Origin of the sequence: Micromonospora sp. WMMD1102 (assembly GCF_029626265.1) — a bacterium.
Lineage (GTDB): Bacteria > Actinomycetota > Actinomycetes > Mycobacteriales > Micromonosporaceae > Plantactinospora.
In genome coordinates this window covers 5,150,382-5,380,398 of the sequence record NZ_JARUBN010000001.1, presented here as the reverse complement: position 1 = coordinate 5,380,398, position 230,017 = coordinate 5,150,382, and the positions used below count along the sequence as shown (strand labels likewise).

Sequence of the window (230,017 nt, the reverse complement as noted above, 5' to 3'; positions counted from 1 at the left end):
GTGTGCCGCTCGGCAGGCTCCGACCACACCGCATTCCCGGCACCGCCCACGAGGAGCGCGCCCGCGAGCTGCGCTGCGGGTTCCGGCGGGCGGTCGGAAGCGGCGGGCCAGCCTTCGACCCCACGCCTGGCCGGGCGACTCGACGTAGCGGTAGGTCAGCACGCAGAGCGGGATCAGGACGGCGTAGAACGCCACTTCGAGTACCGGGTTGTTCTGCTGCCAGCGGCCGATGGTGCCGTCGGTCACCGCCAGCAGTGCCGGGTGCACCAGGTAGACCGAGTAGCTGATGGTTCCCAGGCCGGTCAACCAGCCCGGTATCCGGCGGTGTCGCAACGCCAGCCCGATCCCGAAGGTGAGCATCGCCAACAGGAAGCCCGCGATCCAGCCGCGTCGGGTGAACTGTGTCCCGTCGCCGAACGCGTACGCGCTGCCCACTCCGCAGCCGAGCACCACGGCGGCGGCGCCGGCGACGACCCGCCAGTCGCTCTGCCCGTGCTCGGCCCGGTAGATCGCGGTGCCGAGGAACATGACGGCGAGGATGACCAGGCCCTCCCACATCGGCACCGTGCCGTTGAAGAGGACCAGGACGAGCGCGAGTACGCCGCCCAGCAGGGCACCGAAGAGGCGGAGCGGGCGCGGCCGGGCACTGGCGCAGCAGATCGCCACCAGCATGGCGACCGAGGCCACCGCGACCAGCGGACCGGTGCCGACCCTGTCGGAGAGGGCCGACGCGGGCAGGGTGAGCCCGGCCGCCACGCTCACGGCGGCGAGTACGGCCAGCAGGGCGGCGACCGTCGTCGACCCCCGGTTCAGGCGGACGGTGAAGAGCGCCACGACCAGCAGGTAGAACGCCATCTCGTAGGAGAGCGTCCAGAGCACGAGGAGCAGGTTCGGCGTCCCGAGCAGTTCCTGCAGCATGCTGACGTGGGCCAGGGCCACCGTGGCCACGCTCTGCTCGCCGAAGTCGCGGATGTGGGCGACGCCGAGCAGGCCGCCGACGAGGACCGCGACGACGACCGCCACCCACAGCGGGTAGATCCGGAACACCCGGCCGATCCAGAACGTCCGGACGCAGCCCCTGCGTTCCAGCGAGGCGGGGATGATGTAACCGCTGACGAGGAAGAACACCAGGATGCCGTACCTGCTGGTGTTGAGGTGCGCCATCACCTGGGGGCGCAGTTCCGCCAGGAAGGCGTACGACGAGTGGTCGAAGACGACGACGAGTGCCGCGATCCCCCGCAACGCGTCCAGCCAGCCCAACCGGGAGGCCCGGGAGGCGGCGCCGGGACCGGGCGACCGTGGCGGGGCGGAAGACACCGATTCGGGTGGTGAGTGGACGGAGTGGGCGGTGTCCATTCTGATCCCCCCGAATGCGTTCATTACCGACGATCGACGCGTCCCATCATCCACCGCCGCGTCTCGCCCGGACGGGTCGACCGGAGGCACGGGTGCGGCGTGCGACTCCGGCTGTCGTCGGCCGGGGCGCTGACCAGGCCGGTCGTCCCGTGGCTCCTCGGCCGAGGAGTGACGTTCCGGGTGTGTCGGCCGGACCGGGAGCACAGCCGGGGCAGCTCGACAGTCGCCGGACGGGACATGTCCGCCCCGGCCGCCCGCACCACCGGCATCCCGGCGCCCCGGGCCGGCACCGGCTCCGACCAGCATGCTGTCGGGCTGGTTCAATGACGGCGGACACCGGCCACCCGCGAGGAGGGCGCAAGATGCTCACCAGCCGTCTCGCCCGGCACGCGGACGTACCCGAGCTGCTGCCGCTGATCGACGCCGCGATCACCGAGTTGCAGCGGGGCTTCCTGGACGAGGCGCAGATCGCCTCCAGCCGCTCGATAATGGGCATCGACACCCAGTTGATCGACGACGGGACGTACTTCGTGGTCGAGTCGGCCGGCCGGCTCGCCGGCTGCGGCGGCTGGAGCCGCCGGGCCACCCTCTACGGCGGGGACCACTCGCGGGGGCGGGACCCCGCGTTGCTCGACCCGGCCCGGCAGCCGGCCAAGGTGCGCGCGATGTACACCCACCCGGACTGGGCACGCCGGGGCGTCGGTCGGCTGATCCTCGCCCGTTGCGAGGCCGCCGCCGCGGCCGAGGGCTTCCGCACCCTCGAACTGATGTCGACGCTCGCCGGCCGGCCGCTCTACGAGAGGACCGGCTTCGTGCCGGTCGAGCAGGTCGAGGAGCCGGCTGACGGCGTACCCGTGCGGCTGGTCCGGATGCGCAAGCCGATCGCGGCGGCGCCCACCCGCTGAGGGTCGACCACCGACCGGCGGGCCGGAGGCCGTCGGCGCGCGACGACGCGCCGACGGCCCCGGGTTGCTCGGCGTCGCTCAGCCGCCGGAGACGGCGCGTTCGAGCAGGGTACGGTGCCGGATCATCCAGCCGGCGGCCCGCGCCCGCCAGGCGAGTGCCCAGAGCGGCGTCGGGTCGGTCGACTCCGGTGTGATCCGGGCCCGGGCCGCCTCGGCGGCACAGTCCCGGACGGCGAACTCGACCATCCGGTCGACGAGGCCGACCCGGTCCGCCGCCGGCAGTTCGTAGCCGTCCAGGAACAGCCGTAGCTGCCGGGCCCGGTCGGCCGGTGCCGGCAACTGGTGGCGTTCGGCGATGTCGTCGTCGTGCAACTGGGCGTTCCACCAGGCGGTGCCGACCACCTCGTCGAGCCGGTCCACCGGCCCGGCCAGGGTCCAGTCGACGAACGCCACCGGTCGGCCGGCCCGGGCCACGATGTGCCACGGCCCGGCGTCGCAGTGCCCGATCACCGAGTCGGGACCCTCCCGGTGCATCCACCACGGCTGCCACACCGCGCCCGGCGGCGGCCGGAAACTCGCGGTGGCGGCGTGCAGGTCGCGCAGCAGCCTGCCGACCTGCCAGATCCCCTCGTCCGTCCAGGCCCGGGGGTGGACGATCTCGCCCTCGACGTACGTCAGCATCTCGTTCCCGTCGCCGTCGGTGCCGGTACCGACCACCCACGGCGAGCCGGTGAACCCGACCTCCTCCAGGTGGTGCAGCAGGGCGTGCACCGTACGCGTCCAGGGCCGCGCGGCACGCCGCACGATCTGGCCGGTACGGACGACAGAACTCGGTCCGCCCTCGGCCGCGCTCAGCGGCACGAAGGATGTCACGGAATCCACTGGTTCTCCTCGGTTCAGCGCAAGAAGCGGTGACCGCGATATGCGGTGCGGCGGAGCGCCGGATCACCGGCGCCGAAGCTGGCGGCGCGAAGGACCGCGCGGCCAGCGGGACCGCTACGACACGAGGAGTGGACGGCTCGTCCGGCGTCGGAGGCCGGCGTGAGCCGCTGGAGCGAGCCTGCGGAGGTCAGTCCGCGGCGCGGCCGCGCGTCGCAGCGGTGATGGCTACTGCGCCAAGAACGGTGCTCGTCATCGTCGACCTCCTCGAAGAGTCGGACGTCGCGAGGCTACGGCACCCCGGTCCGCCCCGCCACCGAGTTTTCCCGCCGCTCCGGCGGCACCCCGTACGCCGCTGCCGCGAAGACCTCCCGCACCTTCAGTCACCGGCCGGCGAGGCCGGTGCGTCGACCGTCCCGCTCGGCGGTGCCGACGGTGTCATCCCGGGCAGCAGGCTGTCCGGGCAGGGCACCTCGACCCGGGAGAAGTCCGCCCGCTCGTGGTCGACGACCTGGCGGAAACAGATCCGCACCTCGGTCTGCCGGCTTCCGGCCATCGCCGGCCGGGACATCGCCACGCGCACCCGGAACACCATCCGTACGCCGGGCGAGCGGCGCCGGTCGGTGCCGTCGACACTTATCACCTCGGCCCGCCCGTCGCGCGCGGCGGCCTGCCCGAGTTCGGCGGCGGTGTCGCCGACGCCGTGCACGAGTGCGTCACCGATCAGAGCGGCCTGGCGTACCGCTTCCTGTCGGGCGCGCTCCTCGATCGAGGGTTCGGTCGCCATACGCAGAATGGTGTGCGCGGCACTGCCGACGAGCAGCAGCAGAATGGCCGACACGACGATTGACAGAACCCGGCCGAGCCGTCCCGTCCCACCTGCTGATCGCATGCCGCCCACACCGCGAATTGTGCTCCATTACTCGCGGCGAAGTGGCAGGTCAGGGCGATGATGCGCCGATCGGGGCGGACTGGCGGAGGAAATTTTTCCGCCGTCCGTCCGGCGGGTCCACGGCCGTCTCGCGGGCCGCTGACGGCGGTGAATCCCTTGCCGCAGAATGCTTTCCACCGAACGGCGGGACTTTGCCGTTTCCCCGGTACCGGTTATCCGACGGGCTCTACAGTGGAAGTCCTTCCGCCTTTTTGCGCGAAACGGTAGCGCCTGGGCGGTTCGCCGTGCACAGTTACCCCATGAGCGACAGCGGGAGTGATGTGCGGTACTTCTGGTGCATCCGCCATCACCGGGTCGAGACCAGTGCCGACGTCTGTCCGGCGAGGTACGTGCTCGGCCCGTACGTCTCGGCGGCCGACGCGGAGCAGGCGTTGCAGCGGGTGCAGCAGCGCAACGAAGCGTGGGACGCCGAGGACGCCCGCTGGGCCGGGGAGGAGCGCTAGACCGGCGCGGCGACAGCCCGCGTCGACACACTCCGTGGTGCTCCGCGAGGAGACCCCCGAGAGCATGTCCCGCAAGGAGGAACACGAGATGGCCGAAGCAACCAGGGCCACCCGCACGGTAGCGAGAAGTGCTGCCGGCAAGAAGACCGCGGCGCGCAGCCGGACCGTGGGTGCCAGCAAGGGCACCGCGGCCCGCAAGGCCGCCAGTTCGTCGGTGGCCAGGAAGGCACCCGCGAAGAAGGCCCCGGCCAAGCGCGCGACGGCGGCGAAGAAGGCACCGGCGAAGAAGTCGCCGGCCAAGCGGGCGCCGGCGAAGAAGGCCACCGCGAAGAAGACGACCACGCGGGCGGCGACCGCCCGCGCCGGCACCGCGAAGCGGACCAGCCCGGCGAAGCGGACCAGCCCGGCGGGTAAGAAGACCACCGCGGCGGCGAAGCGGACCACGCCCGGCAAGAAGGCCACCGCGGCGGTGCGCAAGACGGCCGCGGCGGCGAAGCGGACCACCTCGGCGGCGGCCAAGAAGGTCACCGGCCGCAAGGCACCCGCGAAGAAGGCCCCGGCCAAGCGCACGACAGCGGCGCAGAAGGCGCCGGCCAAGCGGACGACGGCGAAGAAGGCCCCGGCCAAGCGGGCGCCGGCGAAGCGGACGACCGCGGCGACGAAGCGGAGCGGTACGGCGGCGAAGAAGGTCACCGCCCGGAAGGCGCCCGGCAAGCAGGCCGCGGCGCGGAAGGCTCCGGCGAAGGCGCCGGCGCGAAAGGCCACCAGGTCGACCGCGCGGAAGACGATGGGTTGAGCTTCCACCGGAACGCCCCGCGGGGCGTTCCGGTGCGGTGACGATCCGGGTACGCCACCCCGCCCGGCCCGCCACCGCCGGTACGACGAACGATCTGCGAGGATTCCGGCATGGCATACGACGCGAGCGTGCTGCCGGACGTCACCGGCCTGACCGTCGGCATCATCGGCGGCACCGGCGACCAGGGACGGGGACTGGCCTACCGGCTGGCCCGCGCGGGTCAGCCGGTTCTTCTCGGCTCCCGGTCGGCGGACCGGGCGGAGCAGGTGGCCGAGGAACTACGTAACCTGCCCGGGATGCCGGCCGACGCGAGGATCTCCGGCGGCGACAACGCCGACGTGGCGGGCCGGTCGGACGTGGTCGTCATCGCGGTTCCCTGGGACGGGCACCGGGACACCGTCGCCGGACTGCGCGAACCACTGGCCGGCAAGGTGGTCGTCGACTGCGTCAATCCGCTCGGCTTCGACAAGCAGGGGCCGTACCCGTTGCCGGTCGAGGAGGGCAGCGCCGTGCAGCAGGCGGCGGCGCTGTTGCCGGAGTCCCGGGTCTGCGCGGCCTTCAACCACGTCAGCGCGCCGCTGCTGGCCGACCCCGAGGTCGACCGGATCGACCTGGACGTGCTGATCTGCACCGAGGACCGCGAGCTGGTCGGGTTGGTCGCCGCACTCGCCGCGCGGATCCCCGGCATGCGTGGCATCTACGCCGGGCGGTTGCGCAACGCGCACCAGATAGAGGCGTTCACCGCCAACCTGATCGCGGTCAACAAGCGCTACAAGGCGCACGCGGGAGTCCGCGTCACCGACGTCTGAGCCGCCGGCAACGCCGCACCCGCGTGCAAGGAAGGCCCCCCGCATAGCGTTTTCTGTTGTAGCGGGGGCCCTTCCTTACACCGCTCAGAAGGTGTGTTCGGCGGTGGGGAACTCGCCGCCCCGGACCTCGGCGGCGAACTGCCGGGTCGCCTCGGTGAGCGTGCCGGACAGGTCGGCGTACCGCTTCACGAACCGGGGCATCCGGCCGGACCGCAGCCCGGCCATGTCCTGCCAGACCAGCACCTGCGCGTCGGTGTCCGGCCCGGCCCCGATCCCGATGGTGGGGATCGCCAGCTCGTGCGTGATCCGCTTGGCCACCTCGCCCGGCACCATCTCCAGGACGACCGAGAAGGCGCCCGCCTCGGCGACCGCCAGCGCGTCCGCCAGCACCTCGTCGGCGGCGTCGCCCCGGCCCTGCACCCGGTAGCCGCCGATGGTGTGCTCCCGCTGCGGGGTGAACCCGACGTGCGCCATCACCGGGATGCCGGCGCCGCTTATCGCCCGGACCTGCTCCGCCACCTGCCGGCCGCCCTCCAGCTTCACCGCGTGGCAGCCGCCCTCCTTCATGAACCGTACGGCGGTGCGCAGTGCCTGGGTCGGCCCCTCCTCGTACGAGCCGAACGGCAGGTCGCCGACGACCAGGGGATAACTGGTCGCGCGTACCACCGCGCGGACCAGCGGGAGCAGGTCGTCGACGGTGACCGGCACCGTCGTCTCGTGCCCGAAGACGTTGTTCGCCGCCGAGTCGCCGACCAGCAGTACCGGAATTCCGGCCTGCTCGAAGATCGCGGCCGTGTACTGGTCGTACGAGGTGAGCATCGGCCACCGCTCGCCGCGCTCCTTGGCGGCGACCAGGTCACGGGCGCGTACCCGCCGGGTCGCCGGACCGCCGTACAGCGTCGCCACCTCGGCCGGGGCGGACGCCATCTGGTGCTCGGACATCGTCGTCTCCTCTCGCCTCGAGGCCGCGTTCGCGGTCCCCGGGTCCTGCGCCGATCGTCCCACCGCTCGGGGCGGCCACGGCAGGGAAGAGTGCGGGTTTTCACACCGGGGGAGGAGACTCCTGGCCGCTCAGGGACGTTCGCGCCACCGGTTGGTGATCGGCAGCCGGCGGTCCCGACCGAACGCCTTGATCGAGATCTTCGAGCCGGGCGCGGACTGCCGGCGCTTGTACTCCGCGATGTCCACCATCCGGAGCACCTTGTCCACCACCTCCGGGTCGTGCCCGGCTGCCACCAGGTCGTCCCGGCCCTGGTCGCCGTCGACGTAGCCGACCAGGATCGCGTCCAGCACCGAGTAGTCCGGCAGGGTGTCGCTGTCGAGCTGGCCGGGGCTCAGCTCGGCGCTCGGCGGCTTGCGGATCGAGTTCTCCGGGATCGGCGGCGTCTCGCCGCGGCGTACCGCCTCCGCGTTGCGCCAGTTCGCCAGCTTCCAGACCAGGCTCTTCCAGACGTCCTTGAGCGGGTTGAAGCCGCCGACCGAGTCGCCGTAGAGGGTGGAGTAGCCGACCGCGAGTTCACTCTTGTTGCCGGTGGTGAGGACGAGGTGGCCATCCTGGTTCGACAGCGCCATCAGCAGCACGCCGCGTACCCGGGCCTGGAGGTTCTCCACCGACATCCCGGACAGCGACAGGTTGGCCAGGAAGCCGTCGACCATCGGCTGGATCGGCTCGACCCGGTATTCCAGGCCGGTCCGCTTGGCGAGTTCGGCGGCGTCGTCCCGGGAGTGCTCGGACGAGTGCTGGCTCGGCATCGAGACCCCGACCACCCGCTCCGGGCCGAGCGCGTCCACCGCGATCGCGGCGACCAGCGACGAGTCGATCCCGCCGGAGAGGCCGAGCACCACCGAGCGGAAGCCGTTCTTGTCGACGTAGTCGCGCAGTCCGAGGACGAGGGCCTGCCACACCTCGCCCTCGTCGACCACCGGCTCGGTGATCCCGCCGGTGGCCGGGGGGCCGGCCGGGGCGGGGAGGGCGTCGCCGATCCGGATCCGGGTGACCGCCATCCGCTCCGGGGCGTCGGCCGGCTCCGCCCGGGTCGACTCGGAACCGGTGGGCGTTCCGGCCCGGCCCTCGGGCAGGTCGGTGCCGCCGTCGGAGGACTCGGTGCGGGCCTCGGGCAGGTCGAGGTCGTGCAGCAGCAGGTGGTCGACGAACTGCGGGGCGCGGGCCAGCAGGGTGCCGTCGGCGGCCACGATCATCGAGTCGCCGTCGAAGACCAGCTCGTCCTGGCCGCCGACCATGTTGACGTACGCCACCGTCGCGTCGGCCTCGGCGGCCCGGCGGCGGACCAGCGGCAGGCGTACGTCGTCCTTGTTCAGCTCGTACGGCGAGCCGTTGATGTTGACGACCAGCCCGACCCCGGCGCGGCGGGCGACGGTGAACGGACCGCCGGCCTGCCACAGGTCCTCGCAGATGGTCAGCGCGACGTCGACACCGCCGACCCGGACCACCGTGAGCGTGTCACCGGGCACGAAGTAGCGGTCCTCGTCGAAGACCCCGTAGTTCGGCAGGTGGTGCTTGAAGTAGCGGGCCATCACCCGCCCGCCGTGCAGCACGCCGAGCGCGTTACGCGGCCCCCGGGCCGGGGTGGCCTCGGCGTTGGCGCTGGCCGGGCCGTCGGCGTCGAGATAGCCGACAAGCACCGGCAGTTCGCCGAGCCCGTCCGCGGCGAGGTCGGCGGCGAGCCGGTCGAGGGCGGCCCGGGAGGCGGCGACGAAGGAGTCCCGGAAGACCAGGTCCTCGACCGGATAGCCGGTCAGCATCATCTCCGGGAAGGCGACCAGCTGTGCGCCGGCTCCGGCGGCTGTCCGGGACCGCTGCCGGATCAGGGCCGCGTTGCCGGCGATGTCGCCGACGGTGGGGTTGACCTGGGCCAGGGCGATGCGCAAGCTCGGCATGCTTCCATCTTGCCCCAGCCGGCCGGAGCCGGCTCGGCGCGGCGGGCGGCTCCGGCCGTGGCGCCGCTCACCTCCCGCGCGCCTCCTCCGAGTCGGTCGTCGGGCTATCTTTGGGACGAACGCCGAGCGAGTACGCAGGCCGGGCCACCCCGCGCATCGGTCCCGGTCTAGTTCACGTAACGTCTGCGTAACGGAACCGGTGAAGACTGGACCGCTAGGCCGTGCTCAGGCTGGGCCGGTCCGGACAGAGTGTGCGAGGGGTTGAGGTGGACCGTCAGCAGGAGTTCGTGCTCCGCACGCTGGAAGAGCGTGACATCCGTTTCGTCCGGTTGTGGTTCACCGACGTACTTGGCACGCTGAAGAGCGTTTCGGTGGCTCCCGCCGAGCTGGAGGCCGCCTTCGACGAGGGGATCGGCTTCGACGGTTCCGCCATCGAGGGCTTCGCCCGGGTCTTCGAGTCGGACATGGTGGCGATGCCCGACCCCACCACCTTCCAGGTCTTCCCGTTCGAGGGCGGGGTCTCCGGCGAGAGCGCCAGGATGTTCTGCGACATCCTCCTTCCGGACGGCAGTCCGTCCTGGGCCGACCCCCGGCACGTGCTGCGCCGGGCGCTGTCCCGGGCCGCCGAGAAGGGCTTCACCTTCTACACCCACCCCGAGATCGAGTTCTTCCTGCTGGAGAACGGCCCCAACGACGGCTCGCTGCCGGTGCCGGTCGACGACGGCGGCTACTTCGAGCACACCACCCACGCCGTCGCCCGGGACTTCCGCCGGCAGGCGGTGCTGGCGCTGGAGCGGATCGGCATCTCGGTCGAGTTCAGCCACCACGAGGTCGCGCCCGGCCAGCAGGAGATCGACCTGCGCTACGCCGACGCGCTGACCACCGCCGACAACATCATGACCTTCCGGCACATGGTCAAGGAGGTGGCGCTCTCCACCGGGGTACGCGCCAGCTTCATGCCCAAGCCCTTCACCGACCAGCCGGGCAGCGGGATGCACACCCACCTCTCCCTCTTCGAGGGGGAGCGCAACGCCTTCCACGACGCCAGCGACCCGATGAAGCTCTCCAAGGTCGGCCGCGCCTTCATCGCCGGGCTGCTGGTGCACGCCCGGGAGTACACCGCGGTCACCAACCAGTGGGTCAACTCCTACAAGCGGCTCTTCCCGCAGGCGCTGCCGGACCGGATCACCGAGTCCCCGGCGTACGTCTGCTGGGGGCACCTGAACCGCTCCGCGCTGGTCCGCGTCCCCGCGTACGGCAAGCCGAACTCGGCCCGGGTCGAGGTGCGCTCACCCGACTCCGCGACCAACCCCTACCTGGCGTTCGCGGTGCTGCTCGGCGCCGGGCTCAAGGGCATCGAGGAGGGCTACGAGCTGCCGCCGGGCGCCGAGGACGACGTCTGGTCGCTGTCCAACGCCGAACGCAAGGCGATGGGGTACGAGTCGCTGCCGGAGAACCTCGCCGAGGCGATCGACGTGATGGCCGGCTCCGAACTGGTGGCGGAGGTGCTCGGCGAGCACGTCTTCGACTTCTTCCTGCGCAACAAGCGCGCCGAGTGGGAGCAGTACCGCCGCGAGGTCACCCCGTACGAGCGGCAGCGTTACCTGGGACTGCTCTAGGCACCGGCCGCCCGCGTCGGTACGGGTCAACCACGGTTGTCGGGCCGCGTTATCGTCCCTGACGACGCGGCCCCCTCCTACGGCCGCCCACACCCGATGGGAGACAGTCGGTGGTCGAGGACCTGCTCGTGGGAGCCTGGCAGAGCATCGTGTTCGGCGCGGTCGGCATCGCCTTGATGGCAGCCGGTTTCGGGCTGATCGACCTGCTCACCCCAGGCCGGCTGCGCGAGCTGATCTGGGTACGCCGCAACGGCAACGCCGCGCTGCTGCTGCTCGCCAACCAACTCGGTATCGCGGCGATCGTCTTCACCGCGATCCTGACCAGCTACACCGACTTCGCCAAGGGGCTCGCCTCGACCGTCGTGTTCGGAGTGGTCGGGCTCGGCGTGATGGCGCTCGGCTTCTTGGTGCTGGACTGGCTCACCCCGGGCCGGCTCGGCGAGGTGATCTGCACCGACGAACCGCACCCGGCCGCCCGGGTAAGTGCCGCCACCCACTTCGGCGCCGCGCTCATCGTCTGCGCCTGCATCGCCTGACGCCGCACCGCCTGGGCTCCCGCACCGCCTGGGCTCGCACTCCTTTTCCCGGGTGACCCGGGCCGGACGCCGGACGAGGCACCCGACCCGGGCGACCGGTGTAACTACTTCGCGGCCGGGCTGTCCGACCCGGCGCCGTCGGCCGGGGCACCGGCCGGACCGCCGTGCATCGGGCCGCCCCGGTGCCCGCCGCCCCAGGCCGGGAAGACGCCCGCCTCGGCCGCCGCGAGGATGGCGTCGGCCTGCTCCCGGGTCAGCTTGCCGTCCGCGACCGCCTTGTCGAGCCGCTCCTTCAGCATCGCCTCGCGGTCAACCTTCGACCGTGCGTCGGGCCTGTCCCCGCGCTGCTCGGCCCGGCCCTTCCAGTCGGCCCGATGCTGCTCCCTGATCTTCGCCAGGGCCGCCTCGACCTTCTCCTGCGGCACGCCCAACTCCTCGGCGAGCTGCCCGGCCAGCTTGCCGCGCTGCTCTGCCCAGTCCTTCGTGTGCTTGGGTCCGGTCCTGCCGCTGTCGGCCGAGGTCGAGCTCGACGGCGCCGGGGCGGGCGTCGCCCCGTCCTCGGCGAACGCCACCGCCGGCGCCGCGAGACCCACCGTGAGCACCCCGGCGGCGACCAGGCCGCCGACGACCCTCTTCCGGGAAAACATGCTGTTCATAGTGCGGATTACCCCCTGTTGTCCGCGCGTCGACGGGACGCGTACCGGTACCAATCCGCCCAGACTGCGGCATCCACCTGGAGCGGAGCCCGGAGAGACCTGGCAGCCGACTGAAAATCTCCCGGCCACCTGGCAATCCGCTGAGACGACGCGAGAATCCGGGGACAGCGGGCTGGGTGACCTTCGCTCACAGCGGGCTGGATGAACCTCCCGCACAGCGGGCTGGATGAACCTCCCGCACAGCGGGCTGGATGAACCTCCCGCTCTGCGACGATTGTCGCTCCTGTCGGGAAGGCGGCTGCGGACAGTGGTCTTCGCGGGCGGCCAATATGCTCTCCCGCGCCCACCCGATCCGCCCCGCGCACCGACGCTCCCGTCGCCGGCCGTCCGGCGAGGAACGCCGTCGAACCGGGTGCCCGATCGGGGCCACCGCGGAAGCGCCCCGGCGCTGGTCGCCGCGCGGGCAGCACGGTCGGTAGGGAGGGGACAGATGGCGGATCGGTCGGTCCGGTGGTCACGGCGGACGACGCTGACGGTGTTCGGGGCCGGTGCGCTGGGTGCGCTGGGAACCGCCGGTTACGGGATTCTCCGGACCGACAGCGCGGCGGACCTGACCCGGGCGGGTGCCTGGGGAGGGTCGGCGCCGGCCGCCGCCAGCGGATCCGGCGGCACCGCCTCTGCCGTCGCGGTGAGCGACCCCTACTATCCCGGTGACGCGGAACCCGGGCCGGCCGGCCCGGCCCCGCGACGTGCCTCCGGAGGCGGGCCGTCGCCGGTCGGCCGGGAGAACTCCCGGCCCGGAACGGCCGGGTTCGGCACCGAGCAACACCGGTTCGGCGACGACGTGCACGGCCAGATCGCCGGCTACACCTCGTCCAGCGGGGTCGAGATCGGTGCCGAACTGGGCTTCCACGTCTCGGTCGCACCGGCGCAGCAGTACCGGATCCAGCTCTACCGGGTGGGCCACTACGGCGGACTCGGCGGACGGCTCGTCGCGACCAGCCCCTGGCTGGCCGGGCGCCGGCAGCCGCCGCCGACCGTGGCGGCGCAGACCCGGATGGTGCACTGCGACTGGCCGGTCGGCTGGCGGGCGCGGGTGGGCCGGGACTGGGTCAGCGGCTACTACCTGGCGCTGTTGACGAACGCCGCCGGCTGGTCCCGGTGGATCCCGTTCGTGGTCCGCGACCCGAAACGGCTCGCGGCCGGACTGGTGGTCGTGCCGACCGGCACCTACCAGGCGTACAACCTCTGGCCGAACGACGGCCGCACCGGCACCAGTCTCTACCGGGGCTTCGACCCGGCCGGCCAGCTCGACTCGGAGCTGCGGGCGACGGCGGTCTGCCACGACCGGCCGTACCACGACAGCGGGCTGCCGAGACAGGCCCGCAACGACATCGGCTTCGTACGGTGGATGGAGGAGCACGGCTACGACGTGACCTATGCCACCAGCGAGGACCTGCACACCGGCCGGGTCGACCCACGGCGCTACTGGGCGGTGGTCTTCTGCGGGCACGACGAGTACTGGTCCGTCGAGATGCGCCGGGCCGCGGCCGCCGCCCGGGACGCCGGGACGAGCCTCGTCTTCCTCGCCGCGAACAACTGCTACTGGCGCATCCGGTACGGCGGCGCGGACAGCCGTACCCCGGAACGGGTGGTCGAGTGCGCCAAGACCCTGCCGCCGTGGCTCGGCGAGGTCCCGCTGACGACCCGGTGGCGCAACGCGGGCAGCCCCGAGCAGCAACTACTCGGCGGACAGTACGTCAGCATCGTCGACGGGCAGGTGCCGCTGGTGGTGCGCGAGAGCCGGCACTGGTTCTGGGCCGGCACCGGCGTACGCGACGGCGACCAGATCCCCCGGGTCGTGTACGGCGAGGCCGACCGGGTGCAACGGAGCCTGCGAGGTCCCCGGGCCGCAGACCGGATCCTGCTCTCCGACTCGCCTTACCGGCGCGGCGGCCGCACCTACCGGCAACAGACCTCGCTCTACCGGACCGACTCCGGGGCCTGGGTCTTCGACGCCGGCTCGCTCGGCTGGACCCGGGCCCTGTACGCCACCGGATTCGTCGACTCCCGCCTGCAGCGGGCGACAAGCAACCTGCTCGACCGGGTACTCCGGCATCCGGCCGGGGCGGCAGCGGTTCTCTGAGCGGCCGGGGCGGCAGCGGTTCTCTGAGCGGCCGGGTCAGCGGACGGCGGGGGAGACGGTCAGGGTGCCGGCGTCGGCGTCGAGCGTCGCCGGTACCCCCACCGGCACGGTGAGCTGCCCGACGCCGTGCCCGACCGGCAACCCGCCGAGCACCGGTACGCCCAGGTCGCCGAGGCGCTCGGCGAGCACGTCGGCGACGCCGACCGCCCAGCCGTCCGCGCAGTCGGTGAACTGGCCCACCGCCACCCCGGCCACCCCGGCGAGCACTCCGGCCCGGCGCAGGTGGGTGAGCATCCGGTCGACCTTGTACGGCGGCTCCCCGACATCCTCGACCAGCAGCACCGCGCCGGTCAGGTCCGGCATGTCCGGGGTGCCGACGGAGTGCGTCAGCAGGCAGAGGTTGCCGCCGATCAGCCGCCCGGTGGCGGTCCCCGGGACCAGCACCTTCGCCGTCTCCTCGGTCGGCAGCCGGTGCACCACCACCGGCTCCGGGCACATCAGCGCGGCGCGCAGCGACTCGGCCGAGACCGCCGGGGTGCGCTCGTCGAGCCAGGCGGCTCCCGGGCCGTGCACACCGGCCAGCCGGGCGCCGCGCCAGAGCGCGAGTTGCAGTGCGGTGATGTCGGAGAATCCGGCCACCACCTTCGGGTCGCGGCGGACCGCCGCCATGTCGATCGCGTCGACTACCCGCTGCACGCCGTAGCCGCCCCGGGTGCAGAGCACGCCGCGGACCGCCGGGTCGGTGAAGGCGGCGTTGAGGTCGGCGGCCCGCAGCGCGTCGTCACCGGCCAGGTAGCCGCGCCGGGCGTACGCGTTCGGGGCGAGGACGGGACGAAGGCCCCAGCCGGTGAGCAGTTCCACCCCACGGGCGACCCGTTCCGGCCGGGTCGGCCCGGACGGCGACACCAGCAGCACCGTGTCGCCGGGCCGCAGTGCCGGTGGTCGTACCGTCTGCTCGTCGGGCACCCTCGGTCTCCTTTCCCCGCTGCGCACCGAGCCTATCGGTGGGCGGTGGGGCCACCGGATAGCCTCGACACCGTGGCAACCGAGAGCGGGCACGAGACCGGAACCGACAGCGACGACGGCGGCACGGTCCCGGAGGTGTCGGCGACCGCGCTTGTGATCGAGAACGACCCGACGGACGACGTCCGCCGGCTGGGGGAGTGGCTCACCGAGGCCGGCCTCGACCTGACGGTGCTCCGGCCGTACGCCGGGGACGCGCTCCCCGACGACCTGACGGGGTACGCCGCACTGGTGGTGCTCGGCGGCTACCAGCATCCGTACCCGGCACCCGACGGCACTCCCGGGGCGCCGTGGTTCGCGGCGCTGGAAGGGCTGCTCCGCAAGGCGGTCCGGTACCGGGTGCCGACCCTGGCGATCTGCCTCGGCGCCCAGCTGCTGGCCACCGCGCACGCCGGGACGGTCGAGCGGAGCGCGGCCGGGCCGGAGGTCGGGCCGAGCGTGGTCGGCAAGCGGGACGCAGCCGAGCACGATCCGCTGTTCCGGTACGTGCCGATGATCCCGGACGTGCTCCAGTGGCACGTCGACGAGATCACCGAGTTGCCGCACGGCGCGACCCTGCTGGCCGCCTCGACCCGCTATCCGCACCAGGCGTTCCGGCTCGGCGACCGGGCCTGGGGACTCCAGTTCCACATCGAGTGCGACGCCGCGATGATCGCCGACTGGTCGACCGACTCGGTGACGCTTGCCGGACTGGGCTACGACCCCGAGCTGGTGGTGGCGGCCTGCGCCGAGGTGCTGCCCGACATCGAAGAGGTGTGGCAGCCGTTCGCGGCCCGGTTCGCGGCCCTGGCGCAGGGCCGGCTGGACGGCGTACCGCCCCGGCCGACGCTGCCGCTGCTCGGACACTAGACGCCCAGACACCAGCGCCGATGACGCCAGACCGGGAGCCGCCGCCGATGAGCAGACCGACAAGCGCGCCCCGCCGGCTCGCCCGGTACGGCTTCGGAGTGGGAGACGGGGAGCGGGCCGACGGCGACGGCGTGAGCCGGGCCGCCGAGCTGCTCGGGCCGGACGGGCTCGGACTCTGGGACGCCGAGGCCCAGGAGCCGGTCGACTCCTCGGCCGGGGAGTTGCTCACCGCACTCGCCCGGGCTGCCGACCCGGACCTGGCCCTGCGCCAACTGCACCGGATCGTCGAGGCCGAACGCCGCTCGTCCGCCCCCGCAGGCTCGGCCGCTGGCTCGGCGGGAGCGCGGGCCGGCTCGACGGGGGCGCGGGCCGGTTCGGTGGGGGCGCGGGCCGGTTCGGTGGGGGCGCGGGCCGGCTCGGCGGCGGACGACGGCCGGGAGACGTTGCTCGCCGCGCTGCACGCCGATCCCGGGCTGCGGCGGCGGGTGGTGGCCGTGCTGGGTGCCTCGTCGGCGCTCGGTGACCACCTGGTGGCCAACCCGGAGCAGTGGCGGGCCCTGCGCACCGGCGGCGACGGGCTGCCGCCGAACGCCGAGGGGCTGCTGCACCCGGAGGCCACCGGGGCCGACGGCGGAATCGACGGCGGGACCGACGGACTGCCGGTGGTGGCGGCGCTGCGCCAGGCGTACCGGCTGGCCCTGCTGCGGATCGCGGCGGCCGACCTGACCGGCGGGCGCGGCCTGGAGCAGACCATGGCGGCGCTGTCGGCACTGGCCGACGCCACCCTGGCCGACGCGTACGGGATCGCGCTCGGCGAGCTGCCGGCGGGGACCCCGGTGCCCCGGCTGGCGGTGGTGGCGATGGGCAAGTGCGGCGGCAACGAGCTGAACTACGTCTCCGACGTCGACGTCATCTTCGTGGCCGCGACCGACGAGGACCTGCCGGCGGCCACCCAGGTGGCGACCCGGCTGATCCAGATCTGCGGACTGGTGGCCTGGCCGGTGGACGCCGCGTTGCGCCCGGAGGGCAACCGGGGGCCGCTGGTGCGTACCCTCGCCAGCCACCTCGCCTACTACCGACGCTGGGCCCGGACCTGGGAGTTCCAGGCGCTGCTCAAGGCCCGCCCGGCGGCCGGGGACGTCGAGCTGGCCCAGGAGTGGATCGACGCGCTCGCCCCGCTGGTCTGGCGGGCGGCTGAGCGGTCGGAGGCGGTCGAGGACGTCCGGGCGATGCGCCGGAAGATCATCGACAACATCCCGCCGCGCGAACTGGAGCGGGAGATCAAGCGCGGGCCGGGCGGGCTGCGGGACATCGAGTTCGCGGTGCAGCTGCTGCAACTCGTGCACGGCCGGGTCGACGATTCGCTGCGGGCGCCGGGCACCATCCCGGCCCTGCGCGCCCTGGTCGCCGGCGGCTACGTCGGGCGGGCCGACGGGGAGGCGCTGCTGCGCGGGTACCGCTTCCTGCGCGGGGTGGAGCACCGGCTCCAGTTGCAGGCGCTGCGGCGTACCCACACCGTCCCGGCCGAGCCGGCGGCGCTGCGCTGGCTGGCCCACGCGCTCGGCTACACCGCGCTGCCGGGCCGGGAGGCCGTCGAGGCGTTCCGGGCCGACTGGGTCGGCCACGCCACCGAGGTACGCCGGCTGCACGCCAAACTGCTCTACCGTCCGCTGCTGGAGGCGGTCGCCCGGGTACCCGCCGACGGGCTGCGGCTGACCCCGGAGGCGGCCCGGAACCGGCTGGAGATCCTCGGCTTCGCCGACCCGACCCGGGCACTGCGGCACCTGGAGGCGCTCACCGGCGGGGTGACCCGGACCTCGGCGATCCAACGCACCCTGCTGCCGGTGCTGCTCCAGGAGTTCGCCGACGCGCCCGAGCCGGACCGTGGACTGCTCAACTACCGGCAGGTCTCCGACAAGCTCGGCGGCACCCCGTGGTATCTGCGGCTGCTTCGCGACGAGGGGCCGGTGGCCCGCCGGCTGGCCCGTACCCTGGCCGTCTCCCGGTACGTCGCCGACCTGCTGGCCCGGGATCCAGAGGCGCTCCGGCTGCTCGCCGAGGACGCCGAGCTGACCCCCCGGGACACCGAGGTGCTCCGGGACGGGTTCGTGGCCGCCGCCGACCGCTACCTCGTCGGCCGGGGGCCGCGACCGGCCGACCCGACCGAGGCGATCCGCTCGGTCCGGGCGCTGCGCGGCCGGGAACTGGTCCGGATCGCCTGCGCCGACGTGCTCTACCGGGCCGGCTCGCTGGCCCCGGTCGGCCAGACCGGGATGGCCACCACCGTCGCACCGGAACCCGCCCCGGCCGGCGTCGTCGGCGACTCCGACGTGCTCGCCGTCGGCGCGGCGCTCTCCGCCGTCACCGACGCCACCCTGGGTGCGGCGCTGCGGGTGGCCCGGGCCACCCAGCCGGAGCTGCCGGGACTGCGGTTCGCGGTGATCGGGGTGGGCCGGCTCGGCGGGTACGAGATGAACTACCTCTCCGACGCCGACGTGCTCTTCGTCTACGACCCGCCCGCCGGGGTGGCCGAGGACACGGCCAGCGCGGCGGCCAGGGCGATCGCCGAGGAGCTGCGCCGGCTGCTCGGCATGCCGGCCGCCGACCCGCCGCTCGGGGTCGACGCCGACCTGCGCCCGGAGGGCCGGCAGGGACCGCTGGTGCGCAGCCTCGGCGCCTACGCGCAGTACTACGCCCGCTGGTCGAAGGTCTGGGAGGCCCAGGCACTGCTGCGGGCCAGGTACGTCTGCGGCGACGCCGACCTCGGGCGGGAGTTCGAGGCGATCGCCGACCCGGTGCGCTATCCGGAGCAGGGGCTGAGCCGGGAGCAGGTGGTGGAGATCCGGCGGATCAAGGTTCGGGTGGAGACCGAACGGCTGCCGCGGAACGCCGACCCGGCTACGCACACCAAACTGGGCCGGGGCGGACTGGCCGACGTGGAGTGGGCGGTGCAGCTCAGCCAGCTCCGGCACGCCGGTCGGCTGCCCGAGCTGCGCTGCACGCGTACCCTCGACGCGCTGGCCGCCGCCCGGGAGGCCGGGGTGGTCGACGGCGCCGACGCCGCCGCGATGGCCGCCGGCTGGTGCATGGCCGCCCAGGTCCGCAACGCGCTGATGCTGGTCCGCGGCCGGGCCGGCGACCAGCTGCCCCGGCACGGCGTCGAACTCGCCGGGGTGGTACGCCTGCTCGGCGGCGACGACCCGGGCGAGTTCCTGGACCACTACCTGCGGACGACCCGACGGTCCCGGGCGGCGGCGGAGCGCGTGCTGAATGCCTGACCGGCGCGGCGTCCCGCGGGTGCTCTCCGGCACGGTCGGCCCGGCCGTCGTGCCGGCGGTGGCCGTCGTGGCGGCGGTGGCCGTTGTCCTGGCGGTCGCCTTCCTGCTCGCCCCGCCGCTCGGCACCGACCTCTCCGCACAGGTCGCCCGCGCCGACTTTTTCGGCCGACACGGCTGGGCCCCGCTGGACCTCGGCTGGTACGCCGGCATCTCCCCGTACGGCTACAGTCCGCTGACCCCGGCGCTGATGCACTGGCTCGGCGGCGGCACCCTCGGTCCCCGGCTGTCGGGTGCGCTCGCGTTGCCGGTCTCGGCGGCGGCGCTGGCGCTGCTGATGCTGCGCACCGGTGCCCGCCGCCCATTGCTCGGCGGTATTGCCGGCGCCGTCTGCATCGCCGGCAACCTGGTCTCCGGCCGGATCACCTACGCGATCGGGGTCGCCTTCGGCCTGCTCGCCCTGACCGCCCTGACCGGCAATTTCCGACCGGCGGTGCGGTGGTGCCTGGCCGGCGTCGCCGCTGTGCTGGCCGGCGCGGCGAGCCCGGTCGCGGGCCTCTTCGTCGCCCTCGCCGGCACCGCCCTGCTCGGTAAGGAAGGGCCCCCGCTTATCGCTTTTTGTAGCAGAAGGGGCCCTTCCAAACACCTCGGACCGGCGGCGCGGCGCGGGATCCTCGACGGGCTCGTGCTGGTGGTGGGTGCGGGCGTGCCGACGGCCGGACTGGGGTTGGCGTTCGGCGCGGGTGGATGGATGAATATCAGCCTGGCCGACACCCTGACCGCGATGCTGGCGAGTGCGCTGGTCGTGGCGGTGGTGCCCCGGCCGGTGCTGCGGATCGGGGCCGGGCTCGCCACCCTGGGCGTGTTGCTGGCGTTCGCGGTCCGGACCCCGGTGGGGCTGAACGCCACCCGGCTGGCCGCGATGTTCGCCGTGCCGGTGCTGGTCGGCTACGGGACGCTGCCGGCCGGGCTGGCCGCCCGGTGGGCCCGCCGGGGGGCCGGCGCATCGGCTCCCGGCCACCGGCGCCGGGCAATCGCGCTGGCCGCCGTGGTGGCGTTGGCGGCGCTTGTGGAGCCGCCGGTCTCGGTGCCGGACCTGCGGGCGGCCGGCGACCCGACGGCGTCCCGGAGTTACTTCGCGCCGCTGCTGGCCGAGTTGGGTCGGCGCCCGCCCGGCCGGGTCGAGGTGGTGCCGACGGCGAACTACTGGGAGGCGGCGTACGTCCCGGAGGTTGCCCCGCTGGCCCGGGGCTGGCTGCGCCAGGCCGACCAGGCACACCACCGGCTCTTCCTGGACGGCAGCGTCGACGCGGAGTCGTACGGCCGCTGGCTGCGGGACAACGGGGTGGCGTACGTGGCGCTGGCCGGGGCGGAGCCGTCCTGGGTCGGCCGCCGGGAGGCGGAACTGATCCGGGCCGGGCTGCCCTATCTCACGCCCGTCTGGCAGCACCCGGACTGGACCGTGTACGCCGTCACCGGCACACCGTCCATCGTGGAGGCTCTCGGGTCGGGTCCGGCCGCGCCGGGCGGAGGTGACCCGCCGGGCGGAGGTGACCCGCCGGGCGGAGGTGACCCGCCGGGCGGAGGTGACCCGCCGGGCGGGGTGGACGGGCCGGGTCCCGGCACCCCGGGGGTGGAGTTGGTGCGGGCCGACTCGGCGGAGTTGACTGTCGACGTTCCGGAGGCGGGGGAGATCCTGGTCCGGGTCCGCTGGTCGCGGTGGCTCCGGGTGGACGGCGGGCCGGGCGCCTGCCTCGCCCCGTACGGCGACTGGACCGTGCTCCGGGTGGCCCGGCCCGGCCGGTACTCGATCAGCGGCAGCCTGCCCGGGGCGGGACCGCGCTGTTTCGACTGAACGACATGCCAGGTCATTGCCGCTTGATACGTACCCCCGCGGCGTTACGGATTGTCTGGTCGGAATTTGCCATCACGATCAGCCGGCGGTTCCCGGCCAAGGGTGCCAGGTCCAGTTGCGGGGTAGCGTGCAACGACAGGGATGCGAGCTGAGGTACGGATGCAAGTGGTGACAGGTCAGTCGATTGACTCAATCCGCCGATGTTGAGGGTGGTAAGGGTTGGATGGTTGGCCAGTGGTCGGAGGTCCAGAGTGCCTTTGTGGCCGTAGAGGTCGAGGCTGACGAGTGGTAGTTCGGCCATGGTCGTCAAGTCGAGAGTGGGTACGTCCAGGTACATCAGACGCAGAATGGTCAGGCTGCCTTGGTGTGTGGCTATGTGGTGAAGTACCCGAGGATCCGAACAGTCGTCGAGGTACAGGGCTGTCAGCTTCGGTAGTGAGCCTAGGAATTCCGTGTCGTTCAATATCCCTGCGCCGGTGGGAACACTGAGTGCGAGTGTGTTGAGCTCCGGCAGTTGGGCTAGGAGATGAAAGTGGTAGGGAACATGCCCGAGGCCCTGAAGGCTGAGCGTCCTCAGGCGCGGAAAGCGGTCTACCCATTCGAGGTCCGGCATCAGCTCCTCTGAACTCCCGAGCCACAGCTCGAGTTCGCTCAGCGCATTCATGGTGGCCGGCAAGTGTCGGGGAGCGCAGGCCCAACGCAGGGCCAACGTCTCCATGGCCGGGTGCCGATCCAGGAAATCGAGCTCGATCCGTTCGTCGACGAACGTCGTACGCGGAGACAACAGGAGCAGTCCCCGCAGATCCGGTAGTTCACGTACGGCGCTCGCTGGGTCTTCCGTCGTGATGGTGACCTTCTGAAGTTTGCGCAGGGAGTTCAGCATGGGCATCGTCCAGTCGTCTACCTCTACCCAGCCGTCCTGCAGAGGCGAGTCGGCAAGGACGAGCCTTCCGTACTCGTCGGGTTCGAAGTGCTTCGCTGCCTCGATCAGGCTCTTCACCACCCGAGGCCGCTCGTCCCGGCCATAGCGGCCGAGTTTGCGGAGTGCGGCCGGCCCGCCGACGAAGGCGGCGGTGTCGACGGTGGCGGCGGCAACGCTCTCCGAGAGCGGGCCGAGGTCGTCGGGAAGGAGATGGAGGACGCGTTCCCCGGCCAGTGCCAGCGACCGGGACTCGATCGCGCTCCTCGGCGGCACCAGCTCGGCCAGGCTGGCATCGATCCGGTCGAGCGTGCGGACCGGCAGTGCGGGGGCGGTCTCCACGCAGGCCCCGGCGAGTAGCCGCAGCCAGCGGGCGCGCCGGCCGGACCCCGTATCGGCCCGGTCGAGCAGCCGGTTGACCAGCCGCTGCCGGTATTCGCTGTTGGCCAGCCCGGCGGTCATCACCACCGTCTCCCGCCACATGTCCCGGGTGGCGTGCTCGGCCAGTACGTCGATGTAGTTCTCCTCGGCGACCTCCTTCGCAGCCAGGTATTCCTGGAAGGTCCGGTGTACAAAAGAAATCCGGTCCTCGGCCACGTCCTTCAGTACGCCACTGCGATCGAGCAGGTGCTCGAAGACGTCGTCTGGCTCGGCGGTCACGTTCGGCATGGTTGCCAGCTTGCGGCGTATGTGTGCCTGCGCTTGGGTAGTGTCCAGCTCGGAGTGGTTGGCGAGGGTGAGTCGCCAGGCGAGGTCCTGCAACAGCAACATGGCGTCCCGGGCACCGAGCCCGACCCGCTGGTAGGCCGGCACGTTCCGGGCGGTGTCCCGACGCTCGAGCAGCATCTCCAACGCGGCCCGGTAGAGGTTGATCCGGTCGTGCGGCAGGTCGTCGCGTCGGTCCAGGTTCAGCGCGCAGAGCATCGCGCACATCAGGGGATTCGTCGCCAGACCCCGCAGGTGGTGGTTGGCGTCCAGCCGGGCGAGCAGCCGGCGCTGATAGCGGGGGAGCTTCGCCGGCTCACACGGCAGATGCCGGGCGCCGCTGGTCGCCCGATGCCAGCGCCGGACGAACTCGACGATGTCGGCCGGGCTCATCCGCTCCAACATGACCGCGAGGAAGCCCTCGTTGGTGAGCCAGCGGGCCGGTGCGCCACTCGGCCGGGAGGTCACCACCACGATCACGTTCGGGTACCGGTCGAGAAGGCGGCGCAGCCACTGGCGTACCTGGGTGCGCTGGGCGCGGACCAACTCGTCGACTCCGTCGACCAGCAGCAGCGCTCGGCCGGCGGCGAAGATCCGTTCGACCAGGCCATCGGGTGCTTCGGCGGCGAACTGCGCGATGTCATCGCCGAGCAGCGCCCCGACGGGCGGCAACGGACGGGCGGCGTAGCTACGCAGCTTCACCAGGAAGGGGGTCCGCCCATTCCAGTCTCGCAACTCGCCGGTGAAACCCTGGCGGGCAGCGGTGACCGCCAGCCAGCGCAGCAGGGTGCTCTTGCCGGAGCCGGCCGCTCCCCGGATCAGGATGCGCCGGGCCCGGCCGAGCGCGCTCTCCACCCGCAGCCCGGTCCGTCCGTCGTGCTCGTCGTCCTTGCGGCCGCTCCGGAAGAACGAACCCCGTCCTGGCGGGACGCCCGCCGGCTGCCGGGGTCGCGGCGCCGGGCGCGCGCCGTCGAGGTCGGAGACGGCCAAGCTCAGGTACGCGATGCTCAGCGTCGTCTCCGGCGCGTAGTTGCGCACGTCCACGCCGAAGAGTTCGAGTTGGTCGTAGTGCTCCGACACGAACCGCAGGTAGCGTGAGACGAACTCGTCGTCGTCCGGCGTGGGCTCGCCAGCTCTCGGCGCCGGCAGCCGGGCCAGGATCTCGGCCAGGTCGAACGAGATCCGGGAGAGCCGGACCAGGCTTTCCTGGCTGGCCCGGTTGGTGAACTGCGGCAAATGGCGGACCATCTGCACATAGCAGGGTACGCAATCCTCCAACACCCGTGCGGCCAGCCGCTCCGCAGCCTCGCTCAGGCCGGCCACCCGCATCTTGCTCGCCAGTACCGGACGCAGCCGCCGGATCAGTTCGGCGGGGTCGGCGTCGGCGGCGAGCAGCGTCTCGTCGCTGAGGGCTTCGGCGGTGAACGTCCGGGCGACCGCCTCCAGCGCCGCCGTCGACTCGTGATCCGGCAGGTCGACGCCATCCGCCTCGAAAAGGCGCTCGATCCGGCTGGCGATGTCCGTCGCGACGCTCTCGATCTGGGATTCGACCTTCCGACGCACTAACCGGTCCCGGAAACTCAGCGTCAGCAACTCGGACAGGGCACGGGAGCTGTCACCCCGATCCCGGCGGGCGGCGAGCCATTGGATCGCCGCCTGAGTGGCCACGGCCTTCGCCAGGCTGGCCACCGCGCTTTCCAGCACCGGCATCGGTCGTCCTCCCGCCCGTCGGCAGCGAGACAGCGACGCACATCGTACGTCCGGTGTTCCGCCGTCGGCGTGACAAAGCCGAGTCGGTTACGCGACTCAGCGGATCGGCGGCAAGCATCGGCACCGCGCCGCCGTGCCGGTGCTGTGCTGTTTCGCACAACGACGCCGCAGGCTGTTCCGGGCGGCCACCGCGCGCTGATTGGCTGTGCCCAACTGGCTAGGTCGATGGCAGGCTGGCCCGTGGCACTGCCCGCGAGATCGGTTCCGGAGGTTGGCATGGGTGATCCGCTGCACGATCGGGACCGGACGGCGGCGCTGGAGCAGGTCTGGGCCGCCGCCGGCCCGTACCTGGACTCGCTTGCCGACCGCCCGGTGCGCGACCCGGCCACCGAACACCTGTTGCGGGAACTCGCCGAGGTGGGCGCAGGCGACGGCGGCCTGCCGGAGCGCGGCGTCGGCTCGGCCGCCGCCCTGGACCGGCTGCTCCGGGTCGGCACCACCGCCGCGACCCACTCGGCCGGTCCGCGCTTCTTCCACTTCGTCATCGGCGGCGCCACCCCGGCGGCCCTGGCCGGTGACTGGACCGCCGCGCTGCTCGACCAGAACGCCGCCTTCCGGGCCTCCTCCGCGCTCGCCGCCGAGCTGGAGACGATCGCGCTGCGCTGGCTGCGCGAACTGTTCGGCCTACCCGACGGGTACGGCGGGGCGCTGGTCGCCAGCGCCACCTTCGCGAACTTCACCTCGCTGGCCGTCGCCACGCACTGGTGGGCCGAGCAGCACGGCGTGGACGTCGCGGCGGACGGCCTGGTCACGCTGCCCCGGATGCCGGTGCTCTCCGGCGGCTACCTGCACGCCAGCTCGCGCAAGGCGTTGCAGATGCTCGGCCACGGCCGGGACACCGCCCAGGTGTACGCCCGGGACCGGGTGGGCCGGGTCGACCTGTCGGCGATCGAGCGGCGGCTCGCCGCTATCGACGGGCCGGCGGTGCTGATCGCCAACGCCGGTGAGGTGAACGCGGGCGACTTCGACCCGGTCGACGCGCTCGCCGACCTCGCCGAGCGGTACGGCGCCTGGCTGCACGTGGACGCGGCGTTCGGGATGTTCGCCGCACTCTCGCCCCGGACCGCCGGGCTGCTGCGCGGGATCGAGCGGGCCGACTCGATCGCCTGTGACGCGCACAAGTGGCTGAACGTGCCGTACGAGAGCGGTTTCGCCTTCCTCCGCGAGCCGGCCCGGCTGCCGGTCGCGTTCGGGATGCCCGGTACGACGTACCTGCCGGGGCCGGGAAGTCCACTGTGGTCCGGTGGGCAGCCGGGACCGGTCGACTACGCCCTGCACGGGCCGGAGTCGTCCCGCCGGGCCCGGTCGATGCCGATCTGGGCGACCCTGGCCGCGTACGGGCGGGAGGGGCACCGGGCGATGGTGGAGCGGCAACTCGACCTGGCCCAGCGGCTCGCCCGACTTGTCGACGAGGCGCCGGAGCTGGAACGGTTGGCCGAGGTGCCACTCTGCATCGTCTGCTTCCGGGCCGCCCCGCCGCACGTGTCGGCGGACGAACTCGACGACCTCAACCGGCGGCTCGGCGCGGCACTGCTCGACGACGGCCGGGTCTTCGTCGGCACCACCGTCTACGACGGCCGGATCGCGCTCCGCCCGGCGATCGTGAACTGGCGCACCACGGAGGCCGACATCGACCTGCTTGTCGACGTGGTACGCGAACTGACCGCCAAACTCGCTGACGGGCCGACCGCGACGAGTTGACCCGACGGCTTCATTTTCGGGCCCGCCAGCGGCTCAGCGCGAGGGTGGCGGAATAGCCGGACAGCACGATCACGTGGAACAGGTACAGCCACAGCAGCACCGCCACCCCGGCGCCGATCTCGTCGAACCCGCCGAACGGCACGCCCAGGTCGAGTGGCAGCGAGCAGAACAGCACGAAGCCGTGCAGGAATCCGGAGAGGTTCGCGGCGGTGAACGACCCCACCCCGAGGGCGGAGAGCCAGTCCGGGGAGGCCGGCCCGACCACCCGGAACACCCAGAGCAGCACCGGGGTGAGCACCAACCAGACCGCCAGGAAGGAGAGCACGACGCCTACCGTGCCGATCAGACCGCCCTGCCGGACCAGTCGGGTGGTGGTCGGCAGGGCCATCAGGACGAACAGCAGCAGCGCCGGCGCGGGGGCGAGCAGTGGTAGCAGGAGCAGCCGCCCCCGCCAGCCGACCAGGGCGGCCGACTCGTCCTGGTGGGCCACCACCGAGACGAACGCCCGACGCAGCCCTTCGCCGTACAGCGAGGCGGGCAGCAGCGAGGCGAGCGCCAGCAGCGGGGTGAGGCCCAGCCCGGCCTCGACCAGCGCGGCCACCGCCCCGGGCGCGCCGATCGCGGTCGGCAGGGTCTCCACCGCGTACGCGGTGAGCTGGCGGACCCGGTCGGCCCCGGCTGCCCGGCCGGTCAGCCAGATGGCCAGCAGCGCCACGGGTACCACCGCGATCGCCCCGAAGAACGTGATCGCGGCGGCGTGCAGGGAGAGATCACTGTCCCGGATCGGCCGGAACGCCGCCCTGGTGATCCGCTTTGCCGTCTGCCATCTGCCGCCCATCGCTGTCCTCTTCCCATCCGGGCGATCCGGCACACGCAACGACGTTCGAGTGAGCTGGACGACCTCAGCCGCCGGCTCGGTGCGGCACTGACGCGAGCTGGGACATCTCCCGGCGTCAGCCAGTCTCGGTCTTCAGCCCGCCGACGTACGGCTGCGCGGGCCGCTCGAAACACGCACGCGACACCCGCGACTCGACTGTCCGGGACGTGCCGGAAGCCAAGAGCCACACCTGTCGATCGGTCGCAGTAGTGAGTGAGGGGTGAGGGTCGACGTCCGGGCCCTGCGCGCCGCCGTTGCAGCGACGGCGCGCCGAAGTCCCCGACCGGCCTGGTGAACCGGTCGGGGACAGGCGAGTACTCCATTTCCACCCCTGAACGGGGATTGCCCGCAGAGTCGGGCGCGGTGGTCCGGCTCCGCTCCAGGGGCGCCCGGGTTGTCCGAGGCGCCGAGCTGATCAGGGCGCTGCCCAGCCTCTTCCGGCGTCGGCCTGCTGCCCGACCTCGGAGACGTGTCCGCAGGTCGGGCACGGGTTGCCGGCAGAGCGTGCCCGGACCGCCCGGTACCGGGCGCCGTGCCAGGCGACCACGGCAAGTAGCACGCCCGCGCCGACCAGCGCGAGCACGACGGTGGTGGCGGCGAGTTCGGACCAGGTGGGGGCGCCGCCCCAGTACCACTCGGTGATCGGTCGGATCGCGAGCAGACCGGCCGGGGTCACCAGCAGGACGACCGACCACAGGGCCCGGCTGTCACCGGTGACCGCCCGGACGAGCCCGAGGGCCAGCGCCAGCCCGACCAACCCAACACCCGCCATGCCGAGGACCTCGACCGTGGAGTTGTAGCTGGTGAACCAGTTTCCGCCGCCTTCGGCGACCTCGAACAGCGCGGCCACGGCCATCCCGGTCAGCGCCCCGAGCGGTGGCAGGATCCGGCCCGCCCAGCCGGGGTGGGCGGGCAGCGCCAGCGCCGTAAGGCCGAATGCCAACACCGGGACGAGCACGTAGAGCGGTGGCCGGGGCAGCCCGGCCAGCGGTGCGGCCGGAATCAGGATCAGCGTCAGCAGGACGGCGGCGGCGACACCCCGACGCGCCCAGCGGGCCGGCAGCACCGCCGTGGCGAGCGCGGCCAGTAGCCAGCCGGCCCAGAGGAAGACGCCGAGGGTCTGCGCCGGACCGACCAGCGCGGGCAGCACGTCGGCCGGCATGTTCGTGAACTCGACCTGGACGAGCAGGAACGCCGCCAGCGCCGCGAGCATGCTCAGCGCGGTCGTCGCGGCGACCGGCAGGCCGGCGGCGAGTCCGAGGGCGCCCTGCTCGCGCAGCCGCTGCCGCAGCCCGCCACGCAACATGTCGACGGCGTCGCGCGGTGAGGGCCAGCGCCGATCCGGTTCCACCAGATCGAGGTACGTCCCGACCAGTTCGTCGCCCCGGCTCGACCGGTAGCGGTTCGGGTACGCGTACAGCAGTCGCCGGTAGCGCCGCTCCAGCGGACCCGCCTCGGCGGTCGTACCGTCCTGCGCGGTCCCGGCGGGGTGTTCAGGCCCGCCGGGCTGCTCGGTCCTTCCGGGCTGCTCGGTCATGCCGCGCCTCCCGCGAGCCGGATGGCGGGGCGGATCGCCGGCGCTTCACGGACAGGGACGACAGCCGAGTCCTCCGAGGCTCGGGCGTCACGGGCTCGTAGGCGTTGGCTGGCCGCCTCGACGTTGCGGCGCAGCCGTTCGGTCTCGGCGGCCAGCACGGTGCCGCCGGAGTCGGTCAGCCGGTAGTAGCGGCGCAGCCGGCCGCCCACGACCTCCTCCCGGTCCGGCTCGACCAGGCCCTCGTCGGTGAGCCGGTCGAGGGCACCGTAGAGGGTGCCGGGGCGCAGCGTAAGGCGGCCGTCGGAGAGCGCGGCGACCTCGGTGACGATGCCGTAGCCGTGCATCGGCTCCCGGGCCAGGGCGGTGAGGATCAGGAACGTGGGTTCCCGTAGCGGAACGGGTGTGGTCATGACCCGAATATATCGGTAGCCGAGCTATATCGGTGGGAAAGCTATCGGCGCGTCGCCTTGCCGTCCCGTCCACACCGGCGGTCCGGCTGTCCGGCGCTACCGGTCTGCACCCTGACCGGCGCTGGAAACGCGGACGCGCCGCCGACCGGGCCCCGGGCGGGGCTTGGTCGGCGGCGCGTCGGACGTGTCGGTGCCGCACTGCCCGGGTCCGTGCGAGAGGCACGGGACCGGGCCGACGTCCGGGATCAGACGTCGAAGTACATCGCGAACTCGTGCGGGGTCGGCCGGAGCCGGACCGGGTCGACCTCGTTCGCCCGCTTCCACTCGACCCAGGTGGAGATCAGGTCGGGGGTGAAGACGCCACCCTCCAGCAGGAAGTCGTGGTCGGCCTCCAGCGAGTCCAGCACCTCGGGCAGCGAGCCCGGGACCTGCTTGACCGAGCCCCACTCCTCCGGCGGGAGGTCGTAGAGGTCCTTGTCGATCGGCTCCGGCGGCTCGATCTTGCTCTTGATGCCGTCCAGGCCGGCCATCATCATGGCCGAGAAGGCCAGGTAGACGTTGGCGGACGGGTCCGGCACCCGGAACTCGACCCGCTTGGCCTTGGCGTTGCTGCCGGTGACCGGGATCCGGGTGCAGGCGGAGCGGTTCCGCTGCGAGTAGACCAGGTTGACCGGGGCCTCGAAGCCCGGCACCAGCCGGCGGTACGAGTTGACCGTCGGGTTGGTGAAGGCCAGCAGCGACGGGGCGTGGTGCAGCAGGCCACCGATGTACCAGCGGGCGGTGTCCGACAGGCCGGCGTACCCGGTCTCGTCGTAGAACAGCGGCTCGCCGTTCAGCCACAGGCTCTGGTGGGTGTGCATGCCGGAGCCGTTGTCGCCGAAGAGCGGCTTGGGCATGAAGGTCGCCGTCTTGCCGGCCGCCCAGGCGGTGTTCTTCACGATGTACTTGAAGAGCTGGAGCTGGTCGCCCGCGTGCAGCAGGGTGGAGAACCTGTAGTTGATCTCAGCCTGGCCGGCGGTGCCCACCTCGTGGTGCGAGCGCTCGACGGTGAACCCGGCGCCCAGCAGCTGCTGGACGATCTGGTCGCGCAGGTCGGCGTAGTGGTCGACCGGCGGGACCGGGAAGTAGCCGCCCTTGTACGGCGTCTTGTAGCCCCGGTTGCCGCCCTCCTCCTCGCGGCCGGTGTTCCAGGCACCCTCGATCGAGTCGATGTAGTAGAACGCCTGGTGCGCCGAGGTCTCGTGCCGGACGGAGTCGAAGATGTAGAACTCGGCCTCCGGGCCGAAGTACGCGGTGTCGGCGATGCCGCTGGCGGCGAGGTACGCCTCCGCCTTCTTCGCCACGTTGCGCGGGTCCCGCGAGTACGCCTCGCGGGTGAACGGGTCGTGGATGAAGAAGTTCAGCGCCAGCGTCTTCTGCGTCCGGAAGGGATCGATGAAGGCGGTGGCGACGTCGGGCAGCAGCAGCATGTCCGACTCGTGGATCGCCTGGAAGCCACGGATCGACGATCCGTCGAAGGCGAGACCGTCGGTGAAGACCGATTCGTCGAACGACTCGACCGGCAGGTTGAAGTGCTGCATCACGCCGGGCAGGTCACAAAAACGTACATCGACGAACCGCACGTCCTCGTTCTTGAGGTATCGCAGGAGTTCCTCGGGGTTGGCGAACACACGTCCTCCTGGCACGTCCACTGATGGCTAGGCTGGTGGCGACGCTATGGCCATGCGATTGCCCGAGCATGTCTCTGATGTTTCTGCCGTGTTACGTCATCTGCGGAGCGTGATCCCCGCAGGTGGTCGCTCGGGCCTGGTGGGATGATACTCCGGTTTAGCCGGTTGGCCCAGTTTGTCTTCTCCGGTCGTCGCCGTCGGGATAGCACTGTCCGGGCAGGTGACCGGGGTCCCGGTCGGTGGAGCCGCGCCAGGGCGCCGCCGCTGGCCGCTACCCTGGTTGACCGTGGCAGCTCAGCAGCACAGCCCCGTCCCGCCCGGCCCGGCGGTCGACCCGACCGGCCCGCCGCCGACCCTGGCTCGCCGGTTCGCCGCGCTGAGCATCGACTGGATTCTCTGCCTCCTGGCCACCAACCTCTATGCCGACCCGATCTCCGACGGCTGGGCGCCGGTCCTCACCCTCGTCGTGGTGTACGGCTTCTTCATCGGCCTCTTCGCGCAGACGCCGGGCATGTGGGTGTGCCGGCTGCACTGCGTCCGGTACGCCGACGGCGGCCGGATCGGCGTGCTCCGCGCGCTGCTCCGGGGCGCCCTGCTCGGGCTGGTGATACCGGCACTGATCATGGACGAGCGCAACCGTGGCCTGCACGACCGGGCGGCCGGCTCGATCGTGCTGACGATCCCGTCAACCCGCCCCACCCGCTGACCGCCCCACCCGCTGCCCGCCCCGCGCTCGCTGGTCCGCCGCTCGCGGTTGCCTGACCGCTCACCTGGACACCAGAGGCGTTACCGGCCCTGCGTAACGCCTCTGGTGTCCAGGTCGAGCGTGCGGCGGCTCGCGGTGGAGGTGTGTCGGGCGCGGGGCGTCGAATTCTGTCCGGAATGTGCCTGGCGGAGTGTGCTGTGGGGGCGTACTGTATCGATCCAGAAGGGCTACTGGATCGATACAGAAGGCGGATCGGTGAAGCCGACACTGCAGACCGTGGCCGACGCCGTAGGCGTCTCCCGCAGTACGGTCTCCAACGCGTACAGCCGGCCGGACCAGTTGTCACCGGCGCTGCGGGAGAAGATCCACGAGGCGGCCCGCCGACTGGGTTACCCGGGTCCGGACCCGACGGCCCGGTCACTGCGGCGGGGCCGGGTCGGTGCGATCGGCGTGCTCTTCACCTCGGCACTCTCCTACGCCTTCACCGACCCGTACGCGGTGCAGTTCCTCCGGGGCGTCGCCGAGTCCGCCGAGCGGCATGGCAGCGGCCTGCTGCTGGTCCCGCTCTCCGAGGCGGACGAGCAGGCCGGCGTCGAGGCGGTCCGGAACGCGGCCGTCGACGGGTTCTGCGTCTACTGTGTACCCGCCTCGCACGGGGCGCTGGCCGTGACCCGGGCTCGTGGCCTACCACTGGTGGCCGCCGAACGCCCGGTGAAGGCCGGGCCGGACAGCATGTACGTGGGCATCGACGAGGCCGGCGCCGCCCGGAACGTCGGCAGCCACCTGGCCCGGCTGGGCCATCGCCGGGTCGCGTTGGTCTCCGATCTCCTGGTCGCCGAGCACCGGACCGGTCCGGTCACCCTCGCCGGGCCGGCGGACATCCGGTACGACGTCGACGTCACCCGGGAACGGGTGCGCGGTTTCGCCGAGGGGCTGGCCGAGGGCGGTGTCGGCTGGAGCGACCTGCTCCTGATCCACGCCGCGGCGAACAGCCGGGCCGAGGGGGCGCGCGCCGCCGGGTACGCCCTCGATCGCGCGGACCGGCCGACGGCGGTGCTGGCCGTTACCGACCTGCTCGCGCTCGGGGTGCTCGACGCGCTCGCCGCGCGGGGACTGCGACCCGGCGGGGACGTCTCGGTCACCGGCTTCGACGACATCCCGGAGGCGGCCGCCGCCGGGCTCACCACTATCCGGCAACCGGCCGTGCGGAAGGGCGCGATCGCCGGTCGGCTGCTGCTGGACCCGCCCGAGGACCCCGCCGCCCGTCAGGTGCTCCTCCCCACCGAACTGGTCGTCCGCGCCTCGACCGGTCCCGTCGAAAGGAAGTGACCATGGACCCCGTGGGCTACAACCTCGCGCTCGGTGCGACCGAGCGGCACGTCCGCTCCGCCCGTCCGGGCGCGCCGGTCCGGCGGCCGGACCCGGAGCCGACCCCGGGCGGCCGTCCAGGGCTGCTCCGGCGGAGCACCGCGGCGATGCTGCGGCAGGTCGCGGACCGGCTCGCCCCGGCCCAGCCGGCCGCGCCGTCCGGATCGAACCCCCGGCCCTGCACCTCGTGACCCGGGCTACCAGCCCGGCCTCCCGACCGACCTGCGGCTACCGGCCGCGCATCTGCCGGAAGGCGCCCTTGGGCGGGCGCATGTTCTTCGGGATCGCGCCCTTCGGCAGTTGCGGCCGGGCCGCCGAGAGTGCCTTGAGCCGCTTGTCCAGGGCGTTCACGTCCTTGCCCTTGAGGTTCGGCGGCAGCCGCAGCAGAGTCGTACGCAGCTTGCGCAGCGACAGTTCGTCCTCGCCCTGGCCGATCATGTAGTCGTAGAGCGGGGCGGTGCCGATCACCTTGGCGAGCCGCCGCTTCTCCTGGCCGAGCAGGCTCCTGGTCCGCTGCGGGTTGCCCTCGCCGAGCAGGATCACCCCGGGCTTGCCGACGACCAGGTGCACCATGTCCATCTGGGTCGTGGAGCTGACCGCCGGGGTGACCCGCCAGTCACCCCGCATGCTCTCCAGGATCGAGGCCGCCGCCCCGGGCTGCCCCTCGGCGGCGTTCATCATCGCCCGGTTGGAACGCAGGTTGAGCACGATCAACAGGGCGAGCAGGGCGAGCAGGATGCCGATCGGCAGCCACAGCCAGCCCCACTCCAGCACCGCGACCACGGTGAGCGCGATCGGGACCAGCACCGCGACGACGGCGAGCGGCACGAACCACTTGTCGCGTTTGGCGGTGAACGAGAACACCATCCCGATCTGCTTCAGCCGCTGGCCGAACGACACCTTCTCCTGCGCCTTTGCCATTCCACGGAGTCTAGTAGCCCCGCGCCGCGTCCCCGGTGCCCGCCCGGGCTGCTTCCGAGGTAAGGACCTTACGAGGCTGAGATGCCTCCGGAGGGCGGAACTAAGGAGGGTGGCCGGGCGGAGATCAGGCGGCGCACCAATGTGCCCGGGGTGCCTTCCGGCGAAGAGTGGACATCAGCGAAGAGAACCACATCCGATTGGAGCTCAGCGATGTTCAGCCCCGACGCACACTTCCTGCTCACCCTGCACCGTACCCACGCCGACGAACTGCGGGCGGAGGCCGACTCGGCACGGCTCGCCCGCCTGGTGCCCCGGCGGTCCCGGCGGCACCGGGCCCGTGCCGCGCACGGCCGGCAGTCCGCGCCGGCCGGCCCGGCCGCCCGGTGAGCCGGGACGTCACCCTGCTCGCCCCGCCGGCCGGGCGGTCCGCCCGGCCGCCGGCCGACCGGACCGACAGCACCCCGGCCGATGCCTCGGGGGCGGCCGGTGTCCCCGGTCCGGCGGCCGGTGGCGGCGGGACCGGTCGCCAGACCGGCGACGGTTCCGGTCCCCACCCCGGCGGCGGGACCGGGAGCGGAGTTCGGATCTTCGGGGATTCCGCCCGGCGTGGCATCCTCGAAGCCGTGACCACTCGTGCCGCCAGCAGCGTTCTCGTCGGCCGCCAGTCCGAACTCGCCGTCCTGCACGACGCGCTCAAGCGGGTCCGGGCCGACGAGCCGGTCGCGCTGCTCGTCGGCGGCGAGGCCGGTGTCGGCAAGAGCCGGCTGATCGAGGAGTTCGGCCGGCAGGCCGGCGCCGACGGCAGCCAGCTCCTCGTCGGGCAGTGCCTGGAACTCGGCGAGCAGGGTCTGCCCTTCGCGCCGTTCGCCGCCGCGCTCCGCCAGGTGCTGCGCCGCGACGGGGCGGCGGCCTTCGAGGGGTACGAGCGGGAGTTCGCCCGCCTGCTGCCCGAACTGGCCCGGCTCCAGGGCGTGCCGACCGGCGCCGACACCCGGACCGCCTCCGACGGGCCGGGACTCTCCCTGGACCCGCACCGGGGCTACCTCTTCGAGCTGGTGGCGGGGCTCTTCACCCGGCTCGCCGCGCAGCGCCCGCTGGTGCTGGTGATCGAGGACCTGCACTGGGCCGACCGGTCGACCCGGGACCTGATCTCCTTCCTCGCCCGCGCGGTCCGGCCGGCCCGGGTACTGCTGATCTGCACCTACCGCTCCGACGAGCTGCACCGGGGGCATCCGCTCCGCCCCTTCCTGGCCGAACTGGACCGGGCCCGGGGCGTCGAGCGACTCGAACTGGACCGGCTGGACCGGGAGGGCACCGGTCAGGTACTGGCCGACCTGTTCGGCTACGAGCCGAGCGACCGGGCTATCGACACCATCCACGGCCGGACCCAGGGCAACCCGTTCTTCGTCGAGGAACTCGCCGCCGCCAGCGACCCGAGCGGCTGCGCCGACCTGCCGGACACGCTCCGCGACCTGCTGCTGGCCCGGGTCGACCGGCTGCCCGAGTCGGCCCAGCGGGTCCTCCGGATCGCCGGCGCCGGCGGTACCCGGATCGCGCACGAACTGCTCGCCGAGGTGGCCGGGGTGCCGGAGACCGAGCTGGAGGAGGCGCTCCGGGCCGCCGTCGCCGCCCAGCTGGTGGTCGCCGACCCGGACGGCGGCTACGAGTTCCGGCACGCGCTGGTCCGCGAGGCGGTGCACGAGGACCTGCTCCCCGGCGAGCACGCCCGGCTGCACGCCCGGTACGCCGCCGCGATCGAGGCGCAGCCGCAGCTCGTCGCCGACGGGCGGGCCCCGACCGAACTGGCCCACCACTGGTACGCGGCACACGACTACCCCCGGGCCCTCACCGCCGCCTGGGCCGCCGCCGAGGCGGCCGGTTCCCGGTACGCGTACGCCGAGCAGGGGCGGCTGCTGGAGCGGGTACTCGAACTCTGGGAGCAGGTGCCGGACCCGGCGGAGCTGCTCGGCCGGGACCACGTGGCACTGCTGGAGGCGACCCTCTCGGCGACCTCGACCGCCGGCGACTACAGCCGGGCGCTGGCGCTGACCCGGGCGTTGCTCGCCGAGCTGGACGCCGCGGCCGAACCGGTGCGGGCGGCCCGGGTGCGGGTGCTGCGCGGCCGGCTGCTGCGGATCCTCGGCAAGTCCGACGGCGCCGACGACCTGCGCGAGGCGTACGCGCTGGTCGCGGAGGTGGACGGTGACCCGCAGCGGGTGCGGTTGCTGGCCGACATCGCCTTCCAGGTCGCCCGGGTGGACCGGGCCGAGGGCGGGCGGATCGCCGCCGAGGCGGTGGCCGCCGCGACCACACTCGCCGACGAGGACGCGGTGCTGAGCGCGACGCTCGCCGCCGGCTGGGTGTGCAGCCGGGCGGTCTCGCCGGACGCCGCGCTTGCCGACCTGCGCCGCGCGGTCGACCTGGCCCGGGCGGCGGGTGACTCGGCCGCCCTGGTGACCGCGCTGGTGGTCAGCTCCGACGCGCTCTGCGAGGTCGGCCGGTACGCCGAGTCGGCCGAGGCCGCCGCCACCGGGTACGCCGAGGCGAGGCGGTTCGGGATCAGCCGCTCCACCGGCGCGTTCCTGCTCTCCAACCAGGCCGAGGCACTGATCGCGCTCGGCCGCTGGGACGAGGCCGACGAGTTGTGCGGGCAGGCGGCCCGGCTCGACCTGCCCGGCATCAACAGTTACCACTGGTTGCAGTTGCGGGCCGGGCTGCGGCTGGCCCGCGGGCAGGCGGGCGCCGACGAGCTGGTCGCCCGGGCGCTGGGCTTCCTGCGCCGGCCGTACCTGCCGCTGGAGTTGCCGCTGTACGAGCTGCGGGTGGCGGCGGCACTGGCCGCCGGGGACGTACCGCTGGCCGTGGAGGCCGCCCGGACCCTGCTCGGCCGGCCGCTCGAAACCGACCCCCGGTACGCCTGGCCGGCGCTGGCCGCCGCCGCCCGGGCCGCCAGCACGGCCGGCGACCGGGAACTCGCCGAGCGGGTACGGTCGGCGGCCGGCGGGGTGGCCGTCCGGTACCCGGCCGAGCAGGCGTACGCGGCCCAGGTGACGGCGACGCTCGCCACCGGGCCCGAGGCGGTGCCGTGCTGGCGGGAGACCGTGGCCGCCTGGCGGGTCGACGGCCAGCGCTATCCGCTCGGCCGGGCCCTGTACGGGCTGGCCGAGTCGGCTGCCTCGGCCGGGGACCGGACGCTGGCGGCGGAGGCGCTGGAGGAGGCGGCGGCGGTCGCGGGCGAGCTTGCGGCCGTACCCCTCGGGGAGCAGGCGGCGACGCTGGCCCGGCGGCTCGGGTTGCGGCCCGCGCCCGGCGCGGCGCCCGGCACCGAACTGCTCACCGCCCGGGAGCAGGAGGTGCTGCGGCTGGTCGCCGAGGGGCACAGCAACAGCCGGATCGCGCAGCGGCTCTACATCTCGCCGAAGACGGCGAGCGTGCACGTCTCCCGGATCATCGCCAAGCTGGACGTGGCGAACCGGATCGAGGCGGCGGCGGTCGCGCACCGGCTCGGCCTGCTCAACCCTGAGCCCCACGACGACGTGTAAGGAAGGGCCCCCGCTTATCGTTTTCTGTGGTAGCGGGGGCCCTTCCTAACCGACCTGGCCCGGGACGGGGGTGCGGGGGAGGACCGGGGCGGCCCGGCCGGTGCCGTGCTCGCCCGGCCCCTTCTCCTCGTGGTACTCCTCCTCCACGTTCACCGTCCAGGCGTCGTGGTCGGTGCCGTCCAGGATGTTCGACACCGACAGCAGCGCGGTCATCATCGAGTGGTCCGCGTTGTTGTAGCGGTGCATCCCGTTGCGGCCGACCGGGTGCACGTTCGGCACCTCGGCGGCGAGCCAGTCCCGGATCGTCGCCACGTTCGCCTTGTAGCCGAAGTCGTAGAACGGGTACGCCCGCGGCATCCGCACCACGTAGCCGGTCTCGACCGAGCCGGGGCGGACCAGGCCGAGCCGTTCCAGTTCGGCGGTGCCCAGCGCCACCAGGTCGGCGTCCGGGCTGTTCCACAGCTCGTCGCCGATGTTGAGGAAGTACTCCAGCCCGAGACAGGTCCGCCCGTCCTTGACGAGGTACGGCGACCAGGAGCCGAAGTTCTGGATCCGGCCGACCTGCACCTCCGGGGAGTGGATGTAGATCCAGTTGTCCGGGAAACTGAACTCGGCCGGCACCACCAGCGCCACGGTCAGGAAGTCGCGGTAGAACAGCTCCTGCGCGGCGGTGCGTACCTCCGCGGGGGCCGGCGGGTCCATCGCCAGCACCAGCTGGGAGATCGGCATCGACGAGACGACGTGGTCGGCGTCGACCCGGCGCTGCCCGTCCGGCCCGTCGACGGTGACCGCGACCGCCCGCCCGCCGGCCCGGTGCACGGCGGTGACCCCGGTGTTCAGCGCGACCCGGCCGCCGCGCTTCTCGACGTGCTCGGCGCAGCGCTCCCACATCATCCCGGGGCCGTACTTGGGATAGTTGAACTCCTCGATCAGGCTGGTGATGTCCTTCTGGTTGCGCCTGGGCAGCAGCGCGTTGAGTACCGCGTTCGACAGCGACAGGTTCTTGATCCGCTGCGCCGCCCAGTCGGCGGAGAGTTCGGTCGCCGGCACACCCCAGAGCTTCTCGTTGTAGGTCTTGAAGAAGTGCTCGAAGAGCCGCCGGCCGAACCGGGCGGTCACCCAGCCGGCGAGGTGCGACTGGTCCCTCGGCGGCGAGACCTTGGCCCAGAGGTACGAGCCGACGCAGCGCAGCGCCTCGACGACGCCGAGGTTGCGCAGCGCGTTGCCGGCCTTGAGCGGATAGTCGTACAGCTTCCCCTGGTAGTGGATCCGGCTCATCCGGGGACGGAGCAGGAAGTCCTCGGCGGGCAGGATCTCGTGCCAGAGCGCCTCGACCTGGGGGACCTTCGTGAAGAAGCGATGCCCGCCGATGTCGAACCGCCAGCCGTCACGTTCGACGGTACGGCTGATCCCGCCCACCACGTCGTCGGCCTCGAACACGTCGACGGTGGCGTTCCGCTTGGTCAGCTCGTACGCCGCGGTCAGACCGGCGGGGCCGGCGCCGATGATCACGGTGTGGGGTGCTGCTGTCATGCTTCTATTCATCACCTTCGACGTGTCATCGGCAAGGTCCTCCCGGCTGGCGGCCGGAAATCTAACCCGCTGCGACAGGTCGGCCTCCGGTTCGTCACGGGGCGTAGCCAAGCCGGGGCCTGCCCTGCCGGGGCCGAGCGTGCACGAGCCGGGTGAAGGTGGAAGGACGGGCGGAAGACCGTTTCCGGCGTACCCGATGGTTCTGGTCCTGGGCTACCGGGCGGCGGTGGCGGCCGGCAGTTCGCGCGCCTCGACGGCCTGCCGGTAGAGGCGGCCGGCCCGGTAGGACGAGCGCACCAGCGGCCCGCTCAGCACCCCGGCGAAGCCGATCTCCTCGGCCTCCTCGCGCAGCTCCACGAACTCCTCCGGGCGCACCCACCGCTCGACCGGGTGGTGCCGGGGCGTCGGGCGCAGGTACTGCGTGATGGTCACCAGCTCGCAGCCGGCCGCGTGCAGGTCGCGCAGCGCCTGGGAGATCTCGGCACGCTCCTCGCCGAGCCCGAGGATCAGGTTGGACTTCGTCACCAGCCCGGCGGCGCGGGCCTGGGTGAGCACGTCGAGCGAGCGCTCGTAGCGGAACGCGGGCCGGATCCGCTTGAAGATTCGGGGTACCGTCTCGACGTTGTGCGCCAGCACCTCCGGGCGGGCACCGAAGACCTCGGCGAGCTGGTCCGGGTTGCCGGTGAAGTCCGGGATCAGCAGCTCGACCCCGCAGTGCGACAGCCCGTCCAGGGTGCCGTCGGCGGTCGGGTCGACCCCGTCGGCAGTCCCGGCGCCACCGACGCCGTCCCGGCGGGTCAGCGCGTGGATCTGCCGGACCGTCTCGGCGTAGAGCCAGGCACCGCCGTCCGGCAGGTCGTCCCGGGCCACCCCGGTGACGGTGGCGTACCGCAGACCCATCGCGACCACGGACTCGGCGACCCGGCGCGGCTCGTCGGCGTCGAAGTCGGCCGGTTTGCCGGTGTCGATCTGGCAGAAGTCGCACCGGCGGGTGCACTGGTCACCGCCGATCAGGAAGGTCGCCTCCCGGTCTTCCCAGCACTCGTAGATGTTGGGGCAGCCGGCCTCCTGGCAGACGGTGTGCAGCCCCTCCCGGGAGACCAGCCCACGGAGCTGGGTGTACTCGGGGCCCATCTTCGCCTTGACCTTGATCCACGGCGGCTTGCGCTCGATCGGCGTCGCCGCGTTGCGGGCCTCGACCCGCAGCAGCCGGCGCCCCTCCGGCGCGACGGGATGGCCGGGACGGATCTCCGGTGCGGTCACGACGCCCACCCCTCCGGCTTCGGCGGCGGAGGATGGCGCGGAGTGCTCGATGGTCACGAATCCGAGCCTACGCGCCAGGCTTCGACCGATCGACCGGCAGCGACCGGACTCACGTGCCGGACCAGGTGATACCACTCACGCCGTCGCTCGCCGTCCGACCTGCCCCCGGCCACGGCGTACCCGAAAATCTGTTGTCGGCGTGGCGGCGGGGCCGGCTAGGCTCCGGGGCAGAGCGTCGACGGAGCCGAGTACCAGCCCGACCACCGGAGTCCAGAGAGTCACCGAGCTGCTGGAAGGTGATCTCCGACCGGGCTGGGAAGACCCTCCCGAGCTGCGGGAAGAACGGCGTACCCACGCCCAGTAGAACCCGCCGACCGGCCCGCGTCAGGGACCGCGAACGAGGCCGCCGGCCGTGACACCGCCGGTGGTGAAGGTGTGGTGGCACCGCGAGTTCCCGCTCGCCCACATCCCCCGGGGCCTTCACGGCGCGTTCCGCCTCGGACGTGCCGCGACACACGACAGGGGTGCAACCAGGTGCCACGGGTCCTTTCCACGTCGCTGCCCGCGCGGGTCGGCAGCGCGGTGACCGTCGCCGGCTGGGTACACCGCCGCCGGCAGCTCAAGTCGGTGACGTTCCTGATCCTGCGGGACGCCGCCGGGCTGGCCCAGGTGGTGGTGACCGACGCCGGCCTGCGGGCCCGGCTGGCCGAGCTGCCCGAGGAGTCGGTGGTCGAGGTGACCGGCCGGGCGGTCGGCAACCCCGCCGCGCCCGCCGGGGTCGAGCTGGTCGACCCGACGGTACGCCCACTCGGCGACCCCGCCGTGCCACCACCGTTCGACGTGTACCGCCCGGAGCTGACCGCGGCCCTGCCCACCCAGCTCGACCACGCGGCGGTGGCGTTACGGCATCCCGGCCGCTCGGCGGCGCTGCGGATCTCGGCCGCCCTGGTCGCCGGCTTCCGGGCCACCCTGGACGGGCTCGGCTTCGTCGAGGTGCACACCCCGAAGATCGTCGCCGCCGCCACCGAGAGCGGCGCGAACGTCTTCGCCCTGGACTACTTCGGCCGGCCCGGCTATCTCGCCCAGTCCCCGCAGTTCTACAAGCAGATGCTGGTCGGGGTGCTGGAACGGGTCTACGAGGTCGGGCCGGTGTTCCGGGCCGAGCCGCACGACACCACCCGGCACCTGGCGCAGTACACCTCGCTGGACGTCGAGTTCGGCTTCGTCACCGACCACCGGGACGTGATGCGGCTGCTCCGCGACGTACTCGCCGGAATGCTGGACGGACTCGCGGACCGTCCGAACGCACCCGCGCGGATCCCGGTCGTGCCGGTGGAGATTCCGGCGGTGCACTTCGCCGAGGCGCTGGCGATCGCGGGAGCGCCGCCGGACGAGCCCGACCTCGCCCCGGCGCACGAGCGGGCACTCGGCGAGTGGGCGCGGGTCGAGCACGGCTCCGACTTCCTCTTCGTCACCGGCTATCCGCTGGCGAAACGCCCCTTCTACACGCACCCGGCCACCGACGACCCGCCGTCCGGCGGGCCGGCGGGGGAGTACTCGAACGGGTTCGACCTGCTGTTCCGGGGAGTGGAGCTGGTCACCGGCGGGCAGCGGCTGCACCGGTACGCCGACTATCTGTCCGCGCTGGCGCAGCGGGGCGAACCCGTCGAGCCGTACGCCGGTTACCTGGACGCGTTCCGGCACGGCATGCCGCCGCACGGCGGTTTCGCGATCGGGCTGGAGCGATTGGTGGCCCGGCTGCTCGGGGCCGGCAATGTCCGCGAGGTCACCGCCTTCCCCCGCGACCTGCACCGCCTCACTCCCTGACCGCGCTGCCCGGCACGAACGGATCGCAGGCAGATCTTGACGACTTCTGGTCGTTCCGACCGCAACAAGTCGTCAAGATCTGGCTGCGGCGCCAGATCTGGCTGCCGGAGGGTGGATGGCTCAGGGGAGCAGGGCGGGGAGGTGGCGTTCGACCACCGGGAGGACCTCGGCGACGGTGACCGGGCGGCCCAGTTCGGCGCTGAGTGAGGTGACGCCGACGTCGCGCAGCCCGCAGGCGACGATCCGGTCGTACGCCGCCAGGTCGCAGTCGCAGTTGATCGAGAACCCGTGCTGGGTCACGCCCCGGGCCACCCGGATGCCGATGGCGGCCACCTTGCGTTCCGGCCCGCGCTCGTCGGCGGGCACCCAGACGCCGCTGCGCCCCTCCACCAGCATCACGCTGGACAGTCCGAGTTCGGCGCAGACGTCGAGCAGCAGTTGCTCGGTACGCCGGACGAAGGCGACGACGTCCACCGGCAGCCCGGTGTCCGCCCCCGGAAGCTTGAGGATCGGATAGCCGACGAGCTGCCCCGGCCCGTGCCAGGTGATCTTGCCGCCCCGGTCGACGTCGATCACCGGCGTGCCGTCCATCGGCCGGTCCCAGGGCTCGGTGCGCTTGCCGGCGGTGTAGACGTTCGGATGTTCGAGCAGGAGTACGGTGTCCGGCCGCTCTCCGGCGACCACCGCCTCGTGTACCCGACGTTGCTCGTCCCAGGCCGCCAGATAGTCGACGGTCCCGAGTCGGACGCTGGTCAACCCGGCAACAGTGCTGGTCACCGCTCCAGCTTAGTTCGCTACCGGCGAGTCGCTCCGCTTCGTGGCAGGGCTCACCGCCGAGCCGGCAGTGCCGGTGGCCGGCTCGATGCTGGGCTGGCCGGGCGCAACGCCGGGCTGACCGGGCTCATGACGGGGCTCACGGGTGCGCCGGCCAGGCGCGGGGCGGGGATGATGCCCCGATGGAGACGTTGCTGATCATGACGATCCTGCTGCACGTCGGGGTCTCGGCGCTCTGGCTGGGCTCGATGGCCTACAGCCTCTTCGTGGTGGCGCCGAAACTGCCCCGCATGCTCGCCACCGACCCCGACGGACCGACAGCGGCGCAGCGGGTGGAGGAGGCGCAGCGGGTGTTGGCGCACGGCAACCGGTGGCCGGTGGTCGGGCTGATCGGGGTGCTCTGGGGCAGCGGGCTCGGCCTGGTGCTGCTGGCCGGGGAGCGGCCGGCCGGCTGGTGGGCGCTGGTCGCCGCCAAGGCGGTGCTGCTGGCCGCCGCCACCGGCCTGTTCTGGTGGGTCTCCTGGCGGGGCTGGCCGCGCCGGGTCTTCGCCCTGCCGGCCGAACTGCCGGGACTGGCCTGCCGGTTCCGCCGGGTGGCGCTGCTGATGCTCGCCCTCGTAGCCACCGCCTTCACCCTCGGCATCGTCGCGGCACATCCGGCCGTCACGTGATCAGGTAGCAGCCGGCCTGCTCTGGGCCGGCCGGCGGCTACCTCTGATCACGAGGCGCGCTCCGGCGGGAGGCGCCAGAGGTGGACGTCGGCGACCCGTTCCGGAGGGCCGAGGAGTGCGGTGGTGACGTCGAGCAGCGCGTCGGTGTGGATCGGGAACTTGGCGCCGTGTACCCGGTCGGCGAGCACCACCGCCTCGACCCGCCAGTAGCGCAGGTCGGCTCGGGCGGCGGCCCGGTCGGCGTCGGTGATCACCGGCCGTTCGCCGGTCTCGGCCACCCGCAACAGCAGCGCGTCGGTGGCCCGGGGCACCGGCCCGATCCGGCCCCGGCCGTCCGGCCCGCCGGGGCCGAGGAAGAAGCCGGACGGGATGCCGAACTCGCCCTGCCGGTGGCTCAGCGCGTACGCCTGCCAGCGTTGCCCGTCCGGAGCCAGGTCGAGGGTGAGCGGCAGCGGGGTGAGCGTCCCGCCGGGGGAGACGTACTGCCGCCAGGTGCCGGCGGTGACGAACTCCGGGATCGGCTCCCGGGCGCTGGTGAGCAGCGGCACCGGCAGCAGCGGCAGGAGTGCCACGGCGAATCCGGCCAGCCAGCCGGCCCGCGCCCGACCCGACGGCGGGGCGGCCCCTCCGGAGACCGGGCCGGCTCCTCCGGGGGACGCTTCGGCCTGTCGGCTGTCCCGCCCGGCGCGGAGCAGGTCGACGGTGTGTGCCAGCAGCAGCCCGACCAGTGGTCCCACCACCAGGGCGAGCCGGGACGGCAGGGCGGCGTTGAAGACCGGCAGGTGCCCGAGCAGGGCGTACGGCAGCGGCACGTCGGTGTGGGTACCGAAGATCTTCACCCGGGGACCCCAGGAGAGTACGGCGAAGACCAGTGTGGTCACCCCGATCGCCCGCAGCGTGGCCCGGCGGGTCGGGTCGGTGCGTCGCCACAGCACGACGAAGCAGACCACGGCCAGGAGCAGCAGGGGCAGCCCGAGGAAGGAGTTCTCCTCGGTCGGGTTCGGCGCCAGCGAGGTGCCCAGCCCGAGTTCGCCGGCCAGGGAGCGCTGCGGGTACGCCCCGTACGCGGCGATGTCCTCGGCGTGGATCACCGGGTCGAAGCCGGTGCCGTGGAACCGCTGCGGGCCGAGGAAGTGCAGCCAGAGCGGATACGACAGCAGCGCGAACGCCACGAGTGCGGTGACGCCGAGCCCGCGCAGGAAGTCCGGCAGTGCGGCCCGTGCCTCGGCCCGACGGTGCCGGTCGGTGGCCCAGGTGCCGAAGAAGACCGCGCAGGCCAGCGCGGTGAAGAAGAGTCCCTCGGCGGCGATCGAGAAGGCGACCGCGACCAGCAGCCCGAGCAGCAGCCCGTTGCGTAGCCACCGGCCGGGCTGACGCAGCCGGAGTACGCCCCAGAGCAGCATCGGGACGACCCAGCCGGCGCTCCAGTTCAGGTGCGCGTTGGCGTGCGCGACGAGGCCGGGCGCGAAGCCGATGAACAGCCCGCCGAGGACCGCCGCCGCCGTGTTCCGGAGGAGTTTGCGGGAGAGCAGCCAGTACCAGCCGAAGGCGGTGGCGGCGATGTTGCCGGTGAGGATCACCAGGAAGGTGGCCGGGGCGCCGACGGTGTAGGTGAGCGGGGCGAAGACGACGGCGTAGACGGTGACCGAGGTGTTGACGGCCAGGTTGACCCCGTCCGGCACGTTCACCAGGTCGGTGAAGAACGGGTTCTGCCCGTGGGTGAGGGCGTGTGCGCCGTAGGCGAGCAGCCATTCGAAGAGGGCCTGGTCGCTGGAGTTGACGGTGATCGCCCGCCCGTTCGGGTCGAGCCAGAGGCCGCTGGTGACCCAGCCCGCGCCGACGATCGCGACCAGCGCGACGAGCAGGTCGGTCCGGCGGCGGATCCGGCCGGCACCGGAGGGCGGGGGCGACGGGGGTGGGGTCGGCCCGGCGAGTGCGGGCGGGGAGAGCGGCACGGGCCGGAGGTTACCAACCCGGCCCCGACACGCCGAGGAAGTGGTCAACTTGACTGATCTCACGGAAATGATTTCCAATTGGATTAACGTCGCAGAGTGCACCGGAGGACCCGTACCGTGAAAATCTCGTTCGTCGGCAAGGGCGGCAGTGGCAAGACCACCCTGGCCGCCCTCTTCGCCCGGCACCTCGCCGCAGCGGACCCGGCCGACGGCGGCCCGCCGCCGCTGCTCGCCATCGACGCCGACATCAACCAGCACCTCGGGACCGCGCTCGGCGCCACCGAGGCGGAGGCGGCCCGGCTGCCGACGCTCGGCGACCACCTTCCGGAGATCAAGGAGTACCTGCGCGGCGACAACCCGCGGATCTCCTCGGCCGCGGCGATGGTCAAGACCACCCCGCCCGGCCGTGGCTCCCGGCTGCTGCCGGTCGACGGCGACAACCCGGTGTACGCGGCGGTGGTCCGCGAGGTGGCCGGAGTGCGGCTCGCCGTGACCGGGCCGTTCGGCAGCGACGACCTCGGCGTCTCCTGCTACCACAGCAAGGTCGGCGCGGTGGAACTGCTGCTCAACCACCTGACCGACGGCCCCGGGGAGTACGTCGTGGTGGACATGACCGCCGGGGCCGACTCGTTCGCCTCCGGGTTGTTCACCCGGTTCGACGCCACCTTCCTGGTCTGCGAACCGACGCTGCGCAGCGTCGGCGTCTACCGGCAGTACGCCGGCTACGCCCGCGAGTACGGCATCCGGGTGCACGTGGTCGGCAACAAGGTCGACGACTCCTCCGACGTCGAGTTCCTGCGCCAGCACGTCGGCGCCGACCTGCTCACCTGGCTGACCCGCTCCGACTACGTCCGGAGCGCCGAACGGGGCGCGCCGGCCCCGGTGCACACCCTGGAGCCGGCCAACCGGGCCGCCCTCGACCTGCTCCGGGCCACCGTCGACGCCCAGGTGCAGGACTGGGCCACCTTCCGGCGGCACGCGGTCGAGTTCCACCGGCGCAACGCCCTCGCCTGGGCCAACGACCGGGTCGGCGAGGACCTGGCCGGCCAGGTGGACCCCGACTACGTACCCGGCCCGCAGACCCCGGTGCACTGACACCGCCGCCCGGGTGGTGGCGCTCGACAGAACGGCGCCACCGTCCGGCGAGTCGCACCGCCGGTCCGGGTCGTCCGGCCCGGGTCGAATCTACGACAGGAGGAGCACGATGTCCCTGGACGTACCCACCGCACTGCTCGAACGGGCCGAGGCCGGCCAGGTCGACGACGAGGAGTTCGTCGACTGCGTCCGGCGGTCCCTGCCGTACGCCTGGGCGGTGGTCTCCGAGGTCTCGGCCCGGGTGCACGCCGGCACGGCCGACTACGCCGACCACGCCGTGCCGCCGCCGAGCGAGACGGAACGCGGTCAACTGCTCCGGGCGCTGGCCAGCGACGCCATCCGGGGCGGACTGGAACGCCACTTCGGGGTACGCCTCGCGTTCCAGAACTGTCACCGGGTGGCCGCGTTCCGGCTCGGGGCGGTGGGCGGGACGACGTACCAGCGGTTCGTCTCGCCGCTGGCCCAGATCCGCAACCAGTCCCCGGAACTGCGGGACTGCTGACCGGCCGGCGCGGGGTCCGTCCGTCCGACCGGCGGGCGGGCCCCGCGTCACCGCCGCCACCGGGCCGCACGGCGCCGCCGCCGGCCGGAGTGGGGGCTCAGCGGTCGGGCAGGGCCGCTTCCAGCGCGCTGCGCAGGTCGGGATGCCGGAACTCGAAGCCGGCCCGGTTCAGCACCCCGGGCATTACCCGGAGGCTGCGCAGCGGCTCGGCCGACATCTCGCCGAGCAGGACCCGCAGCGCGACCGCGGGCACCGGCATCACCGTCGGCCGGTGCAGCAGCCGGCCCAACTCCCTGGTGAACTCGGCGTTCGTCACCGGTGCCGGTCCGACCACGTTCACCGGGCCGGCGATGTCCTCGCGGTCCAGCAGGAAGGTGGTCGCCGCCAGCCAGTCGGCCATCGAGATCCACGGAATCCACTGCCGGCCACTGCCGAACCTGCCCGCGATCCCGAGACGGTACGGTAGCAGCTGCGGCTTGAGCAGCCCGCCGGTGTGCTCCAGCGGCAGGCCGGTACGCAGCCGCACCACGCGTACCCCGGCCTGCTCGGCCGGGGCGGTCGCCGCCTCCCAGACCCGGCACAGGTCGGCCATGAAGCCGTCGCCGGCCGGCTCACCCTCCTCGACCGGGCGGTCGCCGGTGTCGCCGTACCAGCCGATCGCCGAGCCGTTCAACAGCACCCGGGGACGCTGTTCGACGGGTAGCGCGGCGAGCGCCCGGGCCAGTGTGCCGGTGCTGTCGACCCGGCTGGACCGGAGTACCTCCTTGAAGCCCTGGGTCCAGCGGCGGTCGCCGATGTTGGCGCCGGCCAGGTTCACCGCCGCACCGGCGCCGGCCAGGGCCGCCGGGTCGAGTTGGCCGGCGCCGGGATCCCAGCGCACCTCGTCGGCATCTCGGGTGGGGCGCCGGACCAGCCGGACGACGTCGTGACCCGCCGCCCGGAGCTGGTCGGTCAGGCGGGTGCCGAGCCAGCCGGACGCACCGGCGATCAGGATTCGCATCCTCGTATCTTCGCCCATTCCGCCCGGCCCGGCTCGGATCGCACCCCGATCGGGCGCCGGTGCCCTGCCCGCGTCGCCGTAGACGGGCACCGGCGGAAATGCCGCGCGGGGCGCCTGGCCGACGGCCGGACGCCCCGCGCGGTGCGAACGCTGCTACTCAGGAGAGCCCGAGTTCGGCCTCGAACTGGCCGGCCTCCAGCCGCTCCTTGATGGCGGTCAGGAACCGGGCGGCGTCGGCGCCGTCGACCAGCCGGTGGTCGTAGGAGAGTGCCAGGTAGATCATCGAGCGCGCCGCGATGACCTCGCCGAGCTGCGGGTCGTTGACCACCATCGGGCGCTTCACCACCGCGCCGGTGCCGAGCATCGCCGACTGCGGCGCCGGCACGATCGGGGTGTCGAAGAGCGCGCCCCGGCTGCCGGTGTTGGTCAGCGTGAAGGTGGCCCCGGCGATCTCGTCCGGGCTGATCTTGTTGGTCCGGGTCCGCTCGGCCAGGTCGGCGACCCGGCGGGCGATCCCGGCCAGGTTCAGGTCACCGGCGTTGTGGATCACCGGCACCATCAGGCCGCGCTCGGTGTCCACGGCGATGCCCAGGTGCTCGGCCTCCGGATAGGTGATCGTCCCACCTTCGAGGTCCATCCGGGCGTTGACCACCGGGTAGGTCTGCAACGCCTCGACGGCGGCCAGCGCGAAGAACGGCAGGAACGACAGCTTGACCCCGTGCCGTTGCAGGAAGGTGTCCTTGGCCTGCGCCCGCAGCCGGGCGATCCGGGTGACGTCCACCTCCACGACCGTGGTGAGCTGCGCCATCTCGTGCAGCGACTCCTGCATCCGGCGGGCGATGACCGCGCGGATCCGGGGCAGCTTCTGGGTGCTGCCCCGCAGCGGGCTCGGTTCGGCCTTGGCAGCCGGAGCGGCGGCCGGCGCGGCCGGCTGGGCGGCCGGGGCCTGTGCGGCCGCGCGGGCCCGCTCCGCCGCCTCGAGTACGTCCTGCTTGCGGATCCGGCCACCGACCCCGGTACCGCTGACCGTGGAGAGGTCGACGCCCTGGTCGCTGGCGAGCTTGCGGACCAGCGGGGTGACGTAGCCGGCGCCGTTCTCGCCGGACGGGGCCGGAGCGGGCGTTCCCGCCGCACCGCGCGACGCCGGCTGGGCGGCCTGCTCGGTCCGGGCCGGCTGCGCGGAACGCTCGGTCTCCGGCGCCGGGGTCTGGTACGACGCACCGGCCGGCTCCGCCGCCGCCTTCGCGGGCTCCGGCTCGGCAGCCGGCTTCTCGGCCTTCGGCTCCGGCTCGGCGGCCGGCTTCGCTGCCTTCTGCTCCGGCTCGGGCTGCTGCTCCGGCTCGGCGGCCGGGGCGGCGCCGCCGGGGGCGCCGATCACCGCCAGGTCGGCGCCGACCGGGGCGGTCTCGTCCTGACCGACCCGGATCTCCAGCAGGGTGCCGCCGACCGGGGAGGGGATCTCGGTGTCCACCTTGTCGGTGGAGACCTCGACCAGCGGCTCGTCGGCCTCGACGGTGTCGCCGATCTCCTTGAGCCAGCGGGTCACCGTACCCTCGGTGACGCTCTCGCCCAGCGCCGGCATCTTCAGCACGGTGCCCGAGTCGCCGGCCGGCGCGGTCTGCGCCGAGACCGTCTCCGGCTCCGGCTGCTCGGCCCGCTCCTGCTGGTCGGAGGGCTCCGCTTCCGCCTGCGGGGCAGCCTCGGCCTGCGGGGCAGCTTCCGCCGGCTCGGCCTCGGCCTGCTGCGCGGGCTCCGCCTCGGCCTGCTCCGGCTGGGCCGGTGCGGACTCGCCGCCCGACTCGCCGTCGCCGTCGATCACCGCCAGCTCGCTGCCGACCTCGGCGGTCTCGTCCTCGCTCACCACGATCCGGGCCAGCACGCCGGCCGCCGGGGAGGGGATCTCGGTGTCGACCTTGTCGGTGGAGACCTCGAGCAGGGGCTCGTCGACCTCGACCCGGTCGCCCTCCTGCTTGAGCCACCGGGTGACGGTGCCCTCAGTGACGCTCTCGCCCAGCCGGGGCATGGTGACCGATACCGGCATCTTTCAAGACTCCTTCGTGGCCTGTGCGATCCTGGCCCGGTTGGTCGCCGGGCGGCGCGGAGATTTCGTGGTCAGGCGTGTGCGTGCAGCGGCTTGCCGGCCAGGGCCAGATGGGCCTCGCCGAGCGCCTCGCTCTGGGTGGGGTGGGCGTGGACGAGCTGCGCCACCTCGGCCGGGTACGCCTCCCAGTTGAAGATGAGCTGCGCCTCCCCGACCAGCTCGCCGACCCGGGCACCCACCAGGTGCAGGCCGACCACGGGACCGTCGTCGACTCGGACCAGCTTGACGAAGCCGGCCGTCTTGAGGATCTGGCTCTTGCCGTTGCCACCGAGGTTGTAGTTGTAGGTCTTCACCTTCTCGGCGCCGTACTGCTCCTTGGCCCGGGCCTCGGTGAGCCCGACCGAGGCCAGCTCCGGGTCGGAGTAGGTGACCCGGGGGATGCCGTTCTCGTCGATCACGGCGGGGTTCTGGCCGGCGATCTCCTCGGCCACGAAGATGCCCTGCTGGAAGCCCCGGTGCGCGAGCTGGAGGCCGGGCACGATGTCGCCGACGGCGTACACGTTCGGCACTCCGGTGCGCAGCCGCTCGTCGGTGACCACGAAGCCCCGGTCGAGCTTGACGCCCTGCTCCTCGTAGCCGAGGTTCGCGGTGTTCGGCCCACGGCCGACCGCGACCAGCAGCAGCTCGGCCTCGAAGGTGTCGCCGCCCTCGATGGTGACCTTGACGCCGGACTCGGTGCGCTCCACCTTCTCGAACCGCTTGCCGGTCTTGAAGGCGATGCCGCGCTTGCGGAACGCCCGCTCCAGCGCCTTGGAGGACTCCTCGTCCTCGGCGGCGACCAGCCGGGGCAGCGCCTCGATGATCGTGACGTCGACCCCGAAGGACTTCCAGACGCTGGCGAACTCGACGCCGATCACGCCGCCGCCGAGCACGATCGCCGAGGTCGGCACCCGGTCCAGGGTCAGCGCGTGATCGCTGGTGATCACCCGCTCGCCGTCGACCTCCAGGCCGGGCAGGGTCCGGGCGTACGAGCCGGTGGCCAGGACGATGTTCCGGCCGGTGTAGCGGGTGCCGTCCACCTCGACGGTGTCGGCGGAGACGAGCTTCCCCTCGCCCTCGACCACGGTGATCTTGGCGCTCTTGATCAGCCCTTGCAGACCCTTGTAGAGCCGCGAGATCACGCCGTCCTTGTACGAGTTGACGCCCGTCATGTCGATGCCGACCAGCTCGGCCTTGACGCCGAACTGCTCCGACTCGCGGGTCTGGTCGGCGATCTCGGCCGCGTGCAGCAGCGCCTTGGTGGGGATGCAGCCGTTGTGCAGGCAGGTGCCGCCGACCTTGCCCTTCTCGATCATCACGACCGAGAGGTCCAGTTGGGCGGCGCGCAGCGCCGCCGCGTACCCGCCGCTGCCACCTCCGAGGATGACGACGTCGAACGTTCCGCCGTTCGGCTCGCTCACAGTTAACTCCCAGGTCGCGTCGCTGCTACGAGGGTGATGCCGGTCAACCGGGCATACCGCCGCCTCCGACCGGGATCTTCCGGCCGGCGGGGCGTGGACTTCTCTCCGAGCGCCAGAGTCGGGACCGGGGAGCGCCCACCTCGGTCATCTTGTCACTAGTGGCAGCGGGCCGCGTACCGAGGTGCCCAAGGACACGTAGTCGGGACGTACGCTTGCCCAAGTCGCCAGTTTCGTCGCGGGGCGGCAGTGCCGGGGAGGAGAGGGTCGGGTTGGCCTGGTTTCGCCGACGCAAGAAGGTGGTCGTCGCCGCGGGTGATCGTCCCGCAAGCCGTGCGGACCTCGACCATCTTGAACAGTTCGTCCGGTCGAAGCGCGGGGTCGAGGCGTTCATCGAGCCTCGGACGACCGTGACCGAGACCACCGTCATGCTGATCGCCCACGACGGGGAGTGGACCCGGCGCCGGATCGACGGCCCGGACGGCGCCCGGCGGTTCGCGCACAAGATGGCGATCCCGGTCTACGACGTGCGGCTGGTCGGCTATCCGCAGCGGATGCGGGACTTCAACGAGCGCCGCAAGCGCCGCGCCGCCGGCTGACGGGCCACCCCACCGCCATCGACTGCCGGCCCGAGCGGCCGGCTGACGGCCCGAGCCCGCCGGCCAGGGCGATCCGGCCGGGGCGCTACAGACCCCGCCGACCCCGTCCGTACGGGGCCGGCGGGGTCTCGGCGTCAGTCGTTGGCGGCGATGTCGTCGACCAGCTCCAGCAGGGTACGCACCGGCACCCCGGTGCCGCCCTTGGACCAGTACCCGGTCGCCTCGCCCGAGTGGTAGCTCGGCCCGGCGATGTCGATGTGCGCCCACGGCACCTCGTCGGCGACGAACTCGCGCAGGAAGATCCCACCCTGGAGCATGTGCCCGGCCCGGTCCATCGACGCGTTCACCTGGGAGATGTCCGCGACCTCGGAGTCCATTCCCTTCCGGACGTCGTCCGGCAGCGGCATCGGCCAGGTCGGCTCGCCGGCCGCGTCACCGGCCTGCTGGACCCGCCGGCACAGCTCGGTGCTGCCCATCACCCCGGCCACCCGCTTGCCCAGCGCGACCACCTGGCCGCCGGTCAGCGTGGAGGTCTCCACCAGGTAGTCGCAGCCGTCCTCGCAGGCCCGGGCCATCGCGTCGCCGAGCACCATCCGGCCCTCGGCGTCGGTGTTCAGCACCTCGACCCGCTTGCCGTTGTACATCGTCACCACGTCACCCGGCCGGTAGGCGGTCGCCGACGGCATGTTCTCGGCCATCGGCAGGTACGCCGTCACCGCCACCGCCGGCTTCAGTTCGGCGACCGCCAGCATGGTGGCGGCGACCGCCGCCGCGCCGGCCATGTCGGACTTCATCTCCCACATGCCCTGGGACGGCTTGATCGACACGCCGCCGGTGTCGAAGGTGATCCCCTTGCCCACCAGCGCGACCCGCCGCACCGACCCGTCCGACCCGTCCGATCCGGCTCCGGCCGGGACGTAGGAGAGCTTCACCAGCCGGGGCGGCGCCGCCGAGCCGAGCCCGACGGCCAGGATGCCGCCGTAGCCGCCGTCGGCCAGCGCCTGCTCGTCCAGGACCTCCACGCCGAGCCCGACCTCCCGGGCGGCAGCCGCCACCGCGTCGGCGAAGGACGGCGGGCGCAGCTCGTTGGGTGCCGTGTTCACCCAGTCCCGGGTCCGGGCCACCGCCCGGGCCACCACGCCGGCCCGGGTGATCTCCGCCTGGGCCCGCTCGTCGGCGGCGTCCGGCACGTGCACCGCCACCGAGGCCACCGCCGGGCGGCGGGTCGGCTGCGGCCGGGTCTTGTACCCGGCGAACCGGTACGCCCCGAGCAGCGCACCCTCGGCGGCGGCCCGCAGCGCGGCCGGGGCGTCCTCGTCGTCCGGCAGCGGAAGGGTCAGCGCGACCCGCTCGGCGCCGGCCAGCGCCCGGACGGCCGAGGCGGCGGCCCGGCGCAGCGTCTCCGGGCCCGGGGCGGCACCGGTCGGTTCGGGACCGAGCCCGACGGCGGCGACCAGCGGCGCGCTGACGGTGCCCAGGGTGGCCAGCTTGACCACCTCGCCGGGACTGCCGGTCGCGCCCAGCAGCGCCAGCGTCTCCGTCAGCCGGCCGTCGAACGCCGCGGCGATGCTCTCCGCACCGGTCGCGAGCAGCAGGGTCCCGGCGAACCCGGCGACGGGTTCCGCCGCCTCCACCGTCTGACTGTGCAACCCGATGACGACGGCGTCGACGGCGAGTTCGGCGGGGTCGGTGTCGACCAGGCTGAGGCTGGTGCTGGGCGATGTCACTGCGCGGCTCCGGACAGGCGTGGCCGGCCGCCTGGTTGCGGCCGGGCGTTGTGGTCTCCGGCGCAACTTACAGGCCGGACGGACGGGCTGTCCCGCCGACGGTCTGCCGACGGGTCCCGCCGATGCTATCGACGCGCCGGATCGCAGGTAGGTTGCGACCCATGACCGACCCGACCCAGGTGACCGGCGAGCCCCCGGAACCTCCCGCCGACGCGCTCCGCCACTCGCCGCTGCACGGGCGGCACGCCGCGCTCGGCGCCAAGTTCGCCGCCTTCGGCGGCTGGTCCATGCCGCTGGAGTACGCCGGCGGCGGAGTGCTGCGGGAGCACACCGCGGTGCGTACCGGCGTGGGTGTGTTCGACGTCTCCCACCTGGGCAAGGCCCGGGTCACCGGCCCCGGTGCGGCCGACTTCGTCAACGCCTGCCTGACAAACGACCTGGGGCGGATCGGGCCGGGACGGGCGCAGTACACGCTCTGTTGCGACGAGGCGACCGGCGGGGTGGTCGACGACATCATCGCCTACCTGTACGGCCCCGAGCACGTCTTCCTGATCCCGAACGCCGCCAACACCGCCGAGGTGGTACGCCGGCTCCGCGCCGCCGCCCCGGCCGGGATCACCGTGACGAACGAGCACGAGTCGTACGCCGTACTGGCCGTGCAGGGGCCGCGTTCCGCCGAACTGCTCGGCACCCTCGGACTGCCCACCGGACACGGGTACATGAGCTTCTCCAGCGCCGAACTCGGCTTCTCCGCCGCCGGGGCGGCCACCCCGGCCGGCGACCTCGTGTCGCTGGTGGTCTGCCGGACCGGCTACACCGGCGAGCACGGGTACGAACTGGTGGTGCCGGCCGAGGCGGCGGGCACGCTCTGGGACGCGCTGCTGGCCGCCGGTGAGCCGTACGGGATCCGGGCCTGCGGGCTGGGCGCCCGGGACACCCTGCGGACCGAGATGGGCTACCCGCTGCACGGCCAGGACCTCTCCCCGGAGATCACCCCGGTGCAGGCCCGGGCGGGCTGGGCGGTCGGCTGGGACAAGCCGGCGTTCTGGGGGCGGGACGCGCTGCTCGCCGAGAAGGCGGCCGGACCCCGGCGCACCCTGTGGGGGCTGCTGGCACTGGACCGGGGCATCCCGCGCCCCGGGATGGCGGTGCTCGCCGCCGACGGCACCCCGGTCGGCACGGTCACCAGCGGCACCTTCTCGCCGACCCGGAAGGCCGGGATCGCCCTCGCCCTGCTGGACACCGCCGCCGGGCTGGGCCAGGACGACGAGGTCGCCGTCGACGTACGGAGCCGGCGCGCGGCGGTGCGGGTGGTCCGGCCCCCCTTCGTGCAACCGTCCGTGAAGTAGCCGCCCGACGCCCCGGGTGTCGGATCAGCGTTGGGAGCGGTCGCCGGCGTCGAGCACGGCCTGCGTCCAGCCGCCCTCGATCACCCCGCTGCCGTCCAGCAGGGCCCAGTCGACCACGTCGACGGCGTCCACCACGACGGGCTGGCCGATCCGGACCGACGGATCCGCCGTGGCGTCGCTCGCGCTGGCCCCGACGATCCGGTCCGGATCCGCCCACGAGGTGACGCCGGCCCAGACGAACTCCGGCCCCTCGTCGGTCGGCAGGCCGTACTTGACCAGCAGCTGCACCCCCTCCGGCAGGTTGCCGGCGAGGAACCGCTCCCGGATCCCGGGCAACCCGTCCCGGGCGGTGGTGATCGCCCGGGCCATCGCGTCGTCGGGGCGGGCGTACCGGACGTCGGACTGGGCGGTGGCACCGAACAGGGCGGCGCAGACCGCGGCGAAGTACCGGCCGGGCGGGCCGGGATGGCCGACCGGGGGCAGCAGGGTCAGGAACGAGTCGGCGTCCGGGTCGGTGGCCGGGTCGAGTTCCAGCCGCAGCGCCGCCGGTCCGGTGGTGTCGTGCTGCTGCGGGTTGCCGTACGCCACCGCGATGTCGTGCCCGCTGACCGAGGTGACCACCGGCAGCTGCACGAAGGCCGGCACCTCGCTGTCGGTGAGCCCGTCGGTCCAGGCCCGGAGCAGCCGTCGGGCCACCCCGGTCATCACCGCGCCCCAGGCCCGGGTCAGGTGCGTCGGCACCCCCTGCGCCTGCAACTCCAGCAGCCCGAACCGGCGCAGTCCCTTGGTGGTGAACCAGAGCCCGTCGTCGTCCGAGGAGTACGGCACCAGGACCCAGTCGATCAGGCGTACCCGGCCCTCGGCGTCCGGCAGCGAACGCAGCGCGGCGGCCGGGTCGAGGAACTGCAACGCGAACACGTCCACCACGTCGGCGCCGAGCGACTCCGCGACGGCGCAGGCGACGGTCCGGGCCGCCCACTCGTGCGCGGGCGGCCAGCCGGGCCGGTAGCTGGCCTGCACCACCACCAGGTCGGTGGCGGCGGCCAGCCGGGCCAGCTGGGTGTTGGTGGCCCCGAACGCGGTGAGCAGGTCCGGCGGCAGGTGCGGGAACTCGGCGATCGGCCGGGTGTCGACGGTCATCAGCGGGCTGTCCAGCATCTGCCGGGCCAGGTCGTGCACCGGCCCGGAGAGCCGGCCGCCGAGGGCCGCCACCGCCTCGGCCGGCGCCGGATCGACCTGGCCGGTGGTCGGCACCAGGTAGGTCGCGGTCAACGACTCTGGAACCGGCACGGGCAGGAAATCGTCCGTGATGAGCATCGCGTCCCCCGCTCGACCGCCTTGTAAGGCCTGGTACTCGTGCTGGTGTCCTATTCGCGAACGCTACCCGCGAACGCCCCGTCCGGTCAGCCGGTCAGCACGACCCCGAGGTAGAACAGCGTGCTGCCGAGTTCGACGGCGGCGCCGAGCACGTCGCCGGTGATGCCGCCGAGCCGGCGCACCACGTGCCGGACCAGCAGCAGCGTGCCGGCCAGCGCCGCGACCACCGCGAGCGGCCCCTGCCACGGGCGGTCCGGTACCGCCGGCGCGGCGAGCAGCGCCACCCCGGCGGAGAGCCCGAGCAGCGTGACCGGGCCGACGGTGCCGGCGACCAGCGCGCCGAGCCCTTCCGGGCGGGCCGCCGGGACACCACGCCGGCAGGCCCAGCTCACCGCCAGCCGTCCGGTCGCGGCACCGGCGGCCAGCGCCGCGAGCAGCGCCGGCCACGGCCGCCCGGCCAGCGCCGCGAACGACGCCGCCTGGAGCAGGAGTACGAGGACCAGCGCGGTCACCCCGAACGGGCCGACGTCCGGCTGCCGCATGATCCGCAGCGCCGCCTCCCCCGAGCGGTACGACCCGAGCGCGTCCACGGTGTCGGCCAGCCCGTCCAGGTGCAGTCCCCGGGTCAGCAGGGCCGCCGCAGCCACGGTCACGCCACCGGCGACCAGCGGCGGGGCGAGCGCGCCCAGCCCGCCGAGCACTCCGGCGAGGAGCAGCCCGAGCAGCGCGCCGACCAGCGGGGCGAGGCTCATCGCCGTACCGGCGGTGGCGCGGTCGACCCGACCGGCCCGCAGCGGCGCGACGGTGAACGTGGTCAGGGCCAGCCGGCCGCCGGCCGCGAGCCGGCCCTCAGGCACCCGGTGGCACGGTGGCGCCGTCCCGCCGCCCGCCGTCCCGCCCGCCTGCGGCTCCGGTACCGGTGCCTTCCGGGACGGTGCCGGTGTCCTCCGGGAGGGTGGCGGTGCCTTCCGGGACGGTGGCGGTGTTTCCCGGGAGGGTGGCGGTGTTTTCCGGGACGGTGGTCGGGCCGGGACCGGCCGGCGTCGGCTCGACGAACTCCCGGTCGTCCTCCGGGTTGTCGCCGGCACCGGGCCGGTCGTCGGCGGGTCCGGGGGCCCAGGGCTCGGCCGGGTCCGGCACCGGCGGAAGCGCGTCGTCGTCCCGGCTGCCGGCATGGTTGCCGTCGTCGTCCGGGGCAGCGGGGCCGTCGTCGGTCGCCGGCTCGTCGGATGCCGGCTCGGGCGCCCACGGCTCGGCCGGGTCCGGTACCGGCGGGTGGGCGTCGCCGGGGGTCCGCGCCTCGTCCGGGGTCTGCCCCGGCATCTCGTCGGGCTGCTCGGTGGCCAGGGTCGGGTGCACCGGCAGGGTGCTGGCGAGGGTCAGCGCGGAGCGCAGCAGCGGCAGGGCGGCCAGCGCGGCGGCACCCTCGCCGAGCCCGAGTCGCAGGTCCAGCAGCGGAGTCAGGTCGAGCACGTCGGCACCGAGCTTGACAGCCGGATGGTCGCCGTGGTCCGGCAGCAGGCACCAGTGTCGGGCCTGGCCGGCGAGGTCCCGGCTGACCAGTCCGGCCGCCACTCCGACCGGCCCGTCCAGCAGCACCGGGATACGCCGGGCCGTCGCACCGAGCAGCACGCCGGTGGCGATCGCCACGTCACCGCCGCCGAGTTCGGCCAGGATGTCCTTGGCGTCCCGGGGACTACGCCGGGTGCGGTGCATCGCGTCCCGGACGGCGGCGCAGCGCCGCATCCAGGCCGCGTCGTCCACCTGCCCGCCGAGCGCCACCACCCGGCCGAGTACCGCTGCGGGTTCGGCACCCGACGTGGCGGCCAGTACGGCGGCCGCGGCGGCATCGGCGCCGTCCCCGCAGGCGGCCAGGACCAGCAGGTCCACCCCGGCCTCCGCCGCCTCCTCGGCGAGTCGCCAGCCGTAGCGCAGGGCCGCCTCGACCTCGTCGACGGTGAGCGTGGGGCCCTCCTCGGCGGGCCGGGACAGCGGCGCCTCGACCACCTGGAGGCTGGCGCCCGCCTCGGCCGCCAGCCGGGCGATCGGCCCGATGCCCTGACGGGCCTGCTCGGCCCGGCGGGCGGACTCGCCGGGCACCGTGCCGGCGGCGGCACCGCCGGTGTGGTCGCCGTGCAGCAGCAGTACCCGGGCGGACCGCCAGGGGCGCGGCGTGGCCGTACCCTGCGTGGCGGCGGCGAACGAGACGACCCGGTCCAGGTGGCCGAGGCCGCTGCCGGGCAGGTCCAGCGTGCCGAGCCGGTCGAGGGCGGCGGGGCCGGCGTACTCGTCCGGCATCGGCAGGTCCATCCCGGCCTGGATGACCAGGCCGGTGGCGACCATCGGCAGCGCCATGGTCGGCGCGGTCCAGCCCGTCGCGGTCGACGCCGGGGCCGGCTCGTCCTGGGGTGCCGGTACGAGGGTCGGGCGGAGTACCTGCGGCATCGCGTCGACCACGTCGGTCCAGGCGGAGGTGGCCGGGGCGGCCTGTCCGGCGCCGCCACGGTCGGCGGCGCCACGGTCGGGCTGGGCCGGTACCCCCGGCTGGTCGGCGCCGGTCGGAGCCGGCGCCGGCCGGTCCTCCTCGATCTTGATCCAGGCCGGTTGACCGGCGATCACCAGGACCGCGGCGTCGCAGGCGTCCGCGACCGCCCGGTTCGTGGTGCCGAGCGCGTCGACGAAGGCCCGGCCGAGCGGGGTGACCGGCACCGTCGACAGCCCGACCTCGGGGCTGACCAGCACCAGTCGGGCCGGGCAGTTCCGGATCGCGGTGCCGAGTTCGTCGATGGTGGCGACGTCGTCGGCGGGTTGGTGCGCCGGGTCGAGCAGCACGGTCACCCAGCCGCCGAGGTCGTCGACGAGCAGCGTGTCGCCCGGACCGGCACCGGTGATCAGTTCGGCGAGCCGGGACGGGTCGGCGTTGGCCTCCTCGGTGGTCCAGCCCGCCGGCCGGCGGAGCCGGTGCGCGTCGATCCGGGCCGTCCACTCGGGGTCGTCCGGGTCGGTTGTCGCTGTGGCGACATAACGGACAAAAGCTACGTCCTTAAGCAGTGACTCGGCGAACTCGGACTTGCCGGAGCGGATCCCGCCCAGCACCAGGAGCCTGCTCCACCCGTCTACGGACATGCCCGTACCTTAGAGCGCTCGGCCGGGCAGTTCGCGGTGAGGTACGGGTGCGGACCCGCTGGCCGACCGCTCCGGCTGGCTGACATCGGCCGGCCGACTAGGCTGGCGGAGGTTGTCGGCGCGGAAGATCGGCGAGGGGAGACGCGACATGCCGTGGAGCTGGCGGTACGAGGGCGCGGACGGCGATCCGGTGAACGGACCGGCCGAGGCGTTCAGCAGCCAGGCCGACGCCGAGTCCTGGATCGGCCAGACCTGGCGCGAGCTGGCCTCCACCGGCGTCGCCTCGGTGCTGCTGGTCGAGGACGAGCGGGTGGAATACCGGATGAGCCTGCTGCCTGTGGCCGAGTGACGCCGATGAACTTCGACCAACGCGGCCGGGACCGGCTGGTCCTCGGTGTGCCCCCGGAGGCGTTCCGGCCCAGCCCGATCTTCCTGGCCCTGGTCGCGCTCTTCGTGACCAGCGGCGCGATGGCGTGGAACGGGTTCGGCAACGTACGGCTCGACGTCTTCCTCTTCGTCATCACCGGCTGGCTGGTCTCGCTCTGCCTGCACGAGTACGCGCACGCCGTGGTGGCGTACCGGGCGGGCGACCGTTCGGTGGCACATCGCGGCTACCTGACGCTGAACCCGCTGAAGTACAGCCACCCGTTGCTGTCGATCATCCTGCCCGTGGTGGTGGTGCTGCTCGGCGGCATCGGCCTGCCCGGCGGTGCCGTCTGGGTCGACCGGCACCAGATCCCCGGCCGGCTCCGGCACTCGCTGGTCAGCCTGGCCGGTCCGGCCACCAACGTGATCTTCGCGTTGCTGCTGGTCATACCGTTCGCGATCGGGGTCGACGTATTCGCCCGGCCGGAGTTCTGGTCCGGTGTCGCGCTACTCGCCTTCCTCCAGTTGACCGCGAGCGTGCTCAACCTGATGCCGGTGCCGGGCCTGGACGGCGGCAACGTCATCCAGCCCTGGCTGAGTCCGCAGTGGCGGCGCGGCTACGACCTGATGGCCCCGTTCGGGTTCATCCTGCTCTTCGCCCTGCTCTGGAACCCGCGCGTCGGCGGCTGGTTCTTCGACGGGGTCTTCGCGGTCGGCGACCTGATCGGCCTGCCCGACTACCTCTACGTCGAGGGCCTGCGCCTGATCCGCTTCTGGCAGGACTGAGGTGTAAGGAAGGGCCCCCGCTTATCGCTTTTTGTATAAGCGGGGGCCCTTCCTTACACCGCTCCGGCAGCGTGCCGGGGCGGGTCTGCCGCGTTCAGGGGCGCTGGGCGGGGCTCTGCGTCTTGCCGGGGTCCCGCTCGGTGATCGGGTCGACGATCTCGTCGATCGCCTTGAGCAGCTCGGCGTCGAGCTTCACCCCGGCCGCCTTGGCGTTGTCGTGCACCTGCTCCGGACGGGAGGCGCCGATGATCGCCGAGGAGACGTTCGGGTTCTGCAACACCCAGGCGACCGCGAGCTGGGCCATGCTCAGGCCGGCCTGCTCGGCGAGCGGCTTGAGCCGCTGCACCCGGCTCAGCACGTCGTCGGACATGAACCGGGCGATGAAGCCCGCGCCGCCCGAGCTGTCGGTCGCCCGGGAGCCGGCCGGCGGCTCCTGGCCCGGCAGGTACTTGCCGGTCAGCACGCCCTGCGCGATCGGCGAGAAGACGATCTGCCCGAGACCGAGTTCCTCGCTTGTCGGTACGACCTCGTCCTCGATGACCCGCCACAGCATCGAGTACTGCGGCTGGTTCGAGACGAGCTGGATGTTCAGCTCACGGGCGAGCGCGTGAGCGGCCCGGATCTCCGACGCCTTCCACTCCGAGACGCCGATGTAGTGCGCCTTGCCGGAGTGCACCACGTCGGCGAACGCCGACATCGTCTCCTCCAGCGGGGTGGCGTAGTCGTACCGGTGCGCCTGGTAGACGTCGACGTAGTCGGTCTGCAACCGACGCAGCGAACCGTTGATCGACTCCATGATGTGCTTGCGTGACAGACCCCGGTCGTTCCGACCCGGACCGGTCGGCCAGAAGACCTTGGTGAGGATCTCCAGCCCCTCCCGACGCTCGTCCTTCAGTGCCCGGCCCAGCACCTCCTCCGCCTTGGTGCCGGCGTAGACGTCGGCGGTGTCGAAGGTGGTGATGCCGACCTCCAGCGCCGCGCGTACGCAGGAGAGCGCGGCCTCCTCCTCGATCTGGGACCCGTGGGTGATCCAGTTGCCGTACGAGATCTCGCTGATCAGCAGGCCCGAGCGGCCAAGGTGTCGGAATTCCATACCAGTGACCCTAGTCCTCCCGGCCGCGGTCGATCACGTCGAGCGACGGGCCGAGGGCGCGGATCACAGCACCGGCTTGGTGTCGGCGAGCAGCCGGTCGATCTCCTCCATCACGTCGTTCCGGCTCGGATGCACCGCGTCGATCAACGCCTCGCCCCGGCGGTCGAGCGCGCCCCACTGCCCGGTGCCGTTGCCCACCAGGAAGGCGACCGGATGGATGACCAGTGCCGGATGGGCCGGCGGGACAAGTACCTGTCCCGAGCGGTCCACCACGCCCTTGCGGCCGCCCGCGTCGACGATCGCCAATCCCTCGTCGGTGAAGCCTTCGACGTACCGGCCGTCGGTGAGGGCGGTGGTGAAGCCGGTGTAGCGGGTCGGCAGCACCACCTTGCCGGTCCGGTCGACCGCTCCCCAGCCGCCTCGCCGGACGGCGGCGACACCGCGCCGGAACGGTCGTACGTCCTCGAAACCGGCCGGGATCACCACCTTGTTGGACTTGTCGATCGCGATCCAGCCGCCGGTGCCGTCCCGGGAGACCCAGGCCAGCCCGTCGGAGAAGGAACCGACGCCGAGATAGCCGGCGGACGCCTCGATCAGCAGTTCACCGGTTTCGTCGATCAACTCCCAGGTCCGGGTCTCCGGGCGGCGTACCCAGGCGGCCCCGTCCCGGAACGGCTGCACGTCGGCATAGCTCGGCGCGATCGCGAGCTGGCCGTCCGGGTCGGCGTACCCCCAGCGCTGCACCTTCTCGCTGAACTTCGGCACCGGCGGCTTGTGCACCTGGAGGATCTCGTCCCGGTCCCGGGGATACGGTCCCCAGCCGTTCTGGGCCACCTTGTTGAAGACCGCGTCGAGCGCGAGTTCGGTCCGGGCGATCAGGCCCGGGTCCTCGACCTTGCGTAGTTCGAGGGCCTTCTCGAAGTGGTTGCAGGCTTCCATGTAGCGGCCCTGGTCGTAGCAGGACCGGCCGGCGTGCTCGTGCATGGTGGCCCGCAGCCGGTCCGGCAGCTCGGAGGAGTTCGCCTCCTCGAAGAGCCGGTCCGCCTCGGCGAAGTCCCCCCGCCACTGGAGTACGTGCGCCAGCCTGGCCTGTGCGATCGCGATCCGCCGCAGCTGGCCGGTCGCCTCGGCGTGGGCCAGCGCCAGCTTGCCGTCGGAGAGCGCCTTGCCGAGTTCGCCGAGGATCCGGGAGACCACCGCCCGCAGGCTCAGCAGCCGCGCCCGGGTGGCGTTGTCCGTCGCCGGTTCGAGCTTCTCCGTCAGCCGGTCCCGGATCGCCCGCAGTGACTCGGGGTCCTCCACCAGCTCCCGCAGGGTCTCGTGGTGGAACCGCCACTCGTACGATGCCAGTACCTGCTCCGGGTCGGCGGCTGCCGGTTCCGGCGGGACGTCGGCGGGTTCCGGCTCGGTCGGCTCCCGTTTCCCACCCGGCCGGACGATCGGGGTGAGCATGGTGGGAGCGCTCAGCGCGGTAGCCGCGCCGGCTGCCGGCCCGGCCGGCAGCACCGTGTCGGGGCTCGCCTCGGCGACCGGCGGGTCGGCTGGCGAGGTGGCCGACGGCGGACCGGAAGTCGGTGCGGCCGCTGGCTGAGCTGAGCCGGGTGCCGTGGCCGGCGGGTCGGACGTGGGTGCGGCGGCTGGCGTCCCGGAGGGGGATGCCGTGACTGCCGGGCCGGAGGTGGGTGCGCCGACCGGCGTTTCGGAGGTGGGTGCGCCGACCGGCGTTTCGGAGGCCGGACCGGCGGCGGCTGCCGTGGCCGGTGGCGCGGTCCCGCCCGGCCCTGCGGTCGGGCCGCCGGGGGCTGGCCCGCCGTCGGGCGTCCGGCCGTCCGCCGGGGACGCCGCGGCTCCGGCGTCGACCGTCAGCTCCGGGTCGCGCGACTGGTCCGTCGCTCCGGCGGTCGGGGCCGGGGCGGTGGCCGGCTCGGTGGGGGAGGGGGCCGCCGGGGCGGCATCGGTGAGCGGTCCGGCAGTGGTGCGGTCCGCGACAGGTCCGGTTTTTGGCATGGAGGGTACGGAAGTCTCACTCGGATCGGTGGCCCGTCCGGCCTCCGGTACGGGCCCGGTGGCGGCCGGTTCGATCGGGGGACCGGACGAGAGGACGGGCGAGGCGGGTTCGATGACGTGCTCCGCCGCCGGGGGCGCGGCGGCTGGTTCGACCGGTCCGCCGGTGTCCGTGCCGCCCGCCGCGCCGGAGAACGGGCTGGGGGGCGGCGTGGGCTCGGCGGTCGTGCCCGGCGGCGGGGTGCCGCCGGGCGTCGGCGCTGAGCGGAACTCCAGGCGCAGGCCAGTGGTCGGGGGCGGCGTGACCGGCGGACGCTGGTCGGTCTCGTCGGCGGACGGCTGCCGGGGCAACCGGGGGTCGGGGTCCGACGGGGCGGTCGGGACCAGCCAGCCGGCCGGCCGTTCACGCGACGGCTCCGCCGGGGACGGCGGCTCGACCGTGCCGGCCGGCTCGACCGAGGGTGGTGCGGGCCAGGGCCCCGCCTCGACCGTCCGGGGCGGCTCGGCGATCCGGGCAGCCTCGGCAGGCCGGCTCGTCTCCGCCGGCCTGCCCGGCTCGACGGTGCGTGGTGGCTCGACGGTGCGTGGTGGCTCGACGGTGCGTGGTGGCTCGGCGGGCCGGGGTGGTTCCACGGTGCGGGGCGGCTCGGCGGTGCGGGCGGCCTCGGCGGCTCGGGTCGGTTCGACGGGGCGGGGCGGTTCCACCGGGCGTCCGGAATCGATCCGTCGGGGCTCGATCGGTCGGGACTGCTCGACCCGGCGTACCGGCTCGACGGGGTGGGTCGGTTCGACCCTGCGGGCTGGTTCGACCGGGCGAGGCTGCTCGGCGGCCCGGGCCGGCTCCCCGGTCCGGGGTGGTGCGGCCGGTCCGACCCGGTCTGTGGGGCCGACCCGGTCTGTGGGGCCTGCCGGTCCGACCCGGTCTGTGGGGCCGACCCGGTCTGTGGGGCCTGCCGGTCCGACCCGGTCCGTGGGGCCTGCCGCGCCGGCGGCGGCCGGGTAGCCGACGCTCCGGTCCGGCTGGACGGGCGTGCCGTCCGGCTGGTCGGTACGCGGTGGGACCCGGTCGGTACCGGAGGCCGGCATTCCGTCCGGTCGCCCGCGTCCGGGCGCCAGTTCGGCGGCCGGCCGGTCGGCGCCGGGCGGCAGCGGCCCGACCCGGTCGCCCCGGGGTGCCGGGCCCGGCCGGACCGCCGGGTCGGTGCCGCGCGGGTCGCGCAGCGGCGGACGGCCGGAGCCCAGGTCCGGGAAGCGACGGCCCTCGCGCGGCTCCGCCGCAGGGCCGCGCTGGGCGGGCCAGCTGGGTGCACCGGACGGTCCGGCGGCGGGCCGCCGGACCGGTGGCTCGGCACCGGGCCGGTCGGCAGGTCGGTCGGGTCGGTCGGGTCGGCCCCGGGGCGGTGTGCGGCCCGGAGGCGCCTCGCGGCTCCCTGGGGGCGGCGGTCCACCGGCCCGAGCGGCCCAACCGTCGGCCCGATCCTGCCCGGGGATGCCCCGGTCCTGCCCGGGAGTGCCCCGGTCCGGTCCGGGGACGCGCCGCTCGGAACCGGGAGCGTCGCGTTCGGAACCGGGAGTGCCCCGCTCCGGTCCGACCAGGCCGCGTTCGGCTCCCGACGGGCCGTCGAAGGCGGCCGGCATGGCCGGGCGCGCCCCCGGCCCGACCCGCCCCCTGCCGTCCCGTGGTCCGGGTCGGTCGTCCGACGGCATCGGGCGGCGGTCCGACAGCGGCTGGGTCTCCTCGGAGGCCGGTCCGGTGAGCCACCGTCCGCGCCGTTCCGGCGGAGCGGCGGAGCGGCCGGGCCGGTCGTCGCCGGAGCGGTTCGGGCCCTGCTGCGAGGCGGCCCGGCCGCCGGCGAAGCCGCTCTCGCCGCGACCGCCGCGCGGTCCGGGCTCGGCGGCCCGGGGCGACCGCCGGTCGTCCCGGCCGATCGGCACCGAGCCGCCGGTGCGGGGTTCGGCCGGTGGTCGGGAACGTCCGTCCGACGGTTGGTCCCAGGAGTCCGGGCCGTCCTCCCAGAAGTCCGGCGGTGGCTTCCAGCCGGCCGACCGGCTGTCCCAGCGGTCGAGCCGTCCGGTACGCGTCTCGCGTGCCGGCCCGTCGCCCCGCGCCGCCGGGCGGGCGCTGGTCGGCTGCCCGGGACGCCCGTTCGGCAGCGCCTCGGGACGCCCGTTCGGCCCCGGCTCGGGACGCCCGTGCTGTGCCGCGTCGGGACGCCCGTTCGGCAGTGCGCCCGGACGCCCGCCGGAGATCGGCTCCGGGCGGCCGTCGGAGACCGGCTCGGGACGGCCGAACGGCTCCGCCTCGCCGGGCCGGGTGCCCGGCGGCGGAACCTTGGCCCGGCCGGTCGGCACCGATCCTCGCCCCACCGGCCGGCGCCGCCGCTGGTGGCCGATGTCCCCGGCATAGCGCTGGCCGGGAAACTGCGGCTCCCACTCGGCCGTCGGTTCGACCACCCAGGACGGTTCGGCGGGCTCGCCCCAGCGGCCCGAGTAACGACCGCTCATACCGGCGCTCCCGGCCGTACGTCGACGATCCGGTCCGTACCGGAACCGGCACCACCCGGGGCGGTACGTCGGAGCGGGGGGCACCCGACCGGCGTACCCGCGCGCCACGCGGCCGGGTACGCCGGCTCGCGTTGCTCACTCACGGGGTGTCACCTCGTCGAAAAATCTCGCTGGGCAGCCGGGCGTACCGGGTAAAGTCACCCGGCTCGGTGCAGCGTTGTCGCGGAAGGAGGGTAACGGCGTGGGCTCGGTCACCGCCACTGTGGCACCACCCATCAGCCGAAACATCATCCCATGGTTCCGGACATTTGCTGCGATAACCGGATCGGGGTTTCGTCGGTACTCTACCTATCGGCAAGCTACCGTCGCCGGCGCCTTCACCAACACCGTCTTCGGCTTCCTGCGTTGTTACGTCCTGCTCGCCGTCGCCAGCGGTGCCGGTGGGGTCGCCGCCGGCTACAGCCGGGCCCAGTTGGCCACCTTCGTCTGGGCGGGACAGGGGCTCCTCGCCGTGGTGCTGCTCTGGCGCTGGACCGAACTCGCCGACCGGATCCGTACCGGTGAGATCGCCAGCGACCTGCTCCGGCCGGTGCACCCGGTGGTCAGCTACCTCGCCACCGACCTCGGTCGGGCCGGGTACGCCCTGCTGACCCGATTCCTCCCGCCGGTACTCACCGGGCTGCTCTTCTTCGACCTCGTACTGCCGAGCCGGTGGCAGACGGTACCGCTGTTCGTACTCTCCGCCGGGTTGGCGGTGGTGATCTGCTTCGGTTGCCGTTTCCTGGTCAACGCGACGGCGTACTGGCTGCACGACGCCCGGGGGGCGATGATCCTCTGGACTCTCGGCTCCGGCGTACTGGCCGGGCTCTACTTCCCGCTGCGCTTCCTGCCGGACTGGGTCACCGTGCTGCTCTGGCTGGCGACCCCGTTCCCGAGCCTGTTGCAGACCCCGCTGGACGTACTCGTCGAGCGCGACGGGGCGGGGATCCAGGCCGGCATGGTGGTGGTGCAACTGGTCTGGGCCGGGCTGATGTTGCTGGCCTGCCGCACGGTCCAGCGCCGGGCCGAGCACCGGCTGGTGGTGCAGGGTGGCTGAGCGGGCGGGCCGACGGGTGGTGCAGGGTGGCTGAGCGGGCGGGCCGACGGGTGGTGCAGGGTGGCTGAGGAGGCGTACCGGCTGCGGCGGGTGCCGGCCTATCTGGCGTTGCTGCGCGGGCAGGCCCGGTCGCAGGCGTCGTACCGGACCTCGTTCGTGGTCGACCTGTTCGGCAACGTCGGCGCCACCGCGTTCGACGTGCTCACCGTGCTGGTGCTGTTCCGGGTCACCCGCGAGTTGGGCGGCTTCGACAGGTCCGAGGCGATGGTGATGGTGGGCCTGTCGTCGGCCGCCTTCGCCACCGCCGATCTCGCGGTCGGCAACGTGGAGTCGCTGCGCCGGTACGTCCGGACCGGCCTGCTGGACGCGGTGCTGGTCCGCCCGCTCGGCGCGCTGCCCCAGCTGCTGCTGATGGACCTGCCGCTGCGCAAGGCGTCCCGGGCGGTGTTCGGCACCGGCGTGCTGGTTGTCGCGCTGGCCACCGCGGAGCTGGCCTGGACGCCGGGTCGGGTGGCGCTGGCCGTGGCGACCCCGCTGGCCGGGGCGGCGTTCTTCGGCGCCATCTTCGTGGCCACCGCGTCGCTGTCGTTCTGGTGGATCGACTCCGGCGAGGTGGGTTCGGCGTTCACCTACGGCGGGCGGGACTTCACCACGTACCCGATGACTGTCTATAGTGGCTGGTTTCGAGCGGTCTTCGCGTACGGCATGGGGTTCGGTTTCGTGGCCTACTACCCGGCGCTGGCGTTGCTCGGCCGGGCCGACCCGCTCGGCCTGCCGGGCTGGGTGGGGTGGGTGGCGCCGGGCGTCGCGCTGCCGGCCGCCGGGCTCGCGGCGCTGGCCTGGCGGCTCGGGGTACGCCACTACCGGAGCACCGGGTCGTGACCGGGTCCCCGCCGGAAGCCCCGGTGATCGAGGCCCGCGACCTGTGCAAGGAGTTCGTGGTGCGGGTCCGGGCCGGCCGGCTGCGCCGGACGAAGCGGGTGGTCGGCGCGGTCGACGGGATCGACCTGACCGTCCGGCGCGGCGAGATGGTCGGTTACATCGGGCCGAACGGCGCCGGCAAGTCCACCACGCTCAAGATGCTGACCGGGGTGCTGAGTCCGTCCTCGGGCCGGGTACGTGTCTGCGGGCTGCTTCCGGTGGCCCAGCGCACCCGGCTGGCGCTGCGGATCGGGGTGGTCTTCGGGCAGCGTTCGCAGCTCTGGTGGGACCTGCCGCTGCGGGACTCGTTCGATCTGCTCCGGCACGTCTACCGGGTGCCGGCGGCCGAGCACGCCGCCCGGCTGCGCCGCTGCCGGGCCGAACTCGACCTGGACGGCTTCCTGGACGTTCCGGTCCGGCAGCTCTCGCTCGGCCAGCGGATGCGCGGCGAGCTGACCGCCGCGCTGCTGCACGGCCCCGAGGTGCTCTTCCTGGACGAGCCGACCATCGGGCTGGACGTGGTGAGCCGGCAGGCGGTCCGGGCCTTCCTGGCCGAGCTGGGCGCGGCCGGTGACACCACGCTGGTGCTCACCACGCACGACCTGGCCGACATCGAGCGGCTCTGCCGGCGGCTGGTGGTGATCGACCACGGCCGGGTGGTGCACGACGGGTCGATCGAGGCGTTGCACGCCCGGTACGGCTCGCGCCGGCAGGTGGTCGCCGATCTCGACGAGCCGCTCGCCGAGCCGCCGGTGCTGCCCGGTGCGCCGCTGCTGCGCGCCGAGGCGGACGGGCGGCGGCTGGTCTTCGCCTGCGAGTCGGCGACCGCCTCCGAGGTGGTGGCCGGGCTGGCCCGGGTCGCCGCGCTGCGAGACGTCGCGATCGTGGAGCCGGACATCGAGGACGTCGTCGCCCGGCTCTACCGGGCACCGCCGGCTCAGGGGTGTTCCATCACCAGCACGGCGAACGTGCCGGGGGCGAGTGCCTCGTAGCGGTGCGGGACGTCGCCGGGGAACCGGACGTAGTCGCCGGGTTCGAGTTCCACCGGCTCGGTCGCCGGCCCGGTCCGCAGCCGGCCGGCGGCCAGCACCAGGTGCTCGACGCTGCCCGGGATGTGCGGGTCGGCGTCGCGCACCTGGCCGGGTTCGAGTTCGATCAGGTAGACGTCCCGGCGGGCCCGGGTCGTGCCGGCGGCGAGCAGGGTGCCGGTGAACTCGGCCTGTTGGGAACGCAGCCCCGGCCCCTGCCCGGCCCGGATCACCTGCACCGGCGGCGGGGGCTGCTCGACCAGCCGGCTGAACGGTACGCCGAGGGCGACGCCGAGCGCCCAGACCGTCTCCACGCTCGGGTTTCCGGTGCCGGCCTCCAGTTGCGAGAGGGTGGACTTGGCGATCCCGGCCCGCCGGGCGAGTTCGGCCAGCGAGATGCCGGTGCGTTCCCGTTCCCGGCGCAGCGCGGTGGCGATCGCCGGCACCGGGGAGTCGCCGGCACGGGCTCGGGTTCGGTCCGGGAAGTCGCCGGAACGGGACTGTGTTCGGTCCGGGAAGTCGCCGGAACGGGACTGTGTTCGATCCATCGGGCCATCCGTTCGATTTGACGAACAGGTCTTCGCTGTTCATTATCCTGAACTATGCGTACGGCAGACCGAACGCCGGTACCCGAACCGGTGGCGCCCCGCGCGCTGCTGCGCGACGTCGGCGCCCTCGCGGTCGCGATGACGGCGATCGGCGCCTCGTTCGGTGCCGTCGCCCTCGCCGCCGGGCTCCCGCTGCCGGCGATCGTCGCGATGTCCTCGCTGCTGTACGCCGGCGGCGCCCAGTTCGTCGCCGTCGGGCTGGTCGCCGCCGGCAGCCCGGTGGCGGCGGTCTTCGCCGGACTGCTGCTCAACGCCCGGCACCTGCCGTTCGGGCTCGCCCTGGCGGACGTGCTCGGGCCGCGGTGGCGGCACCGGCTGCTCGGCAGTCACCTGGTGACCGACGAGGTCACCGCGTTCACCCTGGCCCAGCCCGACCCGGCCGGCCGGCGCCGGGCGTTCTGGCTGGCCGGGAGCCTGCTCTTCCTCGCCTGGAACCTCGGCACCCTGCTCGGGGTGCTGCTGGCCAGCCGGGTCGGCGACCCGCTGCGGCTGGGGCTGGACGCCGCGTTCCCGGCCGGGCTGCTGGCCCTGCTGATGCCGGCCCTGCGGGAGCCGGAGACCCGCCGGGTGGCCCTGGCCGGCGCGGCGGTCGCACTGCTCGTCACGCCGGTGCTACCGGCCGGCCTGCCGGTGCTGCTGGCGCTGACCGGTCTGGCCGTCTTGCTGCTGCCCCGCCGCCAGCGCCGGGACCAGCCGTGCTGACCCGCCGGGCGGCGTACGGGCCGACAGCGCCGGACCGTCCGACCGGGGAGTACGGATGCTGATCGCGGTGATCCTGACCCTGGCCCTCGGCACGTACGTCCTCCGGCTCTCCGGGGTGGTGCTGCGGGACCGGCTGGCCCTGCCCGGCGAGGTGAGCCGACTACTGCCGATGGCGGCGGCGGGCCTGCTCGCCGCGCTGGCCGTGACGGCGGCGCTGACCGAGGCGGGCGCGTTCGCCGGCTTCGCCCGCCCGGCCGGGGTGCTGGTCGGCGCGGTGCTGGCCTGGCGTCGGGCCCCGTTCGTCGCCGTGGTGGTCGCGGCGGCCGGCACGGCGGCCCTGCTCCGCCTGCTCGGCGTCCCGTGACGCCCGGGGCGGTCGATGGCGAGCCGCGCCGCCGTGGCTCAGATCGGGTCGCCGAGGTTGACCCGGGGGACCGGGGCGCGCATCCGGCGGAAGGTGATCGAGCGCATGATCGCGTAGATGTAGAGCGAGCCCATCCGCTGGTCGGTCTTGGGGAACCGCTGACGGACCAACTTCTTGATCTTCCGGGAGATCAGTACCGAGTCGACCACCAGGGCGATGGCCAGCAGCCCCCACAGCAGGTTGGAGGCGAACCGCACCTCCGGCGGCATGGTGTTCGCCGAACCGATCAGCACCACCAGGGCGCCGCCGAAGAACCAGGTCCCGACGGTACGCCGGGAGTCCACCACGTCCCGGGCGAGCCCGCGCTCCGGGGCCCGGTCCCGGGGACCGCCCTCCCGGCGGAACTCGGCAGCCGCCTCGGATCGGGCCTGTCGGCGCCGTTCCCGAGCCTCCTGCTTGGTCAGCGGCTTGGTGTCACCGACCACCCGCCGGCCGGCGCTGGGCCGCTTCGGGGTCTCCCTGCCCAGCTCCTTCTTGCTCGGGGTGTATCCCCGGGGGCGGGCGGACGCGGACTCCTCCTCGGGGGCCACCTCGACGGTGGCCTCCTCGACGAGGTCGGCGGGCTTACGGCGAAACAGCGACGGCACGGGGGCAAGGGTAGCCAACCGCCGGCCGCCGCCGCACCTCGCGGTACACCCTCGTGGTACGCCCGACCGGCTGATGCCCGCCGAGCAGCCCGGACAGGGCGTGGCCCGGGGACCGGACGAACGGCTTCCGGGCCGGTCCCCGAACTCCCGCGCGGCGGCGCCGGCTGGTGCCGGTGCCCCTGCTACGGCCGCTCGACGTGTGCGCCGAGCGCGGCGAGCTTGGCCTCGAAGTCCTCGTAGCCCCGGTTGATCAGGTCCACCCCGTAGACCCGGGAGGTGCCCTCGGCGGCCAGCGCGGCGATCAGGTGGCTGAACCCGGCCCGCAGGTCGGGGATCACCAGGTCGGCCGCGTGCAGCTTGGACGGCCCGGCGATCACGGCGGAGTGCTTGAAGTTGCGCCGGCCGAACCGGCAGGGGGTGCCGCCGAGGCAGTCCCGGTAGACCTGGATGGTGGCGCCCATCTTGTTCAGCGCCTCGGTGTAGCCGAGTCGCTGCTCGTACACCGTCTCGTGCACGATCGACAGGCCCCGGGCCTGGGTCAGGGCCACCACCAGCGGCTGCTGCCAGTCGGTCATGAACCCCGGGTGCACGTCGGTCTCCAGCGCCACCGCCCGCAGCTCGCCGCCGGGGTGCCAGAACCGGATCCCGCCCTCCTGGCCGGCGCTGCCCTGCCGGGGCGGCCGGGTGTCGGTGACCTCGTACGCCCCGCCGACCGAGCGGAACACGTTGAGGAAGGTCATCATGTCGGCCTGCTCGGCGCCGAGCACCTCGACCCGGCCGCCGGTGGCCAACGCGGCGGCGGCCCAGCTCGCCGCCTCGATCCGGTCCGGGATCGGCCGGTGGGTGTAGCCGCCCAGCCGGGGGACGCCCTGGATCTCGATCACCCGGTCGGTGTGCACCTTGATGATCGCGCCCATCTTCTGGAGCACGCAGATCAGGTCGATGATCTCCGGCTCGACGGCCGCGTTGCGCAGCTCGGTGACGCCCTCGGCGAGCACCGCCGTCAGCAGCACCTGCTCGGTGGCGCCCACGCTCGGGTACGGCAGCTCGAACTTGGTGCCGTGCAGGCCGGTGGGTGCGGTCAGGTGCATGCCCTCGGGGGTCTTGTCCACCACCGCGCCGAACTGGCGTAGCGCCTGAATGTGGAAGTCGATCGGCCGGGGGCCGATGTGGCAGCCGCCGAGGTCGGGGATGAACGCGTGGCCGAGCCGGTGCAGCAGCGGGCCGCAGAACAGGATCGGGATCCGGCTCGACCCGGCATGCACGTTGATCTCGTCCGTGCTGGCGCTCTCCACGTTGGCGGGGTCGAAGACCAGTTCGCCGTCCTCGACGCCGTCGGTGACCTTCACGCCGTGCAGTTCGAGCAGGCCGCGGACCACCTCGACGTCGCGGATCCGGGGCACGTCGAAGAGCCGGCTCGGCTCGTCGCCGAGCAGGGCCGCGACCATCGCCTTGGAGACGAGATTCTTCGCGCCGCGCACCCGGATCTGCCCGGAAAGGGGCGTACCTCCGTGTACGACCAGGACGTCGTCGGTCACCGCAACCTCCAGCGGGTCCATGCTGCTCTACGTCGATGCTGTCCGCGAGGGTGGACCGTGCGGTCCACCCTGCCGTCGCCCCCGTACCCGGCCGGGCGGCGCTTGTCACGCCTTCCGGCCCGGGCTCTGTCACGGCCCCGGGCAGCATAGCGCTCGGTCACCAAAAAGGAGCGGTCACAGCGCGACGGATGGCACGAAACGGGGACAGGGGCAGGAATCCAAACCCCGATAGTTACTTTCAGTAGTTGAACGCGTCCGCTACGGCAGGGCCAGCATCTGGTCCAGCGCCACCCGGGCGTGGTGCGCGGTCTCCGGGTCCACGGTGATCTGGTTCGGCACCCGGCCGGCGACCAGTTCCTCCAGCGACCAGACCAGGTGCGGCAGGTCGATCCGGTTCATCGTCGAGCAGTAGCAGACGGTCCGGTCCAGGAACATGACCTGCTTGTCCGGGTGCGCGTCGGCCAGCCGGCGGACCAGGTTGAGTTCGGTGCCGACCGCCCAGGCCGAACCGGCCGGCGCCGCCTCGATGGTGTTGATGATGTACTCCGTCGAGCCGACCTGGTCGGCCGCGGTCACCACGTCGTACCGGCACTCGGGGTGGACCAGCACGTTCACCCCGGGCACCCGCATCCGGACCTCGTCCACGCTGCTCTTCGTGAACCGGCCGTGCACCGAGCAGTGCCCCCGCCAGAGGATCATCTTCGCCTCGCGGAGCTGCTTGGCGGTCAGCCCGCCGCCCGGCTTGTGCGGGTCGTAGAGCACACAGTCGTCGGCGTCCAGCCCCAGCTTCAGCACCGCCGTGTTCCGGCCGAGGTGCTGGTCGGGCAGGAAGAGCACCCGCTGGCCGCGCTCGAACGCCCAGGTCAGCGCCCGCTCCGCGTTCGACGAGGTGCAGACCACCCCGGCATTGCGCCCGACGAAGCCCTTGATGTCGGCCGACGAGTTCATGTAGGTGACCGGCACCGTCGAGCCGGCCACCCCCAGCTCGGCCAGCGTCTCCCAGGCCGTCTCGACCTGGGGCAGCGCCGCCATGTCCGCCATCGAGCAGCCGGCGGCCAGGTCCGGCAGCACCACCCGCTGGCTTCCGGTGGTGAGGATGTCCGCGCTCTCGGCCATGAAGTGCACACCGCAGAAGACGATGAACTCCGCGTCCGGCCGGGCCGCCGCCTCGCGGGCGAGCTTGAACGAGTCACCGGTCACGTCGGCGAACTGGATGACCTCGTCGCGCTGGTAGTGGTGGCCGAGCACGAACACCCGGTCGCCGAGAGCCGCCTTCGCCGCCGCGGCCCGGGCCACCAGATCGGGGTCGCTCGGCGCCGGCAACTCGCCGGGACAGTCGACCCCGCGCTCGCTGGCCGGATCGGCGCCCCGGCCGAGCAGCAGCAGGGCGGTGGCGGTGCTGGACGGCTCTACCCACGTCGAAGTCACGACTCCCATGCTTCCACAGCCGGGACCACTTTCCGGCCGCCCCGATGTGGGCTGCCACACTCGTGATCCATGCGGATCCTGATCTGTCCGGACAAGTTCGCCGGCACCCTCCCGGCCGGTCAGGTGGCCGAGGCGGTCCGGGACGGGTGGCGGGAGATGGCTCCCGGCGACGAACTGGTGCTGCGGCCGCTCTCCGACGGCGGGCCGGGCTTCGTCGAGGTGCTCGCCGCCGCCCTGCCCGGCCGCCGGCTGCCGGTGTCGACCGTCGACCCGCTGGGCCGGCCGGTCGACGGGGAGATCCTGGTCACCGCCGACGGGACGGCGTACCTGGAGAGTGCCCAGGCGTGCGGGCTGCACCTGCTCGCCCCGGACGAGCGCGACCCGAGGCGGACCACCTCGTACGGCCTCGGCGCGCTGCTCGCCACCGCTGCCGAGGCGGGCGCCCGGCGGGCCGTCGTCGGGCTGGGCGGCTCGGCGGTGAACGACGCGGGCGCCGGGCTGCTGGCCGCGCTGAACGCCGTACCGGTGGACGCTGCCGGAATGGCCCTGCCGTACGGCGGAGCCGCGCTGCTCGCCGTCGCCGGGCTGACCGGGCGGCCCCAGTCGCGCGGGATGGAGCTGGTGGCGGCGACCGACGTCGACAACCCGCTGACCGGGCTGACCGGCGCCTCGAACGTATTCGGCCCGCAGAAGGGCGCGACCCGCGAGGACGTACTCCTGCTCGACGACGCGCTGCGGCGCTTCGCCGAGGTGCTGGAGCGGGACCTGCCCGGTTGCCCGTCCGGGCTGGCCGGGCTGCCCGGTGCCGGCGCGGCCGGCGGGCTCGGCGCGGCGCTGCTCGCCCTCGGCGGCCGGTGCGAGTCGGGTATCGGACTGGTCACCCGGTTGACCGGGCTGGACGCCGCCTACGACCAGGCCGATCTGGTGATCACCGGGGAGGGTTCCTTCGACCACCAGTCGCTGCGCGGCAAGGTGGTGGCCGGGGTGGCCGGGGCGGCCCGGGACCGTGGCGTTCCCTGCGTGGTGCTGGCCGGCCGGGTCAGTGCCGGGCGGCGGGAGTCGGCGGCGGCCGGGGTGACCGAGGCGCACAGCCTGGTCGAGCACTTCGGTGGCGAGCCGCACGGCGGCGTCGAGCGGGCGATGAGCCGGCCGGCGGAGGGGCTGCGGGCACTGGCGGCCCGCCTCGCCGGCCAGTGGAGCCGGTGAGCGTCGCCGCTGGCCCGGTGACCGCTCGACCGCCCGGCTCTGCGGCGTTCGTCACATTCGCCTGCCGTACCGGACGAACGGGCACGCCGGGGCGGGTTCCGGCCGAGCGCGGGTGACCTGCGCCGCGCGGGCCTAGAATCGGTTTTGTACCCGCATTGGGAATCATCGGCCAGCCGGCTAGCGTTGGCCAGTACGGACAACCATCGCACCGGCGCAGGGGAGACTTTCATCGTGACAACGCCAGCGCAGACCGAGTCGACCGCGGAAACCGCTCCGAGCACCGTCGTCCTGACCGACGTCGCGGCGGAGAAGGTGAAGGCCCTTATCGAGCAGGAAGGCCGCGACGACCTGCGGCTGCGGGTCGCGGTGCAGCCGGGTGGCTGCTCCGGCCTTCGTTACCAGCTCTTCTTCGACGAGCGGTCGCTCGACGGCGACGTGGTGAGCGACTTCGGTGGGGTCGGGGTCGTCGTCGACCGGATGAGCGCGCCGTACCTCACCGGTGCGACCATCGACTTCGCCGACCGGATCGACGCCCAGGGCTTCACCATCGACAACCCGAACGCGCAGAACTCGTGCGCGTGCGGTGATTCGTTCCACTGATCGGTGCTTTGTCCGGGTTTGCCCGGTGCTGCTCGATCCAACGTTCCATACTGACTGCCTGAGCGGGCCGCCCCGAGCGGGCGGCGTGACGTTTACCCGGAGAGTCCGTCACGCCGTCCCGACCGGAGGCGGCCCGTTCGGCGTCCCAAGGCCCCTCTCCGCGCCTTCCGGCCATCTCCGGCTCCCTCCCCGGCAGGCCGGTTTACCGCCAGGTGACACCCGGATGGCTGGTACCCGATCGATCGGGGGCGCGGCCGGCGGCCGACCGGTAGGCTGACCCGGCCGTAATTCCGTCTCCGACCCCGAGGGCCGACATGAAGATCGCCGTCACCGGCTCGATCGCCACCGACCACCTGATGAGCTTTCCGGGCCGGTTCGCCGATCAGTTCATCGCCGACCAGCTGCACAAGGTCTCGCTCTCCTTCCTCGTCGACGAGCTGGTGCTCCGGCGCGGCGGAGTCGCCGCGAACATCGCCTTCGGGATGGCGCAGCTCGGCCTGCGGCCGGTACTCCTCGGCGCGGTCGGCGCCGACTTCGACGACTACCGGTCCTGGCTGGAGCGGCACGGCGTCGACTGCACCTCGGTACACGTCAGCGAGGTGGCCCACACGGCCCGGTTCGTCTGCACCACCGACACCGAGATGTGCCAGATCGCGTCCTTCTACGCGGGCGCGATGAGCGAGGCCCGCAACATCGAGCTGGCCCCGGTCGCCGACCGGGTGGGCGGGCTCGATCTGGTGCTGGTCAGCGCCAACGACCCGGACGCGATGCTGCGGCACTCCGAGGAGTGCCGCCAGCGCGGGTACGCCTTCGCCGCCGACCCGTCGCAGCAGCTCGCCCGGATGGACGGCTCCACCGTGCTCGGCCTGATCGACGGCGCCGACTACCTGCTGACGAACGACTACGAGAAGTCGCTGTTGCAGAGCAAGGCCGGGCTGACCGACGAGCAACTGCTGGACCGGGTGAAGATCCGGGTCACCACGCTGGGCAAGGACGGTGTCGAGATCGCCGGCCGGGAGATCGAGCCGATCCACGTGCCGATCGCCCGCGAGTTGCACGTCGCCGACCCGACCGGGGTGGGCGACGGGTTCCGGGCCGGGTTCTTCACCGGCCTGTCCTGGGGGCTGAGCCTGGAGCGGTCCGCCCAGATCGGCTCGCTGCTCGCCACCCTGGTCCTGGAGACCGTCGGCACCCAGGAGTACGAGGTCCGGGGCGACCTCTTCGTCAAGCGCCTCGCCGAGTCGTACGGCGACGAGGCCGCCGAGGAGGTCCGGCAGCACCTGGGCTGAACCGCCGCGCCGGTGTCGGCTGGCCGGGGCCGGGGCCGGGGCCGGGGCCGGGGCCGGTCAGTGTGCGCGTCGGATGTCGTACGCGGGAGAGCCGTCCACGGTCAGGCTGTCGACGAACTCCTGTCCCCGCATCCGGCACCAGGCCGGGATGTCGATCGCCGCGGCCGGGTCGTCGGCGAGTACCCGGAGCACGCCGCCGACCGGCAGTTCGGGCAGCCGTCGGGCCGCCGCGATGACCGGCAGCGGGCAGCGCTGGCCGAGACAGTCGACGACCTCGTCCGGATCGTTCACCCTGGGCGCCCCTTCCGACGTCACAGGCCGGTCACTCCGGCCTCGGCGCGCAGCGCGGCCACGATCTCCGGTAGCTCGGCGAGGAACCGGTCGACCTCCGCCTCGGTGCTCTCCCGGTGCAGCGAGATCCGGACGTTGCCGTGCGAGAGCACTCCCATCGCCTCCAGCACGTGCGACGGGCGCAGCGTGGAGGAGGTGCAGGAGGAGCCGGACGAGACGGCGAAGCCGCGCCGGTCCAGGGCGTGCAGCAGCGCCTCGCCGTCGACGTAGAGGCAGGAGAAGGTGACCAGGTGCGGCAGCCGGTGCACCGGGTCGCCGACCACCTCGACGTCCGGCACCGTCGCCGGCACGCTTGCGCGGATCCGGTCGACGAGCGGGGCGAGCCGGGCCGCCTCGGCCGCCGCCTCCGCGTGCACCGCCCGCAGCGCGGCCGCCGCCGCCACGATCGCCGGCAGGTTGCCGACCCCGGGGGTGCGGCCGGCCTCCCGCTCGTCCGCCGGGTACGGCGACTCCCAGCGGGTGCCCTTGCGGACCACCAGCAGCCCCACCCCGGGCGGGCCGCCCCACTTGTGCGCGCTGGCCGACAGCACCGACCAGCCCGCCGGCACCGGCAGCCGGCCGACCGACTGGGCGGCGTCGACGTACAGCGGCACCCCGGCGGCGGCGCACGCCTGCGCGGCCTCGGCGACCGGCTGCACCGTACCCACCTCGTGGCTGGCGCTGATCAGGGTGGCCAGCGCCGTTCCGGGGACGGCCACCGCCGCCGACCAGGCGTCCGGGTCGAGCCGGCCGGCGTGGTCCACCGGTACCGACGTGGCGGAGCCGCCGGCCGCCACGTGTCGTTGCGCCGCGTGCAGCACCGCCGAGTGTTCGATCGCCGAGTGCACGAGCGTGCCGCCCGCCCGGCGGCGACCGGCCAGCCCGCCGAGCACGGCGGCGTGCGCGGCGGCAGTACCGCTGGGGGTGAAGGAGAGCTCGTCGGGGCGTACCCCGAGCACCTCGGCGGTGGCCGCCCGCGCCGCGTCGAGGAGCTGGCGGGCCCGGCGGGCCGGCGCGTAGAGCCGGGCCGGATCGGCCCAGCCGTCGGCCAGGGCGGCGAGCATCGCCTGCCGGGCTACCGGATGTAACGGTGCCGCGGCGGCGGCGTCGAAGTACGCCGGAGGCTCGACCACCCGCAAACCGTAGCGCGACCCGGGATCGGACAAGATCCCCCGGCAGGGTGGGGACGCGGACCCCAAGGCCGTCGAGCCGACGCAGGTCGAGTAATCTGCGACGGTCGGTGACGCCTTTGCCGCCGGTGTCGGGCAACACCGACACCGCGGCGCGCTAGGGAGGCAGGACCAGGTGGTCGCAAGGGGTTCGGAGGTACGGCCGTCGGCCGTGCGGTTGCGCAGTCCCCGGGACGCCGCGGGGCGCGGCCCGCGGCCGTCGGTGGGCCGGCTGGTCGGGCTCGGCGCCGGCGGCGCCGCGCTGCTCGCACTGCTGACCGGCTGCGACGTCGGCCGGACGTTCGACGGGTTCGGCTGGCCGCAGGGCGGCATCAGCCCCGAGTCCCACCGGATGTACGACCTCTGGATCGGCTCCTCCATCGCGGCCCTGGCGGTCGGCATCTTCGTCTGGGGCCTGATCTTCTGGTGCATCATCCGCTACCGGAAGCGGGGCGAGGCGCTGCCGGTGCAGACCCGGTTCAACATGCCGATGGAGTTCCTCTACACCATCGCGCCGATCCTGGTCGTCGCCGTGCTCTTCTACTACACCGCGATCGTGCAGACCGGGGTGAACAAGGTCACCAGCAACCCGGACGTGACGGTCGAGGTCGTCGCCTTCAAGTGGAACTGGCAGTTCAACTACCGGGACCGGCCGGGCGAGGACGCCAACACGGTGGCCTCGACCCTGGGCACCTCCGAGGTGATCCCGGTGCTGGTGCTGCCGACCGGCCGGAGCATCCGGTTCGAGGAGACCAGCCGGGACGTCATCCACTCCTTCTGGGTGCCGGAGCTGCTCTTCAAGCGGGACGTCTTCCCGGGCAACGTCCGCAACGTCTTCGAGGTCACGAACCTCGACACCGAGGGGGCGTACGTCGGCCGCTGCGCGGAGCTGTGCGGCACGTACCACTCGATGATGAACTTCGAGCTGCGGGTGGTCTCGCCGGACGAGTACGACCGGTTCATCGAGGCGAAGCGGGCCGGCCAGTCGACCCAGGACGCCCTGGCCGCCATCGGCGAGGAGCCGCTGGCCACCACCACCAAGCCGTTCGAGACCCGGCGGGACGTCAACAACTTCGGTAACGCGAGCGCGGGAAACTGAGGGCGGGCAGATGAAGACCGAGTGGAAGTTGTTCGGGATCGTCTCGATCTTCCTGGCGCTGGCCGCGGTCGTCTACGGGCTCTGGACGAGCGGTGCGGACGGCCGGGTGGAGTGGATCGGCACTGTCGCGCTGGCGCTGTCGTTCCTGCTCACCGCCATGTGTGGCGGCTTCTTCTGGTTCGTCTCGCGGCGGATCGACCCGCGCCCGGAGGACCGGCCGGACGCCGAGGTCTCGGACGGCGCGGGTGAGGTCGGCTTCTTCAGCCCGGGCAGCTACTGGCCGTTCGGGCTGGCGGTCGCCGCCACCGTCGCCGGCCTGGGCCTGGTGTTCTGGCAGTGGTGGCTGATCGCCGCCGGGCTGATCGCGGTGATCTTCGGCGCCTGCGGCCTGCTCTTCGAGTACTACTCCGGCACCCGGCGCACCGCCGAGCACTGACGCCGGTCGTTCGGGCACCAGGTCTCAACCGGCATCAAGCAGCTTCGCCCCGGCACCGGCCTCACCGGCGACCCGCAGCCTGCCACAGGTCGCGGGTCGCCGTCGTATGCGGCCCAGAGACGGCGTCAGACCGCCGTCGATCGCGAGTGCTGCCTCTCCGGCGCCTGGCCACGACCGCTTCGGATCCCACGCCCCGTGTCATCACGATGACACCGTGGTATCACGGACTGGCAGATGTCGGCGTACTGCTAGATCTGCGCAGACGCGTACGCGATGACGTGCACAGGTTGGATTCGGGGTGGGAGCTGGCTGGTACCTTGCGGTGTGTTCGTGTTGTGGCCGGATTCGGCGGACGTCCTCCGAGATCTTCTCCGACAACATGGCCTTGATCCGAACCGGGTGGAGAGCCCCGAGTCGGCCTGGCGGGTGTTCTGGTCCTTCCTTGCGGTCGAGATCGATGGGCTGGAGTCGGCGCCGGGCGGGAACGCCGATGGATTTGCCGTGTCCTGGGGTCGCTACAGCTGGAGCGATGAGCTGCCGACCTTGTCCTTCAACAGGCATCTGATGGTCAACGGGGCGGGGCCGGATTGGTATCAGCCGGAGCGCTGGAGGCTCAGCCTTGACATGGTGTTTCCGGATTTGCCCGCCTTCGCTGACGTCGGTGAGCTCAACACTCAGAGCAGCGGCATTTACTGCGAACGCCCAGATTCTGCGGTGGACGACGTCGTGCGTGAGGTGTTGTGGGAGATTGAGCAGTATCCGGCGTTGCAGGCGCTGTGGACGAGTACGCCGCTGCGGAGCGTGATCGGTTTCGGCCCTCGGCACCCGCGTGTGGGGAACGTTGAGGCCTTCGATGCCCAGCAGCAGGCCGCCTATCTTGAATGGCGTGCCCGCTACGGTTAGTGCTCTGGACTTCCCGTTCGTCGATCAGACGCAAAGACCTGGCCCCAACTACAGACAGCAGGCCGGGAACGACAGCAGGCCCGGAAACGGCAGTGGCGCCCGCCGGTTCTCCGGCGGGCGCCACTGGTGGGGCTTCGTAGCTCAGCGGCGCTCGCCGCTGCCGATCTCCTGGCGTTCCGGGCGCGGCTCGACCGGCGGGTGGCCGGGCGAGACCGGCGCCTCGACCGGCTTCTCGATGGGGTAGAAGAAGCCCTTGATCGCCGGTCCGAGCGCGCCGAGCCGGTTCATCTTCTTCGGCACCACCCAGCCGACGTACTCCAGCTCGCTGTGGCCGTGCTCGTCGGTCCGGCCGAGCGGCTGGTGCACCTCCACGAACTGCCCGCTCGGCAGCCGGCGGATGATGCCGGTCTCGACGCCGTGTGCGAGTACCTCCCGGTCGTGCTGTTGGAGGCCGAGGCAGATCCGGTAGGTGACGTAGTACGCCAGCGGCGGCAGGACGATCAACCCGATCCGGCCGGCCCAGGTCATCGCGTTCAGGCTGATCCAGAACTTCTCCGCGATCACGTCGTTCGCCCCGGAGAGCGTCAGCACCAGCCAGAACGTCACCGCCATGGCGCCCAGGGCGGTACGGCCCGGAACGTCGCGGGGACGCTGGAGCAGGTGGTGGCTGCGCTGGTCCTTGTTGAGCCGGGCCTCGATGAACGGGTAGAGCAGCGGCACCACGGTCAGGATCCCGGGCAGCACCACGGTCGGCCAGAACAGCGGCGGGATGACGTAGCCGTCGCCGATCGGGATGGAGATCTGCCACGGCGGCATCAACCGGGTCGAGCCGTCGAGGAACATGACGTACCAGTCGGGCTGGCTGGCCGCCGAGACCACCCCGGCCTCGTACGGGCCGAACAGCCAGATCGGGTTGATCTGTGCCACGCCGCCGAGTAAGGCGATCACCCCGAAGACGATCATGAAGAAGCCGCCCTGCTTCAACGCGTAGCGCGGGAACATGCGTTCGCCGACCACGTTCGCGTTGGTCCGGCCGGGGCCGGGCCACTGGGTGTGCTTCTGCTTGAAGACCAGGCCGAGGTGCACGCTGATCAGCGCCACCAGCAGGGCGGGGATCAGCAGTACGTGGGCGATGAAGAACCGGCTGATGATGATCTCACCCGGGAACTCGCCGGCGAAGATGGACGAGGTGAGCCAGGTGCCGATCACCGGGATGGAGAGCATGATCGCCGAGGCGATCCGCAGGCCGGTGCCGGAGAGGCCGTCGTCCGGCAGCGAGTAGCCGGTGAAGCCGGCGAGGAAGCCGACCCAGAAGAGCAGGTAGCCGATGATCCAGTTCAGCTCGCGCGGCTTGCGGAACGCTCCGGTGAAGAAGATCCGCATCATGTGCACGATGATCGAGGCCATGAACAGCAGCGCGGCCCAGTGGTGCATCTGCCGCATGATCAGGCCGCCGCGCACGTCGAACGAGATGTTCAGCGACGACTCGTAGGCGGCGGACATGTGCACGCCCTGCAACGGCCGGTAGCTGCCGTCGTAGGTGACCTCGCGCAGCGACGGCTCGAAGAACAGCGTCAGGTAGACGCCGGTGAGCAGCAGCACGATGAAGGAGAAGAGCGCGATCTCACCGAGCAGGAACGACCAGTGGTCCGGGAAGACCTTGTTCAGCAGGGAACGCAGCGGGGTCGCCACGTGGTATCTGTCGTCGACCTCGCGGGCGGCCTTGCCGGGCACCGCCGCCATGTCGAACCTTCGACGCTTCATGGCCGCTCCCAGAAGTCTGGCCCGACGGTCTCGGTGAAGTCGGACTTCGCCACGAAGAATCCGCCCTCGACGTCGAGCGGCAGTTGGGGAAGTCGCCGGTTCGCCGGGCCGAAGATCGGGCGGGCGTTGTCGGTGATCAGGAACTGGGACTGGTGGCAGGGGCAGAGCAGCCGGTTGGTCTGCTGCTCGTAGAGGCTCGCCGGGCAACCCGCGTGGGTGCAGATCTTGGAGTACGCGATGTAGTTGCCCCACATGTAGTCCGGCTTGTCCTCCCGGACGTTCGCCGCCTTCGCCTGTGCCGCGTCACCCTCGCGGAGGTGGATCAGCAGCACGGGGGAGTCGGCGTGCTTGTTCGTGGCGCCGCCCTCGATGCCGGGGAAGACGGTGATCTGGCCGCCGGGGCTGACGTCCTCCGGGCGTACCGGGGTGCCGTCGTGGTGGGCCAGGTGGATCCGCTTGCCGTCCTCCGGCTTCCAGCCGGTGGTGAACATCTGGTTGTTCTTGTGCGGCTGTTCGATCATGCCGCCGATCAGCGGGGCCGCGGCGACCGCACCCACCGGGGCGAGCCCGGCCAGCAGGGAGATGCCGAGCAGAGGCCGGCGCCGTACGCCCATCTCGTCGGCGAGGTAGAGCATCGTGTTGCCGGTGAGCTTGCGCTCGTCCTCGCTGACTTCCTCGTCGTGCCGGCCCTGGATCGACACCTCCTTGGGCAGCAGCTTCTTGCCCCAGGCGAGCAGGCCGAAGCCGATCAGGAGCAGCGCGAGGCCGAGGGTGAGGCCGAGCAGCGGGGTGTAGAGCACGCCGAGCCCGCTCTGCGACTCGTAGTCCCAGGGCCACCAGATGTAGACCACCAGGAAGGCGGTGGACAGGGCGCCGACCAGGAGGAACATGAAGGTGATCGTCCGGCTCAGCCGGCGCTCCGCCCTGGTGCCCGGGACCGGGAACTGCGGCTCGTAGTGGACGATCTCGATGTCGTCCCGCCGGGCGCCCTCGCGGACGATGTCGAACCGGGACAGGGTCGGGTCGTCCAGGTCCACCGGCGCCCGACCGGCCCCGTGCGGCTGTCCGTCGTTGGCAGTGCTCATGACTTACCCGCAATCCACAGAGCAGCGAAGATCAGTGCCACGATGCCGACCAGGAAGATCACCAGCGCCTCGGTGGCCGGGCCGTAGCGGCCGAGGTTGAGGCCGCCCGGATCGCGGTCGGACTGCACGGTCTCGTTCAGGTACGCGATGATGTCGGCCTTCTGCTCCGGCCGGATCTGGTTGTCGCCGAAGACCGGCATGTTCTGCGGCCCGGTCAGCATCGCGGCGTAGATCTGCCGGTCGGTCGCGTCCCGCAGGTTCGGGGCGAACTTGCCGGAGGAGAGCGCACCGCCGCCGCCGCCGAAGGCGTGGCAGGAGGAGCAGTTGATCCGGAACAGCCGGCCGCCCTCGGCCGCGTCCCCGCCACGGTGCAGGTTGTCGCCCTCGGGCAGCTGCGGCCCGCCGCCGAGCTCCTGGACGTACTGCGCGAGCTGGGTGGTCTGGTCGTCGGTGAAGACCGGCGGCTTCTCCTCGGCCTGCGCCTCCTGCCGGGCCAGCGGCATCCGCCCGGTGCCGACCTGGAACTCCACGGAGGCGGCACCGACACCGATCAGGCTCGGTCCCCGTCCCTCGACGCCCTGTGCGTTGCGGCCGTGACAGCTCACGCAGCTGGTGTCGAAGAGCGCCTTGCCCTCCTGGGCCGCCGAGGTGAGCTGCGGCGTGTCCTGCGCCGAAAGGCCCGGCGCGAAGACGGTGTAGGCGCCGCCGGCCAGGGTGAGTGCGGCCAGCAGCCGGACCGCGGCGCCCAGTCGACGGCGGGCCTTGCCGCGCGGCCTCGACCGCGCGCGGCGCAGCCGCGAGAGCAGCCCGCGGGAGCGGTCGCCGCCGGGGGTGTCAGAAGTCATGGCCTGTGTCCTTAACGGTTTTCTCGACCTTGTCTGAAGGGACGGGGCAACGGGGCGGAACGTGACCGCTCCAAGATCACTGAAGCCAGTAGATCATGCCGTAGAGCGCGATCCAGACGACGTCGACGAAGTGCCAGTAGTAGGAGACGACGATCGCCGAGGTGGCCTGTGCCGGCGTGAACCGGCCCATGGTGGTCCGGATCATGAAGATGATGAAGGCGACCAGACCGCCGGTCACGTGCAGCGCGTGGAAACCGGTGGTCAGGTAGAACACCGACCCGTACCCGTCGCCGTTGATCTTCACCCCGTGGTGCACCAGCTCGCGGTACTCGTTGAGCTGGCCCAGGACGAAGACCAGGCCCATCACGAAGGTGAGCGTGAACCAGCGACGCAGCGCGTGCACGTCACCCCGTTCGGCGGCGAAGACACCCGCCTGACAGGTGATCGAGGAGAGCACCAGGATCACCGTGAACGTCGTCGCGTACGGGATGTTCAGCACCTCGGTGTGCTTCTCCCACTGCTCGGGCGCCGCCGCCCGGATGGAGAAGTACATCGCGAACAGCGCCGCGAAGAACATGAGTTCGCTCGAGAGCCACACGATCGTCCCGACGCTGACCATGTTGGGTCGGGTCAGCGAGTGGATCCGGCTCTTGTCAATGGCTGAGGCGGCAGTCACGCGGTCATTATTGCCCCTGATCGGCATCGGCCATCGTCGGGGTGGCCTAACTCCCTCGTCGGACGGGGTGACGCAGCCCGGCCGGTTCGTCTGGCCTAGCCTGAAAAGCGTGCTGCACCTCGACACCGGCCCCGCCCCGGCGGTGCCCCCGGCACCGGCCGTCCTCGCCGGTGGGGGCGCCGAGACGACGCCGTTCACCGTCTCCGCCATCTTCACCGAGAGCACGCTGAACAGCTGGCTCGCCGTCGGCCTGGTGCTGGCCGCCGGCCTCTACCTGTACGGCGTACACCGGTTGCGGGTGCGCGGGCACTCCTGGCCGCTACCGCGTACCGTGCTCTTCCTCGGGCCGGGGCTGGGCGGGATCGCCGCGGTCACGCTCACCGGGCTCGGGGCGTACGACACCACCCTGCTGTCGGTGCACATGGTCCAGCACATGGTGCTGTCGATGGTGGCGCCGATCTTCCTTGCCCTGGGTGCCCCGGTCACCCTGGCGCTGCGCACCCTGGGCAGGGCGCCCCGCAAGCGGCTGCTCGCGGTGCTGCACAGCCGGGTGGCGAAGGTCTTCTCCTTCCCGCTCTTCGCCTACGCGATCTTCGTGGTCAACCCGTTCGTGCTCTACTTCTCCGGCCTCTACCGGTGGACCCTGGAGAACTCCTTCGGGCACGAGCTGGTGCACGCGCACTTCATCCTCACCGGATGCCTCTTCTTCTGGCCGCTGGTCGGGCTCGACCCGCTGCCGGGCCGCTGGCCGTACCCGGCCCGGGCGCTGCTGATGATCCTCTCGGTGCCCTTCCACACCGTGCTCGGGCTGACGGTGATGCAGAGCACCACCCTGTTCGGCGGCGACTGGTACCCCTCGCTCGGGCTGGACTGGTCCGACCCGTTCAACGACCAGAAGGTGGCCGGCGGCATCCTCTGGGCCGGTGGCGAGTTCGTCAGCGTGACCATGCTCGCCGTGCTGCTGGTGCAGTGGGTGCGGCAGTCCGAGCGGGAGGCCCGCCGCACCGACCGCGAGCTGGACCGCCAGGAGGCCAGGGAACGGGCCGCCGGCAGTCCGGTGTAACGGGCCGGGCCGCGGCGGGTGCCGGCGTACCCGGATGTCCCGGGATTCGGGCGGCACCGGCCCCGGAAGCCGGGCGGGCCGGTCGGGCCCCGGAGCCGACCGGTACGATCGGCTGCGCAGCTACGAGGTGGGAGCCCAGCGACCGATGAGCGATCGTCAGTACACCGTCCTGCTCTACAGCGACGACCCGGAGGTCCGGGACCGGATGCGGCTCGCCGTCGGCACCCGCCCGGCCGCCGACCTGCGCGTCGAGTTCGTCGACGCGGAAAGCTACGACGAGTGCATCCGGCTGGTCGACGACTACGAGATCGACCTGCTGCTGCTCGACGGCGAGGCGACCCCGACCGGCGGGCTCGGCATCGCCCGGCAGATCAAGGACGACCGTGACGAGGCCCCGCCGACCTGCGTGGTGATCGCCCGGGCCGCCGACCGGTGGCTCGCGGCCTACGCCCAGGTCGACGCCACCCTGGTGCACCCGCTCGACCCGGTGACCACCGGCCAGACCGTGGCCGGCCTGCTCCGCTCCCGCGCCAGCGGCGCCAGCGCGCTCTCCTAGGGCTCCGGGGCACGCACCACCACCACGCACCACCACACACACCGCCAACCACCCCGCCCCGCCCGGGAGGCCCGCATGGGTGAACGGACCTGGCCCAACCTGCTCGCCGCGCTGCTGCGTGCCGAGGAACTCTCCACCGCCGACACCGCCTGGGCGATGGGGGAGATCATGTCGGGGGCGGCGACACCGGTCCAGATCGCCGGGTTCGCCACGGCGCTGCGGGCCAAGGGGGAGACCCCGGCCGAACTGGCCGGACTGGTCGAGGCGATGCTGGGCCGGGCCACCCTGGTCGAACTGCCGGCCGCGCTGCGCGCCGAGGCGGTCGACGTGGTCGGCACCGGCGGCGACCGGGCGCACACCGTCAACATCTCCACCATGACCGCGATGGTGGTCGCCGGTGCCGGGGTACGCGTCGTCAAGCACGGCAACCGGGCCGCCTCGTCCTCCTGCGGCGCCGCCGACCTGCTCGAATTCCTCGGCGTGCCGCTCGACCTCGGGCCGGCCGGAGTGGCCCGGTGCGTCTCCGAGGTCGGCATCGGCTTCTGCTTCGCCGCCCGCTTCCACCCCGGGATGCGGCACACCGGCGGGCCCCGGCGCGAGCTCGGCGTGCCGACGGTCTTCAACTTCCTCGGCCCGCTGACCAACCCGGCCCGGCCCCGGTCCGGCGCGGTGGGCTGCTTCGACCCCCGGATGGCGCCGGTGGTGGCCGAGGTCTTCGCCCGGCGTGGCGACTCGGTGCTGGTGATGCGCGGCGAGGACGGGCTCGACGAGTTCAGCACCGCCGCGCCGACCCGGCTGTGGCTGGCCCACCAGGGCCGGGTCACCGAGATGCTGGCCGACGCCGCCGACCTCGACCTTCCCCGCTCGGCCCCCGGCGACCTGCGCGGCGGCGACGCCGCGTTCAACGCCGACGTGACCCGCCGGCTGCTGGCCGGCGAGCCTGGCCCGGTCCGGGACGCGGTACTCGTCAACGCCGCCGCCGCGCTGGCGGCCAACGGCGGCTTCCCCGGCGGGCTGTTGCCGGCGATGCGCGACGGTCTGCTCCGGGCGGCCGACTCGATCGACTCCGGCGCCGCCGCCCGCACCCTCGACACCTGGGTCGAGATAGCCAAGTCCGCCAAGTCCGAAGAGCCCTAAACCCTTCCCACCGCACCGCACCCGTGCGCTGCCGCGCGTGCACGATCGCGCAGTTTCCGGGAAAGAGTGGGCTCGTCGCGCCCGAAGAGCACTCTTTCCCCGAAAGAGTGGGCCTGCCCGTCCCGGATTCGGCGTACCCGGTGCGTCGAACGGTAAACGACTCGGCGTGTGGGCGGAGGTACCGGGTATCCCCGAAGTTCAACGACGGAGGGGGGAACACACATGTTGGTCGTCAAACGCCTGGGCGTGCTCGTCTCGATGGCGGTACTCGGCCTCGTGCCGGCCGGTGCGGCGTACAGCGCCGCCGCCGCGCCGTCGGGGACACCGTCGGCCACGCCGTCCGCTTCGCTGTCGGCGCAGGACAGACAGTTCCTGCAGTCGATCCACCAGGTGAACCTCGCGGAGATCGCGACGGGCAACCTGGCCAAGCAGAAGGGGGCGAGCCAGGAGGTCAAGGACCTCGGCGGTCGGTTGGTGACCGACCACACCCAGCTCGACCAGAAGGTGCAGAGCGTCGCATCGGCGGCCTCGCTGACACTGCCGAACAAGGTGACCAGCGAGCAGCAGGCGGTCGTCAACCAGTTGCAGAACGTCTCGGGTGCGGACTTCGACACGCAGTGGGTCACGGCCCAGCTGACCGCGCACACCCAGGCGATGCAGCTGGTGCAGGCCGAGTTGACCCAGGGTTCCGACCCGTCGGCCAAGCAGGTGGCGCAGCAGGCGGCCCCGGTGCTCCAGGCGCATCACAACGCGCTGGTGGCGGCGGCCCAGAGTCTGGGCATCCCGATCCCGGGTGGCACCACGGTGGGACCGAGTCCGGGAATCAGTTCCGGCGCTCCGTCGCCGGGCCGGACGGGCACGCCGAGCCCGACCATCAGCTAGTCCACCGCCGCGATACGGCGGCATGACGGGTCCTCCGGCCGTGACACCATGCCGGGGGACCCGTCGTCGCTGCCGGCACCCAGTGGTCGTTTCTGGCTGGGGCGGGCCCGGTCGGCTCGGCTCTGGCTGGAAAGGACCCGGTTGGCGGCGCGGTACCGCGATGCTGCCGGGCTGGGATCGGGCGGCGGCGCTATCGGGGCGGCAACTCCGCGGCGAAGGCGGCCACCTGGGCGGCGACCGGCGCCGACGCGCGTACCCAGGTGAAGTGGTCGAGTCGGGCACCGCTCTCGGCCTCCGTGTAACGGGTACGTCGGACCGGGGCGGCGGCCAGCTTCCCGCAGAGGAAGTCGACGGTCCCGTGCGGGGTGTATTGGTCGTGGTCGACGCTCACCGCCAGCACCGGGGTACGCACCCGCCGGACGGCGGCTTCGGCGTCCACCCCGTCCAGCCGGGGAAACCGACCTGTCCGGGCGGTGTACGCCCAGTCCCGGATCACCCCCCGCGCCTGCCGGCCGCCGAAGCCCCAACCGGGCCAGCTGCCCAGCGCGACCGCGCCGCAGTGGATGAGCTGGGTGCCGGCGAGGATGCCGAGCCGACGACGTTCCGGATATGCCCGCCAGTACGGCAGCCCGACCGCGACCAGGGCCAGACCGTCGACAGGTGCGGCGGGGCCGAGCGCCAGGTGCAGCAGCGCGGCCTGTCCGCCGAGCGAGTGGCCGAGCAGGATCGTGGTCCGGCCGTCGAGCCGTGGTTTGAGGCTGGCCAGGACCGCGCCGACGTCACCGGCCAGCTCGGCGTAGCCGTACCGGGAGGCGCGGCTCGGTGCCGGTGTGCTGGCGCCGGTGCCGCGCAGGTCGGCCACGACCACGGCCAGTCCGGCGGCCCGCAGCGCGGCGGCGAGCGGGGCGTAGTAGCTGGCCCGTACTCCCATCGCCGGCCAGACCAGCACGACCGGCGCCTCCGGCGCTCCGACCGGGTCGGGGTAGCTGCGCAGGGCGATCCGGTCGCCGTCCCGGTCGACGAGGAACTCCTCGTGGTCCGGGGCCGGAGCCGGCTGCGGGGGCTGCCCCAGGCTGCTGTCGCTGCTCATCCGGCGAGCGTAGCGACCGCACGTTACCGGCGGGTAGCCGGTGTGGTCCGGCCGGCCGATGGTCAGCCCGGCCGGCGGTGGTCAGTCCGCGTCGGGGAGGCCGATCGCGAACGCCTCCTCCAGGTCGTGCTGGGAGTACGCCCGGAAGGCGATGTGCGACTCGGTGCCGAGCACCCCGGGTACCTTCGAGATCCGTCCGGCGATCACCTCGGCGATCTGCTCGAACTCGCGTACCCGGACGATCGCGATCAGGTCGACGTGACCGGCGACCGAATAGACCTCGCTGACGCCGGGTACCGCGGCCAGCGTCTCGGCCACCTCGGGGATCGAGTCGGTGGCGCAGTCGATCAGGACGATCGCGGTGATCACCGGAGGACTCCTCTCGTCGACGTGCCCGCTGGCGCGACGCCGCGCCCGGCGGAGATCGGAAGCCGGGTTGCGGCTGCCCGCCCATGCTAGAGGTTCCCGGGGGGACCCTCAGCCTCCGGCCGGGACTGTCAGGGTGTCGCCGACCCGGATGGCGTCGGTCAGGTGCTCGTCGGCCCGGACCAGGCCGCCGGGCCAGACCACGCAGCGTTCGAGCGTGCCCCGGACCACCGCCCCGGCACCGACCACCGCCGCCCGGTGTCCGCCGGTCACCTCGGCGGTCGGGTCGACCAGGCTGCCGCCGCCCGCCGCGTGCAGGTTCGCCGCCAGATAGTCGGCGGGCGTTCCGGTGTCGAGGTACCGGCCGGAGAATTCGACCACCTCCAGTTCGCCGGCCGCCTCGGCGGGGCGCCACACGGTGTGCACCAGTTCCGTCGGCTCGACCGGTAGGTCGCGGACCCGGGACCAGGGCAGCAGGGAGAAGCCGGCGAACCGGTGCCGGCCGAAGTCGCCGGGGCGGGGCGGCCCGTCGACCGGCTGACCGAGCAGCCGTACGGTGCGGCCGTCCCAGCCGGCGAGCAGCGCGGCGACGTCCGGCCCGGGTGGCGCGTCCGGCGCGGCCAGATAGGCGTCGGCGTTCCCGACGAGTACGCCCCGGCCGTCGATCCAGGGTCGCAGGTTGGCCACCCCGCCGGAGGTGCCGAGCGGGTCGCCGGGCTCGACCGAGAGCGCGGCCCGGCCGCCGACGTGTTCCACCACCTGGTCGCCGAGATAACAGGCGTTCACCGCGACCGTCGCGGGATCGTCGAAGCCGAGCACGGCGACCCGGTGCAGCGCCCGGTCCAGCAGCGGTACGTTCCCGACCGGACAGAGCGCCTTCGGCAGGTGCTCGGTGAGCGGGCGCAGCCGGCGGCCCTCCCCGGCGGCCAGCACCACGGCGCAGACCTCGACCTCTACGCCACCAGTCGGCGGGGCGGGAGTCGTGGTCACGACGCCGGCGGCGGTGTGCCGGCCGGGTCGGTCCCGGCGAGCGGGCCGATCCGATAGTTGGCGAGCAGCCGGGCGGTCGCGGTGCTGAGCCGGGGCAGTTCGTCGAGCGGATGCCAGGCGGCCTCGAGGACCTCGGCACCGTCGACCACGAGTTCGGTGGTCGAGGCCGGCACGTGTACCTCGAAGACCATGTCAACCCAGCCCTTGAGGTGCACCACCGCGTTCGGCAGGGCCGGCCGGAACTCGGTGAGCGGCAGCTTGATGCCGGTCTCCTCGTGCAGCTCCCGGGCGGCGCCGACCAGCGGCTCCTCACGGCGCTGGAGCAGCCCCGCCGGCAGTGTCCAGCCCCGGTTGGACGGCTGGCGCAGCAGCAGGATCCGGCCCGGTGCCGCCGCCTCGGCGTCGTGCACCAGGGTGACCGCGCCGACGATGTACTTCGGCACCGCCAGTCGGACCAGCTGGCGGCGCACCCCGAGGGGCAGACGGTAGAAGATCTTGTAGCCGACGGCGCGGGCCGGCGAACGGCGGGGGGTCACCGAACCAGGCTAGAGGGCGTACCGGCCGCGCGGGTGGCCCGGGGCACGGCAAGTCCGTCCGGCCGGCCCGGACCGGTCACTCCTGGTGGTCCACCAGTGCGATCAACTGCTCGACCACCGTGTCCGGCTCGATCGTCCGGTCCACCACCGCGACCAGCAGGGTCTCCAGGTCGGGATAGCCCTGCTCCTCGGCCAGCCGGCGCAGCGGCAGGTCGTTGGCGAGTCCCCGGTCGTGCTTGCGCAGCGTCAGTCCGATGGTGGCCCGGCCCAGCCGGACCTTGTCGGAGATGGAGATCGCCGGCTCCTGGTGCTCGGCGAACCAGCGGTTGATCTGCATCTGCGCCTGCGGCGACTTGACGAAGCCGAGCCACTCCTTGCGCGGCCCCGGCGGGGCGACGGCCAGGTCGAACTCGCCCTGCGCGTCGGTCTCGCTGAAGATCTCGACCACGTCGCCCTCGTCCAGTTCCGACGAGAGCGGCGCCAGCCGACCGTTGATCTTCGCGGCGAGGCAGTGGTCGCCGCGGTGCGGGCCCAACTCGTAGGCCAGGTCGACCGGGGTGGAGCCGGCCGGCAGGACGATCTGCCGGCCCTCGGCGAAGACCTGGATCTGTGTCTCGGCCAGGTCGCAGCGCAGCGACTGGAGGAACTGCGCCGGGTCGGCGGTGTCCCGTTCCCAGTTGAGCACCCGTTGCAGCCAGTCGAGCTGTTCGGCGCTGCCGGCGGCGTCCACCCCGGGCTTGGGGTAGCGGTAGTCGGCGGCGATGCCGTACTCGGCGCAGCGGTCCATCTGCTTGGTCCGGATCAGCACCTCGACGATCCGCTCGCCCGGGCCGATAACCGTGGTGTGCAGGGACTTGTAGAGGTTGTTCTTCGGCGCGGCGATGTAGTCCTTGAACCGGCCGGCGACCGGCCGCCAGAGCCCGTGGATCGAGCCGAGCGCGGCGTAGCAGTCGGTGTCCGGCCCGTCGACCACGATGGCGATTCGGGGCAGGTCGAAGGGGACGGCCTGGTCCCGGGCGACGGTGTCCTTCCAGATCGAGTAGTAGTGCCGGTCCCGGCGGCGCACCGTGCAGACGATCTTGTCGCGCCGGAGTATCACCTTGGCCTGGGCCACCACGTCGTCGAGATAGCTGGCCCAGTCCGGCCGGTTGCGTACGTAGTCGTCGATCTGGTCGTACGCCTCGGGTTCGAGGTGGCGCAGCACCACGTCGTCGAGGTCGCGCTTGAGCGCCTGGATGCCGAGCCGGTCGCAGAGCGGGACCAGCACCTCCTGGGTGGCCCCGGCGATCCGGGCCCGGGAGGCGAGTGAGCGGGCGTCCAGGGTACGCATGTTGTGCAGCCGGTCCGCCAGCTTGATGATCAGCACCCGGACGTCCTTGCCGGCTGCGATGATCATCTTGCGGATCGTCTCGGCCTCGGCGGCCTTGCCGTAGAACGCCTTGTCGAACTTGGTCACCCCGTCGACCAGGTGCGCCACCTCGCGTCCGAAGTCGCCGGTGAGCGCCTGGAGGGTGTAGTGGGTGTCCTCCACGGTGTCGTGCAGCAGCGCGGCGACCAGGGTGACCGTGTCCATCCCCAACTCGGCGCAGATCTGCGCCACCGCCAGCGGATGGGTGATGTACGGGTCGCCGCTCTTGCGGAACTGTCCCCGGTGCATGCTCTCGGCAATGGCGTAGCTGCGGCGCAGCACCCCGACGTCGGCGTTCGGGTGCACGTTGCGGTGCGCCCGGACGAGCTGGGTCACCGGATCGTCCTCAGCGGACGGCCAGGAGAGCAGTGAGCGCAGCCGGCGACTCAGCGTGATCTCTGTCGGGCGGGTGCTTCCGAAGGCAGCACCGTGACCGGCTTCGAGGTCCACGCGGAGCCACCTCCTCGCTCACCACCCCGTCCGGTGCCGACGGACGCGCCGGAACACCGGTGCGAACGCAAGCCCCGAAATCGGGCAGGACTGCACTTCTCTAACAGCCTAAAGGAGTGACGGTCGTCCGATCGGTCACTTGCTCATGTGCGTTCGGTCGGGAGTTGTCGCGCCGACGCCGCCTCGGCCCGGACCAGCAGGTCACGGAACCGCTCCGCACCCCTGGCCGGGCAGGCCCAACCGGCCGATGTCTCGACCAGCCGCGTGTCGGGCCGTTCCAACCAGGACAGGATGCGTTCGGACTCCTCGGCCGTGGCGTTCGGCACCGGGCCGTGTCCGGGCAGCACCGTCTCGGCGGTGGCCCGGACCAGGTCGAGCACCCGCCGGGGCGGCTCACCCGGCGCCGCGGTGCCGGCCCCGGCCAGCCGCCCGTGCCGGATCACCGCTAGCTCCCAGCCGCCGTCGGCGGCCCGCCGGGCGGCGGAAAGCTCGCCGATCCGGGCCAGCCCGAGCAGCCGTTGCATCCGGACGGTCGCCCGGAGCACCGCCGCGAGCCGGCTCCGGACCACCGCCGCCTCCTCGTAACGCTGCGTGTCGGCAAGCGCGCCGATCCGGGCCAGCAGCGCGTCGACGACCACCCCCGGATCGTCGGCCAGCGCGGCGCGGACCGGCTCGACCGCGCGGTCCGCGTACTCCTCGACCGAGATGCGGTGCTCGCAGGGTGCCGGGCAGCGACCCAGCTCGGCCAGCGCACAGGCCGGGCTGGTGGTCCGGACCGAGAGCCGGGGGGTGCACTGGCGCAGCTGCACCGCGTCGTGCACCCCGGCCGCCGCCAGCTCGGCGGCCCGGCGGGACCCGAACGGGCCGAGATAGGCCGCGTCGTCCGGCCCCAGCGACCGGACCAGCGACAGCCGCGGGTACGGCTCCGAGGTCAACTTGAGCCAGACCACCCGTTCCGGGAACTTCGACCGCCTGTTGTACGGCGGGGCGTGCGCCGCGATCAACCGCAGCTCGCGGACCTCCGCCTCCAGCGGATGGGCGCACTCCACCGCCTCGACCCGCTCGGCGGCGGCCAGCATCTCGGAGATCCGGGCCCGCTTCTCGGCGGCGGTGAAGTAACTGCGGACCCGGGTGGCGATGTCGCCGGAGGTGCCGACGTAGAGCGGCCGGTCGTCGGTGGCCCGGAAGATGTAGACCCCCGGCACCTTGGGCAGCCCGTCGGCCAGGTGCCGCTTGCGGCGCTGGGTCGGGGTGACCGCCTTGGCGAACTCGATCGCCTCGCCGAGGGTTTCCACCCGGTGCCCGCCGAGCCGGGCGATCAGCCCGTGCAGCACGTCCACCGTGGCCCGAGCGTCGGCCAGTGCCCGGTGGCTCGGCTGGTGCGGGGTGCGGAAGAAGGCCGCCAGGGTGCCGAGCTTGCGGTTGGGCACCTCGTCCCGGGTGAGCACCCGGCGGGCCAGCGCCGCGGTGTCCAGCACGCGGGGGTTCGGCCAGGTGTGACCGTGCCGGGCGCAGGCCGCCTTGAGGAAACCCACGTCGTACGGGGCGTTGTGCGCGACCAGCACCGCGCCCCGGAGGAACTCCAGCAGGCTCGGCAGCACCTCCTCGACCGGCGGGGCCGGCAGCAGCATCGCCTGGGTGATCCCGGTCAGCACGGTGATGAACGGCGGAATCGGCTCACCCGGGTTGACCAGGGTGGCCAGCACACCCAGCTCCTCGCCGCCGCGCACCTTGACCGCGCCGATCTCGGTGATCCCGCCGCCGTCCGGGGCGCCTCCGGTGGTCTCCAGGTCGAGGACCACGAATGTGGTCTCGCGCAGCGACTGCGCCTGGTCGGGCCAACCGTCCGAGCCGGGAGCGCCGTCCGACAGGCCGTCCAGCGTGCCCTGGACATATTGAGGTGAGACCACGGCGGGCAGGGTAGGCGGCACGTACGACACTTACGCATCATCCGTACCAGTCGTTCGCAGGGGCCGACGGGGCGAGATCATCTGAGGTGTTGGGCGATCGGTAGGGTGTCGGTGGGAGACTGGCGACATGCCCCGCGCCGAACCGTCCGACGACCGCCTCCCCGAGGAGGCGGCGCAGCCTGTGCGCCCCGAGCGTGCCGGCTCCCCCGGGCGGGACGGCGGCACCGACGAGCCGCGTCCGGCCGTAGCCGTCACCGAGACCCCAACCCCGACCCCGACCACGGCTACGGAAATCCCGCTCGGCCCCATCGGTGACGCCGCCACCGGTGACGCCCTAACAGGCGATCTGGCTGGCGGTGATCTGGCCGGCGGTGACCCGACGGGCCGTGCCGGGCCGGGCGGTGACCTGGGTGGTGACGGGCCGGACGATGCCGGGCCGGGGCCCGGGGAGCCGGGGGAGCGGGAGCCGGAGCCGACGCTGCCGGAGCCGGTGCGGGCCCGGATCGTCAGCCTGGCCGCCGCCGCGCTGCCGACGCTGCCCGCCGACGAGCTGCCGCCGCCGCTGCGCCGGGTCGCCAAGTTCGCGCCGAACCGGCGGGCCCGGCTCGGCGGTGCGCCGATCGCCACCCAGCTCGCCGCCGATCCGCTGTTCCGGCAGCGGGTGGCCAGCCGGGTCCTCGCCGAGGCCGGCGAACTCGGCTCGGTGGTGGTCTCCGGAGGAAGTCCGGCCGCCGCCGACCCGGTGGAGGTCGCCGCGCTGGCCTACCTGACCCGGCCGCCGGGCTGGCGGGACCTGGTCTCCGACGCCGGTGCGGCGGTCCAGGCCGAGGCGGACAGCGCGGTCGTCGCCGAACTGGTCCGGGAGGCCGAGCAGCGGGCCACCCGGGCCGAGCACGACCGTGCGGTGGCGAAGGTGGAGGCCGACAAGCTGCGCGACGAGGTGGCCCGGCTGCGGGAGGAGTTGGGCCAGCTCCGCGAGGAGACCCGGGTGCTGGGCCGGACGCTGCGGGAGGCCCAGGCCGGGCAGCGGCGGGCGGCCGAGCTGCTGGCCACCGAGAAGGGCCGGGCCGGCCGGGCGGTGGCCGACCACGAGGCGGAGCTGCGCCGGGTACGCGCCCGGTTGGCCGAGGCGGAGGCGGCCGCGGGCGCGGTCCGGCAGACCGCCAAGGAAGCCCGGTCGGTCGACGACGCCCGGCTCTGGCTGCTGCTGGAGACGATCGGCCGGGCCGCCGTCGGCCTGCGCCGGGAACTCGCCCTCGATCCCGCCGACCGGCTGCCGGCCGACTATGTCGCCGACGCGTTCGCCGAGCGCCCGGCGGCGGCGAACTCGGCGCGGGCGCTGGACGCGGACGACCCGGCCCGGCTCGACGAGCTGCTGGCGCTGCCCCGGGCGCACCTGGTGGTGGACGGCTACAACGTCACCAAGCGCGGCTTCGGCGACATGTCCCTGGAGCAGCAGCGCAAGCGCCTGATCAGCGGGTTGGGCGGGATCGCGGCGCAGACCGGTGACGAGGTGACGGTGGTCTTCGACGGTGCGGAGCGGGTGCACGGGCTGCCGCCCGCGCCGCGCGGCGTACGGGTGCTGTTCTCCCGGAAGGGGGAGACCGCCGACGACCTGATCCGCCGGCTGGTCCGGGCCGAGCCGGCGGGCCGACCGATCGTGGTGGTCTCCTCCGACCGCGAGGTCGCCGACGGCGTACGCCGGCACGGCGCCTACCCGCTCGGCGCGGACGCCCTGCTCCGCCGGCTCGCCCGCTCCTGACCGGCCGGCTCGCCCGCTCCTGACCGGCCGGCTCGCCCGCTCCTGACCGGCCGGCTCGCCCGCTCCTGACCGGCCGGCTCGCCCGTCTGCGGAGTGGAGGACCTGGCCAGCCGGGCTCGACGGGCCTGGTTAGCCGGCACGGCCGCCGGCCTGGAGGGCCTGACCAGCCGGGCTGACCCTTACGTCCGTTGATCAGCTGGATGGGGGCGTTGGGCGGCAACGCAGGTTTTGTCGTACCCCTGTCCTAGCGTCGATGTCACGGACGGTGGCTGCTTGCTGACCTCCACCGTTGCCCGCTGCTATGAGGAGTGCGCAGATGCTCATCGACTGCGACAGTTGCCCCCGAGGGGGTGCGGCCTGTTCCGGGTGCCTGGTGAGCGCCCTGCTGGACCAGCCACCCGGGCAGGCCGCGCTGACCGCCGACGAGATGCACGCGATCGAGGTCTTCACCCGGGCCGGCTTCGACGTCGAGATCCTGGACGCGCCGGTCTCGGCACCGGTGCGGCTCGCCAACCGGCGCCGACGCCGCCGGGTCGCATAGCCCGCCCCGCAACGCGCCGGCCGACCCGGGCATAGGATTGGCCGCGCGATCGGAGGGCGGAGCGGATGACCGAGTGGGTGCGGGCGACACCGTGACACCGCGTGCCTGGGCCGGCCTGACCCTGGTCGCCCTCCTGCTGCTGCTCGTCGCGGCCACGGTGCTGCTGGTGCCGTGGCCTCGCCCACCGGCGCCCCGCGCCGACCAGATCGCCGCGCTGGACGAGCTGGACCCGGCCGACGTGGCCCGGGGCCGGGCCTTCGCCGCCGCGCTGCGTCCGGGCGGCTACGCCGCGCTGGCCGTCGGGCTGGCGGTCGCCCTACTGCTCGGCCTCACCCCGCTCGGCGGGAAGCTGATCACCCTGGTCGGGCGCCCGTTCGGCGACCACTGGATCGCCCAGGCCGTGCTCGGCGGTCTCGCGGTGGTGCTGGTCGCCGACCTGGTGACCCTGCCGTTCGCCGCCTGGCGGCACGCCGTGGTGGCTCGCTACGGCCTCTCCACCCAGGGCTGGGGCGGCTGGACGGTCGACCTGCTCAAGTCGTACGCGGTAAGCGCCGTGATCGGCGCGGTGGCGCTGCTCGGCTTCTACGCGGTGATCCGGCTCGCCCCGAGGTGGTGGTGGGCGTTCGGGGCGGTCGGCGCGGCGATGCTTGTCACGCTCGGCTCGTTCATCCTGCCGGTGCTGGTGGAGCCGATCTTCAACCGGTTCACCCCGATGGAGCCGGGGCCGCTGCGCGTCGAGTTGATGGCGCTGGCCGACGCAGACGGCGTACCGGTGAAGGACGTGCTGGTCGCCGACGCGTCCCGGCGGACCCGGGCGGTGAACGCGTACGTCTCCGGGTTCGGGCCGACCCGGCGGATCGTCGTCTACGACACCCTGCTGCGGGAGGCGCCGCCGGCCGAGGTGGCGAGCGTGGTCGCGCACGAGCTCGGCCACGCCAAGGACCGGGACGTGCTCACCGGCACCCTCACCGGTGCGCTCGGCGCGGCGGCGGCGGTCGTTGCGCTCTACCTGCTCGGCTCCGCCGGTGCGCTGCTACGGGCCGCCGGGGTCGACTCGGTGGCCGAGCCACGGGCGTTCCCGCTGCTGTTGGCCCTGGTGACGGTGGCCGGTCTGCTGGCGTCGCCGGCCCAGGCCTGGGTATCCCGACAGGTCGAGGCGCGGGCCGACGCGCACGCCCTGGCCCTGACCGGCGATCCGGCCGCCTTCGAGGCGATGCAGCGGCGGCTCTCCGGCACCAACCTCGCCGACCCCGACCCGCCCCGCTGGGAATACCTGTTCCGGGCGAGTCATCCATCCACAGTGCAACGCATGGCCGCGGCCCGCGCGTACGCCCGAGGAGCCGGCGGTTGACCAGGACCCTGCTCGTCACCAACGACTTCCCGCCCCGCCCCGGCGGGATCCAGTCCTTCGTGCACGGTCTCGCCGTCCGGCAGCCGCCCGGCTCGGTGGTGGTCTACGCCTCGACCTGGCGCGGCGCCGACAAGTTCGACGCCGACCAGCCGTTCGACGTGGTCCGGGAGCCGACCGGGGTGCTGCTGCCGACCCGGCACGTCGCCCGGCGGGCGGCGGAGCTGGCCCGGGCGTACGACTGCGACACCGTCTGGTTCGGCGCGGCGGCCCCGCTGGGGCTGCTCGCCGCCGGGTTGCGCCGCCGGGCCGGGATCGTCCGGGCGGTGGCCCAGACGCACGGTCACGAGGTCGGCTGGGCGGCCCTGCCGGGTGCCCGTACGGCACTGCGCCGGATCGGCGACGGGGTGGACGTCACCACCTATCTCGGGGAGTACACCCGGGTCCGGCTGGACCGGGTGCTGCGCGGGCGTACCGAGCTGCGCCGGCTGGCGCCCGGGGTGGACGTGGACGTCTACCACCCGGACGTGGACGGTGCGCAGGTGCGCGCCCGGCACCGGCTGGGTGACCGGCCGGTGGTGGTCTGCGTCTCCCGGCTGGTGCCACGCAAGGGGCAGGACGCGCTGGTCCGGGCGCTGCCGGAGATCCGTCGCCGGGTGCCCGGGGCGGTGCTGCTGGTGGTCGGCGGTGGGCCGTACCGGGGGGCGCTGGAGAAGCTGGCCCGGCGGGTGGGAGTCGCGGCGGACGTGGTCTTCACCGGTTCGGTGCCGACCGCCGAGCTGCCGGCGCACTACGCGGCCGGGAACGTCTACGCGATGCCCTGCCGCACCCGCAACGGCGGGCTGGACGTGGAGGGCCTGGGCATCGTCTACCTGGAGGCGTCCGCGACCGGTTTGCCGGTGGTGGCCGGCAACTCCGGCGGGGCGCCGGACGCGGTCCGGGAGGGCGAGACCGGGTACGTCGTCGACGGCCGGGACGTCGGCCAGCTCGCCGACCGGGTCGCGGCACTGCTCGCCGACCCGGAGCTGGCCCGGCGCATCGGTGCCGCCGGCCGGGCCTGGGTGGAGCGGGAGTGGCGCTGGGAGCGGCAGGCGCACCGGATGACGGAGCTGCTGGCCGGCGGCGAGAGCGGCCACGAGTAGGGCGGGCTGCTGGCTGGTGCGAGGTGCTGGAACACCTGCCAACCGGTAGCCCGCCCACCCGGTTACGGACCTGCCGTTCGAGCGGGTTCGGCGCGGCCCGTCGTCAGCCGGGTGCCGCGCCCCGTGTCGTCGTCCGACGTCGGGGCACGGCTCCGGTCGGTGTGTCTAGAACTGAGAGAAGAACCGCCACACCTCGCCCTTGGTCCAGGTGCGGGCGCCGCTGTCGCCGCCGCCGTCGACCGGTCCGGGGGTGTGGCCTCCGTCGAAGGCGCCCCACTGCACCGGATATCCGGCCCGGCATCCCGAGTAGACGGTGGTGACGTGGGTCCGGCTGCCCGCCGCCGGCTCGCGCGGGCTCTGCGGGGTGCAGCCGTTGTTGCCGACGAACCTGTCCCGGAGCGAGCGCCCACCGCCGATGTTGTCGGAGATGCCGTGGATCCCGAAGTACGCGACCGGCTGGGTGCCGCCGGTGCAGCCGCTGAGCAGTCCGGGGGCGCCGTAGACGGTGACGGCCCGGAACACGGTCGGCCGGGCACAGGCGAGCGCGTAGCTCATGGATCCGCCGTAGCTGAAACCGAGGGCGAAGCGCTGCGCCTGGTTGACGCAGAGGTCGCTCTCGATCCGGCGGATCATGTCGTCGACGAAGGTGAGGTCCTCGCCGCCGGAGTTGGCCCAGCCGTTGTCGATGCCCTGGGGTGCGACCAGGATCGCGGAGTTGTTCGACTGTTCCTGCTGCCCGTAGTAGGCCCAGGCGGCCCCGTCCGCTCCGCCGTACGCCACGTCGCCGGCGGTGCCGCCCCACCAGTGGAACGCGAACATCAGCCGGTAGGGGGTGTTGTTGTTGTAGTTGGCGGGGATCCTGAGGATGAAGCTACGGCTCCGGCCGTTGCTCTGGATCGTGTGCGACCCGCTGGTGAGCGTCGGGGCTTTGCCGCACCCCGCACCCGGGTCGCCGCCACCGGGCGGTGGCGTGGTGGGGCTGCCGCCGCCGATCCGGGACAGCTGCCACTGCTGGTTGGTCCCGTTGCCGTCGGCGTACTGGACGACGTTCGCGCCGTCGGCCGTCGAGGCGCCCTGCACCTCCACCGCCTTGTTGCTGTTCCGGTTGAGCAGCCGGACGTGGCCGCCGTCGGAGTCGGCGAGCCGGAACTGCTGGTTCGTGCCGTTGTGGTCGGCCCACTGGACGATCGCGCCGCCGTCGGCGGTCGACGCGTTCGACACGTCGAGGACCTTGCCGGAGTGCCGGGACTTCAACCGGTAGTAGCCGCCGCCGGAGTCGACGAACTGCCACTGCTGGTTGGCCCCGTCGTTGCGGGTCCACTGGCTGATCCGCGCACCGTCGTTGGTGGCCAGGCCGTACAGGTCCAGGGCCTTGCCGCTGTTCCGGTTGACCAGCACGTACCAGGCGTTGGTGTCCACCGTCGCCGCGGCTGCGGGCGCCATGTTGACCACGACGAGCGTGCCGGCGGCCAGCAGTGCCGCGCCGGCCGCGGCCAACCAGGACCGTCGACGGCGTCTGGCGGGGGAGGCGGGACGAACCTCACCGTTCATCGAACTGCTCCTTCGATCGGGACCACGCGCGATCGGGACGGGACGCGCGCTGCCGCAGGTCGGCGTCCGGGAGCGGGGTGGCGTCAGCGCATGGGCCGACCTGCGAGCCAGAGCATCAAGGTAGCCTCGTCATACGTCATACGTCAATTATCTACGTCGATGTCTTGGCCGTCGGTGCCGTGGCGCGGATCCGGGACGAGTCGGCGCAGGTCGGCACGGCGGCCCGACGCTTCCTCCGCGACGGGCGCGCACAGCATGGCCGCCCCGCGACGCGGGGCGGCCACCCATGACGATCTCAGAACTTCGGGGCGTCCGGCGCTTCCAGCAGACCCAGCCGGAGGGCGGTCATCAGGGCCTGCGCCCGGTTGGCCGCGCCGAGCTTCTCGTAGAGCTTCGAGATGTGGGTCTTGGCCGTCGACTCGCTGACGAAGAGCTGCTTGGCGATGCCGGCGACACTCATCCCGTCGGCAAGCAGGCGGAGCACCTGCCCCTCCCGGGGCGAGAGCTGCGGGCCGGACGGGGCGAGCCGGCGCTTCATCGCCTCGGCCAGGTCGGCGGCGGTGAAGGCGCTCGGCGACGAGGCGGCGTGCCGGGCCGCGGCGACCACCTCGTCGGCGGGGGCGGTCTTCGGCACGAAGGCGCTGGCGCCGGCCTCCAGGGCACCGAAGAGCTGGTCGTCACCGGCGTACATGGTGAGCACCACGATCCCCATGGTGGCGCTGGACTTGCGCAGCGCCCGGGTCGCCTCCAAGCCGCTGCCGTCGGGCAGCCGGAGGTCCATGATCACTACATCGGGTTGCAGGGCGCCTGCCTGTCGCACCCCCTCGGCAGCGGTGGCGGCCTCGCCGACGACCTCGAACTGCCGGTCCCGCTCGAACGCGTGCCGCAGGCCCTTGCGGATCAGGTCATGATCGTCGACGAGCAGGACCTTGGTCCGAGTGGTCGGCGTGGGGCTGGTGGTCATGCTCGGGTTACTCCCCTTCTGATGCGGTGACGCTATCGCGCACGTTATCGCGCCGGGACGAGGTTCCGAGCACCACGGCCACCGTCGTGCCGCTGGGGTGTCGCGGACTGATCTCTAGCCGGCCCCGGATACGTTCCGCCCTCTCCGCCATGATCGCAAGACCATACCTGCCATCGGGCCGCTGGTCAGCGATGCCCTGACCATCATCCGACACTTCAATCTGGGCGAATGGGGGGTCCACGGCACAGGTGACCCAGAGATTCGACGCTCCGGCGTGCTTGCGGGCGTTCGTGATCGCCTCCTGCGCGATGCGCAGCAACTCCGCCTCGGTCGCCGCCGGCAGCCGGGCGGTGGACTCGTCGAGCGTGTAGTGCACCCGCAGACCGGCGGAGGCGCCGACGGTGCGGGCGTACTCGGCGATGGCGGCGGCGAGCCCGCCGTGCCGGTCCACCTCGCTGCGCAGCTCGAACAGGCTCAGCCGCAGCTCGGTGATCACCCGGGTCACCTCGCCGCGCAGCGTACGCAGCTCCTCGGCGGTGTCGGTGGCGTCCTCGGGGAGGGTGGCCAGGGCGTTGTCGATGCCGTAGCCGACCATCACGAGTTCCTGGGCCACCCCGTCGTGGATCTCCCGGGCGAGTCGCTGCCGCTCCTCGTTGGTGGCCAGCGACCGTACCTCGTCGAAGAGCAGCGCCGCCTCCAGCCGGAGCGCCGCCGGTCGGGTCAGCGCGGTCACCTGGGCCACCACCGGCGGCGGGTAGGCGCCCGTCACGTCGGCCTCCAGGGTCACCAGGCCGACCGTGCGCACCCCGGCGACCAGCGGCACGACGAGCGCCGACACGTCACCGCCCGAGTGCGAGCGGGCCTGTGACCGGTGCGCCGTCTGGGGTTGCTGGCTCGCCCAGGCGTCGGCGATCGCCGAGTCGGCGTCCAGCGTCGTCTCCCAGTCGACCCGGTCCACCCCGGCCTGGGCGAGCACCACCAGCCGCCCGCCGCCGCTGGCGGAGAGCACCGCCGCCCGGTCCGCCCGGGTGACCCCGCGCAACTCCTCGATCAGGTGCTCGGAGATGCTGCCCGGGTCGAGGGTGGCGCCGGGAAGCTGCCGGGCCACGCTGCGCAACTGGGTAAGCAGCCGGGTCGCCTCGGTGTACGGCTGCGGCCGGGGCTCGCCCCGGGCCTGCACCATCCGTTGCAGCGAACCCGCCGCGAAGAGCCCCAGCGCGGCCAGGATCACCCACTGGGCGGCCACGGTCAGATAGCCGACCTGGCTGATCTGCGGCCCGTCCTCGCCAGCGGCGAAGATGCCGCTGAGCAGCAGCGTGCCGGCGGCCACCGCGATCAGTCCGATGCCCTCCCGGTGCCGCCGCTGCAACGCCGCCACGGTGAGCGGCACGGCCAGGTAGGGCAGGATCGCCGAGGCACCGACCCCGGGCATCGGGGTACCGATGTTCGCCGCCGCGGCGACCTGGCCGGCGGCCAGCCCGACCAGGACGACCTCGGCGAACCGGCCCAGCGGGGCCAGCACCCGGTGCCGGGGGGCGACCACCGCCGGAATGCCGGCCACGGCGAGCAGGGCCACCCAGCGCAGTTGCCCCGGCTCCCGGGTGGCGATCAGCGTGAGCACCGCGACGAGCGCGAGCATGACGACCCGCGCCGCTGCCGCGAGGGGATGCGGACGGGGGAGGCCGGAGGTCGAGGCGGGCACCTGACGGATGGTAGTCAGTCGCCGTAGATATCGGCGATGTCCGCCGAGTATGTGTCCTGCACGACGCCGCGCTTGACCTTCATCGACGGGGTCAGCTCGCCGGTCGCCTCGGTGAAGTCCCGGGGCAGGATCCGGAACTCGCGGATCGACTCGGCCCGGGACACCGCCTGGTTGGCCTCGTCCACGGCGTTCTGGATCTCCCTGCGCAGGTTCGGGTCGTCCCGCAGCTTCCCGACCGGGGTGTCCGCCGGGCGGTCGTGCCGGCGCAGCCAGGCCGGCAGCGCCTCCTCGTCGATGGTGACCAGCGCGGCGACGAAGGGCCGCCGGTCGCCGACCACCATGCACTGGCTGACCAGCGGGTGCGCCCGGATCCGGTCCTCCAGTACGGCCGGAGCGACGTTCTTGCCGTTCGCCGTGACGATGATCTCCTTCTTCCGCCCGGTGATGCAGAGGTAGCCGTCGTTGTCGAGTTCGCCCAGGTCACCGCTGTGGAACCAGCCGTCCGGGGTGAGCACCTCGGCGGTCGCCTCCGGGTTGTTCCAGTACCCCTGGAACACCACGTCACCCTTGATCAGGATCTCGCCGTCGTCGGCGATCCGGACGGTCACCCCGGGCAGCGGCCGGCCGACCGTGCCGATCCGGATCGCGCCGGGCAGGTTCACCGCGACCGCCGGGGAGGTCTCGGTCAGGCCGTACCCCTCGTAGACCTGCACCCCGACGCCCCGGAAGAAGTGCCCGAGCCGGGCGCCGAGCGGAGCTCCGCCGGAGATCGCGTTGTGGCAGCGCCCGCCGAGCGCGGCCCGGAGCTTGCGGTAGACCAGCCGGTCGAAGACCCGGTGCCGCAGCCGCAGGCCCAGGCCCGGCCCGGACGGGGTGTCCAGGGCCTGGCTGTACGCGACAGCCACCTGCTCGGCCCGGCCGAAGATCTTGCCCTTGCCCTCCGCGGCCGCCTTCTGCACCGCGCCGGTGTAGACCTTCTCGAAGACCCGGGGGACCGAGAGCACGAAGCTGGGCCGGAACTCCTTCAACTCGTCGACCAGGTGCTTCACCTCGGCGCTGTGCGCCACGGTGACCCGGGCCCGGACCGTGCCGATCTGGATCAGCCGGGCGAACGAGTGGGCCAGCGGCAGGAAGAGCAGCGTCGAGGCGCCCTCGTTGAAGAGGTTCGGCAGCACCGGGATGGCGTTGCAGATGTCCGCGAGCAGGTTCCGGTGGGTCAGTACGCAGCCCTTGGGTCGCCCGGTGGTGCCGCTGGTGTAGATGATGGTGGCGATGTCGGCCGCCTTGACCGCCTTGCGGCGTACCTCGATCTTGGTTGGGTCGATCCGCTCGCCGAGTGCCACCAGCTCGTCGAGGCCGCCGAGTTCGAGCTGCCAGACCTGCTCCAGCTTCGGCAGCTGGTCTCGGAGCCCGGCCAGCGCCATCGCGTGCCCGTTGGTCTCCAGCACACAGCCGACCGCGCCGGAGTCGGAGAGGATCCAGGCGACCTGCTCCGGGCTGGAGGTCTCGTAGATCGGCACGGTCACCCCGCCGGCCGCCCAGACCGCGTAGTCGACGAGGGTCCACTCGTACCGGGTCCGGCTCATCAGGCCCACCCGGTCACCGGGGTTGATCCCGGCGGCGACGAAGCCGCGGGCCAGCGCGACCACCTCGGCGTGGAACTGCCGGCAGGTCACGTCGGCCCAGCCGTCCTGCCGGCCGGCGGCGTCCACCGCGCGCCGGACGAACTGCACGCTGTCCGGGGCCTCCTCGGCGTTGTCCCAGACCGGGTCGGTGAGGTTGGCCGCGTCCCCGACCGTGACCGCTGGGGGAACCGAGAACTCGCGCACCTGCACTCCCTCGTGCTCGTATCGACCTCGTGCTCGCGTCGACCGGGCCAGCTCGGCCGGTCGGACTACCCGCAACCTACCTTCGACCGGCGCCGACCGCCCGGCCAGGTGGGTCGAGTGGGAACGAACGGGTCGAGGCGGTCGGCCGGACCCACCCGATTGCGCGGTAGCCTGCCGAGCATGGCGGATTCCTCCACCCAGTCGATCGTGATCGCCGCGCCGCCGGCTCAGGTGACGGCGGTCATCTGCGATTTTCCGCGCTATCCGGAGTGGGCCGACGCGGTCAAGCGGGTCGAGGTGACCGAGGAGTACGAGGACGGCTATCCGGCCCGGGTGCGGTTCGTACTCGACGCCTCGGTGATGACCGACGAGTACACGCTGGCGTACGAGTACGCCGAGGACATCTCGCGGATCGAGTGGCACCTGGTGGAGCCCTCGCGGATGCAGAAGGTGCAGAACGGGTCGTACGACATCGAGGACAACGGGGACGGCACCTCGACGGTGACCTACACCCTGGAGGTCGAGTTGTCGGTAGGCATGCTGGGGATGTTCCGGCGCAAGGCCGAGAAGATGATCATGGACGCCGCGCTGACGCAGCTCAAGAGGCGGGTGGAGACTCTGAACAGGGCGGGTTGACGGCAGCGCGGACTGGCGCCGGCCCAGCTGTGCAGCAAACCGGGGGTGGAGGAGCCGATCATGGAAGACAGGAGTTCGTCCGGAGCGTCCGATCCGGGCTCCGCCCGCGAGGAGGCGGAGCGGCTGGTCGCCGCCGCGCTGGCGATGGCCCGGACCGCCGCCTCCGAGGCACGGGACCGGGCCGGGTCGTTCGGGTCGTTCGGGTCGTTCGGGCAGATGATCTCGGACGTACTGGACCAGGCCGGCGCGCCGTCGCGGCCGGACCGACCTGAGCGAACCACCCCGGAGCCGGCCACCCCACAGGCAGGCTCGCCGGAGCCGACCACGCCAGAGGCGGCGAAGCCCGAACCGGTCACCCCGGGGCCGGAACCCCGCAATTCCACCCCGCCACCGCCACCGTCACCTGACGACCTGCCTCCGGCATCGGCGCGGGGCGGCCAACCGGGGGCCGGTACGGCTTCGTCCGGGGCCGGCTTCGCCACCGGTGATGCCGAATGCTGCGTCTGCCCGGTCTGTCGGTCGATCGCGGCGCTGCGGGACCCGAGCCCGGAACTGGCCGAACGACTCGCCACCGGTGCCGGGGACTTCGCCGCCGGGGTGGCGAGCCTGCTGCGTGCCCTCTCCTCGATCACCGGACCGGCCGGGACGGCGCAGGCGCCGGCCGGTGGGCCCGAGCCGGCCGGTGGGCCCGAGCCGGCCGGTGGGCCCGAGCCGGCCGGTGGGCCCGAGCCGGCCGGAGCGTCGCCGGGTGGCACACCGGGCCGGTGGCGGGACACCGTGTGGCGCGAGGCGACAGGTACCAGGCATGATTCGTGGCCGGCGGACACGCCCGGCGACGTCTGGGCGGCCGCCACCCGTGCCGAGGCCGGAACCCGGGAGACCGGGACGACCACCGGTCCGGACCGGGCGAACCCGGCCGGAGCGGAGCCGACCAGGCCGGCCGCGCCGCCGGCCACCGGTCGACCACCGGTGCCCGCGTCGCGGTCCCCGGAGGAACCGGCCGCCACCGGCTCCGGTGAGCATGCCGTGCCCGGCGAGGACGGCTGACCACCGGAGGCGGTCCGCCGGTGGACGCCGGGCGGAACGGCACGGTACGGCGGCAGGTGGCGGGACGGTGACCGCGTGGGTGCGGTGTGGCAGAGGGGAGCGGCTCGGTGACGCTGACCATCGGAGTCGACGTCGGGGGTACCAAGGTGGCCGCCGGGGTGGTCGACGTCGACGGTGTGGTGCGGGCGCAGACACGCCGGGACACTCCCGCCGAGGACGTGGCCGGGACCCGTGACGTGATCGTCGAGGTCGTCAAGGAGTTGACCGCCGAGTACGAGGTGACCGCCGTCGGCATCGGCGCCGCCGGTTGGATCGACGCCGCCCGCTCCACGGTGCTGTTCGCCCCGAACATCGCCTGGCGGGACGAGCCGCTGCGGGACTTCGTCGGCAACGCCGTCGGGCTGCCGGTGATCGTGGAGAACGACGCCAACGTGGCGGCCTGGGCGGAGTTCCGCCACGGGGCGGCCCGGGACGCCGACGACTCGATGGTGCTGTTCACCATCGGCACCGGGGTCGGCGGGGGCATCGTGCTCGGCGGGGAGCTGCTGCGCGGCGCGCACGGCATCGCCGCCGAACTCGGGCACATGCTCTCGGTGCCGGACGGCCACGTCTGCGGCTGCGGCCGGCTCGGCTGCATCGAGCAGTACGCCAGCGGCAACGCCCTGGTCCGGTTCGCCCGGGCCGGCGCGCGGCAGGAACCCGCGCGGGCCACCGTCCTGCTCGACCTGGCCGGCGGTGACGTCGAGGCGATCACCGGACCGATGGTGACCGCCGCCGCCCGCTCGGGCGACCCGGTCTCCGGCACGGCCTTCGCGCAGATCGGGAACTGGCTCGGCGTCGGGCTGGCCGACATGGCGCAGATCCTCGACCCGCAGGTGCTGGTGGTCGGTGGCGGTGTGGTGGAGGCCGGTGAGCTGTTGATGGGTCCGACACGTCGGTCCTACCTGGACGCTCTCGCCGCGCGTGCCACAATTCCGGTGGCCGAGATCCGCCCCGCCGAGCTGGGCAACTCGGCCGGCATGGTCGGTGCCGCCGACCTGGCCCGACGCCGCTAGCCGGGCACCGCGCGGGGGCGGAGCGGAACCGACGAGCAAGGGGTACGGCGTGGCTCAGCAACAGTCCTCCGGCGGGAAGACGTCACCGGTGCGCCTTCGGGTGCTCTCCTACAACGTGCACGGTCAACGGGACGACACCGACGCGCTGGCCGGGGCGGTCCGGGCGTTGGAGCCGGACGTGGTGATCGTGCAGGAGGCACCGCGCCGGTTCCGCTGGCGGCACAGGTGCGCCGCCCTGGCCGACCGGTTCGGGTTGGTGGTGGCGGCCGGCGGCCTGCCGGCGCTCGGCAACCTGCTGCTGACCAGCCTGCGGGTCCGGGTCTACCGCACCTGGTGCCAGCGGTTCCCGCTGACGCCGGGCCGGCACCTGCGGGGTGCGGTCTTCGCCGAGTGCGGGATCGGGGCGGCCCGGTTCGTGCTGGCCGGCTCGCACCTCTCCACCGACCCGGCCGAGCGCCCCCACCAGGCGACCCTGCTCAAACAGGAGTTGACCGCCCTGCGGCTGCCGGTGGTGGTCGGGGCCGACCTCAACGAGAACTCGGGCGGCGGAGCCTGGCGTACGGTGGCCGACGGGCTGACCGACGCGGCGGTGGCGGGTGGTGGCGCGGACCGGTGCACCTTCCCGTGCCGAGAGCCGCGCGACCGGATCGACGCGCTCTTCGTCGCACCCGGGATCGAGGTGCTCGACTACGACGTGGTGGACACCGCGCAGACCCGGCGGGCCAGCGACCACCTTCCGATCCGCGTCGATCTGCTGCTGCCGGCCGCCGGCTGAACTCCCGCCCCCGGGTCAGCGGTCGGCGCCGCCCCGGCCGGGTACGTTCCGGGCGCGGATGGCGGCCTCCAGCCGTAGGCCGGTACCGACGAGCACCAGGAGCACGGCGAGGACGAAGGGCCGGTCGGTGCTGGTGCCGAGGGTGAGTACGGCGACGAGCAGTCCGACCGCGATGGCGGCGGACCCGACGTTGCGCAACGTGATGATGGGCAGCACGGCGCCGAGTGTGCCAGGGCGGGTCCTCGGCCACCATCCGGCGGGACCGCGACAGCAGCGGGACCACCCAGACCTGGAGCAGGCCGGGGTGCGGTGGCCAACCGTCGAGCCGATCGGCGATCATCAGGTCGACGGTGCCGAGGCGCAGCTGGGCATGGATGAGCTTGCCGTCGGGCATCGGGGTACGGGCCTCGGCGGTTTCTCCGACGCCGAAGACCTCGGAGACGAAGGTGACGAGACCGGCCGCGTCGTCAACGATCACGAACGGGTTGAGCACGGCCCCGTCGGTCGGTACCGACTGCGGCGGAAGCAGGACTTCGCTGTTCATGCTGAGAGACTCGCAGTACCTCCGGTCAGTTCCCGACCGTTGATCGGACCTGACGACCCGGGGTCGGTTCGGCTGTCGCCGGCCCGACCCCGGGCCCCTGCCTACTGGGCCATCGCCGTCTCGGCGGCGGAGGTCGGTGGGCCGACCCGCGCGGCGTACCCGAGGAGACCGGCGAGGAGCAGCGCCCCGGCGGTGACGGCGGCGGTGCGGTTCTCCGGCGGCTGGACCATCCACAGCAGCGCCTGCCGCCAGACGGGGCCGTCCGGCAGCGGCACGAAGCACTGCGCCGCGACCCAGCTGAACGGCGCCTGCCACGACCACGAGGTGCCGGCGAGCGCCGTACCGAGGCCGAGCAGGCCGACCAGCCCGGCGGTGTTGCGCGCGACCAGCCCGGCCGGACCGAAGTCGGTGCCGCCGAGTCGGGCGGCGACCAGTATCCCGGCGACGACCGCCGCACCCGTGAGCAGGTGCAGTGCGCGGCGTGGCGGCCAGCGCAGTGCGGCGGTCTGTTCCAGGGCGGCGTCGTCCCCGGCGAGGGTGGGGATGATCGGGGCGGCCGCCAGCGCGACCGTGAGCGCGGCGAGGCTCTGGTGCACCCGGGACTGGTCGGTGACGCCCGCCCAGGTGGCCGAGACCACCGCGACCGCGCCGACCGACACGGCCACCGCCAGCGGTACCCGCCGGGACCGCAGGTACAGCGGGAGCCAGCCTTGGCGGAGCGGGAGCCAGCCTCGGCCGCCGGCAGCGGGCGGCGAGGCGGTCACGAGGCGCCCTCGCTGCCGGTGAGCAGCCTCAGCAGGTCGGGTTCGCACCGGTTCGCGGCGTCCCGCAGGGCGGTCACCCGGCGGAGCTGTTCGGTTTCGGGCAGGGCGCGCAGCTGCCGCACGGTGTTCCGGATCTCCTGCCGGAGGTCGTCCGGGTACTCCCAGCCGTCCTCCACGATCCGCAGGTCGTCGGTGCCGAGCAGCCACGCCCCGGCCGCGGCCTTGGCGACCTCGTCGTCCTGGGCACACCCGTTCCAGCGGGTGCCGGCGCCGAAGACGATGCTCGCCGTCAGGTCCGGGTCCGTCCGGCTGGTGCCGGCGAGCTCCAGGACGAACAGCACCGTACCGGGCTCGGTCGTCGGCTTGCCCGTCCAGAACTGGTTGCTGCTGAACGTACCCGCGGTGCCCGGTCGGAACTCCGCCGCCCGGGTGGGTGCGCCCGGCAGCTTCGCGAGCGCGGTGAGCGCGCGGCGGACGTCCGGGACGATCCCGGGCAGGGCGTAGGCGTGTACCGCTGTCACGCAGACCTCCGGGGCGCCGTCGGCGCACACCACCCGCTGCGCCGACGGCTCCACCCGGTACCGGTTCGTCTGCCCGGAGGGCGTGACGAGGAGCAGGCCGGCCACGCCGGCGGCGAGCGCCGCGGTGCCCACTCCCCGGTACCACCACGACCTGGTGGCGACCAGCAGGAAGCCGCCCAGCGCGAGGCCGGCGCCGAGCGCCAGGCGGCCGAGCAGGGCCCGCCAGGTCGCGTCCTCCCACGGAAACTCCGCAGGCTGCACCACGAGGTTCAGGTTCCGCCACGGACTCGGGTTCGCGGTCGGCAACGCCACCACGTCGACGCCGAGCTGCCCGGCCAGGGCCGCCGCCGCGAGCATCGGCGGCAGCAGGGGCGACGCCCAGGCCCGGCCGGCGGCGACCCCGGCCCAGGCGGCGCCGACGAGCAGTGCCGTGTCGATCAGCACGGTCGGGATGCCGGCCGGGCCGAGGTAGCTGCCGGTCACCGCGACGAGCGTGCCGGCGAGCGCGAGGAAGAGCAGGTGCGCGGCGGCGACCCCGACAGCGGTGGCGGCCATCGTCGGGGTCACCCGCTGCCAGCGCGGGCGCCCGGTACTGGCGACCAGCTCGGCGGCGCCGGTGCGCCGGTCGCGGCGTCCGATCAGCGCGCCGCCGGCCAGCGCCAGCGGTACGGCCAGGAACAGTGTGGTGGTCTCGACGTAGGTGAACACCAGCCACTGCGCCCACCAGGCGCGGTGCATCGCGGCGGCGCTGAGGGCGAAGACGCCGAAGAGCAGGATCGCCAGGCTCTTCGCGGTGGAGCGGAGCAGTTCCACGCGGACGACCCGGATCACGACGCGCTCCGGCGCTGCCGCAGCAGGTGCGAGTAGCCGCGTTCGGCGGGGCTGTCCCCGACGCCGCCGGCCGCACCGAACCGGGCCAGGTCGGCCGGTACGCCCTGGAAGACCAGGGTGCCGTGGTCCAGCAGCAGGACGTCGGAGCAGGCGGCCACCACGTCCTCGACCAGGTGGGTGGAGACCACCACGCAGCTCGTCGCGCCCAGTTCGCGGACCAGTTCGCGGAATTCGACCCGCTGCTCGGGGTCGAGACCGACGGTCGGCTCGTCGAGCAGCAGCAGCGCCGGTTCGTTCACGATCGCCTGCGCGATGCCGGCGCGGCGCAGCATGCCGCCCGACAGGGACTTGAGCCTGGAGTCGGCGCGGTCGGCCAGGTGTACCCGTTCGATGGCCCGCTGCGCCGCACCGGGTACCGCGGCCGAGGGCATGTCGCGCAGCCAGGCCATGTACTCGACGTAGTCGCGCACGGTGAAGCGGGGATAGAAGCCGAACTGCTGGGGCAGGTATCCCAGTCGGCCGCGCACGTCGCGCAGTCCCCGGCCGGGGGTGGCGTCCTGGCCGAGCAGCCGCAGCGCGCCGCCGGTCGGCTTGACCACCGTGGCGAGGGCGCGCATCAGGGTCGTCTTGCCGGCGCCGTTCGGCCCGAGCAGCCCGTGCACGCCGGTGCCGAGGGCGAGGTCGAGCCCGTTGACGGCGAGGTGCCTGCCGGCCTTCACCCGCAGTTGCCTGGTCTCCACCTCGAAGGCGTGGGTGCTGGCGCGGACGTCGTGTGGGTCGATGGCGCGTACCATCTCGTCTCCTCGTTCTCCGGGGGGCAGGGGTCGTCGGCCGGCGCCGTCTGATCCGGTCCCGCGTGCGGTCTTCCGGATGTGTCGGGCGTCGCCGACAGTGGTGGTGCGGGGTCAGCGCCAGCTGGTGAGGCGCCGGAAGTCGTCGGAGCGCAGTGCGGCGAGCGCGGTGACGACGGCGGCGGCCACCGCCCAGCCGGGCAGGCTCTCGGCCTGGACGAGGGCCGGTGCGCGTGCGGTTACCAGCGCCGGTGCGACGACCGCCGCGACCCAGCCGAGGCCCAGGACCACGGCGGCGGGTGTGACGCCGATCCGGCCGCCGAGCAGCAGCGTCGCCGCGGTGAACGTCAGGCAGGGCAGCAGCCAGAGCGCGGGGGAGGTGCCGAGCAGCCAGCCCGCGACCGCGAGCGGCGGCAGCGCCAGGGAGAGGATCGCGGCGGTACGGCGGAGCAGCAGCTCCAGGCCCGCCCGCGCGGTGCCGGCGACCACCTCCCAGGCCGGGTCGGTGTGCCGCGACCAGGCGACCGCGAGGCCGGTGAGCGGAGCCACCGGGGCGAGCAGCAGCACCGTCGACGGCCGGTGCGGGTACGCGGAGTCGAGCAGGAACGCGACGAGGACCGCGATGCTTGTCGTCGCGGCCCAGGCCGGTAGCGACCAGTCCGTCCAGCGCCACGTCCACCGCCGCCACCGGGAGCGCCGGGCCGGTCCGGGCCCGGTCCGCGCCCGATGCATGATCGTTTCCCGTGCGCCGTCGAGCAGTTCCCGTACCGGCGGAGCCGCGAACCCGGCGAGCCGCGCCCGGCACTCGGCGCAGCTCTCCAGGTGCACCTCCACCACCCAGGTCGCGGTGTCCTCCGCGCCGGGGCCGGGTCGGCCGTGCGCGTACGCCTCCAGTGCGGCGGCCGGAACGTGAGCGGTCACGACAGCGCCTCCCGTAGTACGTTGCGGGCGCGCCGCGCCCGGCTCTTCACCGTGCCCTCGGGCAGTCCCAGCAGGGCCGACGTCTCCCGTACCGTCAGTCCGTCGATGACCATGGCGCTCAGCACCGCGCGGAGTTCCGGCGCGAGCCGGTCCACCGCCGCACCCAGCTCGTTTCCGATCGTCCGGTCCAGTGCCACGTCCTCGGCCGCCGGTGAGTTCGGCACCGGCAGCGATTCGGCGGGCAGTACGTCCGGCTGCCGGGCGCGGCGTCGCAGTGCGTCCACCAGCCGCCGCGCCGCGATCGTCCAGATCCATCCGGCGGCGCTGCCGCCCGGGGCATCCGCGCCGCCGGAGGGCCGCAGCGCGGCGAACGACCCGGCCGCCCGCCAGACCGTCAGGTACGTGTCCTGGAGCACCTCCGCGACGATCCCGTCGTCGGCACAGCGTCGCCGCAGCCGAATGGCGAGCCAGGGCGAGGTACGCCGGTACAACTCATCGAAGGCGTCCAGATCGGCCCGCGCGACGCGTCGCAGCAGGTGCTCCTCGTCCGGCTCGCTCGCTCTCACGTCCTGTCAATCGATCGTGCCGGGAGAGACGGATCTCCCGGCAGGGTGATCTGGGTCACTTCCGCCGGGGCGTGGCTCTGGACCCTGTCCGACCGTACTTCCCCCACCTGCGAAGTGCCCCTCCCGCCTGTTCGCGGGAGGGGCACTTCCACTCGCCGGTACGCCCGGTGAACCGGCTCGACCGCTGCGTCGCGTCATCCAGGTTCAGTAGCCGTAGACCATCTTGTAGGCCACCTCGGGCAGGAACTGCCCGGCGCTGGATCCGGATCCGACCCCGCAGTTGCCGTCGGACTCGCCCGGCGTCTTGAGCCACAGCAGCATCTCGGCGCCGCCGCCCATCTGGGTCGATGTGCCGATCCTGCGGCCGCCCGGGTTGCACCACTGCCCGTTGGCACCGTTGCCGTTGCGGCTGGTGTCGATCACGAAGGGCTTGGAGTACCCGTAGCTGTTACGCAGCGTGTTGGCGACGTTGTTGCCGTAGTTGGTGTTCTCGCCGGTGGTGAAGTAGTTCGAGACGTTCAGCGCGAACCCGTGCGCGTTGCCGACACCGGCGGAGTTGAGGCGTTGCGCCATGGTCCGGGCGTCGACCCAGCCGGGGTTGCCGGCGTCGAGGTAGGCCCAGGTGTTCGGCGCCCTGGTCCGGAACTGGTTGGCGGCGCGGCTGAGCATGCCGACGCGGTCGTTGATCTGCCCCTGGTTCATGCAGTTGAAGTCGCCCAGCGAGTCCGGTTCGAGGACGACCACGGCGGGCCGGTTGCCGATGGCGCCGGCGAAGGCCGAGATCCACGCGTCGTAGGCGGCGACGCTTCCGGCGCCACCGCCGGAGTGCCCGCCGCAGGCGTCCCTGCCGGGGAGGTTGTAGGCCACCAGCAGGGGGAGCTTGTCGACGGCGTCCGCGGCACCGACGTAGTTGCCGACCGCGGATCCGATGTCGCCACTCCAGTTGCCGAACCAGGAGGCCATCGGCTTCTGGGCGATCGAGGTCCTGATCGCGTTGGCGCGTCCGTCACCGGGGTTGGCGGCGACCCACGACGCGGGGCTGGAGTTGGGGTTGACGTAGAAGCCGCTGGTCTGGCTGATCGGATCGGCGTGGGCGGCCGACGAGCCGAACAGGATCGTCGGGACCGCCACTGCCAGCGCGGCCGCAACCGCGAGCAGCGGACGGGCGGGTCGTCTCATCGCGAGTCTCCTAGAGCGTTGGGAGGTGTGTCGACATGAACCGGTGGTGGGGGCCGCCACCTGTCTGGTCACCGCGTCGCGGGTCGGTGCCCTTTGCCGTCCCGCGACCGGGCGCCCGTGCACGCCTGGGGGCGCCAGCTCGGGCCAGACTGGAAGCGCTTCCAGTTACAGTCTATCTATTGATGTCGATTCAATGTTGGGCATGTGACGAGCAGAAGTCAAGGTTGCACCCGTCGGGCCCGGATCCGGTGCGTCGCCAATGTCAGGCCGATACTGGAACCGCTTCCAGCGCTACGGCACCGGTCTCGGCCAGCGGCACCGAACTCGTACGGCCGGCGACGCGCGCCCCGGACCGACACCCGGGCGCCCCCGGGGCGCGCGACGTGGCCGTGTCGACCTTGATCGCTGAAGGTCGATATCATCTACCGGCGACGCCAGCCCCGCCGGTAGCCGGTTCGGCGCCGACCGAGCCACGCCGGGTGCCCCCGTCGTCGGCCTGTCTCCGACGTTAGGCAACCGACGTTAGGCAGGAAGGACGCGGCGGCAGGATGGGAACAGGGACGACCCGGCGCCAGCCCACGCTCGACGAGGTGGCCGCACGTGCCGGTGTGTCACGCTCCGCCGCGTCCCGGGTCCTCAACAAGGCGCCACACGTCAGCCGCGCCACCCGGGAGGCCGTCGAGAAGGCCATCAAGGAGTTGGGTTACCTGCCCAACCGCACCGCTCGGGCCCTTGCCACCCGGCAGACCGGAATCGTCGCCCTCGCCATCTCCCACGACGACCCCGAACTCTTCGCCGATCCGTTCTTCGGCCAGGTCATCGTCGGGGTCTCCGCGGCGCTCGAGGAGACCGACCTGCACCTGTTGCTGTGCCTGGCCAGCTCCGGCCGGGGCCGGTCCCGGCTCACCAACCTGCTGAACACCCGGGGCGTCGACGGCATCATGCTGATGGCGCTGCGCGGGGACGACCCGCTGACCCACATCGTGCGCCGGGCCGGCCTGCCGGCCGTGTACGGCGGTCGGCCGTTGCACTTCAAGCCGCAGTGGTATGTCGACTCCGACAACCTCGGCGGGGCGCGGCTCGCCACCGAGCACCTTCTCGGCCTCGGCCGAACCCGCATCGTCACCATCACCGGCGAACTGGGCACCGAGGCCGGCGCGGCCCGCTACCGGGGCTACCGGGAAGCGATGATCATGGCGGGTCTGCCTCCGTACGGCGTGGCGGAGGGTGACTTCACCGAGGCCAGCGGCGCTGCGGCGATGAAGGCGCTGCTCGACGACCACCCGGATCTCGACGCCGTCTTCGCCGGCAGCGACAACATGGCGGCCGGCGCCCTGCGGGTGCTCGCCGATTCGGGCCGGTCCGTGCCGGCGGACGTGGCGGTCGTGGGCTTCGACGACCTGGGGATAGCCGGACGCACCGATCCGCCGTTGACCACGGTCCACCAGTCGATCCAGGCGTTGGGCAAGGAGATGACCCGGGTGCTCGTCGAGGTGATCGCGGGGCGGGAGACCGCCTCCCTCATCCTGCCCACCAGACTGGTGCTGCGCGACTCCGCGTGACCGCCGGCGCCCGGCCTACCCGGGGGCGAGCTGCTGGGTCAGCCGGTCCAGGCCGCTTCTGATCAGCTGCCCGTACTCGTCGTCGCCGAGCGCGTCGATCCCCGCCCGCGCGTGCCCGAGGTGTTCCCGGGCCCGGTCGAGGTCGCCGAGCTTGCGGTAGCAGTCGGCCAGGTTGAGATGCAGCGACGGGTACAGGCCGGCCACCCGCATCGGCACCCCGGCCTGCGCGAGCCGGGCGTCGGTGAGCAGGTCGACCGCTGCCAGCGCCCGCCGATCCCAGAGCAACTCCTGGGGTACGTCGTCCTGCACGTCGGCCATCGCGTGCGCGAGGACGCAGACGTGCAGCGGATCGCCCCGTTCCCCGCCGATCTCGTCCCAGATCTGTGCGAACAGGTCCCGCGCGGCCTCGCGCCGGCCCTGCTGGTGGTGCGCCTGCACCCCCTCGTTGATCCGGGCCAGTGTTGCGTCGACGATCATCGGCTGCTCCTGCACGGCCTCGCGGGTCGAGACGGCGTGGACCGCCGCTCTGGCTACGTCGACTGACGGTACTTGCCCGGAAGTGGCGCGCGTTGGGCTGGACAAGGACGACGGCAGCCGAGAGGATTCCCCCGCACGTCGGCACTCGTGCCGGACAAAAGGAGATTTCTCGGTGTCCACCTTCAGCGACCAGGAGAGCAACGACCCGGCCGCGACCCTCTGGCGGGACGGACGCCCGGTCTACGACCGGGGCGGCACCGTCTGCGTGATCGGCGCCGGGGCCACCGGCCTCACCGCGATCAAGAACCTGAAGGAGTACGGCTTCGGCGTCGACTGCTACGAACGGGAGACCGGCGTCGGCGGGGCCTGGAACTGGCGGCACGACCGCAGCCCGGTCTACGCCAGCACCCACCTCATCACGTCCCGCCCGCTCACCGAATACCCCGACTTCCCGATGCCGGACACCTGGCCGGACTATCCACACCACAGCCAGCTGCTGTCCTATCTGGAGCACTACGCCGACCACTTCGACCTGCGGCCGCACATCTGGTTCGGCACCGAGGTCGTCCGGGTCGAGCCGGCCGAGGGCGACCGGTGGGACGTCACCACCCGCAGCACCGGCGGCTACGGCGCCGAGCGCACCTCCCGGTACGCGGCGGTGGTGGTGGCGAACGGGCACAACTGGTCGCCGAAGACACCGGCCTACGAGGGGCTGGAGGAGTTCCGGGGCAAGGTGATCCACGCCTCGGCGTACAAGGACGCGACCCAGATCCGGGGCAAGCGGGTGCTGGTGGTCGGGGCCGGCAACACCGGCTGTGACATCGCCGTCGAGGCGGGACAGCAGGCGGTCAAGTGCTGGCACTCCACCCGGCGCGGCTACTGGTACGCCCCGAAGTACGCCTTCGGCCGCCCCGCCGACCAGGTCAACGACTCACTGGCGCCCTACCGGCTGCCGTTGCGGCTGCGGCAGTGGCTCTTCCACCGGGTGCTGAAGCTGACCGTGGGCGACCTGACCCGGTTCGGACTGCCCCGCCCCGACCACCGGGTCTTCGAGACCCACCCGATCGTCAACAGCCACCTCGTGCACCAGCTCGGGCACGGTTCGATCACGCCGGTGCCGGACGTCGCCCGGTTCCGTCGCAACAGCGTGACCCTGGTCGACGGGCAGGAGGTCGAGCCGGACCTGGTGGTCTTCGCCACCGGTTACCTGCCGCGTTTCGAGTTCCTGGCGCCGGAGCTGCTCGGCACCGACGCGTCCGGCCGGCCCGCCCTCTATCTGAACGCCTTCCCCCGGCGGCATCCGACGCTGGCGGTGGCCGGCCTGCTCCAGCCGGACTCCGGCCTGCTGCCGCTGGTGCACTGGCAGTCGGTGCTGATCGCCCGCTGGCTGCGGCTGCGCGAGGCCGCGCCGGAGCGGGCCCGCACGTTCGCCGCCCGGGTGGACGCCGAGGCCGGCAACCGGTGGCACCCCGCCAAGGTGAAGGAGAGCACCCGGCACTGGTTCGAGATCGGGCACGTCGACTACCTGCGTACGGTGCAGCGCACCCTGGACGAGCTGGAGGTGCCGGCGTGAAGACCCGGGTCGTACGGGTGCGGGACTGGACCCGCCCGGTGCCGGCGGTGTTCCGGGAGGTACGCGCGGCCACCCCGGAGGCGCCGGAGGGGAAACCGCCGCTGCTGTTCGTACCCGGGTTCGGGCACGGGGCGTGGGCGTTCGCCGAGAACTGGCTCGAACACGCCGCGACCCGGGGCTTTCCGGCGCACGCGGTGAGCCTGCGCGGGCACGGCGGCAGCGGGCGGGCGCCGAAGGCGACGCTGCGGGCGTACGCGCACGACGTGGTGCAGGTGGCGACCGGCCTGGACCGGCAGGCGGTGCTGGTCGGGCACGGTGCCGGCGCGCTCGTGGTGGCCCACGCGCTGGCCCGCTATCCGGCCCGCGCCGGTGTGCTCGTCGCGCCGGTCTTCGGCGGCTGGAGCACCTTCGGTGCCGCGCTGCTGCGCAATCCGGCCGGTACGCTGCCGGCGGTCTTCGGCGGCCCGCTCCGGCTGAGCCACCGGCAGTTGTTCAGCCGGGAGCTGCCGGACGCGGCGGCCCGGGAGTACACCGCCCGGCTGGGCCGGGCCTCGGCGCGGGCGCAGTGGCAGTTGCTCCGGCAGCGGCCGGCGGAGCCGGCGGTGGGCCGGCCGCCGATGCTGGTGCTCGGCAGTCCCGACGACCGGGTGGTGCCGCCGTCGGCGCTCACCCGGGCGGCCGGCCGGTACGGCGTCGCCCCGCTGCTCTTCCCCGGCATGGGTCACGACATGATGCTGGACGCCCGCTGGCGCGAGCCGATCGACGCGATCCTCGACTGGCTCGACAAGGCTTCCACCGGCTGACCCGGGCAGTCGGTGATCAGGGAGCGTCCGGCCTGCTGCGGCGAGCCGAACGCTCCCTCGGCACGGAAGAGGGTCAACTGGTGGTGAGGCGGCGGACGAGGGTGCCGGTCTGGTCCAGGGCGGTCAGGTAGGAGCGGGCCCAGGCCCGGATGTCGTTCACCCGCAACTGCTCGCGCATCGCGGTCATCCGGGCGGTCAGGTCGGCCGGGATGGCCTGGAGCGCGTGCATCAGGGTCAGCTTCAGCCCTTCCAGGTCGTGCGGGTTGACCAGGAACGCCTCCGGGAACTCGGCGGCCGCCCCGGCGAACTCGCTGAGCAGCAGCGCACCGCCGTTGTCGACCCGGGCCGCCACGTACTCCTTGGCGACCAGGTTCATCCCGTCCCGCAGCGGGGTCACCGCCATGATGTCGGCGGCCCGGTAGAGCGCGACGAGTTCCGCCCGGTCGAACGGCTGGGTGAGGTAGTGGATCGCCGGCTCGCCGACCCGGCCGAACTCGCCGTTGATCCGGCCGACCTCGCGCTCGACCCGGTCCCGGAGGATCTGGTACTGCTCGACCCGCTCCCGGCTCGGCACCGCCACCTGCACCATCACGGTGTCGCGTACCTTCACGTGCCCGGTGGCCAGCAGCTCGCTGTACGCCTTGAGCCGCTGCTCGATGCCCTTGGTGTAGTCCATCCGGTCCACGCTGAGCAGTACGTGCTGCGGGTCGCCGAGGTCCCGCCGGATCCTGGCGGCCCGGGCGACCACGTCGGGGCGGTCGGCCAGCGCCTCCATCTCGGTCATGTCGATCGAGACCGGGAAGGCGCCGATCCGCACCACCCGGTCGTCGACGGCGATCCGCCGGTCGGTGGCGGTCAACCCGAGCACCTTGGTGGCGAGCTGGGCGAAGTTGTGCGCCGCCTGCGGGCGCTGGAAGCCGACCAGGTCGGCGCCGAGCATCCCGAGCAGCAGTTCGGCCCGGCGGGGGAGCTGCATGAACAGCTCCGGTGGCGGGAACGGCACGTGCATGAAGAAGCCGATCCGCAGGTCGGGTCGGGCCGCCCGGAGCAGGGCGGGCACGAGTTGCAGGTGGTAGTCCTGCACCCAGACCAGGGCGCCCGGCTCGGCGGCCTCCGCCGCCGCCTCGGCGAACCGCTGGTTGACCCGCTGGTACGCCTCCCACCAGCGGCGGTGGTAGACCGGCTGCTCCACCGCGTCGTGGTAGAGCGGCCAGAGCGTCGCGTTCGCGAAGCCCTCGTAGTGGTCCCGTACGTCGTCGCCGGCCAGCGGCACGGTGTGCATGCGTACGCCGTCGACGTCGGCGAGCATCGGTGCGGGACCGGTGCCGCCGGCCCAGCCGACCCAGGTCGCCGGGGTGTGTTGGAGTAGGGGGTGCAGTGCGCTGACCAGCCCACCGGGGCTGCGGCGCCATTCACAGGCGCCGTCCGGCGCCACACTGTCGTCGACGGGCAGCCGGTTGGCCACCACCACGAGGGAACTCTGTCGCAATCGGGCACCTCGTTCCGGGGCGAGGCGACCACCGCGAATAGGAGCGATCGGGGCAGTCGTGAGGGGAAGGTAACTGACAGCAGTATTCCTACTGAGGCGAAATTACGCGAGTGTTACGCCCTGGCTCCACGGGGTGATGAATCTCGCGATCTGGACAGCGGGGGACGGCGGGGGACAGGCGGGGCTCAGACCACCGCTCCGTCGTCCGGGTCATCGTCGGGCTCGTTGCCGGGCCGCAGCCGCCAGATCAGCGTCACGAACCCGGTGAGGATGCCGGCGAAGCCGAGCATGGTGACCAGCCCCCGGTCGATCGGGAGCAGGTGCGGGAAGAGGAAGAGGGCGAAGCCGGCGACCAGGGCCAGCACCCCGACCACCGCGTACTTCGACAGCCGGGGCAGCGGCGGCGGCATTGGCGGGACGTAGCGCTCGTCGTCCGGGTCGCCGGGCAGGTCCGCGCCGAAGGTGTCCAGCCCGTCGAGCAGCGACGGCTCGTCGGCCCGGCCGCCGACCGAGATGCCGGAGAACTCGGTGGCCGAGGGGAGCCGGCGTACGCCCGGTTCGGCCGGACCGGCGGGGTCGGTGCCCGGCCGGGCGGTGCCCGTCCCGGCGGGCCGGTCGGTCGACTCGGCGGCCGCGACGTCCTCGACGGCGGGCCAGGACCGGGAGTCCGCCGCGACCTCGGTGTGGTAGCCGGCGACGATCCTAACCCACTCCGCCTCCACGTCCGGGTCCGGATCCTGGCGCGGAGCCGGCGGCTGGCCGGGCGGGTCCTCGTCGGCGAGCTGGGTCAGGTAGTCCCGGGCGGTGGCCAGGAAGCTCCGGTCGACGTAGAGCCGGTCCACCGGCCGGGGCGGCACGATGGTGGTCCGGGTCACCGGGTTGAGGTCGGCGGACGGCTGGAGATAGGCGGCGATCCCGCCCGCGGCCAGTACGTCGAGCAGGTGCTCGCCGAGCCGCGGGTCCACGTCGCCGGCGACGGCGTACTCCGTCGCCTCCAGCCCGTTGTCCCGCCGTCCCCGGCGGGCGCCACCCGCTGACACCCCGACACCCTCCCTTACCGGCCTGTGCCGCGTGGCCGTGTCGCCGACCGCTCGCGCCGCATGTGCCGTGCAATGAATCGTGACACGGCGGGCACGGGTTGCGGGAGTGCGTTGTGGCGCGGCGTACCCGCTTCGTAGGCTTCTTGCCGACAGTTCCCGCCCGCGGACACCGGCCCCGCTCGACGCGTACCCGTGCGTCCTGCCCGGCCGGCGGCCGACGTGGGGACGCGCGGGACGCTCGGGAAGGACACTGGTGCTGTACGGGCTGATGAAGTACGTCATCCTCGGGCCCTGGCTGAGGTTGATCTTCCGGCCGCAGGTCGAGGGGAGGGAGAACGTCCCCGCCTCCGGCCCGGCGATCATCGCCAGCAACCACCTGTCGTTCTCCGACTCGATCTTCATGCCGCTGATGGTCAAGCGAAAAGTGACCTTCGTCGCGAAGGCCGAATATTTCACCGGCAAAGGGCTGAAGGGCTGGCTGGTGAAGATGTTCTTCGTGGGCACCGGCACCATCCCGGTGGACCGCACCGGCGGCCGGGCCGCGCAGGCGGCGCTGGACACCCAGCTCGAGGTGCTCCGCTCCGGCAACCTCGCCGGAATCTACCCGGAGGGCACCCGCTCGCCGGACGGCCGGCTCTACCGGGGCAAGACCGGGGTGGCCCGGCTCGCCCTGGACAGCGGCGCCCCGGTCGTCCCGGTGGTGATGCTCAACGCCGACGAGATCCAGCCGCCCGGCAAGCTGCTGCCGAAGATCAAGCGGGTCAGGATCAGGTTCGGCCGCCCGCTGGACTTCTCCCGGTACGCCGGGATGGGCGGCGACCGCTTCGTGGAGCGGGCCATCACCGACGAGATCATGTACGAGCTGATGGAACTCTCCGGCCGGGAGTACGTCGACATCTACGCCCAGAAGATCAAGACCCAGCAGCCGCGGACGGCGGTGACGGCGGCCGGCAATCTGCCCGCCGACTCGCCCGCCGACTCCCTGGCCGCCTGACAGCCACCCGAGCCGACGGAGCCACCCGAGCCGCAGCGAGCCTCTCGCTGGCGGGTTCGGCGTGGGTCCGGCATGGGAGGTCGCCTCAGGAGGCGAGCATCGGGGTTTCGGTCTCCTGGGCGGGCGGGGGGTGGCCGAGCCGGAGCAGGCCGGGCACCCTGTTGCGCAGTGCGAAGGCGCGTACCTCGGCCAGCGCCATCTCGGCGGCGGAGTCGTCGCCGGCCAGCGCCAGCTGCTGCGCGGCGAGCGCCAGCCCGAACATCCGGTCGGTCGCGTCCGGGATCTGGCCGTAGCTCTCCGCCGCCGCGAGATAGAGCTGGCCGGCCCGCTCGTGGTCGCCGTCCGCGCCGGCGAGCGCGGCCGTCACGGTACGCACCGCCGCCTCCACCCAGAGCGTCGAGTGGGTGACCGCGTCCAGCATGCCCCGGAGACGCACCGCCGAGTCCCGGCCGGTGAGCGCGGCGGCGTACGAGGCGGCCGGCAGCCACTCCCCGCTGGCCAGGGCCGGCACGGTCGCCCACGAATCGGTCAGCTCCGCCAGCAGGTCGGCAGCCTCGCCGGTGCGCCCCTGTAGCGTCCGGCAGAACGCGCCCAGGGCCAGCATGTTCCAGTGCAGCCGGTGGAAGCCGCTGCGCCGGGCGGTCTGCAACGCGTCCGCCACGTCGTCGGGGGAGCCCACCTCGGGCCGACCGGCCGGCGTCCCGCCCGTGGTCCCGCCCGGCACCGGCTCGTCGCGCAGCACCCGCAGGTAGGCCCGCATGCCGCGGATCTGCATGTCCCAGCGGCCGGCCGGGGTGTCCACGAACCCGTCGGCGATCGTCAGCAGCCGCCCGACGTCGCCCTCCCAGTAGGCGCGGGCGGCCTCCGCCGAGCCGCCGGTCGACAGCGCCTCGGCCTCGGCCAGCGCCGGGCAGAAGGCGACCAGTTCGTCGGCGCGGATCCAGTCGCCCTCCTCGCGCATCGCGTGCGCGAGGTTGCGTACCACCCGGGGCAGCACGACGAGCTGGGAATCCTGGCAGAACCGCAGGATGCTGTGCAGTTCGTCCAGGCCGGCCCGGTCACCGGCCTGGTAGCGGGCGGTCGCCACGGTGATCCGGGCGTCGGTCTGCACCTCGACCAGGCCGAGCCGTTCGGCGATGTCCGCCGCCGCGCCGGCCGCCGCCACCGCCGGGTCGCGCTCGTAGTTGAGCATGTGCAGCCGACCCAGCTCGGCGTAGGCGTCCGCCTTCTGGGCGGTGTCCGGCAGCGCGTCGAACAGCTCCCCGGCCCGGTCCAGGCAGGACAGTGCCCCGGCCCGGTCGGCCCGCAGCCAGGCGGCCTTGCCAAGCAGCGTCCAGGCCCGCGCCGCGCCACCCGTCTCCTGGTACGCGAAGAGCCGGTCGGCGAGCGCGTGCAGCTGGTCGGTGCCGCCACCGGCCAGGAAGGCGGTGCCGTCGCGGAAATAGGAGATCTCGGTGAGCAGCAGTTCCAGGTGCAGCCGGCCGACCGGATCGCTGTCGTCGGCCAGCCCGAGCGCCCGCCCCGCGTGGTTGGCGGCGGCGTCCAGCGCGTGCAGCGCGTACGCCCGGCGGGCCGCCCGGTGCAGCGCCTCCCGGGCCGGTGGCGCGTACCGTTCGGTGTCCACCCCGAGGGTGTGCGCGATCTCGTGCGCCGCCCAGCGGTGGTGGGCCAGCACCTCGGCCAGGTCGGTGTCCCGACCCCGGGACATGCTGTCCAGCCAGTCCGCGGTCCGGTCGTGCCGGGCGACCCGCTCGGTCCGGGGCAGCCGCTGGTAGCAGACGTCCCGGACCAGCACGTGCCGGAACCGGAACTCGGGTTGGCCGGCCATCGCCGAGGTCGCCTGCTCGTGCACGAAGTCCCGCTGCTCCAGCCGGCGCAGCGTCCGTTCCACCGACTCGACCGACTGACCGAGCGCTGCCGCCACCGCCCCCGGCCAGAACTGCACGCCGACCACCGAGGCGGCCAGCAGCACCATCCGGTCCGGGCCGTCGAGCAGGTCCACCCGGTTGGCGATCACCGAGTGGACGCTGTCCGGCATCGCCAGGTCGGGCTGCTTCTCCAGCGACCAGCCCCGGCCGGACTGGCGCAGTGCGCCCTGCTCCATCAGCATCCGGACGTACTCGTGGGCGTAGAGCGGGTTGCCGTCGGCCACCTCGACCAGCGGGCTGAGCATGTCGGTGGAGAAGGCCGCCTGGCCGAAGATGTGCCCGTAGAGCGAGGCGATGCCGGTGTCCCGCAGCGGCGGCAGGGTCACCGTCATCGAGCCGGTGATGGTGCCGGCCCAGCTCGGCTCCCGGTTGACCAGCTCGGGGCGGGCGGTGCAGAGCAGCAGCAGCGGCACGTTCTGCGCGTACGCCCCGAGCAGCTCGACGAAGTTCAGCATCGCCTCGTCGGCCCAGTGCAGGTCCTCGAAGACGAGTACGGTCGGCTGGCGGGCGGCGAGCGCGACCAGGAAGCGCCGCCACGCCGACTCGGACTCCTCGGCCGGCAGGGTCGGGCCGGGCAGCCCCACCACCGGACGGAGCGCGTCCATCAGCCGGTCCGCCGGCCCCGGGCCGACAAGTTCGACGAGTGCCGTCTCCAGCCGTCGGGTGGCGACCGGTGCCGGATCGGTGTCCAGGATCCCGGCCTCGGCCTTGACGATGTCTGCCAGCGCGGCGAACGTGACGTTCTCGCCGAACGGCGGACAGCGGCCGACCCGCCAGGTGAGCGGCTCGTCGGTCAGCCGCTCGGTGTGCCGGAACAGCTCCCGGACCAGCCGGCTCTTGCCGATGCCGGCGTGCCCGAGCACCGTCACCATCTGCGGCAGCCGGTCCCGGATCGACCGGTGCAGCGCGTTCACCAGCAGCCCCAGCTCGTGCTCCCGGTCGATCAGCGGGGTGGTGTCCGGCTCCCGGTCCGGCGGCTGCCGGTCCACCGGGGCGAGCGCCAGCCAGACCTCGGTCGGCGAGGAGCGGCCGCGCAGGGTGACCGGCGCCTGTTCGGAGTAGCGGATGGCGTCCCGGGTGAGCGCGTACGTGGTGCCGCAGACGAGTACCCCGCCGGGCGGCGCCACCGACTGCATCCGGGACGCCGTGTTCACCACGTCACCGGCCACGATGGCCTGTCCGCCGTCCCGGGCGGCGGCCACGTCCACCAGCGCCTCGCCGGTGGCCACCCCGACCCGGAAACGCAGGTGGTCGGCGCCGGTGGGGGTGAACCGGGTCAGCACCCGCTGCAACTCCAGGCCCGCCCGCACACAGCGCAGCGGGTCGGTCTCGGTCGCCACCGGCGCCCCGAACAGCGCCATCACGGCGTCGCCGATGTACTTCTCCACCACCCCGCCGTACTGTCCGATGACCCGGCGGGCCGCCGCGAAGAAGGCCGTCTGCATGCCCCGGACCAGTTCCGGGTCGGCCCGTTCGACGTACGGGGTGAAGTCGATGAGGTCGACGAAGAGCACGCTGACCCGCCGTCGGTCCTCCTGGGACATCGTGGCCGGTCGGCCGGGCGGGTTCGGGCGCGGTTTGCCGCAGGCCGTGCAGAACGCGGCATCGGGAGACAGTGGCCGGTCGCAGTGCGGGCAGGCCGGGGTCAGCTCGGTGCCGCAGCCGCCGCAGAAACGGTCGCCGACGGCGGCGATCCGGCCGCATCTGGTGCAGTTAGCGGTGATGCCGTCCTCCTACAGCGTCGAAGGGACGTGCTGTCCGGGCGAAACTGACGCCGTCCGGCCGCAGCCGTCACGCCGTCCGGCCGTGGCCCCTACACCGCCCGGCGGTGGCCGTGGCCGTTACGCCGTTCGGCCGTTGCCGTCACGCCGTCCGGCCGTGGCCGCCGGCCCGGGGGTTCCGGCGAACCGCCGGCAGTCGTGCGGGCGGGAGTTCGCCACCGCCGAGTATCGGCGCCCGCGCCGGTGTCGGGAACCGGGCTGTTAGCTAGCGGACAGTCCCACCCATAGTGATCCAAGATACAGTCATTGGCGCCGACCGATCGACGATTTATCAGGGAGATGGGCAATGGTGTACGTCCGACTGGAAAAGGAATGGACCGACGGCGACGGCGTCGGCCACTCCTCGGGGGACATGATCGACGTGGACGCCGCCACCCTGGCGAAGCTCCAGGCCGCCGGCATCGTCGGCGGTGAGAACCCCGACTGGCCGGGGGCGACCGGTGGCGGCAGCCGGGACACGACCAACTGGCCGGGGGCGACCTGACCGGTCCCGCGCACTGCGCTGTGAGGGCGTTCCGGAAACCGTGGCGGGTCTTCCGGAGCGCCCACCGTCGTTTCCGGGCCGGAACACCGCCCCTCCCCGATCCGGGGCAGTGGGGCGACCGGGCCCGCCGACCGGACACAGTAGAGGGCGCTGGCGGGCAGGGGCGCGGGACCGGTTCGGCCCGGTCGGCGTTCGGCCGTGCCGACCCGGTGACGCAGCCCGTCGGCGCCCGGTCAGCGCTCGGCCATGCCGGCCCGGCGACGCAGCGCCGCGACGTCGGTCACCACGATCCGCCGCCCCTCGGTGCGCAGCCAGCCCCGGCTGGCGAACGACCCGATGGCCTGGTTGACGCTCTGCCGCGAGCCACCGGCCATCTCGGCCAGCTGGCTCTGGTTCAGCTCGATCGTGATCATCGGCGCCTGGCTCTCGCCGGCCAGCCGGACCAGCGTCTTGGCGACCCGACCCGGCAGGTCGAGGAAGACGTGGTCGGCGTTCTGCTCGGTCAGCCGCCGGATCAGCCCGCCGAGCGACCGCATCACCGCGTCGAGGATGCGCGGGTTGGAGTGGACCAGTTCCATGAAGGCCCCACGGGACAGCGCCAGCGCGGTGCAGTCCTCGATGGCCTCGGCGGACGCCGACCGGGTGGAGGCGTCCAACAGGGACACCTCGCCGAGCACGTCCGGCGGGCGGATGACGTTGAGCACCGCGCGCTCGCCGGTCGGGGCGGTGCGGAACACCGCGACCGCTCCCCGGCGCAGGACGATCAGGGACTCGCCGGGATCGTTCTCGACGAAGAGCAGCTGCCCCTTGCGGTAGGTGCGCGGCACCGCCGCGGCGATGACCCGCTGGCGCACCTCTGGCTCAAGGCCGGCGAACATCTCGACGCCGGTGAGGGCGTCGCCCGGCTCAGGCAGGCGAACCTCCACGGCTCAACCCCTCCCCGGTAAATAACCACAGTTTGCTCTCGGACGACCCGCAACCGACCGAAGAAGCAAGGTGAAACTGATACCGGTAGGGTCCGGTAGCGGTACACATCAGATCATGACGGTCGTGTCGCTTGCTGTACACCCCCGAAATCACTTCTGTGACAGTTCTGTCGCTGAGCAGGGCGCATTCTGACGTCAGATCCGCCACTGGGTGGGGACCGTACGGGGGCGTGGCGGAGCCTTGGGGGCGCGGGGAGCCGCGACCGGCCGGAGGGCATGCCAAGAGCCCGCTGGTCGGCCGCGGCGGACCCGGGGTCCGGCCGGCGTGGGGGCGCTGGCCGGGCCGCAGGGAGGGCGTGGTGATCCGCCGACACCTCAGGATCACCACGCCGGCCTCCCGCCCGCCGTACTCCGACCGGCACGTCGGCGCCGAATGGTGGAAATTCCACCCCCGATTCCCGTAGGGCGGGACGGATGGGCGAAGATGGCGGGCGATGGTCTACCGCTATTTCTACGACTGCGAGTTCATCGAGGACGGCCGGCTGGTCGACCTCGTGTCAATCGGTGTCGTCGACGAGTACGGTCGCGAGTTCTACGCGGTCTCCACCGAGTTCGACGACTCCCGGGCGGTGCCGTGGGTACGCCGGCACGTCCTGGACAAGCTGCCGTCGCCGGCCGACCGGGCGTGGCGCTCCCGGGAACGGATCCGGGACGACCTCTACGAGTTCCTGATGGAGCCGGTCCGGGGCCGGCCGGGGGAGAAACTGGAACTCTGGGCCTGGTACGCGGCGTACGACCACGTGGCGCTGGCCCAGCTCTGGGGGGCGATGCCGGCGTTGCCCCGGGAGATTCCCCGGTTCACCAAGGAGTTGCGCCAGCGCTGGGAGGACCAGGGCAGCCCGCCGCTGCCGGACGCCGCCGCCGACCGGCACGACGCGCTTGTCGACGCCCGGCACAACCTCGCCCGCTGGCAGGCCATGCATCCCCGCCCGGCGCCGTCCTGAGCGCGACTCGTGATCGTTTCGGCTCGTACCGCCCGCCGGCCGCCCCGATGACCGGTTCGGCCCCGGACGGTGGCCGGGGCGCGGTGGTCCGGCTCGGGGCGGGCGACTACAGTGCGCAATGACGGCCCGCCCCGGGCCGGCAACGACGCCGACGGTCTGACCTGACTTTCACCCTGGGGCTTGACGGGCTCATCCGAAGCTCCTGGAGGAGAAGCAGATCATGCGTATCGGCGTGCTCACCGGTGGTGGTGACTGCCCGGGTCTGAACGCGGTGATCCGAGCGGTGGTGCGTAAGGGCGTCGCCACCTACGACCACGAATTCGTCGGGTTCCGTGACGGCTGGCGCGGCCCGCTGGAAGGGCTGACCAAGCCGCTCGGGATCGCGGAGGTGCGGGGCATCCTGCCGCGCGGTGGCACCATCCTCGGCTCCTCCCGGACCAACCCGTTCAAGATCGACGGCGGGGTCGAGCAGATCAAGACCAACCTGGCCGAGCAGGGCGTGGACGCGCTGGTGGCGATCGGCGGCGAGGACACCCTCGGCGTCGCCACCAAGCTGCACGAACTCGGCGTCCAGGTGGTCGGCGTACCGAAGACGATCGACAACGACCTGGGCGCGACCGACTACACCTTCGGGTTCGACACCGCCGTGAACATCGCGATGGAGGCGATCGACCGGCTGCACACCACCGCCGAGAGCCACCACCGCACCCTGGTCGTCGAGGTGATGGGCCGGCACGCCGGCTGGATCGCCCTGCACGCCGGCCTGGCCGGTGGCGCGAACGTGATCCTGCTGCCCGAGCGGCAGTTCGACGTCGACCAGGTCGCGACCTACGTCGAGAAGCGCTTCCAGAAGCAGTACGCGCCGATCGTGGTGGTCGCCGAGGGTGCCCAGCCGCTCGACGGGCAGATGCGGCTGCAGAACCAGGAACTCGACTCGTTCGGGCACGTCCGGCTCGGCGGCATCGGGCAGTGGCTCGCCGAGCAGCTGGAGGCGAAGACCGGCAAGGAGGCCCGGACCGTCGTACTCGGGCACATCCAGCGCGGCGGCACCCCGACCGCGTTCGACCGGGTGCTCGCCACCCGGCTCGGCCTGTCGGCGATCGACGCCGTGCACGAGGGCGACTGGGGCAAGATGGTCGCCATGCAGGGCACCGACATCGTCCGGGTTCCGCTGGCCGAGGCAACCCGTGAGCTGAAGACCGTGCCGCTGGAGCGCTACACCGAGGCCGAGGTCTTCTTCGGCAGCTGACCGCCTGTCGTGCCGGGTTGGGCCGCCGCGCCCGGTCCGAGGGGTCAGCTTGATCTCTCCGCCGGGTGCGGCGGGCCAACCCGGATTCCCGCCGAGCGGAACGGCTTCCACCCGAGGAGGAGGAGCGATGGCACCGGGAGCGCACACCGTCGCCGTGATCGGCACCGGCAAGATCGGCGAACTGATGCTCTCCGGGCTGCTCCGGGCGGGCTGGCCGGTGGACCGGCTGCTGGCGACCACCCGGCGGCAGAGCCGGGCCGAGGAGATCGCCACCCGGTACGGCGTACAGGTGGTGGAGAACCTGGTGGCGGTCGCCGAGGCGGACGTACTCGCGGTCTCGGTCAAGCCGCAGGACGCGGACGCGCTGCTCGACGAGATCGGTGCCAAGGTACCGGCCGACAAGCTGGTGGTCTCGCTCTGCGCGGGGCTGCCGACGAACTTCTTCGCCCGGCGGCTGCCCGACGGCACCCCGGTGATCCGGGTGATGACCAACACGCCGGCCCTGGTCGACCAGGCGATGACGGCGATCTCCGCCGGAGTGCACGCCACCGCCGCACACCTGGAACTCGCCGAGGAGATGTTCCGGCCGCTGGGCGCGACCATCCGGGTGCCCGAATCCCAGCAGGACGCGGTGACCGCGCTGTCCGGCTCCGGCCCGGCGTACTTCTATCTGCTGGTCGAGGCGATGGTCGACGCCGGCATCCTGCTCGGGCTGCCCCGCCAGGTCGCGCACGAGCTGATCGTGCAGACCGCGATCGGCTCGGCGGTGATGCTGCGGGACTCCGGCGAGCACCCGGTGAAGCTGCGCGAGGCGGTCACCTCGCCGGCCGGTACCACCATCTCGGCGATTCGCGAGCTGGAGAACCACGGCGTACGTGCGGCGCTGCTGGCCGCGCTGGAGGCCGCCCGGGACCGGGCGCGGGAAATCGCGGCACAGAACGACTGAGCCGTACGTCGGGTCCGCCGTCGGCCCCGGGTGCTCCATACTGTGCGCGTGTTCACCCTTGCCCAGGCACGTCACCTGATCGCGACGTTGCGGCCGCGGATCGACGAGCTGATCGTGCTCCGCGCCGATCTGGCCGAGCTGCGGGCCGACCTGGCCGACCGGGGAGCGAGCCCGCTCGGCGGACTGGCCGAGGTGAAGGGCCTGGAGGCGCGGATCTTCGGCATCCTGGAGGAGCTGACCGGGCACGACATCCAGGTCAAGGGCTTCGCCCCGGTGCTGCTCGACTTTCCGGGCGAGCGGGACGGCCGGCCGGTGCTCTGGTGCTGGCTGGAGGGTGACAGCGACCTGCGCTGGTATCACCGGGTGGAGTGTGGCTTCTCCGGCCGCCGCCCCGTCTGACCCACCCCACCTCCGCCGCGCCCTGCGAGGAACACACTAGATCTTGATTGATCGTGGTCGGGAGAACGACGACAAGTCATCAAGATCGGTCAGTCGGCGGCCGATCCGGGGAGCACCACCGGCTGGTCGGCGACGGCGAAGACCACCAGGTTGTCCCGGTAGTGCCGGGTGGGCCGGTCGAAGACGCCGGCACAGGTGATCAGCCGCAGCTCCGCCCCGGGGGTGGGCCCGTAGACGGCGTCGGTGGGAAACTCGTCCTTGGCGTGCCGGCTGGCGCCGGTCACCCGGAACGGGATCCACCGGCCACCCCGCCGCACCTCGACCCGGTCGCCCGGTCGCAGTTCCGACAGCCGGGCGAAGACCGCCGGTCCGGTGGCCGAGTCGACGTGCCCGGCGAGTACCGCCGGCCCGACGTCCCCGGGTGCGGTGCCGGCGGCGTACCAGCCGGCCTCGGTGAAGCCGCGTGGGGCGGCGAGCCGGCCGGACCGGTTCAGCCGCAGCCGGGTCAGGGTCGCGTCGACCCGGATCCTCGGGATGCGGATCCGGGTCGGCGCCCCGGCGGCCGGCCGGTCCACCATCCCCCCGGCCGGGCAGCCGTCCCGACAGTCCGGCGCTGTGCCACCGGGCGGGGCAGCGGCCGGTGCCGGCAGCGTGCCCGACCCGGGTGGCGCGTCCGGGCCTGGCGGCGCGTCCGGGCCTGGCGGCGCGTCCGGGCCTGCCAGCGTGACCGGTGCCGTCGGTGGTGTGGCCGACGGCGGGACTGGCAGCGCGTCGCCGGCCAGCGCTAGCCCCAGACTCACCCCGAGAACCGCGCAGAGTAGCAGGTTGACCCCGTCCGGCCCGGTCCGTCCCGCCCTCTCGAGCGATCGATCCACCGTCGCGCGGCCTGCCGTCACGTGGCGTGGGTGGCCTGCCGTCACGTCGTGCGGCGGCGGCGGAGCGCGGACCTGGTCGCCGCCGCGACCACGACCGCAGCCAGCGCGCCGACCGCGGCCAGCCCGAGCGGGTACGCCGGCGCGCCCGCCCCCGCCGTGCCACCGGCTCCGGCTCCGGCTCCGATGTCCGTGCCGCCGGCTCCGGTCGCCGTGCCGCCTGCTCCGGTGTCCACGCCACCGTCCGGCACCACCACTCCGCCGCGGGCGTCCACCCGCAGTTCCGTGGTCAACCCGCCCGCCTTCGCGTCGAGCACCAGCAGCGAGTAGACCGTCCCGTCCCGCAGGGACACCGGCGTGGTCGTCGGCTTCGCCCCGGTCGCCGACAGCCGCAGCGTGGACCGGCCCGGGGTGACCTGGTGGTAGGACGTGGTGGTGGCGAAGGGTACGCCCTCGGCGATGCTCGGCCCGTCCGCCAGCGCGACGTCGATCACGGGCGCGCGTACCGACGCCTGCACGACGCGTACCTTGGCCCGGCCATCGGCGGGGGAGCTGAGGTCGTCTTCGAGCACCCGCAGCCCCAGGTCGGCGTAGCGGCCGACCCCGGCGACGGTGTACGCCTCCCCGTCACGCACCGAGACGCTTGTGGTGAGCACCGGCGGGTCGTCGGCCGGGGCGCCGGCCCGGCGCATCGCGACCGCGTACGGGCCGGTCGGCAGCGGCAGGTACGGCGAGAGTACGCCGTAGCCGACCGCCTCGAACACCTGCGGTTCGGCCGTGCCCTCGGCCGGGCCGAGGTAGACGTCGACGGCCGGCGTGTCCGGGGACAGGTGGGCCAGCCGGACGTAGCCGACCCGCGCGCTGGTGCCGAGCGTGATGGTGCCGCCGAGTGCAGTGGTGCCGCCGACCGGGGTGGTGCTGCCGAGCGGAGTGGTGCCGCGAGGTGTGGCGTTGGCCGGGGCGGTGGTGACGGCGGACAGTCCGAGTCCGAGTCCGAGGGCGGCGGCTGCCGCGACGATCCGGCGTACCGGCCGGACGGGTCGTTCGAGGTGCTCCATCTCGCCTCCTGGGATGTGGCGGGCAGGGTATCGGCCAGGTGGCCCGGGATGTCGCACCCACGGTCCGTCCGCCCGCCACTGGTCGCGGCCGGGTCTGCGACGGGGACCGGGTGTGCCGGGGACAGGGTGGCGGGGGCTCGACGAGGGGAGCAAGCATGCCACGCCGAGTGATCTAATCGTTACCCGGTGCGCTGGGTGGAACGGACGCCTGGCCGGTCACGTCGGCGGTGGGCAGGGCTGCCGACCGGCGAGTCGGCGGCGGAGCAGCGCCGGGGCGAGCCGGTAGCCGGCGAGCGCGTAGCCGAGCCCGCCGGCCAGTGCGGCGATCGCGGCCAGTTCCGGGTACCCGATCGGGACGCCGCCGTCAGCGCCGCCGTCGGCGGCGTCGAACCCGGCGAGGGCGCCCCAACCGATGGCGACGTGTCCGCTGACCGGCAGCGCCAGCAGCAGCAGCGCGAACGTCGGTACGGCCAGGCGCGGGGTGGCGAGGCTGACCGCTCCGCCGACCCCGATCGACGCCAGGCCCCAGAGCACAAGTACCGCGCAGAGCCGGGACCAGGTGCCGACAAGTGCGCCCAGCCCCACCCCCACGGCGGCGAGCAGCGGGAACATCGCTATCCCGACGGCGATGGCCAGGCGTACCCCGGAGTCGGCCAGCAGTTCGGGGTCGACGGCGAGGCCGGCGGCCGCGACCCGGTCCCGGCTCGGCGGCGGTCCCCAGGCGGACGCCGCCAGCGGGATGCTCACCGCCGCGTTGAGCAGGCCCAGCAGCAGGCCCGCGCCGGCGGCCACGGCCAGTTTGCCGGGGAGCACCTGTCCGGGCTCGGGCACGCCGTCCCGATGTTCGAGTCGGGTCGGCGCGTAGTCGGCCAGCACGAGTACGGCGCCGAGCAGCAGGGCCAGCAGGTGCCCGACCAGGAATCCCGAGGTGGCGGTCTGCACGCCGTCGACGTGGTAGCGGGTCAGGAGTTGCTCGTCGCCCTGCGGGTCGTAGTTGACCCAGAAGTCGTGGTAGCCGGCGTTGAGTGGCATCAGCAGCACGGCGGCGGTGACCAGCAGCGCCGGGGCGACCCACGACACCGGGCTGCGCAGCAGGATCCGGCACTCCCGGCCCACGCCCGTACGCATCCGTCCAGTGTCCGCCAGCCGGGCGGTACCCGCTACCTGGGTAGTACCCGTTCGATGGCGGCGGCGATCTCCGGTGACTCCGGCTCGACCTGGGGTGCGAACCGGGCGACCGTCGTGCCGTCCGGGCCGACCAGGAACTTCTCGAAGTTCCACCGGATGTCGCCGGAGTGGCCGTCGGTGTCGGCGGTGTCGACGAGCGCGGCGTAGAGCGGGTGCCGGCCGGGGCCGTTCACGTCGATCTTCTCGGTTATCGGGAACGTCGCGCCGAAGGTGGAGCGGGCGAACTCGGCGATCTCCGCCGGGGTGCCCGGCTCCTGGTCGGCGAACTGGTTGCTGGGCACGCCGAGCACGGTCAGCCCGCGGTCGGCGTACCTTTCGTGCAGGGTCTGGAGTCCGACGTACTGCGGGGTCAGGCCGCACTTGGAGGCGAGGTTGACCACCAGGACGGCGTTGCCCCGGAACTGGGCCAGGTCGGTGAAGCCGTCGCCGGTCAGTGCTCCGATCTGGACGTCGAAGACGCTCACCGGGTGCCTCCGGGCCGCTCGTCCCCGTGCACCGGTCGCCCGGCCCGAATGGTGCTCGCTTTCCGCTCGGTCATGGTGCAGAGGCTACCGGGCGGCGGTGCGGTCAGGATCGCTTCCCGCCCGGTTCGGTCCGAACCTGTCGCCGGCCGGGTACGGGTGCCGGTGGCGGACCGTTCGCCGGGGCGTGCGCGGCGGATCGAAACATGGACATCTTGACGAAGCGGTGAACTGCTGAGTAGCGTGCGCAGACACTATCTGGAAAGTTTCCTATCAATAAGGGAGACGCCACCATGAGGAGATCCATCCGCCAGGCGCTGTGGGCCGGCGTCGCGGCCGCGGTGGTCGTCGCCGTGGTCCCGATCACCGCGGCCCTCGGCGCCGGCAGCCTGACCACCAGCTTCACCGCCAGCTCTGACTGGGGCTCCGGCCACGAGGTCAGGGTCACCGTCACCAACGGCACCGACGCGCCGGTCGCCAACTGGCGGATCGAGTTCGACCTGCCCAGCGGGACCACCATCGGCAGCTTCTGGGACGCCGACGTCACCCGCAGCGGCAACCGCTACGTGGCGGTGCAGAAGAGCTGGGCGGGTGCGCTCGCCCCGGGCGCCTCGGCCAGTTGGGGCTACGTCGGCACCGGCGGATACCGGGCCCCGGCGAACTGCACCGTCAACGGTGCCGCCTGCGGCGGGGGCGGCACTCCCAGCCCGACCCCCACCACCCCTCGGCCGACGGCGACCCCGACCGCCACCCCGACGCCCCCGCCGACGACCACTCCGCCGCCGACGAACCCGGGCGCGCAGAAGGTGGTCGGCTACTTCGCCCAGTGGGGCGTCTACCAGCGGGCCTACCACGTGAAGAACATCCACACCAGCGGCTCGGCCAGCAAGCTGACCCACATCCTGTACGCCTTCGGCAACACCACCGGCGGCCGGTGCACCATCGGCGACAGCTACGCCGACTACGACCGGGCGTACTCGGCGGCGGAGAGTGTGGACGGGGTCGCCGACACCTGGGACACCGGTGCGCTGCGCGGCAGTTTCAACCAGCTCCGCAAGCTCAAGCGGATGTACCCGCACATCAAGGTGATCTGGTCGTTCGGCGGCTGGACCTGGTCCGGCGGCTTCACCCAGGCCGCGCAGAACCCGGCCGCGTTCGCCGAGTCCTGCCACAACCTGGTCGAGGACCCGCGCTGGGCGGACGTCTTCGACGGCATCGACATCGACTGGGAGTACCCGAACGCCTGTGGCCTGAGCTGCGACGCCAGCGGCCCGAACGCGTTCAAGAACGTGATCTCCGCGCTGCGCTCCCGGTTCGGCTCGGGCAACCTGGTCACCGCCGCGATCACCGCGGACGGCAGCAACGGCGGCAAGATCGACGCGACCGACTACGCCGGTGCGATAAACAATCTCGACTGGCTGATGCCGATGACGTACGACTACTTCGGCGCCTTCGCCGCGCAGGGTCCCACGGCCCCGCACTCGCCGCTGACCTCGTACGCCGGGATCCCGCAGCAGGGCTTCTGGTCCGACGCGGCGATCCAGAAACTCAAGGGCAGGGGCATCCCGGCCAGCAAGCTGCTGCTCGGCATCGGCTTCTACGGCCGGGGCTGGACCGGGGTCACCCAGGCCACCCCGGGCGGTACGGCCACCGGGGCGGCTCCGGGCACCTACGAGGCGGGCATCGAGGACTACAAGGTACTCAAGAACACCTGCCCGACCACCGGCACGATCGCCGGCACGGCGTACGCGAAGTGCGGCAGCAACTGGTGGAGCTACGACACCCCGGCGACCATCGGCGGCAAGATGTCGTACGCCAAGGGTCAGGGGCTGGGCGGGGCGTTCTTCTGGGAACTCTCCGGTGACACCGGCAACGGCGAACTGATCAGCGCGATCTCCAACGGCCTGCGGTAGCAGGGGCGGGGGTGAGCCCCGGTCGTCCCGAGCGGACGGCCGGGGCTCTGCCGTCGGGTGGGCCGGTTCTGCACTCTCGTGCGGGGCGGTACTGCACCGCCGGGCAGAGCCGGGCCGGCGGGTCGCGATCCGCCTCCTAAAGTGGACCGGTGGTCGCCGCCCTGGAGCTGTATTTCGACACCGATGCCACCCGGCGGATCCGGGTGCTCTGGGACGCCCTGGAATCCGAGGGTGTGCAGAGCCTCCGTTCGATGCTGGGGCAGCGGCACCGGCCGCACGTCTCGCTCGCCGTCGCGCCCCGGCTCGACCCGGACGAGGTCGCCGAGGCGCTGAGCGGGACGGTGGTGGCCCCGCCGCTACCGCTCTCCTTCCAGTACGCCGGCCAGTTCGTCGGCCGGGTGCTCTGGCTCGGCCCGAGTCCCACCCCGGAGCTGCTGGCCCACCAGGCGATGGTGCACGAGCGGCTGACCTGGGCCGGCGTCCCGGTCAGCGAGCTTTACCGCCCCGGCCGCTGGGTGCCGCACTGCACCCTGTCGATGCGGGTGCCGAACGCCCTGATGGCGGCGGCGGTGCGGCGCTGCCTGGAGGTGCTGCCGGTCGAGGCGACAGTGGTCGGCGCGGCGGTGGTGGATTACGCCCGGGACATCGCCCGACCGCTCGGTCCGTAGCCGGTGGCAGCCGGCAGATGACGGTCGATTGAGGCAGATGACCGTGGAGCCGGGCGGATGGGGCGGCCGGGTGCCGACCGCCCTACCGTCCGCGCCGAGCGCCACCCCGGGCTAGCCGATGATCACCGGAGTGGGATCGTGGATCTTCCACATCTGGTTGAAGGCGTTCCATTCGGTGGTGGCCGAGATGCATTGCCACTGCTGCAACACACCCTGCTGGGCGGGCCGCCCGGACGGCGCGGCGACGTCCAGGCACATGCCGGTCTCGCGGTTCTTGATCAGCACGAACCAGGAGCCGAAGCACTGACCGGTGCAGGGCCGGTGGAAGACCTCCTGGGTGAACCACTCGCCCGGGGCGTAGCCGGCGGAGCAGTGCGGGAACTGGATGATCGGCGTGCCGTTGTCGTAGAACCCGGCCCGCCAGTCGAGCATCAGGCACTGGCCGGAGTGCCGGGCCCTGATCCGGAAGAAACCGCCGCCGCTGTCGAGCAGGTCGAACTCCTGCGAGGCGCTGGTGTTGTCCGGCCACAGGAAGACCCCCTGGTGGGTCGCCGTGGAGGCCCACATCACGTCGGCGCGAAGGGGGCCGTGGCCACTCACCAGCTCCCTGCGGAGGGTGTCCGCGTAGGCGGGCGTTGGCGCGACGAGCAGCGCCGCCGCGATGGCCAGGACCGTCAGGACGGCCCCGACCACTCGACTTCTGCGCGCCGCCGACGGGCGGGCCGATGTGTTGCCGGTACTGAGCATGCTTCCTCCCCGAAAGCGGAAACGAGGTACCCGCGATCCCCGCCAGCGGTTGTCGGCGGGAGCCGGGACTGCCTGACGTCGACTGTTCCGGTGCCGGCGGGCTGTCCGGCGGAATCCCGAACGATTCCGCACAGCTATGTCTGGTGGCCGACAGTCGCTGGCGGCGGCTGGTTAGCGTGAGCGGCCCGGGAACGGCGCCGGGGGCGGGAGGTGGACGTATGAGGGCTGGACAGCAGGTGGTGGAGAGCTTCGTGGCGTTGCCCGATCCCGGACGGGCCAGCACCCTTGACGACCTCGTCGAACGGTTGCGCGCGCTCAAGGTCTGGGCCGGCGACCCGTCGTACGAGAACATCAAGGACCGGGTGAACGCGGCCTGGACCGAGGCGGGCCGGCCGGCCGGCGAACTGGTCGGAAAGACGACCGTGGTGGACTGCTTCCGGCCCGGCCGGCGGCGGTTGAAAATCGACCTGGTCGTCGCCGTGGTCCGGGCGCTGCATCCGGATCCCGGCTACGTGACGCAGTGGCAGCAGGTGCTCCAGGTGGTCGGCGGGGAGACCCGGGCGGCGGCGCAGGTGCGGGTGCGGGCCGGGCTGCCACCGGACCTGGCCGGCTTCACCGGCCGCACCGCCGAGATGGACGAACTTCGGCGTACCCTCTGCCCCGAGCATGCCGAAGGCGGGGTTGACGTCCCGGTCGTCGTCGCGATTGCCGGGATGGCCGGCGTCGGCAAGACGCAGCTGGCGATCCGCGCCGGGCACCTGCTCGCCCGGGGTCGGCCGTTCGACCGGGTTCTCTTCGTCGACCTGCGCGGATTCCATCCCGACCCGGTCCAGCCGCCGGCCGATCCGGCCGCCGTGCTGGACGGCTTTCTGCGCCTGCTCGGGACGCCGGGCCAGCGGGTGCCGCACGACCTGCCGGCCCGGGTCGCCGCCTACCGGGACCGGCTCGCCGGCAGCCGCACTCTGGTGATCCTGGACAACGCCGCCGACGCCGACCAGGTCCGTCCGCTGCTGCCGGAGACCCCGAACTGTCCGGTACTCGTCACCAGCCGTCGTCGCCTCACCGGGCTGCCGTCGGCGACGCAGTTGACCGTCGACGCGTTCACCCCGTACGAGGCGGTCGTCTTCCTGAGCCGGGCCGCGCCGGGTACCCCGGTTGGTCGGGATCCGGGCGCGCCGGCCCGGATCGCCCAGCGCTGCGGTCACCTGCCGCTGGCGTTGGTGCTGGTCGCCGCGCACATCCGGGGCACGCCCGGTTGGACGTTGACCGACCATGCGGAACGACTCGACGAACGCCACCACGAGGGACGGCTGGAGGTCGGGATCGAACTGGCCCTCGACCTGTCCTACCGGCACCTGTCCGCTGAGGAGCGGCGGTTGCTGCGGCTGGCGGCGGCGCACCCCGGCCAGGACCTCGACGGGTACGCGGCGGCGGCGCTGACCGCCACCGACCCGGCCACCGCCCGGCGCCGGCTGGACCGGCTCTGCGCCGACCACCTGCTGGAGCAGGGCGCATCCGGGCGGTACGGCTTCCACGACCTCGTCCGGGGATACGCGCTGGGCCGGTCCAGGGACGAGGACCCGCCCGGCGACCGTCGCGACGCCCTCACCCGGCTGTTCGACTTCTACCTGGCGACCTGCGCCGCCGCGACGGAGCTGCTCGCCCCGGTCGAGGTCGTGGCCCCGGCCGAGGTTGTGCCCCCGCTGCCGACCTTGCCGACCTCGGGTGTTCCGGGACTGAGCACTCCGGTGCTGTCCGGTCCGGACGCTGCGCGGGCGTGGTTGGACACCGAACGTCCCACCCTGGTCGCCGTGGCCGGGTACACCGCCCGGAACGGCTGGCCCGGCCACACCACCCGGCTGTCGGGCAGCCTGTTCCGCTACCTCGACGGCGGCCAGCACGCCGACGCGCTGACCGTGCACGGGTACGCCCGCCAGGCCGCCCGCCGCTGCGGGGACCTGCGCGCAGAGGCGTGGGCGCTGGCCCGCCTTGGTGCGGCCCATCTGCGGCTGCGCCGCTACGCGCCGGGGGCGGAGCACCTCCGGCAGGCGTTGCGGCTGTTCCAGGAGATCGGCGACCACGCTGGTGAGACGTGGACGCGGAATGTCCGGGGCGGCCGGAACTGGCACAGCCGCTTGGTCACGAACCGCCGTGCCACCGGCTAGCTGGTCGGACGGTCGGTGGGTTCTCCGGCCCCCACCCGAACGCCTCGAAGCCCGCCCCGAGCGTCTGCTCCGTCGGCGCCGCTCATCGATGACGCCACGAGCTGTGGTCGACTGATGGCAGTTCGTGTAGCAGGTCCGGCTGGGGATACCTCGCTGCGCAGACTGTCGAGCTGGGTGCACAAACGGGGCGCGACAATCCGGACATCCGCTCGGCGGTGACCTTCGCTGTCTATGTCCCCCCGTTCCCTCGAACTCCTCCCGTTCCCTCGACCTCCTCCCTCCTCCTCGGTAACGGCGTCGCTCGCGAGAGTGGGCGCACAGGCGGGGCAGCTCGACAGTCTCGTCGGCTGACTGGTGGGCCCGGCCGACGCCTGATTCAGGATGACAGTGCGTAGCAGGTTGCGAATGCGTTGGCGGGGTTGTGCAGAGACGTGTGCGTCCACTGTGGCGTCGGCCAGATCGCCCAGGTCCGGTCGCTGTGCGGTTCGGCGAGTTCCTCGGCGGCCACGACCCGGGACAGCCGGTAGGTGTGAGGTCTGTGTCGGACCTGCTGTGGACACGGCTGCGCCGCCAGATCCGGGCCCGGATCGGGTACTGGAGATCGCGTTGAAAAGACGACACAGGTTGTCGTGATTCGTTGCCAGGCTGCCCGGGACGACGTCGAGGACGGCGAGCGCCGAGTCGACGGACGTGCGTGCTGGTGACGAATCGAATGGAGCTGTTGTGACTGTGGAACGAACGGCGGTCAACCCGGTGACCTGGTCGGTCGGGATGGGATTCAACCAGGGCGAGATCGTCTCCGGGCACACCCGGACGCTGTATTGCTCCGGGCAGACCGCGATGAGTGCCGACGGCAAGCCCCAGCACGACGGCGACATGGCGGCACAGTTGGCGCTCAGCCTCGACAACCTGGAGGCGGTACTCGCCGGGGCGGGCATGTCGCTCGCGAACCTCGTCCGGCTCAACGTCTACACCACCGACGTCGACCTGCTGTTCCCGCACTACGGCGTGCTCGCGTCGCGGCTGGGCGCCGCCGGGGTGGCACCGACCACCACGATGCTCGGGGTGACCCGGCTGGCCATCCCCGGCCAACTGGTCGAACTCGAAGGCACCGCCGTCGCCTGAGCCGACCGCTCTGCGGGACCAGGCCCTCGGCGACCGCGCCGGGGGCCTGGCCGGGTCGCGGTCAGGCGGTCGGTGGCTGCTGCTGCCTGGCGAGGTGTACGAAGGCCCGCCAGTGTGCCGGCGTGAAGCTGAGAGTGCCGCCGTCGCGGTCCTTGGTGTCGCGCACTAGCACGATGCCGGGGTAGAGCCCAACCTCTTTCGGTACCACGAGGAGCTGTACGTGTGGCAGCTCCGCGACGGTTGCCAGGTGTTGAAGCTGCTGCGCCATCACACCTGGCTCGCCGCGCACGGGTCGACGGAGGACCATCGCGTCGATGACGAAGACGAACTGTGCGGGGTCGTCTGCCGTGAGGACCGTCTGTCGCTCCAGCCGGCTCTGAGCCCGCTGGTCGATCTGTGCGGGCGTCAGATGCATCCCGGCCATCGTTGCTCGGGCGTACGACTCGGTTTGCAGGAGGCCGGGGATGAAGGCCGGCTCGTACCAGCGGAGTAGCCGGGCGAGGCGTTCGAACTCGATCCAGTCGCGGAGCCAGGCCGGTGTGCTGTCCAGCTTGGCGAGTTTGCCGAGCATCCGGCTGAACATACCGCCGGTCTGGAAAGCGTCGTCGATCTTCTGCACGTATTCGTCGGTCGGTGGGCGCTGGCTGGTCTCCACCGAGCTGACGTGTGATCCAGAATAACCGATCTTGCGTCCGAAGTCCTCCTGACTGAGTCGCTGCTCAGTGCGAAACAGCCTAAGCTCGGCGAGGACGTATTCCGTGACGAGTCCCATCGATAGTCCCATCTCTGCTCACTGCCGAAGATCCGTTCCAGGAAATTGCTCGTCTGCCTCCTGACCTGCGCAGATGCCGCGAGCACGTATCGACCGTAGTGCACTCCACAGCAGAGTGTCACCAGCGGAACCGCTCGGATCGCAATTGGCATGGTGACCGGCCGGGCGGAACCTGCGGGGGCCGTCTCTCTTCCCCCGTGCAGAGATGGCCCCCTTCCAACTCGGAAGGAGACGCGATGCGGAAAGTACATCGGATCCGGCGGCCCGTCCCGCTCGTTTTCCGGCACTGCCGGGACTGGCGCCGGTTGTGGCTGTGTTGCCGGTGCGTGCCGGGGTACGGCGATGACGGGACCGGAGCCGCCGGTCGGCCCGCACACGCCGCTGCGACCACTGTGGCTGTGCCGCACCGACGGGCAACCGTGGCCGTGCGCCGCCGCGCGGCTGCGCCTGGTCCGGGAGTACCCGGACTCGCGGGGCGCGCTCTGTGTGCGGCTCGGCTCGTCGCTCGCCGAGGCGTACCGCGATCTGCATGCCCTGGACCCGGCCGGCGCTCCGGCGGTGACCGCGCTCAGCGAACGCTTCCTCGGCTGGCTTTCCGGCTCCTAACCTCAGTTGACCAGGGAAAATGGGCAAAAACAAGACTGGAATTCGGCGCCGGACCGGCTCACGATTCTGGGCATGCCGTGGGACCCTTTCCGTACTCTCCAGCAGGCACTGTGGATCGGCGGCGCCCAGTGGGCCGGCAAGTCGACGGTCGCCGGGATCCTCGCCGAGCGCTACGGCCTGACGCACTACCACTACGACTACCACGACGCGCGCGGGCACAACGACCGGCGGATCGTCCGCCGGCTCCGGCGCGGCGAGCCGGCCGATCCCGACCTGGAAACGGCCTGGGTCGACACGACACCGGAGGAGATGGCCCGGCAGGCGCTGGCGGAGTTCGCCGTGCGGTTCGAGTGGGTGCAGGACGACCTGCGGGCGCTCGCCGCACCCCGGCCAGTCCTCGCCGAGGGTTGGGGGCTGCGTCCCGACCTGGTCGCGGCGGTCAGCGGGTCGACCCGGCGGATGGTGGTGCTGGTGCCTACCGAAGACTTCCGGCGACACCAGCTCGACCGGCTGCCCCGGGCCGGTCGGCTGGCCCATCAGGTCAGCGATCCCGAACTCGCGCAGTGCAACCGGGTGCAGCGGGACCGCCTGCTCGCCGAGGACGCCGTACGCGGCGCCCGCCGGCTCGGCATCCGGGTGATCGAGGTCGACGGCAGTCGCGACGCCGAGGAGGTGGCCGGACTGGTCGCCGAGCACTTCGCCCCGTTTCTGCGGTAGCGCCGGGGAGGATTGCGGGCGGCAGAATGAGGCGATGACCGGGGACTGCTACTCCTGCCGCCAGGAGGACGACCTCGCCGCCGCGTCGTTCGCGGAGCGGCTGCACGTCACCGACCACTGGCGGGTCGCGCACGCGTTCAACTCCAGCCTGCCGGGCTGGCTGGTCGTGCTGCCACGGCGGCACGTCACCTCGATCGCCGAGCTGACCCCGGTCGAGGCCGCCGAACTGGGCCCGCTGCTGCACCGGCTCAGCACCACCCTGCACGAGACCGTTCGCTGCACGAAGACGTACGTGATGCAGTTCGCCGAGGCGGAGGGCTTCGGGCACGTGCACTTCCACCTCGTACCCCGGATGCCGGACCTTCCGCCGGAACACCGCGGACCCCGGATCTTCCACTACCTCACCCGACCGGAGAGCGAGTGGCTGACGTCCGAACGGCGCGTCGAAATCACCACCGCCATCGCCGACCGACTCCGGGCGGACTGATCCCGGGTTCTGTGCTTCTTCCACGACCAGACGGACTACCTACTGGCTCTCGTCCTCGGCGCAGATCCTGGTCATCTCGGTCCGGTACTCGGCCAGCGGGTCGAGGCCGGCCGCCGCCCGCCGCTTGTCGACACCGGCCTCGTCCCGGATCGGAGTCGTCGGCGCGGGCCCGTCCGGACCGCACCGCATCTGCGTGCCGTACGTCTGGGGCTCGCCCTTCGCGACGGCGACCCGGTCCTCCAGGTACGCGAGGTTGCCGGGCGATGCCTGGCCGCGTGCGACGGCCGCGCGCAGCAGTTCGAGCGCCTGCTGCTGGAAGGCGAGGTCGAGATCCGAGTGCTGGGCGATCGCCCAGGCGGCATTCTCGCCGTCCTTGCCGACGAGATCGAATGTGGGCCAGCCGTGCTTCTCGATGATCTCCTTCAGCCGGGCGGTGCGCTGCTCGGCGGTGTCGGTCTGCGGGACACCGTTCAGCTCGGCCTGGTCGCGTTCGAGCATCCCGACCAGCTCGTCGTGCAGCGCCTTGTCGAACCGCACGGCCTGCTGCGACGTGGCCGGCGTAGCCGTCGGCGTCGGTTGTCGCGGTGCGGCGGAGGAGCAGCCGCCGCCGCCCAGAGCCGCAAGGACGGCAAGTGACAGGGAAGCTCGGCGTAGGACTCTCATCGACACCCTCCACTGGGATTGTTGTGTCCGGCGCCGGGAGATTACAAGAGGCCACTGACGAGCGGTGTCCACAATGAGAGTCGATCATCGGAGGCACCATGGAAATCGAGCCCGACCTGCCGGTCGTACCCGATCTGCCGCCGGTCTGGCTGCTCGACGTCGACGGCGTGGTCAACGCCCGGCGCCCGGGGTGGGGCCGGTCAGCCCGCCGGGCCGACGTCTGGTCCGAGGCCGACCGGTGCGAGTACCCGTTGCGTTGGGCCGGCGCGCTTGTCGACCGCATTCGTAGCCTGCACGTCTCCGGAGCCGTCGAGGTGCGCTGGTGCAGCACCTGGTGCCCGGAGGCGGACCTGCTGGAACGGCTGTGGCAGCTGCCGGCGCTGGGCCGCGCCCTCGACTGCGATCCGGTGCCCAAGGGCGAGCTGGGCTGGCCGGTCAAGCTGGCCGCCGCCCGCGCGGTGCTGGCCGCCGGCCGTACCCTCGTCTGGACCGACGACGAGGCGATCCCGACCGGCGACAGGATGCTGGACCGGGCGGTGGCCCGGGGGACCGCCCTGCTGATCGCGCCCGACCCGGGCCGGGGACTGCGCCCCGCCGACCTGGACGCGATCGAGGCGTTCGCTCGGCTGCGAAACGACGGCCACGACTGATCGGGCCGAGATCGATCGGCGCAGCTCAGCGGCTTCGGTGACGATCGGGGATCGGGTTTACCGGCTGCCTGGTATGGGGACCTTTCATACCAGTCCCACACCCGAGGAGTTGCCCGATGCCCGAGAACCAGCAGGCCGAGCCGCAGCAGCAGCCGCCCGGCACCCTCGACGCGATGAACTCCAGGCCCGACCACGGCGAGGACTCCTACCGGGGCTCCGGTCGACTGGCGGGCAAGAAGGCGGTCATCACCGGCGGGGACAGCGGCATCGGCCGGGCGGTCGCCATCGCGTACGCCCGGGAGGGCGCCGACGTGCTGATCTCGTACCTGAACGAGCACGACGACGCCCGGGAGACCGCCAAACTCGTCGAGGACGAGGGCCGCAAGGCGGTACTCGTCGCCGGGAACGTCGGTGACCCGGCGGTGTGCCGCGAGGTGGTGGACCGGGCGGTCGAGGAGTTCGGCAGAATCGACGTACTGGTCAACAACGCGGCCTACCAGATGACGCACGAAACCATCGAAGAGGTCACCGACGAGGAGTGGCAGCACACCTTCGACGTGAACATCACCGCGATGTTCCGGCTGGTACAGGCGGCCCTGCCGCACCTCGGCGACAAGGCGTCGATCATCAACACCAGCTCGATCAACTACGACACGCCGCGCCCGACGTTGCTGCCGTACGCGACCACCAAGGGTGCGATCGCGAACTTCACCGCCGGGCTGGCCCAGATGCTCGGCGAGCGGGGCATCCGGGTGAACGGCGTCGCGCCGGGCCCGATCTGGACCCCGCTGATCCCGTCCACGATGCCGCCGGACCACGTCGAGAAGTTCGGCAAGAACACCCCGCTGGGCCGCCCCGGCCAGCCGAAGGAGTGCGCCCCGGCGTACGTGCTGCTCGCCTCGGACGAGGCAAGCTACATCTCCGGCGCGATCATCCCGGTCACCGGCGGCAAGCCCATCCTCTGAGCGGAAAGGAGTTGTGTCATGCCCGCAGGATCGTCTCCCAAGCGGGAACGCCAGTACGAGCATATCAAGGCCAGCGCCAAGAAGCGCGGCGAGCCGACCGGACGCGCCGAGGAGATCGCCGCCCGGACGGTGAACAAGGAACGCGCTCGGGCCGGCGAGTCGAAGACCGCCAGCCGCTCGTCGATCAAGGATGTCTCCTCCGGGCACCGGGGCGGCAAGCGGTCGCACACCGGCGCGCAGGGGCGGACCAGGGAACAGCTCTACAACGAGGCGAAGAAGCGCAACATCAAGGGCCGGTCGAGCATGTCCAAGGCCGAACTGGAGAAGGCGCTCGCCCGCTGAGGCACCCCCGAGGAACCCGAGGAACCGGAGAACGGTACGGCCGCACGGCGGACCGTACCGTTTCCGTGTCCGCACCTGCCGGGGCCTCATACGCCGTGGCCCTGGCCGTCCGGTGGATCGCATATCCGTCGGTCATGGTGCGTGCGGCGGATCGCGCCCGTCGGTCAGGGTGCGTCCGGCCGGTGCGCGGGCTGGAACAGCTCGACGAGGTTGCCGGCAGGATCGGTCAGCAGGATCTGCCGACCACCGGGTCCGTGGACCACCTCACCTGGCAACGACAACCCGGCGTCGCGCAGCCGGCCGATCTCGCCGTCCAGGTCGCCGACGACCAGGTGGATCCGATTGCGGCCGGCGACGGTGGCGCCGTCGGGCGTGGCGCGGGCACCCGAACTGGCTGGCCCGGACAGCAGCAGCCGCAGCGGACCGCGCAACACCTCGGCGAAGGCGGGCCCGGCGCTGGCCTTCAGGACGAAGCCGAGGTGGGTGGTGTAGAAGTCGACGGCCGCCCGGACGTCGTCGACGATGTAGCGGACGCTGGCGTACTGGTCTGGTGCGGTCACGGTGGGACCTCCGTCAGGGTCGAGTGGTGCACAGGACGGGCAGCAGACGCCTGACCCGGGTGTCGATGTCGACCGCGGCCCGCTGTAAGGCGGAGTGGTCGACCTGGTCCGGGTCACCGTCGGCGGCAGGGTCGGGGATGCTCCAGTGCACCCGCCGGGGACCGCCCGAAAAGTCGGGGCACTTCTCGCGGGCCCTGTCGCACAAACTGATGACGTAGTCGAACCGGCGCCCGGCGACGGTGTCCCAGTGCCGGGGGAGCTGGTCCGCGATGCGAACGCCGAACTCCCTGCGAAGGACTCGTGCGGCGCCGGGATGCAGCCGGGACCTGGGTGAACCGCCTGCGCTGATCGTCTCGACCTGCCCGTCGGTGTGGTGCCGGAGCAGGGCCTCGGCGATCGGTGAGCGGGCACTGTTGCCGGTGCAGACGAAGAGCACGCTGACTCGGGGCGTACGCCGCAGGTCGACGGGACGCACCGGCAGCGGGGCGGATTCCCGACGCAGTGCCGGGTGCAGCGCGGCGCCGGTGTCGGCCAGTGCGTTCGCGCAGCGATCGAGGTCGAGGTGGTAGTAGCTGTCCCGTCCGTCGTAGCTGCTGCGCACGGCAGTGACCAGTCCACCGTCCCGCAGGAGTCGCAGGTGGTAGGAGACCAGGTTCTGCGGTTCGCCGACCAGTGCCACCAGCTCCCGGACCCGGAGGTCGCCGGTCGCTAGCTCGGTGAGCAGTCGCCAGCGCAGCGGATGGGCGGTCAGGCGTACGAACGTCGGGGTGGATTGGCGCGACATGACCACGATCGGACAGTACATCAAAATGAAGTGATGTATCAACACAATTTGATTGACTGTCCTGTCGTGGGGCTCGGTGCTGACGCGGTCTCCCTCTCGAAGGAGGCAGCGGGGGGAGTGGCGGCGGTGCGGCTCGCGACCCGGCGCTCCCGGGGCGGGCCGGCGAGCAGGTGACCGGCGACGGTGAGCAGGCTGAGCCCGCCGACCGCCAGCCAGTGCCCGTCGCCGAGTGGGTGGGGCGGGGAGGGGCAGGGGGAATATCTGTCGCGGGGTGGAGTGTTTGGGCCTAACGTGATCGTCATGTTCGGCACGGCTGGGGTTGTGTGGCCCGCAGGGTTCGTCCTGCTGGGTCCCGCCGCCGTGTGCGTGGCGACCACCTCGCCGGTCCAGCTGCACGGGCTGGATAGCGGCGCGCGAGGCTGACCCTCCTCCCGCACCAGCAGAACCCACGGAGGAGGGTGGCCCGGTTTCCCGGTGTCGCCCCCTGTCATGTCGGCGCACCGGATGCGCGGTTCTGGCGCGGCTTCCCCTTCTCGCGGTATGGCACCCGCCCGCGCTCGTCGTCCGCCACCAGTCACTCCACAGAGGACAGTGAAATGGCCAAGAGCCAGTTCGTACGCACCAAGCCGCACCTGAACATCGGCACGATGGGGCACGTCGACCACGGCAAGACCACCCTTACCGCCGCGATCACCAAGGTGCTCGCCGACCGGGACCCGGCGGTCAACCGGTTCGTCGCCTTCGACGGCATCGACCGGGCGCCGGAGGAGGTCGCCCGGGGCATCACCATCACCATCGCGCACGTCGAGTACGAGACCGCGACCCGGCACTACGCGCACGTGGACATGCCGGGCCACGCCGACTACGTGAAGAACATGATCACGGGGGCGGCGCAGGTGGACGGGGCGATCCTGGTCGTCTCGGCGATGGACGGTGCGATGCCGCAGACCCGGGAGCACGTGCTGCTCGCCCAGCGGGTCGGCGTGCCGTACCTGGTGGTGGCGTTGAACAAGGCGGACGCGGTCGACGACCCCGAACTGCTCGACCTGGTCGAGTTGGAGGTGCGGGAGCTGGTCAGCGAGTACGGCTTCCCCGGCGACGAGGTGCCGGTGGTGCGGGTCTCCGCGCTGCGGGCCCTGGAGGGCGACCCGGACTGGGTGAAATCCATCGGAGACCTGCTCGACGCGGTCGACAGGTACGTCCCGGTGCCGCCGCGCGTCCTCGACCGGCCGTTCCTGATGCCGATCGAGAACGTGTTGACCATCTCCGGCCGGGGGACCGTGGTGACCGGGGCGGTCGAGCGCGGCTCGCTGCGCGCCGGTGACCAGGTCGAGGTGGTCGGGCTCGCCCCGACCCTGTCGACCGTGGCGATCGGGCTGGAGACCTTCGGTCGGTCGCTGGAGTCGGCGCAGGCCGGGGACAACGCGGCCGTACTGCTGCGCGGGGTCAAGCGCGACCAGGTGCAGCGGGGGCAGGTGGTGGCGATGCCGGGCAGCGTCACGCCGCACCGGCGGTTCACCGCCCAGCTCCACGCGCTGACCACCGCCGAAGGTGGCCGGCGTACGCCGTTCCACGCCAACTACCGGCCGCAGTTCTACTTCCGGACGACGGACGTGGTCGGCGCGGTGGACCTGGGCGAACTGCCCCAGGTGGCGCCCGGTGACACCGTGACGGTCACGGTCGAACTGGGTAAGCCGATCGCGATGGACGTCGGGCTCGGCTTCGCCGTCCGGGAGGGCGGCCGGACGGTCGCCGCCGGAACGGTGACCGCCCTGCTCGACTAGGGTCTCGGCGCTGGCCGACCAGATCCGCGTCGCCGCGAGGTGGAGTCTCGCACCTGCCGGAAACTCAGCCGGCGGCCCGACGGACGGGCCGCCGGCTGATCCGGACCAGCCGGTCGCCGTCGGCGGTGCGGGAGTAGAGCACGTACCGCCCGGCGCGCCGCCGCTGCACGAGTTGGGCGTCGAGCAGCACCCGTAGGTGCCCGCCGACCGACCCGAGCCGGTGTCCGGTCGAGGCGACGAGTTGGGTGGTGCTGGTCGGCGACTCCAGCCGGGCCAGGATGTCCGCCCGGATCGGGCCGAGCAACCGGCTCAACGCTGCCGGTGGGGCGATCCGGGCCGGATCGGCAAGGGTGCCCCGGCACGGATAGACCACCGTGTGCCGGTGCGGCTGGTCCGAGCCGACCCAGCCCCGGGTGTCCGAGCCGACCCAGCCCCGGGTGGTCGTACTCGGCACGAAGAGCAGCCCGGTGTCGCCGAGGTCCTGCGGCGGAAGGTCGTACGTATTGACCTGGAGGCGGCCGTTTCCCAGCCAGCGCATCCCCGGCCGCATCCCGTCCAGGGTCGCTGCCCAGCCGCCCGAACTGATCAGATGGGTCCGGGACACGATGTCGGCCTCGAAGAGCCGCTGCCGGCGCGGCCAGTCCGGGCGCAGGGTGTGGCTCCAGACCCATTCCAGCAGTTCGGCGGCCCGCTCCGGCAGATCGGCGCTGCCCAGGACCCTCGGGAGCGGTCCCGTCAGTCCGGCCAGCAGGTCGGCCCGGAGTGCCTCGGCGGGTGTCTCGCGGATCCGGCGCAGCTCACCGGCGAACGTCGTCTCGACGTTGTCGGCCGGCCTGTCCAGGAAGTCGGTCGGGGCGGCGAGGAAGTCGGGCACCCAGCGCGGCGGGAAGGCGGCCCGGACGAACGCGGCGGTGAACGGGTCGCCGGCCAGCCGGGTCCGGTACGCGGCCGAGTGCGCCTCCCGCCAGGCCCGCTGGCCGGGCGGCGTCGGATGCCCGTCCAGCGACTTCAACGCCGCGATGGCCTCCACCAGCGGGGAGAGGGCGAAGCGGCTGCGGGCCAGCACGTCCGCGTCGAGCAGCCAGAGCCCCACGGCCACCTCCTGCGCTTTCGTCTCCAGGTGAAAAGGTACCGGCCCGGCGGGCGGGGACCCCAGACTGCTCGCCGTGCGTACCTATCGGGAGTTGTTCCGGGTCACCGAGTTCCGTCCCCTCTTCCTGGCCACCACCGCCCAGGTGGCGGCGAGCACCGTCAACGGCCTCGCCCTCGGCACCCTGGTGTACTCCGCCACCCGCTCGCCGCTGCTCGCCGCGCTGAGTCTCTTCGGCCACTCCTTCGCCCAGGTGATCGGTGCCGCCACCCTGCTCTCGGTCGCCGACCGGGTGCCGCCGCGCGCCGCGCTGGTCAGCCTCAAGCTGCTGCTCTGCGCCGGCAGCCTGGTGATGGCCCTGCCGGGGTTGCCGATCTGGGGCATCTTCGTGGTGATCGGGGTGATGGGGCTGGCCGGTTCGATGGGCGGCGGGGTCCGCTGGGGCCTGCTCGGCGAGATCCTGCCGGACGGCGGCTACCTGCTCGGCCGGTCGGTGATGAACATGTCGGTCGGGGCGATGCAGATCACCGGGTTCGCGCTCGGCGGCCTGCTGCTCACCTTCGTCGCACCGCGCCAGGTGCTGCTGGTCGGCGCCGGGCTGCACCTGGGCGCCGCGCTTGTCGCCCGGTTCGGCCTGAGCCGGCGCCCGCCGAGGGCTGTCGACCGGGCCTCCGTCCGGCGGACCTGGCAGGTCAACGCCCAGCTCTGGGCGGCAACCCCCCGGCGGTACGTCTACCTGGCGCTCTGGTTGCCGAACGGGCTGGTGGTCGGCTGCGAGGCGCTGTTCATCCCGTACGCCCCGGAGGCGGCCGGAGTGCTCTTCGTCGCCGGTGCCCTCGGGATGCTCACCGGGGACACCGTGGTCGGCCGGTTCGTCCCGGCCCGGTGGCGGCAGCGGCTGGTCACGCCGTTGCAACTGTCGCTCGGGCTGCCGTACCTGCTCTTCGCGCTGCCCGTCCCGCTGCCGCTGGCCGCGATCGCCGTCGCGGTGGCCTCGGCCGGGTTCGGTGCGGGGGTGCTGCTCCAGCAGCGGCTCGTCGACCTGACGCCGCCGCAGATGCGCGGCCAGGCGCTCGGGCTGCACTCCTCGGGCATGCTGACCATGCAGGCGGTGGCCGCGACGCTGGCCGGCACCATCGCCCAGTACCTGCCGGCCGGTGCGGCGATGGCGGTGATGGCGGTGCTCTCCCTGCTGGTCACCCTGCTGCTCCGGCCGGGGCTGCGCACCCCGGTCGCGGCCCGGACGCCCGAGCCGGTCGCGGCGGACTCCGGGCACCGGTAGCCCGGCGGGCCGGGCGTCCCGTGACCCGTTGCCGCTGCCGCTGCGGGGGGTGGTTTCAGGGAAGGGAGTACACCTGGCGCTCGGCAAGGTCCGGCAGGTGTTGCGCTGCTGTGGCGAAATCGGCGTCGTCGTGCAGGACCACCAACCCCCGGACGGCGGCGCAGGCGCAGATCAGCAGGTCGACGCAGGACAGGGCGCGATGGGCGCCGGCCCGCAACAGCCGGTACTGCGCGGACTCGACCCACTGCCAGGCCGTCTTGGGCACCGGAACATCCGGGTACAGTTCGGTGAACATGGCGGTCATCTGCTCGTACTCGGTGAGGTTGCGGGCCGAGCGACGGAATTCGGTGCGTTGCGGCTGGCATGATCCGATCGCGTGATCGGAAATCACGTCAGCCCAGCCGGCCCGTACTTCGGAGTCGCGCAGCAGGCGCCAGAGCGCCGACGAGTCGGCCAGGTAGCGGATCACGCCGCGGGCGACTTACCGGCCGAGCGCAGCTCCTGCCATCCCTCGTAGTCCCAGGACCGCGCAACGGTTGCGTAGTCGTCGAGTGCCGCGATGCGGCGGTGGCGGGCCGCGTACTCCCGGAGTGCGAGGTTCACCGTGTCCTTCTTGCTTCGGGCGCCGGACAGCCGCATCGCCTCAGCCAACGCGTCGTCGTCGAGGTCGATCTGGGTGACGGCCATGGCACCTCCTGTTGGTGATGTACATATCCGCGATACATCACCAACACTAGCACTCCGAGCTGCCCGGGAGGTTCCGTCACCGGCCGATATGTCGTGGTCGAGCCGGCGCCTCCGGTGGGTCGAGCGTCCGGGCGGGTCGGTCGGTGCCGGCTCGACTAGGGTGGGAACCCGTTCGGCGGAGGGAGCGGGATGATCGGCGTACGGCGGCGGGTGGTCGGGATGGTCGCGGTGCTGGCGGTGACGCCGCTCGCGCTGACCGGGTGCGGCCCGCTCGACGGGATCGTCGGGCAGGGGGCCGAACCCACCCCCACCCCGGACGAGGGTCCGCAGCGGGCCCGGGAGCGGGTCCAGGCGTACCTGGACGCGATGAAGGCGAAGAGCGTCGCCGACGGTCGCGAACAGCTCTGCGAGCCGCTGCGGGAGTCGTTCGACCAGGCGGCCACCGGGCCGAACGGCGACTTCGCCAAGCACTTCTCGGTGACGGCCGCGACGATCACCGACGTCCGGGCCAACGGCGCCGACCAGGACGTGAGTACGTCGATCACGGTGAAGGCGACCGGTGGCAAAGCCGTACCGACCAAGGTCCTCTTCACGGTCGCCCGAGCGGGCGGCCAGTGGTGCATCGCCAAGGAGGCCGTCGGCGGCCACACCCCGGCCCCGTCCGGCTCGCCCACCCCGGCGACCTGACCCGCCCACCCCTGGTGACCTGACCCGCCCACCACGGCGACCTGACCCGACCGTCCGATGGTCTGGACCGGCCTGCCGCGCGGCTCCCACGAAGCGGACGGGCGGCCCTCGGTCCTGGCGCGGCGCGGCTATCGCCGTACGCTTTCAGGCATGCGCCATGAGTGGCACCAGTTGAGCTACCCCGCCGTGGGCAACACGGCCTTGCAGACCAGCCGCCCGACCGAGGACTCCGCCGAGGACGAGGCGCTCGGCCTGGACCGCTGGCGGGACCTGCCCCGCGCCCAGACGCCGCCGTGGCCGGACCAGACGGTAGTCGACGGGGTCTGCGAGATCCTCCAGAACGTGCCCTCGATCGTCGCGCCCTACGAGGTCGACCAGCTCCGGCAGCGGCTGGCGCTGGTCTGCGAGGGGCGCGCGTTCCTGCTCCAGGGCGGCGACTGCGCCGAGACCTTCACCGACAACACCGAGAGCCACCTGCTGGCCAACGCCCGCACGCTGCTCCAGATGGCGGTGGTGCTCACCTACGGGGCGTCGCTGCCGGTGGTGAAGGTGGCCCGGGTCGCCGGGCAGTACACCAAGCCGCGCTCGCTGCCGACCGACGCGCTTGGGCTGCCGGCGTACCGCGGCGACATGATCAACTCGCTGGAGGCGGTACCGGAGGCGCGGGTCGCCGACCCGCAGCGCATGATCCGGGCGTACGCGAACTCGGCCGCCGCGATGAACATGCTCCGGGCGTACCTGGCCGGTGGGCTGGCCGACCTGCACGCCGTGCACGACTGGAACAAGGGCTTCGTCAAGAACTCCCCGGCCGGCGAGCGCTACGAGGCGATCGCCCGGGAGATCGACCGGGCCCTCGCCTTCATCCGGGCCTGCGGGCTGACCGAGGACGAGGCGCTGCGCACCGTCACCCTCTACTGCTCGCACGAGGCGCTGGCCCTGGAGTACGACCGGGCGCTGACCCGGGTCTCCGACGGCCGGGCGTACGGCCTCTCCGGGCACTTCCTCTGGATCGGCGAGCGCACCCGGCAGCTCGACGGCGCCCACCTCGACTTCATCTCCCGGATCGCCAACCCGATCGGCGTCAAGCTCGGCCCGACCACCACCCCGGACGAGGCGATCGAGCTGTGCGAGAAGCTGAACCCGGAGAACATCCCGGGCCGGCTCACCCTGATCAGCCGGATGGGCAACGGCCGGGTCCGCGAGGTGCTGCCGCCGATCGTCGCCAAGGTCACCGCCGCCGGTGCCAAGGTCGTCTGGCAGTGCGACCCGATGCACGGCAACACCCACGAGTCGTCGAACGGCTACAAGACCCGGCACTTCGACCGGATCGTCGACGAGGTGCTCGGCTACTTCGAGGTGCACCGGTCCCTGGAGACCCACCCCGGCGGTCTGCACGTCGAGCTGACCGGCGAGGACGTCACCGAGTGCCTCGGTGGCGCGCAGGCGATCGAGGACATCCACCTGCCGGACCGCTACGAGACCGCCTGCGACCCCCGGCTGAACACCCAGCAGTCGCTGGAACTCGCCTTCCTGGTGGCGGAGATGCTCCGTGGCTGACGACCCGGTCTCCCGGCTCGTCCCCTTCGGCGCCGGGAACGCGCCTCCGACCCCGGGCCCGGACCGCCCGGTCGACCTCCGCTCGGACACCGTCACCCGGCCCACCCCGGGGATGCGGGCCGCGATCGCCGGCGCCGAGGTCGGCGACGACGTGTACGCCGAGGACCCGACCGTGAACGCCCTCGAAGCCGAGGTCGCGGCGCTCTTCGGGCACGAGGCGGCACTCTTCGCCCCGACCGGCTCGATGGCCAACCAGATCGCCATCCAACTGCTGGTGCCGCCCGGCGAGGAACTGCTCTGCGACGCCGACGCGCACGTGGTGACGTACGAGACCGGCGCGGCGGCGGCGATCGGCGGGGTATCCACCCGGACCTGGTCGCCGGTCGGCGCCGACCTCGATCCCGAGGTGGTCGCGGCGATGATCCGGCCGGACGGCTACCACACGGTGCCGACCCGGGCGGTCGCGGTCGAGCAGACCCACAACCGGGGCGGCGGCGGGGTGATCCCGCTCGGTACGCTCCGCGAGCTGCGCCGGGTCGCCGACGACGCCGGGATCGGGCTGCACTGCGACGGCGCCCGGATCTGGCACGCGCACATCGCCGACGGGGTGCCGCTGACCAGCTACGGCGAACTCTTCGACACCCTGTCGGTCTGCCTCTCCAAGGGGCTCGGCGCGCCGGTCGGCTCACTCGTGCTCGGCAGCACGGAACGGATCACCCGGGCCCGGACGATCCGCAAGCGGATGGGTGGCGGGATGCGCCAGGTGGGTGTCCTCGCCGTCGCCGGCCGGTACGCGCTGCGGCACCACGTGCAGCGGCTGGCGGAGGACCACGTCCGGGCGGCCCGGCTCGCCGACGCGCTCGTCCCGTTCGGGGTACTCGCCAATCCGGTGCGGACCAACATCGTGCCGCTGGACCTGTCCAAGTGCGGGTTCGACGCCCCCGGCCTGGCCACGGCGGCCCGGCAGCGCGGCGTACTCGTCTCGGTGCTCGGCCCGCGCACCGCCCGGCTGGTGACCCACCACGACCTGGACGACGCCGACGTGGACCGGGCGATCGAGGTGCTGACGGCGATCTTCCGCAGCTGATCACGATCTTCCGTAGCTGATTACGATCTTCCGCAGCTGACGGCGATCTTCCGCCGCTGACCTGGCCGCGTCCTGCGAGGCGGGCTCAGCCGCCGGTGCGGGTGAAGTGCTGGTAGTCGGGGGAGCGCCAGGTGCCGCCCCACTGCCAGCCGGCCGCCGCGAACGCCTCGACGAGGGTTCCGCCCGGGACCGCCATCCCGGGCCGGGACTCCGAGCGGTCCCGGTACGCCGCCCCGGCGGGTGGCAGCACCCGGCCGTCGAGCAGGTACGGATTCTCCACCGGGTTGACGTCGATCGCCTTCCCGTAGGCGTGCGCGGACCACTTCGCCGGGCCCGTCGAGACCGCCCGGCGGCAGTTGAAGCCGGAGGTGTTGTCGTCGGCCATCGACCGGTCGTCGCTGCCGGCGTACGCGTCGACGGGCTGTAGCCGGCGGATCGGGAAGCGTTCCCGGTAGAGGGTGCCGAAGATCTCGACCACCTCGGCCGTGACCGAGCGGTGCACGACGATCGTGCCGAGCTGGGGACGGCCCTCGAAGTCCCAGTAGCCGAGCCGGATCCGCCGGAGCTGGTCGGGTCCGACCGGGCAGCCGGGTCGCCAGCTCGGCCCCAGCTCGGTGGCGCCGACCGTGGAGACGTCGTGCGTGAAGGCGGGAGCGGGGCCGTCCGGGGCGCCGGGTGGGCTGGCGGTCGGTCCGGTACCGGCGGTGGACCGCTCACCGCTCGGCGGGCCGCCGCAGCTGGCCACCACGAGCACGGTCAGCAGCAGTCCGACCAGCAGCCTGACCGGCGGCCCGACCAGCGGTCCGACCGGCAGCCCGCTGAGCGGTCCGACCGGCAGCATCCGCCGTGCGCCCCGTTCCACCGCCGACACGGTACGCCGCGCCGGGCCGCTGGCCCAAAGTCCCCGGGCTGCGGCCTCGGCGTTCCGGCTGGTCAGCCGCCGAGCCGTCGGAGGGTGGCGAGGTCGTCGGCGTGTCCGTGGTTCTCGCTAGGCGTCTCGACCACCACCGGGATGCCGGCGGTCGCCGGGTGGGTCATCAGCTCGGCGAAGGCCGGCTCCCCGATGCTGCCCTTGCCGATCGTCTCGTGCCGGTCCCGGGTCGAGCCGCACAGGTCCCGCGAGTCGTTGGCGTGCACCAGCCAGAGCCGGTCCGGCCCGATCGCGGCGACCAGCGCGTCGAGCGTGTCGCGCATCCCGCCCTCCCGGGCCAGGTCGTGCCCGGCCGCCCAGGCGTGGCAGGTGTCGAAGCAGGCACCGAGCCACGGGTGCCGGTCGACGGCGGCGAGGTACGGCTCCAGGTGCTCGACCCGGGAGGCCAGCGAACGGCCGCCACCGGCGCTCGGTTCCACCAGCAGCTTCGGCCCGCCCCGGGCGGCGGCCGAGTCGAGCAGCGGGAGCAGTGCCTCGCGTACCTGTCGCATCGCCGCCTCGGCGTGCCCGGCGTCGACCGCGCTGCCGGCGTGGAAGACCACCCCGGCGGCACCGATCGCGGCGCCCCTGTCCAGGGCGTGCGCCAGGGTCGCCACCGACTTCTGCACGGTCGCCGGGGTGGGCGAGCCGAGGTTGGTCAGCAGCGACGCGTGGATGTACACCAGCAGCCCGCGTTCGGAACAGCCGGCCCGGAACGCCGCGTCCTGCCCGGGGTCGCCCGGCGGCAGCGCCCAGCCCCGCGAGTTGCCGACGTAGACCTGCACCACCTCCGAGCCGATCGCGTCGGCGTACGCCAGGGCCGCCTTGGCGAGCCCGCCCGAGGTGGGCGTGTGCGACCCGACCGGCCGGTGCTCCGCAACGGCGCCGACTCGCCCGACGCCAGGAAGACCGGGATCGACCTGCGCGGTGCCGGGGCGGCCGGCATCGACCGGTGCGGTGCCGCGGCGTCCGGGGGCGGGGTCAGAGGCAGGTGATGACAACCTGGCTCCCTGGCGGTACCGGAGTGTTCTCGTTCGGGTTCTGGAACCGGACGGTCCCGTTCGGGTTGATCTGCACCCCGACGGCCAGACCCTGGCTCTCCAGGAGCTGTTTCGCCTGCTGGCAGGGGAGGTCGACCACCCGGGGCACGACCACGGCCGGCGGGCCGTTGCTGACCTCGACCTTGATCTGCGCGCCCTTCTCCACCCCGGCACCGTCCTGCGGGCTCTGCGTGATCACCTGGTCCTTGGGCTTGTCGGAGTCCTTGTACTCCTCGCTGAGCTTGAGGCCGAGGTCCCTGACGATGTTCCGGGCCTCGTTGATGTTCTTGCCGACCAGCACCGGGACGCTGATCGGCGCCTTGCCCTTGCTGACGATGACCGTGATCTTGTCGCCCGGCTTGACCTCGGTGCCGACCTTCGGGCTGGTGGCGATCACCACACCCTCGGGCAGGTTGTCGTCGTACCGGTCGGTGCCACGCGCCATCACCAGGCTCGCGTTCTCCAGGTCGAGCTGGGCCAGGTCGAGCGTCTTGCCGACCACGTCCGGCACCGGGAAGCGCTCCGGACCGAGCGAGAGGGTGAGGGTGATCGTGCCGCCCCGGCGGATCCGGCTGGTCGACTCGGGATCCTGGGCGAGCACACTGTCCTTGGCGACTTCCTCGCTGTAGCGGGGGTCCGCGTACTCGACCACGAAACCCGACTGTTCGGCCTCGGTCTGTGCCTGCGTGCCGGTCAGTCCGGCGAGGCTCGGCGTCTCGGTGTACCGGCCGAACGCGAACCACCAGCCGGTCATCCCGAGCACCAGGGCGAGGGCGACCACGGTCACCACGATCGAGGCCCGGCCGGCGAAGATCTGCCCGCCGATCTCGCGGACCCGGTCGAGGAAATCCGACGCGGGACTGGCCGCCGCCCGGCGGCGGTGCGGGGTGCCGCGTTCCCGAGGCTGGTCGGGCAGCCGGGCCCAGGTCGGTCGGTCGGTCGGTCGCACCGTGGAGACCACCATGGTGGGCTGCTGCACCACCATCGTCGGCTGGTCGGCGGCGGGGATCTGCCGGAATACCGCCGTGTTGGCGTTGGCGACGGTGCCGAGATCGTCCCGGACCACCTGGACCTCGGACTGGAACGCGCCCGCGTCGGTCGGCCGGGCGCCGGGGTCGCGTCGGGTCGCCCGGCGGACCAGCTCGTCCAGGATCGGCGGCAGGCCGGGGACCAGCTCGGACGGTGCCGGTACGTCCCGGTCGACGTGCTGCCAGGCGACGTCCACGGCCCGGTCGCCGTCGTACGGGACCCGCCCGGTGAGCATCTCGAAGAGCACGATCCCGGCGGCGTAGACGTCGGTACGCGGATCGGCCCGGCCCTCGGTGACCAGTTCCGGCGCCACGTAGGCGACCGTCGCCATCAGCTGGTTGGCGCCGTCGGTCTCGGAACTCGCCTCGACCGCCCGGGCCAGCCCGAAGTCGGCGACCTTCACGACGCTGTCGACGAGGTTGCCCGCCCCTCCGCTCGGCGCCTCGGCGACCAGGACGTTCTCGGGTTTCACGTCCCGGTGCACCAGACCGGACCGGTGCGCGGCACCGATCGCGGCGAGCATCTGCTCCAGGATCGCCAGCGCCTCGCTCGGGTTGAGCCGCTTGCGTTCGGCCAGGATCTCGCGCAGCGTGCGGCCCCGGACGTACTCCATGACCAGGTACGGCAGGCCGCCGTGGGTGCCCTGGTCGTAGACGGCCACCACGTTCGGGTGGGTCAGCCGGGCGATGGTCTTGGCCTCGTCGGTGAACCGTTCGAGGAAGTCGGCGAGCTGCACCTGGGCGTCCGGTGCCTGGTTCGGATGAATGATCTTGATCGCGACCGTACGGTCGAGCCGTTCGTCGATGGCGGTGTAGACGGTCGCCATCCCACCACGGGCCACGCGACCGCGGATGCGGTAGCGCCCGTCGATCAGCGAGTTCAGCAGCGTGTCGGCGACCTGTATGTCCATCGGCAGGCAGTCTATGTCTCCAGGGGGCGGCGGCAGAACAGGATGCCACAGCCGACGCCGAAGCGAAAAGTTCGTGTCGCGCCGCCCGCGCTCGGCGGAGCGCTGACCGGGGCTCGGCGGAGCGCTGACCGGGGCTCGGCGGGGAGCCGTTCGTGTGGTCCGGCGGCGGCGTGGCAAGGTGGGCGGGTGACCGAATCCGCACCTGCCGACTCGCAGCCGCTCGAACCGTCCGGGTGGCTGAACCTGCCCGAGGTCGCCGAGCGCCTCGAGGTGTCGATCAGCAAGGTCCACCAGATGATCCGGGACCGGGAGCTGCTGGCGGTCCGCCGGGACGGCACCCGGGTGGTCCCGGCCGAGCTGGTGGCGAACCGGACCGTACGCAAGCACCTGCCGGGCATCCTCACCCTGCTGCACGATGCCGGGTACGACGACGAGGCGACACTGCGCTGGCTCTACCTGCCCGACGACACCCTGCCCGGCACCCCGGCGGCGGCCCTCGGCGGCGACCGGGCCCGCGAGGTCAAGCGCCGGGCGCAGGCCACCGGCTTCTGAGCGGATCTCGCGGAATGGAGCGGTTCGCCTATCTGGCGGTGCTCGCCGGGTGCCTCGGAGCCGCGTTGTGGCTGGAGCCGGTGCTGCGGGTCAACGTGCTGCGGCGGTGGCGGCGGCTGCTGCTCACCCTGCTGCCGGTGGTGGTGGTCTTCGCACTCTGGGACCTGGCGGCGATCGCCGCCGGACACTGGACCTTCGACCCGGAGCAGACCACCGGGGTACTGCTGCCCGGCGGCCTGCCCCTGGACGAGCTGCTCTTCTTCGTCGTCGTACCCTGCTGCGCCATCCTCGGCTTCGAGGCGGTACGCGCGGTGCGGCGCTGGCCGGCCGGCGACGAGGCACCACCGGGTCAGGAGCGGTCACCGTGACCTACACGGCGGCGGCCCTGCTCGGCGTACTCGGTGCCGGGCTGGTCGACCTCTTCGTGCTGCGTACCCGGCTGCTGCTCCGGCCGGTCTTCTGGGCCACGTACCCGATCGTCGTGTTCTTCCAGCTGATCTCCAACGGCATCCTGACCGGTCGGGACATCGTCCGGTACGCCCCGGACGCGATCATCGGCTGGCGGCTCGCGTACGCGCCGGTGGAGGACCTGCTCTTCGGCTTCGCCCTGGTGCTGCTGACCCTCTCCGTCTGGGTCCGGCTGGGCCGGGCCGGCGTGCAGCGGACCCCGGCCGCCGGAGAGGGATCCCGGCTGCTCCGGCTGCTCGACCGGCGACGGTCCGGCATCGGTCGACAACCGTCCGGCACCGGCCGGGGGGACTCCGGCGGCGCTCAGCGCCGGGAAGAAGACCGGGACCGGGACCGCCACCTCCGGTAGGCCGCGGCGCTGAGCACCGCCACCAGGGCCACGTCGAGTAGCGCACCGGGCAGCTTGCTGAGCACGGCCAGCCCGAGCCCGCCGGGCAGGACCAGGAAGCCGAGCACGATCACCGCGACGGCGACCCGGCGTACCCGGTGCCAGTCGACCAGGCCCGCCGCGAGCACGGTGACCGCGACCAGCCCGTACCAGGGATAGAAGATCGGGGATAGCAGGGCGAGAGCGGTGAAGGCCAGCCCGGTGACGGCGACCAGCCGACGACGGGCCCGGGGCCGGTCGGTTGTCGGGAGGTCGGGCGATGCGTCGGTCGTAGCTTCCCGTGCGGCGCGGACCAGCAGCAGCGCGAGCGTTCCGGCCAGTGCGACGAGGCCGAGGAGCCGGGCCGCCGCCACCGCGCCGTGCACCGCCTCCGGGTGCCCGGCGAGCCGCAGCAGGTAGCCGGCCGCCATGCCCAACCCGGTGGGTATCGAGGTCCACTGCACCAGCCGGCCGGTGCCGGAGAGGGCGGAGATCCAGCCGAGGTCGAGGCCGGTGGCCAGGGACAGCCCGGCGAAGGCCAGGACCGCCCCGGCCAGCACCGTGGCGGCCGTCGCGACAAGCCGGCGATCGAGGAGTACTGCGGGCGCGGGCCCGACGGGGCGGGCCTGGTCCGTTCGGTCGGGGGCTGGCGCGGATGTCCGTCCGGCGGTGACCCGCCCGGGACGATCCGGGACGTGCCGGGGGCGGGCGGTGCACAGCAGGACGGCGAACGGCAGCCCCACGATAGCGGTGACCTTGATCGCGACCGCCAGCCCCAGCAGCGCCCCGACCCCGACCCCGATGCCGGGCCTGACAGCGATGCCGGGCCCGGCCCCGACGCCGGGCCCGAACCGAGGGCGGGACGCGGCCAGCGCCAGGGCGGCCACCACGAGTCCCAGCACCAGGGCGTCGTTGTGTGCGCCGCCGAGCGCGTGCACCCCGACGAGCGGGGAGACCAGACCGAGCCAAGCGGCCCGGACCGGGTCGACGCCGCTCGCCCGGGCCAGCCGGGGCAGGCTGCCGGCGGCGAGTACCACCCCGGCCAGCGCCTCGGCCCGGAGCAGCGCGACCGCGACCAGCAGTTGCCCGTCGGTGGAGATGTCGACCAGCCGGGCCAGCGCGACCGCCCCGCCGGCCAGCGCCACCGCCAGCGGCCCGTACGGCGTCTCGGTGTCCCGCCACAGCGCGGGTACGGCGTCCGCCCAGACACAGCCGCCCGGCTGCACGCCGACGGCGTACGGGTCGACGCCGTCGAGCCAGAGTGCGCCCTGGCAGGCGTAGGCGTACACGTCCCGGCTGCCGACCGGGGGTGCGAGCAGCAGCGGAGCGGCCCAGAGCAGCCCGGTACGCAGCAGCCAGCCCAGCGGTACGCTCGCCGGTTGCCGCCGCAGCCGTACGCCGAGCCGCCACCAGACGCCGGACAGCGCGGCCAGCCCGAGGAACCAGCCGGCCAGGCCCAGCCAGTAGCTCCAGCCGCCCGGAAGCGAGCCCGAGGCGGGGTCGGCGGTGCCCGCCGGCAGTGCCCCGGCGCCGTAGGCGCTGGCCGCGAGCGTGGCGCTGGCGGCGAACCCGGCCATCCGCAGTCGGGTGGGCGGGCCCGGACCGCGCGCCGGGGAGGGCGGCTCTCCGACGGGTCGCACCAGACCAGCATCTCCAGTCACCGTTTCCTCCGGCGGGCGTTCCGCTCGGCAGGACGGGACGAAGCGTGCTCAATCCTTGCGGCGGGTGGCCACGATGGCGAGGTCGGCGAGCACCTCGCGGGCCTCGGGTTCCAGGGCGGCGCCGACCAGGGCGGCAAGTGCGCTGTCGGTGAGGGTGGCTATCCGCCGCTCGGTGCGGTCCAGCGCCCCGCTGCTGGTGATGATCTCGCGCAGCACCTCGATCCCGGCCTGGTCGAGCCCGGGGTCGCCGAGCCGGGTGTCCAGCAGTTCCCGGCCGGCCGGACTGGTCGCCTCCAGGGCCGCCGCCACCAGGAACGTACGTTTGCCCTCCCGCAGGTCGTCCCCGGCCGGTTTTCCGGTCTGGCCGGGATCACCGAAGACACCGAGTACGTCGTCCCGGAGTTGGAACGCCTCACCCAGCGGCAGCCCGTACGCCGAGTACACCGCACGCAGCGCGGCGGGGGCGTCGGCGAGCGCGGCGCCGAACAGCAGCGGTCGCTCGACCGTGTACTTGGCGGACTTGTACCGGGCGATCTTGCTCGCCCGGTCGACCGAGGTGTCCCGGGTCGCCTGGGTGAGCACGTCCAGGTACTGCCCGATGGTGACCTCGGAACGCATCTCGTCGAAGACCGGCCGGGCGCGGCCGACGACGACCGGGTCGATCCCGCTGCCGTGCAGCAGCTCGTCGGACCAGACCAGGCACAGGTCGCCGAGGAGGATGGCGCTGGCCTCGCCGAACCGGTCCGGTTCGCCGGACCAGTTGGCGGCCCGGTGCTGGGCGGCGAACCGGCGGTGCACGGACGGCTCGCCCCGCCGGGTGTCGGACCGGTCCATCAGGTCGTCGTGGATCAGTGCACTGGCCTGCACGAATTCCAGTGCGGCCAGGCCGCTGACGATCTCGTCCGAGTCGGCTCCGCCGGCTCCCCGGTAGCCCCAGTAGCCGAACGCCGGTCGCAGCCGCTTGCCGCCGCCGAGCACGAACGCCTCCAGTGCCTCGGCGACCGTGCCGAGTTCGGGGTCGACGCTCGTCATCCAGGCTCGCTGTCTGGCGAGGAAGCGGGCCAGCGAGCTGTCGACCCGCTGGCGCAGGCCAGCGCGGTCGACCGGCGGTACCGGGGCGGGTGCGGTCACGCCATGACGCTAGTAGATCGTCCATCCGGCTGCGCGGCGCGGCCACGCCACCACCTTCCGGCGGTACCGCCGTCAGCTTGTCGATCCGACCGTATTACCTGTTCATGGGCGTGAGGACAGCGCTCGCCCGGACGCCCGACCGGCACCCGAAAAAACGATGAAGATAGATGGCCTGAATGGCGGCGACGTTACCTACGGTTATCCGGCCAGAGCCATCGGTGAGACCGTCGGCAGGTAGCGGCTGGCGGCCGTCACCAGCGCGACGTGCCGCCGGCCGGCCGGCTCCGTCCGGTACGCCGCGATCCGTCGGCCGACGCCGGCCAGCTCCGCCGCCGCCCGCGCCGACCCGGACCGTACGGTGTCCAGCAGTGCCGCCTCCGCCACCTGCACGGCCTGCTCCACCTCGCCCAGGTCGAGGAAGGTGTGGGCCAGCCAGGCGCTGTAGACCGCTGTCGTCCTCGGCTGCCCGCCCCGGGCCTGCGCGGCCCGGAGCAGCGGTTCGGCGCGCAGCGGCCGGCGTAGTGCGGCGAGGCAGCGGCCGGTCATCGCGGCCAGCTCGGCCTCGTCCAGCCAGTAGAGCCAGCCCGGTTCCCGGGCCGGCTCGCGTCGCCCGGCGGCCCGTTCGGCGGCGGCCAGCGCGGCGTACGCCGTCCGGCGCCGCCCGCACCGCGCCGCCGCGAACGCGATCCGGTGCAGCAGCAGCGCCCGCAGCCCGGCCGGGGCGGTCCGCCGGACGCCGAGATATCCGGTACGGGCGAGCAGCAGCCCGCCCCGGGCGTCGCCGAAGGCGCTGAGCAGGTGACTCGCCGAGCCGAGTACGTGCCCGCCGAAGCTACGGTCACCGGCTCCGGCGGCAGCGGTCAGGGCCAGCCGGTACGCCCGCAGCGCCGCGTCGACCTCGCCCGCGTCGGCGTGTAGCCAGCCGGCGAGCTGCGCCGCCTCGGCGACCAGCGGCAGTGCCCGCGGCCCGGGGCGGCCGGTCGCCGACCCCGCCGTGGCCAGGGCGAGCCGGCCGGCCGGGGCCGACAGCAGGTCCCGCCCGCCGACCAGGTCGTCGAGCCGGCGCAACCGGGCGACTCCGGCACTGTCGAGCGGACCCGGCGGTACGCCGCCGCCAGCCGTTCCCGGTTGATCCGAAGGCGTCCACGCCAGCCCGCCCGGGTCGGTGAGCCAGACGTGCGCCGAGGTCGCCAGCTCCTGGCGGGCCCGTGCCGACGTCGACGATCCTTGGCTGGCCCGTGCCGTACCGGGATCTCCGCAGGTCGTCCGGCCGGCGCCTCCGGACCCGCCGGGACGGCTCGCGGCGGGACGGCTCGCGGCGGCGGCGAGCACCAAATCCTCGACGGGCACCTCGAGTACGGCCGCCAGCCAGCCGAGCCAGAACTCGCCGGGTACCCGCTGCTGGCGCTCCCACCGGGAGACCTCGTGCCGGCTGACCGTCGGCACCCCGGAGGCGGCGCAGAGTTGCTCGGCCACCCGGAGCTGGCTCCAGCCCCGGGTCAGGCGCAGCTCGGCCAGCAGCGCGCCGAGGGAGCCCGGCGTGCCGGCCGGATGGGTCGCGGCGGCCGAACCAGGTGTCGGGTCGTGCGGGTCCTGCGGGAGGTGTGGGTCCTGCGAGTGGTGCTCGGCTGGGGGCATGACGGTCCTTCGGGGCGTGACGATCTGACGTACCTGCTGCTGACCCCCGCGCACGACCCCGGAGGACGACGAGTCACCCTCTCTGCGCGGCCCAATTCCTACCGCCCGGGTACGACGTTTCTCGCGGTGCGCCTCCGGAGAGGTCACGCGGCGGCGTTCCGTCACCCTGACGAGGACAGTGGTCCTCGGCTGGTCCAACCGACAAACCTTCCGAACATCTCGGTGAGATCCGGCTCGGCACCCGGGTTCAGTGCGTGCAGATCGGTCATCGCCTCGTGAAGTACGGCCACCATCAGGATCGACAGGGCGGCCGGCGCGGACGCGAACTCACTCTGGAGGAGCAGGCGTGCGGTCGGGCAGGGCCACGGTGCGGCGCAGGCACGGCAGAGCCAGAGCGGCCGGATCGGCGGATGCGGATGGGTTCGCGGCGGCAGGCGGTCGAAGACGGCTGAGTGGTTGGGCGGAGTCATACCTCTAACGGTGCCTCTGCTGTTGACCTTAGTCAAGGCATAGGGGCAACGATCTAGCGTCCGTGACGTGGAGCCTGAGCTTGTCGGAGCGCATGAGATCCGGGTGATGCTCGGCGGCATAAGCAAGCAACGGGTCCACGTGATCACCAGCCATCGCAACTTTCCGGAGCCATACCAGGAGTTGGTGATGGGGAAGGTCTGGCGCAAGTCGGATGTCGAGGCGTGGATCCGGCAGCACCGTCCGGACCTGACCACGAAGTGAGGGCCGGCCCGGGCCCGTCCGGGTGTGCGGATTCAGGGACGGGATGGGGATCATCCCGGATCACGTCGACGTGACTCCGGCCTAGCGTCGGAGGACATGTCCGCTTCCTTACGGCAGATCGACGACCATCGGGACAATCGCCTACCGACCCGGTGGACCCGGCCGGTGCAGAACCTGGTTCTCGGCTGCTCGATCCTCTTCGTCGTCGGCACGGCGCTCCAGAACTTCGTGATCATCGACCTCCGCGCGATGGTGGAGATGATGCGGCTCGCCGGCGCGACCGAGGCGCAGGCCCTGGCCGACGCACCCGGCTTCCTGACCGGGTTCCGGATCGTCGGGTGCGTCTATCTGGTCGGCAACGCGGTCGGCCTGCTCGCCCGGACCGGGCGGAGCTGGGTCTTCTGGACGGTGCTCGGGGTGAACGCGACCCAGGCGGCCGGGCTGGTGATGATCCCGCCGGAGGTCTTCGAGGCGACCCGGGACCGGTTCGGGATGCCGGGACTGCTGCCGTCGTACCTCACGGACGGCGGGGCGGCGCTGCTCACCGTCGTACTGCTGGCGGTCCTGCTGCGCTACCGCCGTCCGTGGGCGTACGCGCGGATCTCGACGACGACGTAACCGGCGACGGGCCCCGGGGCCAGGTAGCTGCGCTGGCCCCGGGGCCAGCGGGCTGGCCCCTTCCCGCTGGCCCCGGGGCCAGCAGTCTGGCCCCTCCCCGCTGGCTCCTCCCGACCGGCCCGATCGGCGGTTCGATCGACGCCGACGGCCACCACCGACCGGTACGCCTCCCGAACCGACCCGAACGGGAGCACCGGTCGGCACCGGTGACCGTCGACCACCGTCCGTCGACCACGGACCGAGGAGCCGAGGAGTGCCGCGACGTGTCCACCGAGTTGCCGTTCGACCCGGAGAACCCGCCCGACGAGCCGCCGCCGCAGGTGGCGCACCCGATTGCCTGGCGGCTGGCCGTACGCCTGCACCGTGAACACAGCCCGCTGCCCGCCGAGCCGCCGGCCGGGGGCTCCGGTCCGGCCGAGGCTTCCGGCCCGGCGGGAAACACCGGGTCGGCCGGGATGTTCGGTCCGGCGGGGCCGAACGTCTGCGCTGCCTGCGCCGACCCCTGGCCCTGCCACGGCCGGCAGATCGCGGTACGCGGGCTGATCGCCGCCTGCCGACCCCGGAGCCCGGGTTGGGACCGACAGAGCCGGGATGACCGATAGATGGGAGGCAAGAGCGGACTCCCCACCCCGAAGGGGACGCAATGGTGCGGGACCGGGCCGCTTCGCCCGGTAGAGTCGCGACGTGGCGCTCGGTCTTCCCTCCGTACTCCCCGACTCGCAACCGTCGATCGGGGACCTGGTCCGTGGTCCCGCCCCGACCTTCTCCTTCGAGTTCTTCCCTCCGAAGACGGAGAAGGGCGAGCGACTGCTCTGGCAGGCGATCCGCGAGCTGGAGTCGTTACGACCCTCGTTCGTCTCCGTGACCTACGGCGCGGGCGGGACGAGCCGGGACACCACCGTCGCGGTCACCGAACGGGTCGCCACCGAGACGACGCTGCTGCCGATGGCACACCTGACCGCTGTCAACCACTCCATCGCCGAGCTGCGCAACGTGATCGGCCGGCTGGCCGGCGCCGGAGTGCGCAACGTGCTCGCGGTGCGCGGCGACCCGCCGGGCGACCCGATGGGGGAGTGGGTGCGGCACCCGGCCGGGGTGCTCTACGCCGAGGAGCTGGTCCGGCTGGTCCGCGAGGCGGGGGACTTCAGCGTCGGGGTGGCCGCCTTCCCCTACAAGCACCCCCGGTCGCCGGACATCGCCACCGACACGCGCTACTTCATCCAGAAGTGCCGGGCCGGGGCCGACTTCGCGATCACCCAGATGTTCTTCGACGCCGACGACTACCTCCGGCTGCGCGACCGGGTGGCGGCGGCCGGCTGCGACACACCGATCCTGCCCGGTGTCATGCCGGTCACCCAGTTCAGCACGATCGAGCGCTCCCAGCAGCTCTCCGGGGCGCCGTTCCCGCCCGCGCTGGCCGCACAGTTCGAGCGGGTCGCCGACGACCCGGAGGCGGTCCGCCGGCTCGGCGTCCAGCAGGCCAGCGAGATGTGCCGCAAGCTGCTCGACGAGGGCGTGCCGGGAATCCACTTCATCACCCTCAACCGGTCCACCGCGACCCGGGAGGTCTGGCAGAGCCTCCAGGCCGGCGTGGGAGTCTGAGCCGATGCGGCCCGAGCCGGCCCGGAGGCCGTACGGCGACCTCCGGGGCCCCGCTCGCACGCGACCTGGGCCGCCGTCCGGCGGTTGAGCCAGCGTGGGCAACCTGACCTGGGACGAGTACGCCAACAAGTGGGCGCGGCTGCACGGTGGCTTCGACCCTCGGATGGCCACCACCTCGGTGCGCCGCTGGCTGCGGATGTCGTACGTCCTGGGCTGTTTCCTCGCCCGGCTGCACGTCTCGCCGACCGCGGTGACGGTGTTCGGGGTGTTGCTCTGCCTCGCCGTACCGGTGGCGGTCGCCCAGTCCCGGCCGGGGCCGCTGGGTCCGCTGCTGGCGGCCGGGCTCGTGCTGCTGGCCGCCGTGGCGGACAGCATCGACGGTGCGGTCGCCGTGGTCACCGGTCGGACGACCCGACTCGGGTACGTCTACGACTCGCTGGCCGACCGGATCGGCGAGGTCGGCTGGCTGGTCGCCTTCTGGCTGGTCGGCGCCCCCGGCGTACTCGTGGTGGCGGCCGGGGCGCTCTCCTGGCTGCACGAGTACGTCCGGGCCCGTTCGGTCTCGGCCGGGATGAAGGAGATCGGCACCGTCACCGTGGGGGAGCGGCCGAGCCGGGTCAGCATCACAGTGGTGGGACTGGTGGTTGCCGGGTTGGCGCACCTGATCATGCCGGAGTTGGCGGCCGGGACGATCACCGTGGCCACCGCGATCTGGGTACTGCTCGGCTTCTTCGGTCTGGTCCAGTTGCTCTCCGCGGTGCGCCGCTCGTTGGACACCGGGACAGAATCGACCGACCGGGCGGCGGGCACCGGCACCCCCACCGGACGGTCGGCGACGGCGGTCGGCTCGGACGGTCGGCAGCCGCTCGGGCCGGAGCCGGGTGGCCGGCAGCCGCTCGGGCGGGGACCGATCGGGAATGATCCGACTGGCGGCGAGCTGCCCGGCAGGGAGCTGGCCCGCCGCGAGCCGACCGGAGTGGAGTTGAGCCGCCGCGAGCCGCCAGAGTGAAGGCGGGATCGGCGAGACAGCATCGGGGCATCTGGTCGCACGCCTGGTCCGCTCGACTGTCCGCACGGACCTGCGCCACACCCGGCACCTGTCGGTCAGTCGCTGCCGGCTGTCGACTCCGTACAACCCTTCGTGACGAGGCGGCCGTCAACCTGTGTCAGTCCGGTGCAGCTCTGCAGGTGGACTTTTCCCGAGCCGAATCGGTCTGCTCGGGTGTCGAAGACGACCCGGACTTGTCCTTGAGCATCCACGATGTAGGTCGTGGTGATGGGGTCGCCCTCGACAGTCGGCCTGGTCTCCTGCAGGTGGGCGGGCTCACCCGCCGCTGCCGCGCCGGTCAGGCACCGGACGGCGGATCCCGGCAACTGCTCACCCTGGGCCAGCTTGAAGGTTCCGCAGTCGATTCGGTCGACCGTGCCGGCGCCGGTGGACCCGGTGGATCCGGTTGCCGCACTCGGCGCAGTGGCCTGGGAGCCAGTGAAGGCCCGGATCGCGGTGAATCCGCCGGCGGCGAGCAGCACGCTAGCCCCGACGGCCGCGGGTGCCATCCAGGTGCGGCGCCGAGATCGGCCGGCGGCCTCGGCGCTGACGATCTTGGTGAGGAGGCGTTCACGCATCCGCTGCTGGGCATCAGCGGGCAGGTCGTAGCTGGGCGGCAACTGTTCGGGGCGGGTCATCGTGCCTCCTTCGACGGGTGGATCCCCGGTGCTGAATCGTTCTCCGGACCGAGGAGCCGGGTTAGGCGGCGCCGGGCCCGGCTCACCCGGGCCCGTACGGCCGCCTCGTTGACGCCGAGGACCACAGCGGCGTCGGCGTACGACACGCCTGACCAGATGCAGAGCGCCAGAGTGTCGCGTTCAGCACGAGGCAGCCGGCGGACGGCCCGAAGCACCTCCCGCATGCGTCGTTCACTGTCCACGCGGCCGGCCACCTCGCCCGCGAAGTCGGTGCTGTCCGGCTGGGGCGGCAGGCGCAGCACCGCGTTCTGCCACCGGCGCAGCGAGCGCTGCTGGTCCCGCACGACGTTGCTGGCCACCGACAACAGCCACGGCAGTATCGAGTCGTCGACCAACCGCGCCTCGCCGCGCTTACGCCAGGCGAGTAGGAAGGTCGACTGCGTGGCGTCCTCGGCACCGGTCCATGACGAGGTCAACCGGAAACAGTGCCGGTAAACAGTCTGGACGTGGCGGTCGAACAGGATGCCGAAGGCGTCGCCGTCGCCGCTGGTCGCATCCGCCCAAAGGTGCCGATCGGTCTGCTGGTTCATGGTGGCCACACCATGTCATGGCCAGCGGTGCCAGCGTTGTGACGCCGCAGCTGCCCCGTTGAGCAGATCCGGGGACGGTTCCCGTGTTCGCTGCTGTTCGCTCGACGTCAGGCCGGGCCGATCTCCGTCGCGACGATCTGTGCGGAGAGGGCCACCATCGGCAGGCCGCCGCCCGGATGGGTGGAGCCGCCGACCAGGAACAGGCCCCGGGCCGGTCCCCGGTTGGCCGGCCGGAGCAGCCCGCCGACACTGCCGTGGATCGCCCCGCCCGGTGCGCCGGCCGAGCCGACCAGGTCGGCCGGGGTACGCAGCTCGCGGAAGAGCAGCCGGCTTCGTACGTCCACGCCGCGCTCGGCGAGCACGTCGAGGACCCGGTCGGCGTAGGCGTCCGCCAGGCCGGGCCGGCGCCAGTCGACCCCGCCCAGCGTCCGGCCCTGCCGTGCCGCGTTGACAAGCACGAACCACGCCTCGTGCCCGGCCGGCCGGACCAGTGGATCGTCGGGCACGCTGACGAAGACCGTCGGGTCGGCCACCGGGCGGGCCGGCACACCCCGGCCCGGGTCGCCGAAGACCGCGTCGAACTCGGCGTCGTAGTCGGCCGGGAAGAAGACGTTGTGATGTGCCAGCCCGGTCTCGCCGCGTACCCCGAGCAGCAGCACGAAGCCGGCCAGGCTGCGGTCGGCCAGCCCGGCCAGCCGGTCCGGGGTGGGCAGCAGGTCCCGGTAGAGGGTCAGCGCGTCGGTGTTCGCCACCACGACGTCGGCGGGTACCGGGTCGACTGCACCGGCCAGCCGTACCCCGTGCACCCGGCCGCCGGCCGCGTCGATGCCGGTGACCGTGCTGCCGGTCGCCACCACCACGCCCAGGTCGAGGCAGCGGGAGAGCAGCGCGTCGGCGAGAGTGCCGAGGCCGCCGCGCGGATACCAGGCACCGAAGGCCAGCTCGGCGTACGGGATGGCGGCGAGCGCGGCAGGTGCCCGGCGCGGGTCGGCACCGGTGTAGGTGGCGTACCTGTCCAGCAGCATCCGGAGCCGGGGCTCGCGCAGGTATTGCCGGCCCAGGTCGCGCAGGGTCCGGCCGGGGGCGATCGCGGCCAGGTCGCCGAGCCGCCAGGCCAGCCTCGCCAGGTCCCGGGGCGAGCCGACCGGCCGGCGCAGCACGTCCCGCCAGGAGGCCGTCCAGATCCGTTCGGCGCGCCGCCACAGCCGTCGCCAGTCGTCGGCGGCCGGCGCACCGAACCGCTCGCCGATCCGGGCCGCGAAGGCGTTGGGATCGGCACACGAGTCGAGCACCACCCCCGACCCGTCCGCCGGCCCGCCAAGCGGCGGCTGGTCGGAGAACGGCTGTTCGGCGGGCGGGAAGACGTGCCGGACGATCGGGTCCAGCGGCACCAGGTCGAGGTACTCGTCCAGTTTGGCGCCGGTCGCCTCGAACAGGTCGGCGAAGACCTGCGGCAGGGTGAACAGGCTGGGACCGGTGTCGAACCGGAACGTCCCGGCCGGCGTCTCCCGGACGTACCGGCCGAGTTTGCCGCCGACCACATCGGACCGCTCGTAGACGGCGACCTCGTGGCCGAGCGCCGCCAATCGGGCCGCGGCGGCCAGACCGCCCACGCCCGCGCCGATGACGACCACCCGACCCACGTACGCCCCCTCGTCACGGTCAACCGCGGTCGCCGTACCCGTTACATCCGGTGCCGCCGACCGCCCTCCCCACGGGTCAGCGCACCGGTCGGCCCCGCCAGGTGAGCCGTCCCCGCCTCCGCAGATGGTACGACCGGAAGGTGAGCCAGCCGAGGATTGCGACCGACAACGGATGGGCCAGCGCGTCCGGCCAACCCCGGCCGCCGGTCGACCGGGCGCTGACCAGGCGTCCGAGCACCCCGAGCAGATAGCCGACGAGTCCGGCCAGGGCAACCGTCGGCGCGCCGGCCAGCGCGGCACCGACGGCGAGCAGCGGCGGCACGGCGTACAGCAGGAGCAGCAGGCCGACGACGGCGGTGGCCCCGGCCGGCGGGCCGAACGCGGCCCAGAGCGACTTGCCGTAGCCGTCCCGCAGCTCGGACCAGGAGCCGTACATGCGGCACTCGGCCAGCCCGGAGCCGTCGGCCAGCGCGATCCGCCCGCCGGACCGCTTCACCGCCCGGGCCAGCTCGACGTCCTCCAGGATCCGGTCCCGGACCGCCGCGTGCCCGCCGGCCCGCCGGTAGCCGGCCCGGTCGGACACCAGGAACTGCCCACCGGCCGCGGCCAGGCTGGGCCGGGACGAACGCTCCATGGCGGCCAGCGGCAGGAAGGTCAGCCACAGCCACTGCAACAGCGGCTGTACCAGCCGCTCCCCGGGCGAGCCGGCGACGATCCGGGGGTACGGGGAGAGCAGCACCGCCCCCGCCGACCGGAGCGTCTGCACGGCGGCGGCGACGGCGTACCGGCCGAGCCGCACGTCGGCGTCGACGAAGACGAGTACCCGGGCCCGCGCCCCGGCCCGGTCGGCGAGCTGCTGGCAGGCGTACGGCTTGCCGAGCCAGCCGGGCGGCAGCGGCGCCCCGCCGAGCAGGCGTACCCGGGGGTCACCGGCCGCGACCGCCCGGACCACCTCGGCGGTGCCGTCGGTCGAGCCGTCGTCGAGCACCACGATCTCCAGCTCGGGTACGCCCCGCTGGGCGAGCAGTGCCCGCAGGCACGGGGCGACCCTGCTCGCCTCGTCGCGTACCGGCAGCAGCACCGCGACCGGCTCGCCGACCTCGACCGGACCGGCCGGCGGGCGGCGCAGCCGGCGCGCGGCGTTGTACCAGGCGTGCCCGGTCAGCAGCCCGACGACGCCGGTAAGCGCCCAGGCGAGCAGTGTGCCGGTCATCCGGACCGTCCGGTGTCGTCCGGGGACAGGGCGAGCAGTGTGCCGGTCATGCGGGTGCGGTCGGCGGGGTGTGCTCGGCGGGTCCGGGTCCGGGTGCGGGTCCGGGTCCGGGTGCGGCGGCGTCGGGGTCGGACCGTCGCCGCTGCCGGACCAGGCTCACCGCGAGCGGCCCCGCGACGACAAGCATGGCCAGCCCGCCCCAACCGGCCGACGCGGGCAGGCCGAGGAAGACCGCGTGCGCGAGCAGGCTACCGGCGTACGTCCAGAGGTAGAGCAGGTACATCGGGGCATCCGGATCGGTGCGCAGGCCGGCCTCCCGGTCGGCGGCGAGTCCGGACGCCCGGCCGGCGACCGGGCCGAGCAGCGCCATCAGGAGTACGGCGAAGACCAGCCAGCCGAGGTAGTTGCTGACCGGCACGTCCGGCACTCCCGGCAGGGCCGGATCCGGGTCTCGCCAGCTCCAGTAGCCCTCCGCGACCATCTGCGGATCGAGGAACAGGTCCCAGCCGGCCAGCCCGACCGCGGCCAGGACCACCCGACCCGGACCCGGCCGGGTCAGCCGGACGGCGGCGAGCCAGGCGGGCCAGGCCATCCAGGTCCAGGCCAGCGGGATCACCAGCGGCACCCCGAGCAGCTTCGGACCCAGCTCGCCGGAGTAGGCGTACCCGCCGAACGGCACCCCGGTGGCCACACCGAGTGCCTCGACCGCCAGCCCACCACCGGTGGTCACCAGCAGCAGTCCGGCGGCCACCCGGGAGCCCCGGGTGAGTAGGGCGTGGCTCACCGAGAGCAGGAAGCCGAGGCAGACGGTGGCGACGGTCAACCGGGCCCGGTCGGTGCCCCCGGTCAGTGGATAGCCGATCTGCGCCAGCACCAGTACGCCGAGCAGCAGCCAGCTCAGCCCTCCGGAACGCCGTACCGCGCCGGTCATCGGTCCGGCGAGGCCAGCGGCAGGTCCCGGCCGAGCACCGCGAAGGCGCGCTCGTCGCCGGGAAAGCGGAAGTCCCGGAGTACGTCGACGAAGCCGAAGCGCCGGTAGAGCCGCCAGGCCCGGGAGATCCGCTCGTCCGCCTCCGGGGTGGAGAGCAGCGTCGTGCTCCCCTCGGCCATCCCGAGCAGGGCTCGCAGTTGCCGGGCGCCGAGCTGGTGCCCCTGGGCGGCCGGCCGGACGTGCAGCTCGACCACTTCGAAGCAGTCGACGAACCAGGTCTTGCGGGCGTCACCGGAGAGCGCGTTGTAGACCTGGTCGTGCCACCACTGGCCGGGCGCGGAGAGATAGCCGTAGCCGAAGCCGACCAGGTGGCCGTTGGTGCTGAGGGTGGCCACCGCGCGGAACCCCCGGCGTCGTACGTGGGTGGCGATGTAGCCGCGCCGCGCCTCCAGCAGTTCGGCCCGGTAGCCCATCGCCTCGCCGTAGACCGACACCACGTCGTCGAGCCGCCGGGCGAGATCGTCCGGTTTCCACGGCACCAGCCTCATGGTCGTGCGCTCCTCACTGAACCTTCTTCGACCTCTGTCGGGTGAAGGAGGTTGCCTTCCTGGCCGGCGTCGGGTTCCGGGTCGCCACCGGGCCCGGCCCAGCCGAGCACCGCCGGGTCACCGGCGAGACCGCGTACCTCGAACCGCGCGAACAGCTCCTCGGCGTACCAGCGTTGCCGGGGCGTACGGGTGACGACCGCGCGGTGCTCCGGGGAACGGTACGCGAACCGGCGAAGGTCCGTCGCGCTCCGCCAGACGCTTACCGTGCCCTGCCAGCCGATCGGCGCCTCGCCGACACCGAACCGGGCCAGCAGGCCGGGAGCCTCCCGCAGTGCGGCGGCGACCGGCGGGACGGCCCGCCAGAAGGTCGCGGCGCGCGACGGCCGCAGCCGGGCCCTGGTGAGCGCCAGCACCGGACCGCCGGGGTCCGCGCCCGCCGCGGTCGCGCCCTCTGGTGTGGCGCCTGCCGGTGTCGAGCCGGCCGGGGGCGAGTCGTTCCGGGCCGGGCGGGGGACGTCGAACGGCTCGACCCCGGACCACCGGCCCCGGCTGGACAGGGGCCGCAGGTCGAGCCGGGCAGCGGCCAGGGCGAGGTGTCGCCACGCCCGCCCCACCGGGGACTCGTCGAAGGCGGCGGCCTGCTCCGGGTCGGCCCAGACGACAAGCGCGGCCCAGCGGGTCGGGTCGGCGTCGGTGGGCCCGAAGCCGGTACCCGTGCCGGTGCCGAGCAGCTTGCCGAACCGTACGCCGGGCACGGCCCGCAGCCGCCGCCGGTCGACGGCCATCCGGGTCAGTACCCGGGGCAGGGCGCGCGGCGCCACCCGCCAGACGTGCAGGGTGACCAGCCGTACCGGGGTCGGGTCGCCGGCCGGCCCGCCGGGCCCGGCCGTGTCGCGGTCGGGCCGGCTCACGCCACCTCGGCAGGGTTGCCGGCGGTGATCCGCAGCAGCTCGGCGGAGGTGGTCGGGAAGACGGCCCGGGGCACCCCGCCGGCCGCCCAGATCTCCGGGTAGCCGGCGAGCGCGGTGTCGACCAGGGTACGGATCGGCTTGGGGTGCCCGAGCGGAGCGACTCCGCCGATCGGCTGGCCGGTGTGCTCCCGGACGAACTCCGGGGTGGCCCGGCGCAGCGTGGGCAGCCCGAGGTCGGCGGCGACCCGGCCGGTGTCCACCCGGTGCGCCCCCGAGGTGAGCACCAGCAGCGGCTCGCCGCCCGCGTCGAAGATCAACGAGTTGGCGATCTGGCCCACCTCGACGCCGAGGGCGGCCGCCGCTGCCGCCGCGGTGTGCACCGCCTCGGGCAGGATCCGGACCCGGCTCGGTGCGCCGGAGCCGTCGAGGGCACCCGTGTTGTCCAGCGCGTCCTGCACCGCCTGCACGTTCGGATGTGGCTGCATAAGCTCTATCTTGCCTGTCGGCCGGCCGGTCCGACGAGCACCGCCAGTCGACGCGGCGGTGTCCCGTCCGCGGCGGTATAGTCAGCTGCCGCCGTCCTGGTAGAACAGGAACGTGACGCTCAACCTCTGTCCGGACGTATCGGCCGCCGACTGGCTCACGCAGGGTCACCTGCCGTGGCAGCAGCTCGTGCTCTTCGGCCCGGCCGGCTTCGACACCTATGCTCGGCTTCGGCTCCTGCCCGATCCGATTCGCCCCGGACAAAGCGAGAACGACGTCGAGGCGGACGACTGGCGCACCCGAACAGCTACCCAGACTCTTCGAAATACTGGCCGTCCACACCGCCACCGCCGATGATTGCTACGTCTGCATCTGGGACGGCTGGGGCACCGCTGAGCCCACCATCGGCGACGACGCGGTGTACACCACCACCGCGCTTGCGGATCACCAACTCGAAAAAGGGACAGACGTCCGGCCGGGGCTCGCGCCCAACCACGGCGCCTCGCCCGCAATCCCCGGCGTGGCGAAGGTGGTGGTTCCCCACCGCGAGTACTGGCTATTCCGTGGTCCCCTGCCCAGCATCAGCAGTACTGACGCCGCTCAGGCTCACCTGGGACAACGTGAGCAACCGGCATTTGTCTGGCCCGCCGATCATGCCTGGTGCTTCGCGCAGGACGTCGATCCACACTGGGCCGGCATCGGTGGCTCCTCACCGATGATCCACCAACTCATCGCCGATCCGCGCCTTGACGTGGTTGCTGCCGACCCCACCGAGCAACAGCCCTTCTACCGATAAGGGCCTGGAAGAAGGGGTTCCGGTGCTCGGCGTGTCGGCAAATGATCAGCAGGGGTGCTCCATGAACTCCGCCGCCCGCTGACGCCATCACCAGGCCGGGATGCGCGTCGAGTGGGTCGACGAGGACGACCCACAGGCCAAGTAGGTCCGGACAAGGCCACGCTCGTCCGTCCACGTCATCTTGGCCGAGCGCTGGTCATCGCTCTGAACGCTAACCAGGTTGAGCCGGACGGAACCGTAGGTGTCCCGTCCGGACGAAGGTGGCCACGTCCGGACAGGCGGTGCGACTCGACGATGGTGGTACGGACGGAATGACCTTCGACCGGGGCGCCGGGAGAATGGCACAAGTAAGTTGATCCACTATGACGGTATTGCGACGAATTCTGCTGGTGGCGCCGCTGTTCCTGCTCTCCGGAGCGGCGATGGTCCTGCTGGCTCCGGGCGGGCTGGGCGATCCCCGGCCCCGGGTGGTGACCGAGGGGCCGTCCGCGGCGGCGTACCGGGGGATGGCCGGGCGGGCCGGTGAGCTGCCCGGCTGGCTGCACACCCCGGGCGAGTACGCCGCCGCAGCCGGTCTGCTGGTCCTCGCCGGACTGCTGGCCAGGGTCGGCTGGCTCGGCTGGCGGCGGCACCGTACCTCCGGTGCGCTCGGCGTGCTGCTGGTCGGCGTGGGCACGGTGTTGGCGTACCTGGTCAGCGAGGGGGTGAAGCTGGTCGTCGACCAGGAGCGGCCATGCCGGGCCTTCGCCGACGTGTCGACCTGGGTGGCCTGCCCGCCGGTCGGGGACTGGTCGTTCCCGAGCAACCACGCCACCCTGGCCGGCGGGCTGGCGGCCGGACTGGTGCTGCTGGCTCCCCGGCTCTGGTATCTGGCGGTGCCGATGGCCGGGGCGGTGGCGGCGCTGCGGGTGGCGACCGGCGTGCACTACCCGCACGACGTGCTCGCCGGGCTGCTGCTCGGTGCCACGGCCAGCGCCGCGCTGCTGATCGCGCTCCGGCCGGCACCGACCTCCCCGACCGCCCCGCGACCGGCGCCAGGTCACTGACCGCCCGCCGACCGGCGTCGGGTCACTGGCCGTCCGGCGAGCGGGTGCCAGGTTCCGGTGGGACGCCTCAGCGGGAGGTCGCGACCACGTCGGGAGCGGGTAGGGGTGGCGGGGCGGTCGGCGGCGGCTCGGTGGTCCGGGCCGTCTCGGCGAGGGCGACGCCGGCCAGTACCAGCAGGCCGCCGCCGAGCTGGGCGGCGTTGAGCGCCTCGCCGGCACCGAGGACCAGCCAGGCGACCGCGGCGGCGATCACCGGCTCGATCATGCCGAGGATGCCGACGCTTGTCGCCGGCAGGTGCCGCAACGCGCCCGCCACCAGCAGGAAGGGCAGGATCGAGCCGAGCAGCACGACGTACCCGCAGAGCAGCGTGACCGGCAGTCCGCCGCTGCTGCCGGCCAGCGGCGCCCAGCCGCCGGTGCCGTGCGTGACCGCCCGGGTGAGCAGCCCGGCCACGGCGGAGGCGCCGAACGCCCAGGTGGTCAGGGAGAGCGTGTCGTGCTCCCGGACACCCCGGGCGCCGAGCAGGTAGTAGCCGGCCAGCAGTACGGCGGCGCCGAGGCCGGCGAGTACGCCGAGGCCGTCGAGTTTGAGTTCGCCCCAGACCTCGGCCACGCAGGCCAGGCCGGCGAGGCTCGCTGCCAGGCCGGCCCAGAGCCGGGGGCGGACCCGTTGGTGCTGGACGAAGCGGGCCCAGAGCGCGACCAGCAGCGGAGCGGTGTACTCGAAGAGCAGCGCGATGCCGACCGGCAGCCGGGAGATGGCGACGAAGTAGAGCATCGGGGTCAGGAAGAACCCGGCCAGGCCGTAGCCGACCAGCAGCGGCAGTTGCCCCGGGGTGATCCGGAGCCGGCGGGGGCCGGGCCGGAGCAGCAGGCTCAGCGCGAGCAGTCCGGCGAAGGCGCCGGCGGCCCGGACCAGGGTGAGCTGCGCGGCGTCGACGCCGGCCCGGAGCACGAGCTTGGAGACGGTGCCGTTGACGGCGAACAGCGCGCCCGCCGAGAGCACCATCAGCACGCCGAGGGCGGGTCTGCGAGTCGTCACCGGAAGAGGGTAGCCGCAGGCCAAGTCAGGGGCGAAATAAGTTTTGGTCATTACCGTGTCGAACGTGCTCCGGTGCGGTCGGGCGGAATTGGCTGGTCCGGGGCGCGGTCGTCGACGGGGCCCATTGACGACGTTGACTAGATTGAAACGATTCGATACGTTGCCGACGTTGGGAAAAGCCTTTCCGGCCGCCCTGTCCGACCGGCCTGTCCTGCCGGCACGCCGTTCTCGGCGTACCGGCTCCGGTTGCCGGATCAGCCGGCCAGCGGGTGCCGGTGCCTGACGAACCCTCCCGGACCGTCACCCGGCACCGGTCTCTTTCCCGGCCACCGTTCCCAGTTCAGGAGGACCGATGACCCGCACCACCACCCTCACCGCCACCCTCGCCGGCGTCGACCGGAGACCACCCGACCGCCGGTCGCGACGACGCGGCTGGCGAACCGGCCTGGTCACGGCGCTCACCGCCGTACTGGTCGGCACCGGCGCCGGGGTCGGGCTGCCGACCGCGGCGGCGGCCACCATCGACACCAGCGCCCACTACGTACTCGTCTCCCGGCACAGCGGCAAGGCGCTCGACCTCTACAACCTGGCCACCAACGACGGTGCGCCGATCGTGCAGTGGGCCCGCAACGACGGCAACCAGCAGCAGTGGCAGTTCGTCGACGCGGGCAGCGGCTATTACAAGATCAGGTCGCGGCACAGCGGCAAGTTCCTGGAGATGCCGAACGCCTCCGACGGCACCCAGCTGATCCAGAATCCCGACAACGGCAGCACCCGCCAGCACTTCGGCGTCGCCGACTCCGACGGCGGGTACGTACGCCTGATCAGCCGGCACAGCGGCAAGGCACTTGACGTCTGGGAGTGGTCCACCGCCGACGGCGGGATCGTCGCCCAGTACCAGGACCTGGGCGGCCACAACCAGCAGTGGCAGATGATCCGGGTCGGCTCCGGCTCCGGGAACGCCGACTGCGGCAGCGGTTCGTACAACGCCGAGGCGGTACTGAACGGCAGCACCTGGACCGCCCGCAACGGCGGCAGCACGGTCTACGCCGGCAACGACATGCGCTCCGCGGTGCAGGCCGCGGTGAACAGCCTGTCGTCGGGGCGTACCTCCAAGCAGCGGGTGGTCGTCCGCGGCTCGGGTTCGGTGAGCGCCAACTCCCGGATCTCGCTGCCGAGCTACACGGTGCTGGACGTCTGCGGCACGATGAACGTGACCGGCTCTGGCTCCGGTGACCAGGCCCCGGTCTACGCCCGGGGCGCCACCGACGTCGAGGTGCAGCACCTCAACCTGACCGGGTCGCCGCTCTACGGCATCTTCATGCGCAACGTCAACAACCTGACGCTGGGTCAGATCGACATGCGGCTCTCCAGCGGCCTCGGCGTCCGGATCGACAACCACGGCGGCGACCGGGCGGTCAAGGTCCGCAACATCCGGATCGACAACGTGTACGTGCAGGGCACCAGCAGCCAGGGCGTCGAGACGTACGGGGTGGACGGGCTGACCGTCGGCACCGTCACCGCGCGCAACGTCGGCGAGTCCGGACTGCTGCTCAACGACACGATCAACGCCACCGTCGGTACGGTCGACGCGGACAACGCCGGCGCCGGCACCGGGTACGCGGCGTTCCGGATGGCCAACCGCAACGGCCGGGTGGGCAGCAGTTACCCGACGAACATCCGGGTCGGCAACGTGGTCGCCCGGGGTGGCGGGCGCGGCATCTTCTGCGTCTCGGAGAGCGGCGGCGCGGTGATCGACCGGGTGACCATCTCGAACACCGGCAACAACTCGATCCTGATCGAGAACTGCTACAACGTCGCCGTCGCCGGGCAGTCCGGGACGGTGACCGGTGGTGGCGAGGTCCGGATCGCGGCGCGGACCGAGTTCCCGCTCTCCTCGAACATCACCCTGCAGAACCTCACGGTGACCAACACCAGCATCCGGCAGAGCCCGTGTGGCGGCGCCAACAACGTGATCCGGAACGTCACCCGGAACAACTCCTCGTTGACCTGGTGCTGACCCGTACCCGACAACCAGGCCGGCGGTCCGCGTTCGCTTGCGTTTTTGTCGGTGCCGGGGTGTACTCTCTCCAGTAGTTAGAACGAGTGTTCGAGTGGGCAGAGTTCGATGCGAGTCGGCCCGCCGGTCGGGCACCCGGTCTGACGCCGGGGGTGGCGTTCGCGGCGTAACCCCTGAGTGCGGTTTCGCGGACCGCACGGGATCCCGGATCCGCGAGTCCGGGCCCACCAGGCAGGTCGTCGCCCGCCGCCCACGACCCCCGGGCGGCGGGCGACGGACCCGCCGGTTCGGCCGGTCGGGTGTGGTGTGGGGAAGCGTCCACATCCGGCCGGCTACCACCGGTGCGTCTTCCTCCGCAGCGGGCTAGTTCGACGTGGTGCGTCGCCTTCTCGGCCGCCGCGCCGGCAACGACCGGTGCGGTCGTTGCGGCCGGGCAACGGTGACGCGGTGAATGGGTGACTCGGAGGAGACAGTCCCATGCCGACCAGTCAGGCTCAGCAGCCGACGGTGCCGTCGCACGTGCTGCCGCACCGCACCCCTGCCCAACTACTCACGATCGCCCGGAGAGGGCTGGCGGAGGCCGCCGAGACCCGCCCCGACGGCCTGCGGTACGCCGCCGCGCACCTGGCCGCGCTGCGGGCCGCCGCGGCCCTGCTCGCCGCCCGGGCCCGTCCCGCACCCACCCGCCGGAACCGGGTCACGAGTGTCTGGGCACTGCTGGTGGTCGTCGCCCCGGACCTGGGGGAGTGGGCCAACTACTTCGCCACCGGAGCCACCAAGCGGGCCGCCGCCGAGGCGGGCATCCCCCGGGTGGTAAGCGCCCGGGAGGCCGACGACCTGCTCCGCGCCGCCGAACAGTTCGTCGCGGTGGTCGAGGTGGCGCTCGGCGTGGCACACCAGCCGGCGCTCGACGGCATGGCCGCCTGAGAAAACGACCGCCGATCTCCTCCGACACGGAGGAGATCGGCCGGCTCGAACGCTCTGCCTACGGAAATTCTGCCAACAGGAACACGGCGACCAACGGGAACACGGGGGGTGTGGTCGACGATGGCGGGGCGGATGGTGCTCGGTTCCACCGCCCTGGCCGGGCTGGTCCGACCGGCCAGCGGCCCGGCGACGACCGATCCGCACCGGACTCTGCCGGTGCTGTCGGAGCTGGCGGGGCTGTTACCTCAGCGCGGGTTGCGGCGCGGCAGCACCGTGGCGGTCGGCCGTCCCGGCTCCGGTGGTGGCACCTCGTTGATGCTGGCGCTGCTCGTCGAGGCGTCCCGGGGCGGGGCCTGGTGTGCCGTGGTGGGGATGCCCACGCTCGGCGCGGTGGCCGCCGCCGAACTCGGCATCGCGCTGGACCGGCTCGCCCTTGTCCCCCATCCCGGCCCGGAGTGGGCGACAGTGGTCGCCGCCCTGATCGACGGAGTCGACGTCGTGGTCGTGGCGGTACCCGGCACGGTCTCCGGTTCGGTCGCCGACCGGCTCGCCGCCCGGGCGCGGCAGCGCGGCAGCGTCTTCGTGCCGTACGGCCACTGGACCGGGGCCGACCTCACCCTCCAGGTGCTGCGCGGCCGGTGGGAGGGACTGGAGTCCGGACGCGGCAGGTTGCGGCGACGGGAGGTGACCATCTCGGCCCAGGGCCGTGGTGCGGCGGTACGCCCCAAGGAGATCCGGGTGTGGCTGCCGGGTGACCGCCGGACGGGGTCGGCGGCGCGGGTGCCGGCCCCGGCCGGGTCCACCGCCCGGCGTGGATCGTTCACCGTCGTCCGGGCGCGGTGACCGTTCCGCCCGCCCGGTCGGTGACCGGGCGGGCGGAAAACGACGCCGAGCGGGCGGAGCCCCGACCGGAAGCCCGGTGCGGCGGGCCCGGCCGGTGGGCAGGCCCTACAGGCCCTGTAGACCCTTGAGCATCTCGGCGAAGTCGGCGGTCTCCGACGCGGCCGGAGTCTCGATGTTCACCGGCTTGCCGTAGTCGGTGTAGTCGATCTTCATGTCGCTCATCGTGCCCATCACCATGTGCGCCCGACGCGGCAGGTACTGCTCGTCCACCCAGAGGTCGATCTTGACCTCCTTGACGCCGTTCTTGGTCAGCTCCTGCTCGACCGCCTTGCGGGTGTCGGCGTCGACCTGCCCGAGATAGGTCGCCACCGGGGAGGTGACGGTGTAGTGGACCGTGGCCACCCCGTTCACGGTCTCCTCGCCGACGACGGTGGTCCCCTCGGTCGCCAGCAGGGTCTTGACCTGCTTGGTGGGGTCGACGTCCTCGAGCTGCTTGGTGAAGTCCATCCCCGCCTGTGCGCCGGCGGCGCCCAGGTCCATCTTGAACCAGCGCTTCCCGTCCATGTCCGCGCGGTCCGCCTCGGGCACCTCGACGTAGACGACGGCACCGATCATCCGGATCGTCGTCGGAGCGTCGGTGGGACCCTCCATCGTCATCTCCGCCTTGACCGGGTCGCGCAGGTCCAGGGCGCCCTTCATCTTGATCTTCTCACCGCCCGCCGTGCCCTCCATGGTCATGGTCACGGAATCGGTCGAGTCGGTCTTGTCGACGACCTTCTGCAGCGAACCCTTGAGGTCACTGGCGAGCTGCTCCAGGACGCTCGGCTGCTTCGACGACTCGCCCGGTGCGCCCGCGTCCGAGCCACAGGCGGTCAACGCCAGGGCCGAGAGTGCGGAGACCGTCAGGACCGCGGCGTTCTTCCAACGTGACAAGTGACAGCCTTTCCCCGAGAAGGTGGTATCTCCGGTTGAACCGGCGACACGCTACCCCACCGGTGCAACCCGGGACGGGCCGGCACATGGGGGCGGGCGGGTGCCGGAAGCCGAAGCCGCCGGTGACCAGGACGGCGTGCGAAGGGGTTCGTGGCCGATCTGCCGGGGTGGGTCAGCGCGAATCGAACACACGTTCTAAGATCGCATATCTGCTGGTCGAGGGAGGTGTGGCGATGGCGCCGGTGCGGACGATGCTGCTCTGGTGCCCCGACTGGCCGGTGATCGCGGCGGAGATCGTCGACGGGGTGCCGGCGGCCACCCCGGTCGCGGTGCTGCACGCCAACCGGGTGGTCGCGGCCTCCGCCTCCGCCCGCGCCGAAGGGGTACGCCGGGGCCTGCGCAAGCGGGAGGCGCAGAGCCGCTGCCCCCAGCTGACCGTGCTCGACCACGACCCCGGCCGGGACGTACGCGCCTTCGAGCCGGTGGCCGCCGCCGTCGAGGAGGTGGTGGCAGGGGTCGAGGTGATCCGCCCGGGGGCGTGCGCGGTCGCCGCACGCGGCCCGAGTCGATACTTCGGCGGCGAGGAGCAGGCCGCCGAGCGGATCGTCGAGCACGTCGCGCAGACCTGCGAGGTGGAAAGCCAGATCGGCATCGCCGACGGGGTCTTCGCCGCCGGCCTGGCGGCCCGGTCCGGCCGGGTCGTCCCACCCGGCGACACCGCCGGCTTCCTCGCCGGGCTGCCCGTCGAGGCGCTGGGCCGGCCGGCACTCACCGACCTGCTGCGCCGGCTCGGCCTGCGTACCCTGGGTGACTTCGCGGCGCTGCCGGCCGGGGACGTGCTGGCCCGGTTCGGCTTCGACGGGACGCTGGCCCACCGGCTGGCCGCCGGCCGGGACCACCGCCCGCTCGCGGTCCGCAGCCCGCCGCCCGACCTGGCGGCGACCGAGACCTACGACGACCCGCTAGACCGGGTCGACGCGGCGGCCTTCGCCGCCCGGACGCTCGCCGAACGGCTGCACGACACCCTCGCCGGGCACGGCCTCGCCTGCACCCGACTCGGCATCGAGGCGGTCACCGCGCACGGCCAGGAGCTGCGCCGGGTCTGGCGGCACGACGGGCTGCTGACCGCGGCGGCGATCGCCGACCGGGTGCGCTGGCAGCTCGACGGCTGGCTGACCGGGACCAGCCGGCGTCCCGGCTCCGGTCGGGTCGGCCCGGCCCGGCCGACCGCCGGGATCATCCGGCTGCGCCTGGTCCCCGAGGGGGTGCTGGCACACGTCGGACTGCAACCGGGGCTGTGGGGCGAGACCGGGGCGGAACGGGAGCGGGCACACCGGGCGTTGAGCCGGGTGCAGGGCATCCTCGGCCCCGAGTCGGTGCTGACCGCCGTGCTCGGCGGTGGCCGCTCCCCGGCCGACCAGGCCCGGCTGGTGCCCTGGGGCGACGAGCGGGTGCCGGGCCGGCCGGCGGCGCCGTGGCCGGGCCGGCTGCCGTCGCCCGCACCGGCGATCGTGCTGCCCGAGCCGCTGCCGGCGGCGGTCTACGACGCCGCCGGTGAACTCGTCCGGGTCACCGCCCGGCTGGCGGTCAGCGCGCCGCCGGCCCGGCTGGAGGTGGCGCTCCCGACGGCGCGACCGCCGGTCGACGGGGTCGCGGCCGTGCCGTCCGGCACACCTGTGGAGATCGTCGGCTGGGCCGGCCCGTGGCCGGTCGACGAGCGCTGGTGGGCACCGGCCGAGGCCCGCCGGCAGGCCCGCTTCCAGGTGGCCCTCACCGACGGTACGGCGCTGCTGCTCTCCCTGGCCGGCGGCCGCTGGTGGGTGGAGGCCGTCTATGACTAGATCGTCCGCACCGGATCGGCCGCGATGAGCTTCCACAACCCCGACCTGCCCTGGTCGGAGCTGGAACGGGTGCTCTCCGGCCGGCCGGCCCGCCGGGGCGGGCACCTGCACGTGGTGGACCCGCTCGCGGTCGACGCCGACGGCGGAGACTCGCCGGCCTGGACCCGCAAGCGCCCCGGCTACACCCCACCGGAGCTGCCCGCCCCGGCCGAGGGCGCGGTGCCGTACGCCGAACTGCACGCGCACACCAACTTCAGCTTCCTCGACGGGGCCAGCCACCCCGAGGAACTGGCCGAGGAGGCGGCCCGGCTCGGGCTGACCGCGCTGGCGGTGACCGACCACGACGGGTTCTACGGGGTGGTGCGGTTCGCCGAGGCGGCCCGGGCACTGCGCCTGCCCACCATCTTCGGCGCCGAACTCTCGCTCGGGCTGCCCGGACCGCAGCACGGCGAGCCGGACCCGCTCGGCCGGCACCTGCTGGTGCTCGCGCACGGCCCGGAGGGGTACGCCCGGCTGGCCCGGACCATCGCGCGGGCGCAACTGCGCGGCGGCGAGAAGGGCCGCCCGGTCTACGGCGAGCTGGAAGAGGTCGCCGCGCAGCTGCGGGACCACGTACTCGTGCTGACCGGCTGCCGGAAGGGCACGGTGCCGGCGGCGCTGCTCACCGAGGGGGTCGAGGCGGCAGCCCGGGAGTTGGACCGGTTGACCGCGCTGTTCGGGGCCGAGACGGTGGCGGTGGAGCTGACCGACCACGGCGACCCGTACGACGGCGACCGCAACGACGCGCTCGCCGAGCTGGCCGGCACCGCCGGGCTGCCCACGGTGGCCACCAACAACGTGCACTACGCCACCCCGTCCCGCCGCCGGCTGGCCACCGCGCTGGCGGCGGTACGCGCCCGGCGCAGCCTGGACGAGATCGACGGCTGGCTGCCGGCGGCCGGTACCGCCCACCTGCGCAGCGGGGCGGAGATGGCGGCCCGGTTCGCGGCCTTTCCCGGCGCGGTGGCCCGGGCCGCCGAGTTCGGCGCCGAACTGGCCTTCGACCTCAACCTGGTGGCGCCGAGGCTGCCGGACTACCCGGTGCCGCCCGGACACACCGAGATGAGCTGGCTGCGCGAGCTGACCATGGCCGGCGCGCTGCGCCGCTACGGCCCGCGCGGCGCGCACCCGGAGGCGTACCGGCAGCTCGACCACGAACTCGGGATGATCGAGGCGCTCGGCTTCCCCGGCTATTTCCTGGTGGTCTACGACATCGTGAAGTTCTGCCGGGACAACGACATCTACTGCCAGGGCCGGGGTTCGGCGGCGAACTCAGCGGTCTGCTACGCGCTCTGGATCACGAATGTGGACGCCGTCCGGCACCAGCTCCTCTTCGAGCGCTTCCTCGCCCCGGAGCGGGACGGGCCGCCGGACATCGACGTCGACATCGAGTCCGACCGCCGGGAGGAGGTGATCCAGCACGTCTACGCCAAGTACGGCCGGGAGCACACCGCGCAGGTCGCCAACGTCATCTCGTACCGGCCCCGGTCGGCGGTGCGGGACGTGGCCAAGGCGTTCGGCTTCTCGCCCGGTCAGCAGGACGCCTGGAGCAAGCAGATCGACCGGTGGGGCAGCGTGGCGGCGGTCGACGTGGCGGACATCCCCGAGCACGTCGTCGGGTACGCCAACGAGCTGCAGACTTTTCCGCGTCATCTCGGCATCCACTCCGGCGGGATGGTGATCTGCGACCGGCCAGTGATCGAGGTCTGCCCGGTGGAGTGGGGGCGGATGCCCGGCCGCACGGTGTTGCAGTGGGACAAGGACGACTGCGCCAGCGTCGGGCTGGTCAAGTTCGACCTGCTCGGCCTCGGCATGCTCGCCGCGCTGCACCACGCGCACGACATGATCGAGTCGACCCTCGACCTGAGTGCGATGTCCCTGGACGACCCCGAGGTCTACGCGATGTTGCGGCGGGCCGACTCGGTCGGGGTGTTCCAGGTGGAGAGCCGGGCGCAGATGGCCACCCTGCCCCGGCTGAAACCGGAGTGCTTCTACGACCTGGTGGTGGAGGTGGCGCTGATCCGGCCCGGCCCGATCCAGGGCGGCTCGGTGCACCCGTACATCCGGCGCAAGAACGGGCTGGAACCGGTCACCTTTCCGCATCCGCTGATGCGCAACGCGCTGGAGAAGACCCTCGGGGTGCCGCTGTTCCAGGAGCAGTTGATGCAGCTCGCGATCGACCTGGCCGGCTTCGACGCCGGTCGCGCCGACGAGCTGCGCCGGGCGATGGGGGCGAAACGCTCGGCCGAGCGGATGGCGCGGATCCGGGACCGGCTCTACGCCGGGATGGCCGAGCGGGGCATCAGCGGCGAGGTCGCCGACGACGTCTACCTGAAACTCTCCGCCTTCGCCAGCTACGGCTTCCCGGAGAGCCACGCGATGAGCTTCGCCTACCTGGTCTACGCCAGCTCCTGGCTCAAGCGCTACCACCCGGCGGCGTTCCTGGCCGCGCTGCTGAATGCCCAGCCGATGGGCTTCTACGCGCCGCAGACCCTTGTCGACGACGCCCGCCGGCACGGCGTCGAGGTACGCCGCCCGGACATCAACGCCAGCAACGCCAAGGCCACCCTGGAAACCACCCCGGAAACCCGGTGGGGGAGCGCGCCGGGCGAGTCGCCGCACGAGTGGGGGTTGGGCGGTCCGGCGGTCCGGCTCGGGCTGGCCGGGGTGCGTACCCTCGGCGACGACCTGGCGGAGAAGATCGAGCGGGAGCGGACCGCGCACGGGGCGTACCGGGACATGCCGGACCTGGCCCGCCGGGCCGGCCTGACCGCCGGGCAGCTGGAGGCGCTGGCCACCGCGGACGCCTTCGCCTGCTTCGGGCTGACCCGCCGGGCCGCGCTCTGGGCGGCCGGCGCCGCCGCGCAGGACAAGCCGGACCGGCTGCCCGGCACCGTCACCGGAGCGGAGGCGCCGACCCTGCCCGGGATGGACGCGGTGGACCGGCTGGTCGCCGACGTCTGGGCCACCGGGCTCTCCCCGGAGAGCCATCCGGCGCAGTTCGTCCGGGAGCGGCTCGACGCGGCCGGCGCGGTGCCGATCGCCCGGCTGGCCCAGGTCGATCCCGGCACCCGGGTCCGGGTCGGCGGCATCGTCACGCACCGGCAGCGACCGGCCACCGCTGGTGGGGTCACCTTCGTCAACCTGGAGGACGAGACCGGGATGCTCAACGTCACCTGCTCACCGGGGCTGTGGCAGCGCTACCGGAAGGTGGCCCGGAACAGCGCCGCGCTGCTGGTGCGGGGCAGGCTGGAGAAGCACGACGGGGTGATCAACCTGGTCGCCGACCGGCTCGACGCGATCACCCCACCGGTCACCCCCGCCTCCCGCGACTTCCGCTGAGGTGTAAGGAAGGGCCCCTTCTTATACAAAAAGCGATAAGAAGGGGCCCTTCCTTACACCCGGGCCCGGCCCTCGGACGGGGGCGGTCGGGTGGCTTAGGCTCGTCGGGTGGAGCGAACTCAGAGCCGTCCGGCCGGCCCGGCGGGCGGCCCGCGTACCGCCGTGGTCTGGACCGTGCTGCGCCGCGAGCTTGCCCGGCAGCAGGGCCGGACGCTCACCGTGCTCGACGTCGGCGGCGGGACCGGCGGCTTCGCGGTGCCGCTGGCCGAGGCGGGCCACTCGGTGACGGTGGTCGACGCCAGCCCGGACGCGCTCGCCGCGCTGACCCGGCGGGCCGCCGAGGCCGGGGTCGCCGATCGGGTACGCGCGGTGCAGGGCGACGGTGACGCCCTCGCCGGACTGGTCGAGCCGGCCAGCGCCGACCTGGTGCTCTGTCACGCCGTACTGGAAGTGGTCGACGATCCGGCCGGGGTGGTCGGGGCGATCGGCACCGCGCTGCGCCCCGGCGGCGCGGCCAGCGTACTGGTGGCGAACCGGGCCGCCGCGGTGCTGAGCCGGGTCACCAACGGGCACCTGGAGGTCGCCGCCGCGCTGCTGCGGGACCCGGCCGGGCACGCCGGACCCCGGGACACCCTGCGCCGGCGGTACGACGCGGACGGCGCTGCCGCGCTGCTCGCCGACGCCGGGCTGACCGTGGAGCAGACCCACGGGGTGCGCGTCTTCGCCGACCTGATCCCGGCGGTGGCCGCCGAGGCGGATCCGCCGGCCCTGCTCGACCTGGAGCTGGCCGCCTCGGCCCAGCCGCCGTACCGGGACATCGCCGCCCAACTGCACCTGTTCGCCCGCCGGCCGGCATGACGAGCCCGGTCAACCCGCTCGACCTGGTCCGGCCGCACTACTTCGGCGGCAGCCTCGCCGACGTGCTGCCCAGCGCGCTGTCGGTACTCGGCGTACCGGCCGGTGGGGCGGCGGACCGGGCCGACCCGCTGGGGCTGACCGGACAGCTCGCCGGGGTACGCCGGATCGCGGTGCTGCTGGTCGACGGCCTCGGCTGGTACCAGTTGCCGACCGCTGCCCCGCACGCGCCGACGCTGGCCGACCTGGCCGCCCGGTTCGGACGCCCGCTCACCTGCGGTTTTCCCTCCACCACCCCGACCAGCCTGGTCAGCTTCGGCACCGGCGCCGCGCCCGGCGCGCACGGGGTGCTCGGCTTCCGGGTCAACGTCCCCGGCACCGACCGGGTACTCACGCACATCAACTGGCCGCGCTCCCTGGTCGACGGTCCGGGCTTCCCCGGCGGCGGACCGGGTTCACCGGTCGGCGGCGACCGTCCCGGGGGCTCCTGGCCGACGGCGGGTGCCGTCGACCCGACCGGTACGGCCGGACGGTTTGGCCGCGGCGGGCCGCCGCCGAGTCCGGGTGGTCCCGGGCCTGCGGGGTCCCCGGGTGGTCCGGGGCTTGCGGGCTCCCGGGGTGGTCCGGAGCTTCCGGGCTCGTCGGCCGAGCCGGAGCTTCCGGGGTCCCCGGCCGGCGACGTGGTGCCCAGGCCGGCCGCCGGCTTCGGCGACGATCCCGATCCGCGCCGCTGGCAGCCGCTGCCGACCCAGTTGCAGCGGGCCGAGGCGGCCGGGGTCGCGGTGACCGTGGTGAGCCGGCCGGCGCTGGCGAACACCGGCCTGAGCGTGGCCGCCTACCGCACCGGGTCGTACCGGGGCGCGGACGACGCCGACGCGCTGGCCGGCGAGATGCTCGGCGCGCTCACCGCCGGCGACGGCCCGACCCTGGTCTACGGCTACCACCCGGAGGTGGACCGGCACGGCCACCTGAGCGGGATCGACTCCGCCGGATGGCGCGACGCGGTCGCCGAGGTCGACGCGCTGGTCGCCCGGCTTGTCGACGGACTGCCGCCGGACGCGGCACTGCTGGTCACCGCCGACCACGGCCAGCTCGACATCCCACCCCAGGGGCGGTACGACCTGGACACCGATCCCCGGCTGCGCGCCGGGGTCCGGGTGGTGGCCGGCGAGGCCCGGGTCCGCTACCTGCACACCCTGCCGGGGGCGACCGCCGACGTGCTGGCCGCCTGGTCGGAGGTGCTCGGCGAGCAGGCCTGGGTGGCCAGCCGGGCCGAGGCGGTCGCGGCCGGCTGGTTCGGCCCGGTACCCGAGGCGCACCTGTCGCGCATCGGCGACGTGGTGGTGGCCTGCCTCGCCCCGACCGTCGTGCTCGCCTCGAAGACGCACAACCCGATCGAGACGACCCTGGTCGCCTACCACGGCTCGTGCACGGCCACCGAGATGACCATCCCGCTGCTGGTCGTACCCCCGCCCCGGGGCTAGCCGTTCACGCCGGTCACGACGGCCGTCCGGACCAGTCGCCCGCGCGCTGGAAATGCTCCGCCCATCCGCGACATGTAAGAGGTGTCACCCCGGACAGGGAGAGGGGCACGCACCCGTGGACGACGAGCGGACGGCTCGTTTCGAGGCGATCTACGCGGACATGTTCAGCCGGATCCTCGGCTTCGCCCTGCGCCGGTGCGCCGGTCCGGAGGACGCGGCCGACGTGGTGGCGGAGACCTTCGCCATCGCCTGGCGCAGGATGGACGCGATACCGCCAGGGGATCAGGCCCGGCTCTGGCTCTACGGCGTGGCCCGGAACGTGCTGGCCAACCACCACCGGCAGATCGCGCGCCGGCACGACCTGTCGGCGGCACTCGCCGCAGAGGTGGCCCATCTCTATCAGCCGAGTGCGGAGGAGAGCGCTGAGCTCGGCACGATCGGCGAGGTGCTCCGCGGCCTGCCTGACGACGACCGGGAGATTCTCTCGCTGGTCGCCTGGGAGGGCCTCGAACGGCGAGATCGCAAAGGTACTGGGATGTTCACGCAACGCGGTACGGGTCCGGCTGCACCGGGCGCGCCGCAGACTCGCCCGGGAACTGGCCACGGCGGGTGTGCAGACAGGCTGGCTGGCGATGTCAGGGAGGGAGACCCGGTGAGCGACACCAGGCGGGCGGAGCGTCGGTTGGTCGGTCTCGCCCGGGTACGCGACGAGGAACTTGCCGGCTTGGCGGCCGGTCCCGCCGCCCGGGCGCTGCTCTCCTCGATAGTGGCGGAACCGGGCCACCCGCCCGTGCCGACACCGGTGTACGGCCGGTCGTCGCGGCCGGCCCGCCGGCTGGTGCTGGCGGCCTCAGCCCTGCTCGCGATGAGTGTCGCGGTGGTGGCCGGCCCGAGCCTGCTGCCCGAGCGGATCGGAAAGGCGACGTCCTACGCCAACTCGGCCATCGAGATCAGGCAGGAGGGCGACTTCTTCGTTGCCCGGATCAAGGACCCGCTCGCCGACCGGTCCCGTTACGTCGAGGCGTTCCGGGCGGTCGGCAAGGACGTCGAGATCGAGCTGGTTCCGGTCTCGCCGAGACTGGTCGGGGTACGGATCCAGGCGGGTGGCGACGGTAGTGGCCAGGTACGGGCCTCCAGCGAGCTGGTCAGCGCCGGCCCGACCCCGGTCGACTGTGCGGTGACCCCGGCGAGCTGCACATTGGTGATCCGGATCTCCACCGACACCACCGGGACCGTCCGGTACCGGGTGGGGCGGGCTGCCCTGCCGGGCAAACCGACCCAGGACCCGGCCGTTCCGTCGGGTGTCCCGGCCCCGCCCAGAGGAGGAGCCGGCGGTGGCACCGGCAACTGACCCTGTCGCCAGCCACGAGCACTGCGCCGCCTCCCTGCGCGCTCGTGGCCCACTGGTGCGCCGAACGTCAGATCGGAGCAGAAGATGAGATCAGCCAGGATCTGTGCGGCGTTGCTGGCCGCCGCGACGGCGTTCGCCCTGCTGGGCTGTGCGACCGAGTCGACGACGAACGACGCCCTGCCGCAACTGCTGGCCGATCCGAAGCTGGTGGTGGTGCGCTGCCTGGTCAAGGCCGGCCTGGTACCGCCCGACTACACCGTGCAGAAGCTCAGCGCGTTCCTGGAAGGTGCCGTCGAGGACATGACCGACTTTGACCCGACGCATCCCGAGGCGCAGAAGTGTCTGACCGCCGGTGGGATCGCCCTGCTGATCGACCGGACCCCGGGCAGCGGTTGAGGCCGGCGCGGGCCGCCGAGACCCGGGACGCCCGCCGCCGTCACGCCGACGCCCTTCGGGCGACCCGGGACTGCTCGCCCCGGCTCGCTCACCGGTCGGGTCAGGCCCCGGCGGTCGCCAGTCGGGCCAGGTGCTCGTCGGTGAGGGCCAGGTCGAGCGCGGGCAGTGCGGCGGCGTACTGCTCCGGGGTGCGCGGGCCGAACAGGGTGACGAACTGCGGGTCCCGCTGGTGCAGCAGCCAGGCCAGCACGAGCTGGGTGCCGGTGACGCCCAGCTCGCCGGCCAGTTCGGTGACGGCGGCGAACCGGGCCTCGGCGTCGGCCCCCGGGTAGGCCTCCATCACGTGGTGGTCGCGGCGCTTGGCCAGGTCGTCGTAGCTGCCCTTCAGGATCGGCGAGTATGCCACCAGGGTCACGTCGTCGTTCGTCCGCAGGTAGTCGAGCTGCTCGTCGTCCACGATGGAGAGCGTGTCCGTGCCGGGGTGGGGGCGCACGTAGGAGTGCTGCTGTTGCAGGGCGACCGGCGCCGGCCAGCCGTGCCGGTCGGCGAGCTGCCGGATCCGTTCCAGCCGCCAGCTGCGGACGTTGGACCAGCCGACGTACCGGGTCTTGCCGGCCGCGACCAGCCCGGCCAGCGCCTCCAGGGTCTCCTCCAGCGGGGTGTTCCGGTCGTCGGCGTGCACGTAGTAGAGGTCGACGTGGTCGGTGCCGAGCCGGCGCAGGCTGTCGTCGAGCGCCCGGCGCAGGGTGTCGCCGCCGGCCCCCTCGTACTGCCCCCGGGTGACGCTCAGGTCCGGCTGGTCGCGCACCAGCTCCAGGTTGTCGATCCAGGCGCCGCCCTTGGTGGCCAGGAACACCTGGTCGCGCCGGCCGGTGCGGGCGAACCAGCGGCCGAGCAGGCTCTCGCTCTCGCCGCCCCGGAACGACGGGTCGGGCCACCAGGCGTAGCAGTTGGCGGTGTCGAGGAAGGTGCCGCCGTCTTCCAGATAGCGGTCCAGGATCGCGTACGACGACTTCTCGTCGGCGGCGGTGCCCATCAGCATGCAGCCGAGGGCGAACTGGCTGACCTGCTCGCCGGTCTGCCCGAGCGGTACCGTCTTCATCGGATTCCTCCCCCGTGTCCGGTGTGGCGGTGACCGCCAATGTTAGAGCCGCACCCGGTCGGGGACAACCGCGAGTGTCGATGCGGTGGCGGCGTGTTCCGATCTCGTCGTACCCCCGGGTTAACCTGCCGGCATGGGTCGCAGCCAGTCCGTGCCACGCGGCACCGATCCGCGCTTCGGTGCGGACGCCGACGACTCCGGCTCGCCGATCCTGCACGTCGACATGGACGCCTTCTTCGTCGCCGTCGAGGTCCGCCGCCGTCCCGACCTGCGGGGCCGGCCCGTCGTGGTCGGCGGGGTCGGCCCGCGCGGCGTGGTCAGCTCGGCCAGCTACGAGGCCCGGGCGTACGGCGTGCGCAGCGCGATGCCGACGATGCGCGCCCGCGCGCTCTGCCCCTCGGCGGTCTTCCTGCCGCCCGACTTCGGGCAGTACACGGCCGCCTCCCGGGCGGTGATGGAGATCTTTCGTGACGTGACCCCGCTGGTCGAGCCGCTCTCGCTGGACGAGGCGTTCCTCGACGTCGCCGGGGCGCGCAGGCTGCTCGGCCGGCCGGCCGAGATCGCCCGGCTGATCCGGGCCCGGGTCGTCGAGCAGGAGCGGCTGACCTGCTCGGTCGGGGTGGCCCCGACGAAGTTCGTGGCGAAGCTCGGCTCCACCCGGGCCAAGCCGGACGGGCTGCTGGTGGTCCCGGCCGACAAGGTGCTGGAGTTCCTGCACCCGCTGCCGGTGGAGGCGCTCTGGGGGGTGGGGGAGCGGGCGGCAGAGACGCTGCGCCGGCTCGGCCTGCGCACGGTCCGGGACATCGCGCAGGCGCCGGTCGGGATGCTCCGGGGCAGTCTGGGCGACGCGGCGGCGACCCACCTGCACGAGTTGGCCTGGGGCCGGGATCCCCGCCGGGTCAGCCCGGAGCACACGGAGAAGTCGATAGGCGCCGAGATGACCTTCGAGACCGACGTGGCCGACCCGGAGGCGATCCGCCGGGCCCTGCTCGCGCTCGCCGAGAAGGTCGGGGTCCGACTGCGCCGGGCCGGGCAGGTCGGCCGGACGATCTCGATCAAGGTCCGGTTCGCCGACTTCCGGACGATCAACCGGTCCCGCACCCTGGGTGGTCCGACCGACGTGGCCCGGGAGGTGTTCGACACCGCCTGGGCGTTGTTCGACGCTCTCGGCCCCGGTGACCGGATCCGGCTGATCGGTGTCCGGGTCGAAGGGCTCAGCGACGGCGACCAGACACCCCGGCAGCTCGCGCTCGGCGCGCCCGAACACGGCTGGCGGGACGCGGAGGCCGCGGCGGACGCCGCCGCTGCCCGATTCGGGCGTTCCATGGTGCGCCCGGCGAGCCTGTTGGGGCACGCCGACCAGCGGCGGACGGAAAATCCGACGCGGCCATAGGTCGTCCCGCTTTCCGACCCGCGACCCCCCTCGTAGACTGGCGGGTAAGCAGCCGGTTGGCTGCCACGGTCTGTCGGTCCGAGCGGACCGGCCAACGTGACCGGGGAGGAGTGCCGTGCCGCTCTCGGAGCACGAGCAGCGGCTGTTCGAGCAGATCGAGCAGTCGCTTGCCGAGGACCCTAAGTTCGCCTCGGCTGTGCGCGCCAGCGATCCGCGTTTCCACGCGCGGCGTCGCCTGCTCGTCGCGGTCAGCGTGATCATCGCTGGCCTTGCATTGGTCGTCTACGGCACGGTGAGCAAAACTCCGCTGCTCGGAGTGGCGGGCTTCGTGGTGATGCTCGGCGCGGCCGCGTTCGCGATGCTGTCGCAGCGCAAGGCGCAGTCGCCGGACCTGCACGTGGTCGGCGGCACCACCAGCCGCCGCGTCCGCAGCGGGCGACGCTCGTCGTTGATCGACCGACTCGAGGAGAGGTGGCGTCAGCGGCCGGAAGGCCACCGCTGACCATCGCCCGTCCGTGGGGCACGCCCCGCTGACGGTGTCGCCGGGTTCCGTCCCGGCGACCTGTGGCAATTCTCCATGCCCCTGACCCGGTTGCCGCCGGCCCGCCTCCACCGGCGCGTCCGACATTTGACACATTGTGTGCGCATGGCGAGGGCCCACTCCGCGCGTCGCGGGTGGGCCCTTGCCATGCCGCCGAGACCCCCGGCCGATCGGCCGGCGGTACGGCTCAGGTCAGCGGGACGCCCGTCCGGCGAGTACCCGTCGGGGATTCCAGCGCAGCAGGTGTTCCCGGAGCCGGCCGGTCAGCCCGACGAAGTTGGCCGACAGGTCCACCGCCGCCATCCGCCAGCGGAACAGCACCGAGGGCGGCAGGGTGGCCGCCACCAGCCGGGTACGCCGGTCCGCTCCGGCGCGCAGCGCCCGGCGTACCGAGCGGAGAGCGTCGGCGAGCGGACCGTGCCGCAGCGGCTCCCGGGCGTACCTGGCGCGTTCCTCGGCGTGCCCGAGCAGGCGTACCGCCTCGTCGGCGCCGTCGCCGGTCAGCCCCTCCCGGACCAGCCGGTCGGCGGTGGCCCGGGGCGTCTCCGCCGGATCCACCCGGACCCGGAAGTCGACAAGGGTGTCGACCAGTTCGTCCCAGGCGGCGTGCGCGTCGGCCCGGGCCCTGGCCAGCTCGGAGTCGCTGAGCACCACCCGGGCCACCCCGGGCGCCTCGTCCCGCGCCGCCGCCACCGGGGCGAGGGTGCTGGCCGAGGCGGCGGCCCGGGCCTGCCGGCGGCGCCGCAGCAGCGCCCGGCGCAGCGCCGGCACGGTCAGCAGCAGGACCAGCAGCAGCACCCCGGCCACCACCCAGAGCGGCCAGTTCGGCCCGCTCTCCGGGGCGACCCCGGCGGTGCCGTCGAACGCCTCGTCGAGCGGCCGATCCGACCCGTCCGCCGCCGCCGGGCCGGCCGACGGGTCGGCGCTCGGGTCGGTCGACGTGCTCGGGGAGGTCGGGCTCTGCTCGGGCGCGTCCGGGTCCGGCGCCCATTGGGAACGCCACGAACCGGTGATGCTGGCCGCCGGTGTCGCGTCGAACGGCACCCAGCCGATGCCGGTGAAGTAGACCTCGGTCCAGGCGTGCAGGTTGTTGTTGGTCAGCGTGTACGTGTTGGCGGAGCGGTTGGCGCTGGTGAAGCCGAACGCCACCCGGGCCGGGATGCCCGCCTCGCGGACCAGCCAGGTCATCGCGGCGGCGTACTGCTGGCAGAAGCCGACCTTGTTGGTGAGGAAGTTGACGATGTCCTGCCCGCTGGTCCCGCCCTCGGTGTTCAGCGCGTAGCTGAAGCCGTTCTTCCGGGAGAAGTGGTCGTAGATCGCCCGGACCCGCTCGTAGTCGTTCCGCTTCCCGGCGGTCAGCCGGGCGACCAGCTCCTCGACCTCCCGCACCGGCTCGACAGTGGTGTAGAGCTTCCGGAAGGCGTGCTCGGGGGCCAGCGTCGGTGCCGCCGAGAGCGCCGCCGGGGTGTACTCCGAGCGGACGAAGTCGAAGGAGTACTTCCGGTTCCGCGACGACGCCCGCTCCGAGTAGACGACCTGCATCGTCGCGTCGTAGCGCCAGTTCCCGTCGATCTGGCGGAAGCCGACCGGGGTGGTGTAGACCGGCAGGAACGGCATGGCGAAGTCGAGGATCTCGACGTCCGCGCTGTAGGACTCCCGGGTGATGCCGGCGATCTCCCGGCTCACCTCGCGCGGGTCCGGCAGGCCCTGGGTCACCGGGGGCCCCTCCGGGGAGCGAGGCCCGAAGCCGGTCCGGGAGAAGTCGTCGGCGACGGCGAAGCGCAGGTAGAACGGGTCGGGGTCGTTGGTGTTCACCCGCACCATGTCGCGCTGCTCGGAGCGGTTCAGTTCGCCGCTGAGCTGGGCGAAGAGGTTTACCCGGCCCGGCGAGCCACCCGCACCGGCCCGACCGCTGCCGTCACCGCCACCGCCACCGGCGTTGATCTGGCTGAGCAGGCCCGAGGTCATCCCCGGTACGGCCAGAGGCAGCAGTACGGCCACCGCGACACCGATCACCGCCAACCGGCGGCCGGCGGCGGCCAGCGGGGACGGCTCCCACACGTCCACGTCGCGGCCGTCACCGGTGAACCGGCGTCCGAAGTGACGGACCCGGTCGACGTTGTCGGCGGCGAGCAGCCAGAGGAAGCCGGCCGCCCCGATCACGAACGGCACCGCCGAGACGCTGTCGACGTGCACCGCGACCGGCACCGAATAGATCGCCAGCATCGGCAGCCCGGCCAGGGCGGGACGGCGCAGCCCGACGGTGAGCAGGTCCACCACGATCGCCACCCCGCCGACGCCGAGCGCGGTCAGGAAGAGCAGCGAGTCGAGGTCCTGCACCGGTACGCCGTACGAGCGCATGTCCTCGCCGGAGCTGGCCAGCAGCGAGCCGAAGTGGGTGAGCGTGTCCGGGGTGGGCAGCAGGGCGAACAGCTCCTGCCCGCTCGGGAAGATCCAGGTCAGCCCGAACAGCAGTGCCGCCACCATGCCGAGCCCCTGGGCCCAGACCGGTGCCCGCCACCAGCGGGTCAGCGTGCCGGTGCCGGCGACCAGCGCGACGACTACCGCGCACTGCACCAGCCAGGTCCACCGGTCGTAGATGGTGGACATCGGCGCGGCGGCGAGCAGGGTGGCCCCGGCCGCCACGAATCCCAGATGTCGGCGTCCCCTCATCAGATCTTCCCGTCCGTGCCGGTACTGCCGTTCCGCCTCATCGCCGCCTCGTCCCGTCCCGTCATCCGTCGCCGGTCAGCGCACTCCGCCGGTCACCGCGCCCCGCCGGTCACGGCACTCCGCCGGTCACCGCACTCCACCGGCGACCGTCTCGGCCAGGACGGCCCGCCAGGCGAAGCCCTGCGAGCCCCGGGCCGCCTGCGGCCAGAGCGCCGGCAGCTTGCTGCCGTGTTCGACCCCGACCACCCGCCAGCCGCTGCGCATCAGCCCGAGCGCGGCCGCACCGTGTGCGTGGTTCGCCTCCTCGCGCGCCTGCGGGGTCAGGTTGAGCCAGGTGGAGCTGTCCACCAGGAACGCGATGCAGGTCGCGCCGTTGCCGCGCAGCCCGGCCAGCAGATCCGCCTCGGCGGTGGTGAGCGTGCCGAGCAGCGCGATCACCAGCCCGCCGTCGGAGTGCTGCCGGACCCGCTCGACGAGCGTCGCCACGTCGCCGCGCTGGCTGGGCCGCACGTCGGCGAGGTAGTCGAGCAGCAGGCCCTCGCCACCGGCGTCGTTCGCGCTGGCGTCGATGCCGGAGTCGCTGACCAGCCGGAGTTTGTAGCCGGCCTGCCGCAGGTGCACGGCGATGCTGGCCACCGCCGAGACCGCCCACTCGAAGCTGGCGGTCGGCCCCTCGCCCCGGTGCGCGAACGCCCGGGTGTCCAGCACCACCGTGGCCCGGCTCTCCCAGGGCTGCTCCTCCCGGCGCACCATCAGCTCACCGGTGCGGGCGGTGGACTTCCAGTGCACCCGGCGCAGGTCGTCGCCGCGCCGGTACTCCCGGGTCGCCGCGTCGTCCTCGCCGTGCACCGCGACCGAACGGGCCCGGCTCTCGCCGGTGCCCGCGTACTCGCCGGCCAGCCGGACCGAGGGGAGCGGGGTGACCTGCGGGATGACGGTGAGCGGGTCGACGCTGGGGAACGCCCGGGTCAGCTCGCAGAGCCCGAACGGGTCGGTCAGCCGGATCACCAGCGGGCCGACCTCGTAGCGGCCGCGCACGTCGGCCCGGACCGTGTACGCCACCGAACTCGCCTGGTGCGCGCCGAGGCGCTCCAGCACCACCCGGGGACGGCTGCCGAGCGCGTATGGCAGCCGGTCCTCCAGCAGCAGCGTCCCGGTCGGCAGCCGGGACATGTTCTGCAACCGGAGCACCACCCGGGAACTCGCCCCGACCGGGACCCGGTGCGGTTCCAGCGAGCGGCTGCACGCCAGCTTGTAGCGGCTGCGCCCGACGTAGAGCGCGGCGAGCAGCGGCAGTATGCCGAGCAGCACGGCGACCCGGAGCAGGTCCTTCTCGCCGAGGATCAACGCGGAGATCGCCGCTGCCACGGCGGCGGCCAGGAAGGACCGTCCCCGGGTGGTGAGTCCGCGCAGCGCCTCGCGCACCGTCAACGCCCCCGCGGCTCGTACTGGGAGCGCCCGCTGCTGCCGTCCCCGGTCGCCGGCCGGGTGTCGTACGGCGAGCGCTGCCGCTCGTGCGGCAACGGCAGCCGGTGTACCAGGTCGGAGATGATCGCGTCGGTGGTCCGCCGGGCGAGCTGGGCGTCCGCGGTCGAGATCACCCGGTGTGCGAGCACCGGGACGGCGAGTGCCTGGAGGTCGTCCGGGAGCACGTAGTCGCGTCCCTCCAGCGCGGCGACCGCCCGGGCGGTGCGCAGCAGTTGCAGGGTGGCCCGGGGGGAGGCGCCGAGCCGCAGGTCCGGGGCTTCCCGGGTGGCGGTGACCAGGTCGACGGCGTACTGCTTGACGGCGTCGGCGACGTGCACGTCGCGGACCGTCGCGATCAGCTTCCGTACCGTCAGGGCGTCCGAGACCGGGCGGAGTTCGTGGATCGGGTCCCGGCCGCCGTGCACGTCCAGCATGGCCAGCTCGGCACCCGGGTCGGGGTAGCCCATCGCGATCCGGGCGGTGAACCTGTCGCGCTGCGCCTCCGGCAGCGGATAGGTCCCCTCCATCTCGATCGGGTTCTGGGTGGCGATCACCATGAACGGCGTCTGCAGCTCGTAGGTGACCCCGTCGACGGTGACCTGCCGTTCCTCCATGCTCTCCAGCAGGGCGGACTGGGTCTTCGGCGAGGCCCGGTTGATCTCGTCGCCGACCACCAGGTTGGCGAAGACCGCGCCCGGCTTGAACTCGAAGTCGTGCGTCTCCTGGTTGTAGACGCTGACCCCGGTGACGTCGCTGGGCAGCAGGTCGGGGGTGAACTGGATGCGCCGGACCGAGCAGTCGATCGACCGGGCCAGCGCCTTGGCCAGCTTCGTCTTCCCGACCCCGGGTACGTCCTCGATCAGGAGATGGCCCTCGGCCAGCAGTACGGCGAGTGCGAGCCGGACCGTCGCGGTCTTGCCCTCGATGACCTCTTCGATGTTGGCCACGATCGCCTCGCTGGCGGCGCGGAACTGGTCGCTCGGCACTGCGCCACCCAGTTCGTCCCAGGTCTGTGAAGTCACGGGCCTCCTCCTCGTCGGTCACGGCCGCCGCCTATAGAGAGTCGTTGGACCGGCCGTATGGTTCGCGGGAGAATACGTCCGTCCGGCGTAACCGGATCACCCGCATCACTCAGGCTAGCCGCATTCGGCGGGAGAGCCGAGCACACCCGGGAGGCCGGGCCGGCCCGGCGGCCGGTATCAGCTGCGACAGCGCGGCGCCGGGCGCGTACGATGACGCCATGTCCAGGGTCCACCTGCTCCTTAGCGAGCCGTGCTGACACGCCAGAGCGCGACAGCACGGCTACCCCTCCTGTGTGAGGGGCTTTTTTGTGCCCGGAGAACGGACCCGGCCCACGAACCTGGATCGGGCGCTCGGCCAGCCCGGTCGACCGGGGCGGGCGACGACGGACGTAGCGAGGAGACGACATGACGACCGAGGCAGCCGAGTCGGCGGCGGACATCCCGCCGTTCCGGTACACGGCCGGGCTGGCCGGCGAGATCGAGGCCCGCTGGCAGGACCGGTGGGCGGAGCGGGGCACCTTCCGGGCGCCCAACCCGGTCGGCCCGCTGGCCGACCCGGGCCACCCCCGGGCGGACGCCGAGAAGCTGTTCGTGCTGGACATGTTCCCGTACCCGTCCGGGGCGGGGTTGCACGTCGGGCATCCGCTGGGCTACATCGGCACCGACTGCTACGCCCGCTACCAGCGGATGCTCGGGCGCAACGTGCTGCACACAATGGGCTTCGACGCGTTCGGGCTGCCCGCCGAGCAGTACGCGGTGCAGACCGGCACCCACCCCCGGGCCACCACCGAAGCGAACATCGGCTACTTCCGGGCCCAGCTGCGCCGGCTGGGAATGGGGCACGACGACCGCCGTTCGGTGGCGACGATCGACACCGACTACTACCGCTGGACGCAGTGGATCTTCCTGCGGATCTACAACTCCTGGTACGACACCGCCGCCGGCCGGGCCCGGCCGATCGCCGAGCTGGTCGCCGAGTTCACCGCGGGCACCCGGGCCACCCCGGACGGCCGGGGCTGGGCCGAACTGTCCGGGACCGAGCGGCGGCGGATCGTCGACGACCACCGGCTGGCGTACGTCTCCGCGGCGCCGGTCAACTGGTGCCCGGGGCTGGGCACGGTGCTGGCCAACGAGGAGGTGACCGCGGACGGCCGGTCGGAGCGGGGTAACTTCCCGGTCTTCAAGCGCAACCTGAAGCAGTGGATGATGCGGATCACCGCGTACGGCGACCGGCTGGTCGAGGACCTGGACACGCTGGACTGGCCCGAGCCGATCAAGCTGAACCAGCGGAACTGGATCGGCCGGTCGACCGGCGCGCACATCGACTTCCCGACCGCCGCCGCCCCGGTCCGGGTCTTCACCACCCGGCCGGACACCGTCTTCGGGGCCACCTACCTGGTGCTGGCCCCGGAGCACCCGCTCGTCGGGACGCTGGCCGGCGACACCTGGCCGGAGGGGACCAGGCCGGCCTGGACCGGCGGGCAGCCCACCCCGCGGGCCGCCGTGGACGCCTACCGGAAGGCGGCCGGAGCCAGCACCGACATCGAGCGGCAGGCGGAGAACCGGGAGAAGACCGGCGTCTTCGTCGGGGCGTACGCCAGCAACCCGGTGAGCGGGGCACAGATCCCGATCTTCGTCGCCGACTACGTGCTGGCCGGCTACGGCACCGGGGCGATCATGGCGGTTCCCGGGCAGGACGAGCGGGACTGGGAGTTCGCCGAGGTCTTCGAGCTGCCGATCGTGCGTACCGTGCAGCCGCCGGAGAACTTCGACGGCAGGGCGTACCCCGGGGAGGGGCCGGCGGTCAACAGCGCCGCGCCGGATCGCGGCCTCGACCTGAACGGGCTGTTCGTCGCCGACGCCAAGGCCAGGACCATCGAGTGGCTGGAGGCGAACGGGTACGGCTCCGGCGCGGTCACCTACCGGCTGCGAGACTGGCTGTTCAGCCGGCAGCGGTACTGGGGTGAGCCGTTCCCGATCGTCTACGACGAGCAGGGCGACCCGCACCCGCTGCCCGAGTCGGTGCTGCCGGTCGAACTGCCCGAGGTGGACGACTTCGCGCCGCGCACCTTCGACCCGGACGACGCCGACACCGACCCGGAGACCCCGCTGTCGAGGCGCAGGGACTGGGTCGAGGTCGAGCTGGACCTGGGCGACGGGCCGAAGCGGTACACCCGGGAGACGAACGTGATGCCGCAGTGGGCCGGCTCCTGCTGGTACGAGCTGCGCTACCTGGACCCGGCCAACCCCGACCGCCTCGTCGACCCGGCCAACGAGCGGTACTGGATGGGCCCGCGCTCGCCCGGCGACCCGGGTGGCGTCGACCTGTACGTCGGCGGCCAGGAGCACGCCGTGCTGCACCTGCTGTACGCCCGCTTCTGGCACAAGGTGCTGTACGACCTGGGCCACGTCTCGTCCGCCGAGCCGTACCGCCGGCTCTACAACCAGGGCATCATCCAGGCGTACGCGTTCCAGGACGACCGGGGCAGCTACGTCGAGGCGTCCGAGGTGCACGAGGACGACGGCCGGTACTACTTCGGCGACCAGCAGGTCACCCGGGTGTACGGCAAGATGGGCAAGTCGCTGCGGAACGTGGTGACCCCGGACGAGATGTGCGAGGCGTACGGCGCCGACACCTTCCGGGTCTACGAGATGTCGACGGGCCCGCTGGACGTCTCCCGGCCCTGGGAGACCCGGGCGGTGGTCGGGGCGTACCGGTTCCTGCAACGGGTCTGGCGGACCGTCGTCGACGAGCGGACCGGCGAGCTGCGGGTCACCGACGCGCCGGCCGACGAGCAGACCCGCCGGCTGCTGCACCGGATCGTCGACGGGGTCCGGGGCGACCTCACCGACCTCCGGATGAACACCGCGATCGCCAAGCTGATCGAGCTGACCAACGCGCTGACCAGGCTGGACGCCACCCCCCGCGAGGTGGCCGAGCCGCTGCTGCTGATGCTGTCGCCGTTCGCCCCGCACCTGGCCGAGGAGCTGTGGGAGCGGCTGGGGCACAGCGGGTCGCTGGCGTACGAGGCGTTTCCGGTGGCCGACCCGAGCCTGCTGGTCGCCGAGACGGTGACGTACCCGGTGCAGGTAAACGGCAAGGTGCGGGGTCGGGTGGAGGTGCCGGCGGAGGCGGCCGAGGAGGCGATCCGGTCCGCCGCGCTGGCCGCGGTCGCCGAACACCTGGCCGGCCGCGAGCCCCGCAAGGTGATCGTGGTCCCGGGCCGCATGGTAAGCGTGGTCGGCTGACGGGGCGGGCGGGGGCAAGGCGTCAGAGCAGGTCTTCGACGGTGATGGGGAGGTGCCGGATCCGGCGGCCGGTGGCGTGGTGGACGGCGTTGGCGATCGCGGCGGCGGCGCCGACCACACCGATCTCGCCCACCCCCTTCACCCCGAGCGGGTTGACCACCGGGTCGGGTACCTCGATCACCTCGACGGTGACGTCCGGGACGTCGATGTTGAGCGGCACCAGGTAGTCGGCGAGGTTGGCGTTGGCCCAGCGCCCGGTGTGCGGGTCCATCCGGGTCGCCTCCAGCAGCGCCTGGCCCAGCCCCCACAGCATCCCGCCCATCAGCTGACCGTGCACGGTCCGGCGGTTGAGCACCCGGCCGGGGGCGAAGACGCCGACCATCCGGCGTACCCGGACCAGGCCCAGGTCGGCGTCGACCGCCACCTCGGCGAACTGGGCGCCGAAGGTCTGCATCGCGTGGTCGGTCGTCTCCGGCAGGACCGGCTGCCAGGTGCCGACCGTCTCCACGTCCGGGAGGCGGTTGCGGGTGAGCAGCTCGGCGTACGTCTCGCCGACCTCGGGCTGGTCGCGCAGGCACATCCGGCCGTCGCGTACCACCACCCCGGCCGGGTCGGCGCCGTGCAGCGGCGACTGCCGGTCCGCCACCGCCTGCCCGACGAGCTGGTCGCGCAGCCCGGTGCAGGCCAGGTGTACGGGTGAACTGGTCGCCCCCGAGCCGGCCGAGCCGACCGCGGCGGCGATGTTCGGCAGGTCGGTGCTGCCGCCGACGAACCGTACCCGGTCGAACGGCAGGCCGAGGCCGTCCGCCGCCACCTGGGTCATCGCGGTCAGCGCGCCGGTGCCGAACTCGGAGATGCCGGCCTCGACGACGGCGCTGCCGTCGATGTACATCCGGGCCCGGGCCCGTTGCGGGCTGATCGGCGCGGCCACCGGGTAGGCGGAGGTGGCCATCCCGGTGCCGATCAGCAGGTGCCCCTCCCGCCGGCTGCCGGGGGTCGGGTCGCGGCCGGCCCAGCCGAAGAGTTCGGCGCCGCGCTGGTAGCACTCCCGCAGCCCCTTGCTCGACCACGGCCTGCCGGTGTCCGGGTCGGTGTCGGCGTGGTTGCGCAGCCGCAGCTCCAGCGGGTCGACCCCGGTGGCGTAGGCGAGTTCGTCCATCGCGGACTCCAGCGCGAACATTCCGGTCGCCTTGCCGGGGGCCCGGGTGACGGTCGGCGTGATGGTGTTGCCCCGGACCAGCCGGTAGCCGCCGGCGTAGTTCGGCGCGGCGTAGGTGGCCGAGACCGTCTCCAGGGAGGGCTCGGCCCAGTCGTCGAAGGGCGAGGTCAGCGAGATCTTGTCGTGGGTGAGCGCCACCAGCCGCCCGTCCCGGCCGGCGCCGAGCCGGATCCGCTGCTCCTGCTCCTCCCGGTGTCCGCAGGAGTGGAACATCTGGTCCCGGCTGAGGACGAGCCGGACCGGCCGGCCGAGCTGGCGGGCGGCGAGCGCGGCGAGGGTGACGTGTGGCCAGATCAGCGCCTTGGACCCGAAACCGCCGCCGACGTAGTGGCTGACCACCCGTACCCGGGTCGGTGCCAGGCCGAGGAGCTCGGCGACGCTGAGCTGGGTGGCGGCCGGCCCCTGGGTCGAGTCGTAGAGGGTGAGCCGGTCGGTGTCGTCCCAGACGGCGGTGGTCGTGGACGCCTCCAGCGGATTGTGGTGGTTGGCCGCGAACCGGTACGTCAGGTCGAGGCGCACCTCGGCGTCGCGCAGTGCCGCCTCCGGGTCGCCCCGGGTCGGGTTCCGGCCGGGTAGCAGCCCGCCGAAGATCCGTTCCGGCTCGTACGCCCGGTCGCGCCCCTGGTCGAGCAGGGTCGTCGAGGGCAGCTCGGCATAGGTCAGCTGGACCAGGCTGCCCGCGTACTCGGCCCGTTCGATGGTGTCGGCGACGACGATCGCGACCGGCTGCCCGGCGTAGTGCACCACGTCGTCCTGCATCGGGAAGAAGCTCTGCCCGTGTGCGACCAGCCCGGCCAGCGACGGGACGAGCGTTGGTGTGGCGGCGACCCGGGGCAGGTCGAGGTGGGTGAGAATCGCGTGCACGCCGTCGGCGAGGCTGGCCTGCCGGCAGTCGATTCCGACGATCCGGCCGCTCGGCACCTCGGCACCGACGAGTACCGCGTGGGCCAGACCGGGCAGGTTCAGCTCGCCGGAGTACCGGGCCGTGCCGGTGACCTTGGCCCGGCCGTCCACCCGGTCGAGGGCGGCCCCGAGCACCGGACTCATCTGCCTGCTCCGCTCACGATCGGCTCCCGTCGCCGCACACCGGATTCCGGTCGCCGCCTCGCGCCGGATCCCCGGCGGCGCCTCACGGTGGGTTCCCGTCGTCGCTGACCATCCGGGCGTCGCCGGTGACCGTGCGCAGCGCCCGGACGACCGTGCGCCGGGCCAGTTCGATCTTGTACGCGTTCGTCCCGTGCGACACCGCGCCGGCCAGTTCCGCGTCGGCGGCAGCCCGGAACGACTCCACGGTGGCCGGGGCGCCGACCAGCACCGACTCGGCCCGCCGGGCCCGCCACGGTTTCGTCGCGATCCCGCCCAGCGCCAGCCGTACCCCGGTGACCACCCCGGCGTCCAGCGAGACGGCGACGGCCGCCGAGGCGAGCGCGAACTCGTACGACTCCCGGTCCCGCACCTTCAGGTAGATCGAGGTGCTCGCCATCGGCAGCGGCGGGATCTCCACGGCCACCACGAGTTCGCCGTGTGCGACCGGGTGCTCCCGGTCCGGGGTCTGCCCGGGTTCGAGGTAGAAGTCGTCGGCGGGGATCTGCCGGTGCCCACCCGGACCCTGGGTGAGCAGCACGGCGTCCAGCGCGACGAGTGCGACGGCCAGGTCCGACGGGTGGGTGGCGATGCATCGGTCGCTGGTGCCGAGGACCGCGTGGCCCCGGTTGACCCCGTGCATCGCCGAGCATCCGGTGCCCGGCTCGCGCTTGTTGCAGGGTGCCGCCACGTCCCGGAAGTAGCCGCAGCGGGTGCGCTGCATCAGGTTGCCGCCGATCGAGGCCATGTTGCGCAGTTGCGGTGAGGCGCTGAGCAGCAGGGACTGGGAGACCATCGGGAACCGGCGGCGGACCGGCAGGGCCTGGGCGACGTCGCTCATCCGGGCGACGGCGCCGATCCGTACCCCGCCGCCGGGCAGTTCCTCGACCCGGCGCAGCGGCAGGTCGTTGATGTCCACCAGCCGGCTCGACCGGGCGACGTGGATGCGTTGCAGGTCGACCTCGGTGGTGCCGCCGGCCAGGAAGGTGCTGCCCGGGTCGGCGGCGACCGTGCCGATCGCGGTGGCCACGTCGGCCACCCGGGAGTAGCTAATCGGCCGCATCGGGCCCGCCCGTCCCGGCCTCTTCGCAGACCTGCCGGATCGCGGCCCGGATGTTCGGGTACGCCGCACACCGGCAGATGTTGCCGCTCATCCACTCCCGGATCGCCGCGTCGTCCGTCGGGTGCCCCTCGGCGAGGAACGCGACCGCCGACATGATCTGCCCCGGGGTGCAGTACCCGCACTGGAAGGCGTCCTGGCTGACGAAGGCCGACTGCATCGGGTGCGGTTCGTCGCCCTCGGCGAGTCCCTCGATCGTGGTGATCTCCCGGGTCTCGCAGGTGATCGCCAGGGTGAGGCAGGCCAGCACCCGCCGCTTGTCGACCCAGACCGTGCAGGCGCCGCAGGCGCCCTGGTTGCAGCCCTTCTTGGTGCCGGTGAGGTCGAGCCGGTCGCGCAGCGCGTCCAGCAGGCTGACCCGGGGTTCGACCAGGAGGTTGCGCAGGGTGCCGTTGACGGTCAGCCGCACGACGACCGCGTTCGGGCCGCGTACCACGGCGGTGTCGGGGACCTGGACCGCACCGGCTGTCTCGGCGTACGACTTCACCCCGTCACCTCGCTCGACCATCGCCTCGCCCACCACGCCCGGCGGTGCCGTCAGCCTATCGGCGAACGGTCCTTATAGGGCAAATACTGCTAAATGGGCAATAGCGGATGATCGTTACCGGCTTACCGGCTTACCTGCACCTCTGCCGTCGGTGGGTCGGACGGACGGGTGGCCCGACCGGCGCGCTCCGCCCGCCACCAGCGCCCCGCCAGCACGGCGGTGGCGACCAGGCCCAGTGCGCCCGGGGAGACCGCCAGCCAGTTCACCTCGTCCGGGGAGACCGCCGCCGCGCCCACCGCCGCGTAGCCGAACGCGGACGGGACGGCGGCCAGCACGCTGCCCAGCAGGAACGGTGCCAGCCGGGCGCCGGTGGTGCCGTAGCCGTAGCTGATCAGACCGAAGCCGCCGAGCGGAACCAGCCGGACGCTAATCACCCCGAGCACGCTCTGCCGGGCGAACCAGCCGTCCAGCCGGGCCAGCCGGCCGCGTACCCGTTCCGCGACGAACTCCCGACCGAGCAGCCGGCCGACCGCGAAGCCGGCGAGCGCGGCGAGCAGGGCGGCGGCCAGCGTGTAGCCGGCACCGAGCAGCGGTCCGAAGATCGCCCCCCAGACCACCGTGATCGCCGTCCGGGGCACCAGTGCGACAAGCAGCAGCGCGCCGCCGCCGATCGCCGCGACCGGAGCCAGCGGACCGAGCCGGTCGGCCAGCCGGGGCAGCTCGACCACCTCGGGCCGGGGCGCCAGCAGCAGCACCAGGCCGAAGAGGCCGAGCACCAGGAGCAGCAGGCTGAACCGCGCGACCGACCGCTGCCGGAGCAGGTGCCGGACGCCTCCGGTCACTGCCGGACGGCGGCCAGGGCCGCGCTGCGCTCGGCGCGCAGCCGGTCCGACCAGGTGTCGTCCAGCGGCGGAAGCTGCGGCGTGCCGATCGCCCAGCGCAGCAGCAGGTCCGCCAGGGCCGGGTTGCGGGCCAGCGCCGGACCGTGCGAGTACGTGCCGAGCAGCTTGCCCCGCCACGCCCCCTCGGTACTCCCGTCGTTGCCGACCCCGGTGCTGACCCGGGCCAGCGGGGAGACCCCGGCACCGAGGTGGGTACGCCCGCCGTGGTTCTCGAAGCCGCTCAGCGGCGGCACCCCGAGCCGCGGGTCGATGGCGCCGGCCAGCTCGCCGACCGCCCGGGACGGCCCCCGGTCGGAGTGCAGGTCCAGCAGGTCCAGGCCGGCGCACTTGGCGCCCTTGGCGAAGAACGAGCCGCCCAGCAACTGGTAGCCGGCGCAGACCGCGAAGACCACCGAACCCTGGTCGGCGGCCCGGCGCAGCCCGCCGTCGGCGATCAGCCGCTGCGCGCCCAACGCCTGCGGGCCGTCCTCGCCGCCGCCGAGCAGGTAGATGTCGGCCGCGACCGGCAGCCGCTGGTCGGAGCGGATCTCGAGGCACTCCACCGGCAGGCCGCGCAGCTCCGCCCGGCGGGCCAGGATCAGCATGTTGCCCCGGTCCCCGTAGGTGGAGAGCAGGTCCGGATAGATCCAGACGATCCGCAGGTTGCTCTCTCCGCCGGGCTGGCCGGGCGTGCGGTAGGCGGGATCAGTTGACACGGTCCAACTCCGCTCGGATGTCCTGGAACGCCGTGTAGTTGGCGATGACCTCGAGCCGGCCCGGCGGGACGCTCGTGATCGCTTCGGTGAAGGTCCTGACGTGCTGGAACGGTACGCCGTTGACGTCCAGCCGCACCGCCAGGTCGTACGCCCGGTCGCCGGTGATCAGCACCTGCCGGCCACGCAGCGGGGCGAAGTCGACGTCGAACAGCCAGGAGGTGTCCAGCCCGTCGGGGTCCCGGGCGTTTATCGACAGCAGGGTCGGCGCCTCGTCCGCCATGTCGAACGCCTCCAGCCAGCTCGCCGGGTTCTTCGCCAGCAGCAGCCGGATCGTCCGGCCGTCCCGGACCACCTGGGCGTACCGGCCGGCGACCGAGGCGACCCCGCCGAGCCGGGACACCGCGTCGGTCGGGCGTACGCCGAACTCGGCGGCCACCGCCAGCGCGGTCGCCGCGTTGCCGAGGTTGACCCGGCCGGGCAGTTGCAGCACCACCTTGTGCCAGTCGCCGGCGGGGTCGAGCACGCCGTCGTCCTCGACCACCCACTGCGGCTCCGGCCGGCGCAGCCAGCAGCCGGTGCACCACCACTGGTCGGACATCCGCTCGATCGGGGAGCCGCACTCGGGGCAGACCCAGGAGTCGTCGTGCCAGCGCTGGCCGGCGCTGAACCAGGTGACCGGCGCCGGGGTCACCTGCGGGCTGCGGGTCGCCGGTGGGGTCGCCGCCCAGACCACCATCGGGTCGTCGGCGTTGGCGACCACCCGTACCGACGGGTGCCGGACCAGGGCGGCCCGCCAGAGCTGGGCCATCATCGCCACCTCCTTGGCCCGGTCGAGCTGGTCCCGGGAGAGGTTGAGCAGCGCCACCACCCGGGGCTCGGTCGCCTCCAGCACCTGCGCCAGGTAGTGCTCGTCCACCTCCAGCACCGCGTACGGCGTCGCGCCGGCCTTGGCCAGCGCCGAGGTGTGCCCGGTCGGCATGTTCGCGCCGAACGAGTTGGTCGCCACCTGGCCGAGTACGCCGACCGCCGCCGCCGTCAGCCGGGTGGTGGTGGTCTTGCCGTTGGTCCCCGACACCAGCGCGATGGCCCGGCCGGACGCCAGGTGGGCCAGGAGGTCCGGATCGATTTTGAGACCGATCCACCCGCCGATCACCGAGCCGTCACCCCGGCCGGCGGCCCGGGAGAGGGCCGCGGCGGTGCGCGATACCGAACTGGCCACTTTTGCCCGGAGAGGCATCTTCCCGTCCGTCACGCGAGCGAGGTTACCGGACGCCGCCAGGTGCGGAACCGTCGCACGAAAGTCCCCGGTGATCGGGGCCGGCGTCGTCCCTCGGCCGCACGCCGGTGAGGAGGGCCACGAGGCGCGCGGCTGCCGGGCGGGCGGCCGCCGGGCGGGCGGGTGCCGGGTTGCTAACCTCGGCTGCCGATGAGCCCCTCCGTCGCGACCGTGCTGCGGGCCCTGGCCGACCTCGCACCGGCCGCCCCCGAGCGGGTGTACGACGTGACCCGTCCCGGCCAGCCGCTGATCTGGCTGCCCGACCCGAACTTCTGCCGCCGCTCCCGCGAGGTGGAGCGGCTGGTCGCGGCCGACCTGCTGCACCGGGACGACCGCACGCTGCGCCGGGGCTGGGGGCTGGTCGCCGGGGTGGCCGAGACCGCCGCCGGGCCCCGGAAGGTGCGCTTTCCGCTGCTCGGCGAGCCGGTCCGGCTGGAGCCCACGCTGCGTGGCTACCGGGTCGTCCCGGCCGGCGACTTCGAGATCACCCCGCTGGTCGAGGACCGTGACCTGGCCGCCCAACTGGAGGTGGCGCTGGAACTGGGCGGGCTGCCGTGGCTGGCCGGCGCCGGCGCAGAGACCTGGATGCGTACCGCCGCCGAGGCGACCGGTCTGCGGGTGGGCGAGGTCGACCGGGGCCGGCGTACCGGCCGGGCGAGCTTCCCGAGCCGCCCGCCGGTGCTCTACGTCTCGGCGGTGCTGTTCGGCGTGCGGGACGTCGCCGGGCTCGCCCTCGGTGACCGGCTGCGCGCCTGGGCCGCCCGCCCCGGGCTGGAGTCCACCGCCCTGGCCCCGGTGTACGGCACCGCCGCCCCCGCCGAGCCGGCCGTCGACAGCGGACCGGTCGACTCGCCGCTGCCGCTCAACGAGGCCCAGACCGAGGTGGTACGCCGGGTCCGGCACCAGCCGGTGACAGTGGTCTCCGGTCCGCCCGGCAACGGCAAGAGCCATGCCGTGGTCGCCGCCGCGCTGGACGTGGTCGACCGGGGCGGGAGCGTACTCGTCGTCACGCAGTCCACGCACGCCGCCGACGTACTCGGGGAACTGCTGGAGCGCTATCCCGGCCCCCGACCGGTGCTGTTCGGCGACGCCGAGCGCCGGGCCGCGCTCGCCGCCGCCCTGGAACCGGCCGCCGAGCCGGAGGTGACGGCGGCGACCCTGGCGGCGGACCGGGCCGCCCTGGCCGGGGCGACCGCCGAGGTGGCGCGGCTGACCGACCAGCTCACCGGGCTGCTCGACCTCGAACTGCTGGCCGGCGAGGTGCCGCGCTGGGCGGCGGTGGTCGGCGGGCTGCGTCTGGACGTACCCGGCGCCTTCGCGCCCGGTGCCGACCTGGCGGCGGCGGGCCGGGCGGTCGAGCGGGCGCGGGCCTCGGCCGGTCGGTGGTGGCGGCGCTGGCTGCCGGGGCCACCGGGTCGCCGGCTGCGTCGCCGGCTCGGCGCGGCTCGGACGGTGCCGCTGGACCGGCTCGGCGAGGCGGTCGCGGCGGCCCGGTCGGAGGTCGCGGCGGCTCGGCTGGCGGCCCTCGGCGGCGCCGACCCGGGTCCGCTGTGGCCGCTGCTGGCGCAGGCGCGGGCACGCCTTTCGACGGTGCTCGGTACGGCGATGCGGCACCGCGGCCGGGGCCCGGACCGCTGGGACGACGCCGCCCGGCGTACCGCTGTGGCGCTGGGTGGCGCGCTGCGGGCCGGGCGCAACCGGCGGCGGGAACTCCTCGCCGAGCTGCCCGGGCCCGCGCTGGTCCGGGCCCTGCCACTGTGGATCGGCACGGTCACCGACGTCGAGGAGTTGCTGCCGCCGGTCGCCGGGCTCTTCGACCTGGTGATCCTGGACGAGGCGTCGCACACCGACCAGATCCGGGCGGCGCCGGCCCTGGCCCGGGCCCGCCGGGCGCTTGTGGTGGGCGATCCCCGGCAACTGCGGTTCGTCTCGTTCGTCGCCGACGTCGACGTGGCGGCGACGCTGTCCCGGTACGGCCTGGACAACCGGGTCGACGTGCGCCGGGTGAGCACCTTCGACCTGGCCGCCGGGGCGGCCCCGGTCAGCTGGCTGGACGAGCACTACCGCTGCGCCCCGCACCTGATCGAGTTCTCCGCGCACCGCTTCTACGCCGGCCGGATCGCGGTGGCCACCCGGCATCCCGGCAACGAGACGGCGGACGTGATCGACGTGCGTACGGTGCCGGCCGCGGTGACCGAGGCCGGGGTGAACCGGGCCGAGGTGGCGGCGGCGGTGGCCGAGGTGCGCCGGCTGGCCGAGGCGGGCCGGGTCGGCATCGGCGTGATCACCCCGTTCCGGGCCCAGGCCGACGCGCTGGAGTCGGCGCTGGTGGCCGAGTTCCCGGTGGCCGAGATCGAGCGGCTCGGGTTGCGGGTCGGCACCGTCCACTCGTTCCAGGGCAGCGAGGCGGAGACGGTACTGGTGTCGCTGGCGGTGACCGACCCGGTGCCGGCCGGCCGGCTGCGTTTCCTGACCGACCCGAACCTGTTCAACGTGATGGTCACCCGGGCACGGCGCCGGATGGTGGTGCTGACCTCGCTGTCCGCCCCGAACGGCCTGCTCGGCGACTACCTGCGGTACGCCGCGCTGCCCCCGGACCCGCGCGGCGAGCCGGTCACCGTTCCGGCCGCACCGGGCCGGAACGGGCGACCGGACGTCGGGGTGGCGCGGGGCGGGGCGACGGATGCCGTGGTGGGCCGGGGTGGTGCCGCGGCGGCGCTGGTCGGTGACCCGCTGCCGGTGGACTGGGCCGGTGAGTTGGCCGCGGAGCTGGTCCGGGTCGGGTTGCCGGTCCGGCGCCGCTATCCGGTCGGCCGCTGGACGGTGGATCTCTGCGTCGGCACCGGCGCCTCGGCGGTCGGGCTGAACTGTGTCGCCCATCCCGACGGCGCGGCGGCACACATCGCCCGGCACCGCGCGCTGGTCGCGGCCGGCTGGGTGGTGGTGGACGCGTTCGCCAGCCGGTGGGGCGGTGATCCGGTCCGGGCGGCCCTGGAGGTCGCCGCCCGGTGGCCGGAGCTGACCTGAGCCGTCGTGGCCCGGCGGTCGGGCACCGTCCGGGTGCGGTCCCGGAGGGCGGGGGCGGCCCTTCGATTTTTCCTCCACTTCCCTCCCCGAGCGGTCCGGCCGGAGTCGTCCAGTCGCCCGAATAGGTGGGAAAGAACGGGTATTTCCGGGCGCTCGACGTTCGGCGTACCGCTGTCGGATAGCGGACGCCCGGGTCGGGGCGCCCATTTCCCTCCACCGCCGGGGACCCCCTCTGACGTGCTGTTTCGTCGAGATGACAGCCGGTCTTTCCGGGCGATTCCGGTTGCGGGTGGAGGGAAGTGGAGTAGAGTGGGGCGCGATGGGGGGCCAGGAGGGCCCGCCGGCCCGGGGGGCAGCGGCGCCGCGAACGTCGCTGGTAGGGCGAGGGGGTTGGGCCGGTGTTTCTCGGCACGCACACCCCGCGCCTGGACGACAAGGGCCGGCTGATCCTTCCGGCCAAGTTCCGGGACGAGCTGGCGGGAGGTGTCGTGATCACCAAAGGGCAGGAGCGCTGCCTCTACGTCTTCCCGATGCCCGAGTTCCAGCGGATCGCCGGGCAGTTGCGCGAGCAGCCGATGACACACAAGGCGGCCCGGGCCTACAGCCGGGTCTTCTTCGCCAGCGCGCACGACGAGATCCCGGACAAGCAGGGCCGGGTGACCATCCCGATCCACCTGCGGGAGTACGCCGCACTGGACCGGGAGCTGGTGGTGATCGGGGCCAGCACCCGGGTGGAGATCTGGGACAAGCGAGCCTGGGAGACCTACCTCTCGGAGAGCGAAGGGGACTTCGCCGACATCGAGGAGGGGGTGCTGCCGGGCGGACTGTAGGGCGGCGCGTGCCGACGCCCGACGTACTGCGAGATCTCCACCCGCTCGAAGTTCCTGGCGCCTCTTCCCCGGTGCCAGGCGCGATCCCCCGACGGTCCGAAGGTCGGCCCGGGGGAGCAGAGCGGATGGGGATCTGGCGGTACGACGAGCGCAACCGATACCGGGCACGTCCGGACGAGACAGGGGTCAGTGGGGGTCGACATGGGGGAGCTTCGCGGTACGCACGTGCCGGTGCTGCTTGAGCGATGTCTCGAGCTGCTCGCCCCCGCCCTGGACCGGACCGACGGCCGGCCGACCGTCCACCTCGACGCCACCCTCGGGCTGGCCGGGCACGCCGGGGCGGTGCTCGCCGCACATCCGCGCACCATCCTGATCGGACTGGACCGGGACACCGAGGCACTGGCACACGCCCGCGCCCGGCTCGACCGGTACGCCGACCGGGTCCACCTGGTGCACGCGGTCTACGACGAGCTGCCCGAGGTGCTGGCGCGGCTCGGCCACGACCGGCTGGACGGCGTGCTGTTCGACCTGGGTGTCTCCTCGCTGCAACTCGACGCGCCCGACCGCGGGTTCGCCTACGCGCAGGACGCGCCGCTGGACATGCGGATGGACCAGTCGACAGGTGCGACCGCCGAGGAGGTGGTCAACAGCTACTCGCACGGGGAGTTGGCCCGGGTGCTCCGGGTCTACGGCGAGGAGCGGTTCGCCGGCCGGATCGCCTCGGCGATCGTGCGGGAGCGGGAACGCCACCGGCTCGTCTCAACGGCCCGGCTGGCGGAACTGGTCAGGGAGTCCATTCCGGCGCCGGCCCGACGAACTGGCGGACATCCGGCCAAGAGGACGTTTCAGGCTTTACGGATCGAGGTAAACCGGGAACTGGCCGCGCTGGAAACGGCGCTGCCGGCCGCCCTGGACGCACTGTCCGAGGGCGGTCGCACGGTGGTGCTGTCCTACCACTCGCTGGAGGACCGGATCACCAAGCAGGTGTTCGCCGGCCGCGCCCGGAGCACCGGGCCGGTCGACCTCCCGGTCGAACTGCCCGGCACCGGGCCGACGCTGCGGCTGCTCAGCCGGGGAGCTGAGCTGCCGGGCGAGGCGGAGGTCCAGGTCAACCCGAGGGCCGCCTCGGTGCGGCTGCGGGCGGCCGAGCGGATCGAACGGGACGGCGGTAGGAGCACGACGGCGACGAGGCGGGCCGACCGCGAGCGGCCCGGCCGAGTCACCGGGGGAACAGGTCCGGCCGGTGCGGGGGCACCGGCCGGGTCCGACGGAGTGCGACGGGAGATGTCGCGGCCGGCAACCGACGGCGGCGGCACGACAGTACAGGGGGAGGGAAGATGAACGTCAACAGGCGCGAGCGCCGGGAACAGCCCGACGCGACGCGCAGCGCACAGCAGCGTACACCGCGGTCGGGGGGCCGGACCACGGTGCAGCGGGCGGAGCGGGCGGGCGACGGCCGGTCGAACCCGGCGTCGGAGGCCCGGGTGCGGGGGGCACGACGGTATCCGACCCAGGGCAGTGCCGCACTGCGGGCGCGGGACTGGGAGCAGCCGGCGGAACCGACCCGTGGGCTGCGGGTCTGGGACAGCTCGGACGAGCAGCCGGAACAGGCACCGGAGTCGGCCGCGCCGGCCCGGCGCTCCCGGCTCCGGGTGGCGCCGCCGCGACCGGTGGCCCGACCCCGGGTCTCCTTCGTGGCGCTGATCCTGGTGCTGGTCGTCGGCGGGATGCTCGGCATCCTGGTGGTCAACAGCAAGGTCAACGAGAACGCGTTCCGGCTGGAGCGGTTGCAGCAGCAGCAGTCCACGCTGGACATCCAGGAGCAGGAGCTGAAGCAGAAGATCGCCGACGCGGAGGTGCCGGGAAACCTCACCGCCCGGGCCCGCAAGCTGGGCTTGGTCGACTCCGGACCGCCGGCCTTCATCCGGCTGCCCGACGGTCGGGTGATCGGCGTGCCGCAGCCGGCCGGCGGCGAGCCGGCGATCACCAGCCAGCAGGGCGCCGGGGGATGACCCGGTGACTCCGCGGTCCGACGAGCCGCGCCGGGACGCTTCGGTGTCCCGGCGCGGCTCGTCGCGTAGCCCCCGGGACGGCGAGCGGGACACCGAGCCGGGGCGGCGGTCGGCGGCCGGCCAGGGCGGGCGGTCCGGGCTGGGCGGCATCTCCGACGCGCGGGCGTACACCCCGCGCGGGCGGACCGTGCGGGACAACCCGGAACTGCGACGTACCCCGGGAGCCGTGAGCGGTGCCGACCCGGCGCCTCGGGCCCGGCGTACCCCCAGGACCGGGCGGTCGGCGGACCCGTTCCGGCCGGCGTTGCAGGTGCTCGACGGCGGCCGGACCGGCACGGCCCGGACCGCCCGGCGGACCGCCCCGACCGGCACCGGCCGGACCATCACCCCGCGCCCGGTCCGCGGCGGCGACGTCGCCAAACCCGCCCGGCGGCGCCCGGCCGAACCGGCCGGGGGCCGGACCGGCGCCGGGTCACCAGCGCGGCGGCCGGCCCGCCGGCCCCGCCGGCCACCCCGGCTGGCCGACACGCACCGGCGGCTGCGGCTCGGCACGCTGCTCGTCCTCGCCATGTTCACCACCATCGGCATCCGGCTGGTCGCGCTCCAGGTCGTCGACGCACCGGAGTACGCCGGCGGCGGAGTCGGCGACCGGCTGCGTACCGTCGTGCTGCCCGCACCCCGGGGCACCATCTACGACCGCTCCGGTGCCGCGCTGGCGCAGAGCGTGGAGGCCCGGTACGTCTACGCCGACCCGGAACTCGTCGAGGACCCGGCCGGCACCGCCGAGGCGCTCTCGCCGCTGCTCGGCATCCCGGTCTCCAGGCTGACCGAGGAGATGAAGCAGCGGAAGCGGCCGGACGGGCGCCCGTCGCGCTTCGAGTACCTGGCCCGGGGCGTCGAGATCAACACCGCCGAGAAGATCATGGAGCTCAACCGGGCCGGCATCGGCACCGGCCGGGACGAGCGGCGCGAGGTGCCCGGCGGCGACCTGGCGGCCAACCTGCTCGGCTTCACCAGCCAGGACCGGGTCGGCCTGGAAGGGATCGAGGCCCGCTACGACGAGCTGCTGCGCGGGGTGAACGGCGAGCGGGAGTACGAGGTCGGCAAGGGGGAGCTGGCCGCCGAGATCCCCGGTGGCTACAGCAAGGTCACCGAGGCCCGGCCGGGCAGCTCACTCCAACTCACCATCGACCGGGACCTCCAGTTCATGGTGCAGCGCATCCTCACCAAGCGGATGCAGGAGGTGAACGGCACCATCGGGGCGGCCGTGGTGCTCGACGTACGCAGCGGCGAGGTGCTGGCCCAGGCGAGCTACCCGACGTACGACGCCGCCGACTGGCGCAGGTACGACGCGGAGGACCGCAACGACGCGGCGACCAGTTTCGTCGTCGACCCCGGCTCCGTGCACAAGCCCATCGTCTTCGGCGCCGGGCTGGAGGAGGGGGTGATCACCCCGGAGACCGCCTGGCCCACGCCGTACTTCATCCGCAAGGGCGGCGAGCCGTTCCGGGACACCCACAACGCGCAGGGCCGCAAACTCAGCGTCGCCGGCATGCTCGGCTTCTCCTCCAACGTCGGCACCATCCGGATCGCCGACAAGCTCGGCGCGGAGAAGGTCTACGAGTACCAGCTCCGGTTCGGGCTGGGCCGGCCGACCGGGGAAGGGGTGCCCGGCGAGGCGGCCGGGCGGGTGCTCAAGCCGTCCGAGTACAGCGGCTCGACGTACGGGTCGGTGCCGATCGGGCACAGCGTCGACGTCACCCCGTTGCAGATGGCCGCCGTCTACGCCGCGATCGCCAACGACGGCACCTGGATCCAGCCGCACCTGGTACGCGAGATCATCGGCCCGGACGGCAGGCGGAAGCCGGTACCCGCACCGCAGACCCGGCAGGTGCTCCGGCCGGAGACCGCGGCCGCGCTGCGTACCCTGCTGGAGGCGCCGGTCACCATCGAGCACGGCACCGCCAGGCAGGCGGCGATCAAGGGGTACCGGATCGCCGGCAAGACCGGCACCGGATCCCGGGTGGTCGACGGCCGGTACGCCCCCGGCGAGGTCGCCTCGTTCATCGGGATGGACCAGGCGGACGACCCGCGCTACGTCATCGCGGTCTTCGCGCACACCCCGTCCGGCGGCGGCGGTGACATCTCCGCACCCGCCTTCAAGGAGATGATGGAGTACGTCCTGCGGCACTATCGGGTGCCCGCCACCGGCACCGCGCCGCCGAAGTTCGTCGTCTATCCGCAGTGACCTGCCGAAACTATCCGCAATGACCTGCCGAAACGGGACATCATCGGGAGGTGCGGGCAAACCACCGGGGCGGCTGTGCGGGGTGGACCCCCGGACGGGGTAGGGTCTGACGCCGTGCCCGGCAATCCCCGTCCCCGCGCCGTGACACCGGTCCGGCTCGCCGACCTCGCCGCGCGAGTCGCCGCCGAGTCGCCGCCGGAAGCCGCCGGCCTGGCCGTCACCGGTGTGACCCACGCCAGCGCCGAGGTGCGTCCCGGCGACCTCTACGCGGCGCTACCGGGTGCCCGTCGGCACGGCGCCGAGTTCGTGGCCCCGGCGGCGGAGGCCGGCGCGGTGGCCGTACTCACCGATCCGGCCGGCGCCCCGGCGGCGGCCGAGGCAGGGCTGCCCGCCCTGGTGGTGCCGGAGCCGCGGGCCGTGCTCGGCGAACTGGCCGGCGCGGTCTATGGCGACCCGACCGCCGGACTGACCGTCATCGGGATCACCGGCACCGCCGGCAAGACCAGCACCACCTACCTGATCGAGTCCGGGCTGCGTGCCGCCGGGGAGGTCACCGGGCTGATCGGCACCGTGGAGTGCCGGCTCGGCGACCTGGTGGTGGCCAGCGTCCGGACCACCCCGGAGGCCACCGACCTGCACGCCATGCTCGCGGCGGCCCGGGAACGCGGCGTCACCGCGGTCGCGATGGAGGTCTCCAGCCACGCCCTGGCGATGGGGCGGGTCGGCGGCGTCCGCTTCACCGTCGGCGGGTACACCAACTTCGGCCACGACCACCTGGACTTCCACGCTGACGTCGCCGACTACTTCGCGGCCAAGGCGCGGCTCTTCGACGGGCGGTGCGACGTCGAGGTGCTCAACCACGACGACCCGGCGCTGGTGCCGCTGCGCCGGCCCGGCACCGTCACCTACTCGGCTGCCGGCGACCCGGCCGCGACCTGGTGGGCCGACGCGGTCCGGGAGTCCGGCTACACCCAGACCTTCACCGCGCACGGCCCGCACGGCACGGCGGTCGAGGCGGGGGTGGCGCTGCCCGGCCGGCACAACGTGGCGAACGCGCTGCTGGCGATCGCCACCCTGGTCGGGGCCGGGATCGATCCGGTGGTCGCGGCCCGGGGCGTGGCCGCCTGCCCGGGAGTGCCCGGCCGGCTGGAACTGGTCGAGGCGCCCGGCCCGGTGCGCGGGGTCGTCGACTTCGCGCACACCCCGGACGCGGTGGTGGCGGCGCTCACCGCGCTGCGCGACCTGACCGGCGCCGGCAACCGGCTGATCTGCGTGCTCGGCTCCGGCGGCGACCGGGACCACGGCAAACGCCCGCTGATGGGTTCCGCCGCGTCGGCCGGCGCCGACCTGGTGGTGGTCACCGACGACAACCCGCGCAGCGAGGACCCCGAGATGATCCGGGCCGAGGTGCGGCGCGGGGCCGAGCGCGACGGCGGACCGGACCGGGTGCGCGAGGTGGCCGGCCGGCGGGCCGCCATCGACGAGGCGGTCCGGCTGGCCGAGCCCGGCGACGTGGTCGCGGTACTCGGCAAGGGGCACGAGCGCGGCCAGGAGATCGCCGGCCGGACGTACCCGTTCGACGACCGGGTCGAGCTGGCCGCCGCGCTCGCCGCCCGGTTCGGCAACCTGGTGGAGGGCCGCCGATGATCCCGCTGACCCTGGCCGAGCTGGCCACCGCCGTCGACGGCCGGCTGGTCGCGGCCGACCCGACGGTCCGGATCACCGGCCCGGTCGAGTTCGACTCCCGCAAGGTGCGCCCCGGCGGGCTCTTCGTGGCCTTTCCCGGCGAGAAGGTCGACGGGCACGACTTCGCGGCGGCGGCGGTCGCCGACGGCGGCGCGGTCGCGGTGCTCGGCTCCCGCGAGGTCGATCGCGTGCCGATGGTGCTCGTCGACGACCCCCGGGCCGCACTCGGCCGGCTGGCCCGGACGGTGCTGGACCGGCTTCCCGAGCTGACCGTGATCGGGCTGACCGGCTCCTCCGGCAAGACCACCACCAAGGACCTGGTCGCCCAGCTCACCGCCCGGCTCGGCCGCACGGTGGCGCCGCCCGGCTCGTTCAACAACGAGCTGGGGCACCCGTACACGGCGTTGCAGGCCGACGGCGAGACCCGGTTCCTGGTGCTGGAGAAGGGTGCCCGGGGGCTGGGACACGTCCGCTACCTGTGCGAGATCGCGCCGCCCCGGATCGCCGTGGTGCTCAACGTGGGCGTGTCGCACATCGGCGAGTTCGGTTCGCAGGAGGCGATCGCCCAGGCGAAGGGCGAGTTGGTCGAGGGGCTGCCGGCCGACGGGCTGGCCGTGCTGAACGCCGACGACGAGCGGGTACGCGCGATGACCACCCGCACCGCCGCCCGGACCGTACTGGTCGGCGAGGCCGCCGACGCCGAGGTGCGGGCCGAGGAGGTCCGGCTCGACGATCGCGGGCGGGCGTCGTACACCCTGGTCACGCGAGAGGGCCGGGCGGCGGTCCGGCTCGGGATCAGCGGCCGGCACCAGGTCGGCAACTCGCTGGCGGCGGCGGCGGTGGCCCGGGAACTCGGCATGCCGCTCGCCGAGCTGGCCGAGGCGCTCGGCCGGCTCGGGCTGCCCTCGACCCGCCGGATGGACGTCTTCGACCGCACCGACGGGGTGACGGTGATCGATGACTCCTACAACGCCAATCCCGCCTCGACCTCCGCCGCGCTGCGGGCGCTGGCCGGGATGGGCGAGCGGCGGCGCACCCTGGCGGTGCTCGGCTACATGGCCGAGCTGGGCGATTTCGAACGGGACGGGCACGAGCAGGTCGGCCGGCTCGCGGCCGAGCTGGGCGTCGACCGGTTGATCGTGGTCGGCGAGCCGGCCGCGCCGATCCACGACGGCGCGGTGGCGATGGCGAATTGGGGAGGAGAGTCGGTGCTGGTTACCGATCAGGCGGCGGCGGTCGAGGCGCTGCGCCGCGACTTGCGGCCGGGCGACGTCGTCCTGGTGAAGGGCTCGCGCTATCGCACCTGGGAGGTGGCCGACGCGCTGCGCGCCGAGGCGGTCCAGCCCGGGAACGGGTCCCGATGAGCGGGCCGGGCGCGGTCGCCGCGGCGTACGGCGGCACCGGGGTCCGCCCGGTGCTCCGCGCCGCCTCCGAGGTCGGCCCGGTGCTCCGCGCCGCCGCCGGCGTCGGGTCGGTCGCGGCGGAAGGCGTGCCGGCGTGAGGGCGGTAATCGTCGCCATCTTCGTGGCGTTCCTGATCTCGCTCTTCGTCACACCGGTCGCGATCAAGGTCTTCACCCGGCTCAAGGCCGGGCAGCCGATCCGGGCCGAGGGTCCGGTGATGCACCAGGGCAAGAAGGGCACCCCGACGATGGGCGGCGTGGTCTTCATCGTCGCCACGGTGATCGCGTACGTGGCCGGGCACCTCGCCCTGACCACCCTGCCCGAGGCGCAGATCGCCCAGGTCACCCCGACCATCACCGCCCTGGTGCTGCTGGGCCTGATGGTCTTCTCCGGCGCGGTCGGTTTCATCGACGACTTCCTCAAGGTGCGCAAGCGCAACAGCGCCGGGCTGAACAAGCGGGGCAAGCTGCTCGGCCAGATACTCGTCGGTGCGGTCTTCGGGGTGGTGGCGCTCTATTTCCCGAGCACGGCGGGGGTGACCGTCGGCAGCACCGCGCTCTCCTTCATCCGGGACATCAACGCGCTGGAGGTCGGCAAGGTCGCCTCGGTCGTCATCTTCATCTTCGTGGTGATGGCGACCACCAACGGGGTGAACCTGACCGACGGGCTGGACGGGCTGGCCACCGGTGCCTCGGTGATGGTGCTGGCCGCGTACGCCCTGATCGCGTTCTGGCAGTACCGGCACTGGTGCGCGGACACCGACTACGCCCGGGGCGGCGCGTACTGCTACGAGGTGCGAGATCCGCTGGAGATCGCCCTGATCGCCGGGGCGGCGGCCGGGGCCTGTGTCGGTTTCCTCTGGTGGAACACCTCGCCGGCCCGGATCTTCATGGGTGACACCGGGGCGCTCGGCCTGGGCGGGCTGATCGCCGGGATGGCGATGGCCACCCGGACGCTCCTGCTGCTGCTGATCCTCGGCGGCCTCTTCGTGATCATCACGATGTCGGTGGTCATCCAGATCATCTCGTTCCGGACCACCGGCAAACGGGTCTTCCGGATGTCGCCGCTCCAGCACCACTTCGAGCTGGCCGGATGGAGCGAGGTCAACATCGTCGTCCGGTTCTGGATCATCGCCGGGATCGGGGTGGCGATCGCCCTCGGCCTCTTCTACAGCGAGTTCCTCGCCGCCGTCACCTGACCCGGGAACCGGGCGGCGCCCACACACGCCGAACCAGGTCCCCCTCCCAGGCCGCCCGTCACCGGTGCGTCACCGGTCCGGGACACGCCGTGCCGGTCCCGACACGCCGGCCGGTCACCTGCGCCGGGGTGGCCGGACCAGCGTCGATGATGGGCGGGTGGGGGAGGACGAGGAGACGGCGCGGTGACCGGGGAACAGCCAGGACGCAAGGCGCCGGCCGGGCGCGCCGAGGGCGGTGTCGACCCGGCCGGGGTACGCCCACCGGCCGGGGCACGAGCCGCGGGCGAGCAACAACCGGTGGCGCCGCCCGCCCGCCGGCCCGGCGCACCGGCCGGGACACGCCCGGCGGCCGCTCCGACCGGGACACGCGCGGCGGCCACAGCTGCCGGGGCACGCCCGGCGGGCTCACCGGCCGGCACACGTCCGGCGGACGCGCCGGCCGGGGTCGACCTGGCCGGCGGGCTGGCCGCGCTGCGCGGGCTGCTGGCCCGGCCGCTCGCCTCCTACTACCTGCTCATCGCAAGCTCCGGACTGCTGCTGCTGATCGGCCTGACGATGGTCTTCTCCGCGACCAGCGTCCGGGCGTACGCCAGCGACGGGAACGCCTTCGCGATGCTGGCCAAGCAGGCGCTCTTCGCCCTGATCGGGCTGGGTGCCTTCTGGATCTGCCAACGCCTGCCGGCCCGGACCTTCCGGGCGGTCGGGCTGCCCACCCTGGCCGTCTCGGTGGTGCTGCTGGTGGTGCTGGACGTGCTGCACCTGTGGGACAAGCTCAACGGCAAGGCGGACGCCACCCTCGGCCCGCTCGAGGCCTGGATGCTCTGGCTCTACATCGGCCCGATCCAGGTGCAGCCCAGCGAGCTGGCCAAGTTCGGCCTGGTGCTCTGGGGCGCCGACATGATCGCCCGCAAGGGCGCCGCGCTCGGCTGGTGGCGGGAACTGGCCACCCCGCTCTTCCCGGTGGTCGGCCTGCTCTTCCTGCTGGTCGGTTACAACGACCTGGGCACCATGCTCTGCCTGCTCGCCGTGGTGGTCGGGCTGCTCTGGGCGGCCGGCATCCGCAAGCGGATCTTCGCCACCCTGACGGTCCTCGGGCTGGCCGGCGTCGGGCTGCTGGTCGCCGCCGCCTCGATCGGCGCCGGCTCCGGCGACGAGGACGCCGAGAACTACCGGCTGGCCCGGCTCACCATGTTCTTCAACCCGCCGCCGCCGGACGAGTGTGGGCTCACCGACTGCTACCAGTACCTCCAGGCCCGGTACGCGATCGACAACGGCGGCTGGTTCGGCGTCGGGCTGGGCAAGAGCAGCCTGAAGTGGAACTGGCTGCCCGAGGCGCACAACGACTTCATCTTCGCCATCCTCGCCGAGGAGCTGGGCGTGGTGGGCTGTGCCGTGGTGCTGACCCTGTTCGCGGTGCTGGCGTACAGCGGCCTGCGGATCGCCCGCCGGGTCGCCGACCCGTTCCGCCGGCTGGCCGCCACCGCCGCGACCGCCTGGCTGGTCAGCCAGGCGGTGATCAACATCGGCGGTGTGGTCGGGCTACTGCCGATCACCGGCCTGCCGCTGCCGTTCATCTCCGACGGCGGCAGCGCCCTGGTGGTGACGCTGGCCGCGATCGGCATGCTCGCCTCGTTCGCCCGCGCCGAACCGGATGCCGCACGGGCCCTGCACGCCCGTCCGGCGCCCCGATGGGTACGGCTACTCTGGGCCCCGCTGCCGCCGCTTCCCTCGGCGCGCCGCCGTGGGAAGCTACCCGCGCCGGCCGACCGGGAGCCCGCTTCCAGACCCGGAACCGGGCGGCGGCGGGAACCCGAGGCCGGGCCAGCAGGTGGCCGGGCGGGGCGAGGGCGCGCCGGTACGGCGAGCGAGAGGAGACGCTGATGGGTCCGCTGCGGTCGGTGGTGCTAGCGGGAGGAGGCACGGGTGGGCACATCTACCCGTTGCTGGCCTTCGCCGACTGCCTGCGCCGGCACGACCCGGGAGTACGGATCACCTGCGTCGGCACCCCGAAAGGGTTGGAGAACGAGCTGATTCCGCCGCACGGCTACGATCTGCGGCAGATCCCGGCCTACCAGCTCCCCCGGTCGGTAAACATGAACCTGATGCGTACTCCGGACCGGATGTGGAAAGCCGCCCGGGCCGCCGGAAAGGTGATCGACGAGGTCCGCGCCAACGTCGTCATCGGGTTCGGCGGCTACGTCTCGGTGCCCGCCTATCTCGCCGCGTGGCGCCGCGAGCTGCCGATCGTGATCCACGAGGTGAACGTGCCGCCGGGGGTGGCCAACCGGCTCGGCATGAAGTTCACCAAGCACGTGGCGGTCGGCTTCCCGCACCAGCCGGCCCAGGCCGAGTCGCTGCGCGGCGCCCGGGTGGTCGGGGTGCCGCTGCGCCGCGGCATCAGCACGCTCGACCGGGTGGCGCAGCGTGCGGCGGCCCGCCAGCAGTTCGGCCTGCACCCGGACCTGCCGACCCTCTTCGTGGCCGGTGGTTCGCAGGGCGCCCGCTCGATCAACCTGGCGGTGGCCGGTGCGGCGAAGTCGCTCGCCGCCGCCGGGGTGCAGGTGCTGCACGTGATCGGCGCCCGCAACGAGCCGGTGCAGGTGCCGCACGACCTGCCGGTGCCGTACGTGACCTTGCCGTACCTCTCCCAGATGGAGCTGGGGTACGCCGCCGCCGACCTGATGCTGGGCCGGGGCGGGGCGATGACCTGCGCGGAGGTGGCGGCGATCGGGCTGCCCACGGTCTACGTGCCGTACCCGCACAGCAACCAGGAGCAGAAGCGCAACGCCCTGCCGGTGGTGGAGGCCGGCGGCGGGCTGCTCGTCGACGACTCCGAGATGACCGCCGCCTGGGTCGAGCGGACCGTGATCCCGTTGATCCGCGACCCGCACCGGCTGGCCGCGATGGGCGCCGCCGCGGCAGCCTACGGCCGGCGGGACGGCGACGAGGCCCTGCTCGACTTCGTCTACGAGGCGGTGGCCCGGTGAGCGCGAGGAGTGAGCCGGGTTTGCGAGCCCCGCAGTCGCGAACGAAAGCCCGCCCGATGAGTAGGTGGGCTGGAATCGGGGTGGCCGAGCTGGGCATCCCGGTGACCGGACGGATTCCGAGTGGAAGGCTGGTGTCATGAACACCGCGCAGTTCAGCCCGGTCGGCACGCTCTCCGCCGAGGATCTGGGCAGCATCCACCTGATCGGGGTCGGCGGGGTCGGCATGAGCGGGCTGGCCCGGTTGCTGCTCACCCGGGGGCTGCGGGTCTCCGGCAGCGAGCTGCGGGAGTGGCCGGCGCTGGCCGGGCTGCGGGCGCTGGGCGGCACCATCCACATGAGCCACGAGCCGACCAACCTGGACGGCGTCGACACCGTGGTCTATTCCACCGCCATCCCGCAGGACCACCTGGAGCTGGTCACCGCCCGGGAGCGCGGGCTGCGGGTGCTGCACCGCTCGGAGGCGCTGGCTGCCGCGATGACCGGCCGGCGCACCATCGCGGTCGCCGGCACGCACGGCAAGACCACCACCACCTCGATGGTGAC

The 230,017-nt window shown here is 73.1% G+C and carries 202 protein-coding genes and 4 pseudogenes (2 of these 206 only partly in view); 107 read left to right on the top strand and 99 right to left on the bottom strand.

Annotated features, from left to right (window positions below; genetic code table 11):
* Positions 1-1,317, bottom strand: partial view of an acyltransferase gene (locus tag O7626_RS24050; RefSeq protein ID WP_278063370.1) — the 5' portion only. Its footprint begins 42 nt before the window's first position; the window shows 1,317 of its 1,359 coding nt (coding positions 1-1,317); the start codon lies at positions 1,315-1,317; its stop codon lies beyond the left edge, outside the window.
* A gap of 138 nt (positions 1,318-1,455) precedes the next feature.
* On the opposite strand from O7626_RS24050, the gene O7626_RS24045 reads away from it, so the two are divergent.
* Together O7626_RS24045 and O7626_RS24040 are read left to right on the top strand one after the other, a co-directional pair.
* Positions 1,456-1,683, top strand: a complete 228-nt coding sequence (locus tag O7626_RS24045; RefSeq protein ID WP_278063369.1) for a hypothetical protein — start codon at positions 1,456-1,458, stop codon at positions 1,681-1,683.
* A 35-nt stretch (positions 1,684-1,718) separates the two neighbouring features.
* Entirely contained in the window at positions 1,719-2,261 is a 543-nt protein-coding gene (locus O7626_RS24040) for a GNAT family N-acetyltransferase (protein WP_278063368.1), read from the top strand.
* 78 nt (positions 2,262-2,339) lie between these two features.
* On the opposite strand, the gene O7626_RS24035 is transcribed toward O7626_RS24040, so the two are convergent.
* Together O7626_RS24035 and O7626_RS24030 are read right to left on the bottom strand one after the other, a co-directional pair.
* Positions 2,340-3,143 carry an aminoglycoside phosphotransferase family protein gene (locus O7626_RS24035; protein WP_278063367.1) on the bottom strand — a complete coding sequence of 268 codons (804 nt, stop codon included), beginning with the start codon at positions 3,141-3,143 and terminating at the stop codon, positions 2,340-2,342.
* A gap of 376 nt (positions 3,144-3,519) precedes the next feature.
* Complete coding sequence (locus tag O7626_RS24030) at positions 3,520-3,981, bottom strand: hypothetical protein (RefSeq protein ID WP_278063366.1); 462 nt, start codon at positions 3,979-3,981, stop codon at positions 3,520-3,522.
* Positions 3,982-4,331: 350 nt separating this feature from the next.
* On the opposite strand from O7626_RS24030, the gene O7626_RS24025 reads away from it, so the two are divergent.
* The 3 genes from O7626_RS24025 to npdG all read left to right on the top strand — a co-directional run bounded on the left by O7626_RS24025 (position 4,332) and on the right by npdG (position 6,140).
* Positions 4,332-4,535, top strand: coding sequence for a hypothetical protein (locus tag O7626_RS24025; RefSeq protein ID WP_278063365.1), 204 nt, complete (start codon positions 4,332-4,334; stop codon positions 4,533-4,535).
* Between the two features lie 37 nt (positions 4,536-4,572).
* Positions 4,573-5,331 (top strand): histone H1, encoded by a 759-nt coding sequence (locus tag O7626_RS24020; RefSeq protein ID WP_278063364.1) that lies wholly within the window; start codon positions 4,573-4,575, stop codon positions 5,329-5,331.
* Positions 5,332-5,441: 110 nt separating this feature from the next.
* The gene (npdG, locus tag O7626_RS24015) at positions 5,442-6,140 is read left to right on the top strand and encodes an NADPH-dependent F420 reductase (RefSeq protein ID WP_278063363.1); all 699 of its coding nucleotides are present in this window, start codon (positions 5,442-5,444) and stop codon (positions 6,138-6,140) included.
* A gap of 84 nt (positions 6,141-6,224) precedes the next feature.
* Here npdG and panB read toward each other — a convergent pair whose 3' ends face one another.
* Entirely contained in the window at positions 6,225-7,067 is an 843-nt protein-coding gene (gene panB / locus O7626_RS24010; protein WP_278066290.1) for a 3-methyl-2-oxobutanoate hydroxymethyltransferase, read from the bottom strand.
* Between the two features lie 144 nt (positions 7,068-7,211).
* Positions 7,212-9,038 (bottom strand): NAD+ synthase, encoded by a 1,827-nt coding sequence (locus tag O7626_RS24005; RefSeq protein ID WP_278063362.1) that lies wholly within the window; start codon positions 9,036-9,038, stop codon positions 7,212-7,214.
* A gap of 266 nt (positions 9,039-9,304) precedes the next feature.
* Between O7626_RS24005 and glnA (O7626_RS24000) the strand changes: the two genes are divergently transcribed.
* Together glnA (O7626_RS24000) and O7626_RS23995 are read left to right on the top strand one after the other, a co-directional pair.
* Positions 9,305-10,657 carry a type I glutamate--ammonia ligase gene (gene glnA, locus O7626_RS24000; protein ID WP_278063361.1) on the top strand — a complete coding sequence of 451 codons (1,353 nt, stop codon included), beginning with the start codon at positions 9,305-9,307 and terminating at the stop codon, positions 10,655-10,657.
* Positions 10,658-10,767: 110 nt separating this feature from the next.
* On the top strand, positions 10,768-11,193 hold the full coding sequence (locus tag O7626_RS23995; protein ID WP_278063360.1) for a DUF350 domain-containing protein: 426 nt from the start codon (positions 10,768-10,770) through the stop codon (positions 11,191-11,193).
* A gap of 104 nt (positions 11,194-11,297) precedes the next feature.
* On the opposite strand, the gene O7626_RS23990 is transcribed toward O7626_RS23995, so the two are convergent.
* Positions 11,298-11,840 carry a hypothetical protein gene (locus tag O7626_RS23990; RefSeq protein ID WP_278063359.1) on the bottom strand — a complete coding sequence of 181 codons (543 nt, stop codon included), beginning with the start codon at positions 11,838-11,840 and terminating at the stop codon, positions 11,298-11,300.
* Positions 11,841-12,339: 499 nt separating this feature from the next.
* On the opposite strand from O7626_RS23990, the gene O7626_RS23985 reads away from it, so the two are divergent.
* Positions 12,340-13,995, top strand: a complete 1,656-nt coding sequence (locus O7626_RS23985) for a N,N-dimethylformamidase beta subunit family domain-containing protein (RefSeq protein WP_278063358.1) — start codon at positions 12,340-12,342, stop codon at positions 13,993-13,995.
* A 36-nt stretch (positions 13,996-14,031) separates the two neighbouring features.
* Here O7626_RS23985 and O7626_RS23980 read toward each other — a convergent pair whose 3' ends face one another.
* A complete protein-coding gene (locus O7626_RS23980; RefSeq protein WP_278063357.1) occupies positions 14,032-14,961 on the bottom strand; it encodes an LD-carboxypeptidase in 930 nt (309 codons plus the stop codon).
* A gap of 135 nt (positions 14,962-15,096) precedes the next feature.
* Here O7626_RS23980 and O7626_RS23975 point away from each other — a divergent pair, with 135 nt between their 5' ends.
* Genes O7626_RS23975 through O7626_RS23965 form a run of 3 tightly spaced genes read left to right on the top strand, consistent with a single transcriptional unit; the run spans position 15,097 to position 20,997 of the window.
* On the top strand, positions 15,097-15,867 hold the full coding sequence (locus O7626_RS23975) for a type 1 glutamine amidotransferase (RefSeq protein WP_278066289.1): 771 nt from the start codon (positions 15,097-15,099) through the stop codon (positions 15,865-15,867).
* A 47-nt stretch (positions 15,868-15,914) separates the two neighbouring features.
* Positions 15,915-19,145, top strand: coding sequence for a bifunctional [glutamine synthetase] adenylyltransferase/[glutamine synthetase]-adenylyl-L-tyrosine phosphorylase (locus tag O7626_RS23970; RefSeq protein WP_278063356.1), 3,231 nt, complete (start codon positions 15,915-15,917; stop codon positions 19,143-19,145).
* The gene (locus tag O7626_RS23965; RefSeq protein ID WP_278063355.1) at positions 19,138-20,997 is read left to right on the top strand and encodes a hypothetical protein; all 1,860 of its coding nucleotides are present in this window, start codon (positions 19,138-19,140) and stop codon (positions 20,995-20,997) included. Before O7626_RS23970 ends, O7626_RS23965 begins: the two co-directional genes overlap by 8 nt.
* A gap of 13 nt (positions 20,998-21,010) precedes the next feature.
* Here the strand turns inward: O7626_RS23965 and O7626_RS23960 are convergent, their stop codons facing one another.
* The gene (locus tag O7626_RS23960) at positions 21,011-24,331 is read right to left on the bottom strand and encodes an NACHT domain-containing protein (protein WP_278063354.1); all 3,321 of its coding nucleotides are present in this window, start codon (positions 24,329-24,331) and stop codon (positions 21,011-21,013) included.
* 276 nt (positions 24,332-24,607) lie between these two features.
* Between O7626_RS23960 and O7626_RS23955 the strand changes: the two genes are divergently transcribed.
* Positions 24,608-26,092, top strand: coding sequence for a pyridoxal-dependent decarboxylase (locus tag O7626_RS23955; RefSeq protein ID WP_278063353.1), 1,485 nt, complete (start codon positions 24,608-24,610; stop codon positions 26,090-26,092).
* A 10-nt stretch (positions 26,093-26,102) separates the two neighbouring features.
* Here the strand turns inward: O7626_RS23955 and O7626_RS23950 are convergent, their stop codons facing one another.
* The 5 genes and pseudogenes from O7626_RS23950 to glnA (O7626_RS23935) all read right to left on the bottom strand — a co-directional run bounded on the left by O7626_RS23950 (position 26,103) and on the right by glnA (O7626_RS23935) (position 30,586).
* Positions 26,103-26,930 carry a YhjD/YihY/BrkB family envelope integrity protein gene (locus tag O7626_RS23950; RefSeq protein ID WP_278063352.1) on the bottom strand — a complete coding sequence of 276 codons (828 nt, stop codon included), beginning with the start codon at positions 26,928-26,930 and terminating at the stop codon, positions 26,103-26,105.
* 115 nt (positions 26,931-27,045) lie between these two features.
* A pseudogene (locus tag O7626_RS41570) lies at positions 27,046-27,148 on the bottom strand (GCN5 family acetyltransferase); the annotation flags it as partial.
* A 236-nt stretch (positions 27,149-27,384) separates the two neighbouring features.
* Complete coding sequence (locus O7626_RS23945; RefSeq protein WP_278063351.1) at positions 27,385-28,506, bottom strand: GlsB/YeaQ/YmgE family stress response membrane protein; 1,122 nt, start codon at positions 28,504-28,506, stop codon at positions 27,385-27,387.
* The gene (locus tag O7626_RS23940; RefSeq protein ID WP_278063350.1) at positions 28,503-28,916 is read right to left on the bottom strand and encodes a helix-turn-helix transcriptional regulator; all 414 of its coding nucleotides are present in this window, start codon (positions 28,914-28,916) and stop codon (positions 28,503-28,505) included. Before O7626_RS23940 ends, O7626_RS23945 begins: the two co-directional genes overlap by 4 nt.
* 245 nt (positions 28,917-29,161) lie before the next feature.
* Positions 29,162-30,586 (bottom strand): type I glutamate--ammonia ligase, encoded by a 1,425-nt coding sequence (gene glnA, locus O7626_RS23935; RefSeq protein WP_278063349.1) that lies wholly within the window; start codon positions 30,584-30,586, stop codon positions 29,162-29,164.
* Positions 30,587-30,866: 280 nt separating this feature from the next.
* On the opposite strand from glnA (O7626_RS23935), the gene O7626_RS23930 reads away from it, so the two are divergent.
* The 3 genes from O7626_RS23930 to O7626_RS23920 all read left to right on the top strand — a co-directional run bounded on the left by O7626_RS23930 (position 30,867) and on the right by O7626_RS23920 (position 32,851).
* Positions 30,867-31,292 carry an RDD family protein gene (locus O7626_RS23930; protein WP_278066288.1) on the top strand — a complete coding sequence of 142 codons (426 nt, stop codon included), beginning with the start codon at positions 30,867-30,869 and terminating at the stop codon, positions 31,290-31,292.
* A 255-nt stretch (positions 31,293-31,547) separates the two neighbouring features.
* Positions 31,548-32,621 (top strand): LacI family DNA-binding transcriptional regulator, encoded by a 1,074-nt coding sequence (locus O7626_RS23925; protein WP_278063348.1) that lies wholly within the window; start codon positions 31,548-31,550, stop codon positions 32,619-32,621.
* 2 nt (positions 32,622-32,623) lie between these two features.
* Positions 32,624-32,851 carry a hypothetical protein gene (locus O7626_RS23920; protein ID WP_278063347.1) on the top strand — a complete coding sequence of 76 codons (228 nt, stop codon included), beginning with the start codon at positions 32,624-32,626 and terminating at the stop codon, positions 32,849-32,851.
* A 37-nt stretch (positions 32,852-32,888) separates the two neighbouring features.
* Here O7626_RS23920 and O7626_RS23915 read toward each other — a convergent pair whose 3' ends face one another.
* Positions 32,889-33,581: a DUF4191 domain-containing protein gene (locus O7626_RS23915; RefSeq protein WP_278063346.1), complete on the bottom strand. Its 693-nt coding sequence runs from the start codon at positions 33,579-33,581 to the stop codon at positions 32,889-32,891.
* 210 nt (positions 33,582-33,791) lie between these two features.
* Between O7626_RS23915 and O7626_RS23910 the strand changes: the two genes are divergently transcribed.
* Both O7626_RS23910 and O7626_RS23905 read left to right on the top strand, forming a co-directional pair.
* Positions 33,792-33,968 carry a hypothetical protein gene (locus tag O7626_RS23910; protein WP_278063345.1) on the top strand — a complete coding sequence of 59 codons (177 nt, stop codon included), beginning with the start codon at positions 33,792-33,794 and terminating at the stop codon, positions 33,966-33,968.
* Positions 33,969-34,204: 236 nt separating this feature from the next.
* Complete coding sequence (locus tag O7626_RS23905) at positions 34,205-37,123, top strand: helix-turn-helix transcriptional regulator (RefSeq protein WP_278063344.1); 2,919 nt, start codon at positions 34,205-34,207, stop codon at positions 37,121-37,123.
* 45 nt (positions 37,124-37,168) lie between these two features.
* Here O7626_RS23905 and O7626_RS23900 read toward each other — a convergent pair whose 3' ends face one another.
* Together O7626_RS23900 and O7626_RS23895 are read right to left on the bottom strand one after the other, a co-directional pair.
* Positions 37,169-38,656, bottom strand: coding sequence for an NAD(P)/FAD-dependent oxidoreductase (locus O7626_RS23900; RefSeq protein ID WP_278063343.1), 1,488 nt, complete (start codon positions 38,654-38,656; stop codon positions 37,169-37,171).
* A gap of 213 nt (positions 38,657-38,869) precedes the next feature.
* On the bottom strand, positions 38,870-39,928 hold the full coding sequence (locus tag O7626_RS23895; protein WP_278066287.1) for a lipoyl synthase: 1,059 nt from the start codon (positions 39,926-39,928) through the stop codon (positions 38,870-38,872).
* A 525-nt stretch (positions 39,929-40,453) separates the two neighbouring features.
* Here O7626_RS23895 and aspS point away from each other — a divergent pair.
* On the top strand, positions 40,454-41,746 hold the full coding sequence (gene aspS / locus O7626_RS23890) for an aspartate--tRNA(Asn) ligase (protein ID WP_278063342.1): 1,293 nt from the start codon (positions 40,454-40,456) through the stop codon (positions 41,744-41,746).
* Between the two features lie 120 nt (positions 41,747-41,866).
* Here aspS and lipB read toward each other — a convergent pair whose 3' ends face one another.
* Entirely contained in the window at positions 41,867-42,523 is a 657-nt protein-coding gene (gene lipB / locus O7626_RS23885; protein WP_278063341.1) for a lipoyl(octanoyl) transferase LipB, read from the bottom strand.
* Positions 42,524-42,702: 179 nt separating this feature from the next.
* Here lipB and O7626_RS23880 point away from each other — a divergent pair, with 179 nt between their 5' ends.
* Entirely contained in the window at positions 42,703-43,191 is a 489-nt protein-coding gene (locus O7626_RS23880) for a hypothetical protein (RefSeq protein WP_278063340.1), read from the top strand.
* Between the two features lie 47 nt (positions 43,192-43,238).
* Here O7626_RS23880 and O7626_RS23875 read toward each other — a convergent pair whose 3' ends face one another.
* Positions 43,239-45,074, bottom strand: coding sequence for a DUF2079 domain-containing protein (locus O7626_RS23875; protein ID WP_278066286.1), 1,836 nt, complete (start codon positions 45,072-45,074; stop codon positions 43,239-43,241).
* A 189-nt stretch (positions 45,075-45,263) separates the two neighbouring features.
* Between O7626_RS23875 and O7626_RS23870 the strand changes: the two genes are divergently transcribed.
* Both O7626_RS23870 and O7626_RS23865 read left to right on the top strand, forming a co-directional pair.
* Positions 45,264-46,241 carry an ATP-binding protein gene (locus O7626_RS23870; protein ID WP_278063339.1) on the top strand — a complete coding sequence of 326 codons (978 nt, stop codon included), beginning with the start codon at positions 45,264-45,266 and terminating at the stop codon, positions 46,239-46,241.
* A 109-nt stretch (positions 46,242-46,350) separates the two neighbouring features.
* Entirely contained in the window at positions 46,351-46,743 is a 393-nt protein-coding gene (locus O7626_RS23865) for an SCO5389 family protein (protein WP_278063338.1), read from the top strand.
* A 97-nt stretch (positions 46,744-46,840) separates the two neighbouring features.
* Here O7626_RS23865 and O7626_RS23860 read toward each other — a convergent pair whose 3' ends face one another.
* From O7626_RS23860 to lpdA, 3 genes are all read right to left on the bottom strand, one after another.
* Entirely contained in the window at positions 46,841-47,743 is a 903-nt protein-coding gene (locus O7626_RS23860; RefSeq protein ID WP_278063337.1) for a TIGR01777 family oxidoreductase, read from the bottom strand.
* 157 nt (positions 47,744-47,900) lie between these two features.
* Positions 47,901-49,784, bottom strand: a complete 1,884-nt coding sequence (gene sucB / locus O7626_RS23855; protein ID WP_278063336.1) for a 2-oxoglutarate dehydrogenase, E2 component, dihydrolipoamide succinyltransferase — start codon at positions 49,782-49,784, stop codon at positions 47,901-47,903.
* Between the two features lie 71 nt (positions 49,785-49,855).
* Positions 49,856-51,244: a dihydrolipoyl dehydrogenase gene (gene lpdA, locus O7626_RS23850; RefSeq protein ID WP_278063335.1), complete on the bottom strand. Its 1,389-nt coding sequence runs from the start codon at positions 51,242-51,244 to the stop codon at positions 49,856-49,858.
* Between the two features lie 296 nt (positions 51,245-51,540).
* Here lpdA and O7626_RS23845 point away from each other — a divergent pair, with 296 nt between their 5' ends.
* Entirely contained in the window at positions 51,541-51,840 is a 300-nt protein-coding gene (locus O7626_RS23845; RefSeq protein WP_278066285.1) for a hypothetical protein, read from the top strand.
* Positions 51,841-51,974: 134 nt separating this feature from the next.
* Here O7626_RS23845 and O7626_RS23840 read toward each other — a convergent pair whose 3' ends face one another.
* Positions 51,975-53,567 (bottom strand): leucyl aminopeptidase, encoded by a 1,593-nt coding sequence (locus O7626_RS23840; RefSeq protein ID WP_278063334.1) that lies wholly within the window; start codon positions 53,565-53,567, stop codon positions 51,975-51,977.
* A gap of 161 nt (positions 53,568-53,728) precedes the next feature.
* On the opposite strand from O7626_RS23840, the gene gcvT reads away from it, so the two are divergent.
* Positions 53,729-54,916, top strand: a complete 1,188-nt coding sequence (gene gcvT / locus O7626_RS23835) for a glycine cleavage system aminomethyltransferase GcvT (protein WP_278063333.1) — start codon at positions 53,729-53,731, stop codon at positions 54,914-54,916.
* Between the two features lie 24 nt (positions 54,917-54,940).
* Here gcvT and O7626_RS23830 read toward each other — a convergent pair whose 3' ends face one another.
* The 3 genes and pseudogenes from O7626_RS23830 to O7626_RS23820 form a co-directional block, all read right to left on the bottom strand.
* Positions 54,941-56,233, bottom strand: a complete 1,293-nt coding sequence (locus O7626_RS23830; protein WP_278063332.1) for a DUF2314 domain-containing protein — start codon at positions 56,231-56,233, stop codon at positions 54,941-54,943.
* Positions 56,234-56,319: 86 nt separating this feature from the next.
* Positions 56,320-57,090: an adenosylcobinamide-GDP ribazoletransferase gene (locus O7626_RS23825; RefSeq protein ID WP_278063331.1), complete on the bottom strand. Its 771-nt coding sequence runs from the start codon at positions 57,088-57,090 to the stop codon at positions 56,320-56,322.
* 160 nt (positions 57,091-57,250) lie between these two features.
* Positions 57,251-59,359: pseudogene (locus tag O7626_RS23820) on the bottom strand (bifunctional adenosylcobinamide kinase/adenosylcobinamide-phosphate guanylyltransferase); the annotation flags it as partial.
* A gap of 148 nt (positions 59,360-59,507) precedes the next feature.
* Here O7626_RS23820 and O7626_RS23815 point away from each other — a divergent pair.
* Positions 59,508-59,708 (top strand): hypothetical protein, encoded by a 201-nt coding sequence (locus tag O7626_RS23815; protein ID WP_278066284.1) that lies wholly within the window; start codon positions 59,508-59,510, stop codon positions 59,706-59,708.
* A gap of 5 nt (positions 59,709-59,713) precedes the next feature.
* Entirely contained in the window at positions 59,714-60,511 is a 798-nt protein-coding gene (locus O7626_RS23810) for a site-2 protease family protein (RefSeq protein WP_278063327.1), read from the top strand.
* 94 nt (positions 60,512-60,605) lie between these two features.
* On the opposite strand, the gene O7626_RS23805 is transcribed toward O7626_RS23810, so the two are convergent.
* The 3 genes from O7626_RS23805 to O7626_RS23795 form a co-directional block, all read right to left on the bottom strand.
* Positions 60,606-61,604 carry an aldo/keto reductase family protein gene (locus O7626_RS23805; protein WP_278063326.1) on the bottom strand — a complete coding sequence of 333 codons (999 nt, stop codon included), beginning with the start codon at positions 61,602-61,604 and terminating at the stop codon, positions 60,606-60,608.
* A gap of 63 nt (positions 61,605-61,667) precedes the next feature.
* Positions 61,668-66,113: a WG repeat-containing protein gene (locus tag O7626_RS23800; RefSeq protein WP_278063325.1), complete on the bottom strand. Its 4,446-nt coding sequence runs from the start codon at positions 66,111-66,113 to the stop codon at positions 61,668-61,670.
* Entirely contained in the window at positions 66,110-66,256 is a 147-nt protein-coding gene (locus O7626_RS23795) for a hypothetical protein (RefSeq protein WP_278063324.1), read from the bottom strand. The genes O7626_RS23800 and O7626_RS23795 overlap by 4 nt, the downstream gene beginning before the upstream one ends.
* Positions 66,257-66,354: 98 nt before the next feature.
* Between O7626_RS23795 and O7626_RS23790 the strand changes: the two genes are divergently transcribed.
* From O7626_RS23790 to O7626_RS23780, 3 genes are all read left to right on the top strand, one after another.
* Complete coding sequence (locus O7626_RS23790; RefSeq protein ID WP_278063322.1) at positions 66,355-67,209, top strand: ABC-2 family transporter protein; 855 nt, start codon at positions 66,355-66,357, stop codon at positions 67,207-67,209.
* Positions 67,210-67,290: 81 nt separating this feature from the next.
* Complete coding sequence (locus O7626_RS23785) at positions 67,291-68,091, top strand: ABC-2 family transporter protein (protein ID WP_278066283.1); 801 nt, start codon at positions 67,291-67,293, stop codon at positions 68,089-68,091.
* A complete protein-coding gene (locus tag O7626_RS23780; protein ID WP_278063321.1) occupies positions 68,088-69,122 on the top strand; it encodes an ATP-binding cassette domain-containing protein in 1,035 nt (344 codons plus the stop codon). The genes O7626_RS23785 and O7626_RS23780 overlap by 4 nt, the downstream gene beginning before the upstream one ends.
* On the opposite strand, the gene O7626_RS23775 is transcribed toward O7626_RS23780, so the two are convergent.
* Entirely contained in the window at positions 69,068-69,706 is a 639-nt protein-coding gene (locus O7626_RS23775) for an XRE family transcriptional regulator (RefSeq protein ID WP_278063320.1), read from the bottom strand. The genes O7626_RS23780 and O7626_RS23775 overlap by 55 nt on opposite strands.
* Positions 69,707-69,760: 54 nt before the next feature.
* Between O7626_RS23775 and O7626_RS23770 the strand changes: the two genes are divergently transcribed.
* Entirely contained in the window at positions 69,761-70,468 is a 708-nt protein-coding gene (locus tag O7626_RS23770) for an AzlC family ABC transporter permease (protein WP_278063319.1), read from the top strand.
* Between the two features lie 55 nt (positions 70,469-70,523).
* Positions 70,524-70,832, top strand: a complete 309-nt coding sequence (locus tag O7626_RS23765; RefSeq protein WP_278063318.1) for an AzlD domain-containing protein — start codon at positions 70,524-70,526, stop codon at positions 70,830-70,832.
* Positions 70,833-70,870: 38 nt separating this feature from the next.
* Here the strand turns inward: O7626_RS23765 and O7626_RS23760 are convergent, their stop codons facing one another.
* From O7626_RS23760 to nadA, 3 genes are all read right to left on the bottom strand, one after another.
* Positions 70,871-71,479, bottom strand: coding sequence for a DUF3043 domain-containing protein (locus O7626_RS23760; RefSeq protein WP_278063317.1), 609 nt, complete (start codon positions 71,477-71,479; stop codon positions 70,871-70,873).
* Positions 71,480-71,661: 182 nt separating this feature from the next.
* Positions 71,662-73,017 (bottom strand): UDP-N-acetylglucosamine 1-carboxyvinyltransferase, encoded by a 1,356-nt coding sequence (gene murA, locus O7626_RS23755; protein WP_347404808.1) that lies wholly within the window; start codon positions 73,015-73,017, stop codon positions 71,662-71,664.
* A gap of 258 nt (positions 73,018-73,275) precedes the next feature.
* A complete protein-coding gene (gene nadA / locus O7626_RS23750) occupies positions 73,276-74,445 on the bottom strand; it encodes a quinolinate synthase NadA (protein ID WP_278063315.1) in 1,170 nt (389 codons plus the stop codon).
* A gap of 69 nt (positions 74,446-74,514) precedes the next feature.
* On the opposite strand from nadA, the gene O7626_RS23745 reads away from it, so the two are divergent.
* From O7626_RS23745 to O7626_RS23735, 3 genes are all read left to right on the top strand, one after another.
* The gene (locus tag O7626_RS23745) at positions 74,515-75,651 is read left to right on the top strand and encodes a glycerate kinase (RefSeq protein ID WP_278063314.1); all 1,137 of its coding nucleotides are present in this window, start codon (positions 74,515-74,517) and stop codon (positions 75,649-75,651) included.
* A gap of 231 nt (positions 75,652-75,882) precedes the next feature.
* Positions 75,883-76,251, top strand: a complete 369-nt coding sequence (erpA, locus tag O7626_RS23740; protein ID WP_278063313.1) for an iron-sulfur cluster insertion protein ErpA — start codon at positions 75,883-75,885, stop codon at positions 76,249-76,251.
* A 314-nt stretch (positions 76,252-76,565) separates the two neighbouring features.
* Entirely contained in the window at positions 76,566-77,540 is a 975-nt protein-coding gene (locus O7626_RS23735; RefSeq protein ID WP_278063312.1) for a carbohydrate kinase family protein, read from the top strand.
* Between the two features lie 57 nt (positions 77,541-77,597).
* Here the strand turns inward: O7626_RS23735 and O7626_RS23730 are convergent, their stop codons facing one another.
* Together O7626_RS23730 and O7626_RS23725 are read right to left on the bottom strand one after the other, a co-directional pair.
* Positions 77,598-77,831 carry a sulfurtransferase TusA family protein gene (locus O7626_RS23730; protein ID WP_278063311.1) on the bottom strand — a complete coding sequence of 78 codons (234 nt, stop codon included), beginning with the start codon at positions 77,829-77,831 and terminating at the stop codon, positions 77,598-77,600.
* Positions 77,832-77,851: 20 nt separating this feature from the next.
* Positions 77,852-79,003, bottom strand: a complete 1,152-nt coding sequence (locus O7626_RS23725) for an aminotransferase class V-fold PLP-dependent enzyme (protein ID WP_278063309.1) — start codon at positions 79,001-79,003, stop codon at positions 77,852-77,854.
* Between the two features lie 172 nt (positions 79,004-79,175).
* Here O7626_RS23725 and coxB point away from each other — a divergent pair, with 172 nt between their 5' ends.
* From coxB to O7626_RS23710, 3 genes are all read left to right on the top strand, one after another.
* A complete protein-coding gene (gene coxB / locus O7626_RS23720) occupies positions 79,176-80,138 on the top strand; it encodes a cytochrome c oxidase subunit II (protein WP_278063308.1) in 963 nt (320 codons plus the stop codon).
* A gap of 10 nt (positions 80,139-80,148) precedes the next feature.
* Positions 80,149-80,574, top strand: coding sequence for a cytochrome c oxidase subunit 4 (locus tag O7626_RS23715; protein ID WP_278063307.1), 426 nt, complete (start codon positions 80,149-80,151; stop codon positions 80,572-80,574).
* Positions 80,575-80,973: 399 nt separating this feature from the next.
* A complete protein-coding gene (locus O7626_RS23710) occupies positions 80,974-81,477 on the top strand; it encodes a hypothetical protein (protein WP_278063306.1) in 504 nt (167 codons plus the stop codon).
* 141 nt (positions 81,478-81,618) lie between these two features.
* Here the strand turns inward: O7626_RS23710 and O7626_RS23705 are convergent, their stop codons facing one another.
* The 4 genes from O7626_RS23705 to O7626_RS23690 form a co-directional block, all read right to left on the bottom strand.
* Positions 81,619-83,241 carry a cytochrome bc complex cytochrome b subunit gene (locus O7626_RS23705; RefSeq protein WP_278063305.1) on the bottom strand — a complete coding sequence of 541 codons (1,623 nt, stop codon included), beginning with the start codon at positions 83,239-83,241 and terminating at the stop codon, positions 81,619-81,621.
* Entirely contained in the window at positions 83,238-84,326 is a 1,089-nt protein-coding gene (locus O7626_RS23700) for a Rieske 2Fe-2S domain-containing protein (RefSeq protein ID WP_278063304.1), read from the bottom strand. Before O7626_RS23700 ends, O7626_RS23705 begins: the two co-directional genes overlap by 4 nt.
* On the bottom strand, positions 84,323-85,171 hold the full coding sequence (locus O7626_RS23695) for a c-type cytochrome (protein WP_278063303.1): 849 nt from the start codon (positions 85,169-85,171) through the stop codon (positions 84,323-84,325). The genes O7626_RS23700 and O7626_RS23695 overlap by 4 nt, the downstream gene beginning before the upstream one ends.
* A 76-nt stretch (positions 85,172-85,247) precedes the next feature.
* Complete coding sequence (locus O7626_RS23690; protein WP_278063302.1) at positions 85,248-85,847, bottom strand: heme-copper oxidase subunit III; 600 nt, start codon at positions 85,845-85,847, stop codon at positions 85,248-85,250.
* 142 nt (positions 85,848-85,989) lie between these two features.
* Between O7626_RS23690 and O7626_RS23685 the strand changes: the two genes are divergently transcribed.
* The 4 genes from O7626_RS23685 (at position 85,990) to O7626_RS23670 (ending at position 89,485) form a co-directional block, all read left to right on the top strand.
* Positions 85,990-86,910, top strand: coding sequence for a cytochrome c oxidase assembly protein (locus tag O7626_RS23685; protein WP_278066282.1), 921 nt, complete (start codon positions 85,990-85,992; stop codon positions 86,908-86,910).
* A 145-nt stretch (positions 86,911-87,055) separates the two neighbouring features.
* A complete protein-coding gene (locus O7626_RS23680) occupies positions 87,056-87,466 on the top strand; it encodes a hypothetical protein (protein WP_278063301.1) in 411 nt (136 codons plus the stop codon).
* A 75-nt stretch (positions 87,467-87,541) separates the two neighbouring features.
* A complete protein-coding gene (trpD, locus tag O7626_RS23675) occupies positions 87,542-88,603 on the top strand; it encodes an anthranilate phosphoribosyltransferase (RefSeq protein ID WP_278063300.1) in 1,062 nt (353 codons plus the stop codon).
* A 222-nt stretch (positions 88,604-88,825) separates the two neighbouring features.
* Positions 88,826-89,485, top strand: a complete 660-nt coding sequence (locus O7626_RS23670; protein WP_278063299.1) for a DUF4142 domain-containing protein — start codon at positions 88,826-88,828, stop codon at positions 89,483-89,485.
* Positions 89,486-89,675: 190 nt separating this feature from the next.
* Here the strand turns inward: O7626_RS23670 and O7626_RS23665 are convergent, their stop codons facing one another.
* From O7626_RS23665 to O7626_RS23640, 6 genes are all read right to left on the bottom strand, one after another.
* Positions 89,676-90,575 carry an alpha/beta fold hydrolase gene (locus O7626_RS23665; RefSeq protein WP_278063298.1) on the bottom strand — a complete coding sequence of 300 codons (900 nt, stop codon included), beginning with the start codon at positions 90,573-90,575 and terminating at the stop codon, positions 89,676-89,678.
* Between the two features lie 81 nt (positions 90,576-90,656).
* Positions 90,657-90,944 carry an Lrp/AsnC ligand binding domain-containing protein gene (locus O7626_RS23660; protein WP_278063297.1) on the bottom strand — a complete coding sequence of 96 codons (288 nt, stop codon included), beginning with the start codon at positions 90,942-90,944 and terminating at the stop codon, positions 90,657-90,659.
* Positions 90,945-91,052: 108 nt separating this feature from the next.
* On the bottom strand, positions 91,053-91,931 hold the full coding sequence (locus O7626_RS23655; RefSeq protein ID WP_278063296.1) for a sugar phosphate nucleotidyltransferase: 879 nt from the start codon (positions 91,929-91,931) through the stop codon (positions 91,053-91,055).
* Positions 91,928-92,467, bottom strand: coding sequence for an NUDIX domain-containing protein (locus O7626_RS23650; RefSeq protein WP_278063295.1), 540 nt, complete (start codon positions 92,465-92,467; stop codon positions 91,928-91,930). Before O7626_RS23650 ends, O7626_RS23655 begins: the two co-directional genes overlap by 4 nt.
* A gap of 76 nt (positions 92,468-92,543) precedes the next feature.
* Positions 92,544-94,325, bottom strand: coding sequence for a RelA/SpoT family protein (locus O7626_RS23645; RefSeq protein ID WP_278063294.1), 1,782 nt, complete (start codon positions 94,323-94,325; stop codon positions 92,544-92,546).
* A gap of 143 nt (positions 94,326-94,468) precedes the next feature.
* Positions 94,469-96,235, bottom strand: a complete 1,767-nt coding sequence (locus tag O7626_RS23640; RefSeq protein WP_278063293.1) for a DEDD exonuclease domain-containing protein — start codon at positions 96,233-96,235, stop codon at positions 94,469-94,471.
* Positions 96,236-96,362: 127 nt separating this feature from the next.
* Here O7626_RS23640 and O7626_RS23635 point away from each other — a divergent pair, with 127 nt between their 5' ends.
* The 4 genes from O7626_RS23635 (at position 96,363) to O7626_RS23620 (ending at position 101,028) form a co-directional block, all read left to right on the top strand.
* On the top strand, positions 96,363-97,997 hold the full coding sequence (locus O7626_RS23635) for an NYN domain-containing protein (protein ID WP_278063292.1): 1,635 nt from the start codon (positions 96,363-96,365) through the stop codon (positions 97,995-97,997).
* A gap of 316 nt (positions 97,998-98,313) precedes the next feature.
* Positions 98,314-98,538, top strand: coding sequence for a hypothetical protein (locus tag O7626_RS23630; RefSeq protein WP_278063291.1), 225 nt, complete (start codon positions 98,314-98,316; stop codon positions 98,536-98,538).
* A 91-nt stretch (positions 98,539-98,629) separates the two neighbouring features.
* A complete protein-coding gene (locus tag O7626_RS23625; protein WP_278063290.1) occupies positions 98,630-99,889 on the top strand; it encodes a M48 family metallopeptidase in 1,260 nt (419 codons plus the stop codon).
* Positions 99,886-101,028 (top strand): glycosyltransferase family 4 protein, encoded by a 1,143-nt coding sequence (locus O7626_RS23620; protein WP_278063289.1) that lies wholly within the window; start codon positions 99,886-99,888, stop codon positions 101,026-101,028. Before O7626_RS23625 ends, O7626_RS23620 begins: the two co-directional genes overlap by 4 nt.
* 165 nt (positions 101,029-101,193) lie before the next feature.
* On the opposite strand, the gene O7626_RS23615 is transcribed toward O7626_RS23620, so the two are convergent.
* The 4 genes from O7626_RS23615 to O7626_RS23600 all read right to left on the bottom strand — a co-directional run bounded on the left by O7626_RS23615 (position 101,194) and on the right by O7626_RS23600 (position 107,074).
* Positions 101,194-102,579: an RICIN domain-containing protein gene (locus tag O7626_RS23615; RefSeq protein ID WP_278063288.1), complete on the bottom strand. Its 1,386-nt coding sequence runs from the start codon at positions 102,577-102,579 to the stop codon at positions 101,194-101,196.
* Between the two features lie 295 nt (positions 102,580-102,874).
* On the bottom strand, positions 102,875-103,543 hold the full coding sequence (locus O7626_RS23610) for a response regulator transcription factor (protein ID WP_130460771.1): 669 nt from the start codon (positions 103,541-103,543) through the stop codon (positions 102,875-102,877).
* Positions 103,544-103,550: 7 nt separating this feature from the next.
* On the bottom strand, positions 103,551-105,245 hold the full coding sequence (locus tag O7626_RS23605; protein ID WP_278063287.1) for a GAF domain-containing sensor histidine kinase: 1,695 nt from the start codon (positions 105,243-105,245) through the stop codon (positions 103,551-103,553).
* 14 nt (positions 105,246-105,259) lie between these two features.
* Complete coding sequence (locus O7626_RS23600) at positions 105,260-107,074, bottom strand: long-chain fatty acid--CoA ligase (RefSeq protein WP_278063286.1); 1,815 nt, start codon at positions 107,072-107,074, stop codon at positions 105,260-105,262.
* Between the two features lie 180 nt (positions 107,075-107,254).
* On the opposite strand from O7626_RS23600, the gene O7626_RS23595 reads away from it, so the two are divergent.
* From O7626_RS23595 to O7626_RS23580, 4 genes are all read left to right on the top strand, one after another.
* Positions 107,255-107,710, top strand: a complete 456-nt coding sequence (locus O7626_RS23595; protein ID WP_278063285.1) for an SRPBCC family protein — start codon at positions 107,255-107,257, stop codon at positions 107,708-107,710.
* Positions 107,711-107,770: 60 nt separating this feature from the next.
* A complete protein-coding gene (locus tag O7626_RS23590) occupies positions 107,771-108,757 on the top strand; it encodes a hypothetical protein (protein WP_278063284.1) in 987 nt (328 codons plus the stop codon).
* Between the two features lie 107 nt (positions 108,758-108,864).
* The gene (locus O7626_RS23585; RefSeq protein WP_278063283.1) at positions 108,865-109,812 is read left to right on the top strand and encodes an ROK family glucokinase; all 948 of its coding nucleotides are present in this window, start codon (positions 108,865-108,867) and stop codon (positions 109,810-109,812) included.
* Positions 109,813-109,900: 88 nt separating this feature from the next.
* Positions 109,901-110,587 (top strand): endonuclease/exonuclease/phosphatase family protein, encoded by a 687-nt coding sequence (locus tag O7626_RS23580; RefSeq protein WP_278066281.1) that lies wholly within the window; start codon positions 109,901-109,903, stop codon positions 110,585-110,587.
* Between the two features lie 15 nt (positions 110,588-110,602).
* Here O7626_RS23580 and O7626_RS23575 read toward each other — a convergent pair whose 3' ends face one another.
* The 7 genes from O7626_RS23575 to O7626_RS23545 form a co-directional block, all read right to left on the bottom strand.
* A complete protein-coding gene (locus O7626_RS23575) occupies positions 110,603-110,803 on the bottom strand; it encodes a hypothetical protein (RefSeq protein WP_278063282.1) in 201 nt (66 codons plus the stop codon).
* 429 nt (positions 110,804-111,232) lie between these two features.
* Positions 111,233-111,895 (bottom strand): hypothetical protein, encoded by a 663-nt coding sequence (locus O7626_RS23570; protein WP_278063281.1) that lies wholly within the window; start codon positions 111,893-111,895, stop codon positions 111,233-111,235.
* The gene (locus O7626_RS23565; protein ID WP_278063280.1) at positions 111,892-113,247 is read right to left on the bottom strand and encodes a hypothetical protein; all 1,356 of its coding nucleotides are present in this window, start codon (positions 113,245-113,247) and stop codon (positions 111,892-111,894) included. The genes O7626_RS23570 and O7626_RS23565 overlap by 4 nt, the downstream gene beginning before the upstream one ends.
* Positions 113,244-114,041 (bottom strand): ATP-binding cassette domain-containing protein, encoded by a 798-nt coding sequence (locus O7626_RS23560; RefSeq protein WP_278063279.1) that lies wholly within the window; start codon positions 114,039-114,041, stop codon positions 113,244-113,246. Before O7626_RS23560 ends, O7626_RS23565 begins: the two co-directional genes overlap by 4 nt.
* Before the next feature lie 111 nt (positions 114,042-114,152).
* The gene (locus tag O7626_RS23555; RefSeq protein WP_278063278.1) at positions 114,153-114,959 is read right to left on the bottom strand and encodes a zf-HC2 domain-containing protein; all 807 of its coding nucleotides are present in this window, start codon (positions 114,957-114,959) and stop codon (positions 114,153-114,155) included.
* Positions 114,956-115,525, bottom strand: coding sequence for a sigma-70 family RNA polymerase sigma factor (locus tag O7626_RS23550; protein WP_278063277.1), 570 nt, complete (start codon positions 115,523-115,525; stop codon positions 114,956-114,958). Before O7626_RS23550 ends, O7626_RS23555 begins: the two co-directional genes overlap by 4 nt.
* 204 nt (positions 115,526-115,729) lie before the next feature.
* Complete coding sequence (locus tag O7626_RS23545) at positions 115,730-116,704, bottom strand: glycoside hydrolase family 6 protein (protein WP_278063276.1); 975 nt, start codon at positions 116,702-116,704, stop codon at positions 115,730-115,732.
* Between the two features lie 548 nt (positions 116,705-117,252).
* Here O7626_RS23545 and O7626_RS23540 point away from each other — a divergent pair.
* Positions 117,253-118,266: a LacI family DNA-binding transcriptional regulator gene (locus O7626_RS23540; RefSeq protein ID WP_278063275.1), complete on the top strand. Its 1,014-nt coding sequence runs from the start codon at positions 117,253-117,255 to the stop codon at positions 118,264-118,266.
* Between the two features lie 15 nt (positions 118,267-118,281).
* On the opposite strand, the gene O7626_RS23535 is transcribed toward O7626_RS23540, so the two are convergent.
* Positions 118,282-118,743, bottom strand: a complete 462-nt coding sequence (locus O7626_RS23535; protein ID WP_278063274.1) for a hypothetical protein — start codon at positions 118,741-118,743, stop codon at positions 118,282-118,284.
* A 172-nt stretch (positions 118,744-118,915) separates the two neighbouring features.
* On the opposite strand from O7626_RS23535, the gene O7626_RS23530 reads away from it, so the two are divergent.
* A complete protein-coding gene (locus tag O7626_RS23530; protein WP_278063273.1) occupies positions 118,916-120,316 on the top strand; it encodes an NAD(P)-binding domain-containing protein in 1,401 nt (466 codons plus the stop codon).
* A complete protein-coding gene (locus O7626_RS23525) occupies positions 120,313-121,119 on the top strand; it encodes an alpha/beta fold hydrolase (protein ID WP_278063272.1) in 807 nt (268 codons plus the stop codon). The genes O7626_RS23530 and O7626_RS23525 overlap by 4 nt, the downstream gene beginning before the upstream one ends.
* A gap of 73 nt (positions 121,120-121,192) precedes the next feature.
* Here the strand turns inward: O7626_RS23525 and O7626_RS23520 are convergent, their stop codons facing one another.
* Both O7626_RS23520 and O7626_RS23515 read right to left on the bottom strand, forming a co-directional pair.
* Entirely contained in the window at positions 121,193-122,608 is a 1,416-nt protein-coding gene (locus O7626_RS23520) for a trehalose-6-phosphate synthase (protein ID WP_278063271.1), read from the bottom strand.
* A 185-nt stretch (positions 122,609-122,793) separates the two neighbouring features.
* Positions 122,794-123,648, bottom strand: coding sequence for a DUF308 domain-containing protein (locus tag O7626_RS23515; RefSeq protein ID WP_278063270.1), 855 nt, complete (start codon positions 123,646-123,648; stop codon positions 122,794-122,796).
* Between the two features lie 253 nt (positions 123,649-123,901).
* Between O7626_RS23515 and O7626_RS23510 the strand changes: the two genes are divergently transcribed.
* Positions 123,902-124,642, top strand: a complete 741-nt coding sequence (locus O7626_RS23510; protein WP_278063269.1) for a lysophospholipid acyltransferase family protein — start codon at positions 123,902-123,904, stop codon at positions 124,640-124,642.
* Between the two features lie 85 nt (positions 124,643-124,727).
* Here O7626_RS23510 and O7626_RS23505 read toward each other — a convergent pair whose 3' ends face one another.
* Positions 124,728-128,294: an adenylate/guanylate cyclase domain-containing protein gene (locus O7626_RS23505; protein WP_278066280.1), complete on the bottom strand. Its 3,567-nt coding sequence runs from the start codon at positions 128,292-128,294 to the stop codon at positions 124,728-124,730.
* Between the two features lie 343 nt (positions 128,295-128,637).
* On the opposite strand from O7626_RS23505, the gene O7626_RS23500 reads away from it, so the two are divergent.
* Positions 128,638-128,835, top strand: a complete 198-nt coding sequence (locus O7626_RS23500) for a hypothetical protein (protein ID WP_278063268.1) — start codon at positions 128,638-128,640, stop codon at positions 128,833-128,835.
* A 233-nt stretch (positions 128,836-129,068) separates the two neighbouring features.
* Here the strand turns inward: O7626_RS23500 and O7626_RS23495 are convergent, their stop codons facing one another.
* Positions 129,069-129,761, bottom strand: coding sequence for a Crp/Fnr family transcriptional regulator (locus O7626_RS23495; protein ID WP_203868553.1), 693 nt, complete (start codon positions 129,759-129,761; stop codon positions 129,069-129,071).
* A gap of 494 nt (positions 129,762-130,255) precedes the next feature.
* On the opposite strand from O7626_RS23495, the gene O7626_RS23490 reads away from it, so the two are divergent.
* The 4 genes from O7626_RS23490 to O7626_RS23475 all read left to right on the top strand — a co-directional run bounded on the left by O7626_RS23490 (position 130,256) and on the right by O7626_RS23475 (position 133,359).
* Complete coding sequence (locus tag O7626_RS23490) at positions 130,256-130,765, top strand: polyadenylate-specific 3'-exoribonuclease AS (RefSeq protein WP_278063267.1); 510 nt, start codon at positions 130,256-130,258, stop codon at positions 130,763-130,765.
* Between the two features lie 220 nt (positions 130,766-130,985).
* Positions 130,986-132,014 (top strand): 6-phosphofructokinase, encoded by a 1,029-nt coding sequence (locus O7626_RS23485; protein ID WP_278063266.1) that lies wholly within the window; start codon positions 130,986-130,988, stop codon positions 132,012-132,014.
* Positions 132,015-132,141: 127 nt separating this feature from the next.
* A complete protein-coding gene (gene proC / locus O7626_RS23480; protein ID WP_278063265.1) occupies positions 132,142-132,960 on the top strand; it encodes a pyrroline-5-carboxylate reductase in 819 nt (272 codons plus the stop codon).
* Between the two features lie 48 nt (positions 132,961-133,008).
* Entirely contained in the window at positions 133,009-133,359 is a 351-nt protein-coding gene (locus O7626_RS23475; protein WP_278063264.1) for a DUF2203 domain-containing protein, read from the top strand.
* An 89-nt stretch (positions 133,360-133,448) separates the two neighbouring features.
* Here O7626_RS23475 and O7626_RS23470 read toward each other — a convergent pair whose 3' ends face one another.
* The 4 genes from O7626_RS23470 to O7626_RS23455 all read right to left on the bottom strand — a co-directional run bounded on the left by O7626_RS23470 (position 133,449) and on the right by O7626_RS23455 (position 136,941).
* A complete protein-coding gene (locus O7626_RS23470) occupies positions 133,449-134,159 on the bottom strand; it encodes a class F sortase (RefSeq protein WP_278063263.1) in 711 nt (236 codons plus the stop codon).
* 116 nt (positions 134,160-134,275) lie between these two features.
* Positions 134,276-135,289, bottom strand: coding sequence for a DUF4397 domain-containing protein (locus O7626_RS23465; protein ID WP_278063262.1), 1,014 nt, complete (start codon positions 135,287-135,289; stop codon positions 134,276-134,278).
* Positions 135,290-135,505: 216 nt separating this feature from the next.
* Positions 135,506-136,417 (bottom strand): hypothetical protein, encoded by a 912-nt coding sequence (locus O7626_RS23460; RefSeq protein WP_278063261.1) that lies wholly within the window; start codon positions 136,415-136,417, stop codon positions 135,506-135,508.
* A 32-nt stretch (positions 136,418-136,449) separates the two neighbouring features.
* Positions 136,450-136,941 carry a glutathione peroxidase gene (locus tag O7626_RS23455; RefSeq protein WP_278063260.1) on the bottom strand — a complete coding sequence of 164 codons (492 nt, stop codon included), beginning with the start codon at positions 136,939-136,941 and terminating at the stop codon, positions 136,450-136,452.
* A gap of 290 nt (positions 136,942-137,231) precedes the next feature.
* On the opposite strand from O7626_RS23455, the gene O7626_RS23450 reads away from it, so the two are divergent.
* Entirely contained in the window at positions 137,232-138,851 is a 1,620-nt protein-coding gene (locus O7626_RS23450; RefSeq protein WP_278063259.1) for a glycosyl hydrolase family 18 protein, read from the top strand.
* Positions 138,852-139,000: 149 nt separating this feature from the next.
* On the top strand, positions 139,001-139,519 hold the full coding sequence (locus tag O7626_RS23445; protein WP_278063258.1) for a 2'-5' RNA ligase family protein: 519 nt from the start codon (positions 139,001-139,003) through the stop codon (positions 139,517-139,519).
* Positions 139,520-139,630: 111 nt separating this feature from the next.
* Here O7626_RS23445 and O7626_RS23440 read toward each other — a convergent pair whose 3' ends face one another.
* Positions 139,631-140,266 carry an RICIN domain-containing protein gene (locus O7626_RS23440; protein WP_278063257.1) on the bottom strand — a complete coding sequence of 212 codons (636 nt, stop codon included), beginning with the start codon at positions 140,264-140,266 and terminating at the stop codon, positions 139,631-139,633.
* Positions 140,267-140,484: 218 nt separating this feature from the next.
* On the opposite strand from O7626_RS23440, the gene O7626_RS23435 reads away from it, so the two are divergent.
* Both O7626_RS23435 and O7626_RS23430 read left to right on the top strand, forming a co-directional pair.
* Complete coding sequence (locus O7626_RS23435; protein WP_278063256.1) at positions 140,485-142,431, top strand: tetratricopeptide repeat protein; 1,947 nt, start codon at positions 140,485-140,487, stop codon at positions 142,429-142,431.
* Between the two features lie 723 nt (positions 142,432-143,154).
* Complete coding sequence (locus tag O7626_RS23430; RefSeq protein ID WP_278063255.1) at positions 143,155-143,556, top strand: RidA family protein; 402 nt, start codon at positions 143,155-143,157, stop codon at positions 143,554-143,556.
* 61 nt (positions 143,557-143,617) lie between these two features.
* On the opposite strand, the gene O7626_RS23425 is transcribed toward O7626_RS23430, so the two are convergent.
* On the bottom strand, positions 143,618-144,328 hold the full coding sequence (locus O7626_RS23425; protein WP_278063254.1) for a Scr1 family TA system antitoxin-like transcriptional regulator: 711 nt from the start codon (positions 144,326-144,328) through the stop codon (positions 143,618-143,620).
* A 342-nt stretch (positions 144,329-144,670) separates the two neighbouring features.
* Here O7626_RS23425 and O7626_RS23420 point away from each other — a divergent pair, with 342 nt between their 5' ends.
* From O7626_RS23420 to O7626_RS23410, 3 genes are all read left to right on the top strand, one after another.
* Positions 144,671-144,934 carry a hypothetical protein gene (locus O7626_RS23420; protein WP_278063253.1) on the top strand — a complete coding sequence of 88 codons (264 nt, stop codon included), beginning with the start codon at positions 144,671-144,673 and terminating at the stop codon, positions 144,932-144,934.
* Between the two features lie 72 nt (positions 144,935-145,006).
* The gene (locus tag O7626_RS23415) at positions 145,007-145,651 is read left to right on the top strand and encodes a hypothetical protein (protein ID WP_278063252.1); all 645 of its coding nucleotides are present in this window, start codon (positions 145,007-145,009) and stop codon (positions 145,649-145,651) included.
* 34 nt (positions 145,652-145,685) lie between these two features.
* Complete coding sequence (locus O7626_RS23410; protein ID WP_278063251.1) at positions 145,686-146,138, top strand: HIT family protein; 453 nt, start codon at positions 145,686-145,688, stop codon at positions 146,136-146,138.
* Between the two features lie 39 nt (positions 146,139-146,177).
* On the opposite strand, the gene O7626_RS23405 is transcribed toward O7626_RS23410, so the two are convergent.
* Positions 146,178-146,675 carry a DUF6624 domain-containing protein gene (locus O7626_RS23405; protein WP_278063250.1) on the bottom strand — a complete coding sequence of 166 codons (498 nt, stop codon included), beginning with the start codon at positions 146,673-146,675 and terminating at the stop codon, positions 146,178-146,180.
* Positions 146,676-146,899: 224 nt separating this feature from the next.
* On the opposite strand from O7626_RS23405, the gene O7626_RS23400 reads away from it, so the two are divergent.
* The 3 genes from O7626_RS23400 (at position 146,900) to O7626_RS23390 (ending at position 148,758) form a co-directional block, all read left to right on the top strand.
* The gene (locus O7626_RS23400) at positions 146,900-147,451 is read left to right on the top strand and encodes a hypothetical protein (RefSeq protein WP_278063249.1); all 552 of its coding nucleotides are present in this window, start codon (positions 146,900-146,902) and stop codon (positions 147,449-147,451) included.
* Between the two features lie 116 nt (positions 147,452-147,567).
* On the top strand, positions 147,568-148,416 hold the full coding sequence (locus tag O7626_RS23395; protein ID WP_278063248.1) for a glucose 1-dehydrogenase: 849 nt from the start codon (positions 147,568-147,570) through the stop codon (positions 148,414-148,416).
* A gap of 18 nt (positions 148,417-148,434) precedes the next feature.
* The gene (locus O7626_RS23390) at positions 148,435-148,758 is read left to right on the top strand and encodes a plasmid stabilization protein (RefSeq protein ID WP_278063247.1); all 324 of its coding nucleotides are present in this window, start codon (positions 148,435-148,437) and stop codon (positions 148,756-148,758) included.
* 164 nt (positions 148,759-148,922) lie between these two features.
* Here the strand turns inward: O7626_RS23390 and O7626_RS23385 are convergent, their stop codons facing one another.
* Both O7626_RS23385 and O7626_RS23380 read right to left on the bottom strand, forming a co-directional pair.
* Positions 148,923-149,318: a VOC family protein gene (locus O7626_RS23385; RefSeq protein ID WP_278063246.1), complete on the bottom strand. Its 396-nt coding sequence runs from the start codon at positions 149,316-149,318 to the stop codon at positions 148,923-148,925.
* A 13-nt stretch (positions 149,319-149,331) separates the two neighbouring features.
* A complete protein-coding gene (locus O7626_RS23380; RefSeq protein ID WP_278063245.1) occupies positions 149,332-150,102 on the bottom strand; it encodes an ArsR family transcriptional regulator in 771 nt (256 codons plus the stop codon).
* 596 nt (positions 150,103-150,698) lie between these two features.
* Here O7626_RS23380 and tuf point away from each other — a divergent pair.
* Positions 150,699-151,886: an elongation factor Tu gene (gene tuf / locus O7626_RS23375; protein WP_278063244.1), complete on the top strand. Its 1,188-nt coding sequence runs from the start codon at positions 150,699-150,701 to the stop codon at positions 151,884-151,886.
* Between the two features lie 64 nt (positions 151,887-151,950).
* Here tuf and O7626_RS23370 read toward each other — a convergent pair whose 3' ends face one another.
* Complete coding sequence (locus O7626_RS23370; RefSeq protein ID WP_278063243.1) at positions 151,951-152,979, bottom strand: winged helix-turn-helix domain-containing protein; 1,029 nt, start codon at positions 152,977-152,979, stop codon at positions 151,951-151,953.
* Between the two features lie 73 nt (positions 152,980-153,052).
* Between O7626_RS23370 and O7626_RS23365 the strand changes: the two genes are divergently transcribed.
* Positions 153,053-154,258 carry an MFS transporter gene (locus O7626_RS23365; RefSeq protein WP_278063242.1) on the top strand — a complete coding sequence of 402 codons (1,206 nt, stop codon included), beginning with the start codon at positions 153,053-153,055 and terminating at the stop codon, positions 154,256-154,258.
* A 55-nt stretch (positions 154,259-154,313) separates the two neighbouring features.
* Here O7626_RS23365 and O7626_RS23360 read toward each other — a convergent pair whose 3' ends face one another.
* Entirely contained in the window at positions 154,314-154,727 is a 414-nt protein-coding gene (locus O7626_RS23360; protein ID WP_278063241.1) for a PIN domain-containing protein, read from the bottom strand.
* Positions 154,724-154,945, bottom strand: a complete 222-nt coding sequence (locus O7626_RS23355) for a type II toxin-antitoxin system VapB family antitoxin (RefSeq protein WP_278063240.1) — start codon at positions 154,943-154,945, stop codon at positions 154,724-154,726. The genes O7626_RS23360 and O7626_RS23355 overlap by 4 nt, the downstream gene beginning before the upstream one ends.
* Before the next feature lie 189 nt (positions 154,946-155,134).
* On the opposite strand from O7626_RS23355, the gene O7626_RS23350 reads away from it, so the two are divergent.
* The 3 genes from O7626_RS23350 (at position 155,135) to O7626_RS23340 (ending at position 158,276) form a co-directional block, all read left to right on the top strand.
* Positions 155,135-155,632, top strand: coding sequence for a hypothetical protein (locus O7626_RS23350; protein WP_278063239.1), 498 nt, complete (start codon positions 155,135-155,137; stop codon positions 155,630-155,632).
* Between the two features lie 150 nt (positions 155,633-155,782).
* On the top strand, positions 155,783-157,189 hold the full coding sequence (locus O7626_RS23345) for a 3-deoxy-7-phosphoheptulonate synthase class II (RefSeq protein ID WP_278063238.1): 1,407 nt from the start codon (positions 155,783-155,785) through the stop codon (positions 157,187-157,189).
* Positions 157,182-158,276 carry a GntG family PLP-dependent aldolase gene (locus tag O7626_RS23340; protein ID WP_278063237.1) on the top strand — a complete coding sequence of 365 codons (1,095 nt, stop codon included), beginning with the start codon at positions 157,182-157,184 and terminating at the stop codon, positions 158,274-158,276. The genes O7626_RS23345 and O7626_RS23340 overlap by 8 nt, the downstream gene beginning before the upstream one ends.
* An 85-nt stretch (positions 158,277-158,361) precedes the next feature.
* On the opposite strand, the gene O7626_RS23335 is transcribed toward O7626_RS23340, so the two are convergent.
* The 3 genes from O7626_RS23335 to pknB all read right to left on the bottom strand — a co-directional run bounded on the left by O7626_RS23335 (position 158,362) and on the right by pknB (position 162,165).
* Positions 158,362-159,138, bottom strand: a complete 777-nt coding sequence (locus tag O7626_RS23335; RefSeq protein WP_278063236.1) for a M15 family metallopeptidase — start codon at positions 159,136-159,138, stop codon at positions 158,362-158,364.
* A 71-nt stretch (positions 159,139-159,209) separates the two neighbouring features.
* Positions 159,210-160,187 carry a deoxyribonuclease IV gene (locus tag O7626_RS23330; protein ID WP_278063235.1) on the bottom strand — a complete coding sequence of 326 codons (978 nt, stop codon included), beginning with the start codon at positions 160,185-160,187 and terminating at the stop codon, positions 159,210-159,212.
* Complete coding sequence (gene pknB, locus O7626_RS23325; RefSeq protein WP_278063234.1) at positions 160,168-162,165, bottom strand: Stk1 family PASTA domain-containing Ser/Thr kinase; 1,998 nt, start codon at positions 162,163-162,165, stop codon at positions 160,168-160,170. Before pknB ends, O7626_RS23330 begins: the two co-directional genes overlap by 20 nt.
* Before the next feature lie 186 nt (positions 162,166-162,351).
* On the opposite strand from pknB, the gene O7626_RS23320 reads away from it, so the two are divergent.
* The 3 genes from O7626_RS23320 to O7626_RS23310 are packed head-to-tail and all read left to right on the top strand — an operon-like array spanning position 162,352 to position 163,534.
* On the top strand, positions 162,352-162,717 hold the full coding sequence (locus O7626_RS23320; RefSeq protein WP_278063233.1) for an Rv2175c family DNA-binding protein: 366 nt from the start codon (positions 162,352-162,354) through the stop codon (positions 162,715-162,717).
* Between the two features lie 14 nt (positions 162,718-162,731).
* On the top strand, positions 162,732-163,085 hold the full coding sequence (locus O7626_RS23315) for a lycopene cyclase domain-containing protein (protein WP_278063232.1): 354 nt from the start codon (positions 162,732-162,734) through the stop codon (positions 163,083-163,085).
* Positions 163,082-163,534, top strand: a complete 453-nt coding sequence (locus O7626_RS23310; protein WP_278063231.1) for a lycopene cyclase domain-containing protein — start codon at positions 163,082-163,084, stop codon at positions 163,532-163,534. The genes O7626_RS23315 and O7626_RS23310 overlap by 4 nt, the downstream gene beginning before the upstream one ends.
* Here O7626_RS23310 and mptB read toward each other — a convergent pair.
* The 4 genes from mptB to O7626_RS23290 form a co-directional block, all read right to left on the bottom strand.
* The gene (gene mptB, locus O7626_RS23305) at positions 163,489-165,192 is read right to left on the bottom strand and encodes a polyprenol phosphomannose-dependent alpha 1,6 mannosyltransferase MptB (RefSeq protein ID WP_278063230.1); all 1,704 of its coding nucleotides are present in this window, start codon (positions 165,190-165,192) and stop codon (positions 163,489-163,491) included. The genes O7626_RS23310 and mptB overlap by 46 nt on opposite strands.
* Positions 165,193-165,261: 69 nt before the next feature.
* A complete protein-coding gene (locus O7626_RS23300) occupies positions 165,262-166,344 on the bottom strand; it encodes a polyprenyl synthetase family protein (protein ID WP_278063229.1) in 1,083 nt (360 codons plus the stop codon).
* 198 nt (positions 166,345-166,542) lie between these two features.
* Positions 166,543-167,982, bottom strand: coding sequence for a helix-turn-helix transcriptional regulator (locus tag O7626_RS23295; protein ID WP_278063228.1), 1,440 nt, complete (start codon positions 167,980-167,982; stop codon positions 166,543-166,545).
* A gap of 161 nt (positions 167,983-168,143) precedes the next feature.
* Positions 168,144-168,452 (bottom strand): hypothetical protein, encoded by a 309-nt coding sequence (locus tag O7626_RS23290; protein WP_278063227.1) that lies wholly within the window; start codon positions 168,450-168,452, stop codon positions 168,144-168,146.
* A gap of 67 nt (positions 168,453-168,519) precedes the next feature.
* Between O7626_RS23290 and O7626_RS23285 the strand changes: the two genes are divergently transcribed.
* From O7626_RS23285 to O7626_RS23265, 5 genes and pseudogenes are all read left to right on the top strand, one after another.
* Positions 168,520-168,714: a hypothetical protein gene (locus O7626_RS23285; protein ID WP_278066530.1), complete on the top strand. Its 195-nt coding sequence runs from the start codon at positions 168,520-168,522 to the stop codon at positions 168,712-168,714.
* 96 nt (positions 168,715-168,810) lie between these two features.
* The gene (locus O7626_RS23280; RefSeq protein ID WP_278063226.1) at positions 168,811-169,332 is read left to right on the top strand and encodes a hypothetical protein; all 522 of its coding nucleotides are present in this window, start codon (positions 168,811-168,813) and stop codon (positions 169,330-169,332) included.
* 263 nt (positions 169,333-169,595) lie between these two features.
* Complete coding sequence (locus O7626_RS23275; protein ID WP_278063225.1) at positions 169,596-169,934, top strand: hypothetical protein; 339 nt, start codon at positions 169,596-169,598, stop codon at positions 169,932-169,934.
* A gap of 82 nt (positions 169,935-170,016) precedes the next feature.
* Complete coding sequence (gene metF / locus O7626_RS23270; RefSeq protein ID WP_278063224.1) at positions 170,017-170,934, top strand: methylenetetrahydrofolate reductase [NAD(P)H]; 918 nt, start codon at positions 170,017-170,019, stop codon at positions 170,932-170,934.
* 94 nt (positions 170,935-171,028) lie between these two features.
* Positions 171,029-171,715 (top strand): annotated as a pseudogene (locus tag O7626_RS23265) (CDP-alcohol phosphatidyltransferase family protein); the annotation flags it as partial.
* A gap of 323 nt (positions 171,716-172,038) precedes the next feature.
* On the opposite strand, the gene O7626_RS23260 reads toward O7626_RS23265, so the two are convergent.
* The 8 genes and pseudogenes from O7626_RS23260 to O7626_RS23225 form a co-directional block, all read right to left on the bottom strand.
* Positions 172,039-172,620, bottom strand: coding sequence for a hypothetical protein (locus tag O7626_RS23260; protein ID WP_278063223.1), 582 nt, complete (start codon positions 172,618-172,620; stop codon positions 172,039-172,041).
* Positions 172,617-173,210 (bottom strand): RNA polymerase sigma factor, encoded by a 594-nt coding sequence (locus tag O7626_RS23255; RefSeq protein WP_278063222.1) that lies wholly within the window; start codon positions 173,208-173,210, stop codon positions 172,617-172,619. The genes O7626_RS23260 and O7626_RS23255 overlap by 4 nt, the downstream gene beginning before the upstream one ends.
* Positions 173,211-173,317: 107 nt before the next feature.
* Positions 173,318-174,853, bottom strand: coding sequence for a phytoene desaturase family protein (gene crtI, locus O7626_RS23250; protein ID WP_278063221.1), 1,536 nt, complete (start codon positions 174,851-174,853; stop codon positions 173,318-173,320).
* 76 nt (positions 174,854-174,929) lie between these two features.
* Positions 174,930-176,066: a glycosyltransferase family 2 protein gene (locus tag O7626_RS23245; protein ID WP_278063220.1), complete on the bottom strand. Its 1,137-nt coding sequence runs from the start codon at positions 176,064-176,066 to the stop codon at positions 174,930-174,932.
* Between the two features lie 46 nt (positions 176,067-176,112).
* Positions 176,113-176,997 carry a carotenoid biosynthesis protein gene (locus tag O7626_RS23240; protein ID WP_278063219.1) on the bottom strand — a complete coding sequence of 295 codons (885 nt, stop codon included), beginning with the start codon at positions 176,995-176,997 and terminating at the stop codon, positions 176,113-176,115.
* Positions 176,994-177,545 (bottom strand): GNAT family N-acetyltransferase, encoded by a 552-nt coding sequence (locus O7626_RS23235; protein ID WP_278063218.1) that lies wholly within the window; start codon positions 177,543-177,545, stop codon positions 176,994-176,996. The genes O7626_RS23240 and O7626_RS23235 overlap by 4 nt, the downstream gene beginning before the upstream one ends.
* A 98-nt stretch (positions 177,546-177,643) precedes the next feature.
* Positions 177,644-178,390: pseudogene (locus O7626_RS23230) on the bottom strand (monooxygenase); the annotation flags it as partial.
* A gap of 62 nt (positions 178,391-178,452) precedes the next feature.
* Entirely contained in the window at positions 178,453-178,941 is a 489-nt protein-coding gene (locus tag O7626_RS23225) for a YbaK/EbsC family protein (RefSeq protein WP_278063217.1), read from the bottom strand.
* Positions 178,942-179,053: 112 nt separating this feature from the next.
* Between O7626_RS23225 and O7626_RS23220 the strand changes: the two genes are divergently transcribed.
* The 3 genes from O7626_RS23220 to O7626_RS23210 all read left to right on the top strand — a co-directional run bounded on the left by O7626_RS23220 (position 179,054) and on the right by O7626_RS23210 (position 180,781).
* On the top strand, positions 179,054-179,296 hold the full coding sequence (locus O7626_RS23220) for a hypothetical protein (RefSeq protein WP_278063216.1): 243 nt from the start codon (positions 179,054-179,056) through the stop codon (positions 179,294-179,296).
* Positions 179,297-179,357: 61 nt separating this feature from the next.
* On the top strand, positions 179,358-179,735 hold the full coding sequence (locus O7626_RS23215) for a hypothetical protein (protein ID WP_278063215.1): 378 nt from the start codon (positions 179,358-179,360) through the stop codon (positions 179,733-179,735).
* 371 nt (positions 179,736-180,106) lie between these two features.
* Positions 180,107-180,781: a phosphatase PAP2 family protein gene (locus O7626_RS23210; RefSeq protein ID WP_278063214.1), complete on the top strand. Its 675-nt coding sequence runs from the start codon at positions 180,107-180,109 to the stop codon at positions 180,779-180,781.
* 67 nt (positions 180,782-180,848) lie between these two features.
* Here O7626_RS23210 and O7626_RS23205 read toward each other — a convergent pair whose 3' ends face one another.
* Positions 180,849-181,823, bottom strand: coding sequence for an EamA family transporter (locus O7626_RS23205; RefSeq protein ID WP_278063213.1), 975 nt, complete (start codon positions 181,821-181,823; stop codon positions 180,849-180,851).
* A 352-nt stretch (positions 181,824-182,175) separates the two neighbouring features.
* Between O7626_RS23205 and O7626_RS23200 the strand changes: the two genes are divergently transcribed.
* The 3 genes from O7626_RS23200 to O7626_RS23190 all read left to right on the top strand — a co-directional run bounded on the left by O7626_RS23200 (position 182,176) and on the right by O7626_RS23190 (position 185,613).
* Positions 182,176-183,843: an RICIN domain-containing protein gene (locus O7626_RS23200; RefSeq protein ID WP_278063212.1), complete on the top strand. Its 1,668-nt coding sequence runs from the start codon at positions 182,176-182,178 to the stop codon at positions 183,841-183,843.
* A 477-nt stretch (positions 183,844-184,320) separates the two neighbouring features.
* On the top strand, positions 184,321-184,770 hold the full coding sequence (locus tag O7626_RS23195) for an SAV_6107 family HEPN domain-containing protein (protein WP_278063211.1): 450 nt from the start codon (positions 184,321-184,323) through the stop codon (positions 184,768-184,770).
* Positions 184,771-184,890: 120 nt separating this feature from the next.
* Complete coding sequence (locus tag O7626_RS23190; protein ID WP_278063210.1) at positions 184,891-185,613, top strand: hypothetical protein; 723 nt, start codon at positions 184,891-184,893, stop codon at positions 185,611-185,613.
* A 105-nt stretch (positions 185,614-185,718) separates the two neighbouring features.
* Here O7626_RS23190 and O7626_RS23185 read toward each other — a convergent pair whose 3' ends face one another.
* Positions 185,719-186,546 carry an LppX_LprAFG lipoprotein gene (locus O7626_RS23185; RefSeq protein ID WP_278063209.1) on the bottom strand — a complete coding sequence of 276 codons (828 nt, stop codon included), beginning with the start codon at positions 186,544-186,546 and terminating at the stop codon, positions 185,719-185,721.
* A 233-nt stretch (positions 186,547-186,779) separates the two neighbouring features.
* Between O7626_RS23185 and O7626_RS23180 the strand changes: the two genes are divergently transcribed.
* The 6 genes from O7626_RS23180 (at position 186,780) to O7626_RS23155 (ending at position 195,854) form a co-directional block, all read left to right on the top strand.
* Positions 186,780-188,387: a DNA polymerase Y family protein gene (locus O7626_RS23180; RefSeq protein WP_278063208.1), complete on the top strand. Its 1,608-nt coding sequence runs from the start codon at positions 186,780-186,782 to the stop codon at positions 188,385-188,387.
* A 24-nt stretch (positions 188,388-188,411) separates the two neighbouring features.
* The gene (locus O7626_RS23175; protein ID WP_278063207.1) at positions 188,412-191,768 is read left to right on the top strand and encodes an error-prone DNA polymerase; all 3,357 of its coding nucleotides are present in this window, start codon (positions 188,412-188,414) and stop codon (positions 191,766-191,768) included.
* A gap of 108 nt (positions 191,769-191,876) precedes the next feature.
* Positions 191,877-192,626: a methyltransferase domain-containing protein gene (locus O7626_RS23170; protein ID WP_278063206.1), complete on the top strand. Its 750-nt coding sequence runs from the start codon at positions 191,877-191,879 to the stop codon at positions 192,624-192,626.
* Entirely contained in the window at positions 192,623-194,107 is a 1,485-nt protein-coding gene (locus O7626_RS23165; protein ID WP_278063205.1) for an alkaline phosphatase family protein, read from the top strand. Before O7626_RS23170 ends, O7626_RS23165 begins: the two co-directional genes overlap by 4 nt.
* 115 nt (positions 194,108-194,222) lie before the next feature.
* The gene (locus O7626_RS23160; RefSeq protein ID WP_278063204.1) at positions 194,223-195,458 is read left to right on the top strand and encodes an RNA polymerase sigma factor; all 1,236 of its coding nucleotides are present in this window, start codon (positions 194,223-194,225) and stop codon (positions 195,456-195,458) included.
* Between the two features lie 84 nt (positions 195,459-195,542).
* Positions 195,543-195,854 (top strand): hypothetical protein, encoded by a 312-nt coding sequence (locus tag O7626_RS23155; protein ID WP_278063203.1) that lies wholly within the window; start codon positions 195,543-195,545, stop codon positions 195,852-195,854.
* A gap of 100 nt (positions 195,855-195,954) precedes the next feature.
* Here the strand turns inward: O7626_RS23155 and O7626_RS23150 are convergent, their stop codons facing one another.
* Positions 195,955-196,956 (bottom strand): aldo/keto reductase, encoded by a 1,002-nt coding sequence (locus tag O7626_RS23150; RefSeq protein ID WP_278063202.1) that lies wholly within the window; start codon positions 196,954-196,956, stop codon positions 195,955-195,957.
* A 133-nt stretch (positions 196,957-197,089) separates the two neighbouring features.
* On the opposite strand from O7626_RS23150, the gene O7626_RS23145 reads away from it, so the two are divergent.
* The gene (locus O7626_RS23145) at positions 197,090-198,349 is read left to right on the top strand and encodes a DNA polymerase IV (protein WP_278063201.1); all 1,260 of its coding nucleotides are present in this window, start codon (positions 197,090-197,092) and stop codon (positions 198,347-198,349) included.
* Positions 198,350-198,464: 115 nt separating this feature from the next.
* Positions 198,465-198,851 (top strand): DUF3040 domain-containing protein, encoded by a 387-nt coding sequence (locus O7626_RS23140; protein ID WP_278063200.1) that lies wholly within the window; start codon positions 198,465-198,467, stop codon positions 198,849-198,851.
* Positions 198,852-199,082: 231 nt separating this feature from the next.
* Here the strand turns inward: O7626_RS23140 and O7626_RS23135 are convergent, their stop codons facing one another.
* From O7626_RS23135 to O7626_RS23125, 3 genes are all read right to left on the bottom strand, one after another.
* Complete coding sequence (locus O7626_RS23135) at positions 199,083-201,563, bottom strand: DUF3488 and transglutaminase-like domain-containing protein (RefSeq protein WP_278063199.1); 2,481 nt, start codon at positions 201,561-201,563, stop codon at positions 199,083-199,085.
* Positions 201,564-201,689: 126 nt separating this feature from the next.
* A complete protein-coding gene (locus O7626_RS23130) occupies positions 201,690-202,988 on the bottom strand; it encodes a DUF58 domain-containing protein (protein ID WP_278066279.1) in 1,299 nt (432 codons plus the stop codon).
* Between the two features lie 2 nt (positions 202,989-202,990).
* Positions 202,991-204,052 carry a MoxR family ATPase gene (locus O7626_RS23125; protein ID WP_278063198.1) on the bottom strand — a complete coding sequence of 354 codons (1,062 nt, stop codon included), beginning with the start codon at positions 204,050-204,052 and terminating at the stop codon, positions 202,991-202,993.
* A gap of 405 nt (positions 204,053-204,457) precedes the next feature.
* Between O7626_RS23125 and leuS the strand changes: the two genes are divergently transcribed.
* Positions 204,458-207,301, top strand: coding sequence for a leucine--tRNA ligase (gene leuS / locus O7626_RS23120; protein WP_278063197.1), 2,844 nt, complete (start codon positions 204,458-204,460; stop codon positions 207,299-207,301).
* A gap of 22 nt (positions 207,302-207,323) precedes the next feature.
* Here the strand turns inward: leuS and O7626_RS23115 are convergent, their stop codons facing one another.
* The 6 genes from O7626_RS23115 to O7626_RS23090 form a co-directional block, all read right to left on the bottom strand.
* Positions 207,324-209,567: a xanthine dehydrogenase family protein molybdopterin-binding subunit gene (locus O7626_RS23115; RefSeq protein ID WP_278063196.1), complete on the bottom strand. Its 2,244-nt coding sequence runs from the start codon at positions 209,565-209,567 to the stop codon at positions 207,324-207,326.
* Between the two features lie 82 nt (positions 209,568-209,649).
* Positions 209,650-210,666, bottom strand: a complete 1,017-nt coding sequence (locus O7626_RS23110) for a xanthine dehydrogenase family protein subunit M (protein WP_278063195.1) — start codon at positions 210,664-210,666, stop codon at positions 209,650-209,652.
* On the bottom strand, positions 210,653-211,132 hold the full coding sequence (locus O7626_RS23105) for a (2Fe-2S)-binding protein (RefSeq protein ID WP_278066278.1): 480 nt from the start codon (positions 211,130-211,132) through the stop codon (positions 210,653-210,655). Before O7626_RS23105 ends, O7626_RS23110 begins: the two co-directional genes overlap by 14 nt.
* A 200-nt stretch (positions 211,133-211,332) precedes the next feature.
* Positions 211,333-212,052 carry a VTT domain-containing protein gene (locus tag O7626_RS23100; protein WP_278063194.1) on the bottom strand — a complete coding sequence of 240 codons (720 nt, stop codon included), beginning with the start codon at positions 212,050-212,052 and terminating at the stop codon, positions 211,333-211,335.
* Positions 212,049-212,807: a glutamine amidotransferase gene (locus O7626_RS23095; protein WP_278063193.1), complete on the bottom strand. Its 759-nt coding sequence runs from the start codon at positions 212,805-212,807 to the stop codon at positions 212,049-212,051. The genes O7626_RS23100 and O7626_RS23095 overlap by 4 nt, the downstream gene beginning before the upstream one ends.
* Positions 212,797-214,044, bottom strand: coding sequence for a MurT ligase domain-containing protein (locus O7626_RS23090; RefSeq protein ID WP_278066277.1), 1,248 nt, complete (start codon positions 214,042-214,044; stop codon positions 212,797-212,799). Before O7626_RS23090 ends, O7626_RS23095 begins: the two co-directional genes overlap by 11 nt.
* Before the next feature lie 189 nt (positions 214,045-214,233).
* Between O7626_RS23090 and O7626_RS23085 the strand changes: the two genes are divergently transcribed.
* From O7626_RS23085 to murC, 12 genes are all read left to right on the top strand, one after another.
* Positions 214,234-217,110 (top strand): ATP-binding protein, encoded by a 2,877-nt coding sequence (locus O7626_RS23085; RefSeq protein WP_278063192.1) that lies wholly within the window; start codon positions 214,234-214,236, stop codon positions 217,108-217,110.
* A gap of 398 nt (positions 217,111-217,508) precedes the next feature.
* Positions 217,509-217,940 (top strand): division/cell wall cluster transcriptional repressor MraZ, encoded by a 432-nt coding sequence (gene mraZ / locus O7626_RS23080; protein WP_101367156.1) that lies wholly within the window; start codon positions 217,509-217,511, stop codon positions 217,938-217,940.
* 201 nt (positions 217,941-218,141) lie between these two features.
* Positions 218,142-219,281, top strand: coding sequence for a 16S rRNA (cytosine(1402)-N(4))-methyltransferase RsmH (gene rsmH / locus O7626_RS23075; protein WP_278063191.1), 1,140 nt, complete (start codon positions 218,142-218,144; stop codon positions 219,279-219,281).
* A complete protein-coding gene (locus tag O7626_RS23070) occupies positions 219,278-219,952 on the top strand; it encodes a hypothetical protein (protein ID WP_278063190.1) in 675 nt (224 codons plus the stop codon). Before rsmH ends, O7626_RS23070 begins: the two co-directional genes overlap by 4 nt.
* A 4-nt stretch (positions 219,953-219,956) precedes the next feature.
* Entirely contained in the window at positions 219,957-222,200 is a 2,244-nt protein-coding gene (locus O7626_RS23065) for a penicillin-binding protein 2 (RefSeq protein WP_278063189.1), read from the top strand.
* Between the two features lie 75 nt (positions 222,201-222,275).
* On the top strand, positions 222,276-223,847 hold the full coding sequence (locus O7626_RS23060; protein WP_278063188.1) for a UDP-N-acetylmuramoyl-L-alanyl-D-glutamate--2,6-diaminopimelate ligase: 1,572 nt from the start codon (positions 222,276-222,278) through the stop codon (positions 223,845-223,847).
* Positions 223,844-225,250, top strand: coding sequence for a UDP-N-acetylmuramoyl-tripeptide--D-alanyl-D-alanine ligase (gene murF, locus O7626_RS23055; protein WP_278063187.1), 1,407 nt, complete (start codon positions 223,844-223,846; stop codon positions 225,248-225,250). Before O7626_RS23060 ends, murF begins: the two co-directional genes overlap by 4 nt.
* Positions 225,247-225,387, top strand: coding sequence for a hypothetical protein (locus O7626_RS23050; protein ID WP_278063186.1), 141 nt, complete (start codon positions 225,247-225,249; stop codon positions 225,385-225,387). The genes murF and O7626_RS23050 overlap by 4 nt, the downstream gene beginning before the upstream one ends.
* Entirely contained in the window at positions 225,384-226,487 is a 1,104-nt protein-coding gene (gene mraY, locus O7626_RS23045; RefSeq protein ID WP_278063185.1) for a phospho-N-acetylmuramoyl-pentapeptide-transferase, read from the top strand. Before O7626_RS23050 ends, mraY begins: the two co-directional genes overlap by 4 nt.
* Positions 226,488-226,949: 462 nt before the next feature.
* Positions 226,950-228,368, top strand: coding sequence for a putative peptidoglycan glycosyltransferase FtsW (locus O7626_RS23040; RefSeq protein WP_278066276.1), 1,419 nt, complete (start codon positions 226,950-226,952; stop codon positions 228,366-228,368).
* Entirely contained in the window at positions 228,368-229,474 is a 1,107-nt protein-coding gene (gene murG, locus O7626_RS23035) for an undecaprenyldiphospho-muramoylpentapeptide beta-N-acetylglucosaminyltransferase (protein ID WP_278063184.1), read from the top strand. The genes O7626_RS23040 and murG overlap by 1 nt, the downstream gene beginning before the upstream one ends.
* A gap of 136 nt (positions 229,475-229,610) precedes the next feature.
* Positions 229,611-230,017, top strand: the start of a protein-coding gene (gene murC, locus O7626_RS23030; RefSeq protein WP_278063183.1) for a UDP-N-acetylmuramate--L-alanine ligase. The gene runs 1,093 nt beyond the window's last position; 407 of the gene's 1,500 nt are visible here — the first part of the coding sequence; the start codon lies at positions 229,611-229,613; its stop codon lies off the right edge, out of view.

Excerpts from the sequence above, each read along its gene's own strand:
- O7626_RS23085 (WP_278063192.1), top strand. The coding sequence starts at position 214,234 with ATGAGCCCCTCCGTCGCGACCGTGCTGCGGGCCCTGGCCGACCTCGCA.
- O7626_RS23665 (WP_278063298.1), bottom strand. The coding sequence starts at position 90,575 with ATGAGCAGCGACAGCAGCCTGGGGCAGCCCCCGCAGCCGGCTCCGGCC.
- O7626_RS23175 (WP_278063207.1), top strand. The coding sequence starts at position 188,412 with ATGAGCTTCCACAACCCCGACCTGCCCTGGTCGGAGCTGGAACGGGTG.
- O7626_RS23560 (WP_278063279.1), bottom strand. The coding sequence starts at position 114,041 with ATGGTACGCGCCATCGACCCACACGACGTCCGCGCCAGCACCCACGCC.
- O7626_RS23635 (WP_278063292.1), top strand. The coding sequence starts at position 96,363 with ATGCCCCGCGCCGAACCGTCCGACGACCGCCTCCCCGAGGAGGCGGCG.
- O7626_RS23910 (WP_278063345.1), top strand. The coding sequence starts at position 33,792 with ATGTTCAGCCCCGACGCACACTTCCTGCTCACCCTGCACCGTACCCAC.
- O7626_RS23920 (WP_278063347.1), top strand. The coding sequence starts at position 32,624 with ATGGACCCCGTGGGCTACAACCTCGCGCTCGGTGCGACCGAGCGGCAC.
- pknB (WP_278063234.1), bottom strand. The coding sequence starts at position 162,165 with ATGGACATACAGGTCGCCGACACGCTGCTGAACTCGCTGATCGACGGG.
- O7626_RS23680 (WP_278063301.1), top strand. The coding sequence starts at position 87,056 with ATGAGCGATCGTCAGTACACCGTCCTGCTCTACAGCGACGACCCGGAG.
- O7626_RS23940 (WP_278063350.1), bottom strand. The coding sequence starts at position 28,916 with ATGACCACACCCGTTCCGCTACGGGAACCCACGTTCCTGATCCTCACC.
- O7626_RS23950 (WP_278063352.1), bottom strand. The coding sequence starts at position 26,930 with ATGGGCGGCAGATGGCAGACGGCAAAGCGGATCACCAGGGCGGCGTTC.
- O7626_RS23805 (WP_278063326.1), bottom strand. The coding sequence starts at position 61,604 with ATGGAATTCCGACACCTTGGCCGCTCGGGCCTGCTGATCAGCGAGATC.
- panB (WP_278066290.1), bottom strand. The coding sequence starts at position 7,067 with ATGGCGTCCGCCCCGGCCGAGGTGGCGACGCTGTACGGCGGTCCGGCG.
- O7626_RS23200 (WP_278063212.1), top strand. The coding sequence starts at position 182,176 with ATGACCCGCACCACCACCCTCACCGCCACCCTCGCCGGCGTCGACCGG.
- O7626_RS24040 (WP_278063368.1), top strand. The coding sequence starts at position 1,719 with ATGCTCACCAGCCGTCTCGCCCGGCACGCGGACGTACCCGAGCTGCTG.
- O7626_RS23900 (WP_278063343.1), bottom strand. The coding sequence starts at position 38,656 with ATGACAGCAGCACCCCACACCGTGATCATCGGCGCCGGCCCCGCCGGT.
- O7626_RS23435 (WP_278063256.1), top strand. The coding sequence starts at position 140,485 with ATGAGGGCTGGACAGCAGGTGGTGGAGAGCTTCGTGGCGTTGCCCGAT.
- O7626_RS23970 (WP_278063356.1), top strand. The coding sequence starts at position 15,915 with ATGAGCAGACCGACAAGCGCGCCCCGCCGGCTCGCCCGGTACGGCTTC.
- O7626_RS23400 (WP_278063249.1), top strand. The coding sequence starts at position 146,900 with ATGGAAATCGAGCCCGACCTGCCGGTCGTACCCGATCTGCCGCCGGTC.
- O7626_RS23440 (WP_278063257.1), bottom strand. The coding sequence starts at position 140,266 with ATGCTCAGTACCGGCAACACATCGGCCCGCCCGTCGGCGGCGCGCAGA.
- O7626_RS23765 (WP_278063318.1), top strand. The coding sequence starts at position 70,524 with ATGCTGATCGCGGTGATCCTGACCCTGGCCCTCGGCACGTACGTCCTC.
- O7626_RS23145 (WP_278063201.1), top strand. The coding sequence starts at position 197,090 with ATGGGTCGCAGCCAGTCCGTGCCACGCGGCACCGATCCGCGCTTCGGT.
- O7626_RS23450 (WP_278063259.1), top strand. The coding sequence starts at position 137,232 with ATGAGGAGATCCATCCGCCAGGCGCTGTGGGCCGGCGTCGCGGCCGCG.
- O7626_RS23775 (WP_278063320.1), bottom strand. The coding sequence starts at position 69,706 with ATGGATCGAACACAGTCCCGTTCCGGCGACTTCCCGGACCGAACACAG.
- O7626_RS23500 (WP_278063268.1), top strand. The coding sequence starts at position 128,638 with ATGGTGTACGTCCGACTGGAAAAGGAATGGACCGACGGCGACGGCGTC.
- O7626_RS23355 (WP_278063240.1), bottom strand. The coding sequence starts at position 154,945 with ATGGCCGTCACCCAGATCGACCTCGACGACGACGCGTTGGCTGAGGCG.
- O7626_RS23390 (WP_278063247.1), top strand. The coding sequence starts at position 148,435 with ATGCCCGCAGGATCGTCTCCCAAGCGGGAACGCCAGTACGAGCATATC.
- O7626_RS23985 (WP_278063358.1), top strand. The coding sequence starts at position 12,340 with ATGGCGGATCGGTCGGTCCGGTGGTCACGGCGGACGACGCTGACGGTG.
- sucB (WP_278063336.1), bottom strand. The coding sequence starts at position 49,784 with ATGCCGGTATCGGTCACCATGCCCCGGCTGGGCGAGAGCGTCACTGAG.
- O7626_RS23460 (WP_278063261.1), bottom strand. The coding sequence starts at position 136,417 with ATGCGTACGGGCGTGGGCCGGGAGTGCCGGATCCTGCTGCGCAGCCCG.
- O7626_RS23415 (WP_278063252.1), top strand. The coding sequence starts at position 145,007 with ATGCCGTGGGACCCTTTCCGTACTCTCCAGCAGGCACTGTGGATCGGC.
- O7626_RS23545 (WP_278063276.1), bottom strand. The coding sequence starts at position 116,704 with ATGAGACGACCCGCCCGTCCGCTGCTCGCGGTTGCGGCCGCGCTGGCA.
- O7626_RS23670 (WP_278063299.1), top strand. The coding sequence starts at position 88,826 with ATGTTGGTCGTCAAACGCCTGGGCGTGCTCGTCTCGATGGCGGTACTC.
- O7626_RS23960 (WP_278063354.1), bottom strand. The coding sequence starts at position 24,331 with ATGCCGGTGCTGGAAAGCGCGGTGGCCAGCCTGGCGAAGGCCGTGGCC.
- O7626_RS23115 (WP_278063196.1), bottom strand. The coding sequence starts at position 209,567 with ATGAGTCCGGTGCTCGGGGCCGCCCTCGACCGGGTGGACGGCCGGGCC.
- O7626_RS23770 (WP_278063319.1), top strand. The coding sequence starts at position 69,761 with ATGCGTACGGCAGACCGAACGCCGGTACCCGAACCGGTGGCGCCCCGC.
- O7626_RS23240 (WP_278063219.1), bottom strand. The coding sequence starts at position 176,997 with ATGACCGGCGCGGTACGGCGTTCCGGAGGGCTGAGCTGGCTGCTGCTC.
- O7626_RS23745 (WP_278063314.1), top strand. The coding sequence starts at position 74,515 with ATGCGGATCCTGATCTGTCCGGACAAGTTCGCCGGCACCCTCCCGGCC.
- O7626_RS23155 (WP_278063203.1), top strand. The coding sequence starts at position 195,543 with ATGAGATCAGCCAGGATCTGTGCGGCGTTGCTGGCCGCCGCGACGGCG.
- O7626_RS23315 (WP_278063232.1), top strand. The coding sequence starts at position 162,732 with ATGGAGCGGTTCGCCTATCTGGCGGTGCTCGCCGGGTGCCTCGGAGCC.
- O7626_RS23195 (WP_278063211.1), top strand. The coding sequence starts at position 184,321 with ATGCCGACCAGTCAGGCTCAGCAGCCGACGGTGCCGTCGCACGTGCTG.
- O7626_RS23345 (WP_278063238.1), top strand. The coding sequence starts at position 155,783 with ATGCGCCATGAGTGGCACCAGTTGAGCTACCCCGCCGTGGGCAACACG.
- O7626_RS23090 (WP_278066277.1), bottom strand. The coding sequence starts at position 214,044 with ATGCCTCTCCGGGCAAAAGTGGCCAGTTCGGTATCGCGCACCGCCGCG.
- O7626_RS23865 (WP_278063338.1), top strand. The coding sequence starts at position 46,351 with ATGTCCCTGGACGTACCCACCGCACTGCTCGAACGGGCCGAGGCCGGC.
- O7626_RS23485 (WP_278063266.1), top strand. The coding sequence starts at position 130,986 with ATGCGTATCGGCGTGCTCACCGGTGGTGGTGACTGCCCGGGTCTGAAC.
- gcvT (WP_278063333.1), top strand. The coding sequence starts at position 53,729 with ATGACCGACCCGACCCAGGTGACCGGCGAGCCCCCGGAACCTCCCGCC.
- O7626_RS23630 (WP_278063291.1), top strand. The coding sequence starts at position 98,314 with ATGCTCATCGACTGCGACAGTTGCCCCCGAGGGGGTGCGGCCTGTTCC.
- O7626_RS23595 (WP_278063285.1), top strand. The coding sequence starts at position 107,255 with ATGGCGGATTCCTCCACCCAGTCGATCGTGATCGCCGCGCCGCCGGCT.
- O7626_RS23945 (WP_278063351.1), bottom strand. The coding sequence starts at position 28,506 with ATGACCGAGCAGCCCGGAAGGACCGAGCAGCCCGGCGGGCCTGAACAC.
- leuS (WP_278063197.1), top strand. The coding sequence starts at position 204,458 with ATGACGACCGAGGCAGCCGAGTCGGCGGCGGACATCCCGCCGTTCCGG.
- O7626_RS23260 (WP_278063223.1), bottom strand. The coding sequence starts at position 172,620 with ATGACCCGCCCCGAACAGTTGCCGCCCAGCTACGACCTGCCCGCTGAT.
- O7626_RS23425 (WP_278063254.1), bottom strand. The coding sequence starts at position 144,328 with ATGGGACTCGTCACGGAATACGTCCTCGCCGAGCTTAGGCTGTTTCGC.
- tuf (WP_278063244.1), top strand. The coding sequence starts at position 150,699 with ATGGCCAAGAGCCAGTTCGTACGCACCAAGCCGCACCTGAACATCGGC.
- O7626_RS24025 (WP_278063365.1), top strand. The coding sequence starts at position 4,332 with ATGAGCGACAGCGGGAGTGATGTGCGGTACTTCTGGTGCATCCGCCAT.
- O7626_RS23380 (WP_278063245.1), bottom strand. The coding sequence starts at position 150,102 with ATGTCGCGCCAATCCACCCCGACGTTCGTACGCCTGACCGCCCATCCG.
- O7626_RS23615 (WP_278063288.1), bottom strand. The coding sequence starts at position 102,579 with ATGAACGGTGAGGTTCGTCCCGCCTCCCCCGCCAGACGCCGTCGACGG.
- O7626_RS23255 (WP_278063222.1), bottom strand. The coding sequence starts at position 173,210 with ATGAACCAGCAGACCGATCGGCACCTTTGGGCGGATGCGACCAGCGGC.
- O7626_RS23715 (WP_278063307.1), top strand. The coding sequence starts at position 80,149 with ATGAAGACCGAGTGGAAGTTGTTCGGGATCGTCTCGATCTTCCTGGCG.
- O7626_RS23915 (WP_278063346.1), bottom strand. The coding sequence starts at position 33,581 with ATGGCAAAGGCGCAGGAGAAGGTGTCGTTCGGCCAGCGGCTGAAGCAG.
- O7626_RS23280 (WP_278063226.1), top strand. The coding sequence starts at position 168,811 with ATGTCCGCTTCCTTACGGCAGATCGACGACCATCGGGACAATCGCCTA.
- O7626_RS23245 (WP_278063220.1), bottom strand. The coding sequence starts at position 176,066 with ATGACCGGCACACTGCTCGCCTGGGCGCTTACCGGCGTCGTCGGGCTG.
- O7626_RS23150 (WP_278063202.1), bottom strand. The coding sequence starts at position 196,956 with ATGAAGACGGTACCGCTCGGGCAGACCGGCGAGCAGGTCAGCCAGTTC.
- murF (WP_278063187.1), top strand. The coding sequence starts at position 223,844 with ATGATCCCGCTGACCCTGGCCGAGCTGGCCACCGCCGTCGACGGCCGG.
- O7626_RS23290 (WP_278063227.1), bottom strand. The coding sequence starts at position 168,452 with ATGACTCCGCCCAACCACTCAGCCGTCTTCGACCGCCTGCCGCCGCGA.
- O7626_RS23705 (WP_278063305.1), bottom strand. The coding sequence starts at position 83,241 with ATGAAGCGTCGAAGGTTCGACATGGCGGCGGTGCCCGGCAAGGCCGCC.
- O7626_RS23165 (WP_278063205.1), top strand. The coding sequence starts at position 192,623 with ATGACGAGCCCGGTCAACCCGCTCGACCTGGTCCGGCCGCACTACTTC.
- npdG (WP_278063363.1), top strand. The coding sequence starts at position 5,442 with ATGGCATACGACGCGAGCGTGCTGCCGGACGTCACCGGCCTGACCGTC.
- O7626_RS23050 (WP_278063186.1), top strand. The coding sequence starts at position 225,247 with ATGAGCGGGCCGGGCGCGGTCGCCGCGGCGTACGGCGGCACCGGGGTC.
- rsmH (WP_278063191.1), top strand. The coding sequence starts at position 218,142 with ATGGGGGAGCTTCGCGGTACGCACGTGCCGGTGCTGCTTGAGCGATGT.
- O7626_RS23135 (WP_278063199.1), bottom strand. The coding sequence starts at position 201,563 with ATGAGGGGACGCCGACATCTGGGATTCGTGGCGGCCGGGGCCACCCTG.
- O7626_RS23590 (WP_278063284.1), top strand. The coding sequence starts at position 107,771 with ATGGAAGACAGGAGTTCGTCCGGAGCGTCCGATCCGGGCTCCGCCCGC.
- O7626_RS23810 (WP_278063327.1), top strand. The coding sequence starts at position 59,714 with ATGAACTTCGACCAACGCGGCCGGGACCGGCTGGTCCTCGGTGTGCCC.
- O7626_RS23990 (WP_278063359.1), bottom strand. The coding sequence starts at position 11,840 with ATGTTTTCCCGGAAGAGGGTCGTCGGCGGCCTGGTCGCCGCCGGGGTG.
- O7626_RS24005 (WP_278063362.1), bottom strand. The coding sequence starts at position 9,038 with ATGCCGAGCTTGCGCATCGCCCTGGCCCAGGTCAACCCCACCGTCGGC.
- O7626_RS23180 (WP_278063208.1), top strand. The coding sequence starts at position 186,780 with ATGGCGCCGGTGCGGACGATGCTGCTCTGGTGCCCCGACTGGCCGGTG.
- trpD (WP_278063300.1), top strand. The coding sequence starts at position 87,542 with ATGGGTGAACGGACCTGGCCCAACCTGCTCGCCGCGCTGCTGCGTGCC.
- O7626_RS23540 (WP_278063275.1), top strand. The coding sequence starts at position 117,253 with ATGGGAACAGGGACGACCCGGCGCCAGCCCACGCTCGACGAGGTGGCC.
- O7626_RS23535 (WP_278063274.1), bottom strand. The coding sequence starts at position 118,743 with ATGATCGTCGACGCAACACTGGCCCGGATCAACGAGGGGGTGCAGGCG.
- O7626_RS23225 (WP_278063217.1), bottom strand. The coding sequence starts at position 178,941 with ATGCAGCCACATCCGAACGTGCAGGCGGTGCAGGACGCGCTGGACAAC.
- O7626_RS23420 (WP_278063253.1), top strand. The coding sequence starts at position 144,671 with ATGACGGGACCGGAGCCGCCGGTCGGCCCGCACACGCCGCTGCGACCA.
- proC (WP_278063265.1), top strand. The coding sequence starts at position 132,142 with ATGGCACCGGGAGCGCACACCGTCGCCGTGATCGGCACCGGCAAGATC.
- O7626_RS23695 (WP_278063303.1), bottom strand. The coding sequence starts at position 85,171 with ATGACTTCTGACACCCCCGGCGGCGACCGCTCCCGCGGGCTGCTCTCG.
- O7626_RS23800 (WP_278063325.1), bottom strand. The coding sequence starts at position 66,113 with ATGAGCGGTCGTTACTCGGGCCGCTGGGGCGAGCCCGCCGAACCGTCC.
- O7626_RS23490 (WP_278063267.1), top strand. The coding sequence starts at position 130,256 with ATGGTCTACCGCTATTTCTACGACTGCGAGTTCATCGAGGACGGCCGG.
- O7626_RS23815 (WP_278066284.1), top strand. The coding sequence starts at position 59,508 with ATGCCGTGGAGCTGGCGGTACGAGGGCGCGGACGGCGATCCGGTGAAC.
- O7626_RS23610 (WP_130460771.1), bottom strand. The coding sequence starts at position 103,543 with ATGACCACCAGCCCCACGCCGACCACTCGGACCAAGGTCCTGCTCGTC.
- O7626_RS23880 (WP_278063340.1), top strand. The coding sequence starts at position 42,703 with ATGGAGACGTTGCTGATCATGACGATCCTGCTGCACGTCGGGGTCTCG.
- O7626_RS23350 (WP_278063239.1), top strand. The coding sequence starts at position 155,135 with ATGATCGGCGTACGGCGGCGGGTGGTCGGGATGGTCGCGGTGCTGGCG.
- O7626_RS23830 (WP_278063332.1), bottom strand. The coding sequence starts at position 56,233 with ATGCTCATCACGGACGATTTCCTGCCCGTGCCGGTTCCAGAGTCGTTG.
- O7626_RS23860 (WP_278063337.1), bottom strand. The coding sequence starts at position 47,743 with ATGCGAATCCTGATCGCCGGTGCGTCCGGCTGGCTCGGCACCCGCCTG.
- O7626_RS23735 (WP_278063312.1), top strand. The coding sequence starts at position 76,566 with ATGAAGATCGCCGTCACCGGCTCGATCGCCACCGACCACCTGATGAGC.
- O7626_RS23070 (WP_278063190.1), top strand. The coding sequence starts at position 219,278 with ATGAACGTCAACAGGCGCGAGCGCCGGGAACAGCCCGACGCGACGCGC.
- O7626_RS23235 (WP_278063218.1), bottom strand. The coding sequence starts at position 177,545 with ATGAGGCTGGTGCCGTGGAAACCGGACGATCTCGCCCGGCGGCTCGAC.
- O7626_RS23410 (WP_278063251.1), top strand. The coding sequence starts at position 145,686 with ATGACCGGGGACTGCTACTCCTGCCGCCAGGAGGACGACCTCGCCGCC.
- O7626_RS23465 (WP_278063262.1), bottom strand. The coding sequence starts at position 135,289 with ATGGAGCACCTCGAACGACCCGTCCGGCCGGTACGCCGGATCGTCGCG.
- murG (WP_278063184.1), top strand. The coding sequence starts at position 228,368 with ATGGGTCCGCTGCGGTCGGTGGTGCTAGCGGGAGGAGGCACGGGTGGG.
- O7626_RS23190 (WP_278063210.1), top strand. The coding sequence starts at position 184,891 with ATGGCGGGGCGGATGGTGCTCGGTTCCACCGCCCTGGCCGGGCTGGTC.
- O7626_RS23395 (WP_278063248.1), top strand. The coding sequence starts at position 147,568 with ATGCCCGAGAACCAGCAGGCCGAGCCGCAGCAGCAGCCGCCCGGCACC.
- O7626_RS23965 (WP_278063355.1), top strand. The coding sequence starts at position 19,138 with ATGCCTGACCGGCGCGGCGTCCCGCGGGTGCTCTCCGGCACGGTCGGC.
- O7626_RS23700 (WP_278063304.1), bottom strand. The coding sequence starts at position 84,326 with ATGAGCACTGCCAACGACGGACAGCCGCACGGGGCCGGTCGGGCGCCG.
- O7626_RS23110 (WP_278063195.1), bottom strand. The coding sequence starts at position 210,666 with ATGCGGCCGATTAGCTACTCCCGGGTGGCCGACGTGGCCACCGCGATC.
- O7626_RS23295 (WP_278063228.1), bottom strand. The coding sequence starts at position 167,982 with ATGCCCCCAGCCGAGCACCACTCGCAGGACCCACACCTCCCGCAGGAC.
- O7626_RS23955 (WP_278063353.1), top strand. The coding sequence starts at position 24,608 with ATGGGTGATCCGCTGCACGATCGGGACCGGACGGCGGCGCTGGAGCAG.